The 199815-nt window shown below is 61.4% G+C and carries 178 protein-coding genes and 1 tRNA gene; 53 read left to right on the forward strand and 126 right to left on the reverse strand.

The genetic code is table 11. The annotated features are described in order from the left end of the window. From L1075_RS05960 to L1075_RS05980, 5 genes are all read right to left on the reverse strand, one after another. On the reverse strand, positions 1–516 hold a 516-nt coding region (locus tag L1075_RS05960), incomplete at its 3' end, for an isochorismatase family protein (RefSeq protein ID WP_246940715.1). 117 nt (positions 517–633) lie between these two features. Next, a complete protein-coding gene (locus L1075_RS05965) occupies positions 634–2118 on the reverse strand; it encodes a protein adenylyltransferase SelO (RefSeq protein ID WP_246940718.1) in 1485 nt (494 codons plus the stop codon). Between the two features lie 100 nt (positions 2119–2218). Beyond that, positions 2219–3061 carry a protein bax gene (locus L1075_RS05970; protein ID WP_246940721.1) on the reverse strand — a complete coding sequence of 281 codons (843 nt, stop codon included), beginning with the start codon at positions 3059–3061 and terminating at the stop codon, positions 2219–2221. Between the two features lie 130 nt (positions 3062–3191). Further along, the gene (gene htpG / locus L1075_RS05975) at positions 3192–5090 is read right to left on the reverse strand and encodes a molecular chaperone HtpG (protein ID WP_040242341.1); all 1899 of its coding nucleotides are present in this window, start codon (positions 5088–5090) and stop codon (positions 3192–3194) included. A gap of 153 nt (positions 5091–5243) precedes the next feature. After that, entirely contained in the window at positions 5244–5576 is a 333-nt protein-coding gene (locus L1075_RS05980; RefSeq protein ID WP_082021300.1) for a YkvA family protein, read from the reverse strand. Between the two features lie 138 nt (positions 5577–5714). On the opposite strand from L1075_RS05980, the gene L1075_RS05985 reads away from it, so the two are divergent. Next, positions 5715–7700 (forward strand): transglycosylase SLT domain-containing protein, encoded by a 1986-nt coding sequence (locus L1075_RS05985; protein ID WP_246940724.1) that lies wholly within the window; start codon positions 5715–5717, stop codon positions 7698–7700. A 58-nt stretch (positions 7701–7758) separates the two neighbouring features. On the opposite strand, the gene L1075_RS05990 is transcribed toward L1075_RS05985, so the two are convergent. From L1075_RS05990 to L1075_RS06000, 3 genes are all read right to left on the reverse strand, one after another. Continuing rightward, a complete protein-coding gene (locus L1075_RS05990; protein ID WP_075369021.1) occupies positions 7759–8400 on the reverse strand; it encodes a LysE family translocator in 642 nt (213 codons plus the stop codon). 72 nt (positions 8401–8472) lie between these two features. Further along, a complete protein-coding gene (locus L1075_RS05995; protein WP_040242349.1) occupies positions 8473–9048 on the reverse strand; it encodes an exopolysaccharide biosynthesis protein in 576 nt (191 codons plus the stop codon). A 59-nt stretch (positions 9049–9107) separates the two neighbouring features. Continuing rightward, positions 9108–9530 carry an NINE protein gene (locus tag L1075_RS06000; RefSeq protein ID WP_246940727.1) on the reverse strand — a complete coding sequence of 141 codons (423 nt, stop codon included), beginning with the start codon at positions 9528–9530 and terminating at the stop codon, positions 9108–9110. A gap of 463 nt (positions 9531–9993) precedes the next feature. On the opposite strand from L1075_RS06000, the gene L1075_RS06005 reads away from it, so the two are divergent. After that, positions 9994–10200, forward strand: a complete 207-nt coding sequence (locus L1075_RS06005; RefSeq protein ID WP_040242353.1) for a cold-shock protein — start codon at positions 9994–9996, stop codon at positions 10198–10200. Positions 10201–10376: 176 nt separating this feature from the next. Here L1075_RS06005 and L1075_RS06010 read toward each other — a convergent pair whose 3' ends face one another. The 5 genes from L1075_RS06010 to L1075_RS06030 all read right to left on the reverse strand — a co-directional run bounded on the left by L1075_RS06010 (position 10377) and on the right by L1075_RS06030 (position 14080). Next, positions 10377–10865, reverse strand: coding sequence for a hypothetical protein (locus tag L1075_RS06010; protein WP_246894147.1), 489 nt, complete (start codon positions 10863–10865; stop codon positions 10377–10379). 97 nt (positions 10866–10962) lie between these two features. Continuing rightward, positions 10963–11397, reverse strand: a complete 435-nt coding sequence (locus tag L1075_RS06015; RefSeq protein WP_378092334.1) for a nucleoside deaminase — start codon at positions 11395–11397, stop codon at positions 10963–10965. A 143-nt stretch (positions 11398–11540) separates the two neighbouring features. Further along, on the reverse strand, positions 11541–12488 hold the full coding sequence (gene yegS, locus L1075_RS06020; protein WP_246894145.1) for a lipid kinase YegS: 948 nt from the start codon (positions 12486–12488) through the stop codon (positions 11541–11543). Positions 12489–12560: 72 nt separating this feature from the next. After that, positions 12561–12851, reverse strand: coding sequence for a YciI family protein (locus L1075_RS06025; RefSeq protein ID WP_075369016.1), 291 nt, complete (start codon positions 12849–12851; stop codon positions 12561–12563). Positions 12852–12910: 59 nt separating this feature from the next. Further along, positions 12911–14080, reverse strand: a complete 1170-nt coding sequence (locus L1075_RS06030; RefSeq protein WP_246940730.1) for a multidrug effflux MFS transporter — start codon at positions 14078–14080, stop codon at positions 12911–12913. 229 nt (positions 14081–14309) lie between these two features. On the opposite strand from L1075_RS06030, the gene L1075_RS06035 reads away from it, so the two are divergent. Together L1075_RS06035 and L1075_RS06040 are read left to right on the forward strand one after the other, a co-directional pair. Next, positions 14310–14984: a hypothetical protein gene (locus L1075_RS06035; RefSeq protein ID WP_246894143.1), complete on the forward strand. Its 675-nt coding sequence runs from the start codon at positions 14310–14312 to the stop codon at positions 14982–14984. A 14-nt stretch (positions 14985–14998) separates the two neighbouring features. After that, entirely contained in the window at positions 14999–15565 is a 567-nt protein-coding gene (locus tag L1075_RS06040; RefSeq protein ID WP_075369013.1) for a FlgO family outer membrane protein, read from the forward strand. A gap of 88 nt (positions 15566–15653) precedes the next feature. On the opposite strand, the gene L1075_RS06045 is transcribed toward L1075_RS06040, so the two are convergent. Then, positions 15654–16349, reverse strand: coding sequence for an MgtC/SapB family protein (locus L1075_RS06045; protein ID WP_075369012.1), 696 nt, complete (start codon positions 16347–16349; stop codon positions 15654–15656). Between the two features lie 110 nt (positions 16350–16459). On the opposite strand from L1075_RS06045, the gene L1075_RS06050 reads away from it, so the two are divergent. Both L1075_RS06050 and L1075_RS06055 read left to right on the forward strand, forming a co-directional pair. Next, complete coding sequence (locus tag L1075_RS06050; protein ID WP_075369011.1) at positions 16460–17296, forward strand: formate/nitrite transporter family protein; 837 nt, start codon at positions 16460–16462, stop codon at positions 17294–17296. A gap of 246 nt (positions 17297–17542) precedes the next feature. Then, the gene (locus tag L1075_RS06055; RefSeq protein ID WP_246894142.1) at positions 17543–18523 is read left to right on the forward strand and encodes a tripartite tricarboxylate transporter substrate binding protein; all 981 of its coding nucleotides are present in this window, start codon (positions 17543–17545) and stop codon (positions 18521–18523) included. 67 nt (positions 18524–18590) lie between these two features. On the opposite strand, the gene L1075_RS06060 is transcribed toward L1075_RS06055, so the two are convergent. Continuing rightward, positions 18591–20282: a 2-isopropylmalate synthase gene (locus L1075_RS06060; RefSeq protein WP_246940733.1), complete on the reverse strand. Its 1692-nt coding sequence runs from the start codon at positions 20280–20282 to the stop codon at positions 18591–18593. A gap of 159 nt (positions 20283–20441) precedes the next feature. Between L1075_RS06060 and L1075_RS06065 the strand changes: the two genes are divergently transcribed. The 3 genes from L1075_RS06065 to L1075_RS06075 all read left to right on the forward strand — a co-directional run bounded on the left by L1075_RS06065 (position 20442) and on the right by L1075_RS06075 (position 22492). After that, complete coding sequence (locus L1075_RS06065) at positions 20442–20951, forward strand: Lrp/AsnC family transcriptional regulator (RefSeq protein ID WP_052444987.1); 510 nt, start codon at positions 20442–20444, stop codon at positions 20949–20951. 95 nt (positions 20952–21046) lie between these two features. Then, positions 21047–21817 carry an HpcH/HpaI aldolase family protein gene (locus L1075_RS06070; protein ID WP_246894140.1) on the forward strand — a complete coding sequence of 257 codons (771 nt, stop codon included), beginning with the start codon at positions 21047–21049 and terminating at the stop codon, positions 21815–21817. A gap of 63 nt (positions 21818–21880) precedes the next feature. Then, the gene (locus L1075_RS06075; RefSeq protein WP_246894138.1) at positions 21881–22492 is read left to right on the forward strand and encodes a hypothetical protein; all 612 of its coding nucleotides are present in this window, start codon (positions 21881–21883) and stop codon (positions 22490–22492) included. Between the two features lie 52 nt (positions 22493–22544). Here L1075_RS06075 and L1075_RS06080 read toward each other — a convergent pair whose 3' ends face one another. Next, positions 22545–22748 (reverse strand): putative motility protein, encoded by a 204-nt coding sequence (locus tag L1075_RS06080; RefSeq protein WP_040242386.1) that lies wholly within the window; start codon positions 22746–22748, stop codon positions 22545–22547. Positions 22749–23010: 262 nt separating this feature from the next. On the opposite strand from L1075_RS06080, the gene L1075_RS06085 reads away from it, so the two are divergent. Beyond that, complete coding sequence (locus tag L1075_RS06085) at positions 23011–23304, forward strand: hypothetical protein (RefSeq protein ID WP_040242387.1); 294 nt, start codon at positions 23011–23013, stop codon at positions 23302–23304. An 84-nt stretch (positions 23305–23388) separates the two neighbouring features. On the opposite strand, the gene pepN is transcribed toward L1075_RS06085, so the two are convergent. From pepN to L1075_RS06110, 5 genes are all read right to left on the reverse strand, one after another. Further along, positions 23389–26028 carry an aminopeptidase N gene (gene pepN, locus L1075_RS06090; RefSeq protein WP_040242389.1) on the reverse strand — a complete coding sequence of 880 codons (2640 nt, stop codon included), beginning with the start codon at positions 26026–26028 and terminating at the stop codon, positions 23389–23391. 144 nt (positions 26029–26172) lie between these two features. Beyond that, a complete protein-coding gene (locus tag L1075_RS06095) occupies positions 26173–26607 on the reverse strand; it encodes a YbaN family protein (protein ID WP_040242392.1) in 435 nt (144 codons plus the stop codon). Positions 26608–26868: 261 nt separating this feature from the next. After that, positions 26869–28434, reverse strand: coding sequence for an AMP-binding protein (locus L1075_RS06100; RefSeq protein ID WP_246894137.1), 1566 nt, complete (start codon positions 28432–28434; stop codon positions 26869–26871). A 133-nt stretch (positions 28435–28567) separates the two neighbouring features. Beyond that, positions 28568–29053, reverse strand: coding sequence for a YajQ family cyclic di-GMP-binding protein (locus tag L1075_RS06105; protein WP_040242396.1), 486 nt, complete (start codon positions 29051–29053; stop codon positions 28568–28570). Positions 29054–29089: 36 nt separating this feature from the next. After that, the gene (locus L1075_RS06110) at positions 29090–29614 is read right to left on the reverse strand and encodes a GNAT family N-acetyltransferase (protein ID WP_052444988.1); all 525 of its coding nucleotides are present in this window, start codon (positions 29612–29614) and stop codon (positions 29090–29092) included. 151 nt (positions 29615–29765) lie between these two features. Between L1075_RS06110 and L1075_RS06115 the strand changes: the two genes are divergently transcribed. Then, positions 29766–31259, forward strand: coding sequence for a RimK family protein (locus tag L1075_RS06115; protein WP_246894136.1), 1494 nt, complete (start codon positions 29766–29768; stop codon positions 31257–31259). A 46-nt stretch (positions 31260–31305) separates the two neighbouring features. Here the strand turns inward: L1075_RS06115 and L1075_RS06120 are convergent, their stop codons facing one another. Next, a complete protein-coding gene (locus L1075_RS06120) occupies positions 31306–32640 on the reverse strand; it encodes an NCS2 family permease (protein WP_246894135.1) in 1335 nt (444 codons plus the stop codon). Positions 32641–32802: 162 nt separating this feature from the next. Between L1075_RS06120 and L1075_RS06125 the strand changes: the two genes are divergently transcribed. Continuing rightward, positions 32803–33633, forward strand: coding sequence for a sulfurtransferase (locus L1075_RS06125; RefSeq protein ID WP_246940735.1), 831 nt, complete (start codon positions 32803–32805; stop codon positions 33631–33633). A 75-nt stretch (positions 33634–33708) separates the two neighbouring features. Next, positions 33709–34569 (forward strand): archaetidylserine decarboxylase, encoded by an 861-nt coding sequence (gene asd, locus L1075_RS06130; RefSeq protein ID WP_246894163.1) that lies wholly within the window; start codon positions 33709–33711, stop codon positions 34567–34569. 158 nt (positions 34570–34727) lie between these two features. On the opposite strand, the gene epmA is transcribed toward asd, so the two are convergent. Further along, positions 34728–35702: an EF-P lysine aminoacylase EpmA gene (gene epmA, locus L1075_RS06135; RefSeq protein WP_246940738.1), complete on the reverse strand. Its 975-nt coding sequence runs from the start codon at positions 35700–35702 to the stop codon at positions 34728–34730. Between the two features lie 117 nt (positions 35703–35819). After that, the gene (gene efp / locus L1075_RS06140; RefSeq protein WP_040242404.1) at positions 35820–36386 is read right to left on the reverse strand and encodes an elongation factor P; all 567 of its coding nucleotides are present in this window, start codon (positions 36384–36386) and stop codon (positions 35820–35822) included. Positions 36387–36497: 111 nt separating this feature from the next. Here efp and epmB point away from each other — a divergent pair, with 111 nt between their 5' ends. Then, complete coding sequence (gene epmB, locus L1075_RS06145) at positions 36498–37568, forward strand: EF-P beta-lysylation protein EpmB (protein WP_246894132.1); 1071 nt, start codon at positions 36498–36500, stop codon at positions 37566–37568. Positions 37569–37599: 31 nt separating this feature from the next. On the opposite strand, the gene L1075_RS06150 is transcribed toward epmB, so the two are convergent. The 11 genes from L1075_RS06150 to pgi form a co-directional block, all read right to left on the reverse strand. Further along, positions 37600–38193 (reverse strand): DUF4202 domain-containing protein, encoded by a 594-nt coding sequence (locus L1075_RS06150; RefSeq protein ID WP_246940741.1) that lies wholly within the window; start codon positions 38191–38193, stop codon positions 37600–37602. Between the two features lie 62 nt (positions 38194–38255). Beyond that, the gene (locus tag L1075_RS06155) at positions 38256–38717 is read right to left on the reverse strand and encodes a DUF3465 domain-containing protein (protein WP_246940744.1); all 462 of its coding nucleotides are present in this window, start codon (positions 38715–38717) and stop codon (positions 38256–38258) included. A 7-nt stretch (positions 38718–38724) separates the two neighbouring features. Continuing rightward, positions 38725–40440, reverse strand: coding sequence for a 2-isopropylmalate synthase (gene leuA / locus L1075_RS06160; RefSeq protein ID WP_040242410.1), 1716 nt, complete (start codon positions 40438–40440; stop codon positions 38725–38727). Positions 40441–40830: 390 nt separating this feature from the next. Next, positions 40831–41184 (reverse strand): protealysin inhibitor emfourin, encoded by a 354-nt coding sequence (locus tag L1075_RS06165; RefSeq protein ID WP_246940747.1) that lies wholly within the window; start codon positions 41182–41184, stop codon positions 40831–40833. Beyond that, complete coding sequence (locus tag L1075_RS06170; protein WP_246940750.1) at positions 41181–42224, reverse strand: M4 family metallopeptidase; 1044 nt, start codon at positions 42222–42224, stop codon at positions 41181–41183. Before L1075_RS06170 ends, L1075_RS06165 begins: the two co-directional genes overlap by 4 nt. A 79-nt stretch (positions 42225–42303) precedes the next feature. Then, the gene (locus tag L1075_RS06175; RefSeq protein ID WP_246940753.1) at positions 42304–44016 is read right to left on the reverse strand and encodes an HD domain-containing phosphohydrolase; all 1713 of its coding nucleotides are present in this window, start codon (positions 44014–44016) and stop codon (positions 42304–42306) included. 118 nt (positions 44017–44134) lie between these two features. Continuing rightward, positions 44135–45358 carry a phosphoserine phosphatase SerB gene (gene serB, locus L1075_RS06180; RefSeq protein ID WP_075368991.1) on the reverse strand — a complete coding sequence of 408 codons (1224 nt, stop codon included), beginning with the start codon at positions 45356–45358 and terminating at the stop codon, positions 44135–44137. Between the two features lie 108 nt (positions 45359–45466). Continuing rightward, the gene (gene parC / locus L1075_RS06185) at positions 45467–47722 is read right to left on the reverse strand and encodes a DNA topoisomerase IV subunit A (RefSeq protein WP_246920376.1); all 2256 of its coding nucleotides are present in this window, start codon (positions 47720–47722) and stop codon (positions 45467–45469) included. 177 nt (positions 47723–47899) lie between these two features. Next, positions 47900–49780 (reverse strand): DNA topoisomerase IV subunit B, encoded by a 1881-nt coding sequence (parE, locus tag L1075_RS06190; RefSeq protein WP_040242417.1) that lies wholly within the window; start codon positions 49778–49780, stop codon positions 47900–47902. A 10-nt stretch (positions 49781–49790) separates the two neighbouring features. Continuing rightward, positions 49791–50468 carry a YqiA/YcfP family alpha/beta fold hydrolase gene (locus tag L1075_RS06195; RefSeq protein WP_246940756.1) on the reverse strand — a complete coding sequence of 226 codons (678 nt, stop codon included), beginning with the start codon at positions 50466–50468 and terminating at the stop codon, positions 49791–49793. Positions 50469–50496: 28 nt separating this feature from the next. Further along, positions 50497–52176 (reverse strand): glucose-6-phosphate isomerase, encoded by a 1680-nt coding sequence (gene pgi, locus L1075_RS06200; protein WP_246940760.1) that lies wholly within the window; start codon positions 52174–52176, stop codon positions 50497–50499. Positions 52177–52294: 118 nt separating this feature from the next. Here pgi and cmoA point away from each other — a divergent pair, with 118 nt between their 5' ends. The 3 genes from cmoA (at position 52295) to L1075_RS06215 (ending at position 54965) form a co-directional block, all read left to right on the forward strand. Next, positions 52295–53038, forward strand: a complete 744-nt coding sequence (cmoA, locus tag L1075_RS06205) for a carboxy-S-adenosyl-L-methionine synthase CmoA (protein ID WP_246894123.1) — start codon at positions 52295–52297, stop codon at positions 53036–53038. Then, positions 53031–54035, forward strand: a complete 1005-nt coding sequence (cmoB, locus tag L1075_RS06210) for a tRNA 5-methoxyuridine(34)/uridine 5-oxyacetic acid(34) synthase CmoB (RefSeq protein WP_246940763.1) — start codon at positions 53031–53033, stop codon at positions 54033–54035. Before cmoA ends, cmoB begins: the two co-directional genes overlap by 8 nt. A gap of 141 nt (positions 54036–54176) precedes the next feature. After that, complete coding sequence (locus tag L1075_RS06215; RefSeq protein ID WP_246940765.1) at positions 54177–54965, forward strand: ATP-binding cassette domain-containing protein; 789 nt, start codon at positions 54177–54179, stop codon at positions 54963–54965. Between the two features lie 2 nt (positions 54966–54967). Here the strand turns inward: L1075_RS06215 and L1075_RS06220 are convergent, their stop codons facing one another. From L1075_RS06220 to L1075_RS06255, 8 genes are all read right to left on the reverse strand, one after another. Continuing rightward, positions 54968–57064 carry an LTA synthase family protein gene (locus L1075_RS06220; RefSeq protein ID WP_246940768.1) on the reverse strand — a complete coding sequence of 699 codons (2097 nt, stop codon included), beginning with the start codon at positions 57062–57064 and terminating at the stop codon, positions 54968–54970. Between the two features lie 177 nt (positions 57065–57241). Next, positions 57242–58153, reverse strand: coding sequence for a serine O-acetyltransferase EpsC (gene epsC, locus L1075_RS06225; protein ID WP_246940771.1), 912 nt, complete (start codon positions 58151–58153; stop codon positions 57242–57244). A gap of 196 nt (positions 58154–58349) precedes the next feature. Further along, a complete protein-coding gene (gene cysN / locus L1075_RS06230; protein WP_246940774.1) occupies positions 58350–59777 on the reverse strand; it encodes a sulfate adenylyltransferase subunit CysN in 1428 nt (475 codons plus the stop codon). Then, on the reverse strand, positions 59777–60694 hold the full coding sequence (gene cysD, locus L1075_RS06235; protein WP_040242428.1) for a sulfate adenylyltransferase subunit CysD: 918 nt from the start codon (positions 60692–60694) through the stop codon (positions 59777–59779). Before cysD ends, cysN begins: the two co-directional genes overlap by 1 nt. Before the next feature lie 180 nt (positions 60695–60874). Then, entirely contained in the window at positions 60875–61597 is a 723-nt protein-coding gene (locus L1075_RS06240) for a phosphodiesterase (RefSeq protein ID WP_246940777.1), read from the reverse strand. Next, positions 61597–62043, reverse strand: coding sequence for a DUF1249 domain-containing protein (locus tag L1075_RS06245; RefSeq protein ID WP_075368979.1), 447 nt, complete (start codon positions 62041–62043; stop codon positions 61597–61599). The genes L1075_RS06240 and L1075_RS06245 overlap by 1 nt, the downstream gene beginning before the upstream one ends. Before the next feature lie 3 nt (positions 62044–62046). After that, on the reverse strand, positions 62047–62676 hold the full coding sequence (locus L1075_RS06250) for an NUDIX domain-containing protein (protein ID WP_075368978.1): 630 nt from the start codon (positions 62674–62676) through the stop codon (positions 62047–62049). A gap of 126 nt (positions 62677–62802) precedes the next feature. Then, positions 62803–63486, reverse strand: coding sequence for a TRAP transporter TatT component family protein (locus L1075_RS06255; protein WP_246940779.1), 684 nt, complete (start codon positions 63484–63486; stop codon positions 62803–62805). 197 nt (positions 63487–63683) lie between these two features. On the opposite strand from L1075_RS06255, the gene greB reads away from it, so the two are divergent. Continuing rightward, positions 63684–64223, forward strand: a complete 540-nt coding sequence (gene greB, locus L1075_RS06260) for a transcription elongation factor GreB (protein WP_178999655.1) — start codon at positions 63684–63686, stop codon at positions 64221–64223. A 176-nt stretch (positions 64224–64399) separates the two neighbouring features. Here greB and L1075_RS06265 read toward each other — a convergent pair whose 3' ends face one another. Together L1075_RS06265 and L1075_RS06270 are read right to left on the reverse strand one after the other, a co-directional pair. Next, positions 64400–65395 carry a methyltransferase gene (locus tag L1075_RS06265; RefSeq protein WP_246940782.1) on the reverse strand — a complete coding sequence of 332 codons (996 nt, stop codon included), beginning with the start codon at positions 65393–65395 and terminating at the stop codon, positions 64400–64402. Beyond that, positions 65392–66168, reverse strand: coding sequence for a methyltransferase domain-containing protein (locus L1075_RS06270; RefSeq protein WP_246940785.1), 777 nt, complete (start codon positions 66166–66168; stop codon positions 65392–65394). Before L1075_RS06270 ends, L1075_RS06265 begins: the two co-directional genes overlap by 4 nt. 260 nt (positions 66169–66428) lie before the next feature. On the opposite strand from L1075_RS06270, the gene L1075_RS06275 reads away from it, so the two are divergent. Next, a complete protein-coding gene (locus tag L1075_RS06275; protein ID WP_246940788.1) occupies positions 66429–68897 on the forward strand; it encodes a sensor domain-containing protein in 2469 nt (822 codons plus the stop codon). Positions 68898–68963: 66 nt separating this feature from the next. Further along, positions 68964–69040: transfer RNA gene (locus L1075_RS06280), tRNA-Arg, on the forward strand. Between the two features lie 194 nt (positions 69041–69234). Here the strand turns inward: L1075_RS06280 and L1075_RS06285 are convergent. From L1075_RS06285 to L1075_RS06320, 8 genes are all read right to left on the reverse strand, one after another. After that, positions 69235–69591: a hypothetical protein gene (locus tag L1075_RS06285; RefSeq protein WP_179153649.1), complete on the reverse strand. Its 357-nt coding sequence runs from the start codon at positions 69589–69591 to the stop codon at positions 69235–69237. 155 nt (positions 69592–69746) lie between these two features. Then, positions 69747–70745 (reverse strand): IS5 family transposase, encoded by a 999-nt coding sequence (locus L1075_RS06290; protein ID WP_035410855.1) that lies wholly within the window; start codon positions 70743–70745, stop codon positions 69747–69749. Between the two features lie 195 nt (positions 70746–70940). After that, positions 70941–72098 (reverse strand): porin, encoded by a 1158-nt coding sequence (locus tag L1075_RS06295; protein ID WP_246940791.1) that lies wholly within the window; start codon positions 72096–72098, stop codon positions 70941–70943. 476 nt (positions 72099–72574) lie between these two features. Continuing rightward, positions 72575–73348 carry a ProQ/FINO family protein gene (locus tag L1075_RS06300; RefSeq protein WP_246940794.1) on the reverse strand — a complete coding sequence of 258 codons (774 nt, stop codon included), beginning with the start codon at positions 73346–73348 and terminating at the stop codon, positions 72575–72577. Positions 73349–73487: 139 nt separating this feature from the next. Further along, complete coding sequence (locus tag L1075_RS06305) at positions 73488–74024, reverse strand: dihydrofolate reductase (protein ID WP_246940797.1); 537 nt, start codon at positions 74022–74024, stop codon at positions 73488–73490. After that, positions 74021–74815 (reverse strand): thymidylate synthase, encoded by a 795-nt coding sequence (locus tag L1075_RS06310; RefSeq protein WP_246940799.1) that lies wholly within the window; start codon positions 74813–74815, stop codon positions 74021–74023. Before L1075_RS06310 ends, L1075_RS06305 begins: the two co-directional genes overlap by 4 nt. A 63-nt stretch (positions 74816–74878) precedes the next feature. Beyond that, entirely contained in the window at positions 74879–75685 is an 807-nt protein-coding gene (lgt, locus tag L1075_RS06315) for a prolipoprotein diacylglyceryl transferase (RefSeq protein WP_246940802.1), read from the reverse strand. A gap of 85 nt (positions 75686–75770) precedes the next feature. Beyond that, positions 75771–77825, reverse strand: a complete 2055-nt coding sequence (locus tag L1075_RS06320) for a response regulator (RefSeq protein WP_246940805.1) — start codon at positions 77823–77825, stop codon at positions 75771–75773. 294 nt (positions 77826–78119) lie between these two features. Between L1075_RS06320 and L1075_RS06325 the strand changes: the two genes are divergently transcribed. Next, positions 78120–78902 (forward strand): NRDE family protein, encoded by a 783-nt coding sequence (locus L1075_RS06325; protein ID WP_246940807.1) that lies wholly within the window; start codon positions 78120–78122, stop codon positions 78900–78902. A gap of 45 nt (positions 78903–78947) precedes the next feature. Here L1075_RS06325 and ptsP (L1075_RS06330) read toward each other — a convergent pair whose 3' ends face one another. Both ptsP (L1075_RS06330) and L1075_RS06335 read right to left on the reverse strand, forming a co-directional pair. Then, positions 78948–81209 (reverse strand): phosphoenolpyruvate--protein phosphotransferase, encoded by a 2262-nt coding sequence (gene ptsP / locus L1075_RS06330; RefSeq protein WP_246940810.1) that lies wholly within the window; start codon positions 81207–81209, stop codon positions 78948–78950. Between the two features lie 107 nt (positions 81210–81316). After that, positions 81317–81814, reverse strand: a complete 498-nt coding sequence (locus L1075_RS06335; protein WP_040243185.1) for an RNA pyrophosphohydrolase — start codon at positions 81812–81814, stop codon at positions 81317–81319. A 164-nt stretch (positions 81815–81978) separates the two neighbouring features. Here L1075_RS06335 and L1075_RS06340 point away from each other — a divergent pair, with 164 nt between their 5' ends. Together L1075_RS06340 and mqo are read left to right on the forward strand one after the other, a co-directional pair. After that, a complete protein-coding gene (locus L1075_RS06340; protein ID WP_178999827.1) occupies positions 81979–82635 on the forward strand; it encodes a histidinol-phosphatase in 657 nt (218 codons plus the stop codon). Positions 82636–82835: 200 nt separating this feature from the next. Beyond that, positions 82836–84362 (forward strand): malate dehydrogenase (quinone), encoded by a 1527-nt coding sequence (gene mqo / locus L1075_RS06345; protein ID WP_246940813.1) that lies wholly within the window; start codon positions 82836–82838, stop codon positions 84360–84362. 254 nt (positions 84363–84616) lie between these two features. Here the strand turns inward: mqo and L1075_RS06350 are convergent, their stop codons facing one another. From L1075_RS06350 to nrdR, 7 genes are all read right to left on the reverse strand, one after another. After that, the gene (locus L1075_RS06350) at positions 84617–85090 is read right to left on the reverse strand and encodes a phosphatidylglycerophosphatase A family protein (RefSeq protein ID WP_178999825.1); all 474 of its coding nucleotides are present in this window, start codon (positions 85088–85090) and stop codon (positions 84617–84619) included. Beyond that, the gene (gene thiL, locus L1075_RS06355; protein ID WP_246920304.1) at positions 85087–86046 is read right to left on the reverse strand and encodes a thiamine-phosphate kinase; all 960 of its coding nucleotides are present in this window, start codon (positions 86044–86046) and stop codon (positions 85087–85089) included. The genes L1075_RS06350 and thiL overlap by 4 nt, the downstream gene beginning before the upstream one ends. 1 nt (position 86047) lies before the next feature. Then, positions 86048–86548, reverse strand: coding sequence for a transcription antitermination factor NusB (nusB, locus tag L1075_RS06360; RefSeq protein WP_040242474.1), 501 nt, complete (start codon positions 86546–86548; stop codon positions 86048–86050). Continuing rightward, on the reverse strand, positions 86545–87027 hold the full coding sequence (ribH, locus tag L1075_RS06365) for a 6,7-dimethyl-8-ribityllumazine synthase (RefSeq protein ID WP_040242477.1): 483 nt from the start codon (positions 87025–87027) through the stop codon (positions 86545–86547). The genes nusB and ribH overlap by 4 nt, the downstream gene beginning before the upstream one ends. 188 nt (positions 87028–87215) lie before the next feature. Continuing rightward, positions 87216–88376, reverse strand: coding sequence for a bifunctional 3,4-dihydroxy-2-butanone-4-phosphate synthase/GTP cyclohydrolase II (ribBA, locus tag L1075_RS06370; RefSeq protein ID WP_040243187.1), 1161 nt, complete (start codon positions 88374–88376; stop codon positions 87216–87218). A 175-nt stretch (positions 88377–88551) separates the two neighbouring features. After that, the gene (gene ribD / locus L1075_RS06375) at positions 88552–89721 is read right to left on the reverse strand and encodes a bifunctional diaminohydroxyphosphoribosylaminopyrimidine deaminase/5-amino-6-(5-phosphoribosylamino)uracil reductase RibD (RefSeq protein ID WP_246940816.1); all 1170 of its coding nucleotides are present in this window, start codon (positions 89719–89721) and stop codon (positions 88552–88554) included. A 54-nt stretch (positions 89722–89775) separates the two neighbouring features. After that, positions 89776–90261, reverse strand: a complete 486-nt coding sequence (gene nrdR, locus L1075_RS06380) for a transcriptional regulator NrdR (protein WP_040243189.1) — start codon at positions 90259–90261, stop codon at positions 89776–89778. 188 nt (positions 90262–90449) lie between these two features. On the opposite strand from nrdR, the gene L1075_RS06385 reads away from it, so the two are divergent. The 4 genes from L1075_RS06385 to L1075_RS06400 all read left to right on the forward strand — a co-directional run bounded on the left by L1075_RS06385 (position 90450) and on the right by L1075_RS06400 (position 93602). Beyond that, a complete protein-coding gene (locus tag L1075_RS06385; protein WP_246940819.1) occupies positions 90450–90698 on the forward strand; it encodes a GlsB/YeaQ/YmgE family stress response membrane protein in 249 nt (82 codons plus the stop codon). A gap of 115 nt (positions 90699–90813) precedes the next feature. After that, on the forward strand, positions 90814–92616 hold the full coding sequence (locus tag L1075_RS06390; RefSeq protein WP_246940822.1) for a sugar phosphorylase: 1803 nt from the start codon (positions 90814–90816) through the stop codon (positions 92614–92616). A 264-nt stretch (positions 92617–92880) separates the two neighbouring features. Next, the gene (gene crcB / locus L1075_RS06395; RefSeq protein ID WP_246920298.1) at positions 92881–93279 is read left to right on the forward strand and encodes a fluoride efflux transporter CrcB; all 399 of its coding nucleotides are present in this window, start codon (positions 92881–92883) and stop codon (positions 93277–93279) included. Beyond that, positions 93276–93602, forward strand: a complete 327-nt coding sequence (locus tag L1075_RS06400; protein WP_246940826.1) for a DUF190 domain-containing protein — start codon at positions 93276–93278, stop codon at positions 93600–93602. The genes crcB and L1075_RS06400 overlap by 4 nt, the downstream gene beginning before the upstream one ends. Before the next feature lie 2 nt (positions 93603–93604). On the opposite strand, the gene L1075_RS06405 is transcribed toward L1075_RS06400, so the two are convergent. Further along, a complete protein-coding gene (locus tag L1075_RS06405) occupies positions 93605–94129 on the reverse strand; it encodes a DsrE family protein (protein WP_246940828.1) in 525 nt (174 codons plus the stop codon). Positions 94130–94358: 229 nt separating this feature from the next. On the opposite strand from L1075_RS06405, the gene dsbD reads away from it, so the two are divergent. The 3 genes from dsbD to dsbG are packed head-to-tail and all read left to right on the forward strand — an operon-like array spanning position 94359 to position 97799. Then, on the forward strand, positions 94359–96197 hold the full coding sequence (dsbD, locus tag L1075_RS06410) for a protein-disulfide reductase DsbD (protein WP_246940831.1): 1839 nt from the start codon (positions 94359–94361) through the stop codon (positions 96195–96197). Beyond that, a complete protein-coding gene (locus tag L1075_RS06415) occupies positions 96194–97018 on the forward strand; it encodes a TlpA disulfide reductase family protein (RefSeq protein ID WP_246940834.1) in 825 nt (274 codons plus the stop codon). The genes dsbD and L1075_RS06415 overlap by 4 nt, the downstream gene beginning before the upstream one ends. Before the next feature lie 13 nt (positions 97019–97031). Then, positions 97032–97799: a thiol:disulfide interchange protein DsbG gene (dsbG, locus tag L1075_RS06420; protein ID WP_246940837.1), complete on the forward strand. Its 768-nt coding sequence runs from the start codon at positions 97032–97034 to the stop codon at positions 97797–97799. A 25-nt stretch (positions 97800–97824) separates the two neighbouring features. Here the strand turns inward: dsbG and L1075_RS06425 are convergent, their stop codons facing one another. From L1075_RS06425 to L1075_RS06455, 7 genes are all read right to left on the reverse strand, one after another. Then, entirely contained in the window at positions 97825–99147 is a 1323-nt protein-coding gene (locus L1075_RS06425) for an ATP-binding protein (RefSeq protein ID WP_246940839.1), read from the reverse strand. Then, positions 99144–99845: a response regulator gene (locus tag L1075_RS06430; protein ID WP_246940842.1), complete on the reverse strand. Its 702-nt coding sequence runs from the start codon at positions 99843–99845 to the stop codon at positions 99144–99146. Before L1075_RS06430 ends, L1075_RS06425 begins: the two co-directional genes overlap by 4 nt. A gap of 13 nt (positions 99846–99858) precedes the next feature. Continuing rightward, complete coding sequence (locus L1075_RS06435) at positions 99859–100272, reverse strand: DUF6691 family protein (protein WP_246940845.1); 414 nt, start codon at positions 100270–100272, stop codon at positions 99859–99861. Then, entirely contained in the window at positions 100269–100727 is a 459-nt protein-coding gene (locus L1075_RS06440) for a YeeE/YedE family protein (protein ID WP_075370459.1), read from the reverse strand. Before L1075_RS06440 ends, L1075_RS06435 begins: the two co-directional genes overlap by 4 nt. Before the next feature lie 54 nt (positions 100728–100781). Further along, the gene (locus tag L1075_RS06445) at positions 100782–102575 is read right to left on the reverse strand and encodes a SulP family inorganic anion transporter (RefSeq protein ID WP_246940848.1); all 1794 of its coding nucleotides are present in this window, start codon (positions 102573–102575) and stop codon (positions 100782–100784) included. Positions 102576–102636: 61 nt separating this feature from the next. After that, positions 102637–103905, reverse strand: coding sequence for an NAD(P)/FAD-dependent oxidoreductase (locus tag L1075_RS06450; protein ID WP_246940851.1), 1269 nt, complete (start codon positions 103903–103905; stop codon positions 102637–102639). Between the two features lie 58 nt (positions 103906–103963). Beyond that, on the reverse strand, positions 103964–104875 hold the full coding sequence (locus tag L1075_RS06455; RefSeq protein WP_246940854.1) for an MBL fold metallo-hydrolase: 912 nt from the start codon (positions 104873–104875) through the stop codon (positions 103964–103966). A 486-nt stretch (positions 104876–105361) separates the two neighbouring features. On the opposite strand from L1075_RS06455, the gene L1075_RS06460 reads away from it, so the two are divergent. The 3 genes from L1075_RS06460 to L1075_RS06470 all read left to right on the forward strand — a co-directional run bounded on the left by L1075_RS06460 (position 105362) and on the right by L1075_RS06470 (position 107602). Continuing rightward, positions 105362–106120: an amino acid ABC transporter substrate-binding protein gene (locus L1075_RS06460; RefSeq protein ID WP_246940857.1), complete on the forward strand. Its 759-nt coding sequence runs from the start codon at positions 105362–105364 to the stop codon at positions 106118–106120. 61 nt (positions 106121–106181) lie between these two features. Continuing rightward, positions 106182–106856 carry an amino acid ABC transporter permease gene (locus L1075_RS06465; RefSeq protein WP_246940860.1) on the forward strand — a complete coding sequence of 225 codons (675 nt, stop codon included), beginning with the start codon at positions 106182–106184 and terminating at the stop codon, positions 106854–106856. Continuing rightward, positions 106853–107602: an amino acid ABC transporter ATP-binding protein gene (locus tag L1075_RS06470; RefSeq protein ID WP_246940863.1), complete on the forward strand. Its 750-nt coding sequence runs from the start codon at positions 106853–106855 to the stop codon at positions 107600–107602. The genes L1075_RS06465 and L1075_RS06470 overlap by 4 nt, the downstream gene beginning before the upstream one ends. Before the next feature lie 31 nt (positions 107603–107633). On the opposite strand, the gene L1075_RS06475 is transcribed toward L1075_RS06470, so the two are convergent. The 14 genes from L1075_RS06475 to L1075_RS06540 all read right to left on the reverse strand — a co-directional run bounded on the left by L1075_RS06475 (position 107634) and on the right by L1075_RS06540 (position 123726). Next, positions 107634–108854: a glycosyltransferase family protein gene (locus L1075_RS06475; protein WP_246940866.1), complete on the reverse strand. Its 1221-nt coding sequence runs from the start codon at positions 108852–108854 to the stop codon at positions 107634–107636. Next, positions 108851–109738 (reverse strand): HAD-IIB family hydrolase, encoded by an 888-nt coding sequence (locus L1075_RS06480; protein WP_246894083.1) that lies wholly within the window; start codon positions 109736–109738, stop codon positions 108851–108853. The genes L1075_RS06475 and L1075_RS06480 overlap by 4 nt, the downstream gene beginning before the upstream one ends. Before the next feature lie 261 nt (positions 109739–109999). Further along, the gene (locus L1075_RS06485; RefSeq protein ID WP_246940869.1) at positions 110000–110911 is read right to left on the reverse strand and encodes a 2-dehydro-3-deoxygalactonokinase; all 912 of its coding nucleotides are present in this window, start codon (positions 110909–110911) and stop codon (positions 110000–110002) included. Continuing rightward, positions 110908–111594, reverse strand: coding sequence for a 2-dehydro-3-deoxy-6-phosphogalactonate aldolase (locus tag L1075_RS06490; protein WP_052445003.1), 687 nt, complete (start codon positions 111592–111594; stop codon positions 110908–110910). The genes L1075_RS06485 and L1075_RS06490 overlap by 4 nt, the downstream gene beginning before the upstream one ends. A 588-nt stretch (positions 111595–112182) precedes the next feature. Next, the gene (gene dgoD, locus L1075_RS06495) at positions 112183–113331 is read right to left on the reverse strand and encodes a galactonate dehydratase (protein WP_246940872.1); all 1149 of its coding nucleotides are present in this window, start codon (positions 113329–113331) and stop codon (positions 112183–112185) included. A gap of 37 nt (positions 113332–113368) precedes the next feature. Continuing rightward, the gene (locus tag L1075_RS06500) at positions 113369–114151 is read right to left on the reverse strand and encodes a FadR/GntR family transcriptional regulator (protein ID WP_246940874.1); all 783 of its coding nucleotides are present in this window, start codon (positions 114149–114151) and stop codon (positions 113369–113371) included. 100 nt (positions 114152–114251) lie between these two features. After that, positions 114252–116252, reverse strand: coding sequence for a sensor domain-containing diguanylate cyclase (locus L1075_RS06505; RefSeq protein WP_246940877.1), 2001 nt, complete (start codon positions 116250–116252; stop codon positions 114252–114254). 306 nt (positions 116253–116558) lie between these two features. Continuing rightward, positions 116559–117467 carry a dTDP-4-dehydrorhamnose reductase gene (rfbD, locus tag L1075_RS06510; protein ID WP_246894077.1) on the reverse strand — a complete coding sequence of 303 codons (909 nt, stop codon included), beginning with the start codon at positions 117465–117467 and terminating at the stop codon, positions 116559–116561. Then, on the reverse strand, positions 117464–118009 hold the full coding sequence (rfbC, locus tag L1075_RS06515) for a dTDP-4-dehydrorhamnose 3,5-epimerase (RefSeq protein WP_246894076.1): 546 nt from the start codon (positions 118007–118009) through the stop codon (positions 117464–117466). Before rfbC ends, rfbD begins: the two co-directional genes overlap by 4 nt. Further along, on the reverse strand, positions 118006–118893 hold the full coding sequence (rfbA, locus tag L1075_RS06520) for a glucose-1-phosphate thymidylyltransferase RfbA (RefSeq protein WP_218976052.1): 888 nt from the start codon (positions 118891–118893) through the stop codon (positions 118006–118008). The genes rfbC and rfbA overlap by 4 nt, the downstream gene beginning before the upstream one ends. A gap of 24 nt (positions 118894–118917) precedes the next feature. Continuing rightward, positions 118918–120018: a dTDP-glucose 4,6-dehydratase gene (gene rfbB, locus L1075_RS06525; protein WP_246940881.1), complete on the reverse strand. Its 1101-nt coding sequence runs from the start codon at positions 120016–120018 to the stop codon at positions 118918–118920. Positions 120019–120285: 267 nt separating this feature from the next. After that, positions 120286–121722 (reverse strand): hypothetical protein, encoded by a 1437-nt coding sequence (locus L1075_RS06530; protein ID WP_246940884.1) that lies wholly within the window; start codon positions 121720–121722, stop codon positions 120286–120288. Between the two features lie 646 nt (positions 121723–122368). Next, positions 122369–122881, reverse strand: coding sequence for an opioid growth factor receptor-related protein (locus L1075_RS06535; protein WP_246940887.1), 513 nt, complete (start codon positions 122879–122881; stop codon positions 122369–122371). 83 nt (positions 122882–122964) lie between these two features. Then, positions 122965–123726, reverse strand: coding sequence for a SapC family protein (locus L1075_RS06540; protein ID WP_040242519.1), 762 nt, complete (start codon positions 123724–123726; stop codon positions 122965–122967). A 373-nt stretch (positions 123727–124099) separates the two neighbouring features. Here L1075_RS06540 and L1075_RS06545 point away from each other — a divergent pair, with 373 nt between their 5' ends. Further along, positions 124100–124516, forward strand: a complete 417-nt coding sequence (locus L1075_RS06545; RefSeq protein ID WP_040242521.1) for a DUF6088 family protein — start codon at positions 124100–124102, stop codon at positions 124514–124516. Further along, a complete protein-coding gene (locus L1075_RS06550) occupies positions 124513–125136 on the forward strand; it encodes a nucleotidyl transferase AbiEii/AbiGii toxin family protein (protein ID WP_246940890.1) in 624 nt (207 codons plus the stop codon). Before L1075_RS06545 ends, L1075_RS06550 begins: the two co-directional genes overlap by 4 nt. A gap of 58 nt (positions 125137–125194) precedes the next feature. Here the strand turns inward: L1075_RS06550 and L1075_RS06555 are convergent, their stop codons facing one another. The 7 genes from L1075_RS06555 to L1075_RS06585 all read right to left on the reverse strand — a co-directional run bounded on the left by L1075_RS06555 (position 125195) and on the right by L1075_RS06585 (position 134418). Next, complete coding sequence (locus tag L1075_RS06555; protein ID WP_246940893.1) at positions 125195–125917, reverse strand: hypothetical protein; 723 nt, start codon at positions 125915–125917, stop codon at positions 125195–125197. A 534-nt stretch (positions 125918–126451) separates the two neighbouring features. Next, a complete protein-coding gene (locus tag L1075_RS06560) occupies positions 126452–127567 on the reverse strand; it encodes an acyltransferase family protein (protein ID WP_246894067.1) in 1116 nt (371 codons plus the stop codon). A 207-nt stretch (positions 127568–127774) separates the two neighbouring features. Continuing rightward, on the reverse strand, positions 127775–129559 hold the full coding sequence (locus L1075_RS06565) for a hypothetical protein (protein WP_246940896.1): 1785 nt from the start codon (positions 129557–129559) through the stop codon (positions 127775–127777). Between the two features lie 548 nt (positions 129560–130107). Beyond that, positions 130108–131211 (reverse strand): acyltransferase family protein, encoded by a 1104-nt coding sequence (locus L1075_RS06570; RefSeq protein WP_246940899.1) that lies wholly within the window; start codon positions 131209–131211, stop codon positions 130108–130110. 12 nt (positions 131212–131223) lie between these two features. Then, positions 131224–132156 (reverse strand): class I SAM-dependent methyltransferase, encoded by a 933-nt coding sequence (locus L1075_RS06575; protein ID WP_246940902.1) that lies wholly within the window; start codon positions 132154–132156, stop codon positions 131224–131226. Next, complete coding sequence (locus tag L1075_RS06580) at positions 132153–133598, reverse strand: ABC transporter ATP-binding protein (protein WP_246940905.1); 1446 nt, start codon at positions 133596–133598, stop codon at positions 132153–132155. Before L1075_RS06580 ends, L1075_RS06575 begins: the two co-directional genes overlap by 4 nt. Then, positions 133588–134418 (reverse strand): ABC transporter permease, encoded by an 831-nt coding sequence (locus L1075_RS06585; RefSeq protein ID WP_281504093.1) that lies wholly within the window; start codon positions 134416–134418, stop codon positions 133588–133590. Before L1075_RS06585 ends, L1075_RS06580 begins: the two co-directional genes overlap by 11 nt. A gap of 367 nt (positions 134419–134785) precedes the next feature. Between L1075_RS06585 and L1075_RS06590 the strand changes: the two genes are divergently transcribed. Both L1075_RS06590 and L1075_RS06595 read left to right on the forward strand, forming a co-directional pair. Continuing rightward, on the forward strand, positions 134786–137233 hold the full coding sequence (locus tag L1075_RS06590) for a glycosyltransferase (protein ID WP_246940910.1): 2448 nt from the start codon (positions 134786–134788) through the stop codon (positions 137231–137233). 3 nt (positions 137234–137236) lie between these two features. Next, on the forward strand, positions 137237–138202 hold the full coding sequence (locus tag L1075_RS06595) for a glycosyltransferase family 2 protein (RefSeq protein ID WP_246894060.1): 966 nt from the start codon (positions 137237–137239) through the stop codon (positions 138200–138202). 10 nt (positions 138203–138212) lie between these two features. Here the strand turns inward: L1075_RS06595 and L1075_RS06600 are convergent, their stop codons facing one another. The 8 genes from L1075_RS06600 to L1075_RS06635 all read right to left on the reverse strand — a co-directional run bounded on the left by L1075_RS06600 (position 138213) and on the right by L1075_RS06635 (position 151193). Beyond that, positions 138213–139589 carry an undecaprenyl-phosphate glucose phosphotransferase gene (locus L1075_RS06600; protein ID WP_246940913.1) on the reverse strand — a complete coding sequence of 459 codons (1377 nt, stop codon included), beginning with the start codon at positions 139587–139589 and terminating at the stop codon, positions 138213–138215. Continuing rightward, the gene (locus L1075_RS06605) at positions 139567–141081 is read right to left on the reverse strand and encodes a TolC family outer membrane protein (RefSeq protein WP_246940916.1); all 1515 of its coding nucleotides are present in this window, start codon (positions 141079–141081) and stop codon (positions 139567–139569) included. The genes L1075_RS06600 and L1075_RS06605 overlap by 23 nt, the downstream gene beginning before the upstream one ends. Then, positions 141081–142469, reverse strand: a complete 1389-nt coding sequence (locus L1075_RS06610; RefSeq protein ID WP_246940918.1) for an HlyD family type I secretion periplasmic adaptor subunit — start codon at positions 142467–142469, stop codon at positions 141081–141083. Before L1075_RS06610 ends, L1075_RS06605 begins: the two co-directional genes overlap by 1 nt. Position 142470: 1 nt before the next feature. Further along, positions 142471–144252, reverse strand: coding sequence for a type I secretion system permease/ATPase (locus L1075_RS06615; protein ID WP_246940921.1), 1782 nt, complete (start codon positions 144250–144252; stop codon positions 142471–142473). A 241-nt stretch (positions 144253–144493) separates the two neighbouring features. Next, positions 144494–145756, reverse strand: a complete 1263-nt coding sequence (gene glyA, locus L1075_RS06620; protein ID WP_075370508.1) for a serine hydroxymethyltransferase — start codon at positions 145754–145756, stop codon at positions 144494–144496. A gap of 1064 nt (positions 145757–146820) precedes the next feature. Continuing rightward, on the reverse strand, positions 146821–147288 hold the full coding sequence (locus L1075_RS06625) for an REP-associated tyrosine transposase (RefSeq protein ID WP_246940924.1): 468 nt from the start codon (positions 147286–147288) through the stop codon (positions 146821–146823). Positions 147289–147948: 660 nt separating this feature from the next. Continuing rightward, on the reverse strand, positions 147949–150477 hold the full coding sequence (locus tag L1075_RS06630; protein WP_246940927.1) for an ABC transporter permease: 2529 nt from the start codon (positions 150475–150477) through the stop codon (positions 147949–147951). After that, positions 150474–151193, reverse strand: a complete 720-nt coding sequence (locus L1075_RS06635) for an ABC transporter ATP-binding protein (RefSeq protein WP_246940930.1) — start codon at positions 151191–151193, stop codon at positions 150474–150476. Before L1075_RS06635 ends, L1075_RS06630 begins: the two co-directional genes overlap by 4 nt. A 46-nt stretch (positions 151194–151239) precedes the next feature. Between L1075_RS06635 and L1075_RS06640 the strand changes: the two genes are divergently transcribed. Both L1075_RS06640 and L1075_RS06645 read left to right on the forward strand, forming a co-directional pair. Next, positions 151240–151851, forward strand: a complete 612-nt coding sequence (locus L1075_RS06640) for an arylesterase (protein ID WP_246941000.1) — start codon at positions 151240–151242, stop codon at positions 151849–151851. A gap of 117 nt (positions 151852–151968) precedes the next feature. Beyond that, complete coding sequence (locus L1075_RS06645) at positions 151969–152943, forward strand: zinc transporter ZntB (protein ID WP_246940933.1); 975 nt, start codon at positions 151969–151971, stop codon at positions 152941–152943. Between the two features lie 309 nt (positions 152944–153252). On the opposite strand, the gene L1075_RS06650 is transcribed toward L1075_RS06645, so the two are convergent. Then, complete coding sequence (locus tag L1075_RS06650; RefSeq protein ID WP_246940936.1) at positions 153253–153525, reverse strand: Rdx family protein; 273 nt, start codon at positions 153523–153525, stop codon at positions 153253–153255. Positions 153526–153642: 117 nt separating this feature from the next. Between L1075_RS06650 and L1075_RS06655 the strand changes: the two genes are divergently transcribed. The 3 genes from L1075_RS06655 to ettA all read left to right on the forward strand — a co-directional run bounded on the left by L1075_RS06655 (position 153643) and on the right by ettA (position 157248). Beyond that, positions 153643–154959: an MFS transporter gene (locus L1075_RS06655; RefSeq protein WP_246940939.1), complete on the forward strand. Its 1317-nt coding sequence runs from the start codon at positions 153643–153645 to the stop codon at positions 154957–154959. Between the two features lie 71 nt (positions 154960–155030). Next, complete coding sequence (locus L1075_RS06660) at positions 155031–155465, forward strand: PAS domain S-box protein (protein WP_246940941.1); 435 nt, start codon at positions 155031–155033, stop codon at positions 155463–155465. A gap of 121 nt (positions 155466–155586) precedes the next feature. Further along, positions 155587–157248, forward strand: a complete 1662-nt coding sequence (gene ettA, locus L1075_RS06665; protein WP_246940943.1) for an energy-dependent translational throttle protein EttA — start codon at positions 155587–155589, stop codon at positions 157246–157248. A gap of 142 nt (positions 157249–157390) precedes the next feature. Here ettA and lpxL read toward each other — a convergent pair whose 3' ends face one another. The 12 genes from lpxL to ftsB all read right to left on the reverse strand — a co-directional run bounded on the left by lpxL (position 157391) and on the right by ftsB (position 168536). Beyond that, complete coding sequence (gene lpxL / locus L1075_RS06670; protein ID WP_246894050.1) at positions 157391–158305, reverse strand: LpxL/LpxP family Kdo(2)-lipid IV(A) lauroyl/palmitoleoyl acyltransferase; 915 nt, start codon at positions 158303–158305, stop codon at positions 157391–157393. A gap of 43 nt (positions 158306–158348) precedes the next feature. Next, entirely contained in the window at positions 158349–159443 is a 1095-nt protein-coding gene (gene alr / locus L1075_RS06675; RefSeq protein ID WP_246940945.1) for an alanine racemase, read from the reverse strand. A gap of 132 nt (positions 159444–159575) precedes the next feature. Continuing rightward, complete coding sequence (locus L1075_RS06680) at positions 159576–161048, reverse strand: TolC family outer membrane protein (RefSeq protein WP_246940948.1); 1473 nt, start codon at positions 161046–161048, stop codon at positions 159576–159578. A 280-nt stretch (positions 161049–161328) separates the two neighbouring features. Continuing rightward, positions 161329–162306, reverse strand: coding sequence for an RNA polymerase sigma factor RpoS (gene rpoS / locus L1075_RS06685; protein ID WP_246940951.1), 978 nt, complete (start codon positions 162304–162306; stop codon positions 161329–161331). Between the two features lie 122 nt (positions 162307–162428). Next, positions 162429–163535, reverse strand: a complete 1107-nt coding sequence (locus tag L1075_RS06690; RefSeq protein ID WP_097021865.1) for a peptidoglycan DD-metalloendopeptidase family protein — start codon at positions 163533–163535, stop codon at positions 162429–162431. Further along, positions 163528–164469, reverse strand: a complete 942-nt coding sequence (locus L1075_RS06695; RefSeq protein WP_097021866.1) for a DUF368 domain-containing protein — start codon at positions 164467–164469, stop codon at positions 163528–163530. Before L1075_RS06695 ends, L1075_RS06690 begins: the two co-directional genes overlap by 8 nt. Continuing rightward, positions 164466–165155: a protein-L-isoaspartate(D-aspartate) O-methyltransferase gene (locus L1075_RS06700; RefSeq protein ID WP_097021867.1), complete on the reverse strand. Its 690-nt coding sequence runs from the start codon at positions 165153–165155 to the stop codon at positions 164466–164468. The genes L1075_RS06695 and L1075_RS06700 overlap by 4 nt, the downstream gene beginning before the upstream one ends. Beyond that, positions 165136–165888, reverse strand: coding sequence for a 5'/3'-nucleotidase SurE (gene surE / locus L1075_RS06705; RefSeq protein WP_246940954.1), 753 nt, complete (start codon positions 165886–165888; stop codon positions 165136–165138). Before surE ends, L1075_RS06700 begins: the two co-directional genes overlap by 20 nt. A 35-nt stretch (positions 165889–165923) precedes the next feature. Continuing rightward, positions 165924–166970: a tRNA pseudouridine(13) synthase TruD gene (truD, locus tag L1075_RS06710; RefSeq protein WP_246940957.1), complete on the reverse strand. Its 1047-nt coding sequence runs from the start codon at positions 166968–166970 to the stop codon at positions 165924–165926. Further along, positions 166967–167455, reverse strand: coding sequence for a 2-C-methyl-D-erythritol 2,4-cyclodiphosphate synthase (gene ispF, locus L1075_RS06715; RefSeq protein WP_040242569.1), 489 nt, complete (start codon positions 167453–167455; stop codon positions 166967–166969). The genes truD and ispF overlap by 4 nt, the downstream gene beginning before the upstream one ends. Continuing rightward, the gene (ispD, locus tag L1075_RS06720; protein ID WP_246940960.1) at positions 167452–168174 is read right to left on the reverse strand and encodes a 2-C-methyl-D-erythritol 4-phosphate cytidylyltransferase; all 723 of its coding nucleotides are present in this window, start codon (positions 168172–168174) and stop codon (positions 167452–167454) included. Before ispD ends, ispF begins: the two co-directional genes overlap by 4 nt. Further along, on the reverse strand, positions 168171–168536 hold the full coding sequence (ftsB, locus tag L1075_RS06725) for a cell division protein FtsB (protein ID WP_246894045.1): 366 nt from the start codon (positions 168534–168536) through the stop codon (positions 168171–168173). The genes ispD and ftsB overlap by 4 nt, the downstream gene beginning before the upstream one ends. 125 nt (positions 168537–168661) lie before the next feature. On the opposite strand from ftsB, the gene L1075_RS06730 reads away from it, so the two are divergent. Then, positions 168662–168973 (forward strand): YqfO family protein, encoded by a 312-nt coding sequence (locus tag L1075_RS06730; protein ID WP_246894044.1) that lies wholly within the window; start codon positions 168662–168664, stop codon positions 168971–168973. Positions 168974–169003: 30 nt separating this feature from the next. On the opposite strand, the gene L1075_RS06735 is transcribed toward L1075_RS06730, so the two are convergent. Continuing rightward, a complete protein-coding gene (locus L1075_RS06735) occupies positions 169004–169561 on the reverse strand; it encodes an NUDIX hydrolase (RefSeq protein WP_246894043.1) in 558 nt (185 codons plus the stop codon). A 48-nt stretch (positions 169562–169609) separates the two neighbouring features. Between L1075_RS06735 and L1075_RS06740 the strand changes: the two genes are divergently transcribed. After that, entirely contained in the window at positions 169610–170233 is a 624-nt protein-coding gene (locus L1075_RS06740; protein WP_246940963.1) for a CoA pyrophosphatase, read from the forward strand. A gap of 23 nt (positions 170234–170256) precedes the next feature. After that, entirely contained in the window at positions 170257–170919 is a 663-nt protein-coding gene (locus L1075_RS06745) for a 2OG-Fe(II) oxygenase (protein WP_246940966.1), read from the forward strand. Between the two features lie 10 nt (positions 170920–170929). Here L1075_RS06745 and L1075_RS06750 read toward each other — a convergent pair whose 3' ends face one another. After that, on the reverse strand, positions 170930–172708 hold the full coding sequence (locus L1075_RS06750) for an acyl-CoA dehydrogenase (protein ID WP_246940968.1): 1779 nt from the start codon (positions 172706–172708) through the stop codon (positions 170930–170932). A 236-nt stretch (positions 172709–172944) separates the two neighbouring features. Between L1075_RS06750 and otsB the strand changes: the two genes are divergently transcribed. The 4 genes from otsB (at position 172945) to L1075_RS06770 (ending at position 179232) form a co-directional block, all read left to right on the forward strand. After that, positions 172945–173697, forward strand: a complete 753-nt coding sequence (otsB, locus tag L1075_RS06755) for a trehalose-phosphatase (RefSeq protein ID WP_246940971.1) — start codon at positions 172945–172947, stop codon at positions 173695–173697. Next, a complete protein-coding gene (locus L1075_RS06760) occupies positions 173661–175478 on the forward strand; it encodes a glycoside hydrolase family 15 protein (RefSeq protein WP_246940974.1) in 1818 nt (605 codons plus the stop codon). Before otsB ends, L1075_RS06760 begins: the two co-directional genes overlap by 37 nt. Continuing rightward, positions 175475–176851 (forward strand): alpha,alpha-trehalose-phosphate synthase (UDP-forming), encoded by a 1377-nt coding sequence (locus L1075_RS06765; protein WP_246940977.1) that lies wholly within the window; start codon positions 175475–175477, stop codon positions 176849–176851. The genes L1075_RS06760 and L1075_RS06765 overlap by 4 nt, the downstream gene beginning before the upstream one ends. A 326-nt stretch (positions 176852–177177) precedes the next feature. Continuing rightward, positions 177178–179232: a choline transporter gene (locus tag L1075_RS06770; protein ID WP_246894037.1), complete on the forward strand. Its 2055-nt coding sequence runs from the start codon at positions 177178–177180 to the stop codon at positions 179230–179232. A 172-nt stretch (positions 179233–179404) separates the two neighbouring features. Here the strand turns inward: L1075_RS06770 and fruA are convergent, their stop codons facing one another. The 3 genes from fruA to ptsP (L1075_RS06785) are packed head-to-tail and all read right to left on the reverse strand — an operon-like array spanning position 179405 to position 185027. After that, positions 179405–181186 (reverse strand): PTS fructose transporter subunit IIBC, encoded by a 1782-nt coding sequence (gene fruA / locus L1075_RS06775; protein WP_246940980.1) that lies wholly within the window; start codon positions 181184–181186, stop codon positions 179405–179407. Continuing rightward, a complete protein-coding gene (pfkB, locus tag L1075_RS06780; RefSeq protein ID WP_246940983.1) occupies positions 181183–182151 on the reverse strand; it encodes a 1-phosphofructokinase in 969 nt (322 codons plus the stop codon). The genes fruA and pfkB overlap by 4 nt, the downstream gene beginning before the upstream one ends. Beyond that, positions 182151–185027 (reverse strand): phosphoenolpyruvate--protein phosphotransferase, encoded by a 2877-nt coding sequence (gene ptsP, locus L1075_RS06785; RefSeq protein ID WP_246940985.1) that lies wholly within the window; start codon positions 185025–185027, stop codon positions 182151–182153. The genes pfkB and ptsP (L1075_RS06785) overlap by 1 nt, the downstream gene beginning before the upstream one ends. 315 nt (positions 185028–185342) lie before the next feature. Here ptsP (L1075_RS06785) and cra point away from each other — a divergent pair, with 315 nt between their 5' ends. From cra to L1075_RS06800, 3 genes are all read left to right on the forward strand, one after another. Further along, a complete protein-coding gene (gene cra, locus L1075_RS06790; protein ID WP_246940988.1) occupies positions 185343–186356 on the forward strand; it encodes a catabolite repressor/activator in 1014 nt (337 codons plus the stop codon). Positions 186357–186431: 75 nt separating this feature from the next. Then, positions 186432–187085, forward strand: a complete 654-nt coding sequence (locus L1075_RS06795) for a phosphoribosyltransferase (RefSeq protein WP_246940991.1) — start codon at positions 186432–186434, stop codon at positions 187083–187085. Positions 187086–187119: 34 nt separating this feature from the next. Further along, positions 187120–189048: a metallophosphoesterase family protein gene (locus L1075_RS06800; RefSeq protein ID WP_246940994.1), complete on the forward strand. Its 1929-nt coding sequence runs from the start codon at positions 187120–187122 to the stop codon at positions 189046–189048. Positions 189049–189077: 29 nt separating this feature from the next. Here the strand turns inward: L1075_RS06800 and rsd are convergent, their stop codons facing one another. From rsd to yrfG, 9 genes are all read right to left on the reverse strand, one after another. Continuing rightward, a complete protein-coding gene (gene rsd, locus L1075_RS06805; RefSeq protein WP_246894030.1) occupies positions 189078–189587 on the reverse strand; it encodes a sigma D regulator in 510 nt (169 codons plus the stop codon). 79 nt (positions 189588–189666) lie between these two features. Further along, positions 189667–190185, reverse strand: coding sequence for a disulfide bond formation protein B (locus L1075_RS06810; protein WP_052445019.1), 519 nt, complete (start codon positions 190183–190185; stop codon positions 189667–189669). A gap of 110 nt (positions 190186–190295) precedes the next feature. Beyond that, entirely contained in the window at positions 190296–191858 is a 1563-nt protein-coding gene (gene gshA / locus L1075_RS06815; RefSeq protein WP_052445059.1) for a glutamate--cysteine ligase, read from the reverse strand. A gap of 251 nt (positions 191859–192109) precedes the next feature. Next, complete coding sequence (locus tag L1075_RS06820) at positions 192110–194437, reverse strand: Tex family protein (protein ID WP_246941003.1); 2328 nt, start codon at positions 194435–194437, stop codon at positions 192110–192112. 160 nt (positions 194438–194597) lie between these two features. Next, entirely contained in the window at positions 194598–195104 is a 507-nt protein-coding gene (msrB, locus tag L1075_RS06825) for a peptide-methionine (R)-S-oxide reductase MsrB (RefSeq protein WP_178999728.1), read from the reverse strand. A gap of 87 nt (positions 195105–195191) precedes the next feature. After that, positions 195192–196775, reverse strand: a complete 1584-nt coding sequence (locus tag L1075_RS06830) for a phosphoenolpyruvate carboxykinase (protein ID WP_246940997.1) — start codon at positions 196773–196775, stop codon at positions 195192–195194. A 197-nt stretch (positions 196776–196972) separates the two neighbouring features. After that, positions 196973–197848 carry an Hsp33 family molecular chaperone HslO gene (gene hslO / locus L1075_RS06835; protein WP_246894026.1) on the reverse strand — a complete coding sequence of 292 codons (876 nt, stop codon included), beginning with the start codon at positions 197846–197848 and terminating at the stop codon, positions 196973–196975. 51 nt (positions 197849–197899) lie between these two features. Beyond that, positions 197900–198292 carry an RNA-binding S4 domain-containing protein gene (locus L1075_RS06840; RefSeq protein ID WP_075368070.1) on the reverse strand — a complete coding sequence of 131 codons (393 nt, stop codon included), beginning with the start codon at positions 198290–198292 and terminating at the stop codon, positions 197900–197902. A gap of 102 nt (positions 198293–198394) precedes the next feature. After that, a complete protein-coding gene (gene yrfG, locus L1075_RS06845; RefSeq protein ID WP_075368071.1) occupies positions 198395–199069 on the reverse strand; it encodes a GMP/IMP nucleotidase in 675 nt (224 codons plus the stop codon). Between the two features lie 111 nt (positions 199070–199180). On the opposite strand from yrfG, the gene nudE reads away from it, so the two are divergent. Next, complete coding sequence (nudE, locus tag L1075_RS06850) at positions 199181–199783, forward strand: ADP compounds hydrolase NudE (protein ID WP_098060075.1); 603 nt, start codon at positions 199181–199183, stop codon at positions 199781–199783. The last annotated feature ends 32 nt before the right edge of the window (positions 199784–199815 follow it).

A 199815-nucleotide genomic window follows, 5' to 3' on the forward strand; every position in this document is an offset into this window, starting at 1 on the left:
GAGCGTAAGCCCCAACTCATGCAGGATGTCGGCCTTCCAGTGAAAACCGTCTCGATCCGTCATCTCATCATCGGCACAGGCATCGGCCAGTACCGTGACCGAAAATCCGAGGCACTGCGCATGCCGCGCCAGCGTCGTGATCGTCCCCAGGGTAGTGGCGCCCGCCAACACCAAGTGCGAGATTCCGTGGCGGCGCAGCCAGGCCTCGAGATCGGTATCGACGAACGCGTCATCGGTATGGCTCGTGACCACGCGTTCACCGGGAAGTGGCACGGCGCAAGGCATGGCTTCGGCACTGGGGTGGCCCGTCCGACAAGAAGAATGCGGCTTATGCGGGAAGCGGCGAATATGGACTATACAACCTTCGCCACCGCGCCAATCATCCAGCAGTGCTGTCAGCGGCGCAACAAGCTTGGGCCGCGCAGGCGAGTGCAGCATGGCCACCATAAGCAACGCAGCCGGCGCGTCGCGTGCCTCGTGAGGATGAAGGGGTAATATCTGACAACGAGGTGCCATGACGCCTCCTTTCGACGAACCGCTTCGTCTTGAGTATGGCGCATCATGGCAATTGTCGAAAAACGGCTGTCAGAAGACGCCGTCATACAGCGTCTGGCGATGCTGCGTCGTGGAATATCATGACGAGCAGGAAAGACAGATCACCGAGGCCTCCGGCGCGGGGGCGGCCGCCCAATGCGACATGCCCGGGCGCGGAGTGAAGGGATCGGCGAGCAAGGCCCGAAATTCAGCCAACGGCGCCATATCGCCTGCCTCTGCCGCCTCGATGACCTGCTGAATGAGGTGCGTGCGCGGTACATAGAGAGGGTTGACCGCCTGCATGGCATCACGGCGCGACGCGGCATCGCGGGTTTCATCCTCGAGACGCTGGCGATAGCTCGACAGCCAGGCCTCCAGACCTTCGGCCGGAACTTCTTCATGCAGCCATGCGCCCTCATCGACGGCCCATTCGCCAAGGGCACGAAAGGCGCGATGATAGTCGGCTCCGGCATCGGACAGCAGCGTCAGCCAGTCCTGAACCAGTTGGGCATCGCCATCTTGCACGTTCTCGAGCCCCAAGCGTGCCCGCATCAAGCGCGCATACTCCTGTTGTAGCGCCGGTTCATACTCCGCCAGCTGCGTACGCAGTGCTTCTGGATCGGCCAGCGGCGTCAGCGACTGGCCCAGCACCGAAAGATTCCACAACCCCACCCCGGGCTGCTGATCGAAGGCGTAGCGGCCCGCAGTATCGGTGTGGTTGGGCACCAGGGTGGGCTCGTAACGATCCATGAAGGCATAGGGACCATAATCGAGCGTCAGCCCCAGAATCGACATGTTGTCGGTATTCATCACCGCGTGCACGAAACCGTAGGCCTGCCAGGCCGCGATCAAACGGGCCGTGCGTGTGACCGTATCGCCGAACAGTGCCTCCGCCGGTGCCTCACTTTCCGCCAAGGACGGACGATGACGCGTGATGACGTGCTCGACGAGACGCCGAAGGTCATCGTTGCGACGTGCCTGATACAGCCATTCGAAGTGCCCGAAACGCACGTGGCTGGGCGCCAGGCGCAATAGTGTCGCGCCGGGCTCGACCCGCTCGCGTTGGACCTTCTCATCGTTGATCGACAGGGCCAGCGCCAGCGTCGTGGGGATGCCCAGGCCCGCCATGGCCTCGCCGGCGAGATATTCACGAATCGTCGAACGCAGTACCGCGCGGCCATCGCCAAAACGTGAATACGGCGTTTGTCCGGCCCCCTTGAGATGTAGATCCCAAAAACCGTCGTCGGTCTCCACTTCCCCCAGCAGGAGCCCGCGCCCATCACCCAAGGCAGGGTTATAGACCCCAAATTGATGGCCGGTATATTTCTGTGCCAGCGGGTCCATCCCCGGCAATACGGTTTCACCCCCCATGACTTGTCGCAGTGTCTCCCGCGACGGGGAATCGTCAGTGAAAAGCGCGGGGTCGAGGCCTAGCGCATGGGCACCGCGCGGACTGATATCCACCAGTCGCGTGTTTTTCCAGGCTGCGGGGCTGACCCGGGTGAAGAAGTCGTCGGGCAGACGTGCCCAAGCATTGTCGAAGCGCAGCGCATCGAGCGTCATGGTGACCTCGCGAAGGGGCATGTCTACCTACTTTACACGCCCGGCAACGACCGATAAAAGCGTAGCGAACAAACCAAAACACCGCCCGGAGGCGGCGTCGAAACACGGTTAGGGCAACGCCTCAGGCCGGGCTGTCTTCGGCGTCATCACTGCTGTGCTCGCGAATCAGTTCAGCATTGGTGCGCAGCAGTGCCAATAGCACATCGAAATAATTATCGCGCACGGAGTAGCTGTCCAGTGTGCGAATCAGTGACTCGGCGCTGACGGGCGCTCCTTTTTCGTTCTGCGTGGCCCGCGTTTGACGCATCGCGAGATAAGCACGGTGCGTGTTCAAGTTATGCAGATACGCTTCGATACTCGCCTGGACGCTATCGAAGTTCTGGTAATGGCGGCTACTACCGCGCTGTGCCAAGCCGCAACCCTCACTGAAGCAACGCAATCCGAACAGATTGTTGCCCTTGCGCGCGAAGCGGGAAGTCCCCCATCCCGATTCTTCAACGGCCTGGATGACCACCATTTCCAACGGCAGGGTATCGACACGGGAGAGCAGGTACTCGAACGTGTTGGATGTGCCGCATTCGATCTGGTAGCTATCGCATAACCGTTGAAGATGCGAACGTTCGGCATCACTCAGCGAGTCCTGACGCTCACGCGCATCGATCAACCAATCACGCTGAGCCTGGATCTTGGCGTTTTCGGCTTCGACCAGCGGCACCAGCAACTCGAGAAACTCCGTTTTGCGCTCGGGCCCGGCCGCATATTCGCGCAGGTCCGGCATCTCCTCGACGGGATCGAGAGCCGGCGTATCGACGTTGCTTTCGAGTGTCCGCACGTCTCGCGAGGGAGACGCAGCATGGGCATCCAGAGGTGGCGGCGTTACCGTCACGCCAAGCGCCCCCAGCAATACCGCCGCGACAACGCCACGCCATCGCCGAGAGAAGAACAAGTCGTGTCGAATCGGCATGAGACGACTCCTTGAACATGAAGACGTCAGTCTAGCAATAACGAACGTCCATGTTGAGTCAATATTGCTTGCATCAAAATGAAACGGGCCGGCCTATGCGGCCGGCCCGGTAAGCGAACGCCAACGCGACTCAGCTGCTCAGGAGCTTGTTGAGACGCTGGACATAGGTCGCGGGGTCCTCGAGATGCCCACCCTCGGCGATGATCGCCTGATCGAGCAGGATCCGCGCGAGGTCATCGAACCGGGAATCATCGGCGCTTTCCAGACGTGTCACCAGCCCATGCTCGGGGTTGAGTTCGAGGATCGGCTTGACCTCCGGTAGCGGCTGTCCGGCCGCTTCCATCAGACGGCGCATCTGATAGCCCATGTCGTGTTCGGAAAGCACGACACACGCCGGCGAGTCGGTCAGGCGATGGGTGATACGTACTTCCTGCACCTCGTCCCCCAGCGCGGTCTTGACGCGCTCGAGCAGCGGCGCCTTGGCCTTGGCCGTCTCTTCCTGAGCTTTCTTCTCTTCCTCGTCGGCCATCTCGTCGAGATCGAGATCACCCTTGGCGACATCGACCAAGGACTTGCCGTCGTATTCGGTGAGGTGGCTCATCAGCCATTCGTCGATACGATCATGCAGCAAGAGTACTTCGATGCCTTTCTTGCGGAAGATCTCCAAGTGCGGGCTGTGGCTTGCCGCATTGAAGCCGTCGGCCACCAGGTAATAAATCTTCTGCTGGCCTTCCTTCATGCGCTCCACGTAGCCAGCCAACGACTGATCCTGAGTCGCACTGTCGGTGTGCGTGGAAGAGAAACGCAGCAGCTCGGCGACTTTGTCACGGTTGGCGAAGTCTTCCGCCGGCCCTTCCTTGAGCACGTTGCCAAAGGCGTTCCAGAACGTCTGGTAGGCTTCTTCATCCTTGGCCAGCTTCTTGAGCATGTCCAACGAGCGCTTGGTCAATGCGGACTTGAGCTTGTCGACCTGAGGATCTTTCTGCAGCAATTCACGCGAGATGTTGAGCGACAGATCCTTGGAGTCGACCACGCCCTTGATGAAGCGCAGGTACAGCGGCAGGAACTGCTCGGCGTCGTCCATGATGAACACGCGCTGCGCATAGAGCTTGAGCCCACGCACGCCCTCGCGCTGATTGAGATCGAACGGCGCGCGACCCGGCACGTAAAGCAAGCTGGTGTACTCGAGCGTGCCTTCGACCTTGTTGTGGCTCCAGGTCAGCGGGTCGCTGAAGTCATGCGCCACGTGCTTATAGAATGCCTTGTATTCGTCATCGCTGATTTCTTCTTTGGGCCGCACCCACAGCGCCGTCGCCTCATTGACGGTTTCCCAGGTGACGGTCTCGCTACCCTCGATCTCGTTGCCTTCTTCATCGTGAGCCTTCTCGACCTTGGGCATGCGCACCGGGACTTCGATGTGATCGGAGTAGGTGCGTACGAGGTGCTTGAGGCGCTCGGCGTCGGCGAATTCCTTGGCGTCTTCCTTCAAGTGCAGCACGATTTCGGTGCCACGTTCGGGCTTGTCGATATCCGCGATATCGAATTCGCCTTCACCGCGGGAATGCCATTCCACGCCCTGTTCCTGATCGACGCGGCGCGTGCGCACGGTGATTTCGTCGGAAACGATGAAACCGGAATAGAAGCCCACACCGAATTGACCGATCAGCTTGGCATCTTTCTGCTTTTCGCCGGAGAGCTGCTGGAGGAATTCCGCCGTGCCGCTGCGAGCGATAGTACCCAGGTTCTGGATGACTTCGTCGCGGCTCATGCCGATGCCGTTATCACGCACGGTGACGGTGCCCGCCTCGGCATCGTGCTCGATCTCGACGCGCAACTCGCTGTCATTGCCGTACAGCGCATCGTTGTCCAACGCCTCGTAGCGCAACTTGTCGCAAGCATCCGCGGCATTGGAAATCAGCTCACGCAGGAAGATCTCCCGGTTGGAATACAGGGAGTGGATCATCAGCTGCAAGAGCTGTTTGACTTCGGTCTGGAAGCCCATTGTTTCGGCTTGAGTGGCGGTAGTCATGGTCGAAATTCCCCTGTGGCCATAACGGATGCATGTTAAATGGTGAAAAATGTGACGATAGATGTCGTCATGCGCATCGATATGGGGGCCGCACGAGACTTTTCAAGCGCTTGCAGCTCGGCCCAGGTGTTCCCATGGCCAAGGGTTTCAACCTCAGGGTGCAGCGTCGGGAGGATCGATGCCTTTCCAGCGGCGATAAGGCGCAAGCGAATGGTCGACGCGGGTCAGTAACCAGCCGACGATGAAGACGTCATCGATCACCCCGATGAGCATCAGGAAATCGGGAATGATATCGAATGGCATGATCAAGTAGGCTACCGCCGCCGTCATCCAACCGCAGGCCGCCCACGGCACGGGACGATAACGGCCGACAGTCACGTCGCCCAGCATGGGCACGAACACACGCAGCGCGCGGGCAATGCGCATCAATGCCCCGCTACGCTGCTTGAGCCGCGACCACCGGGCCAATCCTCGCATAAACTTCATGGCATGCCTCCTTGGCGTTGCGTGCCTGCTGGCGTCATCATGCGGGGTGTCGCCGTTCGACAACACTACCCAAGGCGCGCCCCCTGAGCGAGGATGATCACATCATTATCCCGCCAGGCAAGCAAGGAGACATGGAAGATGCTCGCACCGCGGCTTCGTCAACGCTGGTTGACGCTATTATCGGTGGCCTCGCTAGGACTTGCGTTACAAGCCACCGACGTCCAGGCACAATCCGACACTCAGAGGCTCGACGCCGCGGATCGCGCCATGAAAGATGCGCTCGCCGCTGCCCGCGATCATCGCTGGTCACGCATCGATGACGCTGCCATTGACGATCACGTGCTGGCCGGTTACGTGGAATACCACCGCCTCAAGGCACATCTTTCGAGTGCGCCGGTAGTGGAAATACAAAACTATATTGCGCGGCATGCCGACTCGCCCCTTTCGAGCTGGATGCGCGGCCAGGCACAGACTGCATTTGGGCGCAACGGCCGCTTCGATGACCTGTTGGCCATTAGCGATGGCGAGCCCCCAGGCACCATCCGGCAATGTTATTACTACACCGCCTTGCTCGATCACCACCCCCAAGAAGCCGCTCAAGGCGGACGTGAACTATGGCGAGTCGGCCATTCGCAACCCGATGCCTGCGACCGGCTATTCGATACCTTGCGCGAACGCGACGATATCGACGAGGGCGATATCTGGACGCGGCTGACGCTGGCCTGGCAAGGCGGCGAGAGTCGCCTCGTCGACTACCTGGCAGACCAGCTCGACGGCGACTGGGACGCTGGCATCGACGCACTCGAGCGCCTGCGTGGTAACTATGCGGCCATTACCGAGGTCCCCACTGATATTGGCCCCCAGGGACAAGGCAGCGGCGCGCTTTTCACCGCCGCCATGCACAACTTCACGCGCGCCGACACGGAAGCCGCGCTCGAGGCCTGGCGCAAGATCGCCCCCCACCTCTCATTGAGCGACACGCAACGCCATACCATCGAGCACGATCTAGCCTTCTATTCGATGGTACGTGACATCGACAACAACCTGGGCTGGACCGACGACGCCTTGCCCCGTCTCGCGGATGGCGACCTATTCGAGTTGCGGGTACGCAATGCCTTGGCCGATCAACATTGGGGCGAGGTCATCGACTGGATCGATGCGATGCCGGAAGCCACCCGCCAGAAGGCACATTGGCAATACTGGCTGGGCCGCGCACTCAATCAGCGTGGCGACACTGAGTCCGCGCAGGCCGCTTGGCAACTCGCCGCCCAGGAGCGGGGATTCTTTGCCTTCGCGGCCGCCGACAAGCTCGGCCAGCCTTATGCCTTGAACATGGACATGCCCGACGTCACGCCACTGCAAGGCGAACTGGCTGCCATGCGGCCCAGCGTCCAGCGCAGCGAGGCTCTGCGACGCATCGACGAGCCAGGACTGGCGCGTAGCGAATGGTTCCACGCCATCGACCAGGCCAGCGCGGCCGATGCCGCCGCACTCAATGCCTATGCGCTCGAGCGGGGCTGGTATGACCTGGCCGTGCATGGGGCGATCATGGCCAAGCAATGGGATGCCCTGGCCTGGCGCTTTCCCCCCGCATATCAAGCGGACTTCACTCAATGGGGACAGCGCAACGGGGTCGATCCCTATCTGCTGATGGCGATTTCTCGGCGGGAGAGTTCATTCAATCGCCAAGCAGTCTCGCCAGTTGGCGCACGCGGGCTCATGCAGCTCATGCCGGGCACCGCATCGCATGTCAGTCGCAACCTAGACATCGACGCACCCAGCCTCGGTGAGCTCTTCGAGCCGACTACCAACATTCGCTTGGGGAGCGCTTACATTCGCGACATGATGGAGCGTTATCGAGGCAACCGCCTCGCCGCCGCAGCGGCTTACAATGCCGGCCCCAGTCGGGTCGACCGTTGGCTTCGAGAGGCTTCCGGGAATTTCGACCTTTTCGTGGAGCGCATTCCGTACCGCGAAACCCGCGCCTACGTGCAAGCCGTGCTGACGTATCGAGTCATCTTCGAGAGCCTGGCCAAACAAGGCGATTCACAAGGCGTCGCACTGCTGACCCAGGCCGAACGAGAAGGCATTTACGACACCACGCTGCTGGCCCGCAACCCGTAAACGCAAGCGCCGACGCCCTCGAGGGCGTCGGCGCATCCCACCAAGACTTCCGGCTTTCTCAGGGGCGCTGAGCCAGTGCCAACTTGACACCGAAGAGTACCAGCACCGTGCCGGTGGCCCCCTCCATCATGCGTGAAACCCAGCGTTTGGCCAGCCACCTAGCGGCGCTGCCCACCATCAGCACCACACTCATCTGCCATATATTGGCGATCACGAAATGCACGCTTGCAAGCCACAATGACTTAACCAACGCGGGATCACCCGGCGCAATGAACTGTGGCAAGAACGCCATATAGAAAACGACCGTCTTGGGATTGAGCACATTGGACAGGAACCCCTCGCGCAGCGATATCCAGGCCGGTACCCGCTGGTGCTCGACGCCGATGTCGGCCACCGGCAAGCCGCTCCCACGCCGCGCACTGGTCAAGCTCTTCACCCCCAACCAGATCAAGTATCCTGCGCCAAGCAGCTTGAGCGCATTGAAGGCCCATGCCGATTGCAACAGGATCAGCGAAATCCCGAGCGCCGAGACGGTCGCATGCACGAACAACCCCGAGCAAATCGCCACGCTGGTCAAGACGCCATCCCGCGTGCCGCCTCGCGAGGTATTGCGTATGACGAGCAACGTGTCCACGCCCGGCGTCAGTGTGAGCAGCGTGATGGCGACCAGAAACGGCCAGAACTGGGCATCGAAGAACATTAGGTGTTTCCTGATAACTAAACGCGAGCCACCCAAGCGACATGGAAGTCACACTTCATGACCCATAAGTGTTTACAAGAGCCAGAAGGCACTCACGGCAAGTCCTGCAGCCATCAGCACGCCGATCAACAACAGAAGACCATCGTCGGCCGTCATGCCCAGGCCAATCACGGTAATCGCCAATGCCGGCATCGCTGCGGCAAAGGGCAGCAGTTCCAGCGGAATCATCGCCAAGGCCAGGGCAATGACCAATACCGCGATGAGGCGACGCGCAACCGGATGCAGCAATATCTCTAGGCGCTGCGCCAGCAGCTTGTCGATACGTTGCGTCCAGGGACGGACGCGTTTGACGGTGCGATGCAGCTTGTCGTGGCTGATGCCCCGCTTACGCAGCTTTCTGGGCAGCCAGGGCGACTGCCGCCCGAACAATTGCTGCACGGCGATCAACGCGATGAAGATGGCGCACAATGTGGGCACCCCCGGCACACCGCCAGTAGGCAGCAACGCCAACAAGGCCGGCAACGTCACCAGTGGCCCGAACCCTCGCGAGCGGAAAGTGTCGACGATATCCTGAAGATGGATCGTCTTGCCATCATTGGAGTCGTCAAGCGTTTCCAGCAATTGGGTCAAACTGATGCGCGATTCCATGCGCGATTTCTCCTTGGGACAACCGGATGGCAGCCTTGAAAATGGAAGGCCACATACTATCAGCCAAACAGGCCACGCCTGGCATGCTTCATCGAGATCTGATCATTGAGCGTCCAGAAATCGTATAGCACCCCCAGCAAGAACAACCCACCAGTGACAAGATACAACAACCCGGTCAACCATTTTCCCATGTACATGCGATGCAGGCCGAAGACGCCCAAAAAGGTCAACAATATCCAGGCAAGAGTGTAACTGGTGGGGCCCGCCTGAAAGCGTAGGTCCGCCTGGCGATCCATCAGCGGGATCAGGAAGAAGTCGATCAACCAGCCGATGCCCAACAGGCCTAAGGTGAAGAACCAAATCGTACCCGTGATGGGCTTGCCGTAGTAAAAGCGGTGCGAGCCGGTAAAGCCAAACACCCACAACAGATAGCCCACGACCTTGCTATGCGTATCGTTAGCAGCGACGGCGGTATGGGACACGTGACAACTCCTCCAAATGAAACTCGCTCGATCCGCACCCCTCTCCAAAGTGCGACATCACCATGACAAACACCCAGGCCACGCCAAGGTTCCTACCGAGCCGTTACGCTTTTGCATGACAAGGCGGCAGCACTCGTCGGACAAACTTCAGGCAGCCATATAATGCCTTCGATCAAGGCCCCACGCTTTACCCAAAGCATACACACCGGCGTTCTGGACGCTTCCGAATTTTCGATCTATGTTGCATATGCGGTACATGATACCGGGAAAGGCCTCTCTGCAATAAGCTTGACGCTTACCCTAGGGTCATGCATTCTCCGCTGCGTAGGTTTGCAAGTCGAATGTCGTCAGCTGTTAATCGAATTCTCGATCGCCCTTGCGCATTCCCTCCTTGTCTTACCCACGTACCATGGTCGCCCATGGGTCGGCCCGCATCATTACTTCGCAAGTTAAGGAATTCGAAATGGCAACTGGCACTGTCAAATGGTTTAACGACACCAAAGGCTACGGCTTCATCTCTCCGGAAGATGGCGGCGATGACCTGTTCGCGCACTTCTCCGAGATCCAGGCTGAAGGCTTCAAAACGCTGCAGGATGGCCAAAAAGTGAGCTTTGAGGTCACCCAAGGTAAGAAAGGCTTGCAGGCGTCCAACATCAAGGTCGTCGGTTAATTCCGATGCCCCAGCGGTCGTGAGACCGATATCGGACTCCGAACGCATGAGCCCACCGTCAGGTGGGCTCTTTTATTTCCAGATCATATGACTGTCCTTGCCGTATACGAAAGAGGGCACATGGCGCATACCCACACGCCATGTGCCCTTGCCTCTAACGGCATGAGACGACGATGTTACGACTGGTTGTCGTCATCGGTCTCGTTTTCAAGCTTATCCGCTTCTTGCTCGGCTTCGTCGGCTGCGTCATCCATTTCATCAGCCGCTTCGTCTGTCGCCTCGTCGGCTTCCTCTTGCGTTGCGTCAGCGGCATCATCCATTTCGTCGCCAGCTTCATCCGCAGCTTCGCTCATTTCATCGCCGGCTTCATCGGCAGCATCTGCGGTTGCATCTTGTGCCTCGTCGACCTCTTCGCCCGCTTCATCCATAGCATCGGAAGAGTCTTCGGCGGCTTCATCACCCATTTCTTCCATGTCGTCGCTGGCTTCATCGCTCATCTCGGACATTTCATCGCCGGACTCATCAGCGGCTTGCTGAGTTTCTTCAGCCGCCTGTTCGCTATTGTCTGAAGCCTCCTGAGCGGGATCGTCACCGCTATCGCAGGCCGTTAGGCCAAGTGACATCACCAATGCCAACGCACTCATCGTCCATTGCTTATACGTCATCATTTCTCTCCTTGAGTCGCTCATTTCTGCCGGGGGCCGGCACTTTCCTAAAAGTCCATGGGGCCATCCAGGCCTCATGGCACAGAGTTGACAAGCCCTAGGTGCCGGGCTCACCAATATCTTCGTACCAAATCTCGGGCCGCTCGACGATGAACCGCTCCATCAGCGCCTTGCACTGAGGGTCATCGTATACAGTGAGCATGACACCACGTTGACGTAATAATGCTTCCTCCCCTTGAAAGGTCGAATTTTCGCCAATCACGATCTCGGGGATGCCATAGAGCAAAATAGCACCACTGCACATGGCACAAGGTGACAGTGTGGTATAAAGCACCGCTTCGCGATACACATGCGCCGCCAAACGACCGGCATTTTCCAAGGCATCCATTTCACCGTGCAAAATGGCACTGCCACGTTGCTGGCGTTGGTTGTGCCCGCGCCCGATGATAATGCCCTGATGCACAAGTACCGAACCGATGGGGACGCCACCCGCATCGTATCCTTTGCGCGCCTCGTCGATGGCTGCCTGCATAAATCGGTCCATGGCGATCCTTTAGTCGTTCACCTTGTGCACTACGTTACGCTCATTGATTTTGGGCACTTACGCGTTCATTTCAAGCGTAAGCAGCTTGAAGGGTCCTGAGCAAACGATCAAGCAAGACAACTTGCCGCGCCTCAGCCCTCATCGCTTTGACGTGAGTACAGTGCGGAAGACGAAGGTGCCGCCAGGGAAAGCGCCCCGGGTATCAATTCAGCACGAAAGCGCTCGTGGAAACATGGCTCTCCATCGAGGTTCAGCGGCAGGGCATCCTCGCCTTCGAATTCGACCCAGGGCACCTGCAAGTACTCGACGAACTCGCCGCTTTTAGGGAGGTTTTCAAGCTCGTCGATCAACTGCTTCATCTCCCTGAGCGAGGTGAAATGACGCACGATGAGCAGTTCCAGCAAGCCATCATCGACCTTGGCCAGGGGGGCCAACTGCTGACCGCCTCCCGCTTGAGAGCCATTACCCAGGGCAAGCAAGAACAGGGGGATGTTGCGCTCTCCATCGGGGAGCCGCAAACGACCCCGGTAAGGTTGGTAGTTCCAAGCCTTGAGCATGCCCATCAATGAATAGGCGCCACCGCCCAAAAGTCGTTTGAGGGGAGCCGGTGTCGAATTGGTGATCTGGGCACCGAAGCCGCCGGAGGCAAGGTTGATAAAATAATCTCCCCCCAAGCTGCCCACATCGACATCGTGGGGACGGGCTTCCAATGCCACGCGAAGCGCCTCAAAAGGATCCAAGGGCAGTTCTAGGCCACGTGCGAAATCGTTGGCACTGCCCAGCGGAAGGATACCAAGGGTCGGTCGCGCGTCCTGAGTCAGTTGCATCAAGCCGCCAACGACCTCGTTGACCGTTCCGTCGCCGCCGCCCGCGATGATACGTTCAATGCCTGCCTCGCTGGCTTCCCGTGCCAAGCGCACGCCGTCACCAGCTTCCCAGGTCACCCGCACCGCCAGAGGGTGCCCTTCTTCACGAACGCGCTCCACCGCCTCACGGATATCCGGAAGTTGGGCGGATTTACCATTGAGAATCAGCCATGCGTCACCATCGGTTGCGGCAGGCTGGAGTGTTTCACTCATCGCTTTATCATCCTCGTTCCTTGAGACACGCCGGCCTCTCGTCTCGCCATATGCACTTTGCTTCAACGAGCCTCATATCCCTTTGAGCATCTCGAAACCATTACCTACCGTCGTCGGCAGAAATTCCTCGACATGATATTGCGCCACGCCAGCGACAATAAATGGGTCGTCATTAAGCCAGGCCGTCAAACGCTCCCGTGAAGTCGCCCTGGCCAGAATGATGCCACCACTCGGTGGCGATTTACGCCCCGACGCGATGAATACACCACGTTCAAAGCCTTCCCGCACCCATGCCATATGAGCCATTCGATACGGCTCGACCGTGTCTGGATCGACCACGTACTCCAGCGATACGATGAACATGGCTGCTCCTTGAGATCTACTGCCTGGCACGTCACCTTGACTTGCGTATCTTTACAAACTCATGCCGCCGGCGCCACTCGCCAGGAAAGCAACAGCAAAGGCGAAACCAACACAGCACCGATCAACGCCAGAGCCCATTGCGGCGACAACGGCGTCGCCAGCAATAGCGTAGCCAACAACGCACCGCCGCCCAACTGCAAGGCGCCCAGCAAAGCAGCCGCCGTCCCGGCACGCTCACGGAATGGTTCGAGTGCCAGGCTCGAGGCCGCACCCAACGCCAATGAAAAGCCCACAGAGAGCACGCCTATCGGTCCCATGAAACCGACTGACGTCAGCGGCAATACCGTGACGATCAGCGCCTGCAAGATGCCCGAGACGATGATCAACCCCAGTCCTAAACGCACGGTCCCAACCCGCCCCAGGCGGTGAATAATACGGGGGGCGAAGAAAAACGCCAGGATGTTGACCACTGCGTTGGCGCCAAACCAGCCGCTGAATGCCAGCTCCGAAAGTCCCAACCGGTCCACTAGTATGACCGGCGCGGTCGACACATACACCAGGATCGCCGACATGATCACCCCGGCCAGTCCCGCAAAATAGACAAAACGGACACTGGTTAGCACCGGTCGGTAGCGGGCCCAATGATAAAGTCGGCGCTCGGGAGCCGTGTCTTGGGGCCGCGTCTCGGCGAAGCGCCATAAGGCAGCCACACCCAGCACCGCTGCGAAGACGAACATGAACGCAAAATTGCTGCGCCAACCGAAGGTCACCGCCAGGCTCCCGCCGATGACGGGTGCCAGTGCAGGGATGATGCACAGCGCCCCGTTGAGATAACTGTAGAGTTTCGCGCCTTGCTCGGCCGTGAAGCAATCGCGCACCGCGGCGAAGGCCACCGTCATACTTGCGCAGGCTCCCAAGCCTTGCAGCACACGCGATACGTAAAGTGGCCCGAGACTGGTCGCCATCATACCCAGTAATGCCCCTGCCATATAAACCACAGTGCCACAAAGCAGCACGGGGCGACGACCGAAACGGTCGGTCAGCGGGCCGACCAGTACTTGCCCTAGACCGACGCTCAGCAAGAGTAATGTCACGGTGAACTGGAGCCGGCTGAACGGGACGTCGAACTCGCGCGCCATGACCGTCAGTGACGGCAGGTAGATATCGATCGCCAGTGGCGACAACATCACACAGCCCACCAGCAAGGGAAGCAAACGGGCACCCGACATGAGACCTCCACGGCGACAAAAGAACGCCACCTTAACCCGAACACGCCAAGATGCAACTGACCGATGACGCGTGCATTTTCCTGTTGGAGTGCCGCCCGAAAAGTCGACGCGTACAGATGCTTTTAGGGCAAGGCCTAAAGCCCATGCTCGCCCTGCCGATATTTCCTTTCAGGGCAATGATCCACGCAATGCCTCGTGTCCGCCGATCATCCATCGCACAGGAAACGCCATGCCATTCCGCACCTGGGGGGTCGTGCTAAGCGCCGTCCTATTGAGCGGCTGCTTCGGGGTCAATACCTCGCAGGCCCCCATCGCCACGACCTACCCGATCAGTGAGCAGCAACGCATGCAGGCCGCGCAGCATTGGGAAGTGCTTGCCGAACACGAGGCAGGCGAGATCCTCGCCAAGCGCGATTTATGGGGCAAGCCGCTCTATGTCGAGGAGCATGAACAGGAGACCGCCTTCAGCCGCGGTTTCCGTTCACTGCTGACCAGTGAGCTGGTTGAGCAAGGCGCCATCGTTCGCACCCAGCCAGATGCTGGTGCCGCCCATGTCAGCTTCAATGTTCAAGTGATCAATCACGAGGGGCGCGGTTTCGTGCGGCCTCCACAGGGTGCCCTGACCGCATTGGCCGCTGGCATCGCCGTGGCAACCATTCCTTTCAATCACTGGACCGAGCCCGCCTTGGGGCTAATTCCCGCCGCCGCTCTGGCCGACACCTTCAGTGGCAGCTGGACCACCACCGGCCAGCAAGAGACCATCATCACGACCCAAGTCAGTCAATACGACACACTGCGCTATTCGTCTTCGAATATGTATTACATCAACGCGGGCGATAGCGCTCATTATGGTGCGTCCGACACCGGTGATTCCGCTGGCCTACCGCTATCATCCGACTGGTGAGGAGACCGCTCGACATGTCATCTGCCCAACGCCACACCGGGCGCGTCACACTGCGCCTGCTGACATTGGCCATCCTGTTGCTGGTTCTCTCCGGTTGCAGCCTTCTTCAGAACCGTCAGGCGACGGCCCCCGAGCCCAGCATGCTGATGCGCGTCGATGAAGCCGCCGAAAAATTGCTCTCTACCAGCAGCGAGCAGCTCGGCAACCGGGCACCGATCATCGCCACCACGTTCGTCGATGTCGATCAACTGGATCAGTCGTCGACGCTAGGTCGCACACTGTCAGAGACCTTCACTTCGCGTCTCGTTCAGGGCGGCCTGAATGTCGTCGAAGTCAAGATGCGCGACAGCCTGTACATCGAGCAGAATACCGGGGAACTGATCCTATCACGCAACGTGCAGCGCTTGAGCGATAACCACGATGCCCAGGCCGTATTGCTGGGCACCTATGCGCAAGGCGAGAACACGCTGTTCGTCAACGCTCGTCTGGTACGCATCGCAGACCGTCGGGTCTTGGGCGCCTCGAGCTTCGAAGTGCCAATGGACAACGACATCAGGGCGTTGCTGCCCTCCAACTGGTAAACGTCTTTTCTCTCGAACATGGAGCCCGATTGGCCCTGTCGTTAGCTTTGCCTGCCAGCATCCAGACGCCGATGCTGGCAGGTCTGCATCAATCACCGGTCGGCGACAGCTGAAATTCCAGCAGCGTCTCGTGGTTGCGCAAGTCGGTGGCCAGTAACGGCAGGTAATGACGGTCGTGCGTCCGCAGCATCATGCGGTATTCGAATTGATGCCCCTCGTCGCGCGTGCGATAGCTAAGGCTTTCGATATGGAATCGGTGCGCTTTCATTAGCGCATAGATCTCTGACTCGGCAAGTATGCGCTGGCTATCGAAGCGCAGAATGCAGCGCGCGAAGGTACGGCTCGGCATCCGCGCCTCGACCAAACGAAACAACGACAGCGTCAGCAAGGTCACCAGCGTCGCCACCACGCCCGGCCACCAGAAGCCGACGCCGAAGAGTATGCCCAGCGCCGAGGTAATCCAGATCGAGGCCGCCGTGGTCAGGCCATGTACCGTCAGCCCCTCCTTGAAGATCACACCGGCCCCCAGGAAGCCGATGCCGGTCATGATGCCCTGAGCCATGCGCGTGGGATCGGTTCTGATCGTCTCCTCGGGTACATCGCTGCCTAGCCACTGCCACTGGTAGACCGTCACCATCATCAACAATGCCGAGGCCACGCATACCAACGCATGCGTGCGAAACCCCGCGGGACGCCCATGAAAGGTACGTTCAAGCCCGATCAGGCTGCCCGCCAACCAGGCCGCGCCCAGGTGCATCACTATCGTCCATGCACTCACCGACATTCGCCTCTTCCTTCTACTGCATTATCGTTTATCGTGTCAGCATAGCGTCCGCCGTCGTATCCCACCGAATTCACGTCGGTTTCTTCCATGTCCACATAAGGATCTCCCGCGTGAGCCAGTCTTCCAATCTCACACCACCCAGCCGGGTAGAAGAAGACGAGCACGACCTGCATCTCAACGGCGGCCCTCGGCCATCACGTGCGGCGGGCGTCCATGAATCGATCCGTGAAGAAGGCGAAACAGAACTCAAGCGCGCCGTTTCGGCGCTGTTCTGGTCGGCGCTCGCTGCCGGCCTGTCGATGAGTTTCTCGATGCTTGCCAAGGGGTTACTGCATGCACGTCTGCCGGATAGCGATATCGGCTATCTCGTCGCGTCGCTCGGCTACACCATCGGTTTTCTGGTCGTCATCCTCGCACGCCAGCAACTCTTCACCGAAAATACCGTCACCGCCGTGCTACCGGTCATGAGCACGCCACGCATCATGCAGTTTCTCAAGCTATTGAGGTTATGGGGTGTGGTACTCATCGGCAACCTGGTGGGGGTGGCCGTCTCCGCGTACGCGATCCTCTACATGCCCCTGTTCGATGCCGAGACACATAAGGCCTTTCTCAGTTTGGGGCACCACATCATGGAGAATACTGGCGGCCAGATGTTCGCCAAGGGCATCATCGCCGGCTGGATGATCGCTACCATGGTGTGGCTGCTCCCCGCCGCTGGCGGCGCCAAGATCTGGGTGATTCTGATCGTCACTTATCTTGTCGCACTGGGTGGTTTCACGCATATCATCGTGGGGTCCACGGAAGTGATGTACTTGATGTTCGCCGGTCAGGCCAGCCTGGGTGAGTACCTCTTCCACTTCGCCCTGCCGACGCTGGCCGGCAACGTGATCGGCGGCACTTTCATCTTTGCCCTCATTAGCCACGCACAGGTTCGCAGCGACACCTGAACAGCGATCTTGTAACTGCCTGATTCGGCATGCCTGCCGGCGTGCCGAACTTGTCCATTCGTCTATGCCGTTTTATGCACTCTCACGAACGAGACACCGCATAGCGCCCAACGCCCTCTCGTGATAACCAGCTTTTATCAGCACGCTGAGTTTCGGAATTAGCGAAGCGCCCGAGTGCCTGTTAAAGCTTAAGTAGCTTATACCACCCACCCGGCCTGACCGGATCGATGACGAGGGACAATAACAATGGGACACGCCACACCACGCACACCGTATTGGCTTGCCGCGGCACTGGTCATGGGGCTCGCCACTCCTGCGCTTGCCGATTATCCCGAAAAACCCATCACGCTGATCGTCCCCTGGGCCGCCGGCGGCGGGACCGATGCCACGGCACGCATCATCGCCAAAGCCCTGGAGGAAGAACTCGGCGAAACCATCAATGTGGTCAACCGCACGGGCGGTAGCGGCGTCGTGGGGCATACCGCCATTGCGCGGGCCAAACCCGATGGCTATACGCTCGGCCTGGGCACGGTCGAGATCAACATGATGCATTGGCAAGGCCTGACCGATCTCACTTACGAAGACTTCACTCCCATCGGACAGATCAACTTCGATGCCGCCAGCATCAGCGTCGCCGAGGACGCCGATTACCAGGATCTGGGCGAACTGATGGAGGCGATCCGCGATCAGCCCGACGGCCATTTCAATGCCTCCGGCACCGGGCTCGGGGGTATCTGGCATGTCGCGCTGGGCGGGCTGCTGATGGATCTCGACATGTCCGCCGACAAGGTCAACTGGATTCCCAGCCAAGGCGCCGCGCCAGCCATGACGGAACTCGCCTCCGGGGGCGTCGACATGGCCGCCACCTCGCTACCCGAAGCGCGCTCGATGATCGAGTCCGGCCGTGTACGCAGCCTTGGCGTGATGGCCGAAGAACCCCTGGAAAGCTTCCCCGATGTGCCCACTGTGACTTCGCAGGTGGACAGTGACTTCACCACGGGCGCATGGCGCGGCGTCATCGGGCCACAGGGCATGGACGACGACATCGTCGAGACGCTGGAAACCGCCTTGCATGCCGCCTACGAAAGCGACACCTATCAAACTTTCATGGCCAAGCAAGGCTATGGAGTGCAATGGAAAGACGCACAGGCTTTTGGCGACTACATGGAGACAAGCGACGCCGAATTCGGTGAAATCATGAAGGCCATCGGCCTCGCCAAGCAGTAGACATCACGCGACGCGCCACGACCGCTCTCCGGATTCATACGGTCGTGGCGCATCACTAGCTGCCGTTCTATGCTGAGGCCTGCGCCTCGGCCGCCAACTCCGACATCGTGTCTTGATGCCCCGCGCGATTGAGCGCGCTCAATACGGCCTTGAGGGACGCACTGACGGTGTCGCCGTCCTCGGCCATGCCACTGATGCGCTGCCCTCCTACATTGAGTTGCACGAAGGCGATCGCCACGGCGTCACTACCCTCGCCCAGCGCGTGCTCGCTGTAATCGACGACACTCACCGATTGCCCTGTATGGGTTTGCCAAGCGGTCATGAAAGACGAAATGACACCGTTGCCCTGGCCACTCAAACGCACGGCCCGACCGGCATCGTTGAGCGACACCGTCAAGCTTTCATCGGCGTCACGATCCAGCCGGTAGCCAGTCAACGAGAGCGGTTCATGCCGACAGAAGGTCTCGGTCAGCACCTCGCGAATGCGCTGGCTGGACAACTCGCCACTCACCGTCTCGCTCACCGCCTGCACCGCCGGGGCCAGCTCCAGCGCCATCCAGCGCGGCAGGCTGATACCGTAATCGCGCTCGAGCAGGAACGTCATACCGCCCTTGCCGGATTGGCTATTGACGCGAATGACCGCCTGATAATCGCGCCCGATATCGCGCGGATCGATCGGCAGGTAGGCCACTTGCCACGGCTCGTCCGCTTTCTGCTTTCTGAGCGACTTGCGGATGGCGTCCTGGTGGCTGCCGGAAAACGCGGTATAGACCATCTCCCCCACCCAGGGATGACGCGGATGCATCGGAATACCGGTGCATTCCTGCACCACCTCGATGATCTCGTCGGGACGCGACAAATCGAGTTCGGGATCGATGCCCTGGCTGTACAGATTCATCGCCAAAGTGACGATATCCATGTTGCCGGTGCGTTCGCCATTACCCAGCAACGTGCCTTCGACACGCTCGGCACCGGCCAGCAAGGCGAGTTCGGCGGATGCCACCGCACCTCCGCGATCATTATGCGTATGTACCGAGACGATCACGCTGTCGCGGCGGCTGATATGCTGGCAGAAATACTCGATCTGATCGGCATGGTGATGCGGTCCGCCCACCTCGACCGTGGTGGGGAGATTGAGAATGCACTTTTTCTCCGGCGTCGGCTGCCAGACATCCATCACCGCTTCGCAGATCGCCAGCGAGAAATCGATCTCGGTGCTGGAGAAGCTCTCGGGCGTGTATTCGAAGCGCCACTCGACATCGGGATAGCGCGCAGCGTGCGCCTTGACCCAGCTCGCGCCCTGTACGGCGATGTCGACGATGCCTTGGCGGTCCATCTCGAATACGCGTTCACGCTGCACGGTCGAGGTGGAATTGTAGAGATGCACGATGGCGCGCTTGGCACCGACCAACGAGGCGAAGGTTCGCTCGATCAGATGTTCGCGGCACTGCACCAGCACCGCGATGGTCACATCGTCGGGGATCTGGTCCTCCTCGATCAGCCAGCGCACGAAATCGTAATCGGGCTGACTGGCCGATGGAAAGCCGACCATGACTTCTTTGATGCCGACCTTGATGATCTGGTGCCACAGACGTTGCTTCTGTTCGACACTCATCGGTTCGAGTAGCGCTTGATTGCCGTCACGCAGGTCCTCGCTGACCCAGGTCGGCGCCGCCACCAGGTCACGATCCGGCCATTGGCGATCGAAGGCTGGCACACGCGGCGCCGGGCGGTACTTGCGATGATCGAAGCAACTCATGACAACAGTCCTGTGAAAATGGATGAACGAGCCAATTCAATTGCTCGTGGCAATGATCACAGTCTACGCCGCTCTGTCCCGCAGGCGATTGCAAAATCATCCTCGACGAGATTATTTTTTAGCATATAATGCCAATCTAACTCTTTTTAGAGAACGATAATGCCAAAAGAGAGCACGCCTGTCGTTGGAGTGACGCTTGACCGTTACGACCGCCAAATACTCGATATCCTCCAACGCCATGGACGTATCAACAATCAGGAACTGGCCGAGCGCATCGGCCTGTCGCCTTCACCCTGCCTGCGACGCGTGCGTGCCCTGGAAGACAGCGGACTGATCACCGGCTATCGTGCCCTGGTGGATGCCAAACGGCTGGGCCATAGCCTCACGGCGCTCTTGCATATCTCCATGGACCGGCATACCCCTGAGCGCTTCGCTAACTTCGAGGCCAAGGTCGCGGCACTGCCGCAGGTACAGGAATGCCTGCTGATCACCGGCCAGGAGGCCGATTACCAACTCAAGGTCGTGGTCCACGATATGGATGACTACCAGAACCTGTTGCTCAATCAGATCACGCGTATCGAAGGCGTCACCGGCGCGCACTCCAGTTTCGTCTTGCGCCGAGTCCTCGAGCACCGTCCGGTCCCCTCGTATTCAGACGCACCATACTGAAACTGCGCATTAGACGCTGGTGCAATGGTTGACTCGCCGAAAGGCTGTTACGTTTTTTGTATGCAATAGTCATCTAACGAAAAAGGACATGCGCCATGCAAGTGCCCCACAACCCCTTCAAGGCATCACTGACAGGCGATACCCGTTATGGATGCTGGGCCGGTTTCGCCACTGGCTACGCTGGGGAGATTCTGGCCACCACAGGCTTCGATTGGCTATTGATCGACGGCGAACATGCGCCCAACACGGTACCTACGATACTCGCACAGTTGCAGGCGGTTGCCGCCTATCCCTGCGCCCCGGTCGTGCGTGCCGTCAGCCATGACCCCGCCCTGATCAAGCAACTACTCGACATCGGCACCCAGACGCTGATGATCCCCATGGTCGACACCGCCGAGCAGGCCGCCCAATTGGTCGCCGCCACACGTTACCCGCCGCAGGGATTTCGTGGCGTAGGGGGTGGACTGACGCGTGCCACACGCTGGGGCGAGGTGGAAGACTATATGACGACGGCCCATGAAGAGTTGTGCCTGATCGTGCAGGTTGAATCCCGCAGTGGGGTCGACAACGCCGAGGCCATCGCCGCCACTCCCGGCGTCGACGCCGTGTTCGTCGGCCCCTTCGACCTATCCACCGACATCGGGCATATCGGCAACCCCAATCATCCCGAGGTACAGACGATGATTCGACACACCCTGGACGCAACCCACGCCGCCGGAAAGGCCGCCGGCATCCTGGCCCCCGTCGAGGAAGACGCCAAACGCTATGCCGACTGGGGGTTCGATTTCATCGCTGTGGGCATCGACATCAGCCTGTTGCGACAGGCAGCCAAGGAGACCGTGGCACGCTACAAGGGGGACAAATAGCCTGATACGGTGTGAAGGCTCGCGCTCGCTATCACGCTCGCTACCACACAAGGAGTCCCGTGCATGAAACGGATATTCATTGCGACTGCCATTATGGCCGTGTTTGGGGGCGCCATATCGCTGTCGGCTTGCACACCCGAGCCCCGCGAAACGCCGCCTACCCCGGCCAACGAAGAAACCACGGACTTCACGCTGGCGCCCTACCCTGTCAAGCTGCGCGCCGATGCCTCGCTCGAGCGCATCACCGCGCCACAATCGGGCTACTTCGATACGGGTAGTTGGCAGATCATGGATGATGCACCGGGCGAACGTCTGATCACGCTGGCACTACCGGGCTCCAACGACATCACGGCTGCGCATTGGCGTCTGGGCGCGAGCCACGACGCCAAAGCGATATCCAACTGCCTGACACCGCCGCCCAACGCTCACTCGCGATCCACCGCGAGCATCGATAGCCATGATTTCCAGGCCTTCACGCTCGACGACGCCGGCATGAGCCACTTCCAACAGATCACCGGCTACCGCGCCGTAATCGACGATACCTGCTATGCCATCGACCTGATCGTCAACGGCACCCGCGGCGACGTCTACGATCCCCCGCGCGAGCCACCATTCTCTTCCAATCACGCCATGCAGCGCCTGCGTGAGATCAACGACGGGCTCACACTGCCATGAAAAATGCCGTGGCGCTTGGCGCCACGGCATTCTTGACCAGCCTATCCTAGACTCAGGCGTAGGTATTAACCTGCGTACCCACGGTACCGGTCGTCGCCAGAGACTGCTGGGGGGAAACCGACTCCATCAGTTGCGACACATGTGACGCCTGATTGTTGAGCGACTCCTTGAGCAGGCTCGCCTGCGACTGCTGATCGGCGTTGTGCTGTTGCAACGCCATCGCAGTTCCCACGGCTGCGTTCACGGATGAATCCATGAAGCTTCTCCCTTCAAGTGAATGAATGCGCTTTACGCCCTCTAGTTATCGGCTAGGGCGCCATAAACTTGCATCGCCCACGACCGCCAGCCAATGCATGACGCCTTCAGCATGCAAGAAGAAAAGCATAAAGGCCACCTCTTCCCAAGGAGCCCCCTGCCATCCTAGCGCCTTGCCGCTTAGAATGACGGACCCACAGCCATGCGCTCGACAGCACAAGGACGAGGCGCTCACCTAAGCACGCTCACAAAAAGGATGTGAAATGCAGATCGACAGGTTCTTTCACTGGCTCGGCGAGTTCCTCGGCGACGCCTTGCGCGTGGTCGTCGACGCGCTCTCCACCCTGTTTGCGGGACTCTGGGTCGCGATCGACCGTTTCTTCGACGGCCTCGCCCGCTCGCTGGGCGTCAATCCCTCGCTCATCAACCTGATCGTGCTGATCATCGGTGTGTGGATGCTCTACAAAGGGATTCGTGCACTTGTCCGGCGCGCCTTCGTCGGCGGTATCGTATGGCTGTTTCTTGGCTTGCTGGTACTCGGCTGGCTCATTCGTTGAAGCGTTTTGCTGCAACGGCCCCACATGAAAACGCCGCTGCCTGGGCAGCGGCGTTTTAGCGTCGCACTCATGCGATGTCGGCCATCAGGCGTCGGCCAGCGCGCGCTCGACCATCTCATAGACGTTGGGCGAGAGGTCCTCGGCACGAATGCGCTCGAGCTCGGCCTTCATCAGCGCCTGACGCTGCTCGTCGAAACGCTGCCAACGCGTCAACGGCGTGATGATGCGCGCGGCGATCTCAGGATTGAGGCTGTTGAGCTCAATCACCACATCCGTCAGTAGGCGATAGCCCTCGCCGTCGAGTCGGTGGAAGTTGACACGGTTCTGCGCCGCGAACGCGCCGATCAACGCACGCACCTTGTTGGGGTTCTTGAGCGAGAACAGCGGATGCGCCATCAAGTATTTGACGCGTTCCAGCACATCCTCCTGCGGGCGCGTGACCTGGATGGTGAACCACTGATTCATTACCAGCGGATCATGCGCCCATTTCTCGCCGAACGCCTTGAGCGCCGGCTCGGCGATGTCACTGCGTGAGCTGTGCACCAGCATCGTCAAGGCCGCACGCACGTCGGTCATGTTGTGCTCGGCATCGACCTGCGCCTCGGCCAGTGCCACGCCCTCTTCGTCCTCGATGCTCATCAAGTATTCGAGCGCCACATTCTTCACCCGACGCCGTGCGATCTGATCCGGCTCCGGTGCGTAGGGCTCATCGCTGCGGTGGGCTTCATGGATGGCCAGGAATTCGTCGCGCAGGGCCGTGGCAAGCGACTGCTTGACGAAGACGCGCGCGGCGTGGATGGCATCCACGTCGACCATCGGCTGCTGCTCGGCGATGTAGGCCTCCGAGGGTAACGTCAGCATCTCGGCGAGCACCGCCTTGTCATCGGTCTCGGTGGTCAAAAGGCGCCGATACGCGTCGATGACGCGGCTATCCATGACCTTTTCAACCCCGTTGCGATGCGCCGCGATGAGGTCGTCGAGGGCCAGCATCGTCAGCCGCTGCCCCGCGTCCCAGCGGTTGAAATCGTCCGCGTCATGGGTGAGCAGGAACGACAGTTCCTCGCGCGAATACGGATAGCGCAAGTAGACCGGCGCCGAGAAACCGCGCAGCAGCGACGGCGTCGGCGCCTCGTCGATACCGGTGAAGACATACGTCTGCTCGGTGTCGCGCAGATGCAGCACCGTCTCATGGCCCAACGGTTCACCGTCCAGCGTCAACGCTATATCGTTGCCGGACTTGGTGCCCACCAGCCCCATGCGTACCGGAATATGCAGCGGTTGCTTCTCCGCCTGACCGGGGGTGGGCGGCGTGCGCTGGGAGAGCCGCAGGTGATACTCGCACTTGGCATAGTCGTACTCGCCATGGGCGTCGATCTCCGGCGTGCCCGCCTGGGAGTACCAGCGCATGAACTGGCTCAAGTCGAGCCCCGAGACTTCCGCCATGCAGTCGACGAAATCCTCAATGGTCACGGCCTGGCCGTCGAAACGTGCGAAGTACAGATCCGAGCCCTGGCGGAACGTCTCCCAACCGAGGAGATGACGCAGCATGCGCACGATCTCGGCACCCTTCTCGTAAATCGTCAGGGTGTAGAAGTTGGAAATCTCGATGTAATGATCGGGACGCACGGGATGCGCCGTCGGACCAGCGTCTTCGGCGAACTGCGCGGTGCGGAAGAACGACACGTCCTCGATGCGCTTGACCGGCGCCGAATTGACGTCGGCGGAAAAGCTCTGATCGCGGAAGACGGTAAAGCCTTCCTTCAGCGAGAGCTGGAACCAGTCGCGGCAGGTCACGCGGTTGCCCGACCAGTTATGGAAATACTCATGGGCAACGATGCCCTCCACGCTCTGGAAGGCCGCATCGGTAGCGGTTTGCGGATGCGTGAGGACCGCCGCCGAGTTGAAGATGTTGAGCCCCTTGTTCTCCATGGCGCCCATATTGAAGTCGTTGACGGCGACGATCATGAAGCGGTCGAGATCGTATTCACGACCGTAGGTCTCTTCATCCCAGCGCATGGCGCGCTTGAGCGAGGCCATGGCGTGGTCGGTCTTATCGAGGTTTTCCGGCTCGACCCAAATCTGCAGCGTGACATCGCGTCCGCTCATGGTCGTGAAACGGTCCTCGACCTTCTCGAGCTTGCCCGCCACCAGGGCAAACAGATAACTCGGCTTGGGATGAGGATCTTCCCAGGTCACGAAATGCCGGCCACCTGGCAGCTCGCCGCTTTCAACTGGATTGCCGTTAGAGAGGAGCACCGGCGCTTCGGTCTTGTCACCCACCACCGTGGTGGAGAAGGTCGCCATGACATCCGGGCGGTCGGGATAAAAGGTGATGCGGCGAAAGCCTTGTGGCTCGCACTGAGTGCAAAACATGCCGCTGGAAACATAGAGCCCCTCGAGGGCGGTATTGGCAGCGGGGTCGATCGACACCTCGGTATCCAGCAAAAAGCGCTCCGGCACGCTGGCGATGGTCAGGCCTTCGTCATCGACCTCATACTCGTCGGCTTCCAGCTCCTGACCATCCACGGCAATGCGCACCAACGACAGTTTGTCACCGGCGAAACGTAGCGGAAGCCCCGCCTCGCGCTCAGGATGGCGCTCGACATGAAGGCGCGCCGTTACGGTGGTCGCCGAAGGGGCCAGATCGAATTTCAGCTCGGTATGCGTCACCCGATAGGCGGGCGGCAGGTAATCCTTGAGATGGGTCGCTTGCGGTTCGGACATCGATCGACGCTCCTTGAGATCGGGGCATGCACTCGCCCCCAAGACATCGCCTCGCGCGCAAAACGCGAGGCACATGTCGAGCATTGTACGGCGTCCGGTGGAGTCGGCTCAAAAGTGCGGTCAATGCCGCGCTTCATCGAGCTCTCAGCGAGATTCCTGGCGCTGGCTGGAGGAAGACTCCTCGAAAGAAGACAAGACCGGGCAACGCCCCAGCGACGGTGTCGGGCGGGTCAGAATCCACACCGCGATCCCCATCAAGCCAATGATCAACGCCACACGCAGCACGAGAGGGTCGACCGTAAAGGCGATCACCCCCATCGAGACGAGCAGCATGACGCACGCCATCCATTTAGCGTGACGGGGAATGGCGCGTTCGCGCTCCCAGGCGAGAATGGAGGGGCCAAAGCGTGGATGACGACGAATCCAGTTGGCGAAACGCGGTGAGCTTTTCGAGGCCGCCCAGACCGCCACCAGCATGAAACACGTCGTAGGCATGATCGGCAGGAACAAACCGATCACGCCCAGAGAGAAGCTGACGCCAGCCAAGCAGATGAACAATAGCTTGCGTATATCGTACATGCGCCGCGCCACCTTGCCGTGATAGAGGGAAACGCCGGACTTCACGCGAGATCGCTGGCAGGCATGGCGAAGCCCGACGCCACCTCTTGCATTGAAGCCCGAATCGCGTATCCAGAGAAATCGTCCCTTACTATCGGGGCGATTATCGCCAAGGACTGGACACGCGCATTCATTCTAGCGCAAAGCACGGGGCCAAGACCAAGGCAGCAACCTCATCGCCCCCGGCCATGTATCCCGCGCGCCCTCCTCCCGCATGCGGCATTACCCCATGGTGGCGTCGGCCTGCCGGGACGGCGCGCCCTGCACATCGGGCGTCGCGGTCGACGGTACACGCAGCATGCGACGCAAGACCTTGCCCACCGGCGACTTGGGCAGCTCTTCGATAAAACGGTAGCCGCGCGGACACTTGAAGCGCGTCAGCCCGGCATCCAGGCAATAACGCCCGAGTTCCCGCTCATCGACGTCACTACGTGCCTTGATGAACGCCGTCACCACTTGTCCCCACTTGTCATCGGGGAGCCCCACCACCGCGACTTCCTCAACCTGTGGATGCAGCGACAGTACGTTTTCGATTTCCAGCGGGCTGATGTTCTCGCCTCCGGAATTGATCAGGTCATCGACGCGGCCGGTGACGAACAGATCCCCATCGTCATCGAAATATCCGGTGTCCCCAGTGAAATACCAACCGTCTCTGAGGGCTTTGCCATCCGCCTCGGGGCACTCCCAGTAGCCCTCGAATGCCTCGTCTCCGCTCATATCGGCAATGACTTCGCCTTCCGCGCCTGGTGATACACACATCTCCGGCGATGTGGCTCCGATCTTGACCACCCGCAACCGCTGGTTGAGCGCCGCGCGTCCCGACGAGCCAGGTTTATGATTGGCATGCTGATCGACAGTCAAGGCATAAAGCTCCGAGCAGCCATACTGATTGACGAATAGGCTGGGTTGGAAAGCCGCCTCGACGCGCGCAATCAATCCTGCACTCATGGGCGCGCCAGCAAATCCGATCTTGTCGATGCTAGCCACCCTATGGGGGGCAAATCCCGGTGCTTCGAGCAGCATGTGATAGAGCGTTGGCACCAGGTTGAGGCTGGTGACCCGCTCACGTTCGATAGCCTCGAGCGTCGCCTCCGGCTCGAACTTGGGGATGCACACGAAGCGTCCGTCGACCATCGCCATCGCCTGCAGCGCGCGTACGCCTGTGGCGTGGTAGAGCGGCATTACACCCAACATGGTCTCATCATGGCGATACAGATTCTGGGCGACGTACGCGGCCGTCGCGGCCCGTTCCACGCGATGACGACGCGGCACTCCCTTGGGCCTGCCGGTAGTCCCCGAGGTATAGAGCATCATCGAGTAATCGTCGGGCGTCGCCATCAGCAACGTCTCACCAGTCCTGCCGAGCAGTGAGTCGAAGGCAATCGCTCCCGGAGGCGTTACGTTACCGACCACGATCCGCAATACTTGATGCGCCTCGACGCACGCCTGCACCGCTTCGGCGGCCGCATCGTCGTGGGCGATGCCCTTGGCACCCGAGTTCTTCAAGTAGTAACGAATATCCAGCGTCGTCGAACGCCAGTTCACCGGCGTGGCGATGATTCCCGCAAACTGACAGGCCCAGTACAGGGTGGCCATCTGCCAGCGATTGTGCATGGATATCACCAGCCGGTCCCCTTTCTCGAGCCCCAGCCGACGGAGGTGGTGTGCCACGCTCTGGATGTCTGCATACCACTGCGCGTAAGTCTTGTGTGTCCGGCCATCACTGATCGCAACGGCGTGCGGGCGCCGCTCGACCGTGGCAAGAAAGCCGCGTCCCAGATCAAACATCTTCGTTCTCCTGTCGCTCGTTTTATTGTGTCGGTGCGGTTGTTTTAGCGACAGGATCGAGCGCGCGGGCGTGGGTGGCAACGCTAGCCGACCACAAGGATGATGCGTATCAAGGTAGTGAGACGAATTCCCTTCAATCGCGAAAATTCGTGTACTGGAGGGCCAGTTCGGGGCCGGCATCGCTCTTCAACAAGGCGATTGCCTGCTGTAGTTCATCGCGCTTCTTGCTGGTAACGCGCACCTTATCGCCCTGGATCTGTGCCTGCACCTTTAGCTTGGCGTCCTTCAAGCGCTTGACGATGTCCTTGCACTCTGGCTGTTCGAGGCCTTGCTTCAGCACTATGTCCTGGTGCGCGCGCACGCCGCTGGTAACGGGGTCCTTGACCTCCATGCAGCGAGCATCGATGCCACGGGCGATGAGCTTGTTGCGCAGCACGTCGAGCATCTGCTTGAGCTGAAAATCCACCTCGGCTTCAAGGGTCACCGTCTCGCCTTCCAGGGAGAAGCTCGCGGTCACGCCCCGAAAATCGAAACGGGTCTGGATCTCGCGATTGGCTTGATCAACGGCGTTGCTGGCCTCGTGCTTATCGAACTCGGAGACGATATCGAAAGATGGCATGACACTTTCCTCACTCGGGTAAAATCGGGCGCGATTCTAGCATGAACCTCGCACACGCTTGCCCAGGGTGTCACTCGATATGGCAGAGCGCGCTTCCAGCGTCGAATCGCTCAGCGCCTTGCTCATCTGCCAGGCCGCGCAGCCATCGACGTAATAATCGTCGAGCCAGCGCAGCACGGAAAATCCCATGCGCCGATATAGCCCCAACGCCACGCGGTTGTCGGCGCGAACTTCTAGCTGCAGGCGCGCCATATCTCGCCGCCTGGCCTCACGCTCAAGCGCCTCGAGCAACACGCGCCCTACTCCGCCACCGCGCGCTTGTGGGGCCACGCAGAACGAGTAGAGGCGCGTCACACGACTGTTGCGCCGGAATAGCAGCGTGGCATAACCGACAACCTCGTTACCCGGCGTAGCATACGCAACGAGCGTATAAGCGTTGGCACGCGCCAATAGATAGGCCAGTTGACGGCGTGTAAAGCGGTCGCCATCGAAACATATCGACTCGAGATGACAGAGCGCATCCAGGTCAGTAACGGTAGCGGCGCGCAGGGAACAGGACATGCGAATGTCTCCGGGGTCACGCGAACAGGGTGAAGCGAATCGTGTATAGAAATTATTTCAAGGCGGGGCTATTGTCGAGATGCGGCTCGCTGCCCATTCTAGACACGACTGTTCAAGGTCGATTGACGTTTTTCCTTCATAAGGAAGATCTATGTCCCGCTTGCGTATCGTCGTCGACCGCCTCGACGACTGGTCACCCTATTACCCCACCGAAGATCTGATCAGCGCTGCCGATTTCCTGGCACTGGAGTCGAGTGCCCCCGACAAGACACGCGACGCCACGCATGTCATCAATCTCTGCCGTGGTCTCGACTACCTGGAGACGGGCTACTATGTCTCGTTGCTCGCCCAGGCCCGCGGTCAACGCGTCCTGCCATCGGTAGAGACACTCAATCAGTTGTCACGCAAGGCCTTGATCGACCTTCAGCTCGAATCACTCGAGCCCATGATGCGCGACCTCGAAAAACGCGGCACGCTCGATGGAGAAACGCTTCATTTGACGGTTTTGTTCGGCGAATGCGAGCACGATGGACTCGGCCGCTTGGCGCGACGCCTCTTCGAGCGCCTGCCGTGCCCCTTGCTGGGAGCCAAGTTCCAGAAGCGTCATGGAACATGGCGCTTGACCCGGCTCAAGCCTCTGGCACTCACTTCCTTGCAGGGCGGCGCGCAGGATCGTTTCGCGGCGGCCTTGAACCGACATTCGCGCAAGGTATGGCGCACGCCCAAGGCTCGGCGTCGCTACCGTTTCGATCTGGCGATTCTCATCGATCCTCAGGAGGCCATGCCGCCCAGCAACAAGAGTGCGCTCAAGCAATTCATTCGCGCCGGACGGCGACGCGGCATCGACGTCAGCCTGATCACCCGCAAGGATGAAGGCCGCCTGGCAGAGTTCGATGCGCTGTTCATCCGCGAGACCACCCGCCTCGACCATCATACCTACCGCATGGCCAAACGCGCCGAGCACGAAGGTCTGGTGGTCATCGACGACCCTCAGTCGATCCTGCGCTGTACCAACAAGATCTACCTGCATGCGCTGCTCGGTGCACGCGGCGTTCCCGCGCCTCGCGGCGTACTATTGAGTCGCGACGACCTGACCCAGCTGTCGGACAAGATCACCAGCCTCGACTTCCCCCTGGTACTCAAGGTGCCCGACGGCGCATTCTCGAAAGGCGTGGTCAAGATCACCTCGCTCGACGAGCTCAAGGAGCAGGCTTCGCGCTTGTTCGCCTCCTCCGCGCTGCTGTTATTGCAGGAATGGCTACCCACCGATTTCGACTGGCGTATCGGCATTCTGGATGGTGAGGTACTCTTCGCCAGCCGCTACTACATGGCACGCGGGCACTGGCAGATCTACGATCACTCACGCCCTAAGGTGCGAAGCGGCAGCTTTACCACGCACCCTCCCTCGGACGTGCCCAAATCGATTCTAAAGGCCGCACTGAAGGCCACGCGCCTGATCGGCAATGGCCTCTACGGCGTCGACCTCAAGCAGATCGGCGAGCGGGTCGTGGTCATCGAGGTCAACGACAATCCCAATCTGGATGCGGGTGTCGAGGATGCTTACCTTGGGGCACGGCTGTATGCACGCGTCATGGATGTCTTCCTGGCGCGGCTAGAACGCCACGCGACGTCGGAAACGCGCTGACGACAGCATCGGTGCCGGCACGGACGCCAGCACCGAAACACCCCCTTCAGCCTTCGAACAGCAACAACAGCGAAAGCGCGAACAACACCCACATGGTGGGCTTGATTTCCTGTGTCTTGCCCACCGCCAGCTTGACGATCACGAACGTCAAAAAGCCGAAAGCGATCCCATGCGTGATCGAATAGGTGAAGGGAATCAACACCATGGCAACGAAGGCCGGGATGGCGTCGTCGAATTGGTGCCAATGGATCTTGCGAATGGGATCCATCATGAACACGCCGACCAGAATCAAGGCCGGCGCCGTGGCAATCGCCGGCACCAACGACAGCAGCGGCGAGAGGAACAGAAACGGCAGGAACAGCACCGCCACCACCACCGCGACGAGCCCGGTGCGACCGCCCTGGCTAATTCCCGCAGCGGATTCCACATAGGCGTTGGCCGGGCTGGTTCCCAGCGGCCCGGAGATGAGCGCGGCGCTGGCATCGACGATCATCGAGCGACGAATGTTGCGCGGATTGCCATCGGCATCCTTCAAGTTACCCGCCTCGGAAACCCCCATGAAGGTGGAAAGCGCATCGAAAAAAGTCGTGAACAGCAAAACGAAGATGAACGGCCAATACGCCACCGACAGCGAACCCCACAGGTCGAGCGCCATCAAACCGCTGAGATCCGGCATCGAGAAGACACCATTGAAGTTGACCAGCGTCGACGACGCCATATCCTCGGGAAAGTAACGGCTGCCATCGCCCCACCAACGGCCGATCGGCACGCTAGCCAATGTGGTGAAAACGATACCCAAGATCAGCGCACCGGGAACATTGCGCACCACCAGCCAGGCGGTGACCGCGAAGCCGATGAGAAACGTCACCAGCACCGGGTCGAGCGAGGCCATACCCACCACGGTGACCGGATTGGGGACGATGAACTGTGCGTTGACCAAGCCGATGGTGGTGATGAATAGACCGATGCCGCAGGCGATGGCATAACGCAATTGCGCCGGAATCGCATCGATCACCAACTGACGCGCATTGAATGCCGCCAGCAGCGCAAAGATGACCCCGGCCCAGAACACGCAGCCCAGCGCGGTCTGCCATTCCATGCCCGCCCCCAGCACCATGGTGTAGGCGAACAGCGCGTTGATGCCCATGCCAGGCGCTACCAGAATCGGGTTCTTGGCGTAAAACCCCATCATCACACTGCCGAAGAAACTGACCAGCACGGTAGCGGTCAAGGCACTGGAAAAGGGCACGCCGGCATCGCTGAGCACCGTCGGATTGACGACGATGATGTACATCGAAGCCAGAAAGGTCGCGATCCCCGCCAGGATCTCGGTGCGCGGGGTACTCCCCTGGGCCCGGATGCCGAAAAGTCGTTCGAACACGTCGCGTTCTCCACACAGGTTGGGTTGGGATGAGACGTCGCGCAGTATAGCCAATCTCGCCTCCCATGCTCATCCCCGGCCACGCATGACTGCAAAAGGCCGCTTGCCTGTGCCATGATCTGACAAGCATTCACGCGCCCCAAGTACATGCGGGAGAAGACCATGAGTTCCGAAGACAACCTGCTGCCACTGATCGTCGAGCCCGAGCAGCTCGCCGAGCATCTCGGCGCCCCCGAACTATTGATCGTCGATGTACCGCTCAAGGCCGACAGCTACACCGACGGCCACGTACCCGGCGCGGTGTTTCTCGATCATCGTCGCCTGCTCGTCGGCAGCGGCACGGTGCCCAACGACATCCCTGACGAAGAGGCGCTATCCAAGCTGTTCTCCGAACTCGGCCTGACCCGCGACACGCACGTCATCGCCTATGACGATGAAGGCGGCGGCTGGGCTGGACGCCTGCTATGGACACTGGAGCTCATCGGCCACACCCGGTATTCCTATCTCAACGGCGGCATTCATGCCTGGCGCGCCGACGGGCAACGCGTCGAGCGCGAACCCAACACGCCCTCGCCCAGCGATTACCAGGCGACCATCCATCACCCCCAGACCCAGATCCGCCGCGAAGAACTCATCGACCGCCTGGATGAACGTGAGCTCGCGGTCTGGGATGCTCGCTCGCCGGACGAATATCGCGGCGAAAAAGGCAAGAACGCCCACATGGGACATATCCCCGGCGCCGTCAATTTCGAGTGGACGGATGCCATGGACCCCGAACGCCACCTGCGCCTGCGCGATTACGCCGAACTCGTCGCCGAACTCGAGGCGAAAGGCCTGACGCCGGACATGGAGATCGTCACCCACTGCCAGAGCCACCACCGCAGCGGCTTCACCTGGCTGGTCGGCAAGGCCCTGGGCTTCGAGAAGATGCGCGCCTACCCCGGCTCATGGCAGGAATGGGGCAACCGCGACGATACGCCGATAGAGAAGTAAGCCCCGCGCGCATCCCCGTGCGATGCGCGCATGCCAGAAGCTATTGCGCCCATGACGCCACGCCCCTATCGTGGCATGCCTTTCGACCTTGCCGTGGATACGCCCGTGGATCGCGACGAACTCTTCGCCAGAATGCAGTACCCCCTGCCCCACCACCTGATCTCGCGTGGGGTGGGCAAGCTCGCCGAGAGCCGCACGCCATGGCTCAAGGACTGGGCGATTCGGCGCTTCATTCGTACCTTCGACGTCGACATGAGCCAGGCCGTCGAAAGCGATCCCGAGGCTTACGCCTGTTTCAACGACTTCTTCACCCGTGCGTTGCGTGCGGATGCCCGGCCCATTGGCGAGGGCATCGTCTCCCCCGCCGATGGCACGCTGTCGCAGTTCGGTTCCATCGACAACGGCACCCTCGTCCAGGCCAAGGGGCACACCTATTCCCTGACCGCCTTGCTGGGGGGCGATACCCACCGCGCCGCGCCGTTCCGGGATGGCAGCTTCGCCACCGTCTATCTGTCGCCGCGCGACTATCACCGCGTGCACATGCCCGTCACTGGGACCCTGCGCGAAATGGTCTATGTGCCGGGGCGGCTCTTCTCGGTCAATCAGGCCACCGCCAACCACGTGCCGGGGCTCTTCGCCCGCAACGAGCGACTGGTCTGCCTGTTCGACACCGAACACGGCCCGCTGGCGATGGTGTTGGTGGGCGCGATGATCGTCGCCGCCATCGAAACGGTCTGGGCCGGCCAGGTCTCGCCACTCAGCGGCCGCGTGCAGACGACACGCTTCGACGAGCCCATCGTGATCGAAAAGGGACAGGAAATGGGTCGCTTCAAGCTCGGCTCCACCGTAGTGATGTGCTTCGGCCACGACGTCGCGTTTCGCGATGTCTGCACCGACGGCCTGGTGGTCAGCATGGGGCAATCCCTCGCTTCCTGAGCTCCTTGACCACGATAGAGTCGCCGGGCCGGGCAAGGCGAAGCGAGGATCTTTTTGCCATGGATGGCAAAAAGTAGCGCCCAGAGAGGGTTTGCAGCGCTCTCGCGGCGACGTGTTCCGTCAGGCTGGCGACTTGTTCCATCAGGCTAGACACGGCGCTAACAACGCGGCGTAGCAAACGCCATCACCTCCGCCACGCTCGTCTTGCCCAACGCCAGCTGGATCAAGCGATCCATGCCCAGCGCCACGCCACTACCGGCGGGCATGCCCGCCTCGAGCGCCGCCAGCAAGCGGACATCGGCATCCACCTCGCCGCGCCCTAGCCGCTGGCGTTCTCGATTATCCTCGACAAAGCGCGCGGCCTGCTCCTCGGCATCGGTGAGCTCATCGTAGCCATTGGCCAGTTCCACCCCTTGCCAGTAGACCTCGAAGCGCGCGGCGACGACCTCGCCATCTTCGGGATCGCGATGCTTGCGGGCCAGCGCTGCCTGACTGGCTGGATAATCGACGACGACCTCCAGCCCCTCTTGGCCGAGATGCGGTTCGATGGCAAAGGCCATCAGTGCGTCCAGGCACGCATCCCGCTCGGCATCGTGCAGGTCCATGCCGGTCTCGCGCTCGGCAGCCTGACATAATGTCGTCAGCGACGCAGTGAAGGGATCGAGCCCCACCTGAGTGCGAAACAGCTCGCGATAGCGGCGTTGCCGACACGGCCCGGGGTCGCGCCCCAGCACGTGGCGAATCAACGCCTGGGTCTCGTCGATCAGTGCAGAAAGCGTAAAGCCCGGGCGATACCATTCGAGCATGGTGAACTCGAGATTGTGGCGACGCCCCACCTCGCCGTCGCGAAAGCTGCGCGCCAGCTGAAAGACCGGGCCACTGCCCGCCGCGAGCAAGCGCTTCATATGGAATTCCGGCGAGGTCTGCAGCCACAACCGTTCGCGCCCAGCCGGGGTCGTGGCCTCCAGAGACAGGCTCGCCAGGTGCGGATCGGTGCTGCCACCATGGCCCAGCACCGGGGTTTCCACCTCCAGCACATCACGCTCGGCGAAAAACGCTCGCACACGTGCCAATAGCCGCGCCCGCTCGCGCAGCGTCTCGATACCCGCCGTAGGCCGCCAATCGTCAGACATGCAGGCTCCCCTTAAGTCTCGGGCCGCGAGCCACGAAAATCGCGCGTGCTGCCCTTAAACGAAAAATGCCAGCGTCGCTGGCATTTTTCGCTCGAAGCTCGAAGCTCGAAGCCGATCTTACGCCCGCGAGACGTATTCGCCGTTACGCGTATCGACCTTGAGCACTTCGCCTTCGTTGATGAACAGCGGCACACGCACCACCGCGCCGGAGGACAGCGTGGCCGGCTTGGAGCCGCCCTGTGCGGTGTCGCCCTTCAGGCCGGGGTCGGTTTCGACCACTTCCAGCTCGATGAAGTTGGGCGGAGAGACGGCGATGGCGTTGTCGTTCCACAATGTCACGGTGTAGACGACCTGCTCCTTGAGCCATTTTTCGACATCGCCGATGGCCTTCTTGTCGACCGCGTACTGCTCGAAGGAACCGTCAGTGCGCATGAAGTGCCACATGTCGCCGTCGCTGTAGAGGTACTCCATGTCCAGCTCCAGCACATCGGCACCCTCCAGCGACTCGCCGGACTTGAAGGTCCGGTCCCAGACCCGACCGGTGATCAAGTTGCGCAGTTTGACGCGGCTGAATGCCTGGCCTTTGCCTGGCTTGACGAACTCGTTCTCGAGGATGCTGCACGGATCCCCGTCAAGCATGACTTTCAGACCGCCCTTGAATTCATTGGTAGAATACGTCGCCATGATGCCTCGCTAAGTTGCATGCGTCGTAGCGTGCGCTACGCAGATTGCTCGATGCGCCTCGTCATGGGATGACACCACCGCCATCACGAGGCCCATAGGAAATAGCCACCAATGATAACCCGAACATCCATCGCTTTGCAGAGCGAGAATGCCGTGCCCAGTGAAGACGCCTCCGAAGGCGCCACGTTGACCCCGCGTCAGCGCTCCCAGGACTGGCAAGCTCAACTGAGCGACGCGGTGCGCGACCCGTACGCGCTGTGTCGGCACCTGGGGCTCGATCCGGCATGGTTGCCGGGCGCCGAACAGGGGCACGCCCTGTTTCCGGTACGCGTGCCCCACGCCTATCTATCGCGCATTCGTCATGGCGATCCGGACGACCCCTTGCTACGCCAGGTGCTGCCCCTCGAGCGGGAAAGCGACAGCGTCGCGGGTTTCGTCGGCGACCCGCTCGAGGAAGCCGAGCATCGCCCGCGTCCAGGGTTGATCCACAAGTATCGCAACCGCGTGTTGCTGATCGCCAGCCCGGCCTGCGCCATCAATTGTCGCTACTGCTTTCGCCGGCACTTCCCCTACGCCGAGAATTCACCCTCGCGCGCGCAGTGGGAATCCACGCTCGACTACCTGCGTCAGGACACTTCGATCAACGAGGCCATTTTCTCCGGTGGCGATCCGCTGGCCTCGCCGGACCGGCGCCTGGCCTGGCTGGCCGAACGCCTCGCGGACATTCCACATCTCAAGCGCCTGCGTCTGCATACGCGCCTGCCGGTGGTGATTCCCGACCGCGTCGATGGCGCCCTGCTCGACTGGCTGTCGGCCACGCGGCTACAAACCGTGATGGTGGTGCATATCAACCATCCCAACGAGATCGACACGCACGTCGCCGAGGCGATGGCACGATTGCGCGGCGCAGGCGTCACCCTGCTCAACCAGAGCGTGCTGCTGCGCGGCATCAACGATGACGTCGACACCCTCGCCCAACTTTCCGAGCGGCTTTTCGAGGTCGGCATCCTGCCGTATTACTTGCACGTGCTCGACCCCGTCGAGGGCGCCGCGCATTTCGACGTCCCCGATAGCGAGGCGGTCACGCTGGTCGAGACGCTACGCACCCACCTTGCCGGCTTTTTGATGCCGCGACTGGTACGCGAGATACCCGGCGAGGCCAGCAAGACACCGCTAGCCTAGGTCGCTCACGATGGCCGACGACCAACCGGTCTCACGCCGACAGGGCGCGCGCCACGATCTCGCGTTCCCGCTCGGGCAGCGTCAGCGCTGATGCCAGCTCGTGTCCGCGCGGCGACATCTTGCGCCAGGTCTTGGCGACGATGCGCACCAGCTTGTCGTCATCGTGCTCGCGGGCGAAATCGCTGAAGTAATGGGCCATGAAGACCAGACAGGCGGTATCCTCCAGCGCCTGGGTGTCCGCATCGCGCTTGAGGTTCTCCTTGCGGATCAAGGCGCCCACGTGCTGTACCGCCGCCTCGTCGTATCCCGCCTCGCGCACGATCGTCTCGGCCAACGCCGCCTGGCGCCGCCCCAGATCGCGTCGCCAGGCCAGATAGCCGGGACGATCCTGCGGGTAGTCGCCGCGCGGCACTTCCCAGCGCCGCAGATGCTGGGCGCGTACCGCCAGTTGCAGCGGTTCCGACGCATGCGGGGCGACACGCGCCAGCCACTCGCTCATGCGCTGGGCGTACAGCAGCTCGGCGGGCCGTTCGCCGGCTCCCTCCGTCGCCTCGCGCTTAGGATCCTCAGCATGGGCGGCATCCATAGCCGCCTGCGCGCGCTGAAAGGGCGTGCTCTCGGTCATGCTGACCTCCTTAGGATTCGTGCCCGAACGTGCGTGTCTGAATGTGTATATCTAAATAAGACTCATCGATAGCGCTGCCCGCGATATTCCAACCAGCCGTCGAGATGATCGCCGCCGGGGTCGCGATGCGTCCAGTGCACGACACCGCCCTCGGGGTTCCATTCGTATTCACCGAAGAAGCCCACCGTATCCCCAACGCGCAGCCCCTCGAGCCGGGGCGCCAGGTCTATGTTGTGCGCGATGAGTACGGTCTGGCCGCTCGACAGGCGCAGGATGAAGCGCTGATGGCGGCTACCTTCATTGTCATCTGGCAGCACGCGCACCACCTCGCCGCGAGCCTCGACCTGAAGCCCACTGTGGTGCTCCTGGTAGGCCTCGCGTAACGTCACGACGCCCGAGCGCGCGCCCTCGCCAGCCGACGGTGTCGACACCGATGGCGCCAGGACCGCCAACGCCCCGGCCAAAACCAGTACCGCCGCCGCGAACGTCAGGCCGAGGAGGATCGCGCGGCGACGCATGCTCATGGCGTCCTCAGGCCTCGCCAAGCGTCTCGGCGGTGACGTTGGGCGCCGGCGCCTGCTGGGTACGCCAATGGCGGTTCAACGCACCGAGCACCGCCTTCATGGAAGCGCTGGTGATGCTCTCGTCGATACCGACCCCGAATATCGGCGTCTGCTCGACACGCACCTCGACATAGGCCACCGCTTCGGCATCGGCGCCCTGGCCGCGCGAATGTTCGTGATAGTCGATGATCTCGACGTCCAGCCCATGCGCCGCCAGTGCCTTGATGAAGGACGCTAGAGGGCCGTTACCCTCTCCGGTGACATGGCGACGCTCGCCCTGTTCATCGATCTGGGCGTCGAGACGCACGCGGGGGCTATCGTCATCCGAACTCAAGCGATGATTGATCAGCGCGTAAGGATCGCGGCTGGTGAGGTATTCGTCCTCGAAGGTGCGATAGATCATTTCTGATGTGATCTCGCGCCCGGTGCGCTCGGCCACCGTCTGCACCACCTGGCTGAACTCGATGGACAGGCGACGCGGCAACTCGATGCCGTGCTCCTGCTCGAGCAGGTAGGATACCCCTCCCTTGCCCGACTGGCTGTTGACGCGGATCACCGCCTCGTAAGAGCGCCCCACGTCGAGCGGGTCGATAGGCAGGTACGGCACGCCCCAGGGGCTCTCGGGATTGTCGCGGCGTTCAGCCATGCCCTTCTTGATGGCATCCTGGTGCGAGCCGGCGAAGGCTGTGAATACCAAGTCACCGACATACGGGTGTCGGGGATGCACCGGCAACTGATTGCAGTGCTCCACCTCGCGCATCAGCGGCGTGATGTTGGAAAAGTCGAGTCGCGGATGCACGCCTTGGGTGTACATATTCATCGCCAGCGTGACGATATCCACGTTGCCGGTGCGCTCGCCATTGCCGAACAGCGTGCCTTCTACGCGGTCGGCGCCGGCCATCATCGCAAGCTCTGCCGCCGCCACGCCGGTGCCACGATCATTGTGCGGATGCACGCTCACCACCAGGCTATCGCGCCGGGCGACGTGACGGCAGAACCACTCGATCTGATCGGCATAGTGATTGGGCGTGGCGATTTCCACGGTTGCCGGCAGGTTGACGATCATCGGCTTGGCCGGCGTCGGCCCATAAACCTCGCTAACCGCTTCGACGATTTCCACGGCGAAGTCCAGCTCGGTCGAGGTAAAGAGCTCCGGCGAATACTGGAAGGTCCAGTCGGTTTGCGGGCGGGCCGCCATCATGTCCTTGATCTGCGCAGTGGCGTCCTTGGCGATCTGGATGCACTCGGTCTTATCGACGCCGAATACCACCCGGCGGAAGACCGGATCGGTGGCATTGTAGACGTGCACGATGGCCTGCTTGACGCCTTCCAGTGCCTCGAAGGTGCGCTCGATGAGGTGCGGCCGCGCCTGGGTCAGCACCTGGATGGTGACGTCGTCGGGGATTGCGTCGTCCTCGATCAGCTCACGCACGTAATCGAAATCGATCTGCGAGGCCGAGGGAAAGCCAACCTCGATCTGCTTGAAGCCGGCCTTGACCAGCAAGTCGAAGAAGCGCCGCTTGCGCTCGAGATCCATGGGATCGATCAGCGCCTGGTTGCCATCGCGCATGTCCACGCTGCACCACACGGGCGGATGCGTAATCCGCTGCGCCGGCCACTGACGATCGGGCAGGTCGACGGCCTCGAAGGGACGATATTTGGTGGAAGGATCCTGGAGCATCATGGCGTTATCTCCTTCTGCGATGTTCAAATTTCGGGAATCGGAAGCACTTCCCCGCCCGCCCTGAAACACGACGACGCCCCGCAGCGGATAAGCACCACGGGGCGTCGGCAATGACATGACACATCGGCGCGCGATCCTCAGCGCGGACTGAAGAACGCCCGACAACGGGGCGAACAGCATTCGGAGAGGTCGGGGAGAGAGTGGCGATATTCGACATGGCGGATTTTTCTTCGTTGGACTGGGCTTCGTTAGACCGAGAGGGTGACGATGCACGAGGCATCCGCCGGCTCATAGGCCGATGGTAAGTCGTAGGTCTAAACGTAGTAGTCGCATGTCGAAGATCGTCATATAGCTAACTAAACAGCTGCGTGCATGACTGTCAACCGCCACTCACGATGATGGCATCTCCTCATCGAGCGCCGCGTGGCCGTCTCGCCACAGGCGCACCAGCCACGCCGGGGCATGCGGCTCGTCGAGACAGCGCTGCCAATGTGGCTGCCCGGTACGGCGCGAGGACAGCGTGAGACGGAAAAAACGCCCGTCGGGCGACATACGCTCCGCCTCGGGCAGCGCAACCAAGGCTCGCAACCCCGCGTCGAGACGCGCCCATTGCAAGGGCGTCAGCCGGTCGCAATCGATCTCGCGCGGCGCGGCCAACCCCGGTAGATAAGCGAAACCGCCCTCTCGCGTGACTGCCAGACGCGTATCGCCCGACAGTACAGGCAGCTCGTCGGTGTCGCTCATGAGACGACGCCCACCTCGCGCCAAGCCTCACCCACCGCACGACGCTCGCGACTCTCGGGCCCATGCAGGCGCTCGGCGTGATCGAGCGTCAAGGCGGCGAAGGCCGCGAAATCCGCTTCGCGGCTTAGTGCCGCGTCGCGCATCGCTGCGTACCATACCGGTCCCACGCTTTCCCAAGCAGGGGTCTCGAGGGCCACTGCGGCAAGGTAAAACGCATGATTGGGAATGCCTGAATTGATATGCACACCGCCGTTGTCGGCTTGCGTGTCGACGAAATTGCGCATGTGGCCCGGCTGCGGATCGCTCCCCAGAACGGGGTCGTCATACGCCGTTCCCGGTGCTTTCATTGAGCGCAGCGCCTGGCCTTGCACCTGATCGGTCAAGAGCGCGGCACCGATCAGCCAATCGGCTGTCTGGGGCGATTGGCCGGTATGGTACTGCTTGACCAGCACCCCGAACACATCGGCCAGCGACTCGTTGAGCGCTCCAGCCTGGTCGGCATAGATCAGGCCGACATCGCGCTCGATCACACCATGCGTCAATTCGTGCGCGATGACTTCCAGCGCTGCCGTGAAGCGCCGAAACAATTCGCCATCACCGTCGCCGAAGACCATCTGCGAGCCGTTCCAGAACGCATTGTCATAGTCACGAGCGTAATGCACGGTGCCGATCAACGGCATGCCCTTGTCATCGATGGAATCGCGCTCGAAGACCTCCCAGTAGAACCGATAGGTCGCACCTAGCCATTCATAAGCTTCGTCCACCGCCGGATCGCCACTCGTTGGCTGGCCTTCGTCGCGCACCAGGCGCCCCGGCAGCGTCTGCTCATTCTCGGCGGAATGAATCCGGCGGTCAGGGCGCCCGACAACGGCTCGTGCAGCATCCCGCTGGGGTGCCGGCGCGCCGCGCTGGCGAAACCAGTGATCGGCCTCGAGCGTCTGCTGGGCACAACGACGTAGGCGTACCGAGCCCTGCGCCGCGACGCGCTCGAGTACGTGGGGCGGCATGAAGCCGCACGCTGAAATTTTCGGATCTGACATGAACTTGGTTCCTCGATCACCTATCGGGCATACCCAGGCAGTGTGGCTCAGGATGCCCAATCAAGCACAACGAGGCGCGCTAGACCGGCGTCAGGCGATAGCGGGCAGAATTGACGGCTTCCTTCAGCCCACCCAATTGGTCGAGATCGTTACCATTAAGCGGCTGGTCGAGACGCCGCTTGGGATTGCGGGTATTGAGCACGACATGCACCTGGCTTGGAGTACCATGCGCATCGTGGCGCTGGACCCATGCCAGGGCGCCGTTGGCATAGAGCGCAAGTGATCCTATCGGCGCCATGCCGAAACGGCGGATATAACGCTGTACCCAGGTGTTGTCGAAGCCCTCGTCCTGTGTCAGCAGATGGCGATAGACCTCGCGCTGCGTCCAGGCAGCACGTCCAGGGCGCGGGCGCGTCATCACGTCGGCGACATCGACCACCGCCATCATGCGCGCCAGCTCGGGCAATGCGTCCCCCCGCTTGCCCGCTGGGTAGCCGCTGCCATCGAGTCGCTCATTGGCCATGCCGATCACCTGGGTCACAACTTCCTTATCCAGCCAACGACACTCTTCGAGACGCTCGAGAATCATGCCGACATGGGAGTGAAGCTGCGTCTGTTCTTCCAGGCGTAATGTTTCATCACGCAACAAGGCATCGGGCAGCATGCCCTTGCCCAGATCGTGAAGCAGGGCACAGGCCACTACCGCCTTGAGACGTTCCGGTGCCATGCGTCGCGACTGGGCAAGATCCAGCAGTCGCACGGCCACCATCAAGCTATGCTGTACCAGATGCGACTCTTGGGTGAGACACGCGCTCGCATACAGCAGCGCCTCACGATCCTGCTGCCACAGTGTCAGCAGCGTGTCGGTACTCCGCGAGAGCTGTGTCGAGGCCACCGGCTCACCGCTTTTCAACTGCACCAACTGCGCGTTGAGATAATCGGCCACCTTCTGCAACCGGGACGCCATTGCGCCTCCCGGTTGCGATCGCGTCTGCCGTCGACGCGACACGTCACGCCGGGCGGCGTCGGGCGATTGAAACAGTGTCGAAGGCTCCAGAGGGCGCCCGGTGTGCATCACGGTACGCGCACTTTCACGCTCGATCTCCTTGACGCAGTACCAGACCAGGCGCTCCATCGCGGACGATAAACCGATGAACTCGCAGCCTGCCTGCGCCTGTGTCCATGCCTCGTCGGTGCGCACGTGGCGGACGCTGGCCGGCAGTTCGAAATGACGCTGGTTGGGAAACGTCAGGCGAATGCTATCGATGGCTTTCTCGGGCTTGATCGCCGCCGCCGCAGCCAGTGGTAACGCGACCAGGCAACCACCCAGCGAAAGATTGCAAAGCCGCCCTTCGTACGACGTATCCTCCCCCGCCACGCGCAACAAGACGGCGACCTCCATGCCTGCGCGCAACGCGGCTCGAAAGCTCTGACGCCGATGTATCACGGACACCGCTTGCGGATAATCGCATACCACCTGCAGGCGCTCCCCCTGCTCGCGCCATTCATTCACCGCGAGTGCCTGGGTGGTCAGCATCGCGCCCTCGACCTGCCCCAGCAGTTGGAACGTCTCGCCGCGACGCAGCCGAGGCACGATCTCACGGACCGCCGAGACATCCAGGCACAGCGAGTCCTCCTGGACGATGTCCATGACCACCACCGGCCACGGCGTTCCGTCACCACTCTCGAAGCACAGACTCGCCCCCCCGGGCAGGGTAAGGGCCTCGAGAAAGCCGTAAAGTTCGCCGGGGTGCGTGACGTCTTGAGGTGGTGCGGAATCGGGTGGCGACATTGAGGTCTCGACGCTGACGAAACAAAACGAGCACATCCGTCACGCGGCGTGCTCGTGTAAGGGTATGTAATCCATTATCGACTATATCATTCAAGACTTGAATGGTGCCTGGTGGCCACTACAGGCGGTCCAGTTCATCCTCGTGATAGCCCAACAGGTACAAAACGGCGTCCAGCCCCAGCGTGCTGATCGATTGCCGCGCCTGTTGGCGTACCAGCGGCTTGGCGCGGAAGGCAATACCCAGCCCAGCGCTTTCCAGCATCTTGAGGTCGTTGGCGCCGTCGCCCACGGCAATGGTCTGCGCCATGTCCCATCCTTCGCGCCGCGCGATTTCGCCCAACCACCAAGCCTTGCGCTCGGCGTCGATGATCGGCTCGCGCACCTCGCCGGTGATCTTGCCTGCGTGGATGACCAACTCGTTGGCGTGAATTTCGTCGAAACCCAGGCGCTCCTGCAGGTAACGCGCGAAATAGGTGAAGCCCCCTGAGATGATCGCAGTGCGATAGCCCAGGCGCTTGAGATGCGCCATCAAGCGTTCGACGCCATCCATCAGCGGGAGGGTCTCGGCAATCTCGCGCAATACCGACTCATCGAGCCCTTCAAGCTTGGCCATGCGCTCGCGGAAGCTCTGCTTAAAATCCAGCTCGCCGCGCATGGAACGCTCGGTGACGGCGGCCACTTCATCGTAGACACCGTGCCGGCGAGCCAGCTCATCGATCACCTCGGCCTGGATCAGGGTCGAGTCCATGTCGAAGCAGATCAGCCTCGGGTGGCGGCGCCACAAGGAGTCTTCCTGAATGGCAACATCCACGCCCTGGCGCGCCCCCAGCGCTAGCGCCTGTTCGCGCAGGCGGGGTAGTTCGACCGCTTCCCCGCGCAGGATGAACTCCACGCAGGCGCCATTGGGGGGAGGGTCCTCGAGGGAATCGCCCCCCGATAAACGCGCAATACGCTCGACGCTCAAACCATGCGTCGCCGCCAGCTCACCGACGTCGGCGAGAATTCCCGAGGGTAGCCGAGGCGCCAGCAGGGTCAGGATCAGGCGCGGAATATTGGCCTGAGTTCCTAGGATCTGCCATGTGTCCGCCGTCACCGCCTCGACCTCGACGGCAAGGCCCTGTTTGACCATGTCTTGAGCAGCGAGGTGACCGTTCAGTTGCGATTTGAAGGCGTCGGCGCCAACCTCGGCGTTCACCAGCATCTCGAAGGCAACATGGCCTAACGCGCTGTGCTGGTGAATGTCCACAAGCCGCGCCTGGCATGCTGTCAAGGCCGCACCTAACGCTGCCAATTGGCCGGGGTGGTCGGGGCCACCAGCACGAATCAATAACCGCTGTGTCATATTACCTCTAGATCTAGATGCAAGAAGAAAGAGCGGCGCTACGCGCCAGGAAGAGGGAAATAACCACAATATCCCATCTTCGGCCTCGCCTCTTCTGCCTTCTTTCTTCTATTTCTCTTCGACCTCTAAACGGTCGACTTTCTGGAAGCCTCGCGACAACTTGCTGCCCCTACGGCCACGCTCCCCAACGTAATAGTCGAGATCGCGACTCGAGAGCGTCTGCTTGCGCTTGCCGGCGTGAACCACCAGTGAGGCGCTGGCTGGCAGCATGACCAGGTCACGTACGAATTCCTCGCGATTGGCGGCGCGCGCGCCAGGAATGTCGATCATCTTGTTGCCCTTGCCCTTGGCCATGACCGGCAACTGATCGAGCGGGAACACCAACAGGCGGCCTTCATTGGACACCACGGCGATGCGTGTGTCCTCGCCTTCCGGTACCGCGACCGGGGGTAGCACATTGCAGCCCTTGGGCACGCTGAGCGCGGCCTTGCCCGCCTTGCTCTTGCCGATCAAGTCATCGAGCCTGGCGATGAAACCGTAGCCGCCATCGGACGCCAACAGATAACGTGCTTCGGGGACATCAAGCATGACCCCTACCATACTCGCGCCGGCGCCGGGGTTGATGCGTCCCGTGATGGGTTCGCCCTGACTCCGGGCCGAGGGCAGATTATGCGCGGGCAGCGTATAGCTGCGTCCGGCGTCATCGAGCAGTACCAGCGGCTGATTTGACTTGCCACGCGCGGCCAGATGAAAGCTGTCACCCGCCTTGTAGGAAAGCCCTGCGGGGTCGATCTCGTGGCCCTTGGCACTGCGAATCCAGCCTTTTTCCGAGAGCACCACGGTAATCGGATCGGCGCCTACCAGCTCGACCTCGGACAAGGCCTTGGCTTCGCCGCGTTCGACGAGCGGCGCGCGGCGTGCATCACCATAGTCGTCGGCGTCCTGGCGCAATTCGCGCTCGATCAGATCAGTCAGCGCCTCGTCGTTGCCCAGCAGTTCCTTGAGGCGTTCGCGCTCGGCGCTCAGCTCGTCCTGCTCGCCGCGAATCTTGAACTCTTCGAGCTTGGCCAGATGCCGCAAACGCAGCTCGAGAATCGCTTCGGCTTGACGCTCGGACAACCCAAAGGCGTTGATCAACCCCGGTTTGGGCTCGTCCTCCTCGCGGATGATACGGATCACCTCATCGATATCGAGATACGCCGCCAGCAAGCCTTCAAGGATATGCAGGCGGTCCTCGACCTTCTTGAGGCGGTGTTCGAGTCGGCGGCGTACCGTCGCCCGACGGAACCGCAGCCATTCGCCCAGGATGGCGTGGAGTGCCATGACGCGCGGCCGGCCATCCAGCCCGATCACGTTCAGGTTGACGCGCACGTTCTTCTCGAGATCGGTGGTGGCGAACAGGTGCGCCATCAGTGCCTCGACATCGACCTTGCCGGAGCGCGGCACCAGCACCAGACGCGTGGGCGTCTCGTGGGTCGATTCATCACGCAAGTCCGCCACCATGGGCAGCTTCTTGGCCTGCATCTGCGCGGCGATCTGCTCGAGCACCTTGGCGCCGCTGACCTGATACGGCAAGGCGGTAACCACCACATTGCCCTCTTCCAGCGTATAGCGACCGCGCAGTTTCACCGAACCGCGCCCACTCTCGTAGAGCTTGCCAAGATCGGCCGGCGAACTGATGATTTCCGCTTCGGTGGGGAAATCCGGCGCCGGTACGTAACGCATCAGATCACTGACGCTGGCCTCGGGATGGCGCAGCAAGTGACAGGTCGCGTCCACGACTTCGCGCACGTTATGGGGCGGAATGTCGGTGGCCATGCCCACCGCGATCCCGGTCGCGCCATTGAGCAACACGTGCGGCAAACGCGACGGCAGCACGGCCGGCTCGTCGAGGGTGCCATCGAAGTTGGGCGTCCAGTCGACCGTGCCCTGGCCGAGTTCGGAGAGCAGCACTTCGGAGAATTTCGACAGTCGCGCCTCGGTGTAGCGCATCGCCGCAAACGACTTGGGGTCGTCGGGACTGCCCCAATTGCCCTGGCCATCGACCAGTGGGTAGCGATAGCTGAACGACTGCGCCATCAGCACCATCGCCTCGTAACAGGCGCTGTCGCCGTGTGGGTGGAACTTACCCAGCACGTCGCCAACGGTGCGTGCCGACTTCTTGTATTTGGCGCTCGCCGTCAGCGACAACTCGCGCATGGCATAGACGATGCGCCGTTGCACCGGCTTCATGCCATCGCCGATATGCGGCAGCGCCCGGTCGAGAATCACGTACATCGAGTAGTCGAGATACGCCTTCTCGGTATATTCCTTGAGGGACAGACGTTCGACGTCGCCCTCCTCGACATGGATATCCATGGTCATGGGTTTGGGGCCCTATCTACCATCATGGAAACTTCGCGGACAGTGCCCGCACGAAACATAGCTTGAAGAGAGAAGAACGGCGCTTCGCGCCTTGAGAGGGAAGATAAACGCATCGTTTCCCTTCCCTCTCACGTCTGCCTTCTTATTTCTTCGTCCTTATCTCTTCCATCTTCCTTCTTACACCTCGATATCGGCGAGGTTGCCGTAATCCTCGAGCCAGTTCTTGCGGTCGCCGGCACGCTTCTTGGCCAGCAACATATCCATCATCTCGCGGGTGCCATCGTCCGTAGCGAGGGTCAGTTGCACAAGGCGACGCGTGTCGGCGGCCATGGTGGTTTCACGCAACTGTAGAGGGCTCATTTCGCCAAGGCCCTTGAAGCGCTGAACGTTCGGCGTGCCACGCTTGCCTTCCAGGCGTTTCAAGATGGCAGCCTTCTCGCTTTCGTCGAGGGCATAGTGGACTTCCTTGCCTAGATCGATGCGATACAGCGGCGGCATGGCCACGAACACATGGCCAGCATCGACCAGCGCGGGGAAGTGACGCACGAACAACGCGCACAGCAGGGTTGCGATGTGCAGGCCGTCGGAGTCGGCATCGGCGAGGATGCAGATCTTGTGATAACGCAGCTTGGTGAGATCGTCGCTGCCGGGGTCCATGCCGATGGCCACGGCGATGTCGTGGACCTCCTGGGAACTGTAGATATCATGCGCCTCGACTTCCCAGGTGTTGAGGATCTTGCCACGCAGCGGGAGGATCGCCTGCGTCTCACGATCACGTGCCTGCTTGGCACTCCCGCCGGCGCTATCGCCCTCGACCAGAAACAGTTCGGAGGCCGCTGGGTCCTGCCCCGCGCAGTCGGCGAGCTTACCCGGCAAGGCGGGACCGGAGGTCACCTTCTTGCGGGCCACTTTCTTGGCACTCTTCTGGCGCCGCTGGGCAGCATTGATCACCAGTTCGGCCAACGCCTCGGCTTGATCGACGTGATGGTTGAGCCACAAAGAGAAGGCGTCCTTGACCACGCCGGAGACGAAGCCGGCCACCACCCGCGAGGATAGCCGCTCCTTGGTCTGCCCGGCGAACTGCGGATCGAGAAGCTTCACGGAGAGCACGAAGGCGACACGCTCCCACAGGTCATCGCCGGTCAACTTGACCCCGCGCGGCAGCAGGCTGCGGTATTCGCAGAATTCACGCAGCGCCTCGAGCAACCCCGAGCGCAAGCCGTTGACGTGCGTCCCACCGAGCGGTGTGGGAATCAGGTTGACGTAGGATTCCTGCAGCAACTCGCCGCCTTCCGGCAGCCACTGGATGGCCCAATCGACGCCCTGGTCGTCGTCCTCGAAATGACCCAGAAATGGCGAACTGGGCAGCGCCTCGACATCGTCTGTGGCCTGCGCCAGATAATCGCGCAAGCCGTCGGCGTATTGCCAGACGTTCTGGCTGCCGTCGGTATCCACCAGTGTCACCTCGAGCCCCGGACAGAGGACCGCCTTGGCGCGCAACAGGTGCTGAAGACGCGGTAGCGACAGCTTAGGACTATCGAAATAACTCTCGTCCGGCCAGAAACGCAGCACCGTGCCCGTGGCCTTCTTGGCACACGACCCGATGACGGTGAGTTCCTCTACCTTGTCGCCGTGGGCGAAGGCCATACCGTGGCGGTCGCCGTCGCGGCAGACCTCGATTTCCAGACGCCGCGACAGCGCATTGACCACCGACACCCCGACACCATGCAGGCCGCCCGAGAAGCGATAGCTCGATTGGGAGAACTTCCCGCCCGCATGCAGCCGAGTCAAGATGAGCTCGACCCCGGACACCCCGTGCTCGGGGTGCATGTCGATGGGCATGCCACGCCCGTCGTCGCTAACTTCGATGCCGCCGTCGTCATGCAGGCGCACGCGGATGTGGCGCGCGTGTCCGGCCAGCGCCTCGTCGACGCTGTTGTCGATGACCTCCTGCACGAGGTGGTTGGGGCGACTGGTATCGGTGTACATTCCGGGGCGCTTGCGCACCGGGTCGAGTCCCGACAGGACCTCGATGGAACTGGCACTGTATTGCGTCATGCGTTGTCCATTAAGTGAGTTCGTCAGAGCGCGCGTACGATCGTGCGGGCAGCGCCCAACCACCATGCGCGAAGATGGCCGGCAAATAATCGGCCAGGGCACTGAAACCATGGTCGCCGCCGGGGTGCACGATCATCGATGCACCGGCATAGAATGCCAGTGCATCGCGACAATCCAGGGTTTCATCGGCGCTGCCCAGCAACACTTGATAACGGCTCGGGTCGATGACGGCAGTAGGCGTCATTGCCTTGAGCGCTTCGCCATGGCGCTCATCGATGGTGAAGCGCTCATGGGTATAAGGATTTTCCAACGGCGCGCCCATCCACTGCGTCACCAATCGTGCCGGCCGTACCGCAGGGTTGATCAACACCGCGCGCAATCCGAAGCGTTCGGCCAGGCAGGTGGCTAGAAAGCCTCCCATCGAACTGCCGATCAGCAAGGTGTCATCGCCCAGGGCATTCAACTCGCGCTCGGCGCATGCCAAGGCGTCATCGGGGCGATGCGGCAACTGCGGCGTGACACACCGAGGGGATACCACATCTTCGCTCGCCAGACGCTCGCAGGTCGCCGCGATCAGGTGTGCCTTAGGCGACGCCGCGCCACTGTTGAAACCGTGCAGATACAAGATATTGGCCACGGGCGTCATATTAGCCACGGGCGCCATATTGGCCACGGGCGTCGTCAGCATACCGCACAACCTGTACAAACAGCCAGTATCATGTCCCATCCTGTGCTTGCCATACAACATCGAGCAGGCCCCGGCTGGAATCATCCAGCGTCTCGGCACCACGCCGTGAGGCCAGAATCTGTTCGGTTTCGGAGGCGATCTGCTTGCCCAGTTCCACGCCCCACTGGTCGAAAGGATTGATGTCCCAGAGGGTGGCTTGCACGAACACCTTGTGCTCGTAGAGGGCGATCAACGCGCCCAGCGTTCGCGGCGTCAAGCGGTCGAGCAGCAGCGTGGTCGAGGGCTGGTTGCCACGATAGCGCTTGTGACTCGGACGCGGCACATCACTGGGGAGAGCTTCGTCGCCCAACATCAAGACTCGCGACTGGGCGATGCAGTTAGCCAGCGTCAAACGGTGCTGGGCCTTGAGATGCGCTCGAGTGGCCGGATCCTCGACCCGATCATAACGTCGCACCGGAGCGATGAAATCGCACTCCACCGCCTGCGTGCCCTGGTGAAGTAACTGATAGAAGGCATGTTGCGCATTGGGACCAAGCTGTCCCCACAATACAGGGCAGGTGGAATATGGCGTGATCTCGCCGTCATTGGTGACCGATTTGCCGTTGGATTCCATCTCCAGTTGTTCGAGATAACTGGCGAAATACTCGAGGCGGCCGTCATAGGGAAGGATCGAGTGCGCGCGCACATCCAAGAAGTTGACGTTCCAGAGCCCCGCCAGCGCTAACAGCACCGGCAAGTTGTCCTCGAGCGGTGTCTCACGGAAATGGCGGTCCATGTCATGAGCACCCGCCAGCAGCTCGCGGAAGTTGTCCATGCCCACCGCCAACGCGATAGGCAAGCCAATGGCCCCCCAGAGCGAATAACGACCGCCAACCCATTCCCAGAAACGCAACTGATGGCGCGGATCGATGCCCCACTCACTCATGCGCTCGGGCTTGGCCGAGACGCCGATGAAATGCTGGCGCATCACCAACTCGCTCATCTCGGTATCTTGACCGCCGTCTGCCAAACGCGTCATCAACCAGTCGCGCGCAGTCGAGGCGTTGGACAGCGTATCGATGGTAGTGAACGACTTCGAGGACAGCACGAACAGGGTGGTGGCGGGGTTGAAGCGGGTTAAATAGTCGGCGAGTTGCGAGCCGTCCATGGTCGAGGCGAAATGAATGTCGACCTGATGTACGTCACGTGGCCGGTAATCGGCCAAGGCGTGGGTCACCATCAAAGGCCCCAGGTCGGAGCCGCCGACGCCCAGGTTGACCACGTCGGTGATCGGCCGTCCCGTGGCGCCGCGCCATTGCCCGGCGTGGCATTTTTCGACCATCGCCTGCATGCGGGCCAGCGTCTCATGGACATCGGGCACGACATCCTCGCCCTCGACCACCAGGCTAGCCTCGGGGGGTAGACGCAAGGCGGTATGCAAGGCCGGACGGTCCTCGGAAAGATTGACCCGCTCGCCGTTTTGCAAACGCGCAATGGCGCGCTCGAGATCCGCCTCGCGGGCCAGTTCGAGCAGCATCGACAGCGTCTCGTCACGCCAGCGATGTTTGGATAGATCCAGCGTCAGCCCTACCCCGCGTCGCGTGAAGCGCGCATGGCGACCGGAATTCTCGGTGAACAAGCTCTTGAGATGCACATCACGCATCTCGTCGGCATGCACGGCGAGCCTTTGCCAGGCCGGCGAATGATGGATCATGGATGACTGGGTCATGACTCGTACTCTCCTTGAACAAGCTCGCTAATGGCCCCGCAGGTGCACAGCCCTGACGCGGCGCGTACAATGCGCCATTCCCTGTGGCCCCGCCACGCCTCGACTCGATGAGTGCCTCATGAGTGACGCATCTTACCGTGACGCGATCTTTTCGACACCCCTCGACCGGGTGGCTAACTTTTCCTTCGACGAACAGGTCGTCGCCTGCTTCCCCGACATGATTCGTCGCTCGGTACCCGGCTATGGCCAGATACTGGGCATGTTGGGCTTGATTGCCGAACGCCATCTGCGCTTCGGCGCACATGTCTACGACCTGGGCTGCTCACTGGGCGCGGTGAGCCTGGCACTCGCCGGGCGCCTACCGCCGGAGGCCTTCACCCTGACCGGGGTCGACCTGTCACCGACGATGGTCGCCCGAGCGCGCGAAACACTCAGTGAAGAATGCCCCGATCATCGCATCGATATCATCGAAGGCGATATCCGGCACGTCGATTACCGACCCGCCGGCATGATCGTGCTCAACTTCACGTTACAATTCTTGCCCCCGGAAGACCGACGAGCGGTCATCGAGCACCTGTACAACGCTCTGGAACCCGGCGGTGTGCTAGTGCTCTCGGAAAAGATCGTGCTGCCCGACGAGCAGGAAAACGCCTGGCTGGTGGAACGCTACCACGATTTCAAGCGCGCCAACGGCTATAGCGACATGGAAATCAGCCAGAAGCGCACCGCGTTGGAAAACGTACTGGTACCGGATACTCTCGAAGCGCATCACGACCGACTGCGTACCGCCGGTTTTACACGCGTTAGCACCTGGTTTCAGTATCTCAATTTCGCCTCGATGGTGGCCTTCAAGGATGCCTGATCGCTTCCCGCTCGACCGCACCCAGCGTGCGCTCTTCGACGCCTTTCTCGACCACGGCCTGACCGAATGGGTCGCTCGCTTGCCAGACCAGCTTGCCAACGGACTGGACCGTCGACGCTTCGGCGACCTGCCCGCTTGGGAAAAGGCCGTCGCCAAGCTCCCGGCACTGCCCGCGTCGCGTGATGTCGCCCTCGACCAGGACAGCGTGCGGGTCGATGTCGCGCTCGACGACAGCCGCCAACGCCAATGCGAGAACCTGCTGCGCAAGTTGATGCCCTGGCGCAAAGGGCCCTATGTGTTGGGCGGGCTCCACATCGACACCGAATGGCGTTCGGATTGGAAATGGCAGCGCGTCGCACCGCATCTATCCCCGCTCGAGGGACGCCGCGTGCTGGATGTCGGCGGCGGCAACGGCTACCACGCTTGGCGCATGGCCGGCGCCGGCGCGGCGTTTGTGCTAGTCATCGACCCGTCGCCACGCTTCTATTACCAATTTCAGGCCATACGCCATTTCGTGGGAGATGCCGACGCATGGCGCACGCATTTCCTGCCGGTCGGTATCGAGGACGCCCCCCCGCAACTCGAGGCGTTCGACACCACCTTCTCTATGGGCGTGCTCTACCACCGCTCCTCCCCACTCGAGCATCTAGCGCAACTGCGCGATACGCTGTGTCCCGGCGGCGAACTCGTCCTCGAGACCCTGGTCGTCGAAGGTGACGCGAACACGGTTTTCATGCCCGGCGAGCGCTATGCGGCCATGCCCAACGTATACTTCTTGCCCTCGTCGGCAGCGCTATCCCACTGGCTCGAGCGTTGTGGCTTCGAGGACGTACGAGTCGTCGACGAGGCCCCGACATCGCTGGAAGAACAGCGCAGCACCACGTGGATGACGTTCCAGTCGCTGGCCGACTTTCTCGATCCCGAGGATTCGACGTTGACCCTTGAAGGCTATCCGGCGCCACGGCGTGCCGTGCTGGTGGCGCGCAAGCCCGAGTGATACTTATATTCAAATAACGCTTATATTAGTCTGACGCTTGTATTCGTTGACGTTTGCATTTGACTGGCGCTTATTTGACTTGCTCTCCCTCGACATGCGAACGATAATGTTTATCATTATCGATGTCGTAGGAGGCCTATCATGCTGTCGCTCTTCAATACGGCCCTCGAGGGAACGCCACGCCTGCTGTCCTTCACCGATCGTCTGGTACCAGGCGAACTACTCGGCATCTGCGGGCCGCATGGCGCCGGCAAGAGTACCCTGATCGGCTTGCTCGCCGGTCTCTACCGACCCACGCGCGGTAGCATCTGCCTCGACGGACAACCTCTGCACTGCTGGCCCAGCACCTACCGCGCCCAACGCATCGCGCATGTCGTCGCACCACCGCAAAGCCTGGCCGATTGGCGCGTGCGAGACCTGGTCGGACTGGGACTGCTGGAGAGTTGCTCACGCGTCACCCAGCACGGCGCCAGTTCGCCGCCCTGCCTTCCGCTTGCGGTTGAAACGGCACTCAAAGCGCTCGATCTGCAGGCTCTGGGCGATCAACGCCTGGGAGAACTCGACCCAGCGAATGCTCAACGCACGATGATCGCGCGTTCGCTGTGCCAAGTCGCGGCGGCGCCCCATTGCCCACTCCGACAGCGGCGCGACAACGGCATTCTGCTCCTAGACCTTGAGCCTCTGGCACCGATGGAAGAGCAGCATCTATTAGCCGATCTAGGCGCCGCCTCACGGCGCCACCGCCTGTGCATCGTACCGGTGGTCAGCCAGTGCGACGCGAGTCTCGCATGCTGTGATCGCGTGTGGTGGATGAACGCCGATGCACGCTGCACCAACGTGACGTCGGCGGTACGCCATGTACTCAGGGTGCAGGTGACCCCGCCGACGGCGGAGACACCTCTGTCGAAGGCGCCGGACGCCACGCCTTGACGTCAATCGGTCTCGGGCGTGTCGGCCTGCAAGGCCTCACGCCGAATGCGCCAGTCTTCCAGTGCCATGCGCGCCTGGGCACGCTGCGCCTGATCCTCCAAGGCGCGTGATGGCGACGCCGTGGCCGCCAACGCGCGATCCTCCAAGTCAGGTGAGTCGTTCGACCAACGATAGTAGGTAGGATCGGTGAGACTCGTCACCGCACCCGCCTCGCTGACCATGACACCCTGCCCGCCATCCTGATGGTTGAATGTCAGTGCCATCGGCGATGCTTGCGGCGTATACAGATCGCGCCCCATCCACGGCACCTGCACGTCGGAAAGCGAATGCGCCCAGAGTGTCGGGAAAATATCCCGATGGCTGGTCCAGTCCTCGACCTGCGCCTCGCCATCACCCCGATAGGCCGGAGGCACCCACATCAGCACCGGCACACCGAATTGATCGAACAAATCATGCGCGTCGGGGTACTGCATGAGGGAGCGGGTATTGTGATCGCCGGTCGCCGCGAACAGCGTATGATCCATCAATCCATCCGCGTCGAGACGGTCGAGAAACCGCCCCATGCTGTCATTGGCATACTGATAGGTCTCGAGGATCGAGGTACCAAACTCGGGCGAGACGGCCAGCTCATCGCCCAGCCGCGAGACATCCAAGGGTGCGGGTTCGTAGTCTTCCGGAATCTTGTACGGCGGATGATTGGTGATCGAGAGCATCACCAGCATCAGCTTCTCGTCGTTGGCCTCGGCCTCTTTCAGAAGCTCTTCGCCATAACGGAACATCCACTCATCGAAGAGTCCCCAGGTACTACCCTCGGCATCAGGGAAGCGCTCGCGTATCGCGCTCTCTCCCAGCACCTCGTCGAAGCCTTGGCGCTTGAGTGCACCATCGAGATTACGCCACTGCGCCGAGCCCGAGGTCAAAAAGACAGTGTGATAACCCGCGCGCTCATAAGGCAACATCGTCGACGTCGAATACTGACGATAGCCATAACGACTTTGCGTCAACGGGCTGATCGGCGTGTCGAACAGTAGCCCCTCCAGAGAGGGATGCGTGCCGTTCTCGGCCGATAGTGCATGCGGGAAATAATCTGCCTTTTCCTGCATCCAGGGACGCAAGTGGCCCAGCAGATCGTTGTCTTCGGCGTCGTCGAAATCCAGCGGGTGACGCCCCCAGCTCTCCATCAAACTGAACACGACATGCGGCGGTTTATCTTTTTCAGCGGATCGCGCGGGAGTCGTCTCGGTCATGTGGTCGAAAACCGCCTGCGGAGTATCGGCCTGCGACCAACCGAGCACTTCTGCCGCCGCCATGGGCGAGCTGAATCCATAACGCGCCAAGCCCGACTGAGGATCGTCGCCAATCTGATTGACCTGACGCTCCTTCCAGGCGAGATAAAGCGCCTGCGGTCCACTGGGCACCAAATCGTTGACAAAGGCACTCGACGAAACCGCCATGTGCATCTCGCGCAAGGGAAAGGTCCCCAGAGTGCCACGCCCCAAACCAATCAACGCCACCCAGGAAACAACCACCAACAGGGTGGCCCGACGCCATCCCAGCCGACGCCGTTCGTGTCGGCGGCCACGCCGCATCAGGGCGATCTGCGTCCCCGTCATGCCGATCAAGACGATCATCAAGGGGAGAAAGGGATAGTCACTCCAGATCGTCTGCAGCACCGCCTGGGTGTCGTCTTCGAACAATCCGAAGATCAGCGAATTGATCGGCCCCTGATAAAAAGTGAAGAAGAAATGATTGATCAGCGCCAAGAGGTTGACCAGGACCATGATCGCGATGGCCCAGGGCAGCCATAGGCGCCGCCAGCCCGCTATGAAAACCCGCGGCAAGGGTAGCAGCGCCGTCGCCACCACCAGCCATGGCCCCAGGAGAATTGCCATGATCTTGGCGTCGAAGCGTAATCCCATCCAGAAGGCCTGAAATATCTCGACACCCGGCACTTCCAGGGAAGACGGCGCGTTCAGTTGCCACAGCAAGACACGCATCAAGGTCAGGGTCACTACCCCGATGAGCCCTAGCCGCCACAATTGACGGTTCATTTCGCGCCAGTGCTGCCAACGCGAGACTGTCACGGAATCGTTATACATATGTCATCCAAGCCTGATAAGCGCGCACACTATACCGGCCTTGGACGCCGCTGACGACACGTTAGCGGGCTAATTAGAAATAAACGGTAAGAGGTGTCAGCGGGAAAAGAGGCGCTTTCACAAACGACGACGCGCGGCCGAAACCGCGCGTCGCGATATAGATTGGCTCTCTCCGACTTACGGACACGGCCCGCTTTGCAGGTTGGCCTGGGTCACGTTGCTGCCCGGTTCCACGTTGCGTGTCAGCCAGACGTTGCCGCCGATGATCGAACCAGTTCCAATGGTGATGCGTCCCAGGATCGTCGCGCCAGCATAGATGACCACGTCGTCCTCGACGATGGGATGGCGCGGCAGCCCCTTTTCCAGATGGCCGCGCTCGTCCGCCGGAAACCGCTTGGCGCCTAGCGTCACCGCCTGGTAGAGACGCACGTTATTGCCGATGATCGCGGTCTCGCCGATGACTACGCCGGTCCCATGATCGATGAAAAAGCCCTCGCCGATGGTGGCACCGGGATGGATGTCGATGCCCGTATCCGAATGCGCGATTTCCGCAATCATACGTGCCAACAGAGACAGATCCGCCTGGTAGAAGTAGCTGGCGATGCGATGGTGAATGACTGCATGCACCCCCGGATAGCACAGTAGTACTTCATCGACGCTACGCGCCGCCGGATCGCCATGATAAGCCGCCATCACATCGGCATCGAGGCAGCGGCGAAGCTCGGGCAGGTCGGCCGCGAAACCCTGCACGATCTCCACCGCGCGCGCCTGGGTGTCACCGGCATCATGTCCCAATTGCCGGGCGATGTACTTCAACTCCAGGCACACTTCGTGACATAGCGCATTGAGGGTGGCATCCAGCGTATGCCCGACGTAGAAGTCCTCGCTCTCGCGGCGCAGGTCACTAGGGCCGAGACGCATCGGAAACAGCGCTCCGATCAAGTCGTCGGTAATGACACGAATGGCACTCCGCGACGGCAGTTCACGACAGCCACGCTCGCGCGAGCGTCCATTACGCTCGCGCCAGGTTTCGCGAGTGGCTCTCAACTGCGTCACGATTTCCTCAAGCTGCCAATCGACGTTATGCATACCTCACCGTGTCCTCAATGAATACGAGTGGCTCATGATAAGCCGCCTCATGGACGAGTGCGACCTCGATCCCGCGACTTTCATCGTCCAGCGCTTGCCACATAGCGCACAGCGCAACATCCGATGCAAAGCCCAATGCAAAAATGCCCTCCCCCGCGGGCGGGAAAGGGCATGCAATACACGGGGCACCCGCGACTCAGTGCCCTAATAGCGAGCGGACGTCTTTCGCTTCCCAGTGCGGGAAATGCTTACGGACCAAGGCATTGAGCTCTATCTCGAAGGCTTGCCAATCCACCTCGCCATTACTCGTACCGGTGCCTTTGGCCGCACCACGTACCATCCCCGCGCCCACGGTCACATTGGTCAGCCGGTCGATGACGATGAAGCTGCCGGTGCCGGGGCTTACGCGGTAATCGTCCACCGGCAGCGTGCCGGCCACTTCGATGCGGCAGCGGCCAATGGCATTGAGCCCCAGGGTCTCGGCAGCGTGATGCTCAAGCGTGTTGACGTCGATCTGGTAGTCGATCTGACTCACCTTGCCCGCCAGGTCCCGCGTGGCGAGCTTGAGGTCATAAAGCCGACCGGTCTCGAGAGCGGTGTCGTTCATCCACACGATGTCGGCCTCGAAGGCGTCGGCCAACGGTACCTCGGCATCGGCGGCGACCAGCCAGTCACCCCGCGAGATGTCGATCTCGTCGTCGAGCGTGACGGTGATCGCCTGCCCCGGATACGCCACCTCGAGATCGCCGTCGAAGGTGACGATGCGCGCCACCGTGGAGGACTTGCCGGAGGGCAGCACCTTGACGCGCTGTCCGGGCCGCAGGATGCCGGCCTCGAGCGTGCCGCAGTAGCCGCGGAAGTCGAGGTGCGGACGGTTGACGTACTGTACCGGCAGCCGCAGGTCCGTCAGGTTCCGGTCGTGCGTGACCTCGACGGTCTCCAGCAATTCGAGCAGCGGCGGGCCCTCGTACCAGCTCATGGCCTCGCTCTTGTTGACGACGTTGTCGCCTTCCAGCGCGGACAGCGGCACGAAGTGGATATCCGGTGCGTTGAGCTTGGCAGCGAAGTCCCGGTACTCGGCGACGATCTCGTCGAAGCGCGCCTGGGAGTAATCGACCAGGTCCATCTTGTTGACCGCGATCACCAGGTGCTGGATGCCCAACAGGTCGGCGATGAAGCTGTGCCGCCGGGTCTGGGTCTGCACGCCATGGCGGGCGTCGATCAGGATCACCGCGAGGCTGGCCGTGGAGGCGCCGGTCGCCATGTTGCGGGTGTACTGCTCATGCCCCGGCGTATCGGCGATGATGAACTTGCGCTTGTCGGTGGAAAAATACCGATAGGCGACATCGATGGTGATGCCCTGCTCACGCTCGGACTGCAAGCCGTCGACCAACAGCGCCAGATCGACCTTATCGCCGGTGGTGCCGCTGGTCTTCGAGGCCTGCGTGATCGCCGCGAGCTGATCCTCGTAGATCATCTTGGAATCGTGCAGCAAACGCCCGATCAGGGTCGACTTGCCGTCATCGACGCTCCCGCAGGTAATGAAACGCAAGAGATCCTTGTTTTCATGCTCATGCAGGTAGGACTCGATATCGTCGGCGATCAGCGATGACTGGTGTGACATTAAAAGTACCCTTCGCGTTTTTTACGCTCCATGGACCCTGCCTGGTCGCGGTCGATAGTACGGCCGGAGCGCTCGCTGGTCTTGGTCAGCAGCATTTCCTGGATGATCTCGGGCAGCGTGTCGGCTTTCGATTCCACCGCGCCGGTAAGCGGGTAGCAGCCCAGCGTACGGAAACGTACCCACTTCTCTTCGGGGACTTCGCCTTCTTCCAGCGGCATGCGGTCATCGTCGACCATGATCCACGTGCCGTCGCGCTCGACCACCGGGCGCGGGGCGGCGTAGTACAACGGGACGATGGGGATCGATTCCAGATAGATGTACTGCCAGATATCCAGCTCGGTCCAGTTGGAGAGCGGGAAGACGCGGATCGACTCGCCCTTGTTGATCTTGCCGTTGTAGATGCTCCACAGCTCCGGACGCTGGTTCTTGGGATCCCAACGGTGATGCTTGTCACGGAAGGAGTAGACGCGCTCCTTGGCGCGCGAGGCTTCCTCGTCGCGGCGCGCGCCGCCGAAGGCCGCATCGAAGCCGTGTTTGTCCAGGGCCTGCTTGAGCGCCTGGGTTTTCATGATGTCGGTATGCTTGGCACTGCCGTGGTCGAACGGGTTGATGCCCGCCTCGACGCCTTCCTGGTTGATATGCTCGATCAACTCCATGCCCACCTCGTCCGCCATGCGGTCGCGAAACTCGATCATCTCGCGGAATTTCCAGGTGGTGTTGACGTGCATCAACGGGAACGGCGGCGTGCCGGGGTAAAACGCCTTGCGCGCCAGATGCAGCATCACCGACGAATCCTTGCCGATGGAGTACAGCATCACCGGGTTGGCAAATTCAGCGGCTACCTCGCGGATGATATGGATCGACTCCGCCTCAAGCTGCTTCAAGTGAGTTTGGCGTTCGGGTGAGATTTCAGACATCTGAAAACCTTGGTTTTTAGGAACAGTCGTTGAGACAAGCTGGAAGCTCGTGGCCCGCCGCTCTACGCGTCATGGCGCTCACGGTACCCAGAGACACACAATAACGTCAAAGAATTAAGAACTATCTTTTAAGCACGAATAAGAATAAAAGGGGTTCGAACGCAACGTGACCAGACTCAGTTAGGGGTCGACGCGCTCCACCCAGGTCGACAACTGCTGCCCTTCCAGATCGATGATCCGAAAACCGGGGCGAGACGCTTCATCGAGCGTGAACTCATCTCGCCGGGGAAGAAACTGATCGGCGGTGGCGGGACAGCCGTACACGGCAATGTCGCCATGGCGCTTCGCAAACGCCTGATGGATGTGCCCACACAGCACCGCCCGTACCTGGCCGTAAGCGGCCAGCGTCTGCCATAGCGCCTCGCGGTCCGCCAGGCCCAGCGCATCCATCCACGCCGAACCAATTTCCAGCGGCGGGTGGTGCATGGCCAGCAACGTGGGACGGTCGTCTTCCTCGAGACGCATGGCAAGGTCCTGCAGGGCGGCTTGGCCCAGCTCTCCACCCGCCTGGCCGGGGACGCGGGAATCCAGCAGCAGTAACCGCCACTCGCCGAGGTCGAGTTCATCATGGAAAGGATGCAGCTCTTCCATGAATGCGGGATGGTCGTGGTTGCCGGTCATCCAGAACCATGGACACTCGAATTCGGCGAAGACCTCGAAGGCATGGCGGTACGCGGCCGGGGATTCATCATGGCTGATATCGCCGCTGACCAGCACGATATCCGGGCGCAACCGCCGTGCCTGGGCGACGACAGCGCGCAATTGACGTAGCGGGTATCCGATGCGTGAACGCGCCTCGGGATTGGCGCAAAGATGACAATCGCTGATTTGAATCAGGCGCATCAAGGCAGCTCCGGCACATCCACGGTCAGCCCGTGGGCCAACCCGTGTTCCAACCACTCGCCCAAGAAACGATTGAGCTGGAGTTTTTCGTCGGGCTGATGCATGCGTGCGTTGGGATAGCGATACCGGCCATGAAAATGCCGTTGGCGCTGAAAGTCGGTGACTTCCGCCATGCGCGCATCGTGATACAAGTGCACGCGCATGCGCGGTGACTCGATGATGCCGTCCAGCACACCACTCTGCGAGACACGGCAAATGGTGGTGTAAGGTGCACATTCGAGCACTTCCAGCCACAGCGAGCCGAAGCGGCGATGCTCACCGGCCAGAGCGACCTCGCGTGTTTCTCCGGCGCCCATGTCGCCGAGCAATCGACTCAGCCGCAGGTAGTTGGCCGTGCACTCACCTTGCAGGGACTTGAGGTCGTTAACATATGCCGCTTTCGCCATCCTCTACCTCCTTGCCCGTAGCGAGGCACGCTCACGCACCAACCAGTTCAAAGCGATCAGGGACATCGCGTTATCGATGACGCCTTGCTCGAGCAGTGCCCAGGTCTGGGCAAAGCTCAGTACGTGGACTTGAATATCTTCATTCTCGCTCTCGAGACCGTGCACGCCCCCCACACCGTGGCTATCCACCAGCCCGCAGAACAACGTGACCCGCTCGGTGCACGCGCCGGGGCTCGGATAGTACGTATACAGCTCGATCAATTCGTCGATCGTACAGCCCGCTTCTTCCATGGATTCACGGCGGGCGACCTCGGCACTGGTCTCGCCTGCGTCGACCAGCCCCGCCACGGGCTCCAGCTTCCAGGGGCTTAACGGATCGTCCAACGCACCGGCACGTATCTGTTCGACGTGCACCACGCAATCACGTTGCGGATCGTAAAGCAGCACGCCGACCGCATCGTGGCGCACATGGACTTCACGGAGCACCCGTTCGCTCCACTGACCATCAAAACGACGATGCCGATAATGACGCCGCTCGAGACTGAAGAATCCCGACTGCAGCGTTTCATCGAAGCGTTCCTCGACCGACTCATGCGCGTAACGCGGCGTATAGGGATGAGCCTGTTCAGTCATGACGCCTCCTGACAATAAAGCCATGCACGAGGCGACACGGTGCAAGGCGCGTCGTCCCGATACACGGGCACAATGCGCCTCATTATCCCGACGCGGCATGGCAATGCCAACCGCGCCGGCGCTCTTCTATGACAATTCGTCCAATAGCCGCCGCGCTTTCTCTCGCAACGCCTCGTCAGAATCGCGCCCCTCGCGAGCCTGGCCATCGACGGCCTGCTGCGCGTGGCGACGTGCCTCAGCGCGGCGCCCCTCGTCACGGAGATACGTGGCATAGAAGTAATGAGTGTCGATGCCATCGCCGCGAATTTCCAGCGCGCGACTCAGCAGTTCACCGGCCTTGTCGTCATCGCCGAACGACACTGGCCAGCCCGGCGCACGATCGTACAGCGCCCCCAGCGTCACATAGGCGGCGCCATCATCTCCGCGCGGATCGAGCTCGATGGCACGTTCCAGCGCCTTGCGTGCACGCTTCGCCAGATCAAGCGCGCCAAGGCCGCCCTTGGCCTTGGCGTACGAAGCAAGAATAATTCCCTCGGCCGTTAACACATGTGCGTTGTCAGGGTGCGCCTCGGCGAGCCCATCGGCTTCTTCCGCCAGGCTTGCCAGCGCTTTTTCCTGTGCCGCGCCCTGCATGCCATACTCTACATTCCCCCAGCGCGACATCAGCGGATACACACCATCCGGCGAGGCGTCGGCCCAGGCCAGAGCGCTACTGAGCACGCCGATCAACGCGGCGCACAAGACAACATAAAGACGTGCCGGAACGAGACAGCGTCGGCGGCGTGCTCCTTCAACATAACGAACCTGCATGGCGACCTCCTGGCATGCTGCACCATTGCGATGATGGATATGTTCACTCGCCCTAAAATGTAACGAACGTTTGAATTAATCGCTAAGTCGATTCGTCGTAGTTCGAAGTATAGTGCCGACAAGCCCCGCACCAGCAGCGGGGTTGGCGTACCGGCAAGGCTTGCGTAGGGTATGCATTCCACGCTCTGGAGGTAGGCATGAAAGGCCGCAACATGACCCGCTGGCGCGATCCTGCCAAGGACCCGCGCCAGGAAAAGAAGAGCCCGCTGATCACGGCACAGGGCTATGCCCGACTCAAGGGCATCCATGAGCATCTTTCCCGCGTCAAGCGCCCCGCGCTTTCCACCAAGGTCGGCGAAGCCGCCGCCCAGGGGGACCGCAGCGAGAACGCCGACTACACCTATAACAAGAAAGAGCTCAACCGCGTCCTCGCGCGTATCCGCTATCTCGGCAAACGCCTGGATGAGGTTCAAGTCGTCGACCGCCTACCCGCCGACACTTCACGGGTATACTTCGGCGCCTATGTCACGCTCGAGGACGAACACGGCGAGGAGCTGGCGATCCGCATCGTGGGCCACGACGAAACCGACACCGACAAACATTGGGTCAGCGTCGACGCCCCGCTCGCTCGCGCCTTGTTGGGCAAAGGGCTCGACGAAGACGTCACCGTCAACGCCCCAGCCGGCGACACTACTTACGTGATTACGGACATCGCCTACGCCGATCCCGATGCCTAATCTCTGAAAAGTGCCTCGGATGCGCTGAATAAATCGTCGAGCAGAATGAATCGGAACGGCGCCCCGTCGCAAGGCGCCCGGAGCACAGAAGGCGAGACATAACATGGGGTTAGGCGAGCCTTCGAGCACCGCGTAACGCGGCGATTCGTCTGTGCAGACATTTATGCAGTGCTTCCCTAGCGCTTGATGGCGCGGTATATACGAAACCGCCGATCATCGGCGAGCACCGTAAAGTCACCGAAGGTTTCTTCCAGCAAGCGGGGGTACGGCAGAAAGGCGTTGGCCACCAGGATCAGACTGCCCCCCCGAACCAGTTTGCCAGGCGCCTCGCGTATCAAGCGCGCTGCCGGGCCGTAGTCGATGGCACGCTCCTGATGAAAAGGCGGGTTACTGACGATGGCGTCGAATTTTCCCGTCACTTCGCTGTAGACATCGCTCTGCCACGCCTCCCCCGCCAGCCGATTGGCTGCGAGTGTGCGACGTGTCGCAGCCACCGCGAAGGCGTTGAGATCCACCGCCGAGACGTTTGCGCCTCGTGCGCCGAGCCAGGCAGCGAGAATACCGTCACCACACCCCATATCGAGCAAGTGACGCCCCGCCGGGTCGCCGAGGCCACTGGGCAGTGTCTCGAGCAACAAGCGCGTGCCGTCATCGAGCTTGCCATGGCCGAATACGCCGGGATGGCTCGCCACGCTGAGTCCCGCGGCCTCGAACGTGGTCCAGGCCGCCTCTGGCGACAGCGATAACGGTGCCGTGCGCGTGGCGTACAGCGTACAACGCCGTGCGCTATCCACCTTGCGGCACCCGAGCCCCAGGGCGGCCAGCGATTTGAGCACACGCTTGACGCCCCCTTGATGCTCGCCGACGACCTGCAGCGGCGTACCTTCGGGCAACACCGCGCACAACGCCAGCAGCCACCACTCACCTAGCGCATGCGTCTTGGGCCAGAACAATACGGCCCCCTCGACCGGCGCTTCCAGCACCGGCGCGAGGCCGTCGTACACCCGGCTCCCACGCGCCCGCCAGGCCTGACAAATCGTCGCATCCGCGCTCCACACGCTGCCGCCGTTCGTTTCCAGCCAGGCATCGTGAGGCGGCGCGACCCACAACCAATCGCGATACTCGTGGGACTGACGGGCAAGCAACTGGCAAGAGGGCGTCTCCGCACTCATGACACGGTCTCCGGTTTGTACAGGGTGTAATGCAGATAACGCCCTAGACGCCAGTGCGGTTCCTGCTGGCAATAACGGCGCTCGAGTTCGATGATCTTCTCGAGCTGCTCCGGCGCGGGATGGCGCTCCGCTAGGTAATCGTGGAAGATGCGCACGCCCGTCACCGACTCGATCGACAAGCCTTCCGCCGCACTCCATGCGCGTATTTGGGCATCGGTGAGCGGCGAGATCGGCGTCAGGCGCTGGCGTTTCCCGAGCCCTTCCAGCCGATCATCGAGCACCTTGTCCAAGTTGCCCTTGATCACGTTGGAGAACCGCAACGCATCGCGATTGAAGACCATCACCGACAGGTACCCGCCAGGCGCCAGCAGCGTGGCGAGTTGTGCGAAGGCCGCCTGGGGCGCTGCCAACCACTCCAAGACCGCGTGGCACACGATCAGCCCCCACGGCCCCGGCGCGCGTTCGGGCAGTGTCTGCCAGGTGGCATCGACGGGCGTGACGGCCAGATCGCCCATGCCCGCGATGGCACGTTCACGCATGTCCCGCGAGGGCTCGACCATGGTGACCGCATGGCCACGTTGCGCCAGCCACATGCTCATCTGGCCCAGGCCGGCGCCCACATCCAGCACGGGCCGCCCATCGGCGGGCAATTCGCGCGGTAACACGTGTTCCAGAACCGCCAAACGAATCGCACCGCGCGGCGTGCCGTAGAGGCCGCGTTCAAACTTGTCGGCCAAGCCGTCGAAAATGCGGTCGTGGGTGACCAATGACATCCCCTAACTATCCAGCGTTTTCTAAAATGTCGGCGATTGAAGACACTTTTCCACTCAAAGCCTGGCACTGGAATGTAAAAAAGGAGTAGTCTAGCGTTACTGCCTGTATGCCTCCAGCCCAGACCAGACGGGGCTTTCACGCACGGTGCATGGCGTCGACTCAACACGCATAACGCCACTTGATCGCGCGCCGGCCGGTGGCCGGCGAAATAGCTGCCATTCCCACGCCTTCGCGTGGATGTCGTAGAGGACACGAGACCTTGGCCCCACATATCTTGCCTCCGTCGCTGACCGAGTTGCTGGAAGTATCAGGCATTGCACTCACGATTGCCGATGGTGAACAGCCTGGCTGCCCCCTGATATTCGTCAACAAGGGCTTCGAGCAACTCACCGGCTATGATCGCGAGGAAGTGCTGGGACGCTCATGCCGCCTGCTGCAGACGGTCGACCTTGCCCCCGAGGCGAGTCATTGCCTGCGTCGCGCCATCGAACACCGCACCCCGGTGACGATGACCCATGAAAACCGTCGCAAGGATGGCTCGCGATACGATAACGAGCTCACGTTGGCACCCTTGTACAGCCGCGACGGTCACTGCTATCTGGTCGGCGTGCAGCGCGATGTCAGCCAACGGCTGCGCCCGCGAACGCGCTGGCGACACCAGAGCCGCCTGCTCGATCGACTCAACGCCCAGGTGCCCGGTGTGCTGTTCCACTACCGGCAGGCCCCCGACGGTCGCGGTGACTTCCCTCACGTCAGTGAACGCCTGGCCGATTACTGCGGTCTCGAGCGCATGGCATTGACGCCCGACGCCGAATGCTTCTTCTCCCGGATCGAGGACGACGATCGCACGCGACTGCGTGTCTCGCTGACATCCTCCGCCACCTCGCTGCGGTTATGCCAGGTCGTCTTTCGCTATCATCATCCCACTCGCGGGCTACGCTGGCTGGAATGCTCCGCCGTGCCTACCCGCTTGTCCAACGGCGGCACGCTGTGGCACGGCTATTTGACCGATGTCACCGCGCGCAAGCTCGCCACGGAACGCATGGCGCTGGCCGAAACGGTCTTCGACAGCACCCACGACGGCATTCTCGTGACCGATGCCGACAAGCGCATCATCGACGTCAATCCCGCTTTCACGAAGCTCACCGGCTACAGTGCCGACGAAGCCCTGGGACGCAAGCCGCACCTGCTGTCCTCGGGCAAGCACGATGCGAACTTCTACCACGACCTGTTCGCCACGGTGCATCAGCAAGGCTACTGGACAGGCGATATCTGGAATGTGCGCAAGGATGGCCGCCAGTTGATCGAAAACGCCACCATTTCGGCGATCCACGATGCCGACGGCACCATCACGCACTATATCTCCGTCTTTCGCGACATCACCCAAAAGCACCTGAAGCAGGCGCGCCTGGAACGACGCGCGATTTACGACCCGCTCACGGGCCTGTTCAATCGCGAACACTTCGGCGATGCACTGGAAAACCTGCTCTCCGGACTTTCCTACACCGGCATCGGGATCGCCGTCCTGTTCATCGACCTCGACGACTTCAAGCCGGTCAACGACACCTATGGCCATGCCGCCGGCGATGACGCCCTCGTGACCATCGCCCAACGGCTCAAGCAACAGACGCGCAGCACCGACCTGGTCGCCCGTCTGGGCGGCGACGAATTCGTCATCGCACTGGCAGGCATACGCAGCGCGGAAAAGGCCGAGAAAGTCGCCTTGAAGATCCTCGACGACCTGATCAGCCCCATCAACCTGCGCAACGAGCAAAGCATCACGCTCTCGGCCTCCGTGGGGGTCGCCTATACCGACGACAGCCGCTTTGCCCCGGACGCCCTGATCGCCGCCGCCGACAGCGCGATGTACGAAGCCAAGAGTCGTGGCAAGAATCAGGTCGCCATCACCGAGCATCAGCAGGCCAACGGCGACGATCTCTACACCCGACTACAGACCGCGCTGGACGACGGTGAGCTGGCCCTTTTCTATCAGCCGATTCTCTCGTTGAACGACGGGCGCATCGTCAGCTTCGAGGCCCTGGTGCGCTGGTACCACCCCGAGCAGGGCTTGCTCGCGCCGCATCATTTCATCGACATCGTCAATCACTCGTCCCTGCAGCGTGCCTATAGTGCCTGGCTGGTCAACCAGGCCGCGCATACCGTACAGCGCTTTCAGGCACGCGACATGGCGGTCACCGTCAGCATCAACGTGACGCGCGACCAGGTCGAATCCGGCCAGCTCGCCGACGACATGGCACAGGCTCGGGAACGCCACGCCCTCGCTTCGCCCTTTCTCAACGTGGAAGTGGTGGAAACCGCCCAGTTCCACGACATCGACCTGGCGTACAACCAGCTTCAGCATGCCCGTCGACTCGGCGCGCAAATCGCCCTCGACGACTTCGGCTCCGGCGTATCCTCGCTGACATATGCCAGCCAGCTCCCCATCGACATCGTGAAGATCGACCAGGCGGTGATTCGCCGCCTCGCCGAGCGTCCCCAGCAACGCCGCTACGTCAGCGGCATCATCGACATGGCGCATGCCATGCAACGCATAGTACTCGCCGAGGGCGTCGAAACGCCTGAGCAGCTCGAGGTCCTGCGTCAAATGGGCTGCGACATGGCACAGGGCTTCCTTATCGGGCATCCCATGCCAAGCGAAGAACTCGAAGCACACTATCTGGCCGGCACGGCCCAACTCCTCTATCCACTCGCGTTACAGGCACAATAAAGGCGCCCGAAGCATGCCATGGGTTTATCCCGAGTCCCTGGACGCTTATAATGCCCACCCCGCCACGCCCCCGTAGCTCAGCTGGATAGAGCAATCCCCTCCTAAGGGATAGGTCATAGGTTCGAACCCTATCGGGGGCGCCATCGCAAGGCACGCCAATACCGCATTTCTCCTCATCTTGACGGGCTCCGCTCCATCTGCCCTCGCCCTCAGCCAAGACCGAGGCCAGCGCCGACAGTCGAAGGCCAGTAGAACGCCGTTTGCCGATGCGGAAACGCATCGCGCTGGTTCCTTGCGGACGTCGCCCGGCTTTGCGCCAGGCGCTTTCTGACAAGGATTAATCGGAGTGGGAGTTGATGAAGCTATCAACGACCTTGCCGGACTCCTGAACCCTGTCACAGAGCTCAGGTGATGGCTGCTGCTCGGGATTCTCTTCCAAGCTTTCCAGCTCCGCGTAGATGCTCTCGTAGTCATATCGCTCACGAAGTGCCTCGAACTCGCTTCGATACTTTTCGAGAACCGACTCTGGGTCATCGACCCCCTCCAGAAACGCAAGGAAAGAGGCTCGCTTCTCCATCATTGATGATCGAATGCCATCCCGACTGCATTCGATATCAGCGGCGCTGTCAGGCGCCGAGACGAAGGAAATCGCCATGGTCACGATCACGGCACCCACCGGCCAAAAAGTGTTCATGTCACACCCCTGATTGTTAGGGAATCGCTGATCAATTCGTCTCTGAGCGGTTGAAGGGCTCAGAGTGGCACAACCATCGCGTCAGCGATCATTTTCTGACCACCTCAGGGGGTCCGTTTCCCTGCCAGGCGGATTATCCGGCTGGCAGGGCAGATTCAAGGCGCACTGGCCCCATCAACTTGGCCCTCGCATCGTGTCGCCAGCACCAGGTTGGCCAGCCCGAACAGGCTGAAGAGTTGCGCCTGGTTCTTGGCCAGCCCCTTGTAGCGCGTTTTGCGGTAGCCGAAGAGGTTCTTGATGACATGAAACGGGTGCTCGACCTTGGCACGGATGCTGGCCTTGGCCTTTTCGAATGCCAGCAGCAGCGTTTTCATGGGGCTGCCGTCCATCTTCTTGATGGCGCCGCGCTTGGCGGCCACGCAGCATTTGGAATCCGGAGCATCCTTCTCTTCGTCGAGATGTTTCCACATGCCGGTGTAGCCCGCATCGCCGTATACCCGTTTGTCATCCTCCCGGACCAGAGCGCCGGCCATGGTGACATCGGCAACGTTGGCCGAGGTCGCGGCGACGCTGTGAGTCAGTCCGGTGACGGCATCGACGCCGATATGGGCCTTCATCCCGAAGTACCACTGGTTGCCCTTCTTGGTCTGTTTCATCTCTGGATCGCGCTGCTTGATCTTGTTCTTGGTGGAAGGGGCGGCCGCCACGATGGTGGCGTCGACGATCGTGCCCTCGCGCATGAATAACCCTTTCTCGGCCAGGTGGGCGTTGATCTCCTCGAAGATCCGCTGGGTCAGGGCATGCTTCTCCAGCAAGTGGCGGAAACGCAGCAGCGTGGTCGCGTCCGGCACGCTCTCGATGGTCAAGTCGACACCCACGAAGTCGCGCATCGCCTGGCTATCGTAGATGGCATCTTCAAGTGCCTCGTCGGCGAGCGCATACCACTGCTGCAGGAAGTAGATCCGCAGCATGCGCTCCAGGCCGATGGGCGGACGGCCGCGCTTGCCCGTTGCGTTCGGGAAGTAAGACGGCGACAGCGCGTCGATGAGCCGTTGCCAAGGCACCAGCGCCTCCATCTGGGTCAGGAACCGCTCGCGGCGGGTCACCTTTTTCTTGTTCTGGTATTCGGCTTGGGCGAACGAGATCTGCTTCATCGGGTAGCTCGGTCAGGTGGTGACAGGGTAGCCAGATTCTACCCCGCCGATGGCGATCAGGCAGCTGCGGCGGGATTTATGCAGCGTTTCCCTAAAAAGTATCAAACTTTACGGATACTCATTAAAAAAGCCGGCTCGCAATGAGCCGGCTTCGTTTTTTTGTGCGACCTTCAAGATCGCTGGGGCATCGACAGCTTAGAAGCTGTAGAGAGCGCCCACAGTGACACCGTCACCGAAGTCGTTTTCACGGTCGTACTGTGCGTACTCGATGAAAGTGTACATCGCCGGAGACAGGTTGTACGTCGCGCCAAGCACGAATTCGTTGAAGCTGTCATCGCCGTCATAAGAACCAGCCTGGGTAATATTGTGCCCACCCGCACCGGCAGGAGCTCCCGCCGCATTAGTATAGCCAGACGGATTGGCCACAGCAGCAACTTCTTGGTCGGCATCAACGTACTGGTAAGACCCGTAAAGGTCACCGAAGCCGTAGCCATAGCGAGCGCCCAGGGCATAGCGCATGATATCGCCGCTTTCACCGTCGTAATCGACGTCGGTGTTTTCGACCTTGGCGGAAACTCGCAGTGCGTCCATGGTGTACTGAGCATTCAAGCCATACGCCTTGGCTTCAATGTCACTATTACCAGGTGTTGTGCTTTCCAGGTCATAGTTATCGAGGGTGTCATAAACGCCCGCGATGGAGAACGCACCAGCAGTATACTTCAGACCACCGAAGAAGCCAGCGTTAGAGCCTTGGTTTTCGTAGCCCGCAGCGTCGAATTCGCCTTCAGCATCACCCTTGTACTGTGCGCCGACAGCAAACTGCAAGCCACCCAGTGACGGCGAAACGTACTGGACCTTATCGCCTTCACGGTCTGCGGAGGCATCCAGGCCATCATCGCCATATACGTTACCGAGATCGCTGGTGGAGTCGGAAACGTCGAAGTATTCGTTGTTGGAGATCGGGTCTTGGACCCAGTCGTCAATCAGCGGATCCCAGGAACCGACACGGGCATCACCGAAGTTGCCCTTCAAGCCCAAGTATGCCTGGTCGCCAGTATCGATGCCGCCGCCGATTTTTTCTTCATCGGCATTGTGCTCGAATTCGGCCTTGAAGTAGCCGGTCAGGCCCGGGTTGATGATGTGCTGACCGGAGAAGCCGATGGTGGAGCCGTTGTCGAACAGCTCGTCTTCAGAGTTACCGTCAATATTATCGACGGATTTGTAGGCAATCTGAATGTTGCCGTACAGGTCGAGTTGAGTGCCGTCCTGATTATAGACAGTGGCAGCTTGTGCAACACCAACGGAGGCGCCCAGGGCACCGGCAACGGCAGTCGCTAAGAGTGTCTTTTTCATCGCGATAAGTTCCTTAACTAGCTTACTGTTCGATCGTGTCTGCAAATGCAGTCGGCTTTCGGCCCGGCTTGTTTATTCAACGGTTTGCCTAGACAACACCGCGACGAGTCCGTAAAGCCTTGTTGTTATCCAATGCTCGCAAGGAAACCTTATACCGGTCTTTTGGAGAACGCAACAAGAAAAAAACACTGTTTTCCTTCCGCGCTTCCTGTCGATTCGGTCAAGATCATCTCCCCCGCGAGCCGGCCTCGAAAGGCCTGAGAGCCACTCTACGCCACCAATATGACATTGGCGTGACGTCAGCGACGCACTCATCTTTACGATTCAAGGCTCTCTCTGGCAAGAGGCAATCCGCAACAACGGCATGTTTTACTACAAAAGTCGCATAATGCGGAGATAACTCCCGATCGATACTAGGAACAGGGCAATAAAAAAGGGGGCTTGCGCCCCTCTTTTTCAATACTTTCATCCGAGTGTCATCGACCATGCTTGGCGAGCAGCTGGCTCAACTTGCGCTCCAACTGTTCGGATTCCTTGTGCTCGTTGCGCTGCTTTTGCTGTTTCTTCTGCTTCTTCGTGAGCTCATCGAGCTGCTTGCGGGCGTGGCGAGCCTCACCCTCGGTCACGGTGCCTGCCGCCTGGCCGTCGAGGTCCACTCGCGTCACCTCGGCACGTACCGCCTTGAGGTAACGCGGCAAATGCACATAGCACGCCAGGGCGCGACGCACGAGCTTCTCCGGCCAGGGCTCGCGCGCCACCAGATCGAGATGAATGCCCGTCTTGAGCGGCTGAGTATGGCCCTTGAAGAAGGTTTCCGGATAGCGCTGGTACCACTGCGCCAGCAACGACTGGGGAGAAGGCGACTCATGTTCCGCACCCAGCGCCAGGTTTGCCTGCGGAGTTTCACTCTCGGCGCGGCTAGCGGTTTTGCTTTGATCGTCTGACGGAGAGGTAGCGGCGGAAGACGAATGATCTTCGGTGGCCTCTCCCGTCGGCCGACGCGGGCCACGAAACGCGATAGGCCCCAGCCCTCTGGCTTTCGCGCCAGCGTCGGGCAACTCCGCCTGGGTGGCGGGCGTCTCGGTCTCGTCGGGCTCCAACTCGGCAAGCGCCAGGAGGCGCTCACGCAGGGCACGGTTTTCCGACTCGAGCGCCGAGACCTGCCCACGAGCGGCCTCGAGGTTGGCCCGACAGGCCTCGGCTTGATGTTCCAATGCCCTGAACAGGGCGTCTGCGTGGTCGGTCAGCAAGGCGTGCACTCCCTGATTGCCTTGAACAAACACTGGGCCTCGAAGCGTCTGCGTAGTGATTTAACACCGATACGGCAGACAGGCCCGGCCCATGCGGGCTACCGGGTAAGTCTGTGCCAGCTTCGCCGCGCTGGCAACCTCATCGCCGTTCGTAATGCACGAAGGCGTAGTCGGGCTTGCCGTCGCCGCCCTGCCCCGGCACGCGCTGGGTTTCCTGCCAATGCGCCGTGTCGAACGCGGGAAACCAGGCGTCGCCTTGCACGGATACATCGACCTCGGTTAGGTAAAGTCGCGTCGCGCAGGGCAAAGCTGCAGTGAAGATTTCGCCACCGCCGATCACGCAGATATCCTCGACGCCCTCGATGATGGCCTGGCTATCGGCCATTTCGAGAGCACTGGCCAGATCATGACAAACGCTGATTCCGTCATGGGAATAGCCACGATCACGCGTCACAACGATATTGAGCCGTCCGGGAAGCGGCCTGCCGATGGACTCGAACGTCTTGCGCCCCATGACCAGCGGCTTATTCATGGTCACGGCCTTGAAGAACTTGAGGTCTTCCGGCAGATGCCACGGCAGTTTGTTATCGACACCGATGACACGTTCCCGCGACATCGCTGCCACCAGTGCAATGGGCACCACCGTATCGACACAGGCGTTCGTGGGCTCGCTCATACGGCCACCTCCGCTTTGATATGCGGATGCGGATCATAATCTTCGATGGCAATATCATCGAAGGTGAAATCGAACACATCCGTGATCTCAGGGTTGAGCACCAGGCGCGGGCGCGGACGTGGCGCGCGACTCAATTGAAGGTGCGCCTGGTCAAGATGATTGAGGTAGAGATGTGCATCGCCCAGGGTATGGATGAACTCACCCGGGACCAGATCGCATGCCTGCGCGACCATATGAGTCAGCAATGCATAGCTGGCGATGTTGAATGGCACCCCAAGGAAGATGTCGGCGCTGCGCTGGTACAGCTGGCACGATAGCCGACCATCGGCAACATAGAACTGAAACAAGGCATGGCACGGCGGCAGCGCCATGTCATCGACCAATGCGGGATTCCAGGCGGAGACGATCAGCCGGCGCGAATCGGGGTTACGCTTGATCTGCTCGACGACATTGGCGATCTGATCGACGTGTCCGCCATCCGGGCGCGGCCAACTGCGCCACTGGTAACCATAAACGGGCCCCAGATCGCCGTTTTCGTCGGCCCATTCGTCCCAGATACGGACCCGGTTTTCCTTGAGGTAGGCAATGTTGGTGTCACCACGCAGGAACCACAGCAGCTCATGGATGATGGAGCGCAAGTGGAGCTTCTTGGTGGTCACCAGCGGGAAGCCGTCGGCCAGATCGAAGCGCATCTGATGACCGAAAACGCTGCGCGTCCCGGTCCCGGTGCGGTCACTTTTTTCCACGCCATTGTCGAGCACATGGCGCATCAAATCGAGATAAGGCTGCATGTCATCCGAACGTTGAACGATGAAGGCGCGGCATTGCCACGCCGGAATTGGACACCTGGCCACTCACGCTGTCGGCGGCGCTTCTCGCGCGTCGTCGACCGGCTGCCGACGCGACCAGGACATCAAGGCGATGCCGGCCAAGGCCATGGGCACGGTCAACAATTGGCCCATCGTCAGCCAGCCGAAGGCGATGAAACCTAGCTGTGGGTCGGGCTGACGCACGAACTCGACCGAGAAGCGAAACACCGCGTAAAGCAACAGGAACAGGCCGGATATCATACCACGGCGACGCGGCCGGCTAGAGACCCACCACAGCACGACGAACATCACCACGCCTTCCAGCGCGAACTCATAAAGCGGCGAGGGATGACGTCCCTCGGGACCCAGACCAGGGTACACCAGCGCCCAGGGCACATCGGTCACACGCCCGGGTAATTCATGATTGATGAAGTTGCCGATGCGTCCGGCCCCCAGGCCAATCGGCACCATCGGCGCCACGAAATCGGTCAGCTGGAAAAACGCCAAGCGATGCTTACGCGCGAACAAGCCAGCGGCAATCAAGACACCGACCAAGCCGCCATGGAAGCTCATTCCGCCATCCCAGACCTGGAAGATCCATAACGGATCGGCCATCAGGCGTTCGAAACCATAGAAAATCGCATATCCTACGCGTCCCCCGAGAACGACCCCCAGCGCCCCATAGAACAACAAGTCCCCGATATCATCGGGCTTGAGACCGATGCGGGCGGCGCGCTTGCGCCCCAGCCACCAGGCCCCCACGAAGCCAATGACATACATCAGCCCGTACCAATGCACCTTGAAGGGCCCCAAGGCGATGGCGATGGGGTCTATATCGGGGTAACTGAGCATGCGTACTCCTTGCATACGTTCTGGTCGGCGTGGGCCCGACACCTTACGACAGCCGCTGCCGGGCGGCAACGACACACAGCATCGGCTACGTCTCGGGCGTATCGCCGTTGCCCACCCAACGGCGCACCATCGCCACCAAATCACCGGGACGGTAAGGCTTGGCCAGGCAGTCATCCATGCCCGCCTGCAGAAAGGCTTCACGATTGGTTTGCGTGACATTGGCGGTCAACGCCACCAGCACGCTGGCATGCCGCCTCGCCAGCCGACGCTCCAACCGACGCCAGCGACGACTGGTTTCCATGCCGTCGAGAGTCGGCATGTAGATGTCCATGAATACCAGATCGAACGATTGACGCTCGGCCAGCGCTAGCGCCTCCTCACCGTTCGTAGCGGTCTCGACATGACACCCCTGGCGCTCGAGTACGCTACATGCCAGCAGCGTATTGACGGGGCCATCATCGACGACTAGCACCCGGGGGCTCGCATCGCTTGAATGCGTATCGACCGCCGGCTTTTCCTCCGTCAAGGTATCGAGCAATAGCATGGCGTCTTCCAGCCGTCGCCGTAGCGCCTCCCACTGCGGCGGGCGATGAGGCGCATCGCCCTCGGGGGGCGAGGTCAGCGTATTAACGCAGGCTTCGAGTTCTTGGCGCAGGTGTGACAGATAGCCCGTCTTGAGACGTGCATCCTCACGCGCCTGATCACGGGCGAGGCGCAAGCGATGCAAGGTTTCGCCGGCCTCGGTCTGATCGATTAACCCCCAGACGGAGTGTTCACCACGCACGGCCAAGCATTCGAGACGATATTCACGCGCTCCTCCTCCCGCATCGCTCACCTGTACCCGGCGCCGTTGCTCGTCAACGAGCCGCGGCTTCAACCACTCGGTCAACAGAATGTCGCGCAATACCTCAGGGCGCTCGCCGAGCAACCTTGCCAAGGTAGGATTCAGCGTAACGATGGCGTCGCCGTCGGTGAGCAAGGCCGGTAGTTGCAGTGTATTGAGCCACGCCGGCATGTCCCACGCATCGTTCAATGCGCGCGTGCCCAATTGCGGTTCGAGACGCGTCAATAGCGCATTCAAGGTAGAGGGCGAAACGGCGGTGATGTCCGGCGCATCGCCCTGCGGACGGGGGAGCCAGCCTTTGAGCCTACCCAGCGCGGCCTGCCAGGCGTCCTCCTCGCGTTGCAACCGCCAATAGAGCACGGTCACGAAGCCTGCGAAGATCAGCACATTGCCGAGAATCAAGCCGATACTCAGCCATGGCAGCGCTTTCTGCCAGGCACTGTCGTCGGGCAGGCTCAGGCGACTCACCAGCCGCCAACCGGTGCTGGGCAGCGTGTCCCAGATCAGAGCCTGGCGGCCCTCCTCTAGCCACTGCATGCCATAACGCCCTGCGGCGTCCGGCAACACGCGGGAGGCTTCATCGCGCATCAAGGCATTCCCGGCGCTGTCGATCAGCCAGTGTTCCCCCATGTTGCCCGTCTCATCGCGAATCAAACGCTTCAACCGCGGTAGGGAGATTTCCATCCCCACCCGCGCGAGGTAACGCTCATTCCACATGACATCATGAGTGGCGACCAGACGTCCCGATGGTGCTTGCGCCTCGGTCCACCAAGTCACGTCTTCCACATCGCCAGGGACGGGCTCTCGCTGATATGGGGGAAGGCTGCTATCGATATCGTCCTGCAACTCGGGGACGCTGAACTCGCGCATGTCCACCGGCAAGACAAAGAGGCGAGTGACCAAGGCATCCATGCCGTCATAGTCATCGAGCAGCCTCGTCAGCCGCCGCTGGGTATCGTCGTGCGACAGCACGGCCGGCAGTCCCGGAGCCATACTCGGGGAGGACGAAGCATGCTCTTCCATCGACTGAAGGATGCGCCGCGAGCCACGCGCAAGCATCACCAGATGCTGCTGTTGAGCGGTCAAGCGAGCGTCCAACTGGCGCGCGTAGACACTGTGCGAGGCCTGTAGACGCGCCAGCGCGTTTTCCGATTCACGACGGTCGCTCGCCTGCCAGATTAATGCCCCGGCGCCCAGGCACACCAACGTGAAGCCTATCTCGGCCAGCAACAACGGCCACAGCAACGCTTTCCAGCGCGAACGCTGGGGGCTCGAAGGAGTCGCGGCTTTGTGCATTCCCAACCCTGCTCGTGACGATGCAGCGAGTGTACGCGCTCGCTTACCGGCTGTCATGGCACGTGCGGGCCTCGGCATGGCGCGTTACGCTGGACTCTGTCCGAAAACTGGCTGCGCTCGACCATACTGCGTTAAAAATCGGCTCAAAGTACTCATTTACACCCCGTAAACTCCGTCTTTTCGCCGATTTTTGCCTTGTCTGGCCTTCGCTCGCCGACTTTTCAGACAAAGCCTAACGCCACTGCCTGCACGGTTGCAGGTCAACGATGACTATTTAGGCGAGGGAAATATGACATGTGTTTGATCGTCTTCGACTGGCGCCCAGGCAGCGACACGCCCCTGCGTCTAGCCGCCAACCGTGATGAAACTCACGCCCGCCCGACACAAGCGCTGGCCGCATGGCCGGACGCACCAACCCTGGTCGGCGGTCGTGATCTACGTGCCGGCGGCACGTGGTTAGCGGCATCGCAAACGGGACGCCTCGCGGCAGTGACCAATGTCCGCGATGCGTACGCTACAGCGCCGCCCTCACCACCCAGCCGAGGCGCCCTGCCTTACCAGGCGCTGACGCACGAAGCGCCGCTCGCCTGGCTCGAGACCCTCGCGGCGGGCGAGGCGCAGGCCTATGCCTGGTTCAATCTGCTCTATTGTGACGGCGTCACGCTCGTGCATGTTCACCATGGCCCGGCAGGCACGACGCTCGCCCGGGTTTCGCCCGGTGTGCATGGTCTTTCCAATGCCACCCTGGATACCCCCTGGCCGAAAGTCATCCGCGCACGGGACGGCTTCGAGCGTGCACTGACGCAGCCCGCGTGGCAGGCGCCCGCGCTGGAGACGATGCACGATACCCGGTCGGCGCCGACATCGGAGCTACCGGATACCGGCGTGGGCATGGAAATGGAACGCTTCCTATCACCGATCTTCATTCGCGGGGAGCGCTACGGCACTCGCGCCACGACGCTCGTGGAATGGCGCCCCACCGGCATCGAGCTACAGGAATCACGCTTCGGCCCGAACGGCATCGAGTACGACAGTCACCGATATTCACTCGCCCTGACGGACGCCACTCAATCCTGACGACTCATTATCAAACGGCCCCGCGACAGCGCACGCCACCAGGACTCAGTCATCGGGGGGCAGTAAATGTGCCAGCTTCCATTCGCCCATACGCTGGCGAAGGTGCGCCCGCACCGCCGCGGTGGTGGGCAACGCCAGCGTTTCGTCGAGCAGCGTCCGCGTGTCTGCAAGGGAAACACGCCGGATCGCCGCGCGCACGCGAGACAAGCTAGGGGCATTCATGGATAGCGCCTCGAAGCCCATCCCCATCAGCAGCAAGGCACCCGCGGGATCGCCTGCCAGCTCGCCGCATACCGAGGCTGGCACCTGCAAGCGTCGCGACTCGCTGGCGAGATGCGATAAGGCGCCCAGCACGGCTGGATGGCAGGCATCGTAGAGGCTCGCCACACGAGGATTGTTGCGATCTACCGCCAGCAGGTATTGGGTGAGATCGTTACTGCCCACCGAGAAGAAATCGACACGGGCGGCCAACGCATCGAGCTGATAAAGCGTTCCCGGCACCTCGATCATTACTCCCACCTGAGGGCGCGCCAGCTTGACGCCCTCCTCGATCAGTTCCCGCTGGGCCCGGTCGATGAGCTTGAGCGCGGTATCGACTTCTTCGATGCTCGAGATCATCGGCAACAGGATGCAAAGATTGTCGAGCCCCACCGAGGCACGCAGCATGGCACGCAACTGAACCATCAACACTTCCGGATGATCGAGCGTCACGCGGATCCCGCGCCATCCCAAGAAGGGGTTGGCCTCGTCGATGGGAAAGTACGGCAGATCCTTGTCGCCACCGATATCTAGCGTGCGCATCACCACCGGCAACGGCGCGAAACTCTCGAGCTGATCGCGGTAAAGCCGTGTCTGCTCCTGCTCGCTGGGGAAGCGTTCATTCATCATGAACGGCACTTCGGTGCGATAAAGGCCCACGCCACTGACCCGCGACTTGAGAGACGCCACAGCCTCTACGGCTAGCCCCGTGTTGACCATCAAGGGCATGTAGTACCCGTCGGAGGTTTCGCTAGGACGGTCCTGCTCATGCTCGAGGACCTCGCTGAGCGCCTTCTCCTCGGCGATCAAGGTCTCGTAATGGTGCTCGCGCTCGGCATCCGGGCGCACGAACAACCGACCGCGATGGCCGTCGAGAATCGCCCGGGCGCCGTTGAGCCTCGGCAAGGGTAAATCAACCATCCCCAGCACGGTGGGAATGCCCATTGCGCGCGCCAGAATAGCGACATGCGAGGTACTCGAACCACGAATCGATACCAGCCCCACCAACTTGTCGCGTGGTACCTCGCCCAGCGATGCCGCACTCAATTCATCGCCGATCAGGATGGTCTGCTCGGGGAACGTATCCGGTGTACGCGGGCTATCTTCCTGCAGGTGGGCGAGCACGCGGCGCCCCAGATCGCGGATGTCGGCGGCTCGCTCACGCAAATAATTGTCGTCGACACGCTCCAGGTACTGCACATGACGCTTGACCACATCGGCTAGAGCACCGGGCGCCCACTGACCTTCGCGAATGCGCTTCTCGACCTCTTGCCCCAGCGCCGCGTCGCCCAGCATTTGCTGATAGGCATCGAACAGGGCCACTTCCTGCGCCGAGATACGCTTGACCAAGCGTGCCGCCGCGACGCCAATTTCCTGGCGAACATTAGCGATCGCTTCGTGCAGGCGGGTGATTTCGGCCTCGATATCGGTGGGAATCAGGTCCGGCACGCTGTTGAGGTCAGCCGGTGGCATCAGTACCACTAATTCCCCCACCGCCATGCCGGGCGACGCCGCGACGCCGGAGAACATCGCCTGGCCATCGGCTTGGGTCGGGCGGGTCAGCGTACCCGTGGCCATGGCGTGCGCCAGCACACCGGCCAACTGCGCCGCCATGGTAATCAGGAACGCTTCCTCGCCTTCGTCGAAACGACGCATGGCCTGTTGCTGCACGACCAACACCCCGAGCATGCGCCGCTGATGAATGATCGGCACACCGAGAAAGCTCGAAAAGCGCTCCTCGCCAGTTTCGGCAAAATAGCGGAAATACGGATGCGACGGTGCGTCCTCAAGGTTGAGAGGCTCCTCGCGCTGACCGACCAGCCCGACCAGGCCCTCGCCCAGCGGCATGCTGACCTGCCCCACCGCCTGAGTACGCAAGCCCAGGGTATCCATGAGCACCAAGCAATCGCGCTCAGCATCGAACAGATAAACAGAGCACACATCGGTGCGCATCGCCTTGCGGATTCGGCGCACCATGGTCGCCAGCGCGGCCTCAAGACTACGCGCGCCGTTGACTTCCTGGATGATGCGTCGGAGAACGTCTAGCATGGGCGTTTCTTCTTGTTGTCGTCACGACGTGCGTGCGACGGTTGATCTGGGGCGAACGTGACGCGTAGCGCCAAGCCGGGACGCATAGGCAGGAGACACGCCTGCGGTTAGCATGGCCCCTCTTCGTTCGCCAAGCGATGAACGCGCGGCGCCAGTTCCCGCAAGGCGCGACGATAGACTTCACGCTTGAAAGGCACGACTTGCCCCAGCGGATACCAGTAACTCACCCACCGCCAGCCATCGAACTCCGGCTTAGGGGTGGAATCCACGCAAACCCGGCTATCTCGGCACCGAATCTTGAGCAGGAACCACTTCTGTTTCTGACCGATACATATCGGCCTCGAATGCGTTCTCACCATGCGTCGTGGGAGACGGTAGCGCAGCCATCCGCGCGTACAGGCAAGGATCTCGACATCCTCCGGCGTCAAGCCGATCTCTTCCTCGAGCTCCCGATACAATGCCTGTTCCGGTGTCTCATGCGCCTTGATTCCTCCTTGCGGAAATTGCCACGCATTTTGTCCCACACGACGCGCCCAGAGCAGCTGTCCACTGCGGTTGGCAATGATGATGCCAACGTTGGGCCTGAAGCCGTCAGCGTCGATCACGGACATCACCTTAATGAATATTCGTTGAGGCCATTCTTCCACAAAGCCAGAAAGCGCATCAATACGCCTTGTGGTGGGCAACATTCAGTAACTCTGCGATAATCCACCTTCTTTTACGCCGCACGCAATCTCCTGTTCACCCAGCACGATGCAAGGAGTCCTCCTTGAGCCTGGCGATCTTCGATCTCGACAATACCCTACTGGACCTCGACAGCGACCATGCCTGGGGCGAATTCCTCATCGAGCAAGGCGCCGTCGACGCGACGACCTATCGCGACGCCAACGAGCGCTTCTACCAAGATTACCAGAGCGGCGATCTCGATATCATGGCGTACCTGGCCCTGGCACTACAGCCATTAGCCGAGAACACACCGGAACAACTAGCCGCCTGGCATCAACAGTTCATGGCCAGCAAGATCGAGCCGCACATTCTGACGCGCGGAGAAGAACTGCTGGCACGCCATCGCGCCAAAGGCAATCGGCTATTGATCATCACCGCTACCAACCGCTTCATCACCGGCCCCATCGCCGAACGCCTGGGTGTGGATGACCTGATCGCCGTCGAGCCCGAGATCGATGCCGGCCGCTACACAGGTCGCGTGGTGGGCACCCCGAGTTTCCGCGAAGGCAAGGTGACGCGCTTGGACACCTGGCTCGCCGAGGAAGACGTCACCCTCGACGGCGCCTGGTTCTACAGCGACTCGCACAACGACCTGCCTCTCCTAGAACGCGTCGACCATCCCGTCGCCGTCGATCCCGACGATGCCCTTCGTGAGACAGCCGAGCAACGTGGCTGGCGCATCATCAGCCTGCGTGATTGAGGGTACCTCGATCCTACAGCCTATATAGAAGACGCCAAAGGGATCCCTTATGGCTTTATCATTAGTCATAATGTCGAGCTTGGGAAGGCAGTATTTCCGCGTCAAAAGCGTTATAATGCAACGCAGAATTCCATCGCGCCGGTCGCAGTTCGAGATGCCGTTCGCCGGCTGACCGACGCACCTTCTCAAGGGCTATGTGAATGGTTGGCACGCATATGGATGAGTCAGTAGACATCGTACTCGTGGGTGCAGGCGTTATGAGCGCCACGCTCGCGACACTGCTTCACGAGCTAGAGCCGGAGGCACGCATCGAGATCATCGAGCGTCTCGACACCACTGCCAGCGAAAGCTCGTTTGCCTGGAACAACGCCGGCACTGGCCATGCCGGCTTGTGCGAACTCAACTATACGCCCCGCGCCGAGGACGGCTCGATCGTGCTCGACAAGGCCATCCACACGAACACCTTGTTCGAGGAATCCAAGCAGCTATGGAGCTACTTGGTCGAAAAAGGCAACCTCGGCGATCCGGCGCGCTTCGTGCACCCGGTACCCCACATGAGCTTCGTGCGCGGCGCAGATGACGTACGCTTCCTGCGCGACCGCTACCATGCCATGCGCGAGCATCCGTGTTTCGAGGGAATGGAATACACTGAAGAGCGCAGCGTCATCGGCCAATGGGCGCCGCTGCTGCTGGATGGACGTGAGGGCGACGAACCGTTGGCCGCGACACGCGTCGCTGGCGGTACCGATGTCGACTTCGGCGCTTTGACGCGCCAGCTCCTCGACCGCCTCGAAGAAAAGCCCGACGAGCAGGTACGCATCACCACGGGCCAAACGGTCGAGGATCTAGACCGCAACGACGATGGCAGTTGGACTCTCAAGGTCACAGGCAACGACAACACCAAGCGCACCCTGCGTGCACGCTTCGTGTTCCTGGGCGCCGGCGGTGCCTCATTGCATCTACTGCAGAAAAGCGGCATTCCCGAAGGCAAGGGCTACGCAGGTTTCCCGGTCAGCGGTCAGTGGCTGCGTTGCGACAAGCCTGAAATCGTCTCCCGGCATCACGCCAAGGTCTACAGCAAAGCCCCCATCGGCGCGCCGCCGATGTCGGTACCGCACCTGGACACACGCAACGTCGACGGCACGCCCTCGCTCTTGTTCGGGCCCTTCGCCGGTTTCACTACCAAGTTCCTGAAGACCGGCTCAGTGTTGGATCTGGTCAAGTCTGTGCGCTCGTCCAACGTGACCTCGATGCTCTCGGTCGCGCGCGATAACTTTAGCCTGGTCAAATACCTTCTTGATCAGGTACGGCTCTCCCATGAGCAGCGCGTCGACGAGCTGCGCGCCTTCTATCCCACGGCGAAGAGCGAAGATTGGCGCCTCGAGATCGCCGGCCAGCGCGTTCAGGTCATCAAGAAGGACCCGGAAAAAGGCGGCGTGCTGCAATTCGGCACCGAGGTCGTTGCTGCCAGCGACGGTTCGCTCGCGGCGCTTCTCGGCGCCTCGCCGGGCGCCTCCACCGCCACCTCGATCATGATCAATCTCGTCGAACAGTGCTTTCCCGAGAAATTTGCCAGCGACGCTTGGCAGCAGCGCCTGCATGAACTCGTGCCCGCGCGCGCCGATACCCTGGCCGATCACGGCGAGCTACTGCGCAAAGTACGTCACCGCACGCACACCACGCTCAAGCTCGCCGACGCGCAGCCCACCCCAGCACCTGTAGCCTAAAAATACGCACCTCCATGAAAAGCGCCTCGATCCAGGAGATCGAGGCGCTTTTCATGTACGGCCAAAGAACGCGTAGAAGCGCTAGGCACTGTCTGAAAAGTCGACGAGCGAAGGTCAGACAAGGCAAAAATCAGCGAAAACGGACCGGGCTGGCGCACCAGTTTACGGGGTGTAAATGAGCACTTTGATCGGACTCGCGCCCGAGCTGATTTTTAACGCAGTATGGCCGAGCGCAGACAGTTTTCAGACAATGCCTAATGCAGCCAGAACCACAGATGCATGGTGCTCCAGGCATACACGCCAGCAAGGACATCATCGAACATGATCCCGAAGCCCCCAGCCACGTGGCGATCCACCCAGCGGATCGGCCACGGCTTGATGATATCGAACATGCGAAACACCACGAAGCCCCACAGCGCTGCCTCCCACGAAAAGGGAACCGCCGCCATGGTCAGCCAATAGCCGACGAACTCGTCCCAGACAATGCCAGAATGATCGTGAACGCCCAGGTCGCGCGAGGTCTTTTCGCACAGCCAAATGCCCAGGATCGAGGCCACACCCACCAACCCCAGGTACCAATCGAGAGGTAGTCCCGACAATAGCCAATAGAAAGGGATTGCGGCCAATGTACCGAAAGTGCCCGGCGCGAAGGGGATCGCCCCGCTTCCTAGGCCAAACGCCAGAAAATGGGTCGGGCGGCGCCAGACGCTGCGCGGTGAGCGATTCATGGCCCGCCTCCCGTGAAATGCTGCCATCCTGCGCCCTTAAATGTCTCGGGAATCCCTCTGATACCGGGCTCGGCGACGACATGTCCGATCTCGGTCAACGTGACATTACAGTCGGCACAGCGTCGCTGAGCCTCTTCCCAGGCCGTGTCAGGCACGCTGATCAGAAGCTGATAATCGTCCCCGCCGTTCAGCGCGGCATGCAAGGCGCCTTCGCTACCCAGCGTCATCTCCAGCGTCGGCGCCAGGGGAATACACGCCGGGTCAAGGCTAGCCCCCACGCCCGAGGCGTGACATAGATGCCCGAGATCGGCCAGCAGGCCATCGGAAATATCCAGTGCCGCCGAGGCTAACCCCCGCAGTGCACGCCCCGCCTCGAGCTGAGGCGTTGGCGTCAAGTAGGCCGCCAGCAAGGGATCCTCGAGGTCATGGCCGCCGGCCTGCCACATGCGCAGACCGCCATGACCACCCCCCAGCGCACCAGTCACCGCCAGGCGCTCTCCTGGCATGGCGCCACTTCGCCGCAGCGCCTGCCCAACCGGCACATCACCGATCACCGTGACAGCGATGGATAGAGTACCACGCGTGACGTCGCCACCGATCAAGGGCGTCGACATACGTTGGCCAAGCTCGAGAAAACCTTGAGCGAAGCGCTCAAGCCACGCGGGATCGCCATGCGTCAGCGTCAGAGCCATCAGACAGCCGCGCGGTCGCGCCCCCATTGCCGCTAGATCGGAAAGGGCGACGGCCAGCGCACGGTGCCCAATGGCTTCGGGCGGCGCATCGCCAGGGAAATGCACGTCGGCCACCGACGTGTCCACGCTCATGGCAAGCTCGGTCCCTGCAGCGGGACTTAGCAGCGCGCAGTCGTCGCCGGGCCCCAGCGTAATACCGGAGATTGGTAGGGACTGATCGGGCGTCGCGAAATAACGCGCGATGATGTCGAATTCACCCAACATGTCAACGACGACGCGCAGCGACCTCAGTACTCCGCAAGCGGCTCGCCAGCTTGTCGAGAATACCGTTGACGTACTTGTGGCCATCGGTGGCACCGAAACCCTTGGCCAATTCGATGCCTTCGTTGATCACCACGCGATACGGCACCTCAAGGCGATACTTGAGCTCATAGGCGCCCAGCCGGAGAATCGCCAACTCGATACGGTCAAGATCCTCGAGGCGGCGGTCGAGCAGCGGCGCGATGGTTTTGTCGATGGCTTCGCGGTCGCCGGCCACGTTGTGCAGCAACTCATGAAACAACGCCAGGTCGGCGATGCCCATGACCTTGTGCCAGTTTTCGTGATCCTCAAGATCTTCATCGGCGATTTGCGCGCGAAACTCCGACTCCACCGCCGTGATCGACTTGCCGGTCATCTGCCATTGGTAGAGACCCTGCACCGCCAGCTCACGCGCCGCGCGGCGCGCTTCCTGGGCCGGGGTCGCATCACGGGGTGATTGGCTCATGCTTCTCCCCCCATGCGTTTGAACAGCGAGACCATTTCCATCGCTGCCATCGCCGCCTCGGCACCTTTGTTACCGGCCTTGGTGCCGGCGCGCTCGATGGCCTGGTCGATGGAGTCGACGGTCAGCACCCCGTTAGCGATGGGAGTGTTCAGCTCCAGCTGCAAACTGCTCATGGCACTGTTGCAATTGCCCGCCACGTAGTCGAAATGTGGCGTCCCTCCGCGAATCACCGCTCCCAGAGCAATGACGGCATGCGGCTGGAGAACCTGCACGGCGCGTTTGACGGCCAAGGGCAGTTCCCAGGCGCCTGGCACATGGATGATATCGACGTTTTCTTCGTCCACGCCGTGGCGCACGAGGCTGTCCACTGCCCCTTCCACCAGGCTATCGACCACGTGATGATTGAAGCGGCCCACGACGATGACATAACGGCCATCGACATCGGTGTAGCCACCCTCGACTTGAGAGATCGGTTGCATTGTCAAATCCCGGGTCTGAATGCGCGACACTTCGCGCACGATATATCAGCTGTGTCAGTGCATGCCAGTGAAGCGATCACTTACTTCAACATGGCGCATGGTATCACCACCGCCGAGGTGCGCTTTTCTTCACCGACACGCGCGGCCGCCAGCGCCCCTATGGCCCGGCGGTCGGATGAATGAAAGACTTATTCTACCGGCTGGTCGCTCTCGGGGGTATCGCCACCCACGCGCTCGACGACCTCGAGGTCGAAGCCGGACAACGCAGAAAACTTCCACGGCGAGCTCAAAAGGCGCATTTGCCCGACGCCTAATTGGCGCAAAATCTGCGATCCGGTGCCGATGGTCAGATAGTTACCTGCACCATCGGAGGCACTGGAGCGCGGCGCCGGCTTACGCGACAGCAGCACGTCGAGCTGATCCTTGAGGTCGAGACGCGGCCGGCCATCGTCGAGCAGCACGAAGACCCCAGCCTCAGCTTCGGCAATCTGGGCCAAGGCGCTGGACGCCGTCCAACTATGGCTCTCCGGCTTACTCAGCATCAGCAGATCACGCAACGTATCGGCAATATGCACACGCACGGTGGTCGGCGTCTCGCTGTGCGGCACGCCCTTCACCAGCGCCAGATGATGAGCGTTCTGAATACGATCGTGGAAGACGTGTAGCGTCAACTCACCGAATGCCGTGTCGACGACCGTACGCTCAACTTCCTCGACGGTGCGCTCGTGATGGATGCGGTAGTGGATCAGATCGGCGATCGTGCCGACCTTGATGCCGTGCTCGACGGCGAAACGCTCCAATTCGTCGCGGCGCGCCATGCTGCCATCGTCGTTCATTACCTCGCAGATCACACCGCTGGCCTCGAACCCGGCCATGGCCGACAGATCGCAAGCGGCTTCGGTATGTCCCGCACGACGCAGTACGCCGCCCGGCTCGGCCATCAGCGGAAAGATATGCCCGGGCTGGACGATATCCGCCGCGACGGCGTCGCGCGCCGCTGCTGCGCGCACGGTACGCGCGCGATCAGAGGCGGAAATCCCCGTGGAGACACCGCGTGCAGCCTCGATAGAGACGGTGAACTTGGTACCGAAACCGGAACCGTTGTCGCGCACCATCAAAGGCAATTCGAGACGCTCGCAGCGCTCACGGGTCATCGGCAGGCAAATCAAGCCCCGCGCGTGGCGGGCCATGAAGTTGATATGCTCGGCCTCGACGCACTCGGCGGCCATGATGATATCGCCTTCGTTCTCGCGATCCTCATCGTCCATGAGTATGACCATCTTGCCCTGACGAATGTCTTCGACAATGGCTTCGATGGAGGCCAAGCCCTGTTTGGATGAAAGCGCCATGGTGTCTCCGCTGCTCGTCTCGTACGCCGATACGGTCTTGTCGTCGGCGCCGTCAAAGGTGTGTCGTGGTGTCACGACGCGGGCGTCGTTACTCTTCGACACCCAGTCAGGTCGGCACCCAGAGTACCTGCAAGCGCGCTTGTGCGCCAGTGGCAGCATACATGCGATTGCCGCTTCAGGCGCTGTCGGAGGCGGCGGGTTTTGACGCCAAAGGGCGCGCGACGATGCGCCAATCGCGCCCCACAGCGCGGATATCGTCGATGTGCAATGGACGCTGCTGTGCCATGCGTTCGAGCCCCGGTAACGCGAACAGTGGGCGTGCCTCACCTCCCAAGAGCGTGGGTGCCACGAATAGGTGCATCTCATCGATGGCGCCGATATCAAGCATGGCACCGGCCAGTGTCGCGCCGGTTTCGAGCAGCACCTCGTTGCATTGCTCTCGCTCCGCCAGATACGCCAGCAGGGCACGTAGATCGACGCGTCCTTCGGCCGCCTCGGGCAGGACGAGCACCTCGGCCCCGGCCTCTTCCAACGTCGCGCGGCGCGCCTCGTCCGACGAGACGGTCGCTACTAAAGTACGCCCCGATTCACGCAAGCACGCCGCCGCCACCGGCAATCGCAGCCGCGAGTCGACCACGACACGCAAGGGCTGGCGCTCGGCGATCGCATCCCCTTCGTCCAGCTCGAGCTGCGCGGAACGCACCGTGAGGCGCGAGTTGTCGAAAATGACAGAATCGACTCCGGTCATCACTGCACTCGAGCGCGCCCGTAGGCGTTGCACCTCGGTACGCGCGCTCCCTCCAGTGATCCATTGCGACTCCCCGCTGGCCATGGCGGTGCGACCGTCCAGGCTCATCGCCATCTTAAGGCGTACGAACGGCATTCCCTCGCGCATGCGCTTCACGAAACCGACATTGAGCGCCTCGGCATCGGCCTCCAGGCAACCCACCTCAACCTCGATGCCTGCCTCACGCAGCATTGCCACACCACGCCCAGCCACCTGCGGATTGGGATCGACCATGGCGATGACGACACGGCGAACACCGGCGTCGATCAACGCCCGGGCACAAGGCGGTGTGCGACCATGATGCGAGCAAGGTTCCAACGTGACATAGACCGTGGCGCCTCGCGCCGCCTCGTCAGCGGCGCGCAAGGCGTGAACCTCGGCATGCGGGCCACCGGCGTAGGCGTGATACCCCTCACCGACGATTCGCCCCCCATTGACCACGACGCAGCCGACGCGCGGATTGGGATGGGTGGTATAGCAGCCTCGTCGGGCGAGTTGCAGCGCGCGCGCCATGCACACTTCGTGAGATAGCGCCGGCACGGCGGCGTCCTGTGTCATGGGCCACTCCTAATGGATCACTTCTTGAGCGATTCGCGTCGGTACGTATCGAGATCAGCGCTGATCGTTATCGTCGGGCACAAAGCTGGGCTCTTGCGCCAAGCGGTCGATTTCGGCGCGAAACTCGTCGAGGTCCTGGAAGCGTCGATAGACGGAGGCGAAGCGGATGTAGGCGACTTGATCGAGCCGTTTCAGCGAACGCATGACCTCCTCGCCGATCTCGCGCGCCTCCAATTCACGCTCACCACGGGCACGCAGACGCTGACGGATACGCTCGACCGCCGCCTCGATGGATTCGGCACTGACCGGGCGTTTTTCCAATGCGCGTAACATGCCGGCGCGCAACTTGCGCTCATCGAAGGTTTCCCGCGAGCCGTCGCCCTTGATCACGCGAGGCATGACCAGCTCCGCCGTCTCGTAGGTGGTGAAGCGTTCGCCGCAGTCATTGCACTGGCGGCGCCGACGCACCTGATCCCCTTCGGCCACGAGGCGCGAATCGGTCACCTTGGTGTCATACTTTCCACAAAAGGGGCAGTGCATCGTGGCGCGTCCGCGGTTGAGTATCGAGAATGAGTCGTTGTCATTGAGATTGCTCGACATTGTAGCCTGTCCCCCCGCCACGCGGAAACTCGCTTGCGCACTGCCGCTAGGCCGACCAAGCTCATGAGGCTGCTTGCGTTTCCGCATTTGCCAAGCATGCTTTCAAGGCATCCCTAGGAGATAAGCCAATGGGCATCATTGCATGGATCGTCTTCGGTCTGCTGGCCGGTATTGTCGCCAAACTGATCATGCCGGGGCGCGATCCCGGTGGCATGATCATCACCATGATCATCGGAATCCTCGGGGCCATCGTTGGAGGATGGGTCGGCACCGCGCTGGGCTTCGGTACGGTGGATGGCTTCAACTTCGGCAGTTTCGTCATCGCCGTACTCGGCGCCATCATCCTGCTGGGACTTTACCGTATCGTGAAGAAATGACCTTTGCCGTCTCCGTACACGCCGGCCACCCGCCGGCGTGTCGCGCATGGCACGACTCCTGCAACAGCAACGATAATGTCGACGTGCGAGCCACCGATTCTCACGAGGACCATCGATGCCCCACCCTATCCCCCCAGCCCCTCAGACCGAACTCGATGAAGCCGCTTTCACCGCGCGCGCCAAGGCACGTTTGGACGAGATTTACGGACCGCGCGCCGATGAAGTGTTACGCCGCCTGCAACGCCTGATATCGCACCAACGTGACGCAATTCCCGAACGCTCGCGTCCATTATGGAGCGAACGCGATCAGTTACTGATCACCTATGGCGATCTACTGCTCGACGGCGAGCGGCCACCGCTGCAAGTGCTCGACGAGTTTCTCGAGACACGCCTCGCGGGCACCTTCAGCGGCGTTCACGTGCTGCCTTTCTTCCCTTGGAGCAGCGACGATGGCTTCTCGGTGATCCATTATCGCGAGGTCAACCCCACGCTAGGCGACTGGGAAGACATCCGCCGCCTGACACGGCACGGCGACTTGATGGTCGATCTGGTCATCAATCACGTCTCGCGGGAATCGCTGTGGTTCGTCGACTACCTGGCCGGCACCCAGCCGGGGCGCGACTACTTCATCGAAATGGACCCGAACACCGACCTATCGAATGTCACCCGGCCCCGCAGCTCGCCGCTGTTGGTGCCCGTTTCCACGCGTCGTGGGACACGCTATCTATGGGCGACATTTTCCGAGGATCAGATCGATCTCAACTTCGCCAATCCCGATGTGCTCATCGAGTTTATCGGCATCATGCTCTACTACGTGGAACAAGGCGCGCGCATCATCCGCCTCGATGCCATCGCCTACCTGTGGAAGAAAATCGGCACTTCGTGCATCCACCTACCGGAAACCCATGCCGTGGTCCGGCTGCTACGCGCCGTGCTCGATCACCTCGCCCCCGGCACGCTGCTGATCACCGAAACCAACGTGCCGCACCGCGAGAACATGAGCTACTTCGGCCTCGAACGACTCGACGACACCACTACGTCGGACGTGCCCGCGCACCCCGACGAAGCGCACATGATCTACCAGTTCACGCTGCCACCACTGCTGGTGCATACGCTCACTAGCGGCGATGCCACGGCGCTGGAAGCCTGGGCACGCAGCCTTCCTGCGTTGCCGCCCGGTTGCACCTATTTCAACTTCACCGCCAGCCACGACGGCATCGGCGTACGCGCGCTGGAAGGACTTTTACCGCCCCACGAGATCGACGCCATGCTCGAGCTCATGCACCGCTTCGGCGGGTATGTGAGCATGAAGGCCAACGCCGATGGCAAGGACACGCCTTACGAGGTCAACATCACCTACTTCGATGCGCTACGCGGCACACGTCGCGGCGCCGATCCGTGGCAGGTGGAACGTTTCTTGTGCAGCCAACATTTGATGCTCGCGCTGCAGGGCGTGCCGGGCATCTACTTTCATTGCCTGACCGCCACGCTCAATGACCACGAAGGCGTCGAGCGCAGCGGACAGTTGCGTACCATCAACCGTCGGCGCTGGCAGAAGGAAGCCCTCGACGAACTTCTCGATAGCCGCAATACGCCCACGCGAGAGGTGTTCATGGCATTGCGCCGGCGCCTCAAGCTACGCGCTCAGGAGCCCTGCTTTCATCCCCAGGTCGAGCAGCACATCGTCGACACACCGCCGACGCTGTTCGCCGTGCAGCGAGGCCCGCTGGCCGATGGGCGTCGCCTGCTCGCGGTCTACAACGTCACCGACAAACGCCAGCCACTGCCCTTGCCCGACCTCGACGAAGACGGCTGGTACGATCTGCTTGCCGATGCGCCCTGGGATGCGCAGGCCCCGCGTGAACTGCGCCCCTATCGCAGCTTGTGGCTGGTGCAACGGCCTGGCACACCGCCATAGGCTTGCCGACGCGCGTCGTGCTGGTTACTGTACGCGTGGAGATGGCATTCCTCCCGTCGTCATCGGCGTCCGAAACACGGCGCCCATCGCGACAAACCGCCTGGCATCGGCACCACATCGCCGACGCGTTCTCGCCAGTGCTAATGATGCCTGCCAACGCACTCGAGGTGCGTCGTGCGCAGGTATTCACGGTTATTTCTTTCAGCCTCGCCGCCCCCGCACGCCCACCTCGTTGATCATTCTCAATTGCGAGGAATCGAACGCATGTGGTTTTCCATCGTGGCGATCGGCGCCGGTGCAGCGCTCGGCGCCAACCTACGCTGGCTACTGGGAATATGGCTCAACGCCCTCTTCCCCTCGATCCCCCCCGGCACCTTGGCCGCCAACTGGCTAGGCGCCTGGCTGATCGGCCTTTCCATCGCCTTCTTCGCCCAGTTGCCGCATCTCTCCCCCGAGTGGCGCCTATTCGTGGTAACTGGCTTTTTAGGGGCGTTGACGACCTTCTCGACTTTTTCTGCCGAGATGTTCACTAACCTGCAGGCCGGGCGTTACCTCATGGCATTATCGGGCATCGCCGTGCACGTACTCGGCTCGTTGGTCATGACCGGCGTAGGCATCGCCACCTTCGGTGCCCTCAAACACCTGACGGGAGTCTTGAAATGAGCGAATGGCAACACGGCTACGAAGTCATCTTCATGGCGCCAGAGTCGCGTCGTCACCATGGCAAACCCGTCATCGACGCCGTGGCCGAACACGCCAAGACGCTGGGCATCGAACGCATGACGCGCCGCACGGCCAGTGAAGGCACTGGTGCCGACGGGCGCACGCATTCGGCGCATTTCTTCGAATTGGCCGACCGGCCCATCGAACTCCTCTTCGTGCTGGATAAGACGCTGACCGAGCGTCTTATCGACGCCGTCGACCAGGCTGGCATCGACGTCTTCGTGCTCCGCCGCGAGGTGAATTACGCCCAGTTGGGGGGATAGCGTTAAACTGCCACCAGCGCGAAGCCGGCATTTTGCAGCGCGATGCCCACCGTCATGCCAGACTGCGCCAGTTCGATATCGGCCAGCAGGGTATCGCGGGCAAATCCCTGACCGTGCCAGGCTTGCGGACACACCATGACGCCGACGCCTTCGCGCTGAAGCGCCTCGATCAACACGCGGTTGGGATTGTTCGAGGCGTCCGGCAATCCGTAATGACGCGCATAGGCGGCATCCTCGAGCAGGCACGGCGTCGCTGCTCCTGAAACGAGGACGATCATGTGGCGACGCTCGGCCGGCACGTCGGCCGCCGCGAACAGGTTCACCGCGCGCACGGCGCGCAGCAGCCCGGCATTCGCCATGGCCGCCTGCGCGCTGGGCGTCGTCCACTGGAACAGCGCCCGGTAGGTGCCATGCGCCAGCGGCAACCACTGGGCCTCTTCTTGCCCGGCGAGCGGCACCTCGTCGATGGGCGACGGCGAGGTGCTCGGTGGTTGTCGTGATATCCAGTCATTCCACCCTGTCGTCATATCGCCCCTCCCACGGATTGCAATCACACCACTTCAGCGCGTTGCCGCTCGCTTGGCAAGCGCCGCGACATGCTGACATGCATCGCTCTTAATGCTCGGCTAATCCCATGCCGTTATGCTAGGCGCCATCTCGTCACCCGTATGGACTATCATGATTCACGCTTCGCGCCGGCCAATATGCCATTTTCGCTCCCTAAGCCATGGGCTCGCAGCCTGTCTGGCCGCGCTCATGCTCGTCTTCGCCACCCCGGCCTTCGCCGAATCGCCGTTTGCCAGCCAAGACGACTTCCTCTCCGCCGAGCAGGCTTTCTCGTTGTCGGTATCGCGCGATGACGGCACGCTCATCGCCGAGTGGGACATCGCGCCAGAGTATTACCTGTATCGGCATCGCTTCAGCGTCGAGACCGAAGATGGCCCGGTGGATGTCGAGCTGCCGAAGGGCGAGACCATCGAGGACGACTATTTCGGTCGCTCAGAGGTCTACCATCATCAGGTGGCATTGCGTGCCGCGCTGGGCGACGCCGAGCAGGTGACGCTGACTTGGCAAGGCTGTGCCGAAGCCGGACTGTGTTATCCGCCGCAGCACCGAACCTTCGATGCCGACACGCTCGCCGCCAGCAGCGAAGCGGATAGCGCCAACACCACGGATAATGCGCGTGACACTGCCTTCGAGCCCGGCACCGATGACGCGGCAAACTCGAGCGATGCATCGCCCCCCTCCGATGCCACTCAAGCCGACGATCAACGCCTCGCATCCCAGCTGGCCGACGCCCGGCTGGGATGGGTGCTGCTGGCTTTCTTCGGCATGGGGTTGCTGCTGACCTTCACGCCTTGCGTGCTGCCCATGGTGCCGATACTTTCCAGTCTCATCGTGGGTGCCACACGCGGCGGCCGGCCACGCATGCGTGACGGTGCCGTGCTCTCGCTCGCCTACATATTGCCCATGGCCACGACGTATGCAGCGTTGGGTGTCGCGGCGGCGCTGGCCGGGGCCAACCTGCAGATGCTGTTCCAAGCGCCTATCTTCATCGCCAGCTTCGCCGTGCTTTTCGTGCTGCTTGCCCTGGCGATGTTCGGCGTGTTCGAGCTGACGTTACCCCAAGGGTTACGTACCCGGCTCGATGCACGCCTGGAACGCCAACGCAGCGGGCGTCTCAAAGGCGCGGCCATCATGGGCGTACTCTCGGCATTACTGGTCGGCCCCTGCATGACGGCACCGCTGGCCGGGGCCCTGCTTTACATCGCCGAAAGCGGCAATGCCTGGCAAGGCGGCCTGGCCCTGTGGTCATTGGGGCTGGGGATGGGCGCTCCCTTGTTCGCAGTAGGACTGCTCGGGCCGCGAATTCTGCCGCGCCCCGGGGCGTGGATGACTCGCGTACGCGCTATCTTCGGCTTCGTATTGTTGGGCATGGCGATATGGTTCGCGGCACGCATCCTGCCCCCTGCGCTGGAGATGGCCGCCTGGGGTGCTCTGTTCATCGGCCTCGCCCAGGCCACCTGGGCAACGACACATGCACTGCACGACGCGCTGAAGGTGCTGGGACGCAGCCTGGCCACGATCCTCGGTGTATGGGGGATTCTCATGCTCGTCGGCGCGGCGGGAGGCCAACATGATCCGTTGCGGCCCTTGGCAGACTTCACGGGCAGCGGCGGCCCGCATGGCACTGAGACATCCTCGACACTCAGCTTCGAGACCGTCGACGACCGCGACGCGTTGAACGCGCGTCTCGAGGAGGCAGCAGCACAGCAACGTCAGACACTCGTGGAATTCACCGCCGACTGGTGCATCAGTTGCGAGGTCATCGAGGAAGAAGTGTTCGGCGATGCACGCGTGCAAGCGGCACTGGAAAACGTGCAACTTCTACGCATCGACGTTACCGACAACGACGCCGCAGATCAGGCCATCATGCAGACGCTGGGCGTTGTCGGCCCACCCACCTTACTGCTTTACGGCGCCGATGGCCGCGAACGTCGAGACAACCGCATCGTGGGTGAATTGAGTGCGGAAGAGTTCCTTGAACGCCTCGGCTCCACACGTACAGCAATCGCGACGCAGGAAGGGGCATGACGGCCCTCGACCGCAGCGTGGCCATCGGACCGCTGGCGCTCAGCCTCGGCCAATTATTGCTTGTCTTCGCGCTAGCCGTTGCTATCGTCACCGGCGCCTTGGTCGGGCGTCGACAACGCATCGGTGTCAGCGACACCCTCTTTACATTAGTCTTCGTCGCCCTCGTCGGCGCGCGCCTGGTGTTCATCGTGCGCTACTGGGATTCCTACGATTCCCTGTGGGCCATGCTCGACATCCGTGACCGTGGCTTCGACCCATGGGGCGGGCTTGCCGCCGCCTTGGTCTACTGTGGTTGGCGACTATGGCGCGCACCTTTCCAGCGTCGCGCTTTGAGTGCCGCACTGCTGGCCGGCGCTCTCACCTGGGCGGGGGCAGTCTATGCTCTGGTCAAGCTTGACGAGGATGGGCATAGCGCTTTACCCAAGACGTCGCTGATGACAATCGACGGCGCTGCCACCGACCTCCCTGCCCTACAAGACGATCAACCCTTGGTAGTAAATCTCTGGGCTAGCTGGTGCCCGCCCTGCAGGCGCGAGATGCCGTTGCTCGCCGATACGCAGCAGCGCCGTGACGATGTCACCTTCGTGTTCGTCAATCAGGGCGAGGCTCGCCAGGTCATCCGTCACTACCTGGACGACGAATCCCTCGATCTCGATAACGTGCTACGCGACGAGACGCTGGCGCTCGGAGAGCACGTCGGTGTCAAAGCGATGCCCACTACCTTGTTCTATGACGCCGATGGCCGCTTGGTCGACACGCATTTCGGCGAACTCTCGCAAGCCACCTTGAAACACGCCTTGTCACGCCTGACTCCACCTTAATAGGAGAATCCGCATGTCTTTGATCGCATGCACCATACGCCTAGGTCTCATCAGTGCTCTCGCCTTGGCTGCCACGCCCGCCTGGAGCCAGCCCGAGAACCTGCCCGCACCCGTCGAAGCACTCGTCGATCAAGGATTGACAGTGCACGAACGCTTCGAGGCCCCCGATGGCCTGACAGGTTACGCCGCTAGCGCGCAAGGCCAGCCGGTGGCGATCTATGTCACCGAAAGCGGCCAGCACGCCATCGTCGGCAACCTTGTCGATGCCGAAGGCAACAACCTGTCGAGCGAGCCGCTCGAGGAATTCGTCAAGGGACCGCAGAACGCCGCCGTGTGGCAACGCCTCGAGGACAGTCATTGGATCCTCGACGGCAGCAGCGACGCCCCGCGCACGGTGTACGTCTTCACCGACCCCAACTGCCCATACTGCAAAAGCTTCTGGGACGCCGCACGCCCCTGGGTCGAGGCCGGTGACGTCCAGCTGCATCACATCATGGTTGGTGTTCTCAAGTCGGATAGCCCCGCCAAGGCAGCCACACTGCTGGGCGCCGACGATCCCGTAGCCGCCTTCACGGCACACAATCGCGGCGACGAGGTGGCCCCGTCCGCACAACCGGCCGATATCGAGCAGCAAGTTCAGGACAACAACACCCTCATGCGCGAGCTGAACCTTCGGGGTACACCGGCGATCGTCTATCATCAGGACGGCAAGCTAGAGGTTGCTCAGGGAATGCCAGACGAGGAAAAAATGCGCGCCGTCATGGGCTCGCCACGCCCCTGATCACCCGCATCAGGTGACACGAGAATCAGACCTGTGGCAGCTTCATGCACACCTCGAAGCCGCCGCTTGCAGGGTGCTGAAATTGCAGTTCGCCACTGGCACGTTCTGCAATCGCGGCCGTGATCGCAAGCCCTAGACCACTACCCGATGTAGCCGAATGCCGCCAAAAGCGCTCGGTGACATGAGCAAGCGCCTCATCGGGCACGCCCGACCCTTGGTCGTGCACGCGTAGCTCAACCCACGCGGTGGCGTTCGTCTCATGCGTCGCCAAGTCTACGTCCAACGTCACCGGCAAACCGGCCGGGCCATGCTTGAGCGCGTTGTCGAGTACGTTACGCAGCGCCGTGGCGGCCAGTTCCAGCGACACTCCCACGCGCGCATCCGGGAGTTTAGCCGGGACGACGATACGAGCAGGCTCTTGCGTATCGCGCACGGCGCTACGGACGATATCGGCCACTGTCGCACCGTCTGTCTCGTGCTGCACCCCGGCGCCCTCGATACGCGCCAGGGCCAGCAATTGATCGAGCGTGGCGGCCAAGCGCTGGGTCCCCTGCTCGGCATGCACGACGGCCTGGCGAATCGCATCGCCCTCTACGCGTCGCGCGACCTGAAGGTGCGTCTTGACGGCGGTCAGCGGTGTCCGCAGCTCATGCGCGGCAGCATCGGTGAAGCGCTGTTCACGATGAATGGCAGCACGCATGCGCTCCAACAGGGCGTTGAGCGTGGCGATCAACGGATGCAGTTCACGGGGCAGGCCGGTAGCCGTCACCGGCGAGAGATCATCACGGTGCCGGCGGCTCAGCGCCTCGCGCCACCCATCGAGCGGCCGCAAGGCACGCCGGGTCCCCCACCACAGCACGCCCCCGCTGATTACCAGCGCCACCGCGAAGGGCACGACCACCAGCGCTAGGATATCGCGCATCAGACTACGCCGTTCCGTCACGCGGTCGGCGGTGGTGATCGTCACGCCATCGCGTATCAGCGTATAGACACGCCAGTCCTCACCCTCGCGCTGCCGATAGGAATAACCCGGCTGGCCCACATCGAGGATCGCGGCCATGTTCGTATGCGTACGTGCCAGCACTTGGCCCTGCGCGGACGTCACCTGACAGGCGACGCCCTTTAGCGGTGCCACGATGGACGCCCGCCGCGTCTCATCAGCCGCCCAGCTGTCCTCAGGCAATCGCGCCATCAGGCCCGCGACCATGTTCGCCGACTGTGCGAGGCGGCGGTCGAGCGTACGCTCCACCTCATCGTTGAGGCCCCACCACAGCCAGGCCGCCGCCAGGCTCCAAGTGACCGTCAAGGTCACGCCGAGTATCACCAGCAAGCGCGTCTTGAGGCTCATCGCGATGCCACCGATGAGGCATCCGCCTCCGCCAGAGCCTCGGCCGTGCCGAGACGATAACCGAGGCCACGGACCGTCTCGATCACGGCCGGCGCCACTTTGCGGCGGAGATGATGGATGTGAACGTTGAGCGCATTGCTCTCCACCTCGTCGTCGAGGCCGTAGAGACTATCGCGCAGTTGATTCGCGCTCAGCACGCTGCCCGGCGACTGCAGGAAGGTCTCCAGCAGCACCAGTTCCCGCCGCGACAGCGTGACAGGGTGCCCCCGCCAGGTGACCTGGCGCGTCTGAGGGTCGAGCCGCAACGCGCCATGGACGATACACGGATGGGCCCGGCCACCCGCGCGACGCAGTAACGCATGCAATCGCGCCACCAGTTCGTCGAGATCGAAGGGCTTGACCAGATAATCGTCGGCGCCGGCATCGAGCCCCGCGATGCGGTCGCTGACGGCATCGCGGGCGGTCAGCACCAATACCGGCACGCGTTTGCCGGCCTCGCGCCATTCCTCGACCAGCGTCAACCCATCGCCATCGCGAAGACCGCGGTCGAGTACCACGATATCGCTCGTCACGACCTGCAGGGCATGACGCGCCGCTGCCATCGAGGCGACGGTATCGACCGCCCACCCATGGCTCTCCAGCCCCGCGCGAATACCGGCCGCCACCAGTTCATCGTCCTCAACGAGAAGCACATGCATGTATTGTTTCCCCTCAATGACGCGAGTTCATTCGCCGGGCCAGCCACCATCCCGCTATCAACGTCACGATGAATGCCGCCAGCGGCCAGCTCAGCCCCGAAAGCGAGGCGACCGCCGGCCCCGGACAATACCCCGAGAGCCCCCAGCCGATGCCGAAAAGCGCCGCACCGCCTAGCAGCCGAATATCGAGGTCACGGCGGGTGGGCAGCTGAAACCGGGATTCGAACAGCGGCGTTTGGCGTCGCCAGACCAGCCGGTAACCGATGAACGTGGTAACGACCGCACCGCCCAGAACGAAGATCAGGGTCGGATCCCAGGCGCCGGCGACATCGAGAAAACCGATGACCCGCGCTGGATCGGTCATGCCGCTGATCGCCAGGCCGAGACCGAACGTGAGCCCTGCCAGATAGCCTGCCAGCATTTTCATGGCGCGCCTCCCAGCCAGTGACGCGACACGAACACGGTCAGCATGGCAACCAGTACGAAGACGAGCGTTGCGGCCATCGACCGGGGCGACAGACGCGCCAACCCGCAGACCCCGTGCCCGCTGGTGCAGCCGCTGCCCAGACCGGTGCCCAACCCGACCAGCAGGCCGGCGATCAACATTGTCGTCAGCCCGCTCGCCGGAGCACCGATCATCGCCCCGCTGTCACCCGCCACATTGCCCCAACCCAGGCCGGACAGCATCAAAAGTCCCGGTCCAGAGACGAGGCCCAGTAGGAAAGCGACACGCCAGGGCCTGTCCCTGCCGCGCTCGAAAACCAGCCCGGAAAGAATCCCGCTGATACCGGCGACCCGTCCCAGCAGCCCCATGAGCAGAGTGGCGGAAAGTCCGATCAGGACCCCGCCCAGCAACCCCTGCAACGCACTCATCGATTCCATCTCATTCCTCTTGATGTTGTCTCCACCATGACTGTCTAAACCAGCTATCGCGTCTCAACCGGCTGTCGCCGAATGCCCGGGGCCGGGCGATTCGATACAGGGATGGCTCAATGGCGCCGCCCCGCGGCCATGCAGCTCGCACCAGGCATCGAAGGTGCTCAGAAAGACCCGGCCATTGAGCGTTTCGAGCAGTTCGGTACGACTCAATCGATCCATCACCGGTCCTTTTACTTCGGCGAGATGCAGCCCGATCCGCCGGTCCCGAAGACGCCGATTGAGCGCTTCGAGACTCGCCAATGCCGTCGCATCGATGACATTGATCGCCTGGCAGGCCAGCACTAGATCCCGCGGCGGAGGATCGCGATTGACCACCGCCGTGATCAGGTCTTCCAGGTGGCGAACGTTGGCAAAATAAAGGCTCTCGTCGACGCGCAGAATGGCGACACTGACGTCGGTTTCCACGGCATGGCGACGGACGTTGCGAAAATGCTCGGTGCCGGGGATGCGGCCGACTTCCGCGCTGTGCGGCCGACTGGTGCCATAAAGATGCAACGCCAGCGACATGGCGACACCGACCAAGATGCCCACGTCCACACCCAGCATCAGTGTCGCCAGCGCGGTCGCCGACATGGCGATGCCCTCGCCACGGGCATAGCGCCAGACACGCTTGAATGCCGCCAGATCGACCAGCGACACGGTGGCGATAACGATGGTCGCCGCCAGCGTTCCCATCGGCAATTGTCGCAGCCAGGGCGACAGAAACAGCATGGCCAACGCGATGCCCACGGCGGTGAAAGCACTGGAGGCCGGGGTGCGGGCACCGGCATCGAAGTTGACCACGGAACGGGAGAAGCCGCCGGTGATCGGCATGCCGCCGGTGAACGAAGCTGCCAGGTTGGCTCCGCCCAGCCCGATCAGTTCCTGGTCCGGGTCGACGCGTTCGCCGCGGCGCACCGCCAGCGCTTGCGCCACCGACACCGACTCCACGTAGCCGACGATGCTGATCAGTACTGCCGAGCCGATCAGTGATCGCCACAGCGCTGGCTCCCAGTCGGGCAGGGTCAAAGGTGGCAGTCCGGCGGGAATCTCACCGATGACGGCGACACCATTACCGAGCCATCCCGCCGCACCGGCCACCAACGTCGCCAGCACGATGGTGGCGATCGGCGCCAGCTTGACCAGCACGCCCGCCACTCTAGTCGGCACCCGGCAGCGTTCCAGCGCGGATTTGCCCCACCGCCGTACCCACCACAACACCAGAAGCGAGCCCAGCCCGATGCTCATCGTCGGTGGACTGACATCCTCCAGCACGGAAGGTAGCTGAGACACCAGGGCCGGCAGCGTCGAGCCCGACAGATCGACTCCAAGTAGCTGCTTGAGCTGACTCGCCGCGATCAGAACGCCCGAGGCGCTGACGAAACCAGTCATCACCGGGTGACTCAAGAAGTTGACCAGAAACCCCAGCCGGCAGAGCCCCATGATCAGCAGAATGCCACCGGAAAGCAGCGCCAGTACCAAGGCCGCGGCGATATAGTCCTGCGATCCCGATTCGGCTACCTGCGACAATGCCGATGCCGTCATCAACGAGACGACCGCCATCGGTCCCACCGACAACGTCGTGCTGGTCCCCAACAGCGTGTACACCACCAGCGGCACGAGGCTCGCGTACAACCCCACCACCGGGGGAAGTCCCGCCAGCATCGCGTAGGCCAGTGCCTGCGGAATCAGCATCAGCGCCACGATGACGGCCGCCAGCAGATCCTCGCCCAGCCATTGGCCGTTGTAGCGCCGACCCCAGTCGAGAACCGGCAGCCAGCGTGCCAGCCCGCCCCTGTACTGCTGATTCATGGTTTACCAGCCTCGTTATCCTAACCTTGTCGTGAACTATGATTCATGCAAGGTGCAGCGTTCAGAAGCGGCGCTGCGGTTTGGCCAACCACTCATGCCCCTTGAGCATCAGGTTCCAGTAGATGAAAGGGAGCTGCTGGGCTTTGATGCTCCAGCCGAGCTTGGTTGGCCGTGTGGCCTGGTTGATCCAGGAGGGGAAGGTCGGTTGCAACTGGCCACCGTAACCGAACTCCGCCAGCACCACGCGGCCACGTTCGACCGTCAACGGGCAGGCGCCATACCCTGGGTAGCCGGAGGGCATCGGCTTGCCATCGAGTGACGCGACCAGATTGTCCGCCACTACCGGCGCCTGCTTGCGCACGGCGGCGGCCGTCTTGGCATTGCCAGTGCCGCTGGCATCGCCGAGACCGAAGACATCGCTGAAGCGGTTGTGCTGGAGAGTGTCGGCGTCCAGGTCGAGCCAGCCGCCCTCGTTGGCCAGCGGCGATTCGCGCACCAGCCGTGGGGCACACTGAGGGGGAACGACGTGAAGCATGTCGAAATCGGTCTCGATCTCTTCGCTACCGTCCTCGCTCGTGACGCGAAAACGCGCTTTCTGGGCCGGGCCGTCCACGGCGACGAGGTTCTGCTGGAACTGCTTGTGGATGCCGTAGCGCTGCACGTAATCATCCAGTGCCGGCACGAAGTCGGAGACGCCGAACATCACACCGCCGGCATTGTGGAAGTGAACGTCGATATTGTTCAGAACGCCCTGCTTCTCCCACTCATAACAGGAGAGATACATCGCCTTCTGTGGCGCACCGGCACACTTGATCGGCATCGGTGGCTGGGTGAAAAGCGCCTTGCCACCTCGCATTGCCTGAACCAGCGACCAGGTGTATGGCGCCAGATCAAACCGATAGTTAGACGTCACGCCATTCTTGCCCAGCGTCTCCTCGAGGCCATCGATCGCTTGCCAGTCGATCTCAAGGCCCGGCGCGACCACCAGTGCCCGGTAGCCGAGTGCTGAACCGTCACCCAGCACGACCTGGCGGGAATCCGGCAACAGCCGCTCTGCAGCGGTCTGGTGCCAAGTCACGAAGCTCGGTATCACCGAGCGCATTGAACGCCGGGTCTGCTCCGGGGTGAATACGCCCCCGCCGACCAGCGTCCAGCCGGGCTGGTAGAAGTGATCCTGCGCGGGCTCAACGATAGCGATATCGAGATCTGAACGGCGTTTGTGCAGACTCGAGGCGACCGCGATGCCTCCCGCCCCACCGCCAATGATGACGATGTCATGGCGTTTGTCGTTCTCGGTCTTCGTTTCGTCCACGACTGTCGATTCGTTCATGACTAACTCCCGTTGGTAGATTCGGCGCGGCGCGGTATAGCCTGACGACGGCGCCTTCTCACTCCCATGCCGCGCCTTCGAGGGCATCGAGCGGGAATTTCAGATAGCGCTTGCCGTTGCTCTCCGGCTCGGGAAGCCGCCCACCGAGGATGTTGACCTGCAACGCGTGCAGGATCAGCTTCGGCATCGGTAATTCGCTGTCGCGGCGGTTGCGCAGCTCGACGTATTCGGCTTCGCTGCTCTCGCCGAGCCGATGCTTGTTGGTCTCGCGCTGCTCGCGCACGGTGCTTTCCCACTGCGGCTCGCGGCCATCGGGCATGTAGTCGTGACCGGTGAACAGACGCGTCTCATCGGGCAGCGCCAGGATCGCCTGGATCGAGTTCCAAAGCTGATGCGCGCTGCCGCCGGGGAAGTCGGCGCGGGCGGTGCCGAAATCGGGCTGGAACAGCGTGTCGTGAACGAAGGCGGCATTGCCGATCACGTAGGTGATCGATGCCAGCGTATGGCCCGGCGAGTGCATCACGCGGCAATCGATCTCGCCCAGCGTAAAGGTATCCCCGTCGTCGAACAGACGATCCCACTGGCTGCCGTCGTCCTTCAGGTCCGGCCAGTTGTAGATTTCCTTCCACAACGCCTGGACTTGGGTCACCGGCCCGCCGATAGCGGTAGGGGCGCCGGTTTTTTCATGCAGATAGCGTGCGGCGGAAAAGTGATCCGCGTGCGGGTGGGTATCCAGAATCCAATCGATCTCGAGCCCTTCGCGCTCGACATACGCCAGCAACTCGTCGGCCTGATGGGTCGCCGTGGCGCCGGACTTCTCGTCGAAGTCGAGCACCGGATCGATGATCGCGCAGTGCCGCGTGGCGGGGTCGCTGACGACATACTGAATGCTGAAGGTACGCGGGTCGAAAAAGCCTGCGACATCCGGCTGGCCGGACCTCTTTCCGCGTGACAAGGCAAAGGTTTTCATTGCGTTCGTCATCGCCTCCCTAGTGCTTGAACGTTACACTCAGGATAACGCATTTATTGTTCTAACGTTATACTTTTTTGCTATATAAAGGCGCACCGCATTATATCCCGCTATTAAAAGGTTCGTCGCACTTTGCCGGGAAATGCGGCACAGATCATCGCGAACAAGTTCGCTCCCACGACCCCCGCCGGTTAGCTTGTCCCTGTGGGAGGGAATTCATTCCCGATAGCGGTTGTTTCTCAATCCTGCCGCCCAGGGGCCTTACCGTTTCACGCCGATCTGCGAAGAACCTATTAAAACCAGCAATAACGATCGGCACGGCACCGGAAAGTACCGTGGGATGCACAAAAACAAAAAGGAATATAAAATGTTGCTATTATTCTCTATCGGACTATTTAAGCTACACTCATCGCTAAACGACGCGTCTCACTACCGGGCTCGTCGCTTAAGAGTTGCGCTTTCCGCCTTACCCGTTAGGAGCCGACCATGACACTAAGCCAAATCGCCAAATTTGCCCTGACCGGCCTTGCCTTGAGTGCAATCGCCGCAACCGCGCATGCCGACACCTTGCGTGTCGGCATGTCGGGCGGTTATTACCCCTTCACCTTCGTCGAGCAGGATGAGCTGAAAGGCTTCGAGGTCGACGTCATGAACGCCGTGGGCGAGCAGATCGGCGACGAGATCGAGTTCGTCACCGCGAGTTTCTCGGGTTTGGCGGGCATGCTGGATTCCGGGCGCATCGACACCATCGCCAATCAGATCACCATCACCCCCGAGCGCAAGGCCAAATACGCCTTCACGCAGCCCTATGTGTATGACGGGGCACAGGTCGTGGTGCGTGAGGGCAACGACGCCATCCAGGGAGTCGAGGATCTCAAGGGCAAGACCGTCGCCGTCAACCTCGGTTCCAACTACGAGCAGTTGCTGCGCGAACTGCCCTACGCGGACGAGATCGACATCAAGACCTACGACTCCAACATCGAGCAGGATGTCGCCCTGGGGCGCGCCGACGCCTTCGTCATGGACCGCGTCAGCGCTACCCAGGTGATCAAGGACAAGCCCTTGCCGCTGCAGCTCGCCGGCCAGCCGTTCTCGCGTATCGAAAACGCCCTGCCCTTCCGTGATGACAAGGCCGGACGCGCCCTGCGCGATCGTGTCGATGAGGCCCTCGCCGAGCTGCGCGAGAACGGCACCCTGACGCAAATCTCCGAGAAGTGGTTCGGTACCGACATCACCCAACCATGATGCCATGCTCCATGCCACGGCCGAGACGCTCCTCGGCCGTGTGCTTTCAGGCGACCCAATCATGCACGTTCTCGATCTCGACTACATGCTGGGGTTGTTGCCGATTTTACTCGGCTATCTACCGCTGACATTGGAAATGGCCGGCGCCGGGATGGTTGCGGCGCTGGTACTGGCCTGCCTGCTGGCCGTCGTACGCGTGCAGCGCATGCCGGGGCTCAACGCCCTGGCCATGCTGTTCATTTCCTTCTTTCGCGGCACGCCGCTGCTGGTGCAACTGTTCCTGTTCTATTACGGTTTACCGCAAATTCTGACCTTCCTGGTCGCGATCAACGGCATCACCGCTACCATCCTGGGGCTGACCCTGCACTTTTCTGCCTACATGGCGGAATCGATCCGCGCCGCCATCGTCGGCGTCGACCGCAGCCAGACCGAGGCGGCGCTGTCCATCGGCATGACCCAGGGGCAGCTCATGCGTCGCATCGTGCTCCCCCAGGCGACGCGTGTGGCCACGCCCACGCTGATGAACTATTTCATTGACATGATCAAGGCCACGTCCCTGGCATTCACGCTGGGCGTCACAGAACTGATGGGCGCGACGCAGAAAGAGGCGGCAGGCAGCTTCCTCTATTTCGAGGCGTTCCTGATGGTGGCCGTCATCTACTGGGTGGTGGTGGAACTCTTGTCCTGGCTACAACGACGGCTGGAAAAACGTCTCAACCGGGCCTATCAACGATGATCGCACTCAACGGCATCACCAAACGCTTCGGCGCGCATACCGTCTTCGAGAACATCGACCTGACGCTGGAGCAAGGCGAGATCATCGTCGTCATAGGCCCGTCGGGCACCGGTAAGTCGACGCTTCTACGCTGCATCAATTATCTTGAAACGCCCGACGCCGGGCGCCTCACGGTGGGCAATCTCAGCCTCGATGCCAAGCACGCCACACGCCGGGAGATTCTCGCGCTACGCCGGCGTACGGCGTTCGTATTCCAGAACTACGCCTTGTTCGCCAACAAGACCGCGCTGGACAACATCTGCGAAGGCATGATCGTCGTCGATGGCCTCTCCAAAGCAGAAGCACATGCCCGAGGGCGCGAGATTCTCGAACGCATCGGTCTCGCCGACAAGGCCAATGCATATCCAGCATCGCTATCAGGCGGCCAACAGCAACGCGTAGGCATCGGGCGTGCGATGGCCGCCAAGGCGGAAGTCATCCTCTTCGATGAGCCGACTTCCGCACTCGACCCGGAGTGGGTCGACGAGGTGCTTGCCCTGATGAAGCACCTCGCCCTGGAGCGCCAGACCATGATCGTAGTCAGCCACGAGATGCAATTCGCCCGCGAAGTCGCTGACCGCGTGGTGTTCATGGACGAAGGCCGCATCATCGAACAAGGCCCGCCCGACGAGCTTTTCACCAACCCCCAGGACGAACGCACGCAACGCTTTTTGCGCAAGGTGCTGGCCAACAACCCCATCGTTTGAGTCGGATGCGGCCAGGTGCCTGGGCGGCGGGTTACACCTGGCCCTGGTTGTCGAGTTCCACGGCCTCGTACATGCGCTCCTTGAGGTCGTGGATCGCCGCGCTTACCCGGTTCCAACTGGGAATGAACGGCTTGTCGCGAGGCGATTCGAGAAACGAGGCGCCCGCCTCGAGGATGTTGGCGGTGAAAAGCTCCACGGCCTGTTCCTCGCTGTGACGGTCGAGCGCCAGGCCATTCATGCGCGCGTCGTTGTCGTAGGCCTCGATCAGATCCAGCGCGGTGCGATAGTAGGTTGCCTTGATGGTGCGAAAGGTCTCGGAGTGGATGGGCACGCCCAATGTCGCCAGCTTGCGGAACATGGCCTTGGCGATGTCCAGGCTCATGCGGTTGAGGCCGCCGCTCGGGTCGTCCTGGGAGACAGGCTGATGCTTGTGATCGTAGGCATCGGCGATGTCCACCTGGCACAGCCGCTTGGTCGAGTGGTTGCGGTGAACCTCCGATAGCACGCCGATCTCCAGCCCCCAATCGCTGGGAATGCGGATGCCGTCGAGCACATCGGCACGCATCGAGAACTCTCCCGAGAGCGGATACCGATAGCTATCCAGATATTCCAGGTACGGCAGCGGCCCGAAGACCATCTTCAACGCGCGGATCAACGGGGTCACCATCAGCCGCGCGACACGCCCGTTGAGCTTGCCGTCAGCCACCCGCGAGTAATAGCCCTTGCAGAACTCGTAGTTGAACTGCGGATTGGCGACCGGATACAGCAGCCGCGCCAGCATGCCGCGGTCATAGGTCACGATATCGCAATCGTGCAGCGCTACCGCTTCCGTGCGCGCAGAAGCCAGCACATAACCGCTGCAGTACCACACGTTACGTCCCTTGCCGGGCTCCTGCGGCGCTAGGTCGAGGGCGTTCAACTCGGCATCCAGCGCCGACAGACGCGGGCCATCGTTCCACAAAATGCGGTGATGCTGCGGCAGGCGCGAGAAGAATTCACGGGCGCGCAAGAACTGGTCACGATCGGCGCGATCCAGCCCGATCACGATCTCCGAGAGATACGGCACCTGCGCCAGTTCATCGACGATATTCGACAACGCAGGCCCCTCGAGTTCGGAGAACAGCGAGGGCAGTATCAAGCCCATCGGCCGGCGCTTGGAAAACCTCATCAAATCGGCTTCCAAGGCTTCCACCGGGCGCTGGGTAAGATTATGAAAGGTGGTGACGATACCGTTCTGGTAGAAATCGCTCATCGTGACGTGCCCTCCTGGGGAGTCTTGTCTTCGGACGTCGCATCCATGCAGGTCTGCCACCAGTCGGCGATGCCCTCAGCCCAACCGTCGGGGCCGGGTTGCCGGGTGCGGAAGAGTGGTGCTTCAGTGGCAACATTGACCGTCGCAGCATGCTTGCCGCGCACCAGTATCGGGTGATCGACGGCCTCGAGCAGGCTGATATCGTTGGGTCCATCGCCCAGCCCCACGGTCGCGGGCCTGACACCACGTAGCGCCGTATAACGCTCGACCAGCCAGCGCAGCGACTGGCCCTTGTCGACCGCCCCCATCACATGCCAGAAGCGCCCACCCCGAGTCAGCCGCAAGCCATCGCTTTCCAGGGCCCGTCGAAAGCGCGCCAGCGCGGCCTCGTCGTCGTCCCATATCAACGGCTCGCTGCCTTCGCGGGCCAACGCTTGACGCGCTTTGTCGGCACTCAGCGAAGTCAACTCGCACAGCGTCTCGAGGGACAATTCCGCCATGCTGCGAAAGCGCACGCCCAGCCGCTCACGCAACACGTCGAGCCGTCTGCGGATGAACCCTATATCCAGCGACGGCGTCTTGACGATCAATCCACCCGGCGCGGCGGGGTCACGATCCAGCCGAGCATGTTGCCAACGCGCCGGCAATCCGATCACCGCGCCGTTCTCGGCGATGAACGGGGTTGCCGTGAGCCCCAGTTCATTGCGCAGGGCCAGTAGTTCCTCGCGGGTCTTGCTGGTCGTGGGAATCACCGCGACATCGGCCTCGGCAAGCCGAGTCAACCAGGCGGCGGCGGGTTGCCACGTATAACTGTCGTGGTCGAGTAGCGTGCCATCCAAATCGGTGAACACCAGCCACGGCGTATGCGAAACCGACTGCGTCATGAGCCTTCTCCCCTTGGCACCGCCTCACATGTCCTGGAATGCGCCACACGATCTCGATGCGATCATGAAAGGTGCTCTTCAGATGAAGGTAGCACGGATCGTGCCACCCTCTGATAAGCAACCCTGCGAGCCCGGCCACCAAGGACTCATGCACGCGTCGCAACGGTGCATTGCCTTCCTCCAGGCACAAAAATGCCCCGTCGCAGCGCATCTAATGCACTACAACGGGGCGTATAAAGCCTTAGCCTTGGGCAGAACGCGTTACTCGGCGTGATGATGTTCGGCAATCACCGCCAACCCGGCGAGCGTCGCCGCATCGCTATCCAGCGGCGTGACCTCAAGACCGGCCGTTTCGAGCGCCAGCGTATAAGGACGCCGTAACGCCTCGGCGCCGATCAACAGCAAGCGCTCGAGATCGGGACGCGCGGCGCGCATCGCACGGACTTCCTCACCGATCAACACCCCGGAGATGAAGCTGCCTACCTGCTCGGCATACAGACCGCGATAGAGGTGTCGGCTGCGCGCCTCGAATAGCGCATGCAGCACGCCGTCCTCGCTATGGGCACGCGCCAGTCCCTGGCGAAATGCACCTTCATCGAACGGCGCGTCATCGCGGGCGGGTTCGCCCGGCAGGGTATGGAAGCGTACCGCATGGTAAAGCTCGCCGGTCATCAGCGTGGTGAAGGCCGTCAGGCGACCATCGCGTAGTCGCGCCCACTTGCTGTGGGTGCCGGGCAGGCAGCAGTCGGCGTCGAAGACGCCCGCCAGCGCCAGGGCACCAAATGCCTGAACCTCTTCACCGCGCATGACGTCACAGTGCGTCTCATCGACGTGCTTCACGCCCGGCACAATCCAGGTGTTTTCCAACCCCGGTGCGGCCACGACATGGGCGGCGAGATCACGCCCCGAGACGGGCAAATCGAGCTGCGGTGCCTCACTCCAGCCGCGCTTGGAACCGACCATGCCCGCCAGATAGACGGGCACCCGACCGCCTTCTCGCCAATCGCCGACTTGAGCCTGGCAGTAATGCGGAAACTCAGCGGTTTCCAGCGCCTTGAGCCCTGCCTCGCTACGCCGCGACTCGAGGCAGGCACCGCTTTGCCGATCGACTAGAAACGCCCGAAAATTGCTGGTGCCCCAGTCGATGACGATCAGTCGCTGCTCGGCGCTCATTGATCGCCCTCGTGCTCGAACAATTCGGTCATGGTGTAGAGTTCCTCGAGCCGCCGCCATTCGGCGACGAGCTCGCGCGCGACCTCGCCCACCTCGACGGCGCTGCGCCCGGGACGGTAAAGGTTGCTCCCAAAACCGAAACCACGAATGCCCACGCCATGCCAATCCGACATGTTGCTCTTGTCGATACCGCCGACGGCGAATACCGGTAGTTCCGGGGGCAGGATCGCACTGATATCCTTGAAGTAGCCGGTGCCCAGACGCCCGGCCGGGAACAGCTTGAGCGCCGTAGCACCGGCACGCGCCGCGCTCAACGCCTCACTCGGCGTCATGCAGCCGACCAGCGGCGCCAGCCCCTGCTCGACACCGGCACGAATCACCTCGGGGTCGCTGTTGGGAGTGACCATCAACGGGGCGTCAAGACGCGCCAGTTCGGCTGTATCAGTGGCCTCCAGCACCGTACCGGCGCCCACCAGCACATGCTCAGGGCAACGTGCCGCAACGCGTTCGATACTCTTCCACGGCAAGGGAGAGTTGAGCGGGATCTCGATCAGACGAAACCCCGCCTCGACCAACTCGTCGAAGACCTTATCGATTTCTTCGGGGCGGATACCACGTAGAATCGCCACCAGCGGCAATTCCCTGAGTGCCGCGTCGAGCGCGGCGCGTTGTGTCTCGTTCATAAAGCCTCCTTTACCACACCTAGAGAGCGTACCGTCGGGAACAAGTTCCCTCCCACAAGACCACCAAGGCCAGGAGCTGGTGGGGTCATCATCAGGAACAAGCCTCCTCTCCCACAAGATCCTCGAAGACGGGGTTCGTGGGAGCGAATTTATTCGCGATGCAGTTGGCTCAAAGCCTCCGCGATCGGGAACAAGTTTCCTCCCACAAAAACCACCAAGGCCAGGAGCTGGTGGGGCCATCATCAGGAACAAGTCCCCTCCCACAAGATCCTCGAAGCTGGGGTTCGTGGGAGCGAATTCATTCGCGATGCAGTTGGCTCAAAGCCTCCGCGATCGGGAACAAGTTCCCTCCCACACAACCACCAAGGCCAGGAGCTAGTGACCATCATCGGGAACAAGTTCCCTCCCACAAGACCACCAAGGCCAGGAGCTGGTGGGACCATCATCAGGAACAAGCTGCCTCTCCCACAAAAACCACCAAGGCCAGGAGCTGGTGGGACCATCATCGGGAACAAGCCCCCTCCCCCACAAGACCACCAAGGCCAGGAGCTGGTGGGACCATCATCGGGAACAAGTTCCCTCTCACCATTACCACTCGGCGATGGAGCCATCTTCATGCGTCCACACCGGGTTGCGCCAGCGATGGCCCACCTTGGCGCGCTCCTCGACGAATTCCTCGTCGATCTCGACTCCCAGGCCGGGCCCTTCGGGAATCGCGCTGAAGCCATCGGTGATGGCCAGCGCGGATTTGTCGACCAGGTAATCCAGTACATCGTTATCACGATTGTAGTGGATGCCCATGCTCTGCTCCTGGATGAACGCATTGTGGTTCACCGCGTCCACGTGCAACGACGCGGCCAGCGTCAACGGCCCCAGCGGGCAATGTGGCGCCAGCGCAACATCGTGACACGACGCCAGCGAGGCAATCTTCATGCCCTCGCTGATGCCGCCGCAGTGCGAGAGATCGGGCTGGACGATATCCACCATGCCCTCCGCCAGTAGGTCGCGGAATTGGTAGCGCGTATGCAACCGTTCTCCGGTGGCGATGGGGTAACCAAGTCCGGTGGCGATGTGCTTGAGGCTAGGCAGATGCTCGGGCAGCACAGGTTCCTCGACGAACATCGGGTGATAGGGCTCCAGCTCGCGCATCAGCACCTTGGCCATGGGACGATGCACGCGCCCGTGAAAGTCGATGGCGATGCCCACGTCCGGGCCCACCACCTCGCGCGCCTCGGCGACCCGCGCCACGGCCTCGTCGATCTTGCGGTGCGAATCGACGATCTGCATTTCCGGCGTGCCATTCATCTTGAACGCCGTGAATCCCTTGTCGACCAAGGCCTTGGCGCCAGCCCCCACGTCGCTGGGACGGTCGCCGCCGGTCCAGGCGTACATGCGCATCTTGTCGCGCACCTTGCCGCCCAGCAGCTGATAGACGGGCACACCGAGATCGCGCCCCTTGAGGTCCCAAAGCGCCTGATCGATCCCGGCGATGGCACTCATCAGGATAGGACCGCCACGATAGAAACCCGCACGGTACATCGTGTCCCAAAGGTATTCGATACGGTGCGGATCCTGGCCAACCAGGTAGTCGGCGAGTTCGTGCACTGCCGCCTCGACGGTGGCCGCGCGTCCTTCCACGACCGGCTCGCCCCAGCCGTAGCATCCCTCATCGGTTTCGATCTTGAGGAACAGCCAACGCGGCGGTACTTGCCAGGTCTTGAGCTGGGTAATCTTCACGAGAGGTCTCCTTGTCGATGCAAAAGTGATGACACGCTCACCGCCCGTCGGGGGTGGCGCCGCCAAGTGGGGATAATGAAGGCAGGTTCGTCGGGGATTCGGCGATACCCAGATCCTGCCCGGTGCGCTCGAGGACCGCCAAGGCACACGCTTGCGCCCGTTCCGGCTGACGCAGACGAATCGCTTCCATCACCTTACGGTGGCGCTCCATGCTGTCGGCGAGCTCATCGGCGCTCTGGTTGGAACGCTGGACCAGCACCGTGATCGTGGGCCTCAGCACATGACTGAGCTGCGTCCACACAACGTTGTGTGTCGCGGCGAAAATCGCCTCGTGGAAGGCCACATCGTAATCGTCGTGGGAGCGCCCTTCCCAACAGTGATCGGGCGTCTCGAGACTCCGCGTCATGCCGTCGTAGGCCTGCTCGATGGCCAGCAGATCCGTCGCTGTGGCGGCGGTTGCCGCCAGGTACGCTACGAAAGGTTCGACGGCTACACGGAAGGCATAGATTTCACGCTGGAAGCGTGGATTGGGCTCGGCATAGCGCGCCATCCACTCGGTCACTCGCGGATCGAGCATGTGCCACTGGGTCAGCTCCCGTACCCGCGTACCCTGACCTGAAATACGTACCAACAGTCCCGCCGAGACTAAGTTCTGCAAGACGCTACGCACCGTGCTGCGACTGACACCATACGTCTCGCAGAGATCCAGCTCGCGGGGAATCAAATCACCGGGTGCATAACGGCCACTGAAAATCGCCTCGGCCAACGACTCGGCGATATCGGGTCGTGCCGTGGTACCGGAAAGTGAAGAGGGGCGCATAAACGGCTCCGCCTGCCTTGTTGGACAAATTTACCTCTATGTCCGACATAGGATCCAGCATTCATTGTCACCGCGCCTTTAGACATTGGTGGATAGCCGCCTAGCCGGCGTACCAGTGCACGCAATTGCGTCCCGCGTTCTTGGCCGCATAGAGGCCTTCGTCGGCACGCTTGATGGCCGGCTCCAGAGACGCTTCGTCGGGGGCGACGCGCGCCACGCCCAGCGAGGCAGTGTAGGCCAGACGAACTGTCGCAACGACGTCGGTCTCTATCTCGACCGGCGTGGCCGAGACGGCCAGACGCAACCGCTCGGCGACCTGCATGGCCTGCTCGGGAGCCGTGTCGGGTAACAGGACGATGAACTCCTCACCGCCCATACGACACAGGATGTCTCCCTCGCGTAACTGTGTACGCGCGGTATCGGCGAAGGACTGCAGCACCAGATCGCCCACATCATGGCCGTGAGTGTCGTTGATGCGCTTGAAGTGATCCAGGTCGATGACGATCAGGCTCAGTGACGTTCCGCGACGGCATGCCCGCGCCATTTCCTTGGCCGCCTGCCCCTTCAGGTAGCGTCGATTCCACAACCCGGTCAACGGATCGACCATAGCCTGCTCGGCCAGGCGCGCCTCGAGCTGCTTGCGCTCGCTCAGATCGAATACCGTGGCACGGGAATATTGAAAGCACCCTTCGATGACTTGGGCGGTGGCCTGAATGACCACCGGTAGCCGGGTACCGTCACGGCACATGAGCACACACTCCGCGCCCCCTTCCTGCCCCGCGCTCAGCACGCCCCGAAACGCATCGTCGAACGCTGCACGCGTATCGGGGGTCACGAAATCGCGATAATGCCATTTGTCGATCACCTCATCGACCCGATAACCCAGCCACTCCAGCTCGGTGCGGTTGATCTTCACGATACGGCCATCGCTATCCAGCGAATGATAGCCACAGGGCGCATTCTCATAGAGATCCTGTACCTCGCCGGCATACTGCTGCGATTCCCTGGAGAGATGCTGGGCTTCGCGGGAAAACTCCATCGCTTGGCGACGCAAGTAACGTTGGCGATGCAGGCTGAGCACCCACAGCACCCCCACGATCACTGAAAGCAGATAGATAAGCCCGAGCACCGCGATTTGCCAGGGACTCTCCGCCAGCAAGCCAGCCAAGCTGGGGCGCGGCACCACGATCCCCAGCTGCCAGGGTTGAGATGCCGGTGGGGTGACGATCGTACCCGCCTTGTTGCTCTCGGCAGCCGTGCGAATATCCTGCGTGCGGAATAGCAAGAGATCGTCATCCAGCAATATCTCGCCCTGCAGTTGGGAAGAGAGATCGTGCCAGACCTTGGGATAGCGATCCGCGAGGGAATCACCGAAGCGAAGCCCTTCCTCGGTGTTGGGCAGCAGCCATTTGCCCTGATCATCCACCATGACGGCCCGCACTCCTTCGCCGCTGTCGATGGCATGCGGAAGGCTCGCCGTGAGGTAATGCCAATCCAGGGTAAACAACAGCATCCCCAAACGTTGGCCGTTCTGACCAAATACCGGCGTGGCGATATCGATCACCGCCGTAGTGACCGTCTTGCCCTCCCGACGGCTCTCCCCGAGGCGGGGGGCGGAAATATAGAGCCCCCGGGGCGGCAAGCGCTTCGTACCACGGAAAACTCCCGTCTGAGCGTACCGGGTACCTGTCGGGTACGGCAGCAGGCGCGAGCCAGCCTCAAGAAGCTCTTCGCCGGTCGTGTCGATGAGCACTAGACGTGTATAGCGACCGAAATGGGTCACCAGGGTTTCGAGCATGGCGGCCAATTGTTCCAGGGTGTCTTCCCGATCCTTGAGTGCCACGCCCTCCCGCACATTGCGCAGATGGCGTCGCAATATCGGCAGTTCGGCCACCGCCAGCACCTGGTTGAAGCTCTCGTTCATGTCGTGCAATAGAGCATCGTATTCGGCGTTCAACAGCGTCGTCGCACCATGGCGACTGCTGTCGAGGCGTGCCTCCAAGTGAGTCCGGAAAATCGGGTACAGCATGGCCGTAACCAACAGAAGGGGCACGATGGTCGCGATGACCAGGCGTGCCCCGAGCGTCTTCAAGCGCATCATGGGAAATAATCGCAATCGGCGGCGGACGATGCCCGTCACACCTTCCTTGGCGCGGTAGCCAGGGGCAGCCAGCAGCGCAAATTCGGCATGTATCGCCTCGGACCAGCGATACTCTTCTGTTCACGAGGCAATAGTATACCTGACGTAAGCCTAGCGTTACTCTCTGAAAAGCAATGTTCCACTATTGTCGCAGGCACACCCCGTCCGACCGGTCGGTTTTCGGGCATGTCGAATACCAGGCGCCAGCCCATTGCCGGATGTTTCCTCGCCATGACGTCGCCCCAGCGCAGCTCATGGCGACCCATCTCATGCCCGCATCGATGTCAGGCACACGCGCAAGGCTTCACGCCAGTGCGGCATTGCGATACCGAAGGCCGTTTGCAGGCGTTGGGTCGAGAGTCGCGAATTGAGAGGCCGACGTGCCGGCTGCGGATACGCACTGGAGGGAATCGCCTCAACACTGGGCAATGCCGTCGCTTCCAGCAGCCCCAGATTCGCAGCCTCCTCGAAAATCGCCTGGGCGAAACCGCACCAACTCACGCTATCCGACGCGCTCAGATGATAGACACCCGACAGTTGCGCATCCCATGCCTGGCGACGCCATTCGAATAGTGCCAGGGCCGTGACGTCGGCAATCGTCGCGGCCCACGTCGGTGCGCCGACCTGGTCGTCGATAATACGCAGGTGATCGCGTTCGGCGGCCAAGCGCAGCATGGTCCGAACGAAGTTGCGGCCATGGGCGGCATACACCCAGCTAGTGCGTAGCACCAGGGAACGTCCCCCGGCATCGGCAATCGCCTGCTCTCCCGCCAGCTTGGAGCGGCCGTATTCTCCCAGCGGCCCCGTCGCATCATGTTCCGCAAACGGCGCCTCTCCCGACCCATCGAAAACGTAATCCGTCGAGTAATGTACCAGCGGCATGTCATGGCGAGCGCAGGCCTGGGCGATCTCCGCCACCGCCTCGGCATTGATGCGGCGCGCCAGAGCCGGCTCTTCCTCGGCGCGGTCGACCGCTGTATAGGCCGCTGCATTGACAACCATGCCGGGCTCATAACGCGCGATCATCTCCTCCGCAGCCCCCGGGACCGACAGATCGCATTCCGCGCGAGTCAAGGCAACGCCCTGACCCAGCGGCTGCAAGGCACGACACAACTCGCGCCCGACCTGCCCCCCCGCACCCAACAGTAACCATTCGGGGCGTGTCGGCTCACTCATTCGAACACCTCCGCCTCATGGAACGCTGCACCGGCCAAGTCCTTGTCCGACAACGTCAGCCCTGGCACATCCGGCCAAGCGACCGCCAACTCGGGATCGTCGTAGCGAATGCTGCGCTCAGAGGCGGGATGGTAATAAGCAGTGGTCTTGTACAGAAAGTCGGCACTCTCGGAAAGCACCACGAAACCATGCCCGAAGCCCTCCGGCACCCACAATTGGCGGTGGTTTTCCGCGGATAACTCCACACCGACCCAACGCCCGAAATGCGCGGAAGAACGGCGCAAATCCACCGCTACATCGAACACCCGACCATGGGTGACCCGTACCAGTTTGCCTTGCGGTTGCTCGAGCTGGTAATGCAGCCCGCGCAGCACCCCCTGGCGCGAGCGCGAGTGGTTATCCTGCACGAAATCCCGCTTGCAACCGGTGGCCTCCTCGAACGCACGCTGGTTGAAGCTTTCCATGAAGAAGCCCCGCTCGTCGCCGAACACCTTCGGCTCGAGGATCACAACCTCCGGCAGCGCCGTTTCGATGGTTTTCATGCGCGTTGCCTCCCTTCCTTCACCAGACGCTGCAAATATTGTCCATAGCCACTCTTGGCCAACGGCGCTGCCAACGCCAGCAGCTGTTCATCACCAATCAACCCTCGGCGCCAGGCGATTTCCTCAGGGCAGCACGCCTTCAGCCCCTGGCGATGTTCGATGGTGGCGATGAAGTTGGACGCCTCCATCAGCGACTCGTGGGTACCGGTATCCAGCCAAGCGAAACCGCGCCCCATGATCTCCACATTGAGATCGCCACGTTCGAGGTACAGCCGGTTGATATCGGTGATTTCCAGTTCGCCCCGCGCGGAAGGGGTCAACGACTCGGCCATCTCGACCACGTCACCGTCATAGAAATACAGGCCCGTCACGGCATAGTTCGACTTGGGCTCGGCCGGTTTTTCTTCCAAGGAGGTGGCCCGCCCCTGGGCATCGAAATCCACCACGCCGTAACGCTCGGGATCATGTACATGGTAGGCGAACACGCTCGCTCCATGCGGACGCGCCATGGCGCTGTCGAGCAACGGCTTCAGATCGTGCCCGTAGAAGATATTGTCGCCCAACATCAAGCAACTGGGCGCGCCATCGAGAAAGTCTTTGGCGATGATAAAAGCCTGAGCCAAACCATCCGGCGACGGCTGCACCGCGTATTGCAGTGATACGCCCCATTGCGACCCATCGCCGAGCAACTGCTCGAAACGCGGCGTATCCTGCGGGGTCGAAATGATCAACACTTCGTCGATCCCCGCCATCATCAACGTCGCCAACGGATAATAAATCATCGGCTTGTCGTGCACCGGCAACAGCTGCTTGGAAACCGCCAACGTGACCGGATGCAAGCGCGTTCCGGAGCCACCCGCCAAAATAATGCCTTTACGTTTCATCATCTCGAATCCTTGAAGCGTCGTTCATTCCTTCGCCTGGGCCTCGGCGCTCGGCGTCTGCTCGCCGTAATGGCGCCGAGTCCACTCGCGGTACGCGCCACTGGTCACGTCGGTGATCCAGGCGTCGTTGTCCAGATACCACTGCACGGTCTTGCGCAAGCCGCTTTCGAATGTTTCACGCGGGCGCCAGCCCAGCTCACGCTCGATCTTGCCGGCATCGATGGCATACCGCAGGTCATGGCCCGGGCGGTCCTTGACGTAGGTGATCAACTCCGCGTATCGCGTCACGCCCGCCGGATGCTCGGGGGCCAGCTCTTCCAGCAAGGCACAGATATGTTCGACCACCTCGAGGTTGCGATACTCGTTATGACCGCCGATGTTGTAGGTTTCACCCACACGCCCCGATTCGAGGACCGTCACCAGCGCACGCGCGTGATCTTCGACATACAGCCAATCCCGAATTTGACTGCCATCGCCATAGACAGGCAAGGGCTTACCCGCCCGAGCGTTGAGAATCATCAAGGGAATGAGTTTTTCGGGAAAATGGTACGGGCCGTAGTTATTCGAGCAGTTCGTCACCAGTACCGGCAGGCCAAAGGTACGATACCAGGCACGCACCAAATGATCGGACCCCGCCTTGCTCGCGGAATAAGGCGAGCTTGGCGCGTAGGGCGTTTCCTCAGTGAACAGTCCCGTCGGCCCATCAAGGTCGCCGTAGACCTCATCGGTCGAGACATGGTGAAAGCGAAACGCAGCGCGGCGCGGCGCATCCAGTCGCTCATAGTACTCACGCGCCACTTCGAGTAGCACGCCCGTCCCCACCAGGTTGGTCTGGATGAAATCCGCCGGCCCATGGATGGAACGGTCGACATGCGACTCCGCCGCCAGATGCATGACGGCCTCCGGCTGGTGCCGCGCGAACACCTCGCGCAACGCCTCGGCATCGCCGATATCCACACGCTCGAAGGCATAACGCTCGCTGTCCGCCGCCTCGCCCAGCGACGCCAGGTTACCCGCATAGGTCAATGCATCGACATTGACCACGGCATGCTCGGTCTCGGCGATCACATGCCGAATCACCGCCGACCCGATGAAGCCGGCGCCCCCCGTGACTAGGATCTTCATTGTGGTATCCGCTGCTGTTAAAACCGCCCTAGTCTACGGCGTAGGCCTCCACGGTCAAAGTAAAGGTTCATCGCACTTTGCCGGGAAACGCGGCCCAGATCATCGCGAACAAGTTCGCTCCCACAGCCCCCTGTCAGTTGGCTTGTCCTTGTGGGAGGGAATTGATTCCCGATAGCGGTAAGCATGGTGGGGCCCTGTCATTTCACGCTGATCGGCGATGAACCAACGTAAACGCCTGTTTACCACCAAGGCCCCACGACCACCACCTCACGCCTCGAACGTGAGGCTAGCGCCGAACAGCATGGAAAGGTCATCTGCGTTGACGCCAGTGAGCGCCACGCTTTCTCCACTGGGCACGGCAGAAGTGAGTGGGGGCTCCTCGACCAGGGTCGCCGCCTCCAGAAAGTCGACGAACGTCAGCGAGCCCCCATTCTGGAAGTCCAACGCCATATCGATACCGCCATCCTTCGAGGCGGAAGCCCGCGGGCCGTTATCGTCAAAGCGCACCGCATCGACCCGCAGGGCCAGGGCCGCGACATCCTCGACGCCGCTGAATCGCAACGCATCCTCACCGGGGCCAACGTCAGCGGCGTTGCCATCCGCTCCCGCGGCCACGAACCCGAGCAGCGAATCGTCGCCGTCCGCACCGAGGGTGTACGTCAAGATATCGATGTCGGTCTCACCAGCGGAAAAATCGACCCAATCGTCACCCTCGCCGGGCGTCACCCACTGGTCGCCAACGCTCGTGATGATGCGGTCATCGCCCGCGCCCCCCGTGATCAGGAAACCGTTGTCCGGCGCGATGAAGGTATTGCCTTCGTCGCTCAGGCGGAACTCCTCCACATAGTTATAGGCACCGTGCTGCAGATGCGACTCATCGGCAAGGTCGATCCGACCGGCATCGCTAAACACGACCGTTTCATGCCCCGGGGTATTCGCGACACCCGCGTTGATATCCGTGAAGGCGCGATACTGTGCCGATGTCATGGTGACGGTCGCCCCATCCTCGATGTTTAGCCGTGCCGGATCGAGCAGCGTCAGGCCACTGGTATCCGCGCCATCTCCGAGGCCGAGCTCGAAAGACGTCTCGATCTCGGGCAATGTCGTGGGCACCACTGCATCGCCATCGATCGTCATGTCGGCGAACGTCGCCCCCGGCTCGACCTCAGCCCCAGCAGCCACCGACGCCACCACCGTTGCCACCGGCAACTCACCGGCCACGACATCGACTGTCTCGACCCCGTCATCGCCGGGGGCTGGCGCCGGCATGGCGGTGCTGCCATCGCTGTATACCGCCTCGCGAGACGCCTCGTACTGGCCGAACTTGATCCAATGCTCATAACCGCTGGCCAAACTCCCGCTGGCCACGGCCTCGGCGACATCCGGATTGGCGGCCAAATAGGCACTTCCGTCGAACCCCGTCGCCACGTCTTGATACGCCGCACTGGGTGCACGCCCCTCCGCTGCGCCATGCGCCAGGAAGTGCGCGAACGGCCCGACGATACCGGCAGCGACGGCATCGGCTACGTCCGGGTTCGCCTCCAGGTATTCGCTGGTGTCGAACACCGCATTGGGATTGCGCCCCTCGGCCGCACCATATGTTTCGTAATGCCACTTGGCACCAGGGATGGCGCCTGCCGTCACCGCAGCCGCGACGTCGGGATTTTGCTCAAGGTAATACGCCGTATCGAAACGCAATGACATCACGGGCTCCTGGATCATGCACAGATAAAACATCGGTATATGATGTTATCGGCCTACAAGCCGCTTGCTTGAGTCATGCCAGGAGCACAAGAACGCAGCCGCAAGCAAGCGATCAAGGCGTGCCGGGCCTATCGGGCCCATCAAGCGAGGCCCTGGATTCCCTCCCACAAGGACAAGCTAACCGGCAGGGGCTGTGGGAGCGAATTTATTCGCGATGCAGTTGGCTCGAAGCCTCCGCTATCGGGAACAAGTTCCCTCCCACACGGACAGAACCATCAGGACAAGCTAACCGGCAGGGGGTGCGGGAGCGAATTTATTCGCGATGCAGTTGGCTCGAAGCCTCCGCTATCGGGAACAAGTTCCCTCCCACACGGACAGAACCATCAGGACAAGCTAACCGGCAGGTGCTGTGGGAGCGAATTTATTCGCGATGCAGTTGGCTCGAAGCCTCCGCTATCGGGAATCAATTCCTCCCACACGGACAGAACCATCAGGGCAAGCTATCGGCAGGGGGGCTCTTTGTGGGAGCGAACTTGTTCGCGATGACCTGTGCCGCATTTATCAGGGCCGTTTTCATGCCGCGAGGCAGGTGCACTCGCGGCATAAACGCCGCACAGGGCGTCACAGCGATATAGCACAGCTACCTTCAGGAATGGTTGGCGGCCCGCCAGTAACCTATCGATTGCTCCGACACCACGCCTTGGGTGGTACCGATCTCGATCATCGCCTGCTGGAAGGCCGCCGCCAGCTCGGGCTGCTGGCAAAGGTGCAGGCTGCGAATGATTCGCGAGATGCGCAGGTGGTTATGCCCGCCGCGCTTCAGCCAGATGTGCTCGCGCATGTTCAACTCGGGCAACGCCTCGATGACGAGCGCCCGACGCGTCAGCCCGAAGAACGTCAGCATCACATCCAGCGAGCGGCGTTGATTGGCCCGCAACGCCTCGTCTTGGGCGAAGGCGGTACGGTCGGCCTCGCCCAGCAGCGGCGCAAAGCCGTTGAAACGCCCCGCCTCGGGAATCGGAAACAGCCACTGGACGTAGTCGTGGGTATGCTCCAGCCAGAAAGGCGACAGCGCCCAGATATCTTCCAGGGTGCGCCCCTTGTGATCGCCGGCTTCGCCGCGATAAAACGCGATCAAGGGCGTTGCCGACTCGCTCATTGCACCGCCCTTCCCGTCATTCGCATACCACCACTTCGTAGTCTTCCGCAGGTTATCCAGCCGCGTGCGGTCATGCGGGGTCCTCAACTATCGAAATCGAAGGTCAGTTCTTCATCGTCGCCGAAGAAGTTATCGAGGTTTTCTTCGACAGGCGCCTTGCCCGAGTTCACGCGGGCAAGCCGGGTCAGTAGGTGCGATTGAGAAAGCGACAGATTGACGGCATAAGCAATTGGCAGTGCCTGGGCCTTTCTCAACGCCAGGAAGGCCTCGTCGTCCAGCTCGGCCAGGGCGCGCTCATCGACCATGTGCAGACCGGGGACAGACATGCCCAACTGGCTCTGGAGCGCTTCGGGCCAGGGCGTGATCACGCCTGCCCGCTGCAGGGCCGAGAGGGCGTCGCGGGTGCGCTGACGTTTGCCGTGGTTGGCCTTGAGCGTAGCGATGACCTCGGCGGTGCGGCCGCTCGGCTGGTCTTCGGCATCGAAGAACGGCTCGCCCTCCTCGTCGCCCAGCAGGCCGCTGTCGCGCTCGAAGGTGACGAGACTCTTCTCGCCGACCTGCGCCACCGCGAACGGCCAGGTGGCGAGCCACTGCGGACGATAATGCCCCAACCACTGGCCTTGCTTGATGAACAGATTGTGGCCCGGCTCCAGGCCACACACGCCGACCAATTGCCACTCGCGGCCTTGCTTGACCAACGCCAGCGGCATGCTGGCGGCTGCCTTGGCCATTTCCCCCGCGTGCAGCGGCAAAAGGACCGTCTCGGCGGCGAAGCTGAGATCAATGGGTGGGTGCCAGGTAAGCCCCCAGCACTCCTTGGGACTGATGACCAGCGGGTTGGGCATGAGCACTCCTTGTCTGTGGTTCGTTGAGCGGCCCTAGTGTGCCACACACCGGCCCGCGATGGGCCGGTGATGAACGGCCTCATTGCAGCGGAGGAATCGCCGCCACGGCATCGCGCAGCCGTTATACCTATCTGAGCCGGGAGCGCTTGTTCGACGCGTTGGAGGCGGTGCCGTTGATGGGGCACACGGGCTCTGACGCTGCTGAATCGATGCGATCCACGCGGCATCAAACAAGCTTTAAATTTTTATATAACCATTTAAATAATAGTCTATTTTTTACTTTTACGTGACGCCTAGGTTGTCGTATTTTTGCCTTTCTAAGGCGCAGGATATAGAGTATCTAAAGCCATTATTCGGCTGCTGGAGGTGTTGTATGAGCACGAAAACCCTCGAATACCGCATACGCGAAAAGATCCGCAAAAGCCGCCGGACAGTGTTTCTGCGTGATGACTTCGCGGCGCTGGGCGGTTACGACCAGGTCGGACGGTCGCTGCGGCAGCTGGAAACTCAGGGTCGGCTAGTACGGATCGGCCAGGGGCTGTACGCCAAGGCGCGTCCGAACCGCATCACTGGCAAACCAATGCTTGCAGCGCCGGGAGGCTTTGATCAAGTCGCCAAGGAGGCACTGAACCGGCTGGGCGTGCAGTGGGAACCGGCCAGTGCGGAAAAAGCCTATCAGGCAGGTAGCACGCAGATCCCGGCGCGTGTGGTGGTCAAGGTGAAAGGGCCGTTCCAGCGCCGCATTGCCTACGGGAGATACCGCCTGGGTATCGAGCGTGCTTCGGCGTGAGGATTGAACCAGGGTTCTTTCCTGATGTGGCCGATGCGTTGGGCATCGATAGCCCGGCTATCGTGGAAAAGGATGTCTATGCCGTACAGCTACTGAGCCTTCTTTCGGGGCTTCGCTCGGAGACATTTGAGCTGGTGTTTGCGGGTGGCACCGTGGCCTTCCCGGTGAGTTCGCTGTATGCCGATATCCGGGAACTACCCCCTGAGGTGGCATCCTTTCCGGTGATCAGTTTGCATGCCACGATCAGTGAAAAGCTGGTGGCGTTGCTTCGCCGCACTGCCCATGTCAATCGTGACTCTTCCCGCAAAGACGATGAGACGCTGGTCCGGCACGTCTACGACCTTCACATGGTGACCTCGTCCGGTTATGACGTGGCGGCGTTACGTATCTTGGTCCGTGAGGTTATTCAAACGGATGCGGCGCAGTTCGGGAATCAATATGCGTACTTTCTTGCAGCCCCGATTGCCGAGCTTCTGCATGGCCTTGAATGCTTGCGTACCCATCCTATCCATCAAGCCCGATACGAGCGTTTTATCGGTCCGTTGGTATATCACGAGGCCACTGCATCTTGGGAGGAGGCCTTGCAGACGGTTATCAAACTGGCTCATCAGCTGCTTTAATAGCCGCCGCCTGCGGCGCTTTATGCTGTTTAGGCGGCCTAGCCTGGGCCAGTGGTGATTATTCACTCATTATGTTCTCGACTAGCCAGTCCGCCAGATGGCTGGGTGCCCATAAAGGCCGGGGGCTGCCGGTCCGCTTGCCCATGGCGGTATCCTTCAGCAATCCCCTGGCATGCAGCCGACTGGCAGCATTCAGCAGTAAGGGCAAGGGCACCTCGGGTAACCAGTGCGACGCCGACGGCACCTCCTTATCGGCATGCTCCTCTACGTCTGGGATGTCTGGTACCTGGAAAACCCGCATGGGTTTCGCATCGCCCACGCCCTCGGCACTCGTAACAGTAGATAAAAGAAGATGGATATCCACGTCCTGCAAGCCGGCGATGATGTCGATAGCCGCTTGCGTTTCATCCACGTCGATATCGCCTCGAACCCCCTGTGCCAAACCATTCGCCAACCAAGCGATCTTGCGTTGATCCCTCGCTTTGATCGAAGCTTCGAGAGTCATGAGAACCAGGTCATGCAAGGTCTCATCATCCAGTCGCGCCTTGCCCAAGGACTCCAGGCTGCCAAGGCGCTTTTCCAGCCCTACCAGTAGTGTCTCGATACGCCGTATCTGAATGTCCGTGGCGTGCCCCGTCAACCAGGCACTGACAGGTGCCGCGTAGGGAATCAGCGACAAAACGTCGGATAGCTTACTGCCCTTGTAAGCGAGGCACACCTCATTGAGCGTGCTGATAACGGCATCGCTGGCACATGAAAGGTTTCGTGTTCCCAGGTTCATTCAGGCAAGCCTCTCGTATTCTAGCCATCCAGTAGTAAGGGGTAGCATTCTAGCTAGTAGCAACAGGCACCGGCTTACAGGCTTGCCAACCATTAATGCGCTAACGGCGGTTAGCACCCACAACAAACAGGAGAAGTCATGACGACGCCCTTGACCCTCGGGCCAGGAGTGTGCGGGAAGGACCTGGCATCCGCCGAACGATATGAGCTTTGCCGCTGATTATTCCCTGGTTCCTTTACATCCCGGAGCTGGCCTTCTTCCGCGCCCAGCAGGCCGCTGTCGCGCTCGAACGTGACGAGACTCTTCTCACCGACCTGCGTCACCGCGAACGGCCAGATAGTGAGCCACTGCGGGCGATAATGCCCCAACCACTGGCCTTGCTTGATGAACAGCCAGGTAAGCCCCCAGCGCTCCTTATCTATGGTTCGTTGAGCGGGCCTAGTGTGCCACACACCGGCCCGCGATGGGCCGGTGGTGAACGGCCTCATTCCAGCGGAGGCATCGCCGCCACCGCATCGTGCAGCCGTTCGGGGCTCATGTGGCTTTAGAAGGCAAGAAGCGGCGGGCGGCGATGAGCGACTTCCGCACCGCGATAGCGAAGGCGATGCAACCGGCGAGGTAGACACCGAAAAACACGATCTGCCAGAGCAACGCACTGGTCAGTGTGATGTTGATGTCAAGGTTGGAGACGGCTCCCGTAAAGATCACGGCAAATATGAGGTGTGTGAGAAACATCATGAAGGAATAGGGGCTGAGCCGCAGCAACAGTTGGTATACACTGGTCTCGCGAAACATGTGTGTCAGTGTCATGAAGGCTGGTAAAAAGCAAAGCGCCAGAAAGCCGATACTCCACCGGTACTCCAGATAATTAGCCATAGCGGGCTTGATAAGCGAGATAGCGATTGCCACACTCAGCATCGTCAAGCCGTAAAACAGGACCGATACGAAAGCGGTATAATTATCGATCTTTCTTGGTTTTATTCCTTGTACGGAAAAGAAATAGCCCAGCAAAAAGAAGAACACCATGTCCACTCGGTACAAGATGGCGATGGGCTGTTCGCCCCAACGCATGATCAATCCGGAGTTTTGGAAGTTTAAATAGAGAAGCGCCACGCATACGCAGATAACCACAAAGCGGCACCGGGCAATCATATCGATGACGGTCACGCAGCAGCAGATCAGGAACAGGTCGCGCAGAAAATACAACGGCCCATTGATCGGCAGGCGGTCGATACCGAATATGCCTTTCAGTGTGGACATTATTCCGACGACTCCCTGTAAGGCCGGAACCGGAGTATTTGTAAATTCCTCCGCCAGTTTGAACAGTATCAACGTAACAATATTGGTAACGATAAAAGGAATAAGGACAATCTTTACTTTTTTCGTTATAAATTGTCGATAACCATATTTTTTATACGAAAAAAAAGCCAGATATCCGGATATAACAGAAAGGAGTGGAACAGCACTCCTCGCCAATACGTCCTTGGTATAGACGCTCAAAAGCATTTGTGGTGCATCAAGGGCGGTTACATTAGCCGTGTAGCCCAAAATGAAAGGAGTATGGACCGCGCAGATCAAAAGTACCAAGACGGGACGCAATACGCGGATAAATTCGTTTACCTGGTCTCGTTCCCAGTAAGATTGGTGCATGCTTTCCCCGGTGCGAAGGGCTGGAATATTCCGGCTTTAGTGACTTAATCGCGAGATTCTATATAATTTTGCGCTCGGGAGAAACTGCCAGATTCCGCCGCCCCGCCCACCTCTAGGCCCTGGACACGAAAAACCCCCGACCGAGGCCGGGGGTGTTCACTCGATGAGGGAGCCGGAGCCCCCTCAAAGGGTGCAGGTCAGAAGACCTTAGGCAACGCTGACATAGCCGCTATCGAGGCTTAGGTCATCAACGTTGACACCGGTCAGAGTGACTTCGGTCAGGTCTTCGCTGGCGGAAGAGCCATTACCGGCAAAGGCCTTGTCTTCGAAGGTCAGTACGGCATCGGCACCATCCTGCTGGAAGAAGACTTCCATCGTGGACACGTCACCCTGCTCCTCAGTGAAGTCGGCGTCTGCAGCCAGATCAACGCGAGTGAAGCTGTCGCCCACATAGATCTGGTCTTCGCCGGCCGCACCGAACTGGTCAGTACTTGTGTCGTCACCAGCGCTGAAGATGAACAGATCGTCTTCGGCCGTACCTGTTCCACCTAGATCCACCAGGTTGACGCCAAAGCCGCCATCGGCCTCATCGTCGGTCAGGTTAGCTTCGGCTTCATCACGCGCTTCTACAAAAGCATCTTTCTGGTCGACAACTTCTTGAGCTGCATCACGATCAGCGATCAATTCTTCACGCTCTTCAACGATACCTTCAATTGTCTCGATGGTTGCTTCGGCATCAAAAATATCGGTTACCACTGTTTCTACAGTAGCGTCGGTTGTGGCATCAGTATCAGCATCGTCCTGAACAACATTACCGTCTGAATCAACCGCAGTGAAAGTTACTGACTGAGAGAAGCCGATAGACCCATCGCCAGCGATCAAGCCAGACACATCGGCTTCGAAACCGGCCACATCGTCAGACTGAGCTTCAGCCGCGGCTTCAAGGTCTGCCTGCACGTCTGCAGTCAGTTCAACGGCTTCCTCAAGAGCTGAGGTGAGGTTGGTGTTAGTGGTGTTGGCTGCAGCTATGGCATTCGAATAATCCTGCACAGAAGTCAGCAGAGCATCGATGCCATCATAGTCTTCGGCGCCTTCGGAAATGACGAGATCACCATCTTCATTCACTTCGATCAGGTCCTGACCAGCGCCATCGCTAACAAGAATATTGTCAGCCGGGACGTCAGCGTCGTATTCAGCGGGAAGCGTGTTGTCCAGATCTTCGGTCAGTGTCAGGTCGCCATTGGCCACCTGGAACTTGGCAATCTCAGCTTCCGCTGCAGTATCAGCATCACCTTGTGCCTCGACTGCAGCCACGTTGGCGTCTTCAGCAGTCTTCAAAGCACTGATAGCAGTGGAGAGACCTTCGACTTCGTCAGCGGCGGCATTGTTTTCAGCCAGGGTATCCTGAGCATCCTGAAGCTTAGCCTTCAGAACGTTGAGCGTGTCCTCGTTATAATCGGCAACGCCAGGAGTAGCAATGTGAGTATCCAGCTCACCCTGCTCGGTAGTCAGCTCAGCATCCACAGCGTCAGTGTCTTCGTATTCACCAGCTTCGAGGAAATCGGCCAGATTGCTCTCTGCGGTCTGCAGGGTCTCCAGCGCTTCAGTGAGGTCTGAAGCTGCGGCCGGGGTCGCTTCCAGGCCTTCGTCCTGGCCGAACTGGTTGAAGTGCTCCAGCGGGCTCAGGCCGTTGTCTGCGAACGCCTGCGCGACGTCTTCGACGGTCCAGTCAGCGTACTGCTCGCTGTCCTGCTCCTGCAGCTGGCCCAGCTTGGCGCTCAGGTATGCCTGAGTGTCGAATTCAGCGCTGGGGTTCAGACCTTCTGCGGCACCGTACTGCTCATAGTGCTCTTCAGCGGTCAGGCCGTTTTCGTTGAAGGACAAAGCGACGTCGGCGACAGACCAGTCAGCGTACTGCTCGCTGTCCTGCTCCTGCAGCTGATTGAGCTTTTGTTCGTAATAATAGTTAGCGTCGAAAGAAATATCAGCCATTTCGGCATTCTCCTTGCATATGCAAATGTTGCCACTTTGCGGTAAGCCACCGCCTATTGGATCCAGTTCAGCTTCGAACCTTCTGCGCAATGCCGCCCGCAGACGCTACTGTGGTTCGATCCTGCCGATCTGCGCAGATCGACAAGAAGTGCCTAACAAGGAAGATCCTAGTGTTGACCACTTTACTAGGTCCGTTCCCCTGGGTGAGAACTTGGAACAGTCATTTGCCTGAACTGACAGTAGCTAACAGCACACGACATACCTGACTGTTCTCACCTCACGTGGATGCTAGAGCCCGCTGACGCACTTTGCAAGCGCTAGTTAAAACAGGTTATCAAGCGCAATTCAGGGGTTTAAACCTCGCGACTCTTGTTAACAAGTTAGCATTCACTTACCCAAAAACGCTCGTCAGAAAAGAAAAAAAGAAACATTAGACACAAAAAAACAAGGGGGTACGGGAAGAAAATTCGCCCGTGACATCGGCGTGAAATCCGTCGACCTGCATCCGACACGTGCGATTGCACACAGGTGGGACGGCATGACGTGGCCTATCGGCCCTGCCGGTCACGCAGCGCAGTCATGGGCCGTTCGAAAACGGTATAGACAAAGGTCGCGATGCCGATGGCGAGCGCCAGGTAGAGGGCGGCCGCCACTGGCATGGGCAGGCGTTGCGCCAGGCCCGTGGCGCTCAGCAGGGGAATGACCAGGGAAAAGTGCACCAGGTACACCGAGTAGGACACAAGGCTGAGGTGTCGCACCCCCGCCTGCAGCCAGGCGCTCGGGGGGCGGTACACGTAGCTGGCCGGCAATAGCAGCGCCAGCCCCATGCCGGTGGTGGAGAACAGCAGGGTTTTATGCCCCAACGTCTCGAATCCCTGCCCGACGCCCGCCAGCAGCCAGAGAAGGTTGCTCAGCGTGAACATGGCACCCAGCGCGAGCCAGACCCGCCAACGAGCGATCATGCGGGCGGCGTGGTAGTGCATCAGGTAGGCCATGAGCGCGCCCCAGGCCACGGCGTCCAGCCGTAGCGCGACGACCTTGCGCACGCCGGCGTCCCAGTTGGGGTCGAACGCCCACACGACGCCGAAACGCGCCACCAGCGCGAGGGCTAGTATCGTCAATAGCGCGATCAGCAATGCCCTCGGGCGTGCGCCCAGGCAGCGCACGCCCAGCCACAGCACCACGGGCAACAGCAGGTACGACCACTCCTCCACCGCCAGGCTCCAAGATTCCGGCATCACGGCACCGGGCGGCCAAGCCAGGTTCTGCATGAACAGAAAATGGCCCCACTGCCAGGCGGGGGGGCCGAACCAGTCGCCGAAGAGGGTGAGGTTGAGCAGCAGGAAAAGGTAGTAATTGGGCAGGGTGCGCCACCAGCGCCGCTGCCAGAAGGCGAGGATATCTCGGGCATGGGGGCGAAAGCCGTGCCTTTCGAACAAGCGCAGCAACAGCCCCCCGATCAGAAAGCCACTGAGGACGAAGAAGAGCTCCACCCCGAAGTAGCCTCCCACGTAGAGCACTGTGGTGCTCCATATCCGCGGGAGCTGGGGAAACAGCAAGGTGCCATGCCCGACGAGCACGAGCCCGATGGCGACCGCACGGACCAGGTCCAGTCCAGCGTTGCGACCACGATTAGAGGAACGCGGTGGCATCACGCCCTGGGCTCAGCCGCGCCGCCACCGCGCCGCCAGGCGACGCAGCGGTTGCGTCACCCGCCAACTGCGCGAGTTGACGATATGCCCGAGCTGACGTTTGAGGTCGTCACGTTCATGCTCGTACGCTTCGATAATGCGGTCGCGCTCTGCCAGTGCGGCATCGCGCTCGACGATCAGTGCTTCGCGGTGTTCGAGAAGCTCATGGCGCTTGAGCGAGGTGGCCTCGGCCTGGCGCAAGGCGCTTTCATTCTCGATGCGTTGGCCCAGCTGGGAGAACATGCCACGCACCAGCTCCGGCGATGCTTGATAATGGCGTTGCATGGCCATTACCTCCTCACCGATCTCGCTGCCCACGAGCAGGACGCCGAGGCCGTTGGAGTGGTCGAAGCGCAGGTTGGGGTAATGCTCGCTGAGTTCGTCCCACAAGCGCCACACACCGAAGCCGCGCTCGCGTACGTTGGTGTCATGGAAAAGCACGATGGCGCGCGAGGAAAGCTTGGGCAACCAGCTCTCGAAGTCGTGCTTGACGGCCTCGTAGGTGTGCAGGCCATCGATGTGCAGCAGGTCGACACTGCCCTCATCGAAATAGTCGAGGGCCTCGTCGAAGGTCATGCGCAACAGCCGCGAAAAGCTCGTGTAACGGCTATCGTGGTAGGTGCTGAATTCGTCGAAGATGCTGTCGTCGTAGTAGCCGGCGTGTTCATCGCCGGCCCAGGTGTCTACGGCGTAACAGCGCGTGTCCAGCCCCTTGGTTTGTACGGTCTGGCAGAAGGCCCCGTAGGAAAAGCCCGTGTGAGTGCCCAGCTCGACGAGAATGCGCGGGCGGTGTTTGGCTACCAGCCAGGCACCGAAGGGCACGTGCCCCGCCCAACTGGCGGGCTGCACCACACGTTGCGGCTCGATCAGGATATCGGGGTCGATGGGCATGGTGGGCTGAGTCATGTCGCGGTATTCCTTGTCAGTGGCCGCAGGCCGATATGGCGCATGGGGACGCCGACCAGGCCGGTCGCGACCGAGCTGGTATGGGAGGTCAGGATCAGGGCATCGTGCAACCAATGGTGCTGCACATGATCGTGCTGACTGCCCTCGGCCAGCGCGACGCAAAGGCTGTACTGACCCATGGGCAGGATTGGAAGGCGAAACTGGAAGGTCGCTTCGCAACGCTCGCCAGCCGCCAGGGTGAACGACTCGGTGCCCAGGAAGGTGTTATCGCCGAACAGGGTCTGGCCCAGGCGGTCCTTGACGAAGAACCCGATGATGGGCCCGGTCAACGCGCGTTTCGCCTGCGCGCTGACGCGCAGGCAGACGGCCTCCCCGCCCACGCACCAGGAGAGTGGCTTGTTGCGCTCGTCGGTCAGGGTGACGGCGTCGATGTAGCCACCGCCCTCGCCGAAGGAGGCGGTCTCGGGGTCAAAGCGCGCTATCTGCACGTCATTGCGCCATGCTGAGTTCAACAGCAAGTCGCGGCGCATGTCGTGGAAATCGTCGTCTGCCGTGGGAGCCGGCGATTCACCGGGCGCCGGGGGCACGGTGGGGTCATCGGCGGCATCGGGCGCGCTCGTCGCGTCCGGCGTGGCGTCGTCTTCGGTGGACTCCAGCCGCACGGCCTCACCACCGGGGGTGTTGGCTTCGTATTGCGCCTCCAGGTAGCTTTCGGTGACGCGCTTGGGCTCCCCTTCCATCATGACCTGGCCGTGTTCCAGCCAGACGGCGTGGTTGCACAGGTTGGTGATGGCGCCGCTGTCGTGGCTGACGAACAAGACGGTGCCGCTTTGCATGAAGCGGCGTAAAAAGCGCATGCATTTCTGGACGAAGAAGGCGTCCCCCACCGCGAGGGCTTCGTCGATGATCAGTATGTCGGCGTCGACATGGGCGATCACCGCAAACGCCAGACGCACCATCATGCCGCTGGAATAGGTCTTGACCGGCTGCTCGATAAAGTCGCCGATGTCCGCAAAAGCGAGGATATCAGCGTAGCGCGCGTCGACTTCTTCCTGACTGAGCCCGAGGATGGCGGCATAGAGGTAGACGTTCTCGCGGCCGCTGAACTCGGGGTTGAAGCCCGACCCGAGTTCCAGCAGCGCCGCCACCCGGCCATGCGTGCGCACCTCGCCCGAAGAGGGCGTGAGCGTGCCACAGACGATTTGCAGGAGTGTTGACTTACCGGAGCCGTTGCGGCCGATGACCCCCACTGTCTGTCCGCGCCGCACGGTGAGCGAAACGTTGTCGAGCGCGCGGAACTCAGTGAAATAACGCCGCTGGGGGCGTCCCACCAGGCGCTGAAGACGGGGCATTATCGACTGCTTGAGGCGATCCACGGGCGCATTGTAGACGTGGTAGTCCTTGGTGACGCCTTCGATCTGGATGGCGATATCAGAGCACATCGGCGAACCCCTTGCGCATTTTCTGGAAGGCGACGAACCCTGCCCAGCAGAATAGCGTCGCGCCTACCAGGTAGAGGCCCAAGGCGCTCCAGTCGGGTGCCTGCCCCCAGAGCAGCACGGCCCGGGACTCACCGATGATCAACGTCAATGGATTGGCCATGATCAGCGGATGATAAGCGGGCGGTAGTGTGTCGATAGGGAAAAAGATGGGCGACAGGAAAAGCAGCACGGTAGTGATGATACCCATCAATTGGCCGATGTCGCGCACATAGACGCCTAGCGCCGCCAGCCCCCAGGAGCAGCCCAGCGCCAGGGGGATCATCGGCAGCAACACGAGCGGGAACAAGAGCATGGTGGCATGCAGCTCGACGGAAAGCGCCAGCATGGCCAGTATCAACACCAGCACGCTGATCAATAGATGGAACAGCGCCGAGCCCAGGGTAATGATGGGCAGCAGTTCTAAAGGAAAGACGACTTTCTTCACGTAGTTCACTTGCGAGATGACGGTGTTCGGCGACCGGTTGAGGACTTCGCCCAACAACCCATGGATCAGCAGGCCTACAAACAACACGATGGCGAAGACCGTGCGGGATTCACCGGTGCCTACGTCCCACTTCGCCTTGAAGACGACGGAAAATACAAACGTATAAACAAAGAGCATGAGCAGCGGGTGCAAGAAAGACCACATCAGGCCCATGAGCGAGCCTCGGTAGCGGCCTGCGATATCCCGCCAGATCATCTTTTGTATCAGATACTTGTTCCGCCACACCACACGCGCGAGATGCACGGGCGAGGCAGAATTAGGTGAGTGTGGGTTCATTGCATCCTTGACATACTAATATCCAGAGGGCCGCGCCTGAAGCGTCGGAACCAGACCTGAGACAAGTTCTCGCTTGTCGCACGGGCGCAGGGGATTGTAGATGAGACGAGAGGGGGGCACAATTCAGCGGTCGAGTGGCCGGCAAGGATGCACCGGATGCTCGACGCAGTGCGATGCATGCGATACGTTACCCCATTTTTTCGCTTGCCAGTGGCTCTCTCGCCACGCTCGCCGACGCCATCCCAAGCCTTCGGCCCCGATAGCGTGGTACGTATCCGGTCCATCATTGCAGGGCAAGTTTTCTCGCGCTCATCACACTCGACTATCACGATAGGCAACAACACTTTCAGGACAACAAGTGGTTGACATGACTCCCCCCCGGCCAGCCTCCCAGGACACCTGTAACACGGAGGTTATGCGTGCCGAGCTTTATACGACCCAACAGCAACTCAAGCAGCTAGAACAGGAACGCGACACCTTGTCTCGGGAGTTGGCTGCCATTCATCGGTCTCGCTCCTGGCGCCTGACACGTCCCATGCGTCAGGCCGGCGACCAGGCGCGTCGTCTGCGCACCCTGCTCAAGCGTCCTGCCTCGTCCTCCCCGCTGGTACTAACCACGCCGGCCCAGGCGACCCGGAGCCAACCGGAAGCGCCTATTGATGTCATCGTGCCGGTCTACAAAGGATTGGAGGAAACCCAGGCGTGCTTGGAGAGTGTCTGGCGCTCGACGCCCACCCAGCCCTACCGCTTGGTGGTCATCAATGATGCCAGCCCCGAGCCGGAGGTCAGCGAGTGGCTGCGGGAGGCGGCCGCCGAGCATGACGACATGCTACTGCTCGAGAACCCGGAGAACCTAGGCTTCGTGGGGACGGTCAATCGTGGCATGGCGCTATCTCCCAATGCCGACGTGGTGTTGCTCAACAGCGATGCCGAAGTCGCCAATGATTGGCTGGACCGGCTGACCCGTGCGGCATACCAGGAGAACAAGTACCCAGCCGGCACAGTGACCCCCTTCTCTAATAATGCAACGATTTGTAGTTATCCGCGTTTTTGTGAGGATAACGAGTTACCGCCCGGTTACGATCTACCCCGCCTGGACCGCCTGTTCGCCGAGGTGAATGCCGGTCAGACGGTCGACATCCCGACGGGAATCGGCTTTTGTATGTACATTCGGCGCGATTGCCTGGACGCCATCGGATTGTTCGACGAGGCGCATTTCGGCAAAGGGTACGGCGAGGAAAACGATTTCTGCATGCGCGCCCTCAAGAGCGGCTGGCGCAATGTGCATGCGCTGGATGTCTTCGCTTGGCACAAGGGCAGCGTCAGCTTCGGCGCCAGCAACAACGAGCGCATGGCCAAGGCCCTTCGGGTACTGCATGAGCTGCATCCGGACTTCGATACGCACGTTCACCGCTTCATCGCCCGCGATCCGGCCCGTGAAGCCAGGCGCATCGTGGATATGAGCCGCATTCGCCGCGACTCCCGTCCGCTGGTACTTTTCGTCAGCCATCAGCGGGGCGGCGGCGTCGATCTGCATTGCCGGGAGTTGGCCCACCATTTCGCCGCCGAGGCCCAGTTCCTCTCGCTCAAGCCGGCGCGCGAGCATTTCGTCAGCCTGAGCTTGCTGGATAACGCAGAAGGCTTTGAGACTTGGTTCCGCCTGCCAGACGAGCAGTCGCAGTTATTGTCGGCATTGCAGGCGCTGGGCGTCCAGATGGTGCATTTCCATCATACTCTGGGGCATGACGATTGGGTCACGCAGCTGCCCGCACTCCTTGACGTGCCACAGGTGGTGACACTGCACGACTATTATGCCCTCTGCCGCAGCATTACGTTGACCGATGCGGAGGGACGCTATCGCGAGCCTCCGGTAGAGACCTCGGCCCAGGCGACATCAGCGAGCGACACGGACCAGGTGACGCGGGAATGGCGCGCACGCCATCGCGACTGGCTATCTCGCAGCTGTCATATCATCGCGCCGAGCCAGGACACCGCCGAGCGTTTTCGCAAATACTATCCGGACCTTGCCATCCAGGCAGTCTCGCCTCTGGACAATCTCGCGGCCAGCCAACGTCCTCCGGTCATGGCCGCGAGAGAGAACGGAGACCCCCTGCGCATCGCCGTGCTCGGCGCGTTGTCGAAAGAAAAAGGCGCCGATCTGCTGGAGGACGTCGCCAAGGCAGCCCAAGGCGCAGATACTCCGCTGCACTTTCGCCTTTTCGGCTACGCGTACCGCAACCTGAGCACCGGTTCTACGCTTTCCGTCACCGGGCCTTATGAGCAGGACCAGCTTGCCGAGCTGCTCACGGCATGGTCGCCGCACGTGGTGTGGTTTCCCTCTCAATGCCCGGAAACCTACAGCTATACATTGAGCGTATGTCTGGCGCTGGGGCTTCCGGTGGTGTCGACGGATCTCGGGGCGATTCCCGAACGCATCGGTGGGCGTCCCTATTCCTGGGTACTCCCTTACGACACGACGCCAGACGCTTGGTGCGACTGGTTCACGCGTTTAGCCGAGTCTACTCCCGAACCCAATGTCGCCAGCCGCCCCGTCGCCGAGTCTGCGGATGCCTTCTATCGGCGGGCGTATTTACCGGCGTTCCGTCAACGCGATGCGAGCGTGCCGCTGCCCTCGCCAGGCTCGTTACGGCTTCAAGACCCCTTGCATGAACACTCGTCCGCTCGGGCACGACAAACACTCGTCGATGTTCTGTACCGGCTGAGGCAGTCGGCCTTTCTGCAGCCTATCGTCAAGCTCATCCCGACGCGCCTGCAACGGCGGGTCAAGACACTGCTTTTGCGCGAGTCCGGCTGAGCGATGCAACCTGACGGCAATATTGCCCGTTCACCAGAAGGCGACGAGACGCCTGCCTCCGTGGCGATCTGCGTGCCGACGCTCAACGCGGGTGCCTTGTGGCAAGAATGGTTGACGCGGGCGCGCCCCACCCTCGCCCACGTGCCCGTGCTGGTCGTCGACTCAAGCTCCGACGACGACACGGCGGCTTTGGCCAGGCAGGCCGGTTGCCGCGTCGAGGTCATCGCACGGGCGGACTTCGATCATGGCGGCACGCGGGACTGGGCCCTGCACCAACTCGCGCAGTGCGAGGTCGTGGTGTTTCTCACCCAGGATGCGCTGCTGGCCTCGCCGGAGGCCATCGACCGCTTGCTCGCGGCGTTCGATGACCCCAACGTGGGCGCGGCCTATGGACGCCAGTTGCCGCATCACGATGCCTCCCCTATTGCCGCGCACGCGCGGCTGTTCAACTATCCCGCCCGTGACCATCGCGTCACCCCGGCAGACATGACGCGCTGGGGCATCAAGGCGGCGTTCTTGTCCAATTCATTTGCCGCCTACCGGCGCCAGGCCTTGCTCGATGCGGGTGGGTTCCCGCACGGCGCGATCCTGAGCGAGGACATGGTGGCGGGCGCGCGGTTGCTCCAGGCGGGGTGGCACCTGGCGTATTGCGCCCAGGCGTGCGTGCAGCATTCGCACAATTATTCCTGGGGCCAGGAGTTTCGCCGCTATTTCGATATCGGGGTGCTGCATGCCCGCGAACGGTGGATACTCGAGATGACGGGTAACGCCGAGCGTGAGGGCCAGCGCTTCGTGGTATCGGAGCTGCGGTATCTGGCGCGTCATGCACCGTGGGCGATCCCCGGGGCGTTCATCCGCAACGCGCTCAAGTATCTGGGCTACCGGCTAGGAAGGCACGAGCGCTCGCTACCGTTGCGCCTCAAGCGCCGCCTTTCCATGAATCGCGGTTATTGGGCCATCGAGCGCTAGCGGCCCGCCGTCACGGCTGGTGGTTGAAGAAGCCTCGCTTGAAGGTCATCGCCAGGATCTTGAGGTCCAGCCCGAGCGACCAATTATTGATGTAAAAGAGGTCGTAATTGACGCGCTTTTCCATGTCGCGCAGTTCACGCGTCTCGCCGCGCAGGCCGTTGACTTGCGCCCAGCCGGTCATGCCTGGCTTGACGCGGTGACGCTGCATGTAATCGGCGATGACGTCTTTGTAGTAGACGTTATGGTCCATAGCGTGGGGACGCGGCCCGACGAGCGACATGCGCCCTTGTAGCACGTTGTAGAGCTGCGGTAGCTCGTCCAGGCTGGTGCGACGCAAGAAATGCCCCAGCGATGTGATACGAGGGTCGCTGCGCTGCGCTTGCTGCAGGCAAGGAGCAGCAGTGTGCGCTCGCATGGTGCGGAATTTATAGATGCGAAAGCGTTTGCCGTCGAGCCCGTGCCGGTGCTGCTTGAAGAGAACCGGGCGTCCCATGTTGCAGGCGACCAAGAGCGCTATGAGCAGCATGATAGGGAAAAACCCGACAAACAAAAGCCCGCCCAGCACCCGGTCCTCAATGTTCTTGACGATGCGCGAGGCGCCATCCAGCGGGCTGTAGTTCAAGTCCAACGAGAACAGGTCGGCGACCTGCGTCATGCGGTGGTTGAGCAGGCGCACATCCGTCAGGTCGGGGAAATAGCGGACATCCACCGGGAGCGCAATCAGTTGTTCGGCGATGCATTTGACGGTGTCGCCCTGGGAGAGCGGCAGGCTCAGCCAGATTTCATGAAAATCTCGCTTGAAGGTGGCTTCATTGACGAGCGACTCGATCCGTCCGGGCAGCGACTGGGGGTCGTCAACCAGGATCGTGCGCTGCACACGATAGCCGATATACCGCATGCTCGTCAGATGCGATTGAATACGCTCGACATTGCTCGGCGTGCCGATGACCACCACGCACTTGAGGTTGCGCCCCGCCGCGCGCAGGCGACGCAGATAGTGGTAGAGAGCCCCCCGCAACACAAGCCCTACGCCGGCAACCCCCACCGCCGATATCGCCATCCACAACCGGGAGAAGGTGTGGGTGCTTTTGGTCATGACCAGAAACAGCGACACGATGACGATAGTGGTCAGCCAGCTCAGCAGATAGACGCCAAACATGGAAAACAGGCTACGCCCACGCCATGGCCGGTAGAGACCGAAGAGCTCGCCCATGGCGGGCAGCAATAGCGAGCCGACAAGAATCAACAGCGGATACTCGATGCCCTCGCGATAGGCAAGCGAGGGCATGAGCAGAAAGGCCAGCCAAGACACGCCCATGGCGATGCCGGCATCGAAACACCGCATCGCCATGCGCAGCATATCGCTACCGCTTGTTCTCGGGGTCATTGACATCCTTGCCCGTGATACGACCGAGAAGCGCCATGGCATCCACCAGATCGGGGGTTCCCAGATCGCCCACCGCCGCTTGTAGGTTGAGGTCGTCGAGCAGGTACTGACGCAAGGCTTCGACGAACTGAATCCTCAGATCATACAACTCGGCGCGGGCATCGAGAACATCTACCAGGTCGCGCAGGCCCAATTGTTCGCCTTTTTCGGCCGCTTCCAGGAACAAACGGCTGGACTGGATGGACTGCTGCAGCGCTTCGAGCTGACGCACGCCGCCCTGCAGGCTGCGCAGGCGCTTGCGCGCTTCCTGGCGCGCCAGGTTGAGCTCGTTGGTCACAGCGGCTTGCCTGGCCTTGGCGGTCAGCTCGCCCTGGCGCACGTCCGCCGAGGTGTAGCCGCCCTGGTAGATGGGCACCGAGAGTTGCAGCGAGGCCGAGGCGTCCTGGCTTTCGCGGAAGGGATCGTTGGAGGCGCGATCGGAGTAGCTGACGTTGAGATTGAGCTCCGGATAGTGGCCGGCACTGCGCACGCCGGTGTCGACCTGGGCGGCGCGGCGCTGCGCACGCGCCAGTTTGACCTGGAGGTTGGTCTTGGCACGCTCCAGCCAGGTGTCGGTGTCATCCCAGGCGGCGTCGACATCGGCCTGGGTCAGGTCGCCCAGCGTTGGCGCACCGAAATCAGGTAGTCGCCCGGTCAGGCGCTGCAGGTCGCTCCGGGCGTTGGAAAGCTCGTTCTCGGCCTTGACCTGGTCGGCGATGGCTTGGTCGAGGCGCGACTGAGCCTCGAGCACGTTGATGCGATCCCCCACGCCAAGATCATAGGAACGCTGCGCTTGCCGGCTCTTGGCCTTCAAGGATTCACGCTTGGAATCGAGAAGTCCCAGCTTGCGCGAGGCGAGAAAGGCATTCAGGTAAGCCTCGGCGACCTTCAGTGCCAGGTCACGTTCGCCTACCGCCAGCTTGAACTCGCTGGCTTCGACCTGGGCCTCGGCTTTGTCGACCTGGCGCCAGCGCTCCACGCTGAACAGCGGCTGCGTCAGCTGTACTTGCCAGACCGTGTCCTTGGTGCGGCCTTGATAGCGCGCCTCATAGTCCGGATTGACGCGCTCGTTTCCGGGATCGTAGCTGGGGTTATCGGTGTAGTAGTTCTCCGACTCTTGATAGTTGTAGCTGGCGCTCGCCTCGAGCTGGGGCAATAATCCGGCCTGAGCCTTGGGGATATCTTGCCGGGTGGCTTCGAGCTGGTAGCGCTGCTGGGACAGATCGGCATCGTGACGTAACGCCTGCTCGAACAGCCCCGGCAGCGAGGGCAGCACAGGGCTACTCTCGGTGTCCATTGGCGCCGGCGAGGTAGTCCCGCCGGTGGGAAGGGTGTCGCTGGCGTTGTCGTACGCGGAAAGATCGGGCAGCGTGCGCCCTTCTTCCTGTGCCAGCGCCGAGTGATTCAGCATGACACCCAAAGCTAACGGTAGTAGGCAGTGCCGAACGCGCATCATTCCTCCCGCATCGCACGTGACAGCATATCGGTAATCGGCTTGGCGATATAACTGGCGAATGTGCGCTCTCCGGTCTTGATTAATACTTCCGCAGGCATGCCGGCGAGCAGCTGCATACTGTCGGTCATATCCTCGCGTCCAGCATCGGTGACGCGTACGCGTGCCTTGTAGTACTTAGAGCCCGTCGCTTCGTCTTCGAAGGTGTCGGCCGACACATTGGCAACTTCGCCTTTAATGACGTTGGTCAGGCGCTGGTTGAAGGCGCTGAAGCGAATCTCGGCTTCCTGACCTTTGTAGATGTTGTCGATGTCGCGGTCGGGCACGCGGGCCTCGACGACGAAGCCGTCGTTGCTGGGCACGACATTCATGATGGGGTCGCCCGAGCGGACCACGGCGCCAATGGTATGTACCTTCATGCCGACCACGGTGCCGGAAACCGGCGACGTGATGGTGGTACGCTTGACCTGGTCGCTCAATGCGGTGATGCGCTCCTCGGCGTCGGCGATCTGAGACTGCGCCTGGCGTAGCTGCTCGCCGATTTCCTTTTGATATTCCTGACGTTTTACTTGCTTCTGCACCTTGTTTTCGCTGATTTGCGACTTCAAGCGCGCGATCTCGGACTTATGCTGGGCGTTCTGGCCCTGGTATTCGAGAATCTGGCGTTCCAGCTCACGTAACCGCTGGTTGTCACCCAAGCCTTCCTTGAACAGCGAACGAAAGTCCGCGGCTTCTTCCTTCAGGGACGTAATGCGCTGCCGGTTGATACCGATCTGTTGTTCGAGCCCGTCGATTTGGCCGCGCATTTGTTCGATCTGTTCATCGAGCCCTTCCAGTGTGCCTTGCTGAGCTTGGCGCCGCGCGGCGAACAGCGCCCGCTGCACGCCGACTACTTCTTGTACGCGCGGGGTATCGGCCTCGACGAGTTCCTTGGGGAAACTGAGGGTGTCGTTGCCGGCTTGCTCGGCGAGCAAGCGAACCTCGGCGGCGCGGTTGATCAGGTATTGCGACTTGGCGATCGATAGTTGCGACTGGGCCTGGGTCTTGTCGAGCACGATCAGGGTATCGCCCGCTTCAACGTGGTCGCCGTCGGAGACAGGCAGCTTACTGACGATGCCCCCTTCGTAATGTTGGATCGTCTTCTTGAAGGACTCGACCGAGACCGAGCCGGGGGCGACGACCGCGACGGCGAGCTCGGCCCACATGGCCCAGCCGCCGAAGCCGCCCAGGGCCACCAGCAGGATGAGTACACCCAGACGTCGATGGCGTTTGTCGCTGGTCGGGGGGTGCTGCTGCGCGACGGTGCTTTCACCTTCATAGGTTTCGGGCGAGGCGGCGCGACGCTCGGATGCCGTTTGAATCTCTTGGGAGGAGTCTTTCTCCGCCATGTTACGCCTCCGGCGTGGAATCGTTGCGACGTGGAGCGGGCTGGGTTCCCTGCGAGGCGTGGACGGCTTTCAAACGAGCGTTACTGTCCTGCCCCTGCTTGTTACCCTTTTGGGCAAAGCGCGCCATGACCTGATCGCGTGGGCCGAACATGCTGACCTGACCGTCCTTCAGCACTAACAGTTGATCGACGTGCTTGAGTACACTCTGGCGATGACTGATGACGAACAACGTGGCACCTTCTCGCTTGAGCGTTTCGATGGCTTGGCTGAGGGCGCGCTCGCCGTTGTCGTCGAGATTGGAGTTGGGCTCGTCAAGCACCACGAGGGCGGGGTCGTCATACAGGGCCCGCGCCAGGCCGACGCGCTGACGCTGACCACCGGAGAGTGCGCCGCTACTGGCATTGATGTAGGTGTCGTAGCCGTTGCCCAGTTGCAACACCATCTCGTGAACGCCGGCTTTCTTGGCTGCGGCGACGACCTTTTCGGGATCGACCTCGCCGAAGCGCGCGATGTTCTCGCTGATGGTGCCGTCGAAGAGCTCGATGTCCTGGGGCAGATAGCCAATGTAGGGGCCCAGTTCGTCCCGGTTCCACTGACTGATATCCGCACCGTCCAGGCGAACCGTGCCGACCTGCGACGGCCAGATCCCCAGCAAAACGCGTGCCAGGGTGGACTTGCCGGCGGCGCTGGGGCCAATGATACCGATGTGCTCACCCGGCGCGGTTTCGAAGTTGATGCCGCGAATCGTCGCCATACGCGCGCCTGGCGGCGCGGCGGCGACGCTTTCGATCGATAGCCGGCCTTCCGGCGCGGGCAGTGACATGCGGCGTTGCTCGGCGGGCACCTTCTCGAACAATTCGTTGAGGCGATGATAAGCGCTGCGCGCGCTGACAAAGCCCTTCCAGCTACCGATCATCTGGTCGATGGGGGACAAGGCACGGCCCATGAGGATCGAACCGGCGATCATCATGCCCGCCGTCAAGTCGCCTTCCAGAACCAGCAAGGCCCCCAGGCCCAGAATCAGCGACTGGAACATCATGCGCAGTACTTTGGAGATATTCGACAGCATGCCCGCGCGGTCGCTGGCTTGGGACTGCTTGGCCAGAAAATGGTGATGCTTGGCCGACCAGCGTCCCATGATGCCGGGCAGCATACCCATGGCATGCAATACTTCGGCATTGCGCAAGTTGGAGTTGGCCAGGTCCTGCGCTTTAATATTTTCGCTATTGGCTTCGGCGAGAAGCCCCTTGGTGGCTTTCTCGTTGGCGATGGCCAACGCGAGCAGAATCAGCGCCGCGATGGTGGCGAAAACACCGAACCAGACGTCGAACAGGAACAGCACCCCGATGAAAACCGGTGTCCAGGGCGCATCGAAAAAGGCAAACAAGCCATTGCCGGTCAGGAATTGACGTAAGTTGGTCAAGTCGCTGAGGGGTTGTGCCGTTTGTTGTCCGGCGGTCAACACGCCCCGGCGGAACATGGCCGTGTAGAGGCGTTCGTTGATTTGCGTATCCAGCCGGTTGCCGACGCGTACCAGAATACGCGAGCGGATGAACTCGAGCCCGCCCATGACACAGAATAGAAACACCACCACCAGGGTGAGCATCAGCAGGGTGTCTTCGCTCCGCGAGGAGATGACGCGGTCGTAGACCTGCAGCATGTAGAGCGGCGGCACCAGCATGAGCAAGTTGATGAACATGCTGAAGAAGCCCACCATGACAAACGAATGTCGACAGCTTTTAAGCGCCAACTGTAGATCGGTGGGTGACTGGGAAGACGCCATGTAACGACTCGCTTGGTATGAGGGATGAGGAAATTCAAGACGGCAATGTCGTCGGCACTAGGTCGCGCGACCGACGATGATGACAGCCGCATAGGGTAACAGATAATGTTCAACGGTTAGAAAGGATAAGGCAATGTAACAGGGCCATGCTCTCTTGATGAGAGCATGGCCCTGTTTGGTGAGGCATGGCGGTCAGCGCGATGCTATTACACCTTGCCGCTCAAGTCGTCTGAGACTCTGTTCAGCGATACACCGGCAACCGCGCGCAGACGGCTTCGACCTTGGCCTTGACGTCGGCCTCCGCCTGCGCGGTATCGCCCTGCTGCATGGCGTCGAGAATGTCGCAGATCCAGCCGGCAAGGTCAGCGCACTCACTCTCGCCGAAGCCGCGCGTGGTCACCGCCGGCGTGCCGATACGCAGCCCGGAGGTGACGAACGGGCTCTGCGGGTCGCCCGGCACGGCGTTCTTGTTGACGGTGATATGCGCGCGGCCCAGCGCGGCATCGGCGTCCTTGCCGGTCAGGCCTTGCTTGACCAGCGAGAGCAGGAAGAGATGATCCTCGGTGCCGCCGGAGACGACGTCATAGCCCCGCTCGATGAACACGCTGGCCATGGCCTTGGCGTTGATCACTACCTGCTGCTGGTAGGCCTTGAAGTCGGGCTCCATGGCTTCCTTGAAGCAGATTGCCTTGGCGGCGATGACATGCATCAACGGGCCGCCCTGCCCACCGGGGAAGACGGCGGATTGAAACTTCTTCTCGATCTCGGCGTCGTTTTCGGCGGAGAGAATCAAACCACCGCGCGGTCCGCGCAGGGTCTTGTGTGTGGTGGTGGTGACCACATGCGCATGAGGCAAGGGGCTGGGATAGACACCCGCCGCGACCAAACCCGCGATATGCGCCATGTCGACGAGCAGGTAGGCCCCCACCTCGTCGGCGATTTCACGGAACTTGGCCCAATCGATGATCTGCGAATAGGCCGAGAAACCGGCAATGATCATCTTCGGCTGGTGCTCGCGCGCCAGACTAGCGACCTGGTCGTAATCGATCAGGCCGTTATCGTCGAGGCCGTACTGCACAGCGTTGTAATGTTTGCCGGAGAAGTTCGGCTTGGCACCGTGGGTCAGGTGGCCACCCGCGTCGAGGCTCATGCCCAGTACGGTATCGCCGGGCTTGACCAACGCCTGAAACACAGCGCCGTTGGCCTGGGAACCGGAGTGCGGCTGAACGTTGGCGTAGCTCGCGTCGAATAGTTCCTTGGCGTAGTCGATGGCCATCTGCTCGACGACATCGACGTGCTCGCAGCCGCCGTAATAACGCTTGCCGGGGTAACCTTCCGCGTACTTGTTGGTCAGTTGCGTACCCTGCGCCTGCATGACGCGCGGGCTAGCATAGTTCTCGGAGGCGATCAGCTCGATGTGCGCTTCCTGACGGCCCACCTCCTGCTGCATGGCGTCCCACAGGGCATCATCGAAACCGGCAATCTGCATGTCACGGGTGAACATCGGCGAGAGTCCTCGAATCACGGAAGGTCTGCGCGGCGGGCGCCGCACGGGGTCAACGAAGCGCTATGATAGCGCAGCGCGCGATGCCTTTCATATGAAAGGCAGTCATCCGTCGCTGCATGATTTCTCATGGTCGCTTTAGGATCGCTCAAGCATGTACGCGATGACCAAAACCGCACGTGGCGATGAGTGAACTCATCTTCTGCACCTTGCCTTTGAACGCTACAGTGGCGCTGCTCGTCGGCAGTTCGTCGCCGAGTGGAAGGATTGCATGGGGCATGGATGCCCGCTTACCGACAATGCCCTGCAAGTTTGGTCCTCCCCGCCGAACGATCAAACGATCCTCGGCGGGGCTTCTTGCGTGCCCATTTCTATCGCGAATAAATTCGCTCCCACCAACCCCAGCTTTCTATCAGATGCAGAAGTCTCTCTCTAAGAGGCAGGCTCAACCTGCGCTCCTTTGTGGCAGGAGGCTATCGCTGAGAGAAAGGCTCAACCTGCGCCCTTGTGGGAGGGAACTTGTTCCCGATGGAACCTCGAGCCCCCCATCGCGAATAAATTCGCTCCCACCAACCCCAGCTTTCTATCAGATGCAGAAGTCTCTCTCTCTAAGAGGCAGGCTCGGCCTGCGCTCCTTTGTGGCAGGAGGTTATCTTTGAGAGACAGGCTCAACCTGCGTCCTTGTGGGAGGGAACTTGTTCCCGATGAAGCCTCGATCCACCCCAGCGCGAATAAATTCGCTCCCACCAACCCCAGCTCTCATCAGATGCAGAAGTCTCTCTCTGAGAGACAGGCTCGGCCTGCGCTCCTTTGTGGCAGGAGGCTATCTCTGAGAAGCAGGCCCGGCCTGCGCCCTTGTGGGAGGGAACTTGTTCCCGATGGAGCCTCGATCCACCCCAGCGCGAATAAATTCGCTCCCACCAACCCCAGCTTTCTATCAGATGCAGAAGTCTCTCTCTAAGAGGCAGGCTCAACCTGCGCTCCTTTGTGGCAGGAGGCTATCTCTGAGAAGCAGGCCCGGCCTGCGCCCTTGTGGGAGGGAACTTGTTCCCGATGGAAGATGTTCATAGCCATATAGCATCCCAATGCGGGTAGCAGCCTATATCCTCTACCAACCCGGCCCGAAGCGGGTTGGCAACGATATAGCGAGCAACTGCCTGCCAGTCCTCTTCATCGCGTATCAAGTGATCATGGTAACCCTCTTCCCAGACCACGCCCTGCCGCGCTAAATACCGGTTTATGGACTGCGCCGAGCGTCCCTTGAAACGTTTCACGACGTGAGATAAAGGCTGTTTTTCGCCCAATGTAAAAAGCCAGTGGATATGATCGGGCATGACCACGAAGCATAGCGAAACCACGCACTGATCATCGTGTAGGGCTTTCATCGACCCTATGGCCACCCGGGCTAGCAGCCAATCGTTAAATAAGTACCTACGCTGATGGGTGCATGTCGTTATGTGATAAGCGTTACCCGTTAAGGAACGCCGACCTGCCCTCAGGGCTTTATAGCCTGGCTTGTGGCTATTAGGCATAATCGCTCGATGCTCGTTGTTGCGGCCTTGATGGTTGGCCGACCCACCGCACAATATATTATTTTTATAAAACAATATCTAATATATAAACTCCCATATCTCCCTTGGTGCCATCGTGGTCAAGGCCCCTTGTGGGAGGGAGCTTGTTCCCGATGGAGCCTCGAGCCACCCCATCGCGAATAAATTCGCTCCCACCAACCCCAGCTCTCATCAGATGCAGAAGTCTCTCTCTGAGAGACAGGCTCGGCCTGCGCTCCTTTGTGGCAGGAGGCTATCTTTGAGCGTCAGGCTCGGCCTGCGCTCCTTTATGGCAGGAGGCTATCTCTGAGAGACAGGCTCGGCCTGCGCTCCTTTGTGGCAGGAGGCTATCTCTGAGAGACAGGCTCGGCCTGCGCCCTTGTGGGAGGGAACTTGTTCCTGATGAAGCCTTGAGCCACCCCAGCGCGAATAAATTCGCTCCCACCAACCCCAGCTCTCATCAGATGCAGAAGTCTCTCTCTGAGAGTCAGGCTCAACCTGCGCTCCTTTGTGGCAGGAGGCTATCTTTGAGAGTCAGGCTCGGCCTGCGTCCTTGTGGGAGGGAACTTGTTCCCGATGGAGCCTCGAGCCACCCCATCGCGAATAAATTCGCTCCCCGACCCGCATTCTCCATCGAAAACCTCAGGTTTCCCCCAACAGCCGCAGGCTTTCCATGGGCGCTTGACGACGTACCTGGCGGGTCAGCAGATGACCGATGCCTCCAATGAGCAGCCCACCGCCCAAGGGCATCACGACCCATAGCGGCCAATGTAAGCGCGGCGGTAGATCGAACCACATCAGGTAGACACCCAGCGCCGCCGCTTCCGCCAGCAATGCGCCCAGCAGCCCGCTGGCAATGCCCAGCAGTGCGAATTCAGCACCTTGAATCTGTGCGATCATCCGGTCGCCGGCGCCGAACACACGCAGCAAGGCGCTTTCGTGCGCGCGCATCGGGCGGCTTGCGGTGAGCGCGGCGTAAAGCACGCTGATGCCTGCAAGTAATACGAATACCAGCACCAATTCGATGGCACGCGTCACTTGCCCCAGCAATTCGCGGACTTGCTCGAGAATCGCGTCGACATTGAGCAGCGAGACGCCGGGATAGCGCGATACCAGCTTACCGATGACCGTCTGGCGCTCATCTTCCAGGTGAAACGCCGTGATATAGCTGTGGCTGAAGCGCTCAAGCGTCCTCGGAGGAAAGATCACGAAGAAGTTGGGCCGGAAGCTTTCCCAGTCGAGGCTGCGCAGGCTGGTGACGCGTCCCTCGACCGTTTCGCCGCCGATATCGAAGCGCAGCACCTCACCAAGCGTCACGTCTAGGCGCTCGGCCAGCTCCTGTTCCATGGAGATCGGCACCGGGCGGCCGTCTTCGGCAGGCGCGTCCGCATCGAACCATTCGCCGGCGACGATGCGATTGCCCTCAGGCAATGTCTCGCGCCAGGTCAGATTGAGCTCGCGGCGCAGCACGTTGGCGTCGCGTTGCTCGGCCGGGACTGCGTCCTCGGCGGCGTCGCCATCGATGGCCACCAACCGTCCGCGCACGATGGGATACAGGGCACTGCGTGTATCGCTGGCGCCCTCGACGATCTCGCGGAAGCCTTCGCGCTCGGCCGGTTGGATATTGATGGCAAAGTAGTTGGGCGTATCCTCGGGCAATTGCGATTCCCAGGCCGTCACCAGATCGCCGCGCACCAAAACAATGATCGCCATGGCAGCAAAGGTGACCGAAAAGGCCAGCAACTGTCCCAAGCTGGCATGCCGGCGGCGGGCCAATTGTCGCGCACCGAGACGCCAAGCGTGCCGCGCGCCGTGGCGGCGCTCGCCAGCGACGCCTCGCACCAGTCGCAGTAGCCCCGAGAGTAGCCCGTGGCCCAATAACCACAAGGCCGCCAGCGCCAGTTCGCCGCCGATCAAAAGCCCCAGCGAGAGCGTGAAATCGCCCGAATACAACCACAGCAAGGCGCCGAAAACCCCACTGGCGATGACCACCACGGCCCAGCCGGCCATGGGTACAGGGTCGAGTTCTCGCCGTAGCACCTTGAGCGCGCTCACACGCTTGAGACGCAACAGGGTGGGACCGGCGAAGCCGATGAGCACCGCCAGCGCGGTCAGCACCCCCATCAATAGCGGCAATGGTCCCGGCGGCGGCAGTTCGAGTGGCAAGAAATTCGTCAGAATCACCAGCAAGCCAGCCTGTCCCAGCAGACCCAGGAGCGCCCCCACTACCGCAGCCGCCAATGCCAGCCAGGCGAGCTGCAGGACAAACAATGTCACCAGTTGTCGCTGAGAAGCACCGAAACAGCGCAACAATGCCGCAGTATCCAAATGGCGATCGACATAGCGACGTGTGGCCATAGCCACCGCCACTCCCGCCAGCAAAACTGCCGCCAGTCCCGATAGGCTCAGGTAGCGCTGGGCGCGATCCAGTGCACCGCCCAGTCGAGGACGATCCTCGCGCACGTCGCGTACTTCGACACCGTTATCGCGCAGGCTCTCCAGACGCGACTCCACACGCGCCACCGCTTCGGGCGGTCCCTTGGCCAACAGTTCGTATTCGAGCCGCGAGCCAGGCTGCACCAGGTCCGTCGCCGCCAGGTCATCGCGATGCATCATCACCCGCGGATTGAAGGCCGAAAATCCTGCGCTCTGATCCGGCTCGCGCTCGATCAAGCCACTCACGGTGAGCGTGCTGTCGCCTATCGCGAGCGTGTCACCGATGTCGAGTTCCATCAGGCGCGCCAGACGCGGCGCCACCCACACGCTACCGGGCACAGGGCCGTGAGCCAGCCTCTCCAGGCCCTTGCCGCGGTCGACGCGCACTTGCCCATACAACGGATAAGCGGCGTCAACGACCTTGAGGCTGGCCGGTTGGAAGGCATCGTCGCGACTGACCATCGAGATCAGGTCGACTTGCTGCGAGAGCGTCAGCCCGGCATCGCGCAGCGTCTGGCGAAGCTCCTCGGAGAAGGGGTCACCTTGCTCGAGCACCAGGTCGCCACCCATCAGTTGTCCGGCCTGTCGGGTCAGCCCCCGGTCGAGACGATCGAGGAAGAAGCCGATCATCGTCGAGGCCGCCACCGCCAACGCCAGCGCCACGAACAGCGCCCGCACATCGGCGGCACGAAGATCTCGCCACAATCCCTTGAGCGATAGCGAGAAGGCCTTCACGAAGCCACCTCGTCGTGGCTCATGGCCTGCAGACGCCCTTCCTCAAGGCGCAGACAATGTCCGCAGCGGCGCGCCAGGGCATGATCGTGCGTGACCAAGATCAGGGTCGTGCCCATTTCCCGGTTGAGTTCGAACAACAAGTCGATGATATGCGCCCCCGTGGCTCGGTCGAGGTTGCCGGTGGGCTCGTCAGCGAAGACCAGCCTAGGATGGCTGACGAAGGCGCGCGCGACCGCCACACGTTGTTGTTCACCGCCAGAGAGCTGTTTGGGCAGATGGTCAAGCCGCTCGCCGAGCCCGACCCGTGTCAACCAGGCGCGCGCTCGCTGCTCGTCATCGCCCGAGGGCGCAAGCTCTTGAGGCAGCAGGACGTTTTCCAGCGCCGTCAGAGTCGGCAGGAGTTGAAAATTCTGAAACACGAACCCGACTTGCCCGGCACGCAGCCGCGCCCGGCCGTCTTCATCCAGGACATTCAGCGATTCACCGAATAACTGAATATCGCCTTCACTAGGCGTATCCAACCCCGCCAGCAAGCCCAGCAAGGTCGATTTGCCCGATCCGGAGCTACCCAGAATAGCCACGCTCTCACCGCCATGGACGTCCAACGCCAAGTCGTCGAGAATCGTCAGTACTCGCTCACCGCTACGTACGCGCTGCGCGACGTGACTTGCGTGTAAAATGGGAGCTTTCGCTTCACTCAAGGAGTCGTCGGACATGCGTGATAATTCCTCTTCCTGGATACGCAGAGGCATGCGCGTCCTGATGGTCGCCGTGTTGTGCTTCGCTGCAGGACATGCCGTGAATGCCCGCGCCGATACCTTGCTCGTGGTCGGCGATAGCCTGAGTGCGGCCCACGGTATCGAGAGCGACACCGGCTGGGTCAACTTGCTTCGACAGCGCCTGGGCAGTCAACACCGAGTAATCAATGCCAGCATCAGTGGCGACACCACCTCGAGCGGCGCGGCACGCCTGCCGGAGCTACTCAAGCGTCACTCTCCGGACATCGTGCTGCTCGAACTAGGCGGTAACGACGGCCTGCGCGGGCTTTCACCGCAACAGATGAAGCTCAATTTGCGTGACATGATCGAAAAAAGCCAGGCAGCCGACGCGCGCGTACTGCTGCTGGGCATCGAAATACCGCCCAATTATGGCGCCTCTTACACTGATGCCTTTCGCGGCGTCTTCCGGCAGCTCAGTGAAGAATACGACGTCCCCCTGGTGCCCTTCATTCTCGATGGCGTCGCCTTGCAAGACGCCATGATGCAGGACGACGGCATACACCCCACCGCCGAGGCACAGCCCGTCATCCTCGACAATGTCTGGGAGGGCCTCGCGCCCATGCTGAAACGGGCCTCGACAACGACGAATGATTAGAGAGTCTCTTACATTAGCGCCGATGTCTCGCCTGCCCAGTTGATTTTACGCATATCAGCGATGACTATTTCACCCATGCTTAGCGTGCAGGGCTAATCGTCGACAAGGAGATCCCCGATGAGTGACATGGACACCGCGCTGGTGGCCGCCTACCGGCTGAACGGCCAAGGTGGCGGCGAATTATTGAGCGTAAGCGAGTTGCAGGCCGCCTGGGCCAGCGATGAGGCCCCCGTATGGATGCATCTCGACTTTCGCCATGACGATGTCGCGACCTATCTCAACGACTTGGCCGAGCTCGACGAGACAGTGGTCGAGGCATTGCTCGAGGAAGACACGCGTCCGCGCGTCGCCAAGTTCGGACGCGGCATCGTCACCACGCTGCGTGGCGTCAACCACAACCCTGGCGCCGCCATGGACGACATGATTTCGCTGCGCGTGTGGATGACGCCCAAGCGCATGATTACGCTGCGTCGTCGTCCGTTGAAAGCCGCCAGCGATGTCCGTGAACGCCTGGATGCCGGCGACGGCGCACTATCGGTGCCCGATCTGCTCGCCTGGCTGGTCGAGGCGCTGGTGGATCAGGTCGGTGACTATTCCCACCAACTCGATAATGCCCTCGGCGAGCTCGAAGAATTGCAACTTGCCAAGGGCGATGTCGACGCCGATGACCTTACCCGGCTACGCCGCCCTTTCATCACCCTGCGGCGCTTCATGGGGCCGCAGCGCGACTGTCTCTCGCAGCTTTCCCAGAGCCCGCAATGGCTCGATGAATCGACTCAAGTCTCGTTGCGCGAGAATGCCAACCAGCTCTCGCGCTATGTCGAGGATTTCAGCGCCATGCAGGAGCGCGCGCTGATCCTCCAGGAACAGATCTGGAGCGAGCACAACGAGCAGCTCAACCAGCGCATGTACATGCTGGCCATCATCACCACCGTTTTCCTGCCCTTGAGCTTCCTGACCGGACTACTGGGCATCAACGTGGGCGGCATTCCTGGGGCCGACAGTCCTTATGGTTTCTCCGTCTTTATCACGCTCACCTTGGTGATGGGGCTAGGCGTGATGTGGCTGCTCAAGCGCAAGCATTGGTGGTGACGCCGAGACGGCTTCACCACAACCTCATCGGGAACAAGTTCCCTCCCACATCGGACCATTGCCACCCGAGCTTGTTTTCGTGGGAGCGAATTTATTCGCGATCGAGAGCGGCTAAAGCTATCGGGAACAAGTTCCCTCCCACATCAGGCCATCGCCACCCAACTTGGTTTTCGTGGGAGCGAATTTATTCGCGATCGAGAGCGGCTAAAGCTATCGGGAACAAGTTCCCTCCCACATCAGGCCATCGCCACCCAACTTGGTTTTCGTGGGAGCGAATTTATTCGCGATAAACCCCAGTATTACCCAGGCTTATCGGTCGGTGTGCCCCAAGTCTCGCTCGGGGTCGAGCCGGTCGCGCACCTGCTGCTTGAGCCATTTGATATCGGGGAAGCCGCCGTCGCGCTTGCGCTCCCAGATCACGTCGTCGTTATCGTAGACGATCTCGAAATGGCCGCCGTGGCTTGGCGCCAGCGCAACTTGATCGAGATCTTCACCGAAAGTCTGTAGCAGTTCCTGGGCATACCATCCGACCCGTAACAACCAGTGACATTGCGTGCAATAATGGATGCGAATGCGGGACATGGCGAGCGCGCCTCCGACGGTGGATAAAACGGCATGATGCGGTGACCGTGCCCCTCGGACAAGTCAGACAATCGTGCCAACCAGTCAGCAAGGACATAACGTAAGGACATACAACGCATGAGTGATCGTGCCTCTTCCCTGACGCGGCTCTACGAGCGCTTGACCGGCGACGAAGACAGCCGGCTATGCAAGGACATTTCCGACGCCGCCTGCCAAGAGCAGCCTGGCAACTTCCTGCGCCACTTACTGGCCTCGCTGGGCAACAAGCTCGCCGATGAGCTTTCCAGCGCCCGCCTGGTATTGCCATGGCTGCTAGGCGCTCTTGGCGCGCCAGTATGGATGGTGGGCTTTCTGGTCCCGATCCGCGAGGCCGGCGCCCTGCTTCCGCAAGTGTTCGTCGCCGGCTACATCCGCCTCAAATCGATTCGCAAGGGCGTGTGGGTCACCGGGGGCATCGTGCAAGCGTTCGCGGCGCTGATCATGGCCATCATGGCGCTATTCGGCCAAGGCGCCTGGGGCGGGGCTATCATTCTCGCAGCCTTGGTGGTGCTGTCGCTCGGCCGCGGGCTCTCGTCGATCGCCACCAAGGACGTGCTGGGCAAGACGATTTCCAAACAACGCCGTGGCACGCTCATGGGATGGAGCGGTAGCGCCGCTGGCGCCATCACACTGGCCGTGGGCGCTGTACTGATGCTGTTCGGCGATCGACCGGGCCAGGTCGCACTGGCCATCCTCTTGCTCATCGCCACGCTCGGCTGGGCGCTTAATGCTCTCTTGGCATCACGCATCAAGGAAGCGCCCGGCGCCACCGAAGGCGGGAAGAATATCTGGAGCAGCCTCGGCGAAGGCCTGCGCCTGCTGCGTACCGACCGACACTTCCTGCACTTCAACATGGCGCGGGCACTGCTGCTCTCCAGTGCGTTGGCGCTGCCCTATATCGCCTTGCTGGGACAACAACGAAGCGGCTCCAACCTCGGTGGCCTGGGCATCATGATCCTGGTGTCGGGCCTGGCGGGCATGCTGGCCAGCCCTATATGGGGCAAGCTTGCAGACCGTTCCAGCCGCAAGGTGATGCGCGACAGCGCCGTGATTGCAGCATTGTGCTGCGCGGTGGCAGCATTGATTGCTTGGTTGCCTGGCGCGTGGAGCGACAGCGTGTGGCCATACGCGCTAGTGTACGCCTTGCTCGTCATCGCCCATGCTGGCGTACGCCTGGGCCGCAAGACCTATGTGGTCGACATGGCGGGTAGCGAAAAGCGCGCCTTGTATGTCGCGCTTTCCAATACCTTCACGGGGATTCTCATGTTGTTGGTGGGCGGGCTACTGGGCGCCATCGCGCACTTCACCGGCAGCGCTGGACTATTGCTGGTGCTGGCGGTGTGCGCTCTTGGTGCGGCAGCCTCCAGCCAGCGCTTGCCGGAAGTCGAGATGTAATACGTCGCGTTGAAATCCACCCCCGGCATGGCCATGATGAGTGCATGACAGTCCCAAGGAACGCAGAGACAATGAAACGACCTCCCATGATCAGCCCGGCGCTACTGGAACGTATTGTCAACGCGTCAGACGATGGCATCGTGGTGGCCGAACAGGAAGGCGACGAAACCATCCTGATCTATGTCAACCAAGGCTTCGAACGACTCACCGGCTACAGTGCCGACGAGATCCTCTACCGCGACTGCCGCTTCCTTCAGAACGACGACCGCGACCAGCCCCAGTTGGATAACATTCGTCAGGCGATTCGCGAAGGACAACCCTGCCAGGAGGTCTTGCGCAACTACCGCAAGGATGGCTCGATGTTCTGGAACGAGCTCTCGATCACGCCTGTCTACGACGATGAAGACCAGCTAACCTACTTCGTCGGCGTGCAAAAGGATATCACCGAGCGGGTCGAAGCAATGCAGGAACTCAAGCGCCTGCGCGCCGAGCGCGGGCAGGCCTGATAGGAAGTTTCAAGCAAGGGGGCGCGCGGCGAGTAGACGCGATTTCATCGCGCTAGCCTTTACGCCACGCCCCCTCTATCATCGTTACTTGTGATCCATTTCCCAACCAAACCGGAATTCCATGGCGCAATACGTCTATACCATGAATCGGGTGGGCAAGATCGTCCCGCCCAAGCATGAAATCCTCAAGGATATTTCGCTTTCCTTCTTCCCTGGCGCGAAGATCGGCGTGCTCGGCCTCAACGGCGCGGGTAAATCCACGCTGTTACGGATCATGGCCGGTGTGGACAAGGAATATAACGGCGAAGCACGCCCCATGCCGGGCATCAATATCGGCTATCTGCCGCAGGAGCCCGAGCTCGACGACGACAAGAACGTCCGCGAGACGGTCGAAGAAGCCTTGAGCGAGATCAAGGACGCCCAAGAAAAGCTCGAGGCGGTGTATGTCGCCTATGCCGAGCCGGATGCCGATTTCGACGCCCTGGCTGCCGAGCAGGCACGTCTTGAGGATCTGATCGAGGCTGCCGATGCGCACAACATCGAGCGCAAGCTGGAAGTCGCCGCCGAGGCTCTACGTCTACCGCCCTGGGAAGCCAAGGTCGGTAATCTCTCCGGGGGCGAGCGCCGCCGCGTGGCATTGTGTCGTCTACTGCTCTCGAGCCCCGACATGCTGCTGCTCGATGAGCCGACCAACCACCTCGACGCCGAATCGGTGGCCTGGCTGGAACGTTATCTGCACGACTATAGCGGAACCGTGGTGGCGATTACCCACGACCGCTACTTCCTCGACAACGTGGCCGGCTGGATTCTCGAGTTGGACCGCGGCCAGGGCATTCCCTTCGAGGGCAACTATTCGCAGTGGCTTGAGTCGAAGGAAAAACGCCTCGAGCAGGAAGCCAAGCAGGAGGCCTCCAAGAACAAGGCGATCAAGCAAGAGCTCGAGTGGGTACGCAGCAACGCCAAGGGGCGTCAGGCCAAGAGCAAAGCGCGCCTGAATCGCTTCGAGGAAATGCAATCGGGCGATTTCCAGAAGCGCAACGAAACCAACGAGATCTACATTCCGCCCGGGCCGCGCCTCGGCGACAAGGTCATCGAGTTCCATGACGTGGCCAAGCGCTTCGACGACAAGCTGCTGTTCGAGAACCTCTCATTCCAGCTGCCCAAGGGTGCCATCGTAGGCATCGTCGGCGGTAATGGCGCCGGCAAGTCCACACTGTTCAAGCTGATCGCCGGCATGGAACAGCCCGACAGCGGCGAGGTCGTTATCGGCGAGACCGTGGACATCGCCTACGTGGAGCAGCTACGCGATCATCTCGACGACAAACAGACTGTCTGGGAAGCGGTATCCGACGGTCAGGACATGATCAGCATCAATGGCTACGAGATGTCTTCACGTGCCTACGTGGGGCGTTTCAACTTCAAGGGCAACGATCAGCAAAAACGCCTATCGGAGCTCTCGGGGGGCGAGCGCGGTCGCTTGCAACTGGCACAGACCCTCAAGCAAGGCGCCAATGTCCTGCTGCTCGACGAACCGTCCAACGATCTCGACATCGAGACGCTGCGTGCCTTGGAAGAAGCGCTGCTCGCCTTCCCTGGCTGTGCGCTGGTCATCTCACACGACCGCTGGTTCCTCGACCGTATCGCGACCCATATCCTCGCCTACGAGGGTGAGTCCCGTGTGGAGTTTTTCGAGGGCAATTATAGCGAGTACGAGGAAGACTACCGCCAGCGCGTGGGCAGCGACACGCCCAAGCGCATGAAGTACAAGCGCATCGATGCCTGACCGGCTTCGCCGGAGACGTAAGAACGCCCGCTTCGCGGGCTGAAGCTTGAAGAATACCCCACAACCGCCAGGTTCGTGGGGTATTCTTATAACGTCCCTCTTCCAAACGCGAAGCTCCGCTCTTCCAGCTTGAAGCGCCGTTTCAGTAGAGCTTCGGCTCGCCTCGCGGGCGCGTCTTGAAGCGCCGATGCAGCCATAGATACTGCTCGGGGTGGCGACGAATGGCGTCTTCGATGAGACCGTTGATACGTGTGGCATCGGCAACATCGTCCCCGCTCGGAAAATTTTCCAGCGCAGGCAGGTATTCCAACGTGTACGTCTCATCACCGGGGTTGCGATGAAAAATCAATGGCATCACCGGCGCCCCCGTCATACGGGCAATCTTCGCCGTCAATTTGAGTGTCGCAGCCTCGACCCCGAAAAAGGGTGCGAAGACGCTGGCATCACGGCCGAAATCCTGATCCGGCGAATACCACACGGCGTGCCCTTCCTTGATACGACGCACCACACCGCGCAGGTCATGGCGATCGATGGCACGCCCGAAAATACGCCGTCGTGCACGCGTCATGAAGCGCTCGAATAGCGGATTGTCATGCGCCCGGTAGACGACGTCCGCAGGAAAGAACAGCGAATGCAACGCACCGCCGAGGTCGAGGGTCGAGAAATGCACCCCAATGATTAACGCCCCTTTGCCCTGCGCCAAGGCTTGAGTCATGTGCTCTTCGCCCTTGAAAGTCACGCGATGGCGCAAATGCTCGGGATCACGGCACCAGCCAGTAGCAGTCTCGAGAATGCCCTTGCCGTTGGCGATGAAGGTCTCACGTACCAGCCGAGACCGCTCCTCCTCGCTCAACTCTGGAAAGCATAACGCCAGATTGGTCTCGGTAATGCGTCGGCGACTGCGCGCGAAGCGCCAGGCACACAGGCCGATGAGGCGCCCTACCGCCATTTTGAGGCGCCAGGGCAACCAGGCACCGAGACGCATCAGTCCGATGGCCAGCCAGGTGGGCCAATAGCGGGGATGGGCGAAATTATCAGGCAATACGTGCTTGGCCATATCTCTCTCGAGGCATCGAAACGCCGCTCATTGTAGCGGATTTTTACACTGTGTCGGCCACCCGATAGCGACGTGGCACGCGGGGCAAGACCCCGGTCATCAGCGTATAGCTGATGGTATCGCAGTGACGCGCCACTTCATCAATGGACAGCCCTTCACCCCACAGCACGACCTGGCTGCCGATGTGCGCCTCGGGCACCTCAGTGAGATCGACCGTCAGCATGTCCATGGACACCTTGCCGGCCAATGGCACGCGCCGGCCCTCGACGAGCACCGGTGTGCCATCCCCTGCGTGGCGATCGTAACCATCGCCGTAGCCACACGCGACCACGCCAATGCGTGAGGGGCGTGGTGCCCGCCAACGCCCACCGTAGCCGACCGCTTCCCCCGTCTCCAATTCACGCACCGCGATGACCTCAGATCGCAATGTCATCACTGGCTTGAGGGCGCGACTCGCATCGTTGGCACCTTCCAGCGGATCACTGCCATAGAGCATGACGCCCGGACGTGTCCATTCACCGTGCGTCTGCGGCCAGGCCAACGTGGCCGGCGAATTGGCGAGGCAGACCGGCGCCTCGAGCCGCTCGCGCAGCGCCTCGACACACGCCAGCTGGCGGCGAAAATACGCAGGATCGAGCGCGTCGGCGGTGGCGAAATGCGTCATCAGGTGCAGGTCGGTGGTCTGAGCCGGCGCCGCCTTCAGACGCTGCCAGCGCGCCACGAAAGCCTCCGGCGCGAACCCCAGGCGATGCATGCCGGAATCCAGCTTTAGCCAGGTCGGAATCGGCGCCTGAGGCTGAAACGCCAGCAAGGCGTCGAGCTGCCAATCGCTGTGTACGGCGACCCAGAGCCGATGTGCGTCGATGAGCAGCAATTCCTCGGCGTCGAAGAATCCCTCTAGCAGCATGATCGGCTGCGCGATACCCGCCTCACGCAGCGCAACCGCTTCCTCGATACTCGCGACGGCAAACGCGGGGGCAACATCGGCCAGGGCATTGGCACACTCTACCGCCCCATGACCGTAAGCACCCGCTTTGAGGACCGCGATGGCACGGCTGTGCGGTGCTTGATCGCAGGCAAGACGATAATTGTGGCGCAAGGCGCCCAGGTCGATGTCGGCGATCAGCGGCCGAGACATGGCAAACGTTCCTTCTGACAAGGCAATAACGGGCACCTTATTCTACCTCGCCTACACGAAGTGGTGCGCGGCACGACGCAAAACGCCGCACCCCAAGGTGCGGCGTAACGAATGGCGTTTATCGAACTTGCGTCAAGGCGCAGAGGACTGCTCCATCGTGGGCCGCTCGCCGATATCTTCCATCTGGCTCATGCCACCATCCTCGGGCAGACGCAGCGTCACTGTCTCGGTCTCCCGCAGCCACTGGTTGAGATCGCGAATCACGTCTTGATCGAGTACCCCAGCCTGTTGGCGCAGTTCTACCATGTCGGTCACGTAGGTATAACGCGCATCGGCATAATCGGAAACCGCCTGATACAAGGCCTGCTCGGCGTCGAGCACATCGACGATATTGCGGGTCCCCACCTCGTAGCCGGAACGCGTCGCTTCCAGTGCGCTACGGTTGGAGACGATCGCCTGCCGCTGGGCCTCGACGCTTTCGACATCGTTCATGACCTGCGTGAACAGCGAGCGTACCTGCTGTGTGGTGTCGCGACGCTGGGCCTCGAAATCATACTGTGTCGCCTCCAGCGTGTAGGTCTGCTGACGCACCTGAGCGCTGGTCGTCCCGCCACGGTAGATTGGCAATTTAGCTTTCAGCCCCACTTCAGTTTTCCCGTTGTGGCCGTCTAGATAGTCCTGGTCGCTATCCGAATAATTATAGTTGGCGAAGGCCGAGAGCGTCGGCTTATGGCCGGCTTCCGCCTGCTCAACTTCCGCCTGAGACACATCCACCGCGGCCTGTGCCGCCTGCACGTTGGGATTATTGGCGATTGCCATCTGAATCCAGTTATCGCGCCCCGCCGGCTCGGGAGACTCGATGGGAATATCGTCCGACAAGGCATCGATGCTGTCGTAACGCTTGCCGGTCAGGCGTTCCAGCGCCTCGAAACTGACCTGTAGGTCGTTTTCAGCGGAAATACGCTGGGAGCGGGCTAGATCGTAAGACGCCTGCGCCTCGTTGACATCGGTGGTCGCCACTAGCCCGACATCGAATTGCTCCTGCGCTTGGTCGAGCTGACGCTTGATGGCTTTCTCTTGGGAAATACTCGCCTCGAGCACGTCATGGGCGCGCAAGATCTCGAAATACGCCGAGGCGACATCATAGAGCAACTGCTGGCGGTCGGCTTGAAGCAAAAGCGCTTGCTGACCAGTCTCGCGTTTGGCGATTTCAAGCTCAGCCCAGCTCGTGGCGTCGTACAACGCCTGGGTCAATTCAATACCGGCGCTGGTGGAGTTATAGCTACTTTCGGAACCCGTCCCAGTGCCTCCCGTTCCGGCACCTCCCAAAGCACTCGATGAACTCTGGCTTTCCAGCGTGTTGTTGTGCGCGACCTGCGCGGTCGCATCGATTTGCGGCAACAAGCTGCCACGCGCCACATCACGTCCGGCCTCGACACTCTGGAAAGTCGACCGCGAGGCCCCCAGAGTGGAATTGTTCTGCAGGGCGTCCTGCGTAATGGTCCACAAATCGGCGGCGTGCGCCTGAGAGGTAACAGCGGCGGCGATCAACACCGGCAATAAACGCAGCCGAAATTTCGGCGATGACGGCTCTCGAGAGGACATCGGCTTGGGTTCCTTTCTTTTGAAGCATGCTCTTTTGACGAACGTGCTTTTGACTGACTTGCTTTTCACTGATTTTCTCGGGGCGAGCTGATTACGGGCTCGACGACCGGCAGTGTCACCGCCAACAGGGGTATCGGGGTTACATACAATGCCGCATGTATTGCCTCAAATCAATGTATCAGGCAAATAAGCAAGTACCAAGGATAGCGTGGAAAGCGCGTCATTGCCGTGACAGAACGGTGGCATGACAAGCCATACGGCTCATCATGCCTGGTGCGCGTCATTCGAAAATCGAGTCCAGCGACAATCCTTGCTTCTCCAGTACCCGGCGCAATTTTTTCAACGCCTCGACCTGAATCTGGCGCACCCGCTCACGCGTCAGACCGATTTCCGCCCCGACATCTTCGAGGGTCGCTGCTTCATGCCCGCGCAAACCGAAACGACGCACGACGACTTCCATCTGTTTCTCGGTCAACTCCGCCAACCAGTCGTCGACGTGCTGCTTGACATCGTTGCCGACCAGCAACGACTCGGGACCGGCTTCATTTTCATCCGCAAGCGTGTCGATCAAGGGTTTATCGCTCTCGCCGCCCATCGGATAGTCGACCGACGACACGCGCTCGTTGAGTCCGAGCATCTTCTTGACGGTGCCGACCGGCTTGTCCAGAAAGTCGGCGATTTCCTCGGCCGTGGCTTCATGGTCGAGTCGCTGAGTCAGCTCGCGCGCAGCCCGTAGGTATATGTTGAGTTCCTTGACCACATGAATGGGCAGGCGAATCGTGCGCGTCTGATTCATCAGCGCCCGCTCGATGGTCTGACGAATCCACCAAGTCGCATAGGTCGAGAAGCGAAAGCCCCGTTCGGGGTCAAACTTTTCCACGGCACGGATCAGGCCCAGGTTGCCTTCCTCGATTAGATCGAGCAGTGACAAACCCCGGTTGAGATAGCGTCTGGCGATCTTGACCACCAGACGCAGATTGGACTCGATCATGCGCTGGCGCCCAGCGGGATCGCCCTTCTGGGCCAGGCGCCCATAGTGAACTTCTTCTTCGGGGGTCAAAAGCGGCGAAAAGCCGATTTCATTGAGGTAGATCTGTGTTGCGTCGAGGCTTTGATGGTAACTTTTTTCGTCACGATTCAGCGCTTTCTCGAACGCATCGTCATCCTTGTCGCTAGCGACCTCGACGGCATCGACGTCCACTTCGTTGTCAACGTCATCGAGGTCCACACCCTGAATATCCCGCTCCAGCATGCTCATATCCTATACCCCACTTTACTGCTGCCGATTTGATAACCACGGCCGGGGCGTGCGAGCCATCGGCCATGGCGGACTACCCGTTTATTGTTGTGCGCATGTTCAGGGTCTGAGTCCTACCGTGCTCAACGCGACGGCAAGTACTCCATTGGGTCTTGAGGCTGGCCGTCCTGGCGCACCTCGAAATGCAGCTTGACGCGATCGGCATCGGTATCGCCCATGGTGGCAATGACCTCTCCTGCTTCGACGACATCGTTTTCCTCCACGCGCAACGTATCGTTATGCGCGTAAGCACTCAGGAAATGGTCGTTATGCTTGAGAATGATGAGGTTGCCATATCCGCGGACGCCACTGCCGGCATACACCACGATGCCCGGACCCGCTGCCTTGACAGGTTGCCCCTTTTCACCAGCGATATCAATGCCAGCCGTCACGGTAGAATTGTCATCGAAATCGTTGACGACATTGCCCTCGGTGGGCCACTGCCAAGCCACATTTTCGACTGGCTGGTACTTGCGTTGCGAGCGGTCGGCCGTCGTGTCGCTTTCACCCGCAACGCGCGTGCCGGCTTCGCCGGTGGGCTCGGAGGGTTCGTCGTCTCTCGCCCGGTCGTCTGTGCTCGTACTATCGGATTGCGCCTCCTGCGGTTCATCGCTAGCGGCTGCCCCACCCGAAGCATCGCTCTCGCCTTCGTCATCGCGCGCGGACTCGTCGGTCGCATCGTCTGCGTCATAGACAGGCCCCGGCGTGCCGCCTTCACTAGCCTCGGAAGCAGCGCCTACGGCCTGCGCATCGATGGACGCTATATCCAGGTCGCGGCCTTGCGACGACGCGCTATCCGCCGGCGCCAGCCAGTCATCGTCCTGAGCGCTATCGGTCGTCTCGGCGCCACCGCCCAACGGGGTTGCCACTGCGCCACTGGTCTCGTCGGACGCGTTACTTGACGCCGACCCGGCGTCGCCATCTGGGGTCAGACGTAGTGTTTGCCCCGGATCGAGGCGGTAGGGTGGCGTAATATCATTGAGTTGCGCCAAGTCACGGAAATCGAGATTGTTCTGCCAGGCAATGCCATACAAGGTGTCACCCGACTTGACGGTATACGAACTCGGCGGCTCGCTGTTACGGCTGACCGAGAGATCCTGCACCTGAGGTGCGCCGCCGGAGCTTGTGCACCCCGCCAGGCCCAACGCCACGAGTCCCAGCGCGGGCAATAGTCGACGAGAGTCAGACATGGGTTCGGTCCTCTTTAAACGGGGAAGGACTGCGTTCGCCGATGGCCATGACCAGCGCTAGACCAGCGATCATCAAGACGACCGCCATCAGCAATTGGGCCGGCTCACCGGTGATCACGCTATAGTCCGAAGGCATGAGATAGCGATAGTCGAGCGGCACGATCCGGTCGCCACTTGCCAGGCGGTAGCTGACCAGTTCGCGCCATGGCCAGAGCTGCGGTAACGAGCCGAGAATGAAGCCAACCAGGGTCAAGAGCGTTCCCAGTCGGTAGTGATGAAACAGCCACGACAGGACACGCGAGAATACCATCAAGCCGATGACACAGCCCGTGCCGAAGGTCGCAATCAAGGCCAGGTCGGCACTTTTGATGCCCTCCATCACCGTCCCGTAAAGCCCCATTACCAGTAGCAGGAAGCTTCCTGAGACACCTGGCAGAAGCATCGCACTGATGGCGATAGCCCCTCCCACCAACAATATCCATTGGCTGGCTTCGGTTGGCGCCGGTAATAGACTGGGCAGCCACAAAGCCACGCAGACGCCCAGAATCAAGGGAAAGATGTGCTGCCATTGCCAATGACCGACCTGTCGGCCCACGACGATGGCCGAGGCCAGCACCAGGCCGAAGAAAAAGGCATTGAGCAATAGCTGATGATGATCGAGCAGCCAGGTCACGAGATGCGCGACACTCACCAAGCTCGCCACGATACCTAGCATCAAGGGCAGCAGAAACGCCAGATTGAGATGTTCGGCGAGCCCCGACAGACCACCACGACGCCACGCTCCGAAGGCACGAGGGCCAAATTGCTTGATCGAATGGATCAACTCCTCGTAGATGCCGGTGATGAAGGCGATAGTACCGCCGGAAACGCCGGGCACCGCATCCGCGGCGCCCATCCCGGCGCCTTTGAAGAAAAGCGTCAAGTAACGCTTCATTGTATGACCCCTTCCAGTAGCGGTACGAATCTGACCCGCTCGAGCCGCGTGCGTTCGAAGGTGACGCCGCGACGCCGCACACGTGTCAGCCATTGGCGACCCGACTCATCCTCCAGTGGCGCGATCAGTTCCCCCCCGTCATCCAACTGAGACAACAACTCCTGAGGCAGCACGCTGGCGCAGGCCGTGAGCAGGATGACATCGAAGGGAGCCGCCTGAGGCCATCCATGCCCGCCGTCTTCGTGGCGCAGATGCACGTTATCGACGCCCAGCATGGATAAGCGAGAAGCAGCACGGCGATGCAACGCACCAATGCGCTCAATGCTCCACACAGACTCGACCAGACGCGCCAGAATCAACGTCTGATAGCCCGAGCCGGTCCCGATTTCCAATACGCGCCGCGGTTGCGCCGCCAACACCAACTCGGTCATGCGCGCCACGATCCACGGCTGAGAAAGCGTCTGCCCCTGCCCCAGCGGCAAGGCAGTATCTTCATAGGCGCGGTGCGCCAACGCCTCGTCGAGGAAAACGTGACGCGGCTCACGGGCCATGGTATCGAGCACTCGCGCATCACGAATACCGCTAGCCTGGAGCCGCCGTATCAAGCGATTGCGAGTACGCTGTGAGGTCATGCCGATACCACCGAGTCGGTGTGTATCGTGTGTGTCAGGAATTCGACAATGCATCCAGCCAGTTCCGTACGTCGTCTAACGCTGTATGGCGTGTAAGATCGGTCTGCAGGGGCGTAATCGACACGTATCCCGCTTCGATAGCCGCGAAATCGGTGTCCGCCCCATCATCGGCATTATCGCCGACGGCGGCAATCCAATAACGCTCGCGGCCGCGCGGATCTTGCACTCTTAGAGGTTGGGCCGCAGGACCGCGATATCCCATCCGCGTCACGCGTACTCCCTGAATATCTTCCCATGGCACGTCCGGCACATTGACGTTGAGCAGACTGCGCGGAGGCAATGACAGTGACTCCGCCGCTCCCACCAGCGTCGCCGCGACGCGCCCGGCCGTCTCGAAATAACGCTCGCCGCAAAGCGATACGGCAATCGCCGCCATGCCTAAGTTGCGCCCTTCCATGGCCGCGGCCACGGTGCCCGAATAAAGCACATCATCGCCCAGATTACCGCCATGATTGATGCCCGAAATCACTAGATCAGGCTTCTCGTCCCAGACTCCATTGACGCCCAGATACACGCAATCGGCCGGCGTGCCGTCGACTGAATAAAAGCCGTTGTCGAGGGCCGTCAGCGCCAGGGGGCGCGTCAGCGTCAGCGAGTTGCTGGCGCCGCTTTTATCACGGTCCGGTGCCACCACACGCAGGCGCCCATATGCCGAGAGCGCATCATGAAGCGCGCGTAGCCCCGGTGCATGAACGCCATCATCGTTGGATAACAGTAACTTGCGCATATCTATCCTCTTGCTTTGTGATAGCCGATATCCCTTCACAGCAACGGGTGATGCATCAATTCACGCAATACCGAAGTTGCGAAGGCGCCGCGCGGCAAGCCGAAACCAAGCGTCACCCGGCCCATGGCATCATGCGTCAGCGACGGTGCATCAAGCGGCACGCCAAGCGCGCGCCGATCCATGCGCACGCCGGCCGCTTCCAGTCCCTGCGTGAGTGCCTCATGCCGCGTCGCGAGCCGCGTTTCTTCCTCGGCCACCTCTGCGCCACTCTCCAGATGCCCACGGCCCCACAGCGGGCCGGTAGGTATGACGTCGCCGCGCGCCGCGCGTTCGTGCAAGGTGGCGTCGACCTCGTCGGCCACGAAGCGGCTAGCCGTTCCCGCCAACGTCAGCACATCGCCAGGACGCGGCGTTCGCCAGGTCTGCGCGCGCAGGCGCGCGGCCAGCACCTCATTGAACAGGAAGCTGCGCGCCGCAGAAAGCTGCATACCATGCGGATCGTCACGCTTGCGCCAACCGCGCGCAAAGGCCTTCTGAGCAAGCACGAGATTGCGCCCTTCGCGGCCAAAGCGTTGCGGGCCGAAATAATTGGGCACACCATCCGCGCACAGGGCCTGCCAACGACGCGACAGCTCGGGATGCGAGGCGATCTCGCCGCTCAGCCGAAGCGTAAAATGGTTGGCGCGATGCACGCCGCGCTTGAGCTTGCGTGGATGACGTCGCGCCTCCTGCACCACGACCCCCATATCACTCAGTTGGGTAGCCAACGCGTCAGGGGCGTCACGCCCGGGCAGATGTACCGAGAGCCATTGGCGGGTAACCGCGATGCGGTCCTTGAGGCCGCTATAGCCCACGTCGCGCGGGCGCACGCCACACACTCGCGCCACGTGCTTGGCGGCTTCCGGTGTCGTCAGATCACGCTTCTCGATCCATAACCAGAGGTGTTCGCCCTGCCCTTCCGGCGCGAAATCGAATACTTCTTCGACGAGGAAGTCTTCTGGCGTCATGCGAAAATCGCCAGGTGCCAGCGGCCCACCGTGAATACGCGGCCAATCGGGAGGCCAGAGCGACATATCGATCATGTGGCGTCCGCGCGTGTCAGTAGTACCACCGCCTCGGCGGCGATGCCTTCCTTGCGTCCGGTGAAACCGAGCCGCTCGCTGGTGGTCGCCTTGACGTTGACCGCGTCTTCCGCCATACCGAGCGTCTCGGCAATACGCGTGCGCATTAACGCGATGTAATCGGCCAGGCGCGGTGCCTGAGCGATCACGGTCGTATCCAGATTGACGATCCGATACCCCGTGGCGATGACTAGGTCATATACCCGGCGCAACAATTCGCGACTGTCGGCACCGGCCCAAGTCGCGTCGGTATCGGGAAAATGATGACCTATATCGCCCAAACCGCAGGCACCGAGCAGCGCATCGCACAGCGCGTGCAACAGAACGTCGCCGTCCGAATGGGCGATAAAACCGTGCGTATGCGCAATGCGCACACCACCGACCATCAGGTGATCGCCATCGCCAAAGCGGTGTACATCAAAACCGTGACCAATACGTAGCGTCATGAAAATGTCTCGTCGGAAAGCGGAGCATCGTACGCGGTTTCGCTGAGAAGCCGCGTGGCGAGGGAAAGGTCCTCGGGATGCGTAATCTTGAGATTGTCCCGGCGTCCGGACACCAAGCGCGGCGCCAGGCCCAGCGCCTCGAGTGCCGAAGCCTCGTCGGTAAGCGTAACGCGCGTGTCGCGGGCATGCGCGAATGCCCGGCACAGCACGCGATAAGCCGCGCCTTGCGGGGTCATGGCATGCCATAACCCCTCGCGCGACACAGTATGCACGACATGGCCGGCGGCATCGGCGCGCTTCATGGTGTCCGCCACCGGCGCCGCCAGCAGTCCTCCGTCGGGCGAGGTCTCAAGGACGGCGCGCAGGCGACGTAAGTCATCGAGCGCCACACAAGGCCGCGCGACATCGTGGACCAAGACCAGGTCATCGTCCGCCGCGACACCCTCGAGCGAGGCCAACGCGTTCGCCACCGAATCGGCGCGTTCACGACCTCCGGGCACGCGCTGCCAGTCGGTGAAGGGAACCCACTCGGGAGAGAAGCGAGCATCGTCGGCATCGAGGCACAGACGTAGCGCCGCGTCTGGAAAGGCAGCGTGTAGCCGCGCCAAGGTATGCGCCAGTACCGGTCTGCCTGCGATGTCGAGATATTGCTTGGGCAAGGCGGCCCCCATGCGACGGCCTTGCCCCGCCGCCGGCACGATCAACCATAATCGGCTCACGGCGCGGCCTCCTCGGGCATCGCCGCCGCCTTTTCGGGGTCGCCGCGTACCGTAGTGGCACTTTGCTCGACGATGGAGCGCTCCGCGGTCACGCCGGGCACCCAGAAGAACTGCTCGTCACGGCGCACCATGCCCAGGTCGCTGCGTGCCCGCTCCTCGATAGCATCGAGTCCTTTCTTGAGATCGATCACTTCCGCCGCCAGACGGTCATTTCGCGCCTGCAGCCGGTCGTTTTTTTCTTCAAGCACATCGGCACGGTGGCTAATATGGTTGAGTTCACGCACTCCCCCTTCACCAAACCACAGGTGATACTGCAGTAGACCGATCAGTACCACTAGCGTTATGCATATCCACTTCAACATCGTTGGTTCCGTCCTGGACCGACAGCTGCTCGGCATTATGCCATCATCAAGACACCCGCGCAGTCCACGCGGCGAGCCATTGCCGCACAACGCGCACCGCTGAAAGCGACGTCAAGGAGCCCTGAATGTACAAACTCGCGTTTTTCGTTCCCATGGACGACGCCGAAAGCGTCAAGGAAGCGGTTTTTGCTACCGGCGCCGGACGCATCGGTGACTACGAAGCCTGCTGCTTCCAGACGCCCGGACAGGGCCAGTTTCGCCCGCTCGATGGCGCCGACCCGCATATCGGCCAGGTCGGTGCGCTCAGCCATGTCGAGGAGTTGAAGGTCGAACTGGTCTGCGAGGACGACTATTTGGAAGCCGCCGTGGCGGCGCTCAAACTGGCCCACCCATACGAAGAACCGGCCTATGAAGCGTGGCGTCTGGCAGACGTCTAGGCGCCGTCGATCACTTGAAGCGGAGGGACGTCACGCGCTGCCGAAGTATCGTTCGCGGTCTTCGGCGGTGATGTCGCTCACGTGCAGCGGATAGTCACCGCCCCGGCGATCATCAAAATAGTGACGCAAGGTGCGCTCGATGGTGGGAAACGCCAACTCGTGCCAGGGAATCTCGGCCTCCTCGAACAGCGCCACCTCGAGACTCTCGGGACCAGACGCATAGTCGCCGCGCAGCACACCACGGAAGATCATGTAGACCTGGTCGATATGCGGCAGGTTGATGAGCGTGTAAAGGCCCTCGAGTTCGACGTCGGCGCAGGCTTCTTCGCGTGTCTCGCGCGCGGCTGCCTCAGATGTGGTCTCACCGTTTTCCATGAAGCCGGCAGGCAGCGTCCAGTAGCCTTTGCGAGGTGCGATCGCACGCCGGCACAGCAAGACGCGCTCGCCCGCTACCGGTAAGGTACCGGCCACGATGCGCGGATTCTGGTAATGGATGGTGCCGCAGGCATCGCAGAGAAAGCGTCCGCGATCGTCACCGCTGGGAATCGCGAAACGCACGGTTTGGCCACAATGGCTACAGAAATTCATGGTCGTCCTCGGGCGAGCGGTACGGCGCCCCATTAGGTGAAAAGCAACATGTTAGAGACACTGCGTGAACGCCTGCAAGCACACCATCCGCGCCATTTGAACGCCGATCTGCCGAGGGCCGCTGTGCTGCTCGCGATCGTCGAGCGCCGCGAGCCCACGCTCGTGCTGACGCGCCGTGCCGGCCACCTCGCGCAACACGGTGGACAAGTCGCGTTTCCCGGCGGTAAGGCCGAGCTCGAAGATGCCGACCTATGGGCCACGGCCTTGAGAGAAGCCCACGAGGAAATCGCCCTACCGCCTTCTCATGTCACGTGTCTCGGCCGGTTGAGCGATGTCATCTCGCGCCACGGCATCTGCGTGACGCCGTTCGTCGGCCTGATCCCTCCCGACCTTCCCCTGAGGCCGGACCATAATGAGCTGGATACCATTTTCGAGGTGCCGCTGACGTGGTTCCTCGAGGATCGCCGCAGCCACACGGACGTCATCCGTCACGGTGAGCACACGTATTATGTGCCCAGCTATGCCTACGCCGATCATGTAATATGGGGGCTGTCGGCGATGATGCTGGTCGAACTGCTGGCGGTGGGTTTCGCGCGCCCCATCAGTCTCGACCGTGCGCCCCTCGGTAGTCCGTTGCGTCATCTGCCCGCACCATCCCCGCCACGGTCTTGAAAACTGCACCGGAGCCTATTCGCATGTCGCGACATGACCCCGCCGACTACCTCGACAAGGCCGCGTTACCCCGACTGCTGGATGCGTTGGTCGCGCAGGGCTGGTTCGTCGGCGAACGCTTCATCGATACCGCGCTATGCCACAGCTTGCAGGCGGAATTGCAGACGCTGAAGACACAATCGCAGCTCGACGAAGCCGGCATCGGCCGTGGCCAGGCGCACCGTATCAAACGCGATGTTCGTGGCGATGCCATTCATTGGCTGGATCGCGAAAGCCGAGCCCAGCGCCAATACCTGGCAGTAATGACATTCTTGAAGCAGGCCATCAATCGCGCACTCTACCTGGGGCTTTTCGAGTTCGAGGCGCACTTTGCCTTGTACCCGCCCGGCGCCTTTTACAAGAAGCATCTCGACAGCTTTCGCGGCCGCAGCAACCGTATCGTCTCGACCGTGCTGTACCTCAATTCCGCGTGGACGACCTCGCACGGCGGCGAGATGGCGTTGTTCGACCCCGATGACCCCGACCGTGAAATTGCGCGCATACGCCCCGAACTCGGGACCTTCGTGTGTTTTCTCGCCGACCGCCTCCCCCACGAGGTGCTGCCGACCCAGGCTCCACGCACCAGCATCGCCGGCTGGTTCCGCCGCAACGCCTCGCTGGGCGGCACCGTCGATCCGGCCCGCTGAAGACGCCGCATCACCACGCTTCGTCGAGCACGCCAGGATTGGCCTCGATCACGGCCAACTGCGCCCGCCCGATGGGCAGCCACTGACGCAGTACGAAGTCCGCGCTGGCCAACTTGGCTCGATAGAAGGCATCGTCATTACCGGTTATCAACGCCGCCTGCGCGATCAGCGCCGCACGCCCCATCTGCCAGGCGCATAGCACATGCCCGGTCAACGCCAGCAGCGGCGTCGCCAGCGCCTGGAGCGCGTCGGGGCCGCGCTCGGCATCGTCGCCCCGTGCCAGCACGATGACCATCGCCCGACGTAGGTCCACCACACCCTGATGCAGCGACACCCCCAAGTCAGCGAGTTTAGCATCAGCTGTGAGCGCATCGGCGCAAGCGGCGACCTCGTCAAGCACGTCACCCAAGGCGGCACCGCCGTCGCGGTGAATCTTCCGACCGGCAAGGTCGAGCGCTTGAATGCCGTTGGTGCCTTCGTAGATCGGCGCGATGCGTGCATCGCGTAGATGCTGCGCGGCGCCAGTCTCTTCGATGAACCCCGCGCCACCGTGTACCTGAATGCCCAGCGAGGCAATATCCACTGCCTGGTCGGTGGAAAAGGCTTTGACCACCGGCGTGTAGAGATCGACTCGCTGTTGGGCGCGTTGCCGTTCGTCCACCGTGGGCGCATGGCGGGCACGATCCATCTCGCTGGCCGAGAGCAAAGCCAGGGCTCTCAGGCCCTCCAGGCGCGCGCGCATCGACAGCAGCATGCGGCGCACGTCGTAATGTTCGCTGAGCACGGCGGATCGGCCACCGCGCGATTCGGGCGTGCGACCTTGCACTCGCTCCGCGGCATACGCACGTGCTTGCTGATAGGCCCGCTCGGCCACGCCAATGCCTTGAATGCCGACCTTGTGGCGCGCCGCGTTCATCATCGTGAACATATGCTGAAGCCCACGGCCGGGTTCGCCGACCAGATAACCGATGGCACCCTCGTGCTCGCCGAAGCTGAGGACGCAGGTCGGCGAGCCGTGAATACCCAGCTTGTGCTCCAACGACACGCAACTCACGTCATTGCGCGCGCCCAGGCGGCCCTGTTCATCGACCAGGAACTTGGGCACCAGAAACAGCGATATACCGCGATTGCCCTCGGCGGCATCCGGCAGGCGGGCGAGAACCAGGTGGATGATGTTGTCGGCGCAGTCATGCTCGCCCCAGGTAATGAAGATCTTCTGACCGTTCAGCCGATAGTGTGCATCCTCCGGCACTGCCCGCGTGCGTACCATCGACAAGTCCGAGCCGGCCTGCGGCTCGGTGAGGTTCATGGTGCCCGTCCACTCGCCACTGATCAGCTTCTCCAGGTAGCGCGACTTGAGTTCCTCGCTACCATGCTGAGCCAGTGCTTCGACGGCCCCCGCCGTCAACAGCGGGCACAGTGCCAGCGCCATGTTGGCGGAATGCCACATTTCTTGCACCGCGCTGGCGACGACCTCCGGCAGGCCTTGCCCGCCATGAGCGGGATCGCTACCGATGCCGTTCCACCCGCCCTCGGCGAAGGCGCGATAAGCCTCGGCGAAGCCCATCGGCGTATGTACTTCGCCATTCTCAAGACGGCACCCTTGTTCATCGCCACGGCGATTGAGCGGCGCCCATACCTCGCCCGCCAGGCGCGCAGCCTCCTCGATGATGGCAGTGACCAGTTCCCCGGAAAGCTCTTGATACTCAGGCAGGCGGAGCGAGCGGTGCTCGAGCAATTCTTCGAGCACGAAACGAAGATCACGTAACGGCGCAGCATAGGAAGACATGACTCACCTTCATCATTCAGACGTCTATCATTCAAACGTATGTGTTAATTGGACTGCATGGCGTGATCATAGAGGCGCCGGGCGCGACGGGCCATTAGCCGAACGGTGCAGGAGCCGCAAGACCATGCCCGTTCAGGCCATCCATTAGCAGCCAGGCGTTGGGGTCCGCTTGCAATTTTTCCTTGCATGACCAACGCTTAAAGGCATTGATTGTAAATACTGAGACCGATATCGGCATGCAGACGCCACTACCGTCGGCCCTTGCTTTTTCCAATATCGCACTGTTTCTCGATTTCGATGGCACATTGGTGCCCATTGCATCGCATCCGGATGCCGTTACGCTGCCACACCGCCAGCGCAGTTTGCTGAGCAAACTGCAGACCCAGCTCAAGGGCGCCCTAGCCGTCATCAGTGGCCGTCGCCTGGCCGACTTGGAGCGCCTGACGGCGCCCCTGCCGCTAACTCTCGTAGGATGCCATGGCGCACAGAGGCGCGATAGCGATGGCACCCGACACGCCGAGCGGCTCGAACCCGAGGCCGTGGCGTATCTGGGTGCTTTCCTGGCCGAATTCACACAACAACATCCCGGCACCGTATTCGAGGACAAAACATACGCCTTCACTCTCCACTACCGTCAGGCGCCGCAGCACGAACGGGCCTGCCGAGATACGATGACACGCCTTTGGCATGCCTACCGCGACACCTACCAACTCACCGAGGGCAAGTGCCTGCTGGAACTTCGTCATCATACTTGTCATAAGGGACGCGCCGTGCAGCGACTGCTCGACGCGCCACCCTTTCGGCGGCGCATCCCGCTGTTCATTGGCGACGACCGCACGGACGAGGACGCCTTTCCCGTCGTCAATGCTCGCGGCGGCTTCTCCGTGCGCGTCGGTGAAGCCGCGCAGAGTCAAGCCACGTATCGCCTGGATAGCATTGAGGAGGTTTTATCATGGTTGGAACATCAGACAAGGAGCATGCCACCCTAACGCAAGATCCGACACTCGAGTTGGGTGTGGTGGGCAACTGCCAAGTCAGCGGCTTGATCGATGATCAATCGCGTATCGTCTGGTTCTGTTTTCCACGCCTGGATAGCGCACCGATGTTTTCGCGCCTGGTGGATACGCAGGATCGCGGTTATTTCGCCATCGATGTCGAAAACCGTGTCGCCAGCCATCAATACTATGTCCGTAACACCGCCATTCTGTGCACGGAGATCGAGGATGCCGAGGGCGGAAAGGTCCGCATCACCGACTTCTGTCCTCGCTTCTTGCAGTTCGGGCGAGAATTTCATCCCACCGGGCTGTGTCGGCGCGTAGAGCGCATCGCCGGCACTCCGGTCATCCGCACACGTCTGCGTCCGGTGCAGGGCTACGACGGTACGTCGCCCGATACGACTCACGGTAGCCACCACATCCGCTATCTGTGCCAAGACGGGGTGGTGCGCCTAACTACCGATGCCTCGATCACCCACTTACTGCAGGAATCTGCCCACGCCCTGGATCGCCCGTTGCATTTCATCATCGGGCCCGACGAGAGCCTGACCACCACCCCCGCGCGGCTCTACAACCACTATTGGGAAGAGACGCGCCGCTATTGGCACGACTGGGTCAGCCGGCTGGCCGTGCCCTTCGAATGGCAGGACGCCGTGATTCGCGCCGCCATCACGCTGAAACTCAGCACCTTCGACGATACTGGGGCCGTGGTCGCGGCCATGACCACCTCGATTCCCGAAGCGGCGAACACCCAGCGCAATTGGGATTACCGCTATTGCTGGCTGCGCGATTCATATTTCGTGGTGCATGCACTCAACCGGCTCGGCGCGACCGGGACGATGGAAAACTTCCTGCACTACATCATCGACCTCGTCGTCGGCACCCATCGTCATCAGTTACAGCCGCTTTATGGCATCGGCGGCGAGACGGTCCTGGACGAGCACAGCCTCGAGACGCTCGCCGGGTATCACGGCATGGGGCCGGTGCGTGTGGGCAACGCGGCCTATCTGCAGAATCAGCATGATGTCTACGGCGCCGTCGTCCTGGCTGCCAACCAAGTTTTCTTCGATCAGCGCCTCGAGGAGGTCGGCAACGAGACCCTGTTCCGTCGCCTCGAGCCCTTGGGCCACTTGGCCGCTGAATGTTACGACCAACCCGATGCCAGTATCTGGGAATATCGCGGCCGCGCGCGCGTACATACCTACTCGGCCATCATGTGCTGGGCGGCCTGCGATCGGCTAGCCAAGATCGCCGCGCAACTCGATCTGGACAGCGCCGCACGGCACTGGCGCGACACCGCAGACACCATGCACCGCACCATCTGCACCGAGTCCTGGAACGAGACGCAAGACTTCTTCGCCGAGAGCTTCGGCGGCGAAGGCCTGGATGCCAGCCTGTTGCTCATCAACGAGCTGGGCTTTTTGCCCGCCGACGACCCGCGCTTCGTCGCCACCGTCAAGGCCATTGGCGGACACCTGCGGCGTGGCGATCACCTCTTTCGCTACGTCGCTGACGACGATTTCGGGGCGCCCGAAAATGCCTTCAACATCTGCACGTTCTGGTATATCGACGCGCTCTGGGCGATCGGCGATCACACCGAAGCCAGGCGCCTGTTCGAGGGGCTTCTGGCATGTCGCAACAAGGTGGGGCTACTCTCCGAGGACCTCGACCCCGACAGTCACCAGCTATGGGGCAACTTCCCGCAAACCTACAGCATGGTGGGGCTGATCAACTCGGCGCTGCACCTCAGCAAGAGCTGGGAGGAAGCGCTATGAAAGACCTTGTCGTGGTCTCCAACCGGGTGTCGATCCCCGAGGCCGGACGCTCCCAGGCAGGGGGCTTGGCGATGGCGCTCAATAGCGCCCTCGCCCGCCATGGGGGCATGTGGTTCGGCTGGAATGGAGAGATTAGCCATGACACCTCGCTACAACCGACGCAGACATGCCGCAATGGTATTACCTACGCCACCTTGCCGCTGAATGCGGAGCAGCACGATGACTATTACTTGGGTTTTTCCAACGAAGTACTGTGGCCAATCTTCCACTTCAATCTGGGCGCCATGAAGTTCCAACGCCGCCAGGCCGAGGTCTACTACGCGACCAACCTGCATTTCGCCGAAAAACTCAGCACGCTGCTCACCGGCGATGAGCTCATCTGGGTACACGACTACCACCTTATTCCTCTCGGTGAAGCCTTGCGTCGCCAGGGGAGTCATGCCCTGATGGGGTTTTTTCTGCACATTCCCTTTCCCAGCGCCGAGCTATTGCGCTGTATACCCGGACATCGCGACTTGTTGGCAAGCTTCTTCGCTTATGACTTGCTGGGATTCCAGACGCCCCAAGACCTCGAAACCTTCTGCCATGCCGCAATCCGCATCCTCGGGGCCAAGCGCAGCGATAATGTGCTGCGCTACGGCGACCGACGCCTGAAACTTGGCATCTACCCCGTGGGCATCGATGTCGACACACTGCAACGCGAGGCACAGCATAGCGAAACCAAACAAACCGTCCGTCAGCTACGTGCCTCGTTGGGAGGCTGTGCGCTGATCGCCGGCGCCGACCGGCTCGACTATTCCAAGGGACTTGGCGAACGCATGCTCGCTTTCGAGCATCTGCTCGACGACTATCCCCACTACCGGCGCCACGTACTCTATACGCAAATCGCGAGCCCCTCACGAAGCGCCATCACCGAATACGACGACCTGCGCCAGCAGCTCGAATCCCAGGCCGGCCACATCAATGGCTTGCATTCCGATCTCGATTGGGTGCCAGTGCATTACATCAACAAGACGTATCCGCGCACCGCCCTCATGGGACTCTTTCGCGCCGCCCAGGTGGGCCTTGTCACACCGCTGCGCGATGGCATGAACCTAGTATGCAAGGAATTCGTCGCGGCCCAGGACAGCCGCAACCCCGGCGCGCTGGTGCTCAGTGAACTCGCCGGCGCCGCGCATGAGCTCGAGGGCGCCTTGCTGGTCAACCCCTACGACCCGCATGCCATCGCAGAAGCGCTCGATCAAGCACTGCAGATGCCATACGAAGAGCGTTGCCAACGCCATGCCAGCATGCTGGCTAGCGTCCGCTGCAATGACCTGACGCGCTGGTGGCAGCGTTTCTTGGACGATCTCGGGTATGCCGTATCGGGTTGAAATCCGCCGCTTAGATTTCGCCTAACGGTTGAAAGGCGATGCATAACCACGTATTTTGATTGAACAATCAATTAATAAAAATATGATTTCATTCCATCGGTAGCTACGTGACGCATGCCTCCAACGGAGCGTGACACGCAACCAAGACAGTCACGTCTCCCGCGAACATCTCGGCAGCGGCCAGAGATCCGCTGCCAAGGAGCTCGCATGGGTAGGTCGTGTTCACGACGGCGGCGCGCGGCCAGACCACATCTTGACTCGGCCCTAGTAAAAGAACGCGCCTCTCGTCTCGCTACCGTCGTGCTTACACAACTAGAGGATTGCTCATGCATCCACAACACACCGACGACGTCAGCCGCGACCGCCTCAATCCGGTGGTCTTCTACGGTTCGGTGATTGGCATCGTGCTCTTCGCGCTCTGGACGATGTTTTTCACCGACTCGGCCAGCGGCATCATCAACGCCATTCTGGGCTGGATTTCCAACACCTTCGGTTGGTATTACTTCCTCGCCGTGGTTGCCTACTTAGTGTTCGTGATCGGCATTGGCCTGTCACGTTTCGGCAAGATCAAGTTGGGGCCCGATCACTCCAAGCCCGACTTCAACATGGCCTCCTGGGCGGCGATGTTGTTCTCGGCAGGGATCGGCATCGACCTGTTGTTTTTCTGTATCGCCGAACCGGTAACCCAGTTCCTAACGCCTCCCGAAGGTGAAGGCAACACGATAGAAGCCGCGCGGCACGCCATGCAGCTAACGTTCCTTCACTGGGGACTTTCCGGATGGGGCATTTACACGTTGGTGGGCATGTCGCTAGCGTTCTTCAGCTACCGGCATAATCTGCCGCTGACCATCCGCAGCGCGCTCTATCCCATCTTCGGCAAGAAAATCCATGGTCCCATTGGGCATACCGTGGATATCGCCGCGGTGCTGGGCACGGTCTTCGGTATCGCTACCAGCCTGGGAATCGGGGTCATCCAGCTCAACTTCGGCCTCAGCTACATGTTCTCGATTCCCGAGAATACCCTGGTGCAAGCGGCGTTGGTGATCATGATCGTATTCTTCGCCACGGTGTCCGCCGTCACCGGGGTAGAGAAAGGCATTCGCCGCCTATCCGAGTTCAACATGCTGCTGGCCCTGTTGCTGTTGCTGTTCGTACTCTTCAGCGGCAAGACCTTGTTCCTGCTCAACGTGCTGGTGCTCAACGTCGGCGACTACTTTTCCGACTTCATCAGCCTCTCGATGAATACCTACGCCTTCGATCCGCCCTCTGCTTGGCTCAATGGCTGGACCCTGTTTTTCTGGGCCTGGTGGATTGCCTGGGGGCCTTTCGTGGGTCTTTTCCTGGCACGTATCTCGCGCGGCCGCACGATTCGTGAATTCGTGGCCGGCACGCTCATTCTGCCACTGGTCTTCATGATGGCGTGGATGTCGATCATGGGGAACAGCGCCATCGACATGGTCATGAACGGGGCCACAGATTTCGGGGATGCGGCGATGAACACGCCGGCTTCGTCCATCTATCTGTTCCTCGAATCCTTGCCGCTGACCGGAATTACCACGCTGGTCACGACCATTCTTGCCATCGTTTTCTTCGTCACGTCAGGCGACTCCGGGGCATTGGTACTGTCCAACTTCACTTCCAAGCTCAAGGACGTGAACAGCGACGCACCGATCTGGATGCGCATTCTGTGGGCCTGCGTGATTGGCCTGCTGACACTGGCGCTACTCATGGCCGGTGGCTTGTCGGCCCTACAGAGCGTGGTGGTCATCACCGGCCTGCCCTTCTCTATCGTGCTGTTCTTTATGATGGCGGGCTTGCTCAAGGCGCTGCGTGTGGAAGGTCTCAAAGAGGACAGCCATCGCTCCAGCCTCGCCGGGCACCTTTCCAGCCGCACCGGTGGCGGCGAGCGCGCGCCGCGCGGTTGGCGCCAGCGCCTCAGCCGAGCGATGAGTTTCCCGGGTGACAAGCAGGCGCGGCGCTTCCTCGATGAAGTGGCCAAGCCAGCCATGCAGGAAGTCAGTCAGGCCATCGGCCAGGAAGGCGTCAATGTCGAGGTCGACGAGAAGGAAGGCGACGAAGCGCATCTTGCACTCAATGTAAGCCTCGGCGACGAGCAGAACTTCACCTATCAGATCTGGCCGCGCCGTTTCGCCACCCCCTCGTTCGCACTTCGCGCCCAACAGGATAATGCCTATTATTATCGCCTAGAGGTCTATCTGCTCGAGGGCAGTCAGGGCTACGACCTGATGGGCTACAACAAAGGGCAGGTGATCGAAGACATTCTCGATCAGTACGAACGTCACCTCCACTTCTTGCACATGAACCGGCAAGCGCCGGGGACCGTGGCCATGCCCGACAGCACTGAGCAACCGTCGGCATGATCTAGGCAACTACCACACCGAGCCATTAGGGGCGCATCGCCAGATGCGCCCCTTTTTATTGCGACGATCCTATTGGTGACGATTCAGTGCCAACGCTCATGGGCACGCAACCCTGTCTCCCCCCAGAAAAAAAGGAGCGCCCTCGGCGGCGGGCGCTCTGGCAAGCGGCATATCAAGATGCCACTTTCTCTTCGACCGGCATGGCAGAGGCACCCGGTTTGATGACGGCATACGCCACCCCGGCGATCACCGCGCCCACCGCGATGGACAAGAGATACAGCAGCGCCAGGTTGACCGCGTGGGGAATCAGCAACACGAAGAGCCCACCATGCGGTGCCATCAACTGAATACCGAAATACATCGACATGGCCCCGGTCACGGCACCGCCGACGATGCATACCGGCAACACACGCAGCGGGTCTTTGGCGGCGAAGGGGATCGCGCCTTCGGTAATGAAGCAAAGCCCCAACACGAAGGCCGCCTTGCCCCCCTCGCGCTCGGTCGTATCGAACTTGCGCTTGGCCAGCATGCTAGCGATCCCCATCGCCAGTGGCGGCACCATCCCCGCCGCCATGATGGCCGCCATCGGCGCATAGGTCTCGCTCGACAGCAGCCCCACACCAAAGGTATACGCCGCCTTGTTGACCGGCCCGCCCATGTCGACGCACATCATCCCGCCGAGCAGCAGGCCCAGCAGCACGGCATTGGTCGAGCCCATGCTGTCGAGGAAATTGGTCAACGCATCAAGCAGCCCCGCCACTGGCGTGCCGATCACATAGATCATCACCAGACCGGTAAACAAGCTCGCCAGCAAGGGGATGATCAGGATGGGCTTGAGTGACTCCACGCTCGCCGGCAGCTTGAGATAGCGTGTGATTGCCTTCGCCGCATACCCCGCGAGAAAGCCGGCGAGGATCCCCCCGATGAAGCCCGCACCAATGTTGCTGGCGAGCATGCCGCCGATCATGCCCGGCGCGATCCCCGGCCGGTCGGCGATGGAATAGGCGATATATCCCGCGAGGACCGGTACCATCAAGGCAAAGGCGGTATCGCCACCGATCTGCATCAGGGCAGCGGCCAGTGTGCCCTCTTCCTTGAAGGCCTCGATACCGAACACGAACGACAAGGCGATGCACAAGCCACCGGCGACCACCATCGGCAACATGAACGAAACCCCGGTGAGCAGGTGCTTGTAGACCCCTTTGTCCTTGACGCTTTTGCCCTTGCCGGCAGTTTTGTCGCTTGACCCAGCAGCACCGCCCTGGCGCTCCACGACGGCTTCGGCGAGGGCTTCCTGTACAGTCTGCCGAGCCTTCTTGAGCGCATTGCCCGTCGATGTGCGGTAGATACGCTTGCCCGCGAAGCGCTCGTCGTTGACTTCGATATCGCAAGCCAGCAGCACCACATCGGCCTCAGCGATTTCCGCCTCGCTGAGTTGATTCTGCGCCCCGACCGAGCCCTGGGTTTCGACGCGGATATGATGCCCAAGGCCACGCCCGGCCTCTTCCAGCGCCTCGGCCGCCATGAAGGTATGCGCGACCCCCGTCGGGCATGCCGTCACCGCGACGATACGTTGGCCTTGATCATCATCGCCCCCAGCGGTGATCGTGGGCGCCGCCTGCGGCGTTGCTGTGTCACCGCCAGCGAAGAGTTCGGCCTCGCGCTCGGCCCGTGACAGGAACGCATCCGGGTCGGGCAGCGCTTCGGCGATGGGCGCTTGGAACAAACGCTTATCCGCGAAACGCGACGCCTCCGGCACATGGTCGGCGGCCACGATCACCAATTCGGCATCACGCACGTCCGCCTCTGACACCGGCTGCGGTGGCTCGAGCTCACCATGCATTTCCACTGTGACCTGCCAACCGCGACGCTGGGCGGCCTGCTCAAGGCGTCGAGCAGCCAGAAACGTCGTCGCCACGCCACTTGGGCAGGCCGTGATCAGGATCGCTTTCATGAATCCTCCCTCGCGTTATCGTCAAGCCGATGCACGCACGTGTTTTGTTGGAGTTGCTCTAGGTCCGGGGCATGCAAATCGCCGACCCCGACATGGCGCACCGCCTCGGCGGACAATCCACTCGCCAGGCGCAACGCGTCCTCGGCAGGCAAGCCCGCCAATTGGCCATGCAGCATTGCCGCCAGCAACGTATCACCAGCGCACACCGTGCTGACGACTTCGACGCGCGGCGGCATGGCCTGCCAGCTGCCTTGCGGCCCCACCCACAGCATGCCTTCGTCGCCCAACGACACCAGGGCGTGCTCGATGCCTGACGCATGCAAGCGTATGGCGGCGGCCAGGTGCGACGCGGCGCCTTCCAGCGGCTCACCCGCCCACTCGGCCAATTCCGTCTCGTTGGGTTTGACGGCGCTGGGCACAGCAACAATCGCGGCGTTCAACGCCGTACCGCTGGTATCCACCCAGACCGGCAGCTCATGCCCACGCAACCAGCCGATCAAGGCGGCCAAGTCGTCGGGGGTTACGCCTGGCGGCAAGCTGCCGGCGATCACCACCGCGTCAGGGCGTGTCGCGGCGTCCGCCACTCGTACCTCGAGCGCGGCATACAGCGCCGTCAGATCATCGTGCGCAATCTCAAGACCGGGGCCATTGATATCGGTGACCCGGCCCTCGGCTTCGGCGAGCTTGGCATTGATGCGCGTTTCTCCAGGCAGGCGTAGGAAGGCATCCTCCAGCCCCCAATCGGCAAAGGCACGCACGAAGGCGCCATCGTTGTCGGCGCCCAGAAAGCCCGAGACCGCCACCTCATGACCCAACGTCGCTAGTACACGGGCAACATTGACGCCCTTACCCGCCGCCTCGAGGTGGGTGGCATCGGTACGATTGACCGCCCCCAGGGTCAGCGCGGGCAAGCGAATCGCCAGGTCCAGCGCCGGGTTGAGGGTCAATGTCAGCACGCGCGCCATCAGAGGGCCTCCAGCGCTTCGCGCACGGCGTCACTGGTCGCCTGACGCAATGCCGTCTCGGCGTGCTGGCGCGCGGTGGCGAGGGTCAACTCACGCAGCCGCGCCTTGACCATCGGCACCTGCCTTGCCGACACCGACAGCTCGTCGACGCCCAGCCCCACCAGCACGGCCACCGCCTGGGCATCGCTGGCCAGTTCGCCGCACACGCCCACCCATTTGCCCTGGGCGTGCGCCGCATCGACGGTCATGCGGATCAGCGCCAGCACCGCCGGGTGCAAGCCGTCGGCCTGGGCCGACAGCTCGGCATGGCCACGGTCGATGGCCAGGGTGTACTGGGTCAGGTCGTTGGTGCCGATGGAGAAGAAATCCACCTCGGCGGCCAGGCTCGGCGCCAACAGCGCGCACGAGGGGATCTCGATCATCACCCCCAGTTGCACGTCGCCAGCCTTCACCTCGGCCTGCACGCGATCGAAGATCTCGCGAGCGGCGCGGAACTCGGCGATGTCCTTGACCATCGGGAACATGACCCGCAGCGGCCGATCGCCGGCGGCAGTCAGCAGGGCACGCAGTTGCGTCTCGAGCACCTCGGGGCGGGTCAGCGCCAAGCGAATGCCCCGCAAACCGAGGAAAGGGTTATCTTCTTGGGGCAGCGGCCAGTACGGCAAGGGCTTGTCACCGCCGACATCCAGCGTGCGGGCGACCAGCGGGCGCCCGTCGAGCGCGTCGATGGCCTGGCGATATTCGGCGATCTGGGTGTCCAGATCCGGCGCTTCGGGGTGCGCCATGAATACGAACTCGGTACGCAGCAGCCCCACGCCCTCGGCGCCGCGTTCGACGGCATCCGCCGCGTGAGCCGTGTTGCCCAGGTTGGCGGCTACTTCGACACGATGGCCATCCTGCGTGCGCGCTTCCTCATGCCGCGCAGCATAGGCCTCACGCTCGCGCATCTCGTGCTCCTTCAAGCGCAGCTCGGTACGCGACCGGCGCTCATCGGAGGGTGCGGGAATCACGCGGCCACGCTCGCCATCGACGATGACATCAATGTCATTGGTCAGCGTCAGTACGCGTTCGCCAGCGCCCACCACGGCAGGAATACCCAGCGCGCGGGCGAGAATCGCACTGTGCGAGGTGGCGCCGCCACGCGCAGTGACCAGACCCCGTACCTTGCTGGTATCCAGCCGCGCGACGTCGGACGGGCCGACATCGTCGGTGACCAGCACGTAGGGCGTTTCCGGCGGCGTGGGCAGGCGCACGCCGCACAGAATCCCCAGCACGCGGCGGCCGACGTCACGCAGGTCGGCGGCACGCTCGGCAAGCAGACGATCGGCGAGGTTTTCCTGTGCTCGGGCGGCGGTGTCGATGGCTGACCACCACGCCGCCTCAGCGCTCATGCCGGTATTCAGCGACTCGTGTGCCGCTTCGCGCAGCTCGGGGTCGTCGAGCATTTCCTCGTGCATCGACAGTATCTCGGCGACCTCGCCGCCCTGAGCAGTCCGCACCAAGGCACGAAGTTGCTCAGCGGCTTCTCGGATCGCGGCATCGAGACGGGCCAGTTGCGCGGCGCTATCGCCGCGACGAGTGTCGTCGAGGCCGTCGGCCCGTTCGGGGTACTCGAATCTCGGCGTGCGCATCACGAAGGCCGGCGCGATGGCCAGCCCCGGCGATGCCGGCACGGCGGGATGCGCGACGTCGTCTTCCAAGGGCGCGGGGAGGCTCTCATCCTCGTCGGCAGGCGCCTCGAACGACGCCTCCTGAAGAGGTGTCACGTGCTCACCGAGGCCATCCCTGACGGCCGCGACAAGAGCTTCCAGTGCCTCGCTGGCGCCATCCCCTTCGGCGGAGAACACCAGCGTCTGGCCACGTCGCGCACCCAATCCGATGACCTTGGTCAGACTCGCCGCCGAGACCGCCTCAGCACTGCCCTCGAGCAGACGCACCTTGACCGGCATGGTTTGGCGTCGGGCAACCTGCACCAGTTGTTTGGCCGGACGCGCATGCAGCCCGTGGGCATTGAGTACCGTCGCGCGCGCAGTCTCCGCTTCGGCGGACTCACCGGACAGCCGCGCCAGCAGGGTCGTGGCGTCGGCATCGGCGAGGCTCTCGCCGTCGCCGGCATCCAGCAGGCTACCCAGGCGTTCGAGCAAACCGCGATGCGCATCACCTTGCGCCGCCAGACAGAAGACCGCATTGACCGGCCCCTTGGGGCCCGAGAAAGCCTGTTCCGGCGTCGCCACGCCCAGCGTCGGCGTGATGACGCCCTGGGCACTGCTCACCAGCCATAATCCCTGGCCTAGCGCCACCGGCTCCAGCGTGTTGATCTCGGCCACGAAGCTGCTATCCACGCTGCCCACCTGACGCAACCGCGCCGCGGCGGCCAGCGCTAACTCGAAGCGATCGCGCGCGGGGAACCCCAGGCACAGCGTATCGGCATCCAGGCGCGCCTCGACCGGTGCCTTGGACAACAGCGTAATGATCTCTTCACGAGTGTCGGCAGCCGCCAGACGCTCAGCCACGCCGTCGCGATCGAGCACGTGCGTCAACTGGCGCAGAATATCGAGATGCTCGTCGCTCTGCGCGGCGATGGTCACCAGCAGCGTCACCCGCTGGCCATCGTGCCACTCTATGCCCTGCGGGAATTGCAGTACCCGCACGCCGGTGGTCTTGACGTGTTCGCGACTCTCGGGAGTGCCGTGAGGAATGGCAATACCATTGCCCAAGTAGGTCGACGACTGCGCCTCACGCGCGTGCAGGCCGTCACGGTAACCGGGCGCCACACGGCCGGCCTCGACCAAGGCCTCGCCAGCCTGATTCAAGGCATCGCGCCAATCATCGGCGTGCCGGTCGAGTAGAACGTCTTCGCTTGTCAGTGTCAGCATGGAGATCTCCAGAATGCCGCCGGAACGGAGCCGTCCGTTCCTCGGGTAAGGCCAACGATCACGCCCGACGTGGTTCCTGCATAGAGGAATAAGCACCGTTGAATCGGGACATGCCGACGATTGGATGCCAACCATCCGGCGGTTGCGGATGACGGGCTGAATCGTGTCAGCTATCTTGAAGGCAATGCTGAAACGTTCACCACGATTTATCAAGCCGCACGGGACTAGACCTTCGCAGGGGCGGACAAGCAAGACCGCGTGTCAGCCTCTAGAATAGGCGCTTTTGTATCGTCGGCTCATTCAAGGAAGACATCCATGACTCTCGCAGAAATCGCTCGACTGGCGGGCGTCTCGCGTACCACGGCCAGTTATGTGATCAACGGCCAGGCCGCCGAGCGGCGCATCCGCCCCGAGACGGTGGCGCACGTCATGGCCGTGGTTGCTAAGCATGACTACCGTATCGATGCCCAGGCAGCGGCGCTGCGCCGGGGCGCGAGCCGCACGCTGGGCTTCATCGTGCCGGACCTGGAAAACACCAGTTACGCCCGCCTGGCCAAGCGTCTGGAAAATGGCGCGCGCCGGCTGGGCTATCAGTTGCTGATCGCAGGCTCGGACGATGATCCAGACACCGAACGCGAGCTGGCGCGTGCCTTGCGCGCCCAGCGCTGCGATGCCCTTATCGTCGCCAGCAGCCTGGCCATGGATGACCCGTTCTATCCCGACCTAATGGCGAGTGGTCTGCCGATCATTGCGCTCGACCGCGCCCTAGACCCTGAACGCGTGGTCTGTGTGGTCAGCAACAACCATCAGGCCGCCGGCGCTCTGACGCGCTCGGTGCTCGACGCCGAGGTCGCTCGCATCGCTTGGCTGGATGCAGTGCCGGAGCTGTCGATCAGTGTGGAACGGCGGGCAGGCTTTCTGGAGACGGTTCGCGAGGCATCCCTCGACGACCCGATATTGCTCAGCGGTGCGCGCTACGACCGTGCTACCGGTGCGGCACTCATGAGGCGGCTGATCGACGAACATGGCATTCCCGATGCTCTCGTCACTGCGTCCTATGTGCTGCTCGATGGCGTCTTCGATGTTCTGCTCGAACAAGGGGGGCTACCCGAAGAGCTGCGTCTGGCCACGTTCGGCGACGATCGCTTGCTCGACTTCCTGCCGATGGCGGTCAATTCGTTGCCCCAGCACCACGACCGCATCGCCGAGTTGGCACTCGACCGGGCCATGCAGGCGGCGCGCGGCGATTACCGTCCCGGCATCGATATCATCGAACGCTCGCTGCACGATCGCCGAGCTCTCAAACGGACACATGCACCGATTGGTTGACCTGCGGCATTGGCCCAAGCTCGCACAACTGTCCATGCTTTCTTCGGGATTGTCATTCATCCGACGAGGCACGTCATGAAACAGCAAGAGCTACCACTGCAAGACCGTCGAGACGCCGGCCGGCGCCTCGCCCAGCGATTACAAGGCCATGTTGACGCTTCGGCTCTCGTACTGGGTCTCCCCCGTGGCGGGGTGCCGGTTGCTGCCGAGATCGCGCATGCTCTAGGCGCCACACTCGATGTGATGGTAGTCCGCAAGCTGGGGGTGCCCGGTCACGAGGAATTCGCCATGGGCGCCATCGCCAGCGGTGGCGTACAGGTACTCGACAAGCCCCTTATCCAGCGGCTGGGCGTCGACGCGCGGCGACTCGAATCGGTCATCGAGCATGAGCGCCACGAACTCGAGCGTCGCGAACACGCGTTTCGCGGCGACCGAGCTTACCCGTCGCTCACCGGCCGGCAAGTGATACTGGTCGACGATGGCATTGCCACCGGTGCAACCATGCGTGCGGCGATTCGTGCGGTGCGCCGCCTAGGCGCCGAGTACTGCACTCTGGCAGTGCCGGTGGCAGCTCCCGAGAGCCTCGATTCACTGCGCCCCGAGGTCGATCACGTCGTATGTCTGGCAGCGCCGGAACACTTTGCCTCGGTGGGTCAGTGGTACCGGCACTTCGACCAGACCAGCGACGCCGAGGTGAGCGCCTGCTTGCGCAATGCGCGAGACGCTTGATGACGGCATGCAAGCCGCCCGTTATGCTGGTCCCATGACGCCGTCTCACACTCCCCTGCCTGCAGTCCTGGCTGGACCGATCCTGCGCCGCGCACTGCCTGACCGCCTGGTGATCTGGCTGGTCGGGTCGCGTCCGCTCGACCTGACATTGACCTTGTACATCGATGACGCGGACACGCCGAGTCAACGCCTGGCGCTGGATCGCTCGTTGTGCCGGCGCGTGCGGGTGGGTACGCACGCCTGGCTGCACCTCATCGACGTGCCGCTCGCCACGCCGCTACCCTGCAACCGCTCGATCGGCTATGACCTGCTCGTGACCGACGACGCCGATGGCAAGACACAGGGTATCGCCGACTGGGCATCGCATCTGCTCCATGACGAGGCGATCCGTCCGAGTTTCGTGCTGCGCTCGCGTTTCGATTCGCTGCTGCATGGGTCGTGTCGTAAACCGCACCATCCTTCTGGGGACGGCCTGGCACGTGCCGATGCGCATGTCGAGGCGATGCGGGGCAGCCCTGAACGCATGCCAGCGGCGCTGGTGATGAGCGGCGATCAAATCTATGCCGATGATGTTGCCGGGCCAATGCTGGTCGCCATCCACGCGCTCATTCAGCGACTGGGGCTATTCGGCGAGTGTGTGCAAGGCGCCGTGGTCGAGGATGCTGACAGCCTCTACATGCACCCCGATACGTATTATCGTCGGGAGCACTTGCTGCCCGCGTTCGAGGCCAACGAAAAACTGCGCGAGCGCTTCTTCGGCGGTGTCCGCAAGCCGGTATTCACCACCAGCAGTGCGCACAATCACTTGATCACGCTGGCCGAGGTCATAGCCATGTACCTGCTGACGTGGTCACCAACGCCCTGGACGCTGATCGAGGTGGCACGCCCCGCGCTCGACGATTCCCTGGCCGAAACCTTCGACACTGAGGCCGGGATCATCGCCGCCTTTCGCGAGGGCCTGCCTCGCGCCGCGCGCGTGATGGCCCATCTGCCGACCCTGATGATCTTCGATGACCACGACGTCACCGATGACTGGAACCTGTCCGCAGCCTGGGAGGAAACCGCCTACGGCCACCCGTTCTCGCGACGCATCATCGGCAATGCCTTGCTGGGGTATCTGTTATGCCAAGGATGGGGCAACGACCCCGACGCCTTCCGCTCGCTATGGCCCACGTTGGAGGCGTTATTCGAGCAACGCGACGCCGAGGGGCGCCTCGACTGCCAAGCGCAGGACGCCCTCATCAAGCGCCTGCATGATTTTGACCACTGGCATTATCAGCTTCCCTCCACGCCGCCCCTCGTGGTACTCGACACCCGCACACAACGGTGGCGCAGTGAGCGGCACCGCCATCATCCTTCGGGACTGATGGACTGGGAAGCATTGAGCGAACTCCAACAGACACTGCTCGGACAATATTCGGTGATCGTGGTCTCGCCGGCACCGATGTTCGGGGTGAAGTTGATCGAGGGTATACAGCGCTTATTCACGCTGGCGGGCAAACCGCTGCTGGTGGATGCAGAAAACTGGATGGCCCACCGCGGCGCGGCCAGCGTCATGCTCAATATCTTTCGACATACCCGCACACCCGGCAATTACGTGATCCTCTCCGGTGACGTGCACTATTCTTTTGTCTACGATATCGAGATTCGCCATCGCCAACACGGCCCACGCCTATGGCAGATTACCAGCAGCGGGCTCAAGAACGAGTTTCCCACGCGTCTACTGGATATATTCGACCGTCTCAACCGCTGGCTGTATGCCCCAGCGTCGCCGCTTAACTGGTTCACCAAGCGTCGACCCATGCACATTCGCCCACGCTACCCGCAAGGGGCCAGCCACGGTGAGCGACTATGGAATCAAGCCGGCATCGGACTGGTCACCCTGGATGCGCAAGGCCGCCCGGTGGATATCGCCCAGTTGGGCACCGACGGCAGCACCACATACTTCCTGACAGACGGCTGACGCCAAACGGCATCAACCAAAGGTCCGACTTACGACAAGGCGCGCGGTGCGGCAGAGCCCCCAACACCGAAAGATGGCGCATGCGCGGCATGCAGCCGTGCGATCAATTGATCCTCAAGCGCGAAGCGCTCGGTTAGGGCCTTGCTCAGGCGCTCTAGCCAGGCCGGCAGACGCGTCACATAATGCTGGCAGCGCGTCGGCGTCGAGTAATCGTTGTCGAACTCCAGCACCATTTGCGTGGACATCTCTAGTCTTTCGAGCAGACGATCGGCCAGGGTCAGGGCGTCTCGGTCATCGAACGCCACCGCCTCGTCGCGCAGCTTCGGATAGACTTCGAAATGTCCCCCACTGATATAGTCCATCAGGGCTTCGCTGAAGGCATCGATGCGCGCTTTGGAAACCGATTCCAGTTCCGCATCGCAGGCCTCGCGCAGCTCCATCAGCGTCACCAGCATGTCATAGCGTTGTTGCAGCCAACGGTCGATGAGCGTGTGCACCCCGCCCCAGCGCTCAAGTACCGTCTTGGTATCTTCCAGCATGATGAGTCTCTCCTGTCATGGCCGCGCGGGCCACTCCCTGACATTGAGGAAAGCGGCTCTCCTGCCGCCTTCCCGCCCTTCAACGGCGGCGAATCACGATACCGGCCAGCATTCCCAATGGGATCAGTAGCAGCACGGCGAACCCCACAAGCGTCCATTGTGGTATCGACATGCCCAACAGCAAGCCGTGTATCTCGGCGCATTCTCCCGAGCCGGAAAGCACTCGCGAGACTACGCTCCACAATGGCAGCACTTCCATCATGTAGTCCAGTCCTGGACCGCAACTGGGCACACTTTCCGCGGGCAAAGACTGCAACCATACATGGCGCGCGGCAACCGCCACGCCCATTGCCGCAGCCAGGGCGCCCAAGCTGGCATAAACGCCGCGCCCGACGCGTCCCGCAGGATTGTGCACCGCACCCACGGCGAAGACGAGCGCCGCAAGCAAGACCGCAATACGCTGCCCGATACACAGCGGACAAGGCGTCAACCCATAGACATATTGCAATACCAAGGCCACGCCCATCATCAGCACGCACATCGCCAGGCCCAGCAAACAGCCTCGACGCACGTTCATCGCGGCCAATCGGGTAATCATCGTCACGTCTCCTCAGGCAATCCGACTAGTATCGTGTGGGGGGGGCTTCGCTTCGCTCATGAAAAAGCCTGTGCCGCAGGTGCAGCACAGGCCTTGGACAACGCTTCGACTCACGCGACGCTGAGAGGTTTACCCGCGCGCTCGAAATAATGCGCCAAGAAGGCCGCGAAATCCTCATGATCGGCGCGCTCGATATCGCCTTGCTGCTGATGCGAGGTCTCTACGAGCTGCTCGAACAGCGCCTCGCGCGCCCGATCCATAGGTGCTTCGCGTAACTCGGCCGCCTGTTGTTCGGCCAGGGCACGTGCTTGATCAAGGTATTCGACGCCTTCGTTGACCAGCTGAGCGTAAAGCTGGCCGGACGGCGTCAATTCGGGGTCGTCGAGGCGTGGCGCGAGCGCCGCGAGGGCGTCGCGATGCGGCGTACCCTCCTCATTGGTGTCGAGCAGCTCGGCGACACCATCGAGCTCAGCGAAGATGTCGTGGCCCCAATCGCGCAAATAGCACTGGCGATCGCCGACACTCAGCTTGAGCTCAGGATCACGGCCGCGCTCCACCACCAGGCGGCGGTTGTCGTCGAGGCGGTCGCACTCCTCGTCGGGAATCCATGGGCTCTCGGAGAGTAGACACCACATCAGGAAGGTATCTAAAAAGCGCATCTGCGTTTCGTCGATACCCAAGGGCGTAAAAGGATTGAGATCCAGGCAGCGCACCTCGATGTATTCGACACCACGCGCCTCCAGCGCCTGGGTGGGCGTCTCGTCGTGACGCGCCACGCGCTTGGGGCGGATATCGCTGTAATACTCATTCTCTATCTGCAGAATATTGGCGTTGAGCTGACGCCAGTCGCCATCCACATTGACGCCGAAGCGCTGGTAATCCGGCCACGGAGTGCTGATCGCATGCCGCAGCGTGCCCACGTAGTTGGACAACGAGTTGAAGCAGATCTTGAGCTGCTCCTGCACCTTGTTCTGATAGCCCAGATCGGACATGCGCAGGCTAGTCGCATAACGTCCCGCCAATGTGTGCTCGCCCAGCGCCTCGAGGTGCGCCGGCGCCGGACCGGTCAGGAAGCTGCGATCCAGCGCCGGCGACGCCCCGAACAGGTACAGCAGCAGCCAGCTATGACGGCGGAAGTTACGGATCAGGTCAAAATAGCGGCTGGAGCGATAGCCCTCCAGGCTCTCGCCGTCGCGGCCTTCGAGCTCACGCAGCATCGGCCACAGGTTCTCGGGCAGCGAGACATTGTAGTGAACGCCAGCGATGGACTGCATGATGCGCCCATAACGCACGTCTAGCCCCTTGCGGTAGACGTGCTTCATGATGCCAACGTTGGAGGTGCCGTAATCGGCGATGGTCACGCTGTCATTGCCATCCAGACGGCTCGGCATGCTCGCCGGCCAGATCAATTCGCCATCAAGCTTGCGATAGCTATAGCGCAACAGATCACCGAGAAACGCCAGAGCGTCATCGGGGCGACAATAGACCGGCGTAATGTACTCGAGCAATGCTTCCGAGTAATCGGTGGTGATATAGGGATGCGCGAGCTTGGAGCCCAGGGCATGGGGATGGGGCGTTTGGGCGATGCGCCCGGCGCCATCGACGCGCAAGCCTTCTTTCTCGATGCCGCGGCGCAAACGGCCGAATCGCCCTTGGCGAGCCAGCCCGTGCATGCGCTGAATGGCGGTGGCGAGTGTTTCGGACAAGATAAATTCCCTCACGTCTGGGAAAAGCACGGCTTTTCCCCTGGTGTCACCGGTGGATCGTGTCTTGCCGGCATCGCCGGACGATCTCATGTGTGCGGCTAACGGAAACATCGCCGAGGACAACCCGGCGGATCGTCGGCCCCTGAGCGCGCCGCATTAAAAAACCATTATGGAGGCGGCCGGCCACCTTTCAAGGCAAATCGCGCGCACGAGGCGTTTCACGATTGGCGACGTGCCTTCGCCAATGCTTCGCCGAGCGCCCCAAGACCCTCGCTCGCCGGTTGCGAATCACGCTTGCCGCCCCCGCCACGCTGCCCGCGTGAGCGACGCGGCTCGTCGCCTCGCGAGGCATCACTCGGCGTATCGCCCATGCGCATGGACAATCCGATCCGGGCGCGCTCGAGATCGACTTGCATGACCTTCACTTTGACGATGTCGCCGGCCTTGACCACCTGACGCGGATCCTCGACGAACTTCTCGGAGAGTGCCGAGATATGCACCAGGCCATCCTGATGAACACCGATATCCACGAACGCCCCGAAGTGCGTGACGTTGGTCACGCTACCCTCGAGGATCATCCCTGGCTCGAGATCCTTGAGCGTTTCCACACCTTCGCGGAACTCGGCGGCCTTGAACTCGGGGCGCGGATCGCGACCAGGCTTGTCGAGCTCCTTGAGAATATCGCTGATGGTAGGCACACCGAAGGTATCATCGACGTAATCGGCCGGATTGAGCGATTTGAGGAAGCCACTATCACCGACCACGCCGGCTAGCTCACGCTCATGACGCTGGGCGATGCGGTTGACCACCGTGTACGCCTCGGGGTGCACGGCGCTGGCATCGAGCGGGTTGTCACCGTCCGCGATACGCAAGAACCCCGCGCACTGTTCGAAGGTCTTGGGCCCCAGCCGGCTGACATCCAGCAGCTCGCGACGCGACGTAAAGCGCCCCTTCGCATCGCGCTGGGCCACGATGTTCTCGGCCAGCGTCGGATTAAGACCGGAAACCCTGGATAGCAAGGCGCCGGACGCCGTGTTGAGCTCGACGCCCACGGCGTTGACGCAGTCCTCGATGACCGCCTCCAGACTGCGCGAGAGTTGGACCTGGGAAACGTCGTGCTGGTACTGGCCCACGCCGATGGATTTGGGCTCGATCTTGACCAGCTCGGCGAGCGGGTCTTGTAGGCGCCGGGCGATGGAAATCGCGCCGCGCACGGTGACATCGAGCTGCGGGAATTCGCGCGAGGCGAGCTCTGAAGCCGAATACACCGAGGCGCCCGCCTCGCTGACCATGACCTTGGCAAGCGGCCGCGACGCCTGTTTGACCACCTCGCCGGCGAGTTTGTCGGTCTCGCGGCTGGCGGTACCGTTGCCCACCGCGATCAGGGCCACGTCATGCTTGTCGACCAGCCCCGCCAGCGTGGCCAGGGACTGATCCCAGCGCTTCTGCGGCGCATGCGGATAAATCACCGTGTCTTCCAGATACTTGCCGGTCGCATCGACGACCACGACCTTACAGCCGGTACGCAGGCCCGGGTCGATAGCCAAAGTCGCCTTCGCCCCGGCGGGCGCTGCTAGCAACAGATCCTTGAGATTGGCGGCGAAAACCTCGATGGCCTCGCGCTCAGCGCGTTCGCGCAGGCGACTCATCAACTCGGTCTCTAGGTGGGTGTAAAGCTTGACCCGCCAGGTCCAGCGCACTACCTCCTTGAGCCAACGCGAGGCCGGCTGCGTGGCGGTGAGTGCCACGCCAGCATGCTTGGCAATGGCGACCTCGGCAGGATTAATCTCAGCGTCTTCCTCACCCGGCAGGCGAATCGCCAACGACAGCACGCCCTCGTTACGGCCCCGGAACATGGCCAGCGCACGATGCGAAGGCACTTTGGCGAACGATTCGTCGTGCTCGAAGTAATCGGAGAACTTCGCGCCCTCCTGCTCCTTGCCACTCATCACACGCGAAACAAGTTGCCCTTCACTCCACAGCCGCTCGCGCAGCAGCCCAACCAACTCGGGATCTTCGCTGAACTGTTCCATGAGGATCTGTTTGGCGCCATCCAATGCAGCCTTGGCGTCCTCGATGGCGGGCGTATCGCCTTCAGCGGCGCGAACATATTTTGCCGCTTCGGTCTCGGGATCGAGATCGGGATCGGCCAACAGCGCCTCCGCCAAGGGTGCGAGCCCGGCCTCCCGAGCGATCTGCGCCTTGGTGCGGCGCTTCTTCTTATAAGGTAGGTATAGATCCTCGAGGCGCTGCTTGGTATCGGCAGCCTGGATCAATGCCGCCAGAGCGTCGGTCAATTTGCCCTGTTCGTCGATGCTGGCAAGCACCGCGACACGGCGTTCCTCCAGCTCACGCAAATAGCGCAGACGCTCTTCCAGCGTGCGTAGTTGAATGTCATCCAGCCCGCCGGTGACTTCCTTACGGTAACGAGAGATGAAGGGCACGGTAGCGCCGTCGTCGAGCAGAGCCACAGCAGCACTGATCTGCTGGGAACGAACGGCGAGCTCTTCGGCGAGCCGAGAAACGATCTTGAGATTGGCGTCCATGATGTCCTTGACGTTCTCCGGGCCGGGCGCGAGACGCTCGGCAAAACCTCGGCCCGCGATAACGCGGGCCGTCATGTCGAAAGCCGTTTGTCGAAAACGACCTGTCACAGAAGTGGCGACAAGGTATCACAACCGCCGGCGCGACGCAGATGGCGCTTCCTTATCCCGTCGCGTCGGGCACGAACCGCAGCGCCAGGCCATTGTTGCACCAGCGCAGGCCAGTCGGCTCGGGACCGTCCTCGAAGACGTGGCCCTGATGCCCGCCACAACGCGCGCAGTGGTACTCGGTACGCGGAATCAGCAACACGAAGTCCAGTTCTGTCAGCAGGTGGCCTTCGATATGGTCGAAGAAGCTCGGCCAGCCCGTGCCGGAGTCATACTTCGTGCGCGAAGAGAAAAGCGGCAAGTCACAACCGGCACAGCGATATTCACCGGCGCGCGTTTCCTTATCGAGCGGACTGCTGCCCGCCGGCTCGGTATCGGCTTCACGCAGAACACGATAGCGCTCTTCGCTGAGTCGCTCGCGCCACTCGGCGTCATCAAGCGTGAGCTTCTCGACGTCCGCGCCCCGCTCCAGCGACAACTTAGGGCGTGCCAGGACGAAACTCGGCACCGCACCCAGGATTCCCGCGACACCCAAAAAGCCCAAAAAACGACGGCGATGCATGACGCGCCCTCCTTGCAAGACATAACGGAGAGAGCCGATGGTCGACTCTCCCCGTTAGAGGCAAATTCCACTGAATGGTTCGCTTGGTCAGGGAAGCGAAGGACCGGCGGCGACAATATCCTCGTCGACGCCGTCGAACTTGGCGAAGTTGGCGATGAATTTATCCGCCAACGCCTTCATATGGCGTTCGTAGTCGGCGCTGTCCGGCCATGCCTGGCGCGGATCAAGCAATGTGGAGTCGACGCCCGGCACGGCTACTGGAACGTCCAGGTTCAACCCCTCGATGTGACGCGTCTCGACGTCCTTGAGAACACCGTTTTGGATCGCTGCGATGATGGCACGCGTGGTGGGAATGCTGAAGCGCGAGCCGCCATCGCCGTAGGCGCCACCGGTCCAACCGGTGTTGACCAGGTACACGCGCGACTCGAAGGCCTCGACGCGCTTGACCAGCAAATCGGCGTACTCGCGTGCCGGACGCGGGAAGAACGGCGCGCCGAAGCAGGTCGAGAACGTCGCCTCCAGCCCCTCGGAGGCCCCCATTTCGGTGGAACCGACTTTGGCGGTGTAGCCGGATAGGAAGTGATAGGCGGCGGCTTCCTTGGACAACAGCGAGACCGGCGGCAACACCCCGCTCATGTCGCAGGTCAGGAAGATGATCGCATTGGGCTCGCCGGCCAGGTTCTCGGGCACGCGCTTGTCGATATGCTCGAGCGGATAGGCAGCGCGGGAATTCTGGGTCAAGCCGTCATCGCTATAATCGGGATGGCGACACTCGTCGAGGACCACGTTCTCGAGCACCGTGCCGAAGCGAATGGCCTTCCAGATGAGCGGCTCATTCTTCTCGGAGAGGTCGATGCACTTGGCGTAGCAGCCACCTTCCAGATTGAACACAGTGCCCTCGCCCCAGCCATGCTCGTCGTCACCGATCAGGTAGCGTTCGGGATCCGCGGAGAGCGTGGTCTTGCCGGTGCCCGAGAGACCGAAGAACAACGTGGTTTCGCCATCCTCACCAACGTTGGCGCTGCAGTGCATGGGCAGCACGTCCTTTTCGGGCAGTAAGAAATTCTGCACCGAGAACATGGCCTTCTTCATTTCGCCGGCATAGCGCATGCCGGCGATCAGTACGCGGCGCCGGGCGAAGTTAAGGATAACCGTGCCGTCGGAATTCGTGCCGTCACGCTCGGGCACGCACTCGAAATGCGGCGCATTGAGGATGGTCCACTCGCTCTTGCCCTTGGGGTTGTAGCCTTCGGGACGCACGAACAGGTTCCGCCCGAAAAGGTTGTGCCAGGCGGTCTCGGTGGTGACACGAATCGGCAGGTAATACTCGGGGTCGGCACCGACATGCAATTCGGAGACGAAGTTGTCGCCCTCGGCCAGATAGTCCTCGACGCGCTCCCATAAGGCATCGAAACGCTCGGCGTCGAACGGCTGATTGACGCTTCCCCAATCGATCAAGTCCGCCGTGGAGGGTTCCTTGACGATGAACCGATCCAAGGGTGAGCGTCCGGTTCGCCGTCCGGTATTCGCCACGAAGGCACCGTTATCGGCGAGATGGCCTTCACCGCGCGCGATGGCATGCTCGATCAACGCAGCGCTGCTTAGATTGGTATGGGTCTGCACGGGACGTGCCTCGTGGGTTGCCGGGGAGGCGGCTGGGGTCGTGGTCATTATCGTGTCCTGGGCCCGAAGGGCGTTTCTCTCTCGTTAACCGATGCTTACTCGCCAGGGCCACCCGGACAATGGATTGCCTCTTGTGAGGACAAGGCGAGACTGAGGGGCCGTCATTATGGCAAAAAGGCTCTGCGCGGAAAACGTCGCCAGCACGGTAACGACACCGCGCGCACTTGGGCATGACGCGCGTCAGATCAATGCAGGGTCGAGGCGTCGGCGCCCGGCGACTCGATCAGCGCCTCGATATCGGCGGCATTGAAGCGATAATGGCTATGACAGAAGTGGCATTGCGTTTCCACTTCGCCTTGTTCGCGCACGATGCTGCGCAATTCCTCGGCACCCAAGCCATGCAGCGCATTGGCGATGCGCTCGCGCGTACAGGTACAACCGAAGCGTAGCGTCTTGGGGTCGAAGACGCGGGTCTGTTCCTCATGAAAGAGGCGATGGAGCAGCTCGCGTTGCTCGAGGTCGAGCAATTCCGCATCGCTCAGCGTGGTGGCCAGATGCGCGGTGCGCTCCCAGGCATCAGGATCGCTATTGGCCTCATCGTCGGGCAGTTGCTGCAGCAGCATTCCCGCCGCACGGCGACCATCGGCCGCCAACCACAGGCGAGTGGCCAGCTGTTCGGAACGCGCGAAGTAGTCCTCCAGGCAGGCGGCCAGGCCATCGGCCTCGACGGCGACGATGCCCTGATAGCGCTGCCCCTCGCGAGGGTCGAGCGTGATCACGATCTGCGCCTCGCCAACCAGGGACGTGAGCGAGGTGTTTTCCTCGGGAAGTGCCGCTTCATCGTCAAGACGCGCGATAGCACGCAAGTCGCCCCCGGGATTGGACTCCGCCATCAGCAAACGCACGGCGCCCTGGCCACGTACCTCAAGGCTTACGGTGCCATCGAGCTTGACTGTCTCGGTGAGCAGAGCCACGGCGCTCAATAACTCGCCTAGCTGACGGCTTACGGCCTCGGGATAAGCATGCTTGTCGAGTACCTCGGCGTAGGCCTGCTGCAGGTTGACGATTTCGCCGCGCACGTTGGTAGCGTCGAAAAGAAAACGTTGGATCTGGTCGGTCATGATGGTTCGTCGTCAGGTTGGGGAAAGCCGGAAGGGATGCCATGCCGGCATTCAATCATCGAAGCCATGGCGCTGGAAGTCCTGAATCGCGCGGCGCTGCTTCTTGTCGGGGCGACCATGTGGCCCTTGCATGCTTTGGTTGGCCAGGCGCCGATTTTGGGCTTCGCGCTCACGCCGTGCCAGGCTGGCCGACGTTTCACGGTAGAGCTCGCGGGCCTCGGCGGCGCCGCGGCGCTGACCGGAGAGCCCCGTCACCTCGACTTCGAGGGTGTCCCAGCCTTGCGGCACTTTGACCAAGGCGCCGAGCTCGACCGCCTTACTGGTCTTCACGCGCCCGCCATTGTAGTGGACCTTGCCACCTTCTATGGCTTTCTTGGCCAGGCCACGCGTCTTGAAGAAGCGTGCCGCCCATAGCCACTTGTCGATACGGATCGTGTCGCTCATGTTTCTCCCTGCATCGCCGCCTCAATACGCGAGAACGCCCTACGAACGAGACGTGTAACGTGGGTGCCGCAGGGCGACTTTTCAAGGCGGGAGGAGGCGCGATCAACGGCGCGCTGCACTCGGCATATCCTGCGGCAAGAGCGTGGCGAAACGCTCGAGGGCGATGAAATTTTCCAGCTCGCGCTCGGGTCGTTGGCTGTCGGGCTGCTTGATGCCCAACAAATAGCGAATGCCGTATTCGCGCGCGCTTTCCAATACCGCGGGGTTGTCATCGATGAACAAGGTACGCGCGGGCTCGAACGGTTCGATGTCCTGCAACGCGAACCAGAACTCGGGCGCTTCCTTGGCGACGCCCACGTCCGCCGACGAGACGATGGCATCGAGATACCCTTCAAGCCCGGTCAGCGGCAACTTGAGCGCCAAACTTTCACGGTCGGCGTTGGTCGCCAGCACGACACGCGGATGCGCCTTCTTGAGCCATTTGAGGAAATCCAGCGCATCGCCGCGCAAGCCGATCAAGTGCTGCACCTCACGCTTGAGCGCGACCACATCGACGCCCAGCTCACGGCTCCAGTAGGCCAGGCTGTACCAGTTGAGCGTGCCCTGCTCGCCGATGATACGCGAACGTAGCGTATCGGCGTGATGGGCATCCAGCTTGTGCAGTTCCACATAGCGCTGCGGCAAGTGTTCCAGCCAGAAATGGCTGTCGAAATGCAAATCCAACAGTGTGCCATCCATGTCGAGCAGCACAGTGTCGATGGCGTTCCAGTCAACCATGATGGGCTCCCGCCAGGGTGGATATCGAACCTAATGCTCCCTTATTGTACGCTGCATGATAGCTACCCGCACGGAGACACCATGGCCTTTTCTTCCCATCACGATGGCGGCATGCCGCCCGACGACACCGGCGTGGGCCATCCCAAGCCACACCTCTTGAGCCGCCGTGAAGTCGCCCGCAGCCGCTTGTTCGCCGTCGAAGAGCTCGAGTTGCGCTTCGCCAACGGCGCCGAGCGCACTTTTGAGCGCCTCACGGGCAGCGGCAATGGCCATGGCGGTGGCGCCGTGATGATCGTCGCCATGCCGGACCCGGAGCATGTATTGCTGATTCATGAATATGCCGCGGGTTTCGACGACTATGCCTTGACCTTGCCCAAGGGGCTCATCGACCCCGGCGAGGACATCGTCAGTGCCGCCAATCGCGAATTAATGGAAGAGTGCGGCATGGGCGCGCAACGCATCGAGCCACTGGTGGAGCTCTCCCTGGCACCCAACTACATGAGCCACCGCATCCATGTCATGCTCGCCACCGACCTTTATGAGAAGCGCTTGCCCGGCGATGAGCCGGAACCGCTGATCGTCGAACGTCACCCTATCGAGGATATCGCCTCCCTGTTGGCGCGCGAGGACTTCCATGAAGGACGCGCCATCGCCGCCCTGTTCATTGCGCGCGACCGCCTACGCAGCGAGCGCACCCACGAACAGTGGTGGTGAGTCATCGTCCAAACGCAACGAAGCCCCGCCGT

The sequence above is a fragment of the Chromohalobacter beijerinckii genome (assembly GCF_023061185.1).
GTDB lineage: Bacteria > Pseudomonadota > Gammaproteobacteria > Pseudomonadales > Halomonadaceae > Chromohalobacter > Chromohalobacter beijerinckii.

Coding starts and splice junctions, on each gene's coding strand:
- L1075_RS05965 (WP_246940718.1), bottom strand. CDS start 2,118: ATGCCCCTTCGCGAGGTCACCATGACGCTCGATGCGCTGCGCTTCGAC.
- L1075_RS05970 (WP_246940721.1), bottom strand. CDS start 3,061: ATGCCGATTCGACACGACTTGTTCTTCTCTCGGCGATGGCGTGGCGTT.
- htpG (WP_040242341.1), bottom strand. CDS start 5,090: ATGACTACCGCCACTCAAGCCGAAACAATGGGCTTCCAGACCGAAGTC.
- L1075_RS05980 (WP_082021300.1), bottom strand. CDS start 5,576: ATGAAGTTTATGCGAGGATTGGCCCGGTGGTCGCGGCTCAAGCAGCGT.
- L1075_RS05985 (WP_246940724.1), top strand. CDS start 5,715: ATGCTCGCACCGCGGCTTCGTCAACGCTGGTTGACGCTATTATCGGTG.
- L1075_RS05990 (WP_075369021.1), bottom strand. CDS start 8,400: ATGTTCTTCGATGCCCAGTTCTGGCCGTTTCTGGTCGCCATCACGCTG.
- L1075_RS05995 (WP_040242349.1), bottom strand. CDS start 9,048: ATGGAATCGCGCATCAGTTTGACCCAATTGCTGGAAACGCTTGACGAC.
- L1075_RS06005 (WP_040242353.1), top strand. CDS start 9,994: ATGGCAACTGGCACTGTCAAATGGTTTAACGACACCAAAGGCTACGGC.
- L1075_RS06010 (WP_246894147.1), bottom strand. CDS start 10,865: ATGACGTATAAGCAATGGACGATGAGTGCGTTGGCATTGGTGATGTCA.
- L1075_RS06015 (WP_378092334.1), bottom strand. CDS start 11,397: ATGCAGGCAGCCATCGACGAGGCGCGCAAAGGATACGATGCGGGTGGC.
- yegS (WP_246894145.1), bottom strand. CDS start 12,488: ATGAGTGAAACACTCCAGCCTGCCGCAACCGATGGTGACGCATGGCTG.
- L1075_RS06025 (WP_075369016.1), bottom strand. CDS start 12,851: ATGTTCATCGTATCGCTGGAGTACGTGGTCGATCCAGACACGGTCGAG.
- L1075_RS06030 (WP_246940730.1), bottom strand. CDS start 14,080: ATGTCGGGTGCCCGTTTGCTTCCCTTGCTGGTGGGCTGTGTGATGTTG.
- L1075_RS06035 (WP_246894143.1), top strand. CDS start 14,310: ATGCCATTCCGCACCTGGGGGGTCGTGCTAAGCGCCGTCCTATTGAGC.
- L1075_RS06040 (WP_075369013.1), top strand. CDS start 14,999: ATGTCATCTGCCCAACGCCACACCGGGCGCGTCACACTGCGCCTGCTG.
- L1075_RS06045 (WP_075369012.1), bottom strand. CDS start 16,349: ATGTCGGTGAGTGCATGGACGATAGTGATGCACCTGGGCGCGGCCTGG.
- L1075_RS06055 (WP_246894142.1), top strand. CDS start 17,543: ATGGGACACGCCACACCACGCACACCGTATTGGCTTGCCGCGGCACTG.
- L1075_RS06060 (WP_246940733.1), bottom strand. CDS start 20,282: ATGAGTTGCTTCGATCATCGCAAGTACCGCCCGGCGCCGCGTGTGCCA.
- L1075_RS06065 (WP_052444987.1), top strand. CDS start 20,442: ATGCCAAAAGAGAGCACGCCTGTCGTTGGAGTGACGCTTGACCGTTAC.
- L1075_RS06070 (WP_246894140.1), top strand. CDS start 21,047: ATGCAAGTGCCCCACAACCCCTTCAAGGCATCACTGACAGGCGATACC.
- L1075_RS06075 (WP_246894138.1), top strand. CDS start 21,881: ATGAAACGGATATTCATTGCGACTGCCATTATGGCCGTGTTTGGGGGC.
- L1075_RS06080 (WP_040242386.1), bottom strand. CDS start 22,748: ATGGATTCATCCGTGAACGCAGCCGTGGGAACTGCGATGGCGTTGCAA.
- L1075_RS06085 (WP_040242387.1), top strand. CDS start 23,011: ATGCAGATCGACAGGTTCTTTCACTGGCTCGGCGAGTTCCTCGGCGAC.
- pepN (WP_040242389.1), bottom strand. CDS start 26,028: ATGTCCGAACCGCAAGCGACCCATCTCAAGGATTACCTGCCGCCCGCC.
- L1075_RS06095 (WP_040242392.1), bottom strand. CDS start 26,607: ATGTACGATATACGCAAGCTATTGTTCATCTGCTTGGCTGGCGTCAGC.
- L1075_RS06100 (WP_246894137.1), bottom strand. CDS start 28,434: ATGTTTGATCTGGGACGCGGCTTTCTTGCCACGGTCGAGCGGCGCCCG.
- L1075_RS06105 (WP_040242396.1), bottom strand. CDS start 29,053: ATGCCATCTTTCGATATCGTCTCCGAGTTCGATAAGCACGAGGCCAGC.
- L1075_RS06110 (WP_052444988.1), bottom strand. CDS start 29,614: ATGTCCTGTTCCCTGCGCGCCGCTACCGTTACTGACCTGGATGCGCTC.
- L1075_RS06115 (WP_246894136.1), top strand. CDS start 29,766: ATGTCCCGCTTGCGTATCGTCGTCGACCGCCTCGACGACTGGTCACCC.
- L1075_RS06125 (WP_246940735.1), top strand. CDS start 32,803: ATGAGTTCCGAAGACAACCTGCTGCCACTGATCGTCGAGCCCGAGCAG.
- asd (WP_246894163.1), top strand. CDS start 33,709: ATGCCTTTCGACCTTGCCGTGGATACGCCCGTGGATCGCGACGAACTC.
- epmA (WP_246940738.1), bottom strand. CDS start 35,702: ATGTCTGACGATTGGCGGCCTACGGCGGGTATCGAGACGCTGCGCGAG.
- efp (WP_040242404.1), bottom strand. CDS start 36,386: ATGGCGACGTATTCTACCAATGAATTCAAGGGCGGTCTGAAAGTCATG.
- epmB (WP_246894132.1), top strand. CDS start 36,498: ATGATAACCCGAACATCCATCGCTTTGCAGAGCGAGAATGCCGTGCCC.
- L1075_RS06150 (WP_246940741.1), bottom strand. CDS start 38,193: ATGACCGAGAGCACGCCCTTTCAGCGCGCGCAGGCGGCTATGGATGCC.
- L1075_RS06155 (WP_246940744.1), bottom strand. CDS start 38,717: ATGAGCATGCGTCGCCGCGCGATCCTCCTCGGCCTGACGTTCGCGGCG.
- leuA (WP_040242410.1), bottom strand. CDS start 40,440: ATGATGCTCCAGGATCCTTCCACCAAATATCGTCCCTTCGAGGCCGTC.
- L1075_RS06165 (WP_246940747.1), bottom strand. CDS start 41,184: ATGAGCGACACCGACGAGCTGCCTGTACTGTCGGGCGATACGCGTCTG.
- L1075_RS06170 (WP_246940750.1), bottom strand. CDS start 42,224: ATGTCAGATCCGAAAATTTCAGCGTGCGGCTTCATGCCGCCCCACGTA.
- L1075_RS06175 (WP_246940753.1), bottom strand. CDS start 44,016: ATGTCGCCACCCGATTCCGCACCACCTCAAGACGTCACGCACCCCGGC.
- serB (WP_075368991.1), bottom strand. CDS start 45,358: ATGACACAGCGGTTATTGATTCGTGCTGGTGGCCCCGACCACCCCGGC.
- parC (WP_246920376.1), bottom strand. CDS start 47,722: ATGACCATGGATATCCATGTCGAGGAGGGCGACGTCGAACGTCTGTCC.
- parE (WP_040242417.1), bottom strand. CDS start 49,780: ATGACGCAATACAGTGCCAGTTCCATCGAGGTCCTGTCGGGACTCGAC.
- L1075_RS06195 (WP_246940756.1), bottom strand. CDS start 50,468: ATGCTGACGACGCCCGTGGCCAATATGGCGCCCGTGGCTAATATGACG.
- pgi (WP_246940760.1), bottom strand. CDS start 52,176: ATGACCCAGTCATCCATGATCCATCATTCGCCGGCCTGGCAAAGGCTC.
- cmoA (WP_246894123.1), top strand. CDS start 52,295: ATGAGTGACGCATCTTACCGTGACGCGATCTTTTCGACACCCCTCGAC.
- cmoB (WP_246940763.1), top strand. CDS start 53,031: ATGCCTGATCGCTTCCCGCTCGACCGCACCCAGCGTGCGCTCTTCGAC.
- L1075_RS06215 (WP_246940765.1), top strand. CDS start 54,177: ATGCTGTCGCTCTTCAATACGGCCCTCGAGGGAACGCCACGCCTGCTG.
- L1075_RS06220 (WP_246940768.1), bottom strand. CDS start 57,064: ATGTATAACGATTCCGTGACAGTCTCGCGTTGGCAGCACTGGCGCGAA.
- epsC (WP_246940771.1), bottom strand. CDS start 58,153: ATGCATAACGTCGATTGGCAGCTTGAGGAAATCGTGACGCAGTTGAGA.
- cysN (WP_246940774.1), bottom strand. CDS start 59,777: ATGTCACACCAGTCATCGCTGATCGCCGACGATATCGAGTCCTACCTG.
- cysD (WP_040242428.1), bottom strand. CDS start 60,694: ATGTCTGAAATCTCACCCGAACGCCAAACTCACTTGAAGCAGCTTGAG.
- L1075_RS06240 (WP_246940777.1), bottom strand. CDS start 61,597: ATGCGCCTGATTCAAATCAGCGATTGTCATCTTTGCGCCAATCCCGAG.
- L1075_RS06245 (WP_075368979.1), bottom strand. CDS start 62,043: ATGGCGAAAGCGGCATATGTTAACGACCTCAAGTCCCTGCAAGGTGAG.
- L1075_RS06250 (WP_075368978.1), bottom strand. CDS start 62,676: ATGACTGAACAGGCTCATCCCTATACGCCGCGTTACGCGCATGAGTCG.
- L1075_RS06255 (WP_246940779.1), bottom strand. CDS start 63,486: ATGCAGGTTCGTTATGTTGAAGGAGCACGCCGCCGACGCTGTCTCGTT.
- greB (WP_178999655.1), top strand. CDS start 63,684: ATGAAAGGCCGCAACATGACCCGCTGGCGCGATCCTGCCAAGGACCCG.
- L1075_RS06265 (WP_246940782.1), bottom strand. CDS start 65,395: ATGAGTGCGGAGACGCCCTCTTGCCAGTTGCTTGCCCGTCAGTCCCAC.
- L1075_RS06270 (WP_246940785.1), bottom strand. CDS start 66,168: ATGTCATTGGTCACCCACGACCGCATTTTCGACGGCTTGGCCGACAAG.
- L1075_RS06285 (WP_179153649.1), bottom strand. CDS start 69,591: ATGAACACTTTTTGGCCGGTGGGTGCCGTGATCGTGACCATGGCGATT.
- L1075_RS06290 (WP_035410855.1), bottom strand. CDS start 70,745: ATGAAGCAGATCTCGTTCGCCCAAGCCGAATACCAGAACAAGAAAAAG.
- L1075_RS06295 (WP_246940791.1), bottom strand. CDS start 72,098: ATGAAAAAGACACTCTTAGCGACTGCCGTTGCCGGTGCCCTGGGCGCC.
- L1075_RS06305 (WP_246940797.1), bottom strand. CDS start 74,024: ATGAGCGAGCCCACGAACGCCTGTGTCGATACGGTGGTGCCCATTGCA.
- L1075_RS06310 (WP_246940799.1), bottom strand. CDS start 74,815: ATGCAGCCTTATCTCGATTTGATGCGCCATGTGCTCGACAATGGCGTG.
- lgt (WP_246940802.1), bottom strand. CDS start 75,685: ATGCTCAGTTACCCCGATATAGACCCCATCGCCATCGCCTTGGGGCCC.
- L1075_RS06320 (WP_246940805.1), bottom strand. CDS start 77,825: ATGCACAAAGCCGCGACTCCTTCGAGCCCCCAGCGTTCGCGCTGGAAA.
- L1075_RS06325 (WP_246940807.1), top strand. CDS start 78,120: ATGTGTTTGATCGTCTTCGACTGGCGCCCAGGCAGCGACACGCCCCTG.
- ptsP (WP_246940810.1), bottom strand. CDS start 81,209: ATGCTAGACGTTCTCCGACGCATCATCCAGGAAGTCAACGGCGCGCGT.
- mqo (WP_246940813.1), top strand. CDS start 82,836: ATGGTTGGCACGCATATGGATGAGTCAGTAGACATCGTACTCGTGGGT.
- L1075_RS06350 (WP_178999825.1), bottom strand. CDS start 85,090: ATGAATCGCTCACCGCGCAGCGTCTGGCGCCGCCCGACCCATTTTCTG.
- thiL (WP_246920304.1), bottom strand. CDS start 86,046: ATGTTGGGTGAATTCGACATCATCGCGCGTTATTTCGCGACGCCCGAT.
- nusB (WP_040242474.1), bottom strand. CDS start 86,548: ATGAGCCAATCACCCCGTGATGCGACCCCGGCCCAGGAAGCGCGCCGC.
- ribH (WP_040242477.1), bottom strand. CDS start 87,027: ATGCAACCGATCTCTCAAGTCGAGGGTGGCTACACCGATGTCGATGGC.
- ribBA (WP_040243187.1), bottom strand. CDS start 88,376: ATGGCGCTTTCATCCAAACAGGGCTTGGCCTCCATCGAAGCCATTGTC.
- ribD (WP_246940816.1), bottom strand. CDS start 89,721: ATGACACAGGACGCCGCCGTGCCGGCGCTATCTCACGAAGTGTGCATG.
- nrdR (WP_040243189.1), bottom strand. CDS start 90,261: ATGCACTGCCCCTTTTGTGGAAAGTATGACACCAAGGTGACCGATTCG.
- L1075_RS06385 (WP_246940819.1), top strand. CDS start 90,450: ATGGGCATCATTGCATGGATCGTCTTCGGTCTGCTGGCCGGTATTGTC.
- L1075_RS06390 (WP_246940822.1), top strand. CDS start 90,814: ATGCCCCACCCTATCCCCCCAGCCCCTCAGACCGAACTCGATGAAGCC.
- crcB (WP_246920298.1), top strand. CDS start 92,881: ATGTGGTTTTCCATCGTGGCGATCGGCGCCGGTGCAGCGCTCGGCGCC.
- L1075_RS06400 (WP_246940826.1), top strand. CDS start 93,276: ATGAGCGAATGGCAACACGGCTACGAAGTCATCTTCATGGCGCCAGAG.
- L1075_RS06405 (WP_246940828.1), bottom strand. CDS start 94,129: ATGACGACAGGGTGGAATGACTGGATATCACGACAACCACCGAGCACC.
- dsbD (WP_246940831.1), top strand. CDS start 94,359: ATGCTCGTCTTCGCCACCCCGGCCTTCGCCGAATCGCCGTTTGCCAGC.
- L1075_RS06415 (WP_246940834.1), top strand. CDS start 96,194: ATGACGGCCCTCGACCGCAGCGTGGCCATCGGACCGCTGGCGCTCAGC.
- dsbG (WP_246940837.1), top strand. CDS start 97,032: ATGTCTTTGATCGCATGCACCATACGCCTAGGTCTCATCAGTGCTCTC.
- L1075_RS06425 (WP_246940839.1), bottom strand. CDS start 99,147: ATGAGCCTCAAGACGCGCTTGCTGGTGATACTCGGCGTGACCTTGACG.
- L1075_RS06430 (WP_246940842.1), bottom strand. CDS start 99,845: ATGCATGTGCTTCTCGTTGAGGACGATGAACTGGTGGCGGCCGGTATT.
- L1075_RS06435 (WP_246940845.1), bottom strand. CDS start 100,272: ATGAAAATGCTGGCAGGCTATCTGGCAGGGCTCACGTTCGGTCTCGGC.
- L1075_RS06440 (WP_075370459.1), bottom strand. CDS start 100,727: ATGGAATCGATGAGTGCGTTGCAGGGGTTGCTGGGCGGGGTCCTGATC.
- L1075_RS06445 (WP_246940848.1), bottom strand. CDS start 102,575: ATGAATCAGCAGTACAGGGGCGGGCTGGCACGCTGGCTGCCGGTTCTC.
- L1075_RS06450 (WP_246940851.1), bottom strand. CDS start 103,905: ATGAACGAATCGACAGTCGTGGACGAAACGAAGACCGAGAACGACAAA.
- L1075_RS06455 (WP_246940854.1), bottom strand. CDS start 104,875: ATGAAAACCTTTGCCTTGTCACGCGGAAAGAGGTCCGGCCAGCCGGAT.
- L1075_RS06460 (WP_246940857.1), top strand. CDS start 105,362: ATGACACTAAGCCAAATCGCCAAATTTGCCCTGACCGGCCTTGCCTTG.
- L1075_RS06465 (WP_246940860.1), top strand. CDS start 106,182: ATGCACGTTCTCGATCTCGACTACATGCTGGGGTTGTTGCCGATTTTA.
- L1075_RS06470 (WP_246940863.1), top strand. CDS start 106,853: ATGATCGCACTCAACGGCATCACCAAACGCTTCGGCGCGCATACCGTC.
- L1075_RS06475 (WP_246940866.1), bottom strand. CDS start 108,854: ATGAGCGATTTCTACCAGAACGGTATCGTCACCACCTTTCATAATCTT.
- L1075_RS06480 (WP_246894083.1), bottom strand. CDS start 109,738: ATGACGCAGTCGGTTTCGCATACGCCGTGGCTGGTGTTCACCGATTTG.
- L1075_RS06485 (WP_246940869.1), bottom strand. CDS start 110,911: ATGAGCGCCGAGCAGCGACTGATCGTCATCGACTGGGGCACCAGCAAT.
- L1075_RS06490 (WP_052445003.1), bottom strand. CDS start 111,594: ATGAACGAGACACAACGCGCCGCGCTCGACGCGGCACTCAGGGAATTG.
- L1075_RS06500 (WP_246940874.1), bottom strand. CDS start 114,151: ATGCGCCCCTCTTCACTTTCCGGTACCACGGCACGACCCGATATCGCC.
- L1075_RS06505 (WP_246940877.1), bottom strand. CDS start 116,252: ATGATGCGCTTGAAGACGCTCGGGGCACGCCTGGTCATCGCGACCATC.
- rfbD (WP_246894077.1), bottom strand. CDS start 117,467: ATGAGTGAGCCGACACGCCCCGAATGGTTACTGTTGGGTGCGGGGGGG.
- rfbC (WP_246894076.1), bottom strand. CDS start 118,009: ATGAAAACCATCGAAACGGCGCTGCCGGAGGTTGTGATCCTCGAGCCG.
- rfbA (WP_218976052.1), bottom strand. CDS start 118,893: ATGAAACGTAAAGGCATTATTTTGGCGGGTGGCTCCGGAACGCGCTTG.
- rfbB (WP_246940881.1), bottom strand. CDS start 120,018: ATGAAGATCCTAGTCACGGGGGGCGCCGGCTTCATCGGGTCGGCGGTG.
- L1075_RS06530 (WP_246940884.1), bottom strand. CDS start 121,722: ATGTCATTGCGTTTCGATACGGCGTATTACCTTGAGCAAAATCCCGAC.
- L1075_RS06535 (WP_246940887.1), bottom strand. CDS start 122,881: ATGAGCGAGTCGGCAACGCCCTTGATCGCGTTTTATCGCGGCGAAGCC.
- L1075_RS06540 (WP_040242519.1), bottom strand. CDS start 123,726: ATGCCCAACCCGCTGGTCATCAGTCCCAAGGAGTGCTGGGGGCTTACC.
- L1075_RS06545 (WP_040242521.1), top strand. CDS start 124,100: ATGAGCACGAAAACCCTCGAATACCGCATACGCGAAAAGATCCGCAAA.
- L1075_RS06555 (WP_246940893.1), bottom strand. CDS start 125,917: ATGAACCTGGGAACACGAAACCTTTCATGTGCCAGCGATGCCGTTATC.
- L1075_RS06560 (WP_246894067.1), bottom strand. CDS start 127,567: ATGCACCAATCTTACTGGGAACGAGACCAGGTAAACGAATTTATCCGC.
- L1075_RS06565 (WP_246940896.1), bottom strand. CDS start 129,559: ATGGCTGATATTTCTTTCGACGCTAACTATTATTACGAACAAAAGCTC.
- L1075_RS06570 (WP_246940899.1), bottom strand. CDS start 131,211: ATGCCACCGCGTTCCTCTAATCGTGGTCGCAACGCTGGACTGGACCTG.
- L1075_RS06575 (WP_246940902.1), bottom strand. CDS start 132,156: ATGACTCAGCCCACCATGCCCATCGACCCCGATATCCTGATCGAGCCG.
- L1075_RS06580 (WP_246940905.1), bottom strand. CDS start 133,598: ATGTGCTCTGATATCGCCATCCAGATCGAAGGCGTCACCAAGGACTAC.
- L1075_RS06585 (WP_281504093.1), bottom strand. CDS start 134,418: ATGAACCCACACTCACCTAATTCTGCCTCGCCCGTGCATCTCGCGCGT.
- L1075_RS06590 (WP_246940910.1), top strand. CDS start 134,786: ATGACTCCCCCCCGGCCAGCCTCCCAGGACACCTGTAACACGGAGGTT.
- L1075_RS06595 (WP_246894060.1), top strand. CDS start 137,237: ATGCAACCTGACGGCAATATTGCCCGTTCACCAGAAGGCGACGAGACG.
- L1075_RS06600 (WP_246940913.1), bottom strand. CDS start 139,589: ATGACCCCGAGAACAAGCGGTAGCGATATGCTGCGCATGGCGATGCGG.
- L1075_RS06605 (WP_246940916.1), bottom strand. CDS start 141,081: ATGCGCGTTCGGCACTGCCTACTACCGTTAGCTTTGGGTGTCATGCTG.
- L1075_RS06610 (WP_246940918.1), bottom strand. CDS start 142,469: ATGGCGGAGAAAGACTCCTCCCAAGAGATTCAAACGGCATCCGAGCGT.
- L1075_RS06615 (WP_246940921.1), bottom strand. CDS start 144,252: ATGGCGTCTTCCCAGTCACCCACCGATCTACAGTTGGCGCTTAAAAGC.
- glyA (WP_075370508.1), bottom strand. CDS start 145,756: ATGTTCACCCGTGACATGCAGATTGCCGGTTTCGATGATGCCCTGTGG.
- L1075_RS06625 (WP_246940924.1), bottom strand. CDS start 147,288: ATGCCTAATAGCCACAAGCCAGGCTATAAAGCCCTGAGGGCAGGTCGG.
- L1075_RS06635 (WP_246940930.1), bottom strand. CDS start 151,193: ATGTCCGACGACTCCTTGAGTGAAGCGAAAGCTCCCATTTTACACGCA.
- L1075_RS06640 (WP_246941000.1), top strand. CDS start 151,240: ATGGTCGCCGTGTTGTGCTTCGCTGCAGGACATGCCGTGAATGCCCGC.
- L1075_RS06645 (WP_246940933.1), top strand. CDS start 151,969: ATGAGTGACATGGACACCGCGCTGGTGGCCGCCTACCGGCTGAACGGC.
- L1075_RS06650 (WP_246940936.1), bottom strand. CDS start 153,525: ATGTCCCGCATTCGCATCCATTATTGCACGCAATGTCACTGGTTGTTA.
- L1075_RS06655 (WP_246940939.1), top strand. CDS start 153,643: ATGAGTGATCGTGCCTCTTCCCTGACGCGGCTCTACGAGCGCTTGACC.
- L1075_RS06660 (WP_246940941.1), top strand. CDS start 155,031: ATGAAACGACCTCCCATGATCAGCCCGGCGCTACTGGAACGTATTGTC.
- ettA (WP_246940943.1), top strand. CDS start 155,587: ATGGCGCAATACGTCTATACCATGAATCGGGTGGGCAAGATCGTCCCG.
- lpxL (WP_246894050.1), bottom strand. CDS start 158,305: ATGGCCAAGCACGTATTGCCTGATAATTTCGCCCATCCCCGCTATTGG.
- alr (WP_246940945.1), bottom strand. CDS start 159,443: ATGTCTCGGCCGCTGATCGCCGACATCGACCTGGGCGCCTTGCGCCAC.
- L1075_RS06680 (WP_246940948.1), bottom strand. CDS start 161,048: ATGTCCTCTCGAGAGCCGTCATCGCCGAAATTTCGGCTGCGTTTATTG.
- rpoS (WP_246940951.1), bottom strand. CDS start 162,306: ATGAGCATGCTGGAGCGGGATATTCAGGGTGTGGACCTCGATGACGTT.
- L1075_RS06690 (WP_097021865.1), bottom strand. CDS start 163,535: ATGTCTGACTCTCGTCGACTATTGCCCGCGCTGGGACTCGTGGCGTTG.
- L1075_RS06695 (WP_097021866.1), bottom strand. CDS start 164,469: ATGAAGCGTTACTTGACGCTTTTCTTCAAAGGCGCCGGGATGGGCGCC.
- L1075_RS06700 (WP_097021867.1), bottom strand. CDS start 165,155: ATGCATTGTCGAATTCCTGACACACACGATACACACCGACTCGGTGGT.
- surE (WP_246940954.1), bottom strand. CDS start 165,888: ATGCGCAAGTTACTGTTATCCAACGATGATGGCGTTCATGCACCGGGG.
- truD (WP_246940957.1), bottom strand. CDS start 166,970: ATGATCGATATGTCGCTCTGGCCTCCCGATTGGCCGCGTATTCACGGT.
- ispF (WP_040242569.1), bottom strand. CDS start 167,455: ATGACGCTACGTATTGGTCACGGTTTTGATGTACACCGCTTTGGCGAT.
- ftsB (WP_246894045.1), bottom strand. CDS start 168,536: ATGTTGAAGTGGATATGCATAACGCTAGTGGTACTGATCGGTCTACTG.
- L1075_RS06730 (WP_246894044.1), top strand. CDS start 168,662: ATGTACAAACTCGCGTTTTTCGTTCCCATGGACGACGCCGAAAGCGTC.
- L1075_RS06735 (WP_246894043.1), bottom strand. CDS start 169,561: ATGAATTTCTGTAGCCATTGTGGCCAAACCGTGCGTTTCGCGATTCCC.
- L1075_RS06740 (WP_246940963.1), top strand. CDS start 169,610: ATGTTAGAGACACTGCGTGAACGCCTGCAAGCACACCATCCGCGCCAT.
- L1075_RS06745 (WP_246940966.1), top strand. CDS start 170,257: ATGTCGCGACATGACCCCGCCGACTACCTCGACAAGGCCGCGTTACCC.
- L1075_RS06750 (WP_246940968.1), bottom strand. CDS start 172,708: ATGTCTTCCTATGCTGCGCCGTTACGTGATCTTCGTTTCGTGCTCGAA.
- otsB (WP_246940971.1), top strand. CDS start 172,945: ATGCAGACGCCACTACCGTCGGCCCTTGCTTTTTCCAATATCGCACTG.
- L1075_RS06760 (WP_246940974.1), top strand. CDS start 173,661: ATGGTTGGAACATCAGACAAGGAGCATGCCACCCTAACGCAAGATCCG.
- L1075_RS06765 (WP_246940977.1), top strand. CDS start 175,475: ATGAAAGACCTTGTCGTGGTCTCCAACCGGGTGTCGATCCCCGAGGCC.
- L1075_RS06770 (WP_246894037.1), top strand. CDS start 177,178: ATGCATCCACAACACACCGACGACGTCAGCCGCGACCGCCTCAATCCG.
- fruA (WP_246940980.1), bottom strand. CDS start 181,186: ATGAAAGCGATCCTGATCACGGCCTGCCCAAGTGGCGTGGCGACGACG.
- pfkB (WP_246940983.1), bottom strand. CDS start 182,151: ATGGCGCGCGTGCTGACATTGACCCTCAACCCGGCGCTGGACCTGGCG.
- ptsP (WP_246940985.1), bottom strand. CDS start 185,027: ATGCTGACACTGACAAGCGAAGACGTTCTACTCGACCGGCACGCCGAT.
- cra (WP_246940988.1), top strand. CDS start 185,343: ATGACTCTCGCAGAAATCGCTCGACTGGCGGGCGTCTCGCGTACCACG.
- L1075_RS06795 (WP_246940991.1), top strand. CDS start 186,432: ATGAAACAGCAAGAGCTACCACTGCAAGACCGTCGAGACGCCGGCCGG.
- L1075_RS06800 (WP_246940994.1), top strand. CDS start 187,120: ATGACGCCGTCTCACACTCCCCTGCCTGCAGTCCTGGCTGGACCGATC.
- rsd (WP_246894030.1), bottom strand. CDS start 189,587: ATGCTGGAAGATACCAAGACGGTACTTGAGCGCTGGGGCGGGGTGCAC.
- L1075_RS06810 (WP_052445019.1), bottom strand. CDS start 190,185: ATGATTACCCGATTGGCCGCGATGAACGTGCGTCGAGGCTGTTTGCTG.
- gshA (WP_052445059.1), bottom strand. CDS start 191,858: ATGCACGGGCTGGCTCGCCAAGGGCGATTCGGCCGTTTGCGCCGCGGC.
- L1075_RS06820 (WP_246941003.1), bottom strand. CDS start 194,437: ATGGACGCCAATCTCAAGATCGTTTCTCGGCTCGCCGAAGAGCTCGCC.
- msrB (WP_178999728.1), bottom strand. CDS start 195,104: ATGCATCGCCGTCGTTTTTTGGGCTTTTTGGGTGTCGCGGGAATCCTG.
- L1075_RS06830 (WP_246940997.1), bottom strand. CDS start 196,775: ATGACCACGACCCCAGCCGCCTCCCCGGCAACCCACGAGGCACGTCCC.
- hslO (WP_246894026.1), bottom strand. CDS start 197,848: ATGACCGACCAGATCCAACGTTTTCTTTTCGACGCTACCAACGTGCGC.
- L1075_RS06840 (WP_075368070.1), bottom strand. CDS start 198,292: ATGAGCGACACGATCCGTATCGACAAGTGGCTATGGGCGGCACGCTTC.
- yrfG (WP_075368071.1), bottom strand. CDS start 199,069: ATGGTTGACTGGAACGCCATCGACACTGTGCTGCTCGACATGGATGGC.
- nudE (WP_098060075.1), top strand. CDS start 199,181: ATGCCGCCCGACGACACCGGCGTGGGCCATCCCAAGCCACACCTCTTG.